Below are 229,101 nucleotides of genomic sequence, written 5' to 3' on the forward strand. Positions count from 1 at the left end.
GGCAGCGCGCGCAGTTCTCCGAGACTGTCGCGGATCTCGCGCGGATAGCGGACATTGATAGGATATCGCGCCAATCCTTCGACTGTCCGTCCGATATTCGCGCCGCCGATCGCGCCTGACACAATTTGCTGAACATCGGCGATATTCAGCCCGAAACGCGCCGCAGCGACCCGGTCGATGTCCACATCGACATAGCGGCCTCCCGAAAGACGCTCTGCCAATGCGGAGCTGACGCCAGGAACCTGTTTTGCGACATTCTCGACCTGCAAAGCTACGCGCTCGATTTCGGCAAGGTCCTCGCCGGACACTTTCACGCCGATCGGGCTTTTGATACCGGTCGCGAGCATATCGATGCGGTTGCGGATCGGGGGCACCCAGACATTGGCGAGTCCCGGCACCTGCACAGCACGATCGAGCTCGTCGACGAGCTTCTCTGGCGTCATGCCCGGCCGCCAGTCTTCGCGCGGCTTGAACCGGATGGTTGTCTCGAACATCGTGAGCGGCGCGGGGTCGGTCGCTGTATCGGCCCGCCCCGCTTTTCCGAAAACGGTGTCGACTTCCGGTACGGATTTGATCAGTCGGTCCGTCCGCTGAAGCAATGCGGACGCTTCACCAGGAGACAGGCCAGGCAGAGCGCTCGGCATGTAGAGGAGATCGCCTTCATCGAGCGGGGGAAGAAATTCTCCTCCAAGACGGGTGAACGGGATCAGCGCTGTAAGGAATACCAGTCCGGCCACAACCAAAGTGGTTTTCGGTCGGCGCATTACCCAATCAAGACCGGGCCGGTAGGCGTTGGTCAGCAAGCGATTGAGGACGTTGGTGTCCTCCTTGGGTATCTTCCCGCGGATCAGCCAGCCCATCAGAACGGGAACCAGCGTCACCGACAGAATGGCGGCCGCCGCCATGGCATAGGTCTTGGTAAAGGCCAGTGGGGAGAAGAGCCGCCCTTCCTGCGCCTGCAGAGTAAACACCGGCAGGAACGATAGGGTTATGATCAGGAGGCTGAAAAACAGCGCTGGCCCCACCTCTTTCGATGCGTCCGCAATCAGTTTCCAGCGCTCATCGTTGGACATCTTCTCGTCGGGATGGTCCTCTTCCCAATGCTCGATATGCTTGTGCGCGTTCTCGATCATGACGATGGCAGCGTCGACCATCGCGCCGATTGCGATGGCGATGCCGCCCAAGGACATGATGTTCGCATCGACCCCCTGGAACCGCATCACGATAAAGGCCGCCAGCACCCCCAATGGAAGCGTGACGATCGCCACCAATGCTGATCGCACATACCACAGGAACAGCGCGCAAACGATCGCGACGATGATAAATTCGGCGATGAGTTTTCCGGTCAGGTTTTCGATCGAGGCGTCGATCAGCTTCGAACGATCATAGGTCGTGACAATCTCGACCCCTTCAGGAAGACTGGCCTGGAGCACGTCGAGCTTCTCTTCGACAGCCGCGATCGTTGCCCGCGCATCCTCGCCTTGTCTAAGCACAACAATACCGCCTGCGACTTCGCCTTCGCCATTGAGTTCGGCGATTCCTCGCCGCATTTCGGGGCCAAGCTGGATCGTGGCGATATCGGATAGAGTAACCGGTATACCGTTCCCGACTGATTTGAGAGGGATCTGCCGGAAGTCGTCGAGAGACGTGAGATAGCCTGAAGCGCGGACCATAAACTCGGCCTCGCCCATTTCGACCACCGATCCGCCAGCCTCTTGATTGGAAGCTTGTATGGCGCGCACGACATCGCTGTAAGTGACGCCAAGCGAAGCCATGCGATAAGGCTCCAGGACGACCTGGTATTGCTTGACCATGCCGCCGACGCTGGCGACCTCTGCGATGCCCGGAATGGTCTGCAGCTCATAGCGCAAGAACCAGTCCTGAAGGCTCCGAAGGCCAGCAAGGTCGCTGTTCCCCGTTCGGTCAACCAGCGCATATTCGTAAATCCAGCCTACGCCCGTCGCGTCCGGCCCGAGCGAGCTGGTCACTCCGTCGGGCAATTCGTTTTGCACCTGGTTGAGATATTCGAGCACGCGCGAACGCGCCCAGTAGAGGTCCGTCCCATCCTCGAAGATCACGTAGACGAAGCTGTCGCCGAACATCGAATAGCCGCGCACTGTTTCCGCGCCCGGCACCGAGAGCATCGTCGTTGCGAGCGGATAGGTGACCTGGTCCTCGACGATGCGCGGAGCTTGCCCCGGATAATTCGACCGCACCACGACCTGCACATCAGACAGATCTGGGATCGCATCGACAGACGTTGCGCGCACCGCCCAGAAGCCGGCGAGCGCGACCGCGAAGGCCGCCAGAACGATGAAAAACCGATTGGCGATCGAGGCATCGATTATGCGCGCGATCATCGGTCGGTCTTCCGAATGGATTCGATGCGCGGACCGGTGTCGTGCTGCGAGAAGGTAAACTCGACCTTGTCGCCCGGTTCAATACCGTCAACTAGAGCGGCGTCGGCGAGGGCGAAGGGCATGACCATGCTTGGCCATTCGAGGGCGGGAACCGGCGCGTGGTTGAGAGTGATCGAAGCACCAGCGATTTTCGTCACTCTTCCCGTAGCGGTGTATGCCCTCATCTTTGGCGAGCCGTCCGACGCCATGCTCATGGTCCCATCGATCGACCTGACGTCGATCCCGCCAAGACTTGCTTCGGAGTCGATCAGGAACTGACCTGAAGTGACGACCTGCTCGCCCTCCGCAAGGCCTGCGAGTATCTCTGTCCTGCCATTCGCTTCGCGCCCGATTTCGACCTCGGCAGGCAGGAACGCGCCTTCATCCTGCTTGAGCATCACGAGATTTCGGCGTCCGGTTCGAATGACCGCCTCCGACGGTACCAGCAAGGCTCGCCGTGTGTCGGGTGAAAGCGACACCTGCGCGAACATCCCTGGTTTCAACCTGCTGCGCGGATTGGGTAGCTCAGCCCGGACGGTGATGGTTCGGCTCGCGGCATCGGCGCTTGGAAGGATGGCAACAATCCGTCCCGCAAATCGCTGATCCGGATACGCTGCCAGGGTCGCACTGATGGGCTGGCCCTGCCGGATATTTGCGGCCTGGGCTTCAGGAACCGAAGCTTCAAGCCATATCGGCGAAAAGCCCGTAATCTCGGCCAAAGTCTGACCTTCCATTACAGTCATGCCGGAGCGCACCCCAAGCATTGTTACGGCACCGCCCACCGGAGCCGTGACGGTGATCGTGTTTTGGGCTCTGCGTGTGCGTTCGACCGATGCGATCATTGCGTCGTTCATTCCAAGCAATCGCATGCGCTGCCGCATCGCATCTGCCAGCGCCCGATCGCCAGTATTGAGCACAGCAATGTACTCGCGCTGCGCGCCGCCCCAATCAGGGACCAAAATATCGACGATCGGAGCGCCGCGACTGACGACATCGTCCTGCGTAAGGCCATAGGTGCGTTGGACGTAGCCCCCCGCGCGCGGCTGGACGATAGCTATATCCCTGCTGTTGTATGCGAGGACACCCGTAACGGTGATCTCCGGTTCGAGAACGCCGAACTCGGCTGCTGCGGTGCGAATTCCGAAATTCTGCACAAGGCCGGGATCAATCCGGACGCCCGCTTCCGCAGCTTCTCCGGCGCACTTGGGAACCAGCATCATGTCCATGAAGGGCGACTTACCGGGCTCGTCAAAACGTTGTCCGGGCACCATCGGATCGTACCAATAAAGCACATCCTCACAGTCAGTATCCGTCGGCGAGCCAGCTCCGCTGCTCTCGCCGCCGAGCATGTGAAGACCGTAGCCAGCAGCCAGGCTGACAAGGGCAATACCTAGCCCAGCCGCAAACATGCGTCGGCGCTGCGTAAATCGTTCGAGCACGGAGTTCATGGCCTGCCCTCCCCGTATGTGAGTTGTAGCTCGACCGCCGCCTGCACGGCCGCCTGTTCGCGTTCGAGAATTTCCAGCTCGAGCAAGGCAAGTGCGGATTTCGCCGCAATCACATCGACGAGATCGGCACGCCCGGCCGCAAAGCTGGCTGTCTCGAGGTCAACGCGGTCACGCGCGAGCGGAAGAAGTTCATCACGCGCGCGGCGCCATTGGCGCATAGTGCTGCGCCAAGTGGCGAGATCGGCTTCGAAATCCGCGACCAGCGCGCGTCTGCGATCCTCGCGTTCGGCCAAAGCGGCAGCGGCATCGGCTTCGGCGGCGGCGATGCGCGGATTCTGCCGCCGGTCGGTGAAGATCGGAAGAGTAATCGACCCCATGACCGACACCGCATCGCCAAACGCCTGGTCGCGACGACCATAGTTGACGCTCACCCCAAAATCCGGCCTCTTTTCAGCGCGAGCGAGCGCGACACCGGCTTCGGCCCGGTCTCGTTCCGCATCGGCCAGAATGAGTTCGGGATTCCCTTCCAGTTCGAAGCGAAGCTGGTTTTCATCCAGAGCCGCCGTGGGAGCCTCACCCAAGGCAACCGGGTCAGGGAACGGTATGTATCGGGAAAGCTGCGCTTGCGCCGTCTCGCGCTCGGCCTCGATCGACGTCGCTGCATCCTCGATCCCAAGCAATTCGCGCCGTATCACGAGGCTTTCGGCCGGGCGGGCCGAGCCCGACGCAACTGCGCTATTGGCAACAGGGATGAAGGCTCGCAGCTCATCGAGCGCTGTGCTGGCGAGATCGAGGCGTTCTTGCGCGTAGAACAAGCTGACCCAAGCGGTTCCAGCGCTTGCGAGAAGATTGCGCTCCGCCATACCGAGCCGTGCTTCCGCCACCCGAACTTCGGAACTGGCAACGCCATACCTCGCCCGTCGCCGCGCAAGATTGGGTATCTCCTGCTCGATACCGATGGCGACTTGCGTAGGAAGTTGCCGGTCAAGCTCGAACGCCGCGGGTCCGCTTACCGGAAGGTTCATAACCCCTGCGCGTAAACGCGGGTCGGGAAGCTCGTCCGCCGCTTCCGCAGCCTCGCGCCGTGATTGTACACGCAGCGCGCCAGCTTCCAAAACGGGTTGCTCGCCCCGCACCGCTGCAAGTGCTTCCTCGTATCCGACAGACTGCGCTTGCGCAGCTTGCGCGGCGAGCAGTGCCGAAAACGGCACCCAGCCAATTCGCCAATCCATAATTCTCACTCTTTCAAAGCGAACTGGCCGGGAACGACTTCGGCGTACGCGTCAATCGACACGGCGCAAGTCAAGTAATCCGTCAAGCTCGCAAACGGCGCAGAGCACCGCCCGGGAAATGCTAGATGGTGAGTTCGGTTTGTGGAGGCGGAGATTCCGGCGGTCGAGGCTGGCTGTCGAGCCTGTTGGCGCTAGCGGCCAGATACGTAGGCGCAACAGGAAACGGTCCTGCATGCGCCAGTCCCGGACCCGCAAGCGCCAGCGGTGGCAGGCAATTCATGGCTACGAGACAATCGAGGCTCATCTCGCAGCATGAGCCATGCTGTTCGGCCGGGTCCGTTTCGGAAACCATCTGTTCGGGCATCGCGTGTTCAGACATGCCGTGCTCGGCCATGCCTTGCGCCATTTCAGCACAATCAGCCGACCCAGCCATTTCGCTCTGCGGAACGGCCGCCTGCGCAGCAACCTGCACAAGCAGTCCAAAGCTGAAGCAAATCAGGGTCAAGGCGCGAACAAATTTCACGAAGCTGCGATAGTCTGAATAAGGAGCCGAGGCAATCCAGCGGCCAAAATGCAAAATTCGAGCATCATCTTCGGAATTCGTCGCCTTTGATATGTTGGGTGCCCGCTTCCTCATGCTTATCCCTGTGCGCATCGCGAAGGATATCGATCCCGCCATACAGGGCGATGCCAGCAACCGCGATCCCAACCACGAGATCCGGCCAATTTGCGCCTGTAAGCATAACGATGATCCCGGCGACGATGATACCGCCGTTCGATATGAAATCGTTAAAGCTAAACGTGGTCGCTGCGCGCAGATTGACATCCTTTTGCTGAAGCTTCTGGAGCATGCGCAGGCATATGAGGTTCACCACCGCCGCGATGCCCGCCATGGCGATCATCATCAGGCCGCCCGGCTCGGAGCCTTCGATGAAACGCCTGACGGCATCGGCGATAACGCCTCCGGCGAAGACTAGGAGCATAATGCCTGAGAAACGCGCGGCCCCTCGTTTCCAGGATTGCGAACGGGTGAGAGCCAGAAGACTGAGCGCGTAGACAAATGCATCGGATGAATTGTCGAGCCCGTTGGCCAAGAGCGCGTTCGAGTCCGCAAAATAGGCAACGACAAAGAAACCAACCGCGATTGCGACGTTGAGCCACAATACGATCCACAATGTGCGTCGCTTGTCCGCCGAATCCAGATCGAAGTCATCGTTGCAGCTCATACTGGCTTCCCCGTTCTCTCTTTTGTGCCGCCCTTCTCCTTATACGCCAGCAGCCGGAGCGCGTTGGCGACCACGATCAGTGTCGATCCTTCGTGAACCGCGACAGCGGGGCCTATCCCGAGACCGAAAATGGTTGCCGGGATGAGCACGACGACAATTCCGAGACTGACGATCATATTCTGCCGGATGATCGACCGGGTCTGTCGGCTCAGATCGACGGCGAAAGGCAGTCGGGCGAGATCATCGGCCATCAGCGCGACATCGGCTGTCTCCAATGCAACGTCCGATCCGGCAGCCCCCATTGCTATTCCGACCGTTGCGTTCGCCATGGCCGGAGCGTCATTGACCCCGTCTCCGACCATCGCAACCTTGTCCTGGCCGGCAAGCTTGCGGATGGCCTTGACCTTGTCGTCGGGCATGAGATTGCCCCAGGCCTCGTCGAGGCCGACTTCCTTTCCAACCGCATCGGCCACTCTTTGGTCGTCGCCCGAGATCATGATCATTCGGGTGATCCCGAGGCCGCGCAACGCTTCGAGCGTCGCCTTTGCCGCCGCACGCGGCGTGTCGAGCAAGCCGATCGCTCCGAGATCGCGCGTTTCCGAGCGAACGCCCATCGTCGTCCGCCCGCGCTCGCGCATGGACTCTATAGCATCCGACAGTTCGGCACTGAGCGGAGGGACCCCATCTTGCCCGAACATTTCGAGCTTTCCGATCCACACCCGCTCACCGCCGACAAGCGCGGTGATGCCCTTGCCTGTGAAGCTTTCGAGATCGGTTGCTTCGGGCAGAGTCTCATCGCCAAGCCGCTGCTTGCCGTCCCTGACAATCGCCTGTGCCAGGGGATGATCGCTCAGATTTTCAGCCGCCGAAGCAATCGCAAGCAGTTCGTTTTCAGATACACCCTGCGCGGGTTCGACATCGGTAATGCGGGGTTCGCCTTCGGTAAGAGTACCGGTCTTGTCGAACGCGATGGCCTTGAGCGCACCGAGATCCTCGAGCGGCGCGCCGCCCTTTACCAGAATGCCGCTGCGCGCTGCTCTGGCCACTCCGGACAAGACCGCGCTCGGGGTCGCGATCGCCAAAGCGCAGGGGCTGGCAGCCACAAGCACCGCCATCGCCCGGTAGAAACTGTCGCGGAAGGGTTCGTCGATGACGACCCATGCGAAAAGGAGCAGGCCGGCCAGAGCGAGCACGGCAGGCACGAAAATTCGCTCGAAGCGCTGCGTGAAGCGCTGGGTAGGAGATTGCTGAGCCTCGGCTTCGCTCACCATTTGGACGACCTTGGCTAGGGTCGTATCGCTCGATCGCCGGGTCACTTCCACTTCGAGTGCGCCCGATCCGTTGATCGTCCCCGCGAAGACGCGATTGTCATCCGCAAGATTGTCAGGATTGGCGCGCGCAGAAGCGACATCCGAAACCGCGCTCTTGTCGACCGGCACGCTTTCGCCGGTCACCGGAGCCTGATTGATGGCACTGACGCCGTCCAGGATGAAGCCATCAGCCGGAAGGCGTTCGTTCGGACGCACGATTACCACGTCGCCTAGCGCAAGCTCCTCGACCGGGATCTCAACTACGTCAGTTCCGCGCTTTACCCGTGCGGTGTCCGGGGCAAGCCCGGCGAGCGCTTCGATAGCTTTCTTCGCGCGCCCCATCGCGTAGTGTTCGAGCGCGTGGCCGAAACTGAACAGGAACAGCAGTAGCGCGCCTTCGGCCCATTCCCCGAGAAAGGCGGCGCCCGCAGCGGCGACAAGCATGAGGCTGTCGATTTCGAACCGGCGGAGGCGCAAATTGTCCCACGCCTCTCGGAGAGTGAAGAAGCCTCCGAAGAAATATGCCACTATATAACAAGCGAACGGCAGCCAGACCGGATGCCCGTCCCATAGCTTCTCGATCCCGAAGCCGATGGCGAGAAATGCGCCCGAAGCGAGCGAGAAAAAGAGTTCAGTATTAGCGCCGAAGATGCCGCCGTGACTGTGCCCGGAATGATCTTTATCGTCATGGCGGTGTTCTTCAGCATCTCTGGCATTTGCGGCGATTTTGTCGGCCTTGATTGAAACCCCCAGTTCTTGCAGCGCATTGGCAATCGCGGTCTCATCGGTACGCCGGCGGTCGAACTCGGCGACCAGCTTTCCGCTCGCATCGGCATTTGCTTCAAGTACGCCGGATTCGCGGGCTACCAGATCTGCGACCGTCTGCGCCCGGCGCACCGAATTAATGCCCTCGGTTTGCCACACAACATGCCCGTAGCGCCCGGAAATTTCCGCTCCTGCTACGTGCGCAAGTTCTCTGATCCGCGCGATCGTGAGACGATCGGGATCGTAAGATATTGCAAGCTGGGCAGGTGCACTGTTCGATCCTTCAACGACCTCGACCCCATGCACACCTGCCCGCGAACTGAGCAACGACTGCAGCCGAGCGATACATCTGTCGGTGTCGCTCGGAATGTCCGGGAGAAGCGACGATAGTTCGAGTTCGATATTCCGTGTCACTAGCTGTCGCTCCTCGCTGCTGCTGATGTCTCAACCTGGGTCGCGCGCGGTTTTCTCGCGAAGATCAGGCTTACAATGGCAGGCAATACGAACAGGGTGAGCGCGGTGGCGGTGATCAACCCACCAATGACAACCGTAGCCAATGGACGTTGCACTTCGGCCCCGGTTCCCGTCGCAAGCGCCATCGGAACAAAGCCGAGCGATGCAACTAGCGCTGTCATCAACACCGGCCGCAGCCGCGCGATCGCGCCCTCGATGATCGCGTCGCCCAGTTCCAAGCCTTGCTCGAGACGCTGCTTGATCGCTGTGATCATGACGAGGCCGTTCAGCGTCGCAACTCCGGAGAGAGCAATGAACCCCACCGCTGCCGAGATGGAAAAAGGCATGCCGCGCAGAGCCAGGAAAAAGACCCCGCCAGCCAGTGCCATAGGGATTGCGCTGAACACCGCCAGCGCAGGGACCCAACCGCCGACCGCCAAATACAGGAGCAACAAGATGACGCCGAAGGCGAGCGGAACCACGATCAGCAGACGCTGCTGAGCCTGTTGCAGGTTCTGGTACTGACCGCCCCATTCGATGAACGATGCGGACGGCAAATCAACATTCGCGGCAACCTCGGACTGTGCCTGCTCGACGAATGACCCAAGATCACGTTCACGAACGTTGGCGGACACAATCACCAGCCGGCGACCCTGCTCGCGCCGGACCTCGGCCAAGCCATCGATCACCTGAAACTTTGCCACTGCGCGCAACGGCACGGTTCCTCCATTGGGAAGCACGATCGGCAATGATCCGAGCTGGTCGAAGTCATTGCGATTTGCATCCGATAGCCTGACCACGACATCGAAACGTCGATCGCCTTCGAACACCAGCCCTGCGTTTCGACCTCCAAGCGCTATGGCAACGGACTGCGCCACGTCTTCGACCGTGAGGCCGTAGCGCGCAATCGTTGGCCTATCGAAGGCTATATCGAGCGTCGGAAAACCCGAAACCTGCTGGACCTTCACATCGGCCGCGCCCTCGACACCGCGGAGCACGACCGCGACCTGGTTTGCAGCCGCAGTCATGGCCGTGAGATCATCGCCGTAGAGTTTGATCGCGACATCGCCGCGAACGCCTGCGATAAGCTCGTTAAAGCGCAGCTCGATGGGCTGGCTGAATTCATAGAGATTGCCAACGAGATTGCCGAGCGCCTCTTCCATCTCGCTTACAAGTTGATCCTTAGACAGCGAGGGGTCAGGCCATTCTTCGCGCGGTTTGAGGATAACATAGGCATCCGAGATGTTCGGCGGCATGGGGTCGGTCGCGACCTCTGCCGTGCCGGTGCGCGAAAATACCAGCTCAACCTGCGGGAATTGCTTCAATCGCGCTTCAACCTGGCGCTGCATTGTAAGCGACTGCTCCAGTGGGGTGGAAGGAATACGCAATGACTGGACAGCCAGATCACGCTCGTCGAGCTGCGGTGTAAATTCGCTGCCGATGAAGCTGAAGACAAGCGCCGCGAGCGCGAACACGCCGACTCCGGTACCGATGACAGGCCATGGACGGGCAAGCGCTCTGCGCAGCAGCGGACCATAGCGCTCCTTTGTCATTCGGATGGGCTTTGCTTCCTGTTCGTTGATTTTCTTGTTCAGCAAGAGAGCGATCATCGCGGGGACGAACGTGAGCGAGAGGATGAATGCCGAGGCAAGTGCCAGCATCACCGTGATGGCCATGGGCGAAAATGTCTTGCCCTCAACCCCGGTGAAGGTGAGGAGTGGCGCAAAAACCAGAAAGATGATCGCCTGGCCATACACCGTTGGCTTGATCATCTCATGCGCCGCTGCCCGCGTCTCGGCAAGGCGTTCGCGCAGTGTGAGCAAACGTCCCTCGTGCTCCTGCCTTGCGGCGAGGCGCGCGATGCTGTTTTCGACGATGATTACAGCGCCATCGACAATCAGGCCGAAATCAAGCGCACCAAGACTCATCAGATTGCCAGATACGCCAAGCCGGTTCATGCCAATAGCTGCCATCAGCATCGACAAAGGGATGACCAGAGCTGCAATGATCGCGGCGCGGATGTTTCCAAGCAGCAAGAACAAAATAACGATGACGAGAAGCGCGCCCTCGACAAGGTTGTTGCGTACCGTCACGATGGTCGCATCGACGAGTGTCGAACGGTTGTAGACGATCTCCGCCTCAACTCCTGCTGGAAGCGACGACCGTACCTCGTCGAGCCTGTCGGCAGCACCCGCAGCTACGGTGCGGCTGTTTTCGCCTGCGCGCATCAGCACAGTACCCACGACGGCTTCCTCGCCATTCAGCGAGGCTGCACCAGTGCGGAGATCGCCGCCAATCTCGACCGTTGCCACGTCGCCGACGCGGATCGGCACACCTTCGCGCGTTGCCACCACTGCCTGCGCAATGTCTTCTACGGAATTCAGCCGGGAATCGACCCGTGCAAGAAGAGCTTCGCCAGCCCTTTCGACAAAGTTGGCGCCTTCGGCTTGGTTCGCCGCTTCGAGCGCGGTAATCAGCTGGTCGAGCGAAACGCCGTAGCCGTTGAGGCGGTCGGGGTCTGGCTGCACCAGGTACTGCTTCTCAAAGCCACCGATCGAGTCCACGCCCGCCACGCCGTCGGCCGTACGCATCAGCGGCGCGACAACCCAATCCTGTACCGTGCGCAGATAGGCGGCTCTTGCCACCGCCGTGTCCAATCGCTCGCCCCGGTCCGTGAGAAAGCTGCCGTCCTTCTGCCAGCCAACAGCACCACCCTTGGGCGCATCGGTTCCACCCGGATGCTCGAATTCGATGGTATACATCAACACCTCGCCGAGACCGGTTGCAATCGGACCCATTGACGGCTCCGCACCTGCAGGAAGCGAAGAGGCCAGGTTGGCGATCCTCTCTTCGACCTGCGACCGGGCAAAGTAGATGTCGGTGCCTTCTTCGAAGATCGCGGTGACCTGGCTGAAGCCGTTACGCGAGATCGAGCGGGTCATCTCAAGTCCCTCGATACCGGCTAGTCCGGTTTCGACAGGGAAGGTTACCTGCGTTTCGATCTGCGAGGGCGAGAGGGCCGGTGCCTCGGTGTTTATCTGCACCTGAACATTGGTGATGTCCGGCACCGCATCAATCGGCAGTTTTGCTAGATTGAACGCGCCCCAAATGGCAACACCTAGGGCAAGGGCTACGACCGCCCAGCGATTGCGCACCGACCAGTCAAGGACGCCGCCAATCAGGCCATCATGGCTGCTGCGCTCCTCCTCGAAACCGCTTTCAGACCGATCAATGTCCATGTTCGGCCTCCTCTTTTCCGAGTTCGGCTTTGAGTAGGAAGGCGTTTTCGGTCGCGATCCGCTGGCCATTCTGCAATCCGGACTCGATCACGATGCGCCCTCCCGAGCGCGATCCCGTCACGACAGGCATCGCCCGAAACCCGGTACGCGTGCGAACGAACACGACTTCACGGCCTTCGACCATCTGAACTGCGGATTCAGGCACCGAGATCGAGGTCGCATCGGTTTCACCTGAGGGTCGGATGCGCGCCTGCAAGAATGCGCCTGGCTGCAATCCAGGGACCGCTCCGGCGAGTGAGATTATCGCTGTCGCGCTACGGCTTTCCGGATCGAGTGCCGGGGTCACCGAGCGCACACGTCCGCCGATCTCCCGGTCCTGCCCGAGCTCCAACGTAGCTTCATCGCCCGGCCGAATTCTCGCAGCATCGCTGGCAGGCAAGGCGACCTGCACCTGCAAGCCGCTCGCGTTCACGATCTGGAACATCTCTTCACCGGCGGAGACGTAGGAGCCAAGCACGATCGGCGCGCTGGTGATCTGCCCTGAAATCGGACTCGTCACGGCCAGCGAACGCCCATCCCCGCTGACACCAGCAGCAGCGGATGCGGCTTGTGCGCGTGACAGCTCCGATCTTGCCACTTGCAGATTGGCCTGCGCCGCTTCGAGATCCTGCCGGGCCGTCACATTGGCCTCGAACAGCCGCTTTTCGCGGTCGTAGAGCGCAGACAGTTCATTGACCCGCGCACGCGCGGCAGCGACCTGCGCAGCCAGTCCGGCAGCATCAGCGCTCTCGATCCGCGCGATCACCTCCCCCTGCCTGACATAATCGCCAAGCATCTTGTTCACGCTCTTCACCACACCGGATGCACGCGCATCGATCCGTGCGCTGGCATTCGGCGCCGCGGCGACGGTCGCTGGGAATACAAGCTCCGTTGCTGCGCCGAATTGGACAGCTTCGATTTCTATCGACGAAGCTGCGATCTGCTTCTCGTCGATCAGCAGAACGCCTTCGGGGACTTCGCTCTTTTCAACTTGTTCCGCTTGCTGGTCGGGTCCGTTTGAGTCAGCGGGCCAGAAGACCGAGGCCAAGGCGGCCAGCAAGATCAGGACGCCGCTTACGGCGATCAAATGGCTACGTTCCATGGAAATGGGCCTCACTGTGCGTTGAGCCAGATGAGCCGCGCCGCGAGCAGGCCGCGGGTCTCTTCTGCCTGAATCAGATTTTCACGAATGGCGTCGCGCGCTTCGGCAGCCGCCAGAACTTCGATCAGCGGAAATCTGCCATTGCGGTAGCCGATTTCGACGAGCCTGAGCGCTTCCTCAGCCTGCGGCAGGGATGCGCTGGAGAGGGTCTCCACACGCGTTTCGGCGGCCAGATAAAGCGTTCGCGTCCGCTCGAACTCCACGCGGTAGTCCGCCTCGGCTATCGCCTCGCTCGCGCTTGCCGCGCGGTATTGCGCCTCGGCGGCTGCGATGTTGCCCTGGTTGCGGTTGCGAAAGGGAAGCGGAATGGAAATCCCGACGATGAACGCTTGATCGTTGCTTTCCTCAAAACGGCGCACGCCTGCCGACAGCGTTGGGTCGGGAACGCCAAGCGAGCGCTCACGCGCAATTTCGGCTTCAGCAAAGCTGGTTCGAGCGCCCGCAATGCGCAGTTGCAACGGATTTTCGGAAACCGGCGGTGCAAGGGGCGGCGATAAGTCAGGAAAGACGTTCGATACTGCGGGATTGGGCTGTCCGGATACCCAGAGAGCCGCGAGCGCCTGACGTGCTGCTAAATCGTCTGCTTGTGCAGCCTGCAATTCGGCCTCCGCCTCGGCAAGCGTAGCTTGTGCACGCATAGCTCGAAGAGGCGGCTCCCGCCCGACCTCTACAAGCACGTTGGCGATCCGCGTCAGTTCACGGTTTCGCTCGACGATTTCCCGCGCGAGAACGAGGCGTTGGCCTGCGGCGACAGCCTGCACATAACGCTCGCGCACCCCCAAAGCGAGTTGCGACAAGGCAAATTCGCTCTGCAAGCCGGCGAAATCGGACGATGCGCGTGCGCTCGCGATGCGTGCGCTTCGCTTGCCGCCGAGTTCGAGCGGCTGACCGATCGCTAGGGTATATTCGGTCGACCGCAGCCCGGAGAAAGCGCCGGAGCCCGCGATGTTCTCGGCCTCGAGCGATAGCTCGGGATTGGGTCGGAGGCGTGCTTGGTCGATAGCCGCACGCGCGGCTTCGGCCTCCGCCTGAGGGCCGTAAACCCGGGGATTGCTGGAAGGGTCATCTTCCCCTTCAATGCCGACGCCCGCTCGAGCGAGCGCTTCCTCGAGTGTAACTGTTTCCTGTGCCAATACTGGCGAACCCGTGGACACGGCAATCAAGGCCGCGGCCAGTGCAAAGCACCGCATTATTGTATCTCCTGACTGAAACCAATCGAGCGCACGCGCAGGCGCACTCGCACATGATTTGCTGTCAGGCTTTGGGAGGTTGGATCAGAACCGGCGGCGCGCGCGAGGTGAGCATCGAAGTCGCCAGCGGACCCTTCAGGCTATTCGTGCGCGCAAAGGGCGACCCCAGGAACACTCCACTATCGGCGAGGCTGAAGCTGCAATTGTGATGATGCGTTGCCGAATGGTCCTGACCATCATGGTCCGGCTCGGGATCATTGCTATCGAAGTGGTCCGCCCCATGCGCATAAACGTGATCGGCCGCATGAACGAAGCTTTCGCCTTCTGAAGCATGCGCGTCAGGTAACGATAGGACACTACCGAAAAGAATGGCGATGATCGCAAGGAAGGGGAACACAAGACGCGGCATGTTACTCAACCCTTTAGGAGCCTTGCAAAGCTTGCGCAACCACGGCTGTCTGAGCGCTTGTCTTTTCATGATCACGATTTGGCACCGACGAATTCATACGCACAACCGGCCAGAAACTCGCGGAAATGAACTTCGCGCAAAACTTTGCGTGCTGGAAGCCAAGGGCGGAACTCTTCATATTCCCGCGCCACACCAAATGGTTTGGTCAGCACTATGCCGATTTCAATCAGCCATCGCGGCCAGCGCTCGGGGTGCTTCAGGCCAAGCAGGGCCATCCGGCCACCCGTCGGGAGAGCAGCTGAGGCGCGCTCGATGATCGCGGCGTAGTCAGGTGGCATTTCCAGTCCAAAGGTGCTGATGACTGCGCTGGTCTCGCTCGGAAAGCGGAAGGCGGCTACGTCTGACTGCACAAATTCGACATTGCTAGCTCGCAGGCGCTTCGCTCGTCGACGGGCTTGGTCGAGCATGCCTTGCGAAAGGTCGACCAGCGTCACCTTGCCGCTTGGTCCTACTCTCTCAAGCAGAAACGCGAGGTTTGCGCCGGTGCCAGCACATAGATCGATCACATGGTCACCGGCGTTGAGTTCAAGCCGGTTAACCAGATCGCGTCGCCAGCGACCAAGACCGGCCCACCGAAACCCCGACACCAATCGGTCATAGATTCCCGCGGTCTTGTCGTAGAGACGTTCAACCTGTTCGTTGGATAGAATTGCCATGGCGCGTGCTAGCGAACCTCGTCCGAAGAGATGGTGAAAACCTCCGCGAGGTCGTCCGGGTATGGCATTGGCGCGAATGCGCTCACGTTTGCGCGTCCGGTATTGCCCCAGGGGAGCCGTCCGGTGAGATTGCCAAGGGGAGCGAGCGCAAGACGTATGACCTGCCCCAGAACTTCGCGGCCATCGCGGGTTTCAACTGCATAGCCCAGCATCGTCATATGTGAACGAAGGTGCGGCCCGAAGAAGCCCTGGCCCAGAATATGTTCCCGCTCGAGCGCGGTCCAAGCCAAAGCCCGGTCACCAGACTGCCTGGCGGCACGGAAAACGCACCGCTCAGCTTCGATAAGTTCAATAATGTCCTTCTTTGCCACAGGATTTTACCGTTCTGCTTGCATCTTCGAATCGTCTTATGCACCTTGTAGTGGCTACAAGGTCAAGCATTGCGAGAAACCCATGAAGATTGGTGCCCTGGCGCGGAAGACCGGCACGACCGCCGAAACGATCCGCTACTACGAACGGACCGGATTGCTGGAGGAACCACCACGCACCGCCGGAAACTACCGGGACTATGGTTCGACCGAATTGGCCAGATTGCGGTTTATCCGCCGCGCACGCGACCTTGGCTTCACCATGGCGGAGGTGCGCCAATTGCTTTCTTTGTCGGATGATCCATCGCAATCGTGCGAAGCCGTGGACTCTATTGCCAGCCTCCACCTACGCGAAGTGGATCGGAAGCTTGGTGACTTGCGAAAACTGCGAACCGAACTGCGCCATATGGTCGACGACTGCCAGCACGGAGCGGTTGGCGAATGCCGGATAATCGAAGTGCTTTCCGGCTAGCGGGACAGCGCGCGTTTATTCGAGCGGTGACGGGACGCAAACCATGATCATCTCGAAATTCGGGGCGTGTTCTGACATATCTCGTCGGTGCGTTCGACAACAGAACCAATCCAGTCATCGATCTCGGCTTCGACCCAAACCGTGCAACGGGGACCGAGCGAACGCGACTTTGGAAAACGGCCTTCGCGCATCCGCTGATAGATTGCCGTTCGGCGCAGGCCCACGCGCGCCATGACCTCGGGAAGACGAATGAGCCGGTCTGGCGTTGGCTCGACAGGAACGGCTTCCGCGTCCGTTTCGATACCAGTCGTCATTTCAGAGAGCGAAGCTTTGTTCATCCTGCCGCTCCAGTTGCGCGAGGTGATCCGACAGGAGACCGGCGGTGCGGTGCGCGGTCCCCTTTGCCCAGCGCGGTCTCACATCGAGCAGCCTCTGGCCCAGCGCTTGATCCAAAGCAGACGGCAACTCGCTTATGAAGGTTTCAAGAAATTCCAGCACGCCGCTATTCTGCCAATCCTTGCTACGCTGCGAGTACCCCGCGAGTGCCAGCATCAGGGAGGTGCGCGGCGCGTGTCCGCTCGCGTCAAGGATGGCCAGCGCCTCTGGCAGTGTGGCTGACCTTGTCCCGGCGAGGATGCGTCGGAGCGCGTCCTTGTTGATATTCGTCTGTGCGGCAATCGTCCGCCGGGACTTGCCACTTTCGTCCACGGCATGGTCGAGGAAAGCGGCGACTCCTCGCGATAGTTCTTCCCATTTGTCGTTTGTGTTTCGCGCCATTGTTCCTGCTTCCGGTGATCTTCAGCGAATCACCAACAGGCTAGGCGACGCGTCAAACTGTAGGAAAGGAAAAAGAACAAATAAGGAACACGTAGGAAACTGGCTCATCGTCACACGATTTGATTCGCGCAGATTCCGGTCCCTCGATCTCAGACTTCGGTATGGGTGGCGCAATGATCGGTATTCTTGGCCGCAATGTCTGCACCGGTCGCGCAAAGCCTGGTCAGATTGCCCAGAATCGACGATTTCTCTTGGTCGGAATGCCGCGTGCGTCAGTTTCCGTTTTCCTACACCCTGCCTTCCAATCGAGGAAAGAACATACAGCGAACGCATCGCTGCCAATGTTCGAAACGGAGTTCCTCGATGAACAATGCAATCACCCTTCCCCGCCCATCCGTTAAAGGCATTCGTGCCCGCGACTATATTCTTCCGGCCGCGATTGCGCTCGCCTGCGCCGGTGCCGCCTATGCCGGTGCCGACACGACCTTTGATCCGGCGCTGCAGAAGTTCACTGACTTCCTCGAAGGTTCGGGCGGCAAGATCATCACCGTCCTCAGCCTTGCCGGCGGTTTGATCGCGCTCGCCTCGGGCCGCTTCGCCCTTGGGCAGGTCGCGGTCCCGGTCGGTGTCGGAATTGGCGTCGGCACAGGCGTGCCGATCGTCACCTCGGTCGTGACCGCAACCATTTGATCGCGGTCTAACGACGGGAGGGCGGCATGGCCGACAGATACCTCGTTCCACGGCGGCTCGACGACCCGGAGCTCATCGGCTTCTGGACCATCGACGAGTTTGCGGGACTGCTCGTCCCCTTCGCGTGGGGCATCCTTTCGCAGCACATCCTCATCGGCACAGCCCTGTCCGGGCTCACCTGGTTCGCCCTTCGAAAGGCGAAGGCGTCAGGTGCCGGGTCGAAACTGGTCCATGCTGCCTACTGGTATCTGCCGGGGAGCTTCCTCGGTCTTAAAGCCACGCCGCCCTCCCACTGCCGCCTGCTTGCAGGCTGAGGGAGGAACCCATGAGACACGAATTCGCCTATGAGGAAGCGCAGCGTCACCTCAAACAGCGCAACCGCTTCGCCGCGCTGTCAGCCGTGCTGGGCCTTACCAGCCTGCTGGCGGTCGGCGCGGCGGCGACGCGCGAGGAAAGCGTCATTTTGGTGCCTGTCACGACCGAGCGCCTGACGCTCGGGAGCGGCGGTACCGATGCGCACTACCTCGAACTCGTAACCCGCGACACCGCGCTCATGCTGCTCAATCGCGCACCCGAGAGCCTCGACTACTGGATGGAACAGGTCCTCAAGGTGGCAGATCCGTCAGCGCACGGGAGCCTCAAGGCCGAGCTCGTCAAGATCGTCGACGAGCAGCGCGGTTCGGACATCAGCCAGGCCTTCGTCATCTCGCGGATGGAGGTCGACGCGCAGGCGCTCACCGCTGTCGTCACCGGCACGCTCAAGACCTTCGTCGGTGCGCAGGTGATCGCAAGCCAAGAGCGCAGCTTCGAATTCAGCTGGAACCGCCGCGGCCTCAGTCTCGGCCTTACCGGCTTCCGCCAGCTCCCAACCGAAAACGAGGAGGAGAACCCATGACACTCCTATCCCGCCCCTTCCCCGCCGCGCTGACCGGCGTTGCGCTGGCAATCGCCACGGCCGCCTACGCTTCACCGGCACATGCCGACCAGTTCGTCGAGGCCGCTGATGGCGCCGCGATCGACTGCGTGCTCGCACGCGGCGCGCTGACCCGTATCGCCCTCATCGAGGACGGTTTCGGCAATGTCTCGAAGATGGCGAGCGGCTATCCCTACAACGATTTCGAGGTGACCCACGAGCCGGTGCGCGGCGACATCTATGTCTCGGTGCCGCTGCAATATGCGAGCGCAAGGGTCAGCTTCTTCGCGACGAGCAGCGCGGGCTATGTCTACAAGTTCACCTGCCGCGTCGAAGGCGAGGAAGCGAGCCAGCTCTTCGTCACCAATCCCGCGCTCGCCAAATCCCAGGCGAGCGAGTGGGAAGGCCAAGCCCCGACCCGCGACGAGGCCGCGATCCGGCTGATCGAGGCGATGGCGAGCGACGGGGTTCTGCCGGGCTTCCGGGCCCGCACCGAACTCTCTCGACCACGCCGAACCGACAGTCTCGAAGTGCAGCAGGTCGCCGAATACGAAGGTGCCGAGCTGATCGGTCAGGCCTTTACTCTACGCAATCTCGGCCCGATGCCCGTCGACCTTGCCGGTGAACGCGAGGCGCCCGCCGGGGCGCTGGCCTTTGCCTATGGCCGAGACAGCCTCCAGCCCGGCGAGAGCACGCAGGCCTTCCTCGTCTTTACAAAGGGAGGGCTCGAATAATGGCCGATCCCGACACACGCGATACGCCCGCGGCAGCGCCCAAGGACGAGACGCGCGGCGAAGCCCGGCGCAATCTCAACCGCACGGTGGCGCAGAAGCAGAAGCTGCTGCTCGCCGGGATCGGCGGGGTGGCACTCATCGCCGGTTCGATGTTCATCTTCGGTGGTGAGGATGAAGCGAGCGCCGACGGCGCGGGCGCGACCACGATCGAGACCGGCGCGCTGGTCAATCGCAATCTCTCGCAGCGCGAATTCGTCGCCACTTACGGCAACCGCCTCGATGCGCAGGGCAAGGCGATCAAGGACCTGCAGGAGAGCCAGCTTCCCAAGGCTTCTATCGAGCAGGAGCTCGAAGCGCTGCGCGGCGAAAACGCGCGGATGCTGAGCGACGGCCAGGCGGCGATCGATGCGATCTCGGCGGAGAACGCCGCCTTGCGCTCAGAACTCGAAACCGTCCGCGCCAATCCCCCGATCGCGCCGGCGGCCGCAGTCGATCCGCAGGCTCCGGGCTTTGCTCCCGGACCGCTCGAGCCGCCGAGCGAACCCAAGGCAAGCCTGCTGAGCTTCTCATCCGAAAAGCCGGGCGCAGCCAAAGTCAAGGCAACCGAGAACGCGCCGCCGCTGCTGCTCGAGGCAAGCCGCGATTACCTGCCGCCCAACAGCTATGCACCTGCTACCGTGATCGTCGGGGTCGACGCCTCGACGGGCGTGACCAGCCAGAGCGATCCGCTGCCCGTTGTGCTGCGCATCACCGGCCCGGCGCGCTCGGTGCTGCAGGGCAACAAGCTCCTCACCACCGATCTCACCGGCTGCCTCGTGAACGGCGCGGCGCGCGGCGATCTCTCGGCCGAGAAGGTTTACGTGAAGCTCGTGCGCATGACCTGCGCGCAACCAGGTGGACGCTTCGCGGTCAGCGAGGTCAAGGGGTTCATCGCCTTCGCCGGCAAGTCGGGCGTGCGCGGCAATGTCGTCAGCCGCGAAGGCAGCCTCGTCAGCCAGGCGCTGCTCGCCGGAATCGTCGGCGGCTTCGGCCGCGGCTTCTCGGCCAATGCCAACGGCATCTTTGCGCAGCCTGTCGGCAGCGACGGCAAGCGCGACGCGCTCTCGCCGACCGACATCCTCGCAGGCGGCCTGGGCCAGGGCGCGGGCGAAGCCGCCGACACCGTCAGCAAATACCTCATCGAACGCGCAGAACAGTACCAACCCGTCGTCGAGATGCCGACCGGCATCGCAGTCGAGATCGTCTTTCTTGACGGCGTCCATGTCAGGAGCACACCCCAATGAACTACTCGAACCAGCGGCCCGGCCTCAAGGCGCGCGCCGCGCACATATCGCTCGCCGCCGCCAGCGCAGCAGCCCTCCTTACAAGCGGCGTCGCGATCGTAACCGCCATGCCCGCGCAGGCCGCGATCACGCGAGATGTGGTTGAAGCGCTCAAGCTTCGTCTGCCCAGAACGCCGATCGACGCGCTCGATTGCACGACATTCGCGCCATGGTGCGAGGTCGTCTCGGGAGAGACGCTGTTCTACATCGACGAAGCGGCACGCTACCTCTTCGTCGGGCGGCTCTACGACATGGAGGAGCGGCGCGACGTGACTGCCGCGCGCCTGCTCGAACTCAACCCCGACCTGCTCGCCGCCGGCGCAGCCCGCCACGCCGGCGAGGACACTGGAGGGCGCCATGACGTTGCCGAAACCCGCGACAGGCAGGTCGCGACGCATGTCGATCTCAAAGCCCTTCCCAAGGAAGGCGCGATCCTGTGGGGCAATCCCAAGGGGCTGAAGCTGGTTGTCTTCTCGGATTTCCAGTGCGGCTACTGTAAGCGGCTCACCGGCGAACTCGAAAAGGCAGGCGTTCTTGTCGAGGAACGGCCGATCTCGATCTTCGGCGCGTCGAGCCGCCGCTTGTCCGAGGCGGTGCTGTGCGCCGCCGACCCGGTCGAGGCGCTCCATGCCGCATACACCGGCAAGCACCTCGAACCGCGCGCAACCTGCAAAAAGTCAGCTGCGCTCGATGCCAACGAAGCCTTTGCACAGGCCAACGGCTTTGCCGGAACCCCGGTAATCGTCCGGGCGCGCGACGGTGCGGTGCTGCACGGCTACCGTGATGCAAAGACACTGCGCGCCTTTGCCAATGCCAAGACCGGATCGAAGCAATGAGCGGCGGTGCGACCCGTGTCGGAGCGACGGCAATTCTCGCGTTGATGATCGCCGGCTGTGCGACGCTTGGCGGCAACGTCAAGGGCGACTTTTCCTGCCGGGCACCGGAGGGAAGCTGCGCGCCGACCTCGATGATCGACGATACCGCGACCCGCGTTTCACAGGCAGAACGGTCCGGTCATGCCTCTGCGGGAGCGCACAGGGCCGGTGATCGCGGATTGCGGATCGTTGTTGCGGGCTACCGCGACGGGGCGGGCCGCATCCACGAGGCCCGGGTTGTTCATGTCGTGCTGCCCGATCGCGCTGCCGAGCGCTGGCGCGCGCCGCGTTCGACCGGCGACGTGCTTCGCGCACTGGCGCGTCCGGCTGAAGCAGAAGTCGCCCCGCCCGCCGCCGCAGAAGCAATTCCTTTTCAGCTTTCCAATCCGTCCCCCCAGCAGCCTCCCGATGTCCTGGTCATCCCCTCGCAGGATCTGACGGAGCTGCCCGGCGCCAAAGCGCCGGACCCCGGGGCACCTGGTCGTTCCCCCTCCCCCGGCCAGGTGCCCCACCCCATTCTGCCCGAAGGAGAGCCCAAGTGAACCTCTCGCTATCCTCTGCGCGCGACGCGCTTCTCGCTGGCCTGTTCGGCGATGCGAAAAGGGGCGACCATGCGCAGCCGCGTTTCGCGCTCGACATGCTGTCGGACTGGCTTCCGTACCGCGTCTATGACGAGGGCCCGGGGCTCTACCGCAACGCGCACTCGAAGGGCTTCATTCTCGAAGTCACCCCGCTCATCGGCGCCGACGAGCGGACAGGTGAGATCCTCGGCCAGTTCTTCTCCGAGAGCCTGCCGCAAGGCGCCTGCCTGCAGGTGCTGAACTTCGCGTCCCCGCGCATCGGCGCCATCGTCGGCCCTTGGTTCGCGCCGCGCTACGAGCAGGGCGGGATCTACGAAGCGATTGCGAAAGCCCGCACCAACCGGCTCTACGATCTCGTCTGGAACTCGGGCTCGGCACACGCGCCGTTTCATGCACGCCAAGTGCGTCTGGTGCTCTCGCTCGGCGTTCCGGTGCCCGGAAGCGTCACCGATGCAGAACTCACCGAATGCCGCGACGGGATGGCAGGCATGCTGAACTCGCTCGGCCTTGCATCGAACAGGCTCGAGCCCGCAGGCCTGCTCGCACTGGTCGACGAACTCACCTCGCCGACGACAGCGCGCGAACCCGATCTCACCCACTGGAACCGCGAGGACACGCTCGACGCGCAGGCCATCCGCCGCGATATCGAACTCGAGGTCGAGGACGACCGGCTGATCTTGCGCACCGAGCGCTTCCGCGAAACCGGACGCGGCCGCGACGGCGTGCCGCAAATGGGTGAGTGCTATCCCGATCGCTTCGATGTGCGCCACTACGGCGTGCGCTCTACCCCTGAGCGCTGGGCACCGTGGGAATGCGCGCGGCTCATCGGCGACATGTTCACCGACAAGCTGCGCTTTCCCTGCCCGGCTGCGACCATGCTGTGCCTGCATTATCCCGACCAGGAAGCCGCCTCGGCGCGCGCAGGCTACAAGTTCATGCGCACCACCAGCCTGTCGGAAACGAAGAGCGCACGTTTCCTGCCTAAACTGTCCGAGCAGTCGGCAGAATGGAGACATGTCCAGGCCGAGCTCCAGGCGGGCAAGAAGCTGGTCAAGCTGTTCTACGGTCTCACCACGATCTCGCCGCTCGGCGAAGGCGATGCGCATGAGCGCACGGTCAAGGCTATCTACAAGGCAGCCGGCTGGGACCTCGCCGACGAGCGCTTTCTCCAGCTCCAGGGTCTCGTCGCGGCCTTCCCGCTGAGCCTCGCCGACGGGCTTGTCCACGACCTTGCTCGGCTCAAGCGCTTCCGGACCATGCTCTCGACCACCGCGGCCCATATCGCCCCGCTGCAGGGCGAGTATCTCGGCGGCACTATCCCGCACCTGCTGCTTCTCGGCCGGCGCGGCCAGCCCTTCTTCTGGTCACCCTTCGAGAACGCGGCGGGCAACCACAACATCGCGATCTGCGGGAAGTCGGGCTCGGGCAAGTCTGTGCTCCTGCAGGAACTGTGCGCAGCGCTACGCGGCGCGGGCGCGAAGGTCGTGGTGATCGATGACGGACGCAGTTTTGAGCATTCGGTCAAGCTGCAAGGCGGCCGCTTTGTCGAGTTTACGCTCGCCTCGGGCTTCTCCTTGAATCCATTCTCAATGGTCGATGATGCCCGCGCGCATGAAGACGAGGATTACCAGCTCGACTGCTTTGCGATGATCAAAGCGATCGTCGGCCAGATGGCGCGGCCAAGCGCCGCCCCCTCGGACACCGAGCGCGGGCTGATCGATCTTGCAGTGACCCAGGTCTGGAATACGCTCGGCAGCGGCGGCGCGATCGACGACGTCGCGCATGCACTCCATCAGAGCGACAACGAGGCGGGCAAGGACCTCGCTACCGCGATCGCGCCCTTCTGCCGCGGTGGCAGCTACGCCGGCTTCTTCTCCGGGAAAGCGAGCTTCGCGCTCGAAGACGATTTCACCGTCTTCGAGATGAGCGACCTCGCGTCCCGCGAGGAGCTTCGAAGCGTTGTCCTCTCGGCAATCATGTTCATGACCGGTCAGGCGATGACGCGCTCGTCGCGCTCGACCAAGAAGCTGCTGCTGATCGACGAGGCCTGGGCGATGCTCAAGGGCGGTTCGATGGGCGAGTTCGTCGAGACCTATGCCCGCACCGCGCGCAAATATGGCGGCGCGCTTGCGACCGCGACTCAGTCCTTGAACGACTACTACAAGTCCGATGGTGCGCGCGCCGCGCTCGAAAACAGCGACTGGATGCTGGTGCTCCAACAGAAGCCCGAGACCATCGCCGATTTCCGCAAGGAGGCCCGGCTCGACATGGACGACCGGACCGAGACGCTGATCCGCAGCCTCAAGCGCTCGGGCACCGAGTACAGCGAGATCTACCTCAAAGGTCCCGAGATGGAAGCCGTTGGACGCCTGGTGCTCGACCCACTCTCCGCGACGATCTTCTCCTCCGATCCTGACACCTATGCCGCGATCCACCGCCATGTCGAAAACGGCATGCCGCTGGAGCGCGCAGTCGCGCTGGTCGCAGGTGTGGAAGGAGGCATGTGATGGTGCTCGAGACCACCACGCTCGTCGATCGCGTGCCGCTTCCGTCAGTCAGACAAGCCCGCGACAAGCACCGTGTGATCGACTGGCTGGCGCTGTTCCAGGGCACCTGCCTGGTGCTGATCGAAACGGCAAGCTTCGCGGCGAGCACGCTGCTGCTGGTCCTCGGCCTGCCGCTGTTCGTGTTCCTGGCTGTAGCAGGCTGGGATCTCACGGCGCTGTTCGCGCAGCTCGGCAATCTTGCCGACCATTACCGCACCGCTGAACCGGTCGCGCGCCGCTTCTTTGCCCAGGACCTCCAGATCGCATTCCTCATCGCATCTGGCGGCCTCGCCCTGCTGCGATTGCCGGCTTTCTTGCACCGCCTCGATCGCCGCCTCTCCGAAGGATCTCCTCGCCATGGATAGACTGAACCTCCCGCTGCGCCAGCTGGGCCCGAAACTCCTCGCTTTAGCGGTGCTCGTTGCCGCGCTCCTGTGGGGTGCGTGGATTACGCAGCAAGTCACTGCCGCGCCCAAGCAGCGGATCGTCACGGTCCGGCTTGCCGAGACCATCGGGACATTCGTCGAGGAGGCCGCGCGCGCCGATGCCGATCCGGCGGTCGTCCAGGCGGCTAGCCTTGCCTACCTCAAGGCCGCCGAAAGCGCCGTCGCCGACATGGGCCATGACGGCCGCGTGGTGCTGGTTGCCGAGGCCGTGCTCGCGGGCGCTGCCGAAGACGCAACCCCCGAACTCGAGCAGCGCATTGCGGACCAGCTCGCCGGGGAGAAGCAGCCATGAGCCTGACCCGCTCGATCCTCCGTACGCTGCTGCTCTCGGGGCTGGTCCTGCTACCGCTCGCCTGGGCGCCGCTCGATGCCTTCAGCAAGGACCACGCGTTCCTCATCAATGCGAGCCCGAGCCTGCCCAACTGGGCGTTCTGGCTCGACAAGCACGCGCCGATCAAACGCGGCAGCCTGATCTTCTTCGAGCCGCCGCAAAGCGAGCTGGTCGAAAGGCATTTCGGAAAAGGACCGCAGATGTTCGGCAAGCGCGTGCTTGGCATGCCGGGCGATGTCGTGCGCCACGAGGGCGATGCGGTCTTCATCAACGGGAAGCAGGTCGCGAGCCTGCTCGAGGTCACCCGCCTTGGCGTGCCGCTCGCGCGCGGTCCCGAAGGCGCAATACCGGAAGGTTGCTACTACACCGGCACCAGCCATCCCCGCGGGCTCGACAGCCGCTATGGCGCAATCGGCTTCGTGTGCCGCGGACAAATCCTTGGCAGCGGGAGGGCGATCCTGTGATGCGCTCCCTCTTTCCGCTTGGCGCGCTTCTCCTCGCTGCGCTCCCTGCCAGCCTGCAGGCACGAGACTACGGCCAGCGCGGCGCGGTCTTCCCCGTGATCGAGCGCGATCTCTTGGAACAGATCCATACGCGCCTCGCCCAGATGGAAAAGTCGGGCGAGACCGCGCGGCTCAACGAGGAACTCAAGCGTCGCACGATCGCCCGCGTCAACCGGCCTGATCCGGTTGCCGGCGTGATCCGCGCAAGCGCAAGCCGCAGCTGGGCGTTCGACCCGACGATCACGCTTGCTGCCGATATCCGCGGGGCCAAAGGCGAGCTCATCCATGCTGCCGGAACGAGGGTCAACCCGCTCGACAGCGTCAAGCTGCGCGGCGACCTCCTGTTTCTCGACGGCGACGATCCGGCGCAGGTCGCCTGGTCGCTGAGGCAAGAGGTCAATGCCAAGCTGATCCTCGTCAAGGGTGCGCCGCTCGAGCTGATGAAGGCCCGCCAGCGAAGGTTCTATTTCGACCAGGGCGGCAAGCTGACGCAAAAATTCGGCATCAAGGCCGTTCCCGCGCGGGTGCGCCAGAACGGGCGCGTCCTCGAAGTCAGCGAGATTGCGCTGTCGCGCCGGAAGGCACAGCCATGACCGGAATCCGCGCCTTCCTCGTACTCTTCACGGCGATGCTGTCGCTGGTCTTCGCATCACCAGCTTCGGCCGATGCCGGTCCGGGCAAGTGCACCGGGCAATTCGTCAACCCCATCACCGACATCTGCTGGTCGTGCCTGTTCCCGATATCGGTCGGCGGGCTCGAAATCTGGCCGAGCAATCGCCCCGATCCCGACAATCCCGATCTGCCCGTTTGCCTGTGCGGGCTTCGCCCTGGCATCGCGATGGGGTTCTGGGAGCCGGTGCGGCTCGCCGATGTCAGCATGAAGCCGTGGTGCTTCGTCAATTTGGGCGGCATGAAGCTCGATCCCGGCTTTGATATCGGCTTTCGCTCGATCTCGGGTCCTTCGGCGGTGGGCGGCGCGAGCCAGTATTATTCGAGCTGGCACGTCCACTGGTATGCCTATCCACTGATCTACTGGATGGAGATCGTCGCCGATTTTCTGTGCCTTGAGCCGGGCTCGATCGACATCCTCTACATCTCCGAGATCGATCCGCTGTGGCAGGACAGCGAGCTCACCGCGATCATCAACCCTGAAGCGGTGCTCTTCGCCAACCCGCTGGCGCTCGCCGCCTGCGCTGCGGATTGCGCTGCATCGACCGCGAACCTGCCGCTCGACGAGATGTTCTGGTGCGCAGGCTGCCAGGGCTCGATGTACCCGATGAATGGCAATGTCTCGGCCTCGATCGGACATGTGCAGGCCTCGCGGCTCGTGCTCTCGCGCTTCGCTTACAAGCTCCACCGCGAGCTGGTCTCGTGGGGGACGATGGGTTCGAAGGGTCTGTGCGGCAAGTACCTCATGCCGGTGATGCGCAAGCAGCAATACCGCTTCCAGGCCACCAATCCCAATCCGGCGACGAAGGGCCGCTACGCCTGCCCGCCCGTCGGTGCCTCCACCACCTTCCAGTCCCCCGGACAGGTCATCCCCGCCATCGGCGAAGACATGGGATACCTCGTCTGGCGCAAGAGGAATTGCTGCGCGCTATGAGAAACGCCTTCCCCCTACTCGTTGGGCTGAGCCTCGTGATCGCTGCCGGATTTGCCGCAGCTTCTGCGCAGGATGCCGGGCCCGACCTTGACCTGGCTGAGATCCGCGCGCGCGCGGCCGAACATGCCGCCGACGCCGAGGCTCTCGCCACATCGGTCAGGACAAAAGCGAATGCCCTCGCAGACGACGCGCGCGCCGCTCAGCAAACGGCTTTCGACAATCGCGCAGCCTATGCCGAGACTGCGCAGGCGACCGCGAATGCCGGGCCGCTCGATATCGATGGCATGATCCGCGCCCAGGCCGATGCGGAAGTCGCAGCGATGGGCGACACGCCCCGGTTCATCGCTTTTGCCTCATTAGCAATGCCCGAGCCCTCATTGAAGGCGCTGGTTCGCGATGTCTCGAGGGCCGGCGGCGTCACCGTGCTGCGCGGATTCCCCCAAGGCGACAGCGCGCGCTTCAAGAAGCGCATCGCCGCTATCTGGAGCGATAGCGATGATGCCGACGCGCTCGGGATCGACCCGCGCCTGTTCCGCGCCTTCGATATCAAGGTTGCCCCGAGCTTCGTGATGATCGCGAGCGATTTTGCCCCGTGCGACGGGTTCGACTGCAATGACGTCCTGCCGCCGCACGACCGCCTTGCGGGCAATATCAGCGTGGCCGAAGTGCTCGACACCTTTGCTTCGGGAGGCGGTCCGGGAGCACAACTCGCTCGCCTCCACCTTCGTCGCCTCGAAGGAGAACGGCCATGAGGCTCACACAATCGCTTCGCATAGGACTGCTCGCCCTTCTTGCCATAGCCGCGCCCCTTTCCGCGCAGCAGCAGGACGCGCGGGCCGATGGCAAGGCATTCGGCGAAAGCCTGCGCGGCGAAGCGCAAGAAGCTGCCAGGTCGCAGCCCGACGCATCCACCCTCCCCAACTACGATCGCAATGCCGTGCGTGACCTCGAAACGCTCGCCGACGATCCCGACCGGATCGAAAGTAGCGCGGCAGCCGCTGCCACCGGACACCAGGGCTATCGGGCGGTGCGCGACAGCGTGGCCAATCGCGCGCGCTTCGATCCAAGTGAGATCGAGGACGTTATCGCGCGCAGCCTCGCCATCAACGAGACCCCGCTCGACTATACCAGTGGCATGGATATCTCCGGCGGTCAGGGCAATTGCGTGCCGCTGCCGCCCGGGTCCGGATCGGCAGGGACCTACACCGCGACCTGCAACACCGGCACGCGGATCGACCAGTCGGTGGGTCAGTGCGCGGTGCCGCTCGTTGCCAGCGTGACCCGGCGCCAGCAATGGCACTATCTCTGCAATGAGACCAGCACAGTCTATGGATATCCCTGGTGCTCGGCATTCGATGGAGGCTCGTGCCGGATCACCGGGTATCGGCCCGGCCCCTGCCTCCAGTGGCGGCAGGACCAGTTCTATAGATACTGCACCGAACCTGGCGACCCCATCGCCGAAATCACATGCGACACTCCAGATGCGCGCTACACGCCCTATGCGGTGACCACGGACAACTCGATCGATACCTTTTCCGACGAGAGCCAGTGCACCGGATTTGCCGATAATGGCGATTGCACGCTCGACAATGAGATCTGCACCGATGCCGATCCGCAGACCCGCGTGATCGACGGTGTCTCGGTTACGCGGCCCTGCTGGGAATGGCAGCGCAGCTACACCTGCACATCGCGCGAGGCGGCGAGCGACTGTTCCGACATCGAAAGCCATGGCACCTGCCGGTTCATCGGCGAGGATTGCTTAACCGACGAAGACCCGTGCGAGACCTGGGAGCGCATCTACGAATGCCCCCTCCCCGGAACTGACAGTTCCACCCAATATGTCTGCGACGGCGATGTCTATTGCATCGATGGCAGCTGCGAGACGATCGAGCGCACCGCCAACGATGAGTTCAAGGATGCCGCGGTCGCATTGCACGCCATGGACGAGGCGCGCGGCCAGTTCGATCCGAACACGCTGACGCTGTTCCGCGGCACGCGCAACACCTGCTCGTCCAAGGTCTTCGGCGTCTTCAACTGCTGCAAGGGCAAGGGTTTCCCGCTCATTCCGGGGATCAGCCTGCTGGTTGCGCTCGGCTGCGATCGCGAGGAAGTGCTACTCCACCAGCGCGATGCGCAGGGGCTGTGCGCCTATGTGGGGACCTATTGTTCGGACAAGTTCCTCGGCGTCTGCCTCACCAAGAAGAAGGTCTACTGCTGCTTTGAGTCCAAGCTCTCGCGGATCCTGCAGGAACAGGGACGTCGCCAGCTCCCCAAGCCATGGGACAAGCCCAAAGAAGAGCAATGTGAGGGGTTCACTCTCGACGAGTTTGCCCGGCTCGACCTCAGCCGGATGGATTTCAGCGAAGTCTATGCCGAGTTCACCGACGCGGCCCGACTTCCCGACGAACTCGAGACCAGCATCCTCATCCAGCAGAGGATCGAAGATTATTACGCAAGGGGCGGCCAATGACCCATCTGCATCACCTAACGGCGCTCGCGCTCGGCATAGCTGCCCTGCCCACCACTTCGGCCCAGGCGCAGGAGCGGCAGGACACAAGATCGACCACCGCTGCCGACGCGCTCTACTGCCAAGAGCGTAGGCTCGGCTACTGGTTCTACTGCGTGAAGCCCGCTCCCATTGAAGAGCCACAACAGCCTGAAGCCGAGCAGATCGCGGCCAGCCAAGAACTCGACGCGATCACCTCCGAGCTTCGCGAACTCAAGGCGCGCGCGATCCTCTATCCGACCGAGGCCAATGTAGCGGCCTATATCCGCTTCCAGCGCGCGCAGCTCGACCGCGCCTCGCTGTTCTCCGATGTCTGGCAGCGGGCGATCTGGCAGGACCCGGACCTCGACTACACGCTTGAACGCCCCGTCGGAGCGGTCGCCAAGAAGCAGTGGCAGGATGCCCGCAGCGCGGAGCGCGATCACGTCATGGCAACGCTCTCGCAGCGCTACGGCCTTTTCTATTTCTTCAGTTCGACCTGCGGACCGTGCGAAGTGATGAGCCCGATCGTGAAGGGCGTCGCCGACCGCTGGCGGATCACCGTGCGCGCGATCTCCACCGATGGCGGTCCATCCCGGCATTTTCCCGACTATCGGGTCGAGACGAACCAGCGCGGCAAGCTTGGTCTCGAAGGCAAAGCCACCCCCGCTCTGGTGCTGTGGGACAGCGTGACCAAACGCCCGATTCCGATCGGCTACGGCGTGCTCTCGGCCGACGAGCTGCAGTACCGCATCTACCTTCTCACCTCCAAGGAAGCCGGACATGATTACTAGCATCCGCAATGCGGCATTGACCCTTGCCGCCGCCAGCATGGTTGCCTCACCGGTCGCCGCGAATGTTGGCGACAGCATGGACCGCTTCATGGACGACATGGGGGCGGCGGCGAATGTCACCGGCCCGACCGCCTTCGAAGGCCAGTCGGCAGGCTATTACAGCCTCGGCAATGTCTGGACGCGCTTCCCTCAGAAGACGACCAACATCGCCAATCTCCAGCTGCCGCGCGCAAGGGCGGGCTGCGGCGGCATCGATATCTTTGCCGGCTCCTTTTCGTTCATCAACGCGAGCGAGATGGTCGCGCTCCTGAAGGCCGTTGCCAACAACGCGGTCGGCTTCGCGTTCAGCCTGGCGATCGATACCGTGTGCCCAGAGTGCAACAAGATCATGCAGGAGTTTAGCCAGAAGGCTCAGCTCATGAACAATCTCTCGATCAACTCCTGCGAGATGGCGCAGGGACTGGTCGGCGGACTGTGGCCCAAGGGCGATCTCGCCGACAAGGCGATCTGCGAAGCGATCGGGAACTCCGAAGGGATCTTTACCGATTATGCGGCCGCCAAGCACGGCTGCGGCACGCGCGGCCAGCGCGCGTCGACCAACGAGGGCGCCGGTACCGACTATGCCGACGTCAATCCCGGCGTGCCGCGCAACTACACCTGGCACGTCCTGAAAAAGAGCGCCTTCTTCAATCCGGGTGGTACCTTTGACCGCGAACTAGCCGAATACGCCATGACGCTGATTGGCACGGTCATCTACGTGCCGCCCAAGGATGATGAACCCGGCAAGTTCGTGCCGTTCGCGGGCGACGCGTCCTCGACGCTCGTAAGCGCGCTCCTAGACGGGACGCAGGGCCAGACCGTGCGCGTTTTCCGCTGCGACGAGACCGATCTCTGCCTCAATCCCACCTTCGAGCAGATGAGCCTATCGAATGCAAAGGCCATCCGCCCGCGGGTCGCGCTCCTCATCGGGAACATGGTCGATGCGATCCGGGCCGACACCGCGATCGGCAATGCCGAAAAGGAACTGCTGCAGGTCGCCGCTGTCCCCTTGTACAAGATCCTTACCGTCCAGGCCGCCTATGGACGCGGCATGCCGACCGACGACCGCGAAACGCTCGCCGAGATCGCCAGCATCGATCTGCTCTATGCCATCCTCGACCGGATCGTCTCGGAAGCCGGTCGCTCGATGGCGAGCTTCATCGCCGCCGATGAAGCCAAGCTTGCGATCTGGCGCGGCCAGGTCGCCGAAGTGCGCTCTGGCCTGGTCCAGAGGCAGGCTACTGGACAGGCCAAGGTCTCGGCGATCATGCAGATCATCGAGAAGACCGCGATGATCGAGAACGCGCTCGCCGCTTCGATGTCGCCCTCGATGTCCGCAGCGCTCGACTGGTCACGCGGCCTCCAGTCGCGCTCGATTATTCCCTGAGTCGAGCGCCATGGTCGAAATCTTCACAACCGGCGGCGGTGAGTACATCGTCAATGTCTTGAACGCCGTCGCCGCGTGGACCGGGGCCGGTGGCTACAAGAGCCTGATCCAGGTGGCGCTGGTCTTGGGCATGGCGCTTGCGGTCATTGTCGTCGCGTTCAACCAGGACTGGCGCGCCTGGCTCAACTGGTTCCTCGGCGCGACTCTCATCTACATGTGCCTGATGGTTCCGCGCATGGATGTGCAGGTCACCGACCGCGTCAATCCGAGCCTTGCACCGGCCACGGTCGCCAATGTCCCGCTGGGCCTAGCGCTCATGGCAAGCTTTACCAGCCAAGCGGGCGACTACCTAACCCGTTCCGCCGAGCTCGTCTTCGGCCTTCCCGACGATCTCAACTATTCGAAGAACGGCATGATTTACGGCGCGCGCCTGCTCGAAGCGACGCGGTCCCTGCGCATTGCCGACCCCGAATTTGCCGCCAATTTCGACGAACATGTCCGTCAATGCGTATTCTACGACCTGCTGCTCGGTCGCTACTCGATGAAGGAATTGTCGGAGAGCAACGATATCTGGGCGACCATTGCGCCCGGCAGTGCCGCGCGTGCGCAGCGCTTCCTCACCCGGCAGGCGGACGATAGCGTCACGGCCACGATCATCACCTGCCGCGAAGCATACACTGCGCTCTCCAACCAGTGGGCCGGGCTTATCGATGAGATGACACAGGTCGCCGGGCGCCAGCTCTACCCCCGGCAGACCGAAGCGCTCGCGAAGGCCAAGCTCATCGCCGACCTGCCGATTGCCTATCAATACCTCACCGGCGTCTCGAAGGATGCAAGCAGCATCTTCCGCCAAGTTCTGACCATCAACGCCATGAACCAGGCGATGCATGGATTTGCCGGAGCTAGCGGCGCATCGAGCGTCGATGTGTTCGCGCTGACCCGCGCCGATATCCAGACCGAACGGACCTATTCTTCGATCGCGCATAACGCGATGAAGTGGGTCCCGATCCTCAATGTCGTCCTGACGGTCGTATTCTACGCGCTTTTTCCGGTGCTCTTCCCACTGTTCCTGATGCCCAAGACCGGACCGATCGCGCTCAAAGGATACGTCACGGGCTTCTTCTATCTGGCAGCTTGGGGGCCGCTGTTCGTCATCCTGCACATGATCCTGATGCTCAAGGGCGCGAGCGATGTGGCGGCAGCGGGCGGCGCAAGCGGGCTCAGCCTCGCGACCTTCTCCGGCATGACCGACGTCAACAACGATATCGGGATCCTGGCCGGCTACCTCGTCGCATCGATACCGTTCCTTGCAGGCGGCGTCGCCAGGGGCGCGCTCGCAATATCGGGCCAGGCAACGAGCTACCTCAATCCGAGCCAGAACGCGGCAGAAGAGGCGGCGCGCGAAGCGAGCACCGGCAATGTTTCGCTCGGGAATACCAGCCTTGAGAACTCGAACGTGTTTTCGCGGCAGTTTGCGCAAGCCAGCCTCGCTCCCAACATTGGCTACGGCGCCGCGCAGACGCGAGCCACAAGCGAAAACGGCACCCAGACCACCGGCTTCCCTCAAGCCGAATTCGCCACCGTGCCGACCTCGAGCTATCCGTTCACCCCGACACTCGGGCAGGACTTCTCGAGCCGGCTTGCGACCATGGCGAGCCAGAGCCGCGGCCAGAGCGAGACCTTCTCGAACCTTGCCCAGCAGTCGACGAGTTCGGCTGTCACCCGCTTCAGCGAGCTACGCGATGCGTACACCCGCTCGCGCTCGAACGAGAGCGTCAGTGGCACGTCAACGAGCGACAGCATCGGCAGCGCCTTCAGCGAGGTCGACAACGCCTCGAAGACACTTCAGCAGCAATTCGGGCTGTCGCGCCGCGCGGCCGATGACATCACCGTATCTTGGTTCTTGAACGGGGATGGCGCTCTAGGACTGAAGGGAGAAAAAGGCGCTGGCTCGGCGAGCATAGGTGTTAAGGGAGGACGCAACCAGAGTTGGACCGACAGTGATATCGGGATCGCCTCCGAGGATCGCTCGCGCATCATGGGCGCGCTGAGCCAGATCTCGGACAGTCGCAGCTGGTCGAGCACGCGCGAAGGCTTCCTGCGCGAAACGAGTTCGAGTTCGGAGGCGCTGGTGTCAAGCAGCTCGGCCGGGATTACCACGTCGATCACCGAAGCGCAGAGCTATACCCGCGAAGCGCGCCGAGCCGAGGAGATCGCCAGCCGCCTCGAGAACCAGGCGAGTTGGTACGAGAGTGCCAATGCCGCAGGCACTCTCAACCTCAGCCAGGCCTATCGCGAATGGGGCATGGCGGAGATCGAGGCTAACCGGGATTACTACGGTCCGGTGCGCTTTGACGACATCGACTTCCAGATGAGCGTGCGGGGCCAGCAGCTTCAGGCGCGGTTCGTCGAAGGCTATGCGGACCAGCTCAATGCCGAGATCTCGGGCGACCTGGTCTTGCCGGCCTCTGCGTCCATCGCTCGGCCCTCGGCGAGCAGCGCCGAGAGCGTCCGGGGATCAGTGCGGCTTGACGGTGTGCCGGGAAGCCTGAGCGCCCCGTCCAGCGAACGTGAAGACATCGCCCGTGATGTCGATCGGGTGCAGCAACAGGGAGATCGACGGATCGGGACCGTGAAAGGCTACCTCGATGGCAAGACCCGCGATGCGAAGGGAGCCTCGGCCGAAGCGGCAGACGATGTTAAGGAATGGTAGGCTGCTAAAGGATGACGTCGTGCACAATTACGAACACGACAAAAGCTGCCAATGCAGCAAAAATCGCAATCAACTTGAGCCGTCCCCAAGGGTCAGCCCAAGTCTTTTTCCAGGTGTAGGAAGTGAGACGGTTCTCGGCGATGGCCCGGTCGACTTCACGAAGACCTTCCCAGTCCTGCTTGCCACCAGTGGGATTGTTGTCTGGATCGCTCATCGCTCATTCTCCTTCAGTGGTAAATCGGCGCTCTCACCTCTAAATCGTCCCAACAGATCGCTGATAAAATAGACAAGAAGCATCACGAAAGCGAGAACGCTATCTTGGCCTGCAGACTCGAAAATTTATTGCGTCGAAGATCGATCAGCTATGCGAGGACGGCGAGCAGAACGGGGCAAGACTCTGGCAGGTTGTGGTCCGTCGCTATGAGCAACTTGCCGCGCGCAAGTCCCATTCCTGATGGAACTGTTGGGATCTCCAGCCTCGACTGACTGCAGATAGGCTTCCAGCCGCTCTAGCGTTCGTCGACGCGGCCTTCGTCCTTGCCGGAGGTCGAGTACGAATCGAGGATCACCGACTGCGCGCCTGCCGAAGCGTGTAGCCGAAATATGATGATCTTTCAGATGCTTTTCGATCCGTTCCAGCAAGGTCATGACCCTTTCGCTCCGACTCGCAAATCCCTTGTGTTCCTGTTATGTTCTTAGTAAGATCATATCCGCGAGTCTAGGAAAATTCCTACGATTGAGATTCGAAGGACAGACAGATGGAACATGTCAGGGAAGAGCTCGACCGGCTGATTCTCAAGGGCGGATATGGCTACGCCTCGATATCGCGGCTGCTCGGCCGCAATCCCGCTTATGTACAACAGTTCATCAGGCGCGGCTCTCCAAGAAAGCTCGATGACGAGGATCGAAAGACGCTTGCCTGCTTCTTCGGTGTCGACGAGCAAGTGCTCGGTGGTCCGGCTAATCCGGTCACCGATGGCATGGTCGAGATCCCCGTACTCGATGTGGAGGCATCCGCCGGCTTTGGCGCGGTAGCTGCTAGTGAGACTGCACACACCCGGTTCGGGTTCGATGAGCGGTGGCTGCGGCACCTGACTTCGGCCAAGAGCGCCAGCCTGTCGATCGTCGGCGTCAAGGGTGACTCGATGGAGCCCACTCTCAGTGATGGTGACGAGGTTCTGGTCGATGCTTCAGATCACGGCTCGCGACTGCGAGACGGGATCTACGTCCTTCGTTCTGATGATACCCTCGTCGTGAAGCGGATCGCTATCAAGCCAAATGGTAGGCAGATCACCATTGCCAGCGACAATCCGGCTTACCCTACCTGGCACGACATGGATCGGTCGGAAGTTCACGTGGTGGGCCGGGTTATCTGGTTTGGCCGAGCCTTGTAGCGGCAGGACTTGGGCCGTTAGTTGACGGTCGGCTTTCGGCGCTGGTTTCGCAAAAAGCGGACCTTCCGCCTCCGACCCAATTGCGGATATAGATGGGTAATTGGAATTACCGCCATTCTTCGGCGTTGGCGTCGACTACAGCTGGTAAAGTTACCTTCTCTCGCGGCGACCGCTGGGCCCTTTAGGCATCGCCCAAATTGCGCTGCATTGCGGCCAAAGTAGACTTGAATGCCTCCAAGTCCTCGTCCTTTATTCCTGTGAGCAGGCGCGCATAGACCTGATCCGCTTCGACTCGCATTTTCGGAAGCAAGTCGATTGCAGCGGATCGCAGGTGCACCTGCCACACACGGCGGTCGTTTTTGGCGCTGCGCCGTTCGACCAAGCCCAATTCTTCTAGCCGGTCGATCGCTTGCCCGATGCTTGCCCGCTCCAGCTCCAATTGACCGGCCAATTCGGTCTGGGTCATGCCGGGTGTCCGGTAGAGATAGGCTAACGCACGCCACTGGGTGCGGGTGAGTCCAAACTGCTCGAGTGAGGAATCGAAGGTACGGCGCAATCGTCGCGTGAGCTCTTCCAACAGAAAAACCAACCGGTCTTGATCGGTCAGGAATGGCGCCGCTTTTTCATCGGGATCGTGGTCGAGCTTTGTTGCCATGCAAGGCACCTTAACACAGCATCGACTTAGATAAAGTCATTTACTGTAAATCAATTTACAATATAGTGGCTTGCGATATGGAGATTTTGACCACCAAAATTCATGGAGCGGGAGGACTCTCCCTTGCCGCAGAAGTGATTGGTGGCGACAACGCCATGCCCGTCCTGCTCGCACATGGCGGCGGGCAGACGCGCCGTGCGTGGAAGCGCGTAACAGGTGATTTGGCCGAAGCTGGCTACCGCACAATTGCGATTGATATGCGCGGTCATGGCGAGAGCGATTGGGCTGCGAGCGGAGCATACGATATTCGCGACTTCGCTTCCGATCTTGTAGCGATTGCATCAGGCATGGAGTGCAAACCAGCACTCGTTGGTGCTTCGCTGGGGGGACTGGCCGGGATCATCGCCGAGGGTTATCTCGCGCCAGACACTTTCGCTTCCCTGACCCTTGTAGACATTGCCCCGCGCATGGAGCCGGGCGGCGTGATGCGTGTGGTCGGTTTCATGGAACAGCATGTCGATACCGGCTTTTCTTCACCTGAAGAAGCGGCGGGAATCATCGCGAGGTACATGCCGCATCGCCGCAAGCGCGGGGCTGGAGAGGGACTGCGGCGCTACCTGCGCAAAAAGGATGATGGCCGCTACTACTGGCACTGGGACCCGGCCTTTATCCGTAACATCATGACCACGAAGCGAAGCGATCCGGCTCATCAGGATCGGCAATTCGATGCGCTGAGCGATGCGGCCAGTCGGCTTTCGTTACCAGTGCATCTCATTCGCGGCGGATCGAGCGATCTGGTTTCCGAAGAGGCGGTGGCGCATTTGCGCGACCTGGTCCCGAACACCGAATATTCCGACATCGCAGATGCCACGCATATGGTGGTGGGAGACGCCAACGACGCCTTTTCGGAAGCGATCCTCGATTTTCTGACCCGCCATCACTCTCCCCAAGGAACTACAGCATGAGCAAGGAGCACGGTCCAATCGATTGCGAACGTCTTGATGAGCTGTTGCGGATTGCTCCGTTTCATCAATGGCTCGGTCTGACGGTAAAATCGTATTCTAGCGAGCAGATTGAGCTCGAAATGCCGTGGCGCGAAGAGATTATCTCGAACCCGATGATCGGTTCAGCTCATGGCGGCGTGCTGGCATCGCTGATTGACCTCACAGGGCTCTACACATTGCTGTCGCAAGGTGTGACAGCGAAGGTGACAGCCGACCTGCGCGTTGATTATCATCGCCCGGCGACTTCTGGGCCCCTCATTGTGACGGGTCAGGTGGTCAAGGTCGGAAGGCAAATCTCGGTTGCCGAAAGCCGGATAGTTGGACCGGACGGCAAACTGATCGCCAGCGGCAGGGGTGCCTACATATGTTAGCGCGCGCCACCCTAACGGCTTTCTGTTTGGCTCTTGCTGCATGCTCAGGTGGCGTGGACGGAAGCGAGGCGGGGCAAGACGCGCAGTCAGGTCCGCGCAAAGTTCAGACAATGGTCGTCGAACCCGAATTGCTCGCAGAACCAGTAAAAGCATTCGGCACCATTGCAGCCAAGCAAAGCAGTTCGATCGGAGCGCTCGCAGAGGGGCCGGTTGAGCGCATTTTCGTAAAGGTCGGCGACAGGGTATCGCGGGGCCAACCACTCTTTCGTATCCGTCAGGCTGATTACCAGCGGCGCGTCGCCGAAGCGCAGGCCGCCGTCGATCTAGCTAGCGCCCGAGCGATCGAGGCAGAACGGCGCTACGAGCGCGTTATTGCGCTTGCACCTAAGGGTTTTGTATCAAACGCGCAGGTCGATGCGGTCGAAACGGAACTTGCCGTTGCACGAGCGCAAAAAACGCAGGCTCAGGCAGTGTTCGGCACCGCGCAGCAAGCGTTATCTGATACCATCACGCGAGCGCCTTACGATGGCGTTGTTACCGCTCGGTTGGTCGATGAAGGGGTCTACCTCAACAACCGCTTTTCGATGGGCGGTCAATCAGCAGCGCTCCAATTGCAGGAGCTCGGAACGGTCGCCGCCATCGTGAACGCGCCACAGGAATATGTTGACGCCTTTCGGCGAAATATGCCCGCTCGCGTCTACATCGAAGGGTTCGACGAGCCGATTGATAGCATAGTCTATATTATCAACGACCGGGTCGACCCTGAGAGCCGGATGGTCGAATTGCGGCTGCCGATTGCCAATCCAAATTATCGCATCAGCTCAGGTTTGGGGGCTCGCGCTGAAATCAACGTCCCACCCGTTTCGGCGATAATCCTCCCTCGAACCGCAATCCGTGGCGATAGTGCTGCCGCGCACGTTTTCATTGTTGAAAACGGGAAGGCACATGGGCGCGAAGTTACTTTCGAGAGCATCGATCTTGATCGGGTGCGCATTCTTTCAGGCTTGGCCGCAGGGGATGAATTGGTCCTCGATCCGCCTTCGACTTTGCGTGACGGTGAAACAGTAGAGTCCCGCCAAATGAGCGATGCAGACTGATATGTGGCTCGCTGACGTATCGATCCGGCGCCCCGTCTTCGCTACGATGCTGATCGCCTCGCTCGTGGTGCTGGGACTTGTTTCGTTCAATCGGCTCGGCGTCGACCTTTTCCCAAAGGTGGAGTTTCCATACGTTTCAGTAACGACGGCGCTTCCTGGCGCCTCGCCCGCATCCGTGGAGACCGAAGTTACCGACATTGTCGAGGAACAGCTCAATACCATTGCGGGATTGCGTCAGATGCGGTCGACCAGTGCGGAGGGTGTGAGCATCGTCAATCTCGAATTCGAACTCGAGGAAGATGCCGATGTGAAAGCGCAGGAGGTGCGCGACAAAATGTCGCGGCTTGGAGCCGATCTGCCTGCCGATTCCGAATCACCGGTCATCGAAAAGGTCGATCCCGATGCCGCGCCTATTCTCTCGGTTCTCATGTCGGGGGACATGCCCGCTCGTGACTTGACCGCTTTCGCAGACGAGGAGGTCAAGGAGCGTTTACAGCGCGTCCCCGGCGTCGGTTCAGTCGAGCTGGTCGGCGGACGCAAGCGGGAAATGCGTATCTGGCTCGATGCAGCCGCGATGCGCGCTCGCGGAGTGACTGCGGACGACGTACTCGGCGCAATTCAGCGCGAGAACTCCGAACTGCCGGGTGGTCGGTTGGTCACCGAGGGGCGCGCGCGCCAATTCGGTGTCCGCATACTCGCCGAAGCGGATAGCGCGGCAGAATTCGCGGCCATACCCATCGCCTATCGACCCAATGGCCAAACCGTTCGGATCGGCGACGTCGGGCGGGTAGAAGACTCGATTGAAGACGAGGCCAGTTATGCTCAGCTCGACGGTGAACCAGGCGTTGTTCTTGAAGTCCGCAAGCAAAGCGGTGAGAACACAGTCGCCGTCGCCGAACACATCCGCGCCGACATTGAGGAGCTGCGAGCTTCGGCACCAGAAGGCGTCACCTTCGTCATCGCGCGCGACACTTCTCGCTTCATCGAACAGGCCATCGGAGACGTGCTGTTCGACCTGTTAATTGCCGTGGTTCTGGTGGTCGCGGTGACATTCCTTTTCCTTCTCAGTTGGCGCGCTACGATCATAGTATTGCTGGCGATCCCCACTTCGATAGTCGCAAGCTTCATTGCCTTTGCGGCGTTCGATTTCACGATCAACATGGTCACTTTGTTAGCGCTGACGGTCGCTATCGGCCTGCTGGTCGATGACGCGATCGTCGTCGTCGAAGCAGTTCAAAATGATGTCGATGAAGGTGCTGACGCAACTGGAGCGGCTCACGCAGCCACTAAGCGGGTTGCGTTGGCTGTTCTGGCTGGAACTTTTGCGACTTTGGCAGTGTTCGTGCCAATCGCGTTTATGGAAGGAATAGTTGGCCGCTTTTTCTTTCAATACGGTCTTGCAATCGTCTTCTCCGTCAGCGTCTCGATGCTGGTTGCCTTCACGCTCACACCCGCGCTTTCGGCCCGGTTGCTGCGTCCCGAAGAAAAGGAGAGCGGCTGGTTCGCACGCATAGAGCGATTCCATGTCGGGATGCGACAACGCTACGAAAGGCTCGTATCTTGGGCGATCCGCCGCCGCTACGTCGTACTAGGCGGCGCCCTTGCCAGCGTATTCGTGGGGGGGGTTTTTGCGGCGCTCGTGCCCAGCACATTCATGTCCACTACGGACCGCTCGGAATTTCTCGTCACGATCAAGCTACCGCTCGGCACAGGGATAGCCGGGGCAAAGGATGCAGCGCAGCAGGTGGATGCCGCTCTGCGCGAAAATCCCGAAGTCGAACTCGTTTTTGTCAGTGCGGGCAGCGGGACCAATCCAAAGATCAACGAGCTCGATATCTATGTCGGCCTTTCGCACAAACGGTCACGCGACGTGACGCAAGACGATATAATGACCTTCGCACGCCAGGCAGCACTCGACGGAGTCCCGAAGGCACGCCAAGTCGCGGTGGAGGAAGTCCCGTGGGTTTCCGGTGCCGGGGTCGGACAGACCGCGATAGAGCTGATCATCACAGGGCCGGATACCGCCACAATCAATCGCTACGCGCAATGGCTCGAAAGCGAGCTGTCCGCGCGATCTGATTTCGTAGACGTGCGCTCCACATATGAGGGTGGCAGACCTGAGTTGCAGATCGCGCTCGACCGTGATCGGGCGGCGGATCTCGGTATTTCTGCGCGCGACCTTGCGGCAGCTTCGCGGACACTCGTAGGCGGGAGCGATGCCGGGACGTTCGAGACGGGTGGACGCCGCTACGACGTTCGGGTCCGGTTGGAGGAAAGCGAGCGACAGCGATTGAGCGACATAGAGGCGCTGCCCCTCAGGACAGCGCAGGGCAGTCTGGTCGATTTGGCAGCAATTGCCGACATTGATGTCACGCTGAACGCCGCAGAAATCGAACGCATTGATCGATCGCGCCAGATTTCGGTGCTCGCCAATACCGCGCCGGGTGTTCCGTTGAGCGTGGCCGTCTCGGATTTAGAGGGCTTGCTTGCCGCCAACCCACCGCCAGCTGGACTGTCTACCCAAATGGAAGGCACAGCGCGCCGCCTCGCTGAAACGAGCGAGGCCATTATCTTTGCCTTCATCTTAGCGATTGTCGCACTCTACATTGTCCTCGCAAGCCAGTTTAACAGCTTCGGGCAACCGATCATCATCATGCTCACCGCGCCGCTGTCCTTCTCGGGCGCGTATTTTCTCATGTGGGCAGCAGGTCAGGAAATGAGCTTGTTTGCGCAAATCGGCATGATTGCGCTTATGGGTATCGTGATGAAAAACGGCATCCTGCTTGTCGATCGCGCCAACCAGTTCCGCGATGCTGGCAAAGATGCTGCTGCGGCCATGCGCGATGCCGCGCCGGAACGGCTGCGACCAGTCCTCATGACCGCGCTGGCTGCCGTTTTCGGAATGATGCCCGTCGCATTGGCACAGTCAGACGCTGCGGAATGGAGAAACCCCATGGGATTCATCATTATCGGCGGTCTCACGACATCTACCTTCCTGACATTGTTGGTGATACCCGCAGCTTATGCGGCAGCCTCGGATTTGCGGAAGCTCGTGAGCAACTTTCGATCCTCGCTCTTGCATGGACCGTCCTAGGTCGAAGCGTTGGCTCAACCGTTACCGGTTTTGTGATCGGCGCAGGGTAGAACAAGCATTGTCCGCATTCACCTCCAGAAGCGGACGCTGGGCCATTTGAGATCAGCGCCCAACTCCAGTCAGATCTCAGTTTTCTCAGCGAGAGTAAGAGCATCTTCAATGTCGACACCAAGATACCGCACGGTGTTCTCGATCTTGGAATGACCGAGCAGTATCTGGATTGCACGTATGTTGCCTGTGGCTTTGTAGATGATTGAAGCTTTGGTCCGGCGCAGTGAGTGGGTGCCGTATTCCTCAGGACGCAAGCCAATAGCCGTCACCCACTCATCAACAAGCCGCGCGTACTGTCGCGTGCTCAAGTGGCGTGTTTGATCAACTCTGCTCGGGAAGACGAAGTCCTCCACGTCACCACATCTGAGCTCGAGTCACGCAAACAGGCTTGCACGCGCATCTGATGCGATCTCAAACTGAACAGGTCGACCTGTTTTGCGCTGCGTGATTGTTGCTCGCGTCCGGATTTCCGGGCCGCTGACTAGGTCGCCGATTTTGAGCTCGACGAGATCACAGCCTCGCAGTTTGCTATCGATCGCCAAGTCAAACAGAGCGCGGTCTCTTATGCGCTCCTCGCGATCAAGAAAGAAACGGATCGCCCAAATCTGCTTTTGATTGAATGGACGCTTGGGACCGATCTTAGCACCGAAGTTCCAAGGCACTCGGTTTTGAGAAGCAGGATCAAATTGTGAATAGGTCATTGTCATTCTCCTTGGCCGGAATGGCCGCAGAGAATGTCCGCTTTCGGGAGCTAAGATCTCGGATGGCTACGTCCGACATTGGGGCGCATTGCCGCCGTTCGCGCTCCTGACTAATCGGCAGGCCTCTGGGCGAAAGCTCTGTCATCGAAGGATCGGGAGAAAAAATCCGAAAATGGTTCTGCGAAGTGACGACTGCTCGCGCTTTATGCCCGTCAATCTCCGTCCATGATATGCAATGACATATGATTAGTCAGCCATATATGTCGCTACAGATTTCTCTTGCTTTTTGAGAAACCTTTGTATATGCTAAAACATATAAACGTCGATCAACATATGCAGAACTATATTTATGAGCACGGCAATCGAAGACATCGCCGCAAGCATCAAAGCGGCTCGGATAGCAAAGGGCTTTACCCAGAAACAGCTGGGTGAACGGGTAGGTTTGCCCCAAAGCCATATCTCCAAGATCGAAGGCGGGAGTGTAGACCTACAGATTTCCAGCCTTGTCGAAATAGCGCGCGCGCTCGACCTCGAGCTGAAGCTTGTGCCTCGAAGGACCATACCGGCGATCGAAGGCGTTGTGCGCTCACAGCGCGAAAGAAGCGAGGCAAGTCGAGCGCTCGCAACGATTGCTGAAACCAACCGGTTCGCCGAGCGAGTACGGCAGACCTATCCGAGCATCACCGAGGTGAATGAGCTGCAAAGCGCACTTAAAAATATCCCGACCGTTAATCTCAATCCCGAAACGCTCAAGGCCATCCAGCAGGCCTTGCAGCCCGTCGCCCATCTGAAAAAACATTTTCAGGACTTCGGCTGGGCGCTTGAACAGCAAGAGGGAACGAAGAAGTTCGCCCAACAGATCGCGGCATCCACACGTGCCCTCCAGCGCGTCAGAAACCTGCAGGTCCACGCAATCGATCGAGATAGTGCCCCGAGACGGCCTGCTTACCGGCTTGAGGACGACGCCACATGATCGACGCAGCGGCTCTCGATATCTTTCTGGGTAAGACGCGCGTTGGAACGATTGCGCGCCTCGATGGAGATGCGAGCATCTTCACATTCGACGAGGTCTACCTTGCCGACCAAAATCGGCCAACGCTGTCGCTCGCCTACAAGGATGCGAATGGCGAAATCATTGCGGACACACGCAGCTATCGAACGAAAATCGAGCCGTTCTTCTCCAACCTCCTTCCCGAAGGCACGCTTCGCGACTACCTCGCCCGCCGCGCGGGCGTAAAAGCCGTGCGCGAGTACCACCTTCTCGCACAGCTCGGGCACGATCTTCCAGGCGCAGTGCGCGCCATCGCCGTCGACGCCGAGGAAACGGAGGCCGACGAGCCCGATGCAGAAGTGGTGGAGAAGCAGGCAGAGCGCGCGCTGCGCTTCTCGCTTGCCGGCGTGCAACTCAAATTCTCGGCGATCAAAGCCCAGGGCAAGAATGGCGGACTGACGATCCCGGTCACAGGCAGCGGCGGCGACTGGATCGTCAAGCTGCCCTCTGCAAGACATCCGGACGTGCCCGAGGCAGAATTCGCGGCGATGAAACTGGCCGCAAAGATCGGGATCGACGTACCTGAAATCGACCTTGTGCCCCTCGATCAGATCGATGGCATACCCGAAGGTATCACCCGTTACGGAGAGTCCGCTTTTGCCATCCGGCGCTTTGACCGGGGTGAAGAAGGACCAGTGCACACCGAAGACTTCGCCCAGGTGTTCGGTGTCTTTGCAGACGATAAATACGAGAATGCGAGCTACCGCCAGATCCTCAGTGTGCTGGCGATCGAAACCGACGAGCAAAGCGTGGTCGAATTCGTCCGCCGGCTCACCTACTCGGTGCTGATCGGGAATGGCGACATGCACCTCAAGAACTGGTCGTTGATCTATCCGGATAGGCGCAACGCGCTGCTTGCACCTGCCTATGACTTGCTTTCGACGCTCGCCTATATCCCGGGCGACGATGCTGCACTCAAGTTTCATAGCTCGCGCGAGTGGGCGTCCTACACCTATGATGAACTCGAGGCGATCGCCGATAGAGCTCGGCTGCCTGCCAGGCTGATCACCGCGACAGCAAAGGATGTCGTTGCACGGTTTGATGACGCCTGGAGCAGCGAAAGCGGACACCTCCCCTTCCCCGATCATGTGCGAAGCGCGATCGAAAGGCATCGCAAGACTCTTGCGATCTGAGAGCGGTTCCGAAATCCGATCGTTCGCGCGTAAGCACCACCTGGACCAACTGCCGGGCCCAATTCGTCAGAAAATCTTGCACATAGCGGCCCTTCAAATCCCGAAGTCCAGTGTCTTGCTCTTGCTTCGGGCGAGTTCCTTTTCGGCCTTGTTGGCCTCTTCCGGTTTCAGCTGATCAAGTTCGCCGTTTTTCTTTTCTGTCGGCGTCAACTGTGCGGTGACCTCGAGGGCCGAGGCCTTCTCGCCTTTGTTGCGTGCCACGGCTGCTCCGAGCCTGTCCGAACTGTCGACGACGAGTGTCAGGTGATCGCGAAGCCTCGTGATCGTCACCAGGAACGTTTTCTGGTTCGACAGGTTGCGCTCGCGGCTGTCCATGACTGCAATGCCGCGATCGGATGTCAGACCCTGCGCCATGTGGGCGTTGAGCGCATAGGCAAGATCGATCCGCTTCAGCATCGGATCGTCCTTTTTGAGCTCAACCTGGTCTCCCTTGGAAGTTTCGAAAGTGACCTTCCCGCCGACAACGGCAACCACCTTGGCCTGGTCGGCATTGAAGAGGCCGCGGCGATGATCGTTGCGGGTCCAGCGGATCCGGTCGCCTTCATGGATCTCGAGCTTTCTTGACTCATGCAAGGTCAGATTCTGGTCGCCCTTCCCTGCCCTGATCCGCGCGGGATCGAACCGGAACCGCTTGCCGCGCTTGTCCGCGACTTCGACCTGCCTGCCCTTCCGGTCCTGTCCCAAGACACGATACTCGCCCGCTGACAGTCCCAGGGCCTGTTGCTTTCTCGAGACCTCGAGCACCCGGCCAGGCTGGTAGGCTGACAGATGTCGCAGTTCTTCGCGGGTCGTGTTGACGCGATCCAGCACTCCAAGCTCGGCCTTGCCCGGTCCGATCTCGCCATTGGCGAGAAGTCCCTGCTGGACGGCAGCATTGACCGCAGAGCGGATGGCGCGGCCCGAAGCGTAGATCGAGGTGCGCGAGCGGGTGTCCTTGTCGAGCGCCAACCAGGTGTCAGCAGCGACCAGCGCGCCATCGCCCTTGGCCTCGAGTGTGTGCGGCTGCAGGTGACGCAGCGCCGTGCGTACATCACCCGCCTGCGCTGCCGCCTGCGCCTCGCGGATGACGGGGTCGCGGGCGCGCAGGTTGGTCGCCATTTCAGCGCTCGCCATGCCCGTCCGCTGCAGGAGCGCGAAGGGTTTGCCCGCATCAACTGCGCCGAGCTGCTTGCGGTCCCCCATCAGGACCAGGCGGTGAACGCCAGCCAGATTGGCGAGGCGGACGAGCTTTTCCTTGTCCTCATTCGAGACCATCGAAGCCTCGTCGAGGACAAGCACATGGTCTTTCAGCGCCGCCTTTGCCTCCGCGCGAAGCGCCGCGTTGCCAGGATCGTCGAGCAGCTTTTTCCAGCCACCAAGAAAGCGGGCCAGCGTCTGCGAGCCGATGCCGGTGTCGCGTTCGAGCATCTGGACGAGCGTGTTCTGGATCGCGAGCCCGATGACCGGGCGGCCATCGTCGCGCAGCACCTCGGCGACGGGCTTCAGAACGCTGCTCTTGCCGGCACCTGCAATTCCCTGGACCGCGATCGTTCGATCTTCGGACGTCAAGATCAGCTTCGCCGCTCCGAGCTGACCCGCATTCAGCCGGAACCCCTGCCCTGCCATTGCAGCGGACTGGACACGAGCGTTTGCGCTTCCCGGCTCAACTGCAGACGAGCTCGCACCCTTGCCAGCGGCAACCTCGGTCAAGATCCGCTGCTCGGCGATCACCGCGTCTCGCGAAGCCAGCCAGCCCGTGTGCTCTCCCTTGCCCGCTATGAGGTCGCCGGAGCGCACCAAGGCGCGGGTCCGTTTTTCAATATCGGCAATCGTCGCTGGCAACCCGAAATCGAGCGCAGCCTTGTAGAGCGCGGTGCGCTCGAAGGCAGCCTCGCGCTGCGAAAGATGACGCACCGCCGAAGCGACGGCCTGTGCCGCTGCGATCGTCTTACGGTCCTGTCTGAGGACCGACTTGGGCACAAGCGGATCAGCCGGATCGCCCCTGACATGCGCGGCGAAGCGTCCCAGCCATGCGCGCCCGCGCTCGACAAGCGAGCCGAACCTGCCAGTTTCGATCGACTGTTTCAGTGTGCGGGTCCGGGCCCGCTCGACCAAGGGCGCGAGGTCCAACCCGATCGATTTCGCGGTTTCGCTCCAGAGCTTGCCCAAGGTTTCGCGGTCCTCGATCGTGTCCTTGCTGGCGCGCGTATCGAGCGCGGCGATGCGGCCTGCTTCAAGACCAGGACCGCGCCGCGCATCGAGCACTTCCTGGCGGCGGCTCGAGAACGCCATGACCTGTTCGCGGGTGATACCGCGCGCCTCGAAATTGCCATGCTTGAGGGTCGGTCCCGGCTCATAGCCAAGCTTCTCGACCGCGACGCGAAAGCGCGCCATCGCGATAGAATTGAGCGTGGTGTTGAGCTGCCAGAGCCGGTCGTTCTTGAGCGTACGCCACTTCCCGTCCTTGCCTTGCGTGACATTGGCGATGACCGCATGGAAATGGAGGTTCGGCTCCTGGTTGCGGTTGGTGTCGTGCTGGAACAGGCCGATCGCAAGGTTTCCGGTGGCCTGCGTTACGATCTTGCCTTTCTCCACCATCCGGGTCTCGGCCGCATTCTTCTCAGCCCAGTCCAGCGCTTCGAGGACGGCTTCGCGGTAGGCGGGGATGATCCGCTCGTCCTTCCCGACGAGCGCCAGCAGCGACCAGCTCTTGGGAACGGAGAAGGTGAGGTCTGTACCTGGGCGGTGTGCCTGCCCGGGATTGCCGACACTGCTGCCGTCGGGCAGCTCGCCACGCAGCAGCGCGTCGAACGCTTGGGTCTCGACCTTGCCGTCGAGACCAAGGCGCCTTGCACCCTTGCCGACCCACCGGCCCGAGCGGTCGGCATCGGCGCTCGCGTAGTAATTGTCCGAAGCGAAGTAGCTTGCCGCCGCCGATGGCGAGCGGACATTGGCGACGGAAAGCATGGGCTGGGATCACTTTCTCTTGGCCCTCGTCCCCTCCCCGGTTGAGCGTCACATATCCGGATCGAAGTCCCCGTAATCGTGACCATGGTCCTGCCCCTGATCGGCATCGCGACCCTGCTTCGCTGCACCGCCCAGCAGCGACTTCTGCTGCTCTTCCTGGAGCCTCTGGTCGGCCTTGCCGCGCGCGACGTGTGCTCGCTGATGCGCTGCGGGATCGGGAATATCGGATCTGGCGGAAGGCACAGCCCGTTGCTCCATGCCGCGGTGCTCCTCAGCTTTCGAAGACAGAGGAAGTTCGGATTGAGCCGGCCGCTGAGGGTCCGATGTCGCCTTTTTCCCTCGCGCATTCGGATCGCGACGCTTCCTTGTCTGGTCCGGTCGAGCCTGATCGCCCTTGTTGCTGCGACGGGTCCGGCGCAGTTCCTTTTTGTCTTCCTTGTCGGCTTTCTTTTCAGCGCTGTCGGAGCGATCGTGCGCGTCCCTCATCCGGCGAGGATCACCATCATTGTCGCCTGTTTCAGAGGCTGCTCCGGCACCGCCCCCTGCTCCATCTTTACCATCAGAGTGCCGGGTCTGCGGCGGTGGCTTCGGCATATCGCGGGGAATGAAGCCTTCGGCTACCCGAGGCCAGTTGCGCGGTGCGAGAACCACGGGTGCCGCCGGAAATCCTTCGGGAAACTTGATGAAACCATGAAGGTTCTTGAGCTTCATCAGCTCGTCAGGAAGCAGCAACGGAACGACCTGGCGCCGGGGCGTCAGGCTCACCGCGTCACGCGCATTGTTGTAGCCGTAGCTGTAACCTTCCTCCATCTCGCGAACCTCGCGGTGGCCGATGATATCGGAACACCAGGTGGCGGTCTCGCGATCTGCTGTGCCAAGGATCAGCTTGGTGCGGGCAAGCGAGGAGAGGGTCATCGCCATGTTCTCACCGTAGACATCCTTGAGCTTGGCAAAGGCATGAATCCCGGTGACGATCGCGCCCCCGAAATTGCGCGCGGTCTGGAGGCCCTTTTCGAGTGAAGGGAGACGATGCAGGGCGCCCAGTTCGTCGATCAGGAACCAGAGCCTGATGTCCCGCGAGCGCTGGCCCGCCATCAGCGTATTGATCGCGGTATCGAGCCACAGCGTGAGTAACTGCGAGAGCACGCTCATGTCGATGTAGCGGGCAGACAGGAACAGGATCGAGCCCGGTCCTCCTGCCCCATTGATCCACTCGCGGACCGAAAAGGGCTTCCCGTCTTCGGGCAGCATCTGGAGCGCCTTGGCATTGACATTGAACACTGCACGCACCGATTCCGCCATGCGCGCCGCGCTCGGCGTGCTGATGGGACCGGCCATGGTATCTTCGACGAGACGGTGCAGATCGGAGAGATCGGCGTTCATGAGTTCGTGCGCCAGCGCGGCGTTGGTGCCCCGCCCCGCTTCGGCGAGCTTGAGACAGGTCTCGACGAACAGCGTGCGCGCGGCGAGCACCCAGAACTGTTCGGCGCCGCCCCCATCATGCGGGACGAGCGACTCCGCTGCGGCATGGAATTCGGCACGCGTGGAGCAATCGTTGAACACGCTCCATGCGGGGCAACGCGCGTCGAGCGGGTTGAGAATGATGTCGCGTTTGGGATCGTAGAAGGTTTCGACAAAGGCCCCGGTAAGATCGAAAATGACCGCACGTTCGCCCCGTTCACGGATCTCCCTGGTAAGCTCGGTTAGGACGACGGTCTTGCCTGTCCCGGTTGTGCCAACAAGCATCGCGTGGCTCTGCTCGAGGCGCCAAGGCCAGCTGACCCCTGCCAGATGCGCTGGAGAATAGAAGCCCGCATCCCGCAGCGAAGCCGACCCGGCCAGACGCCAGCGCCAGCCCAACGCATCGCCATACTCGCGGGCACGGGCATTGCGGTTGTGCGCGGCGATCTCCCGGTCAAGTTCACGCAAGGTAGCAAGCTCCGCCCCGCGCACATGCTTCTTCTGTTTGGACTTCTCGCCGAAGCGTTCGGCAACCCACCAGAAAAGAGCGAAGAGCGGCGCAAGAATGAACCCAGCAAGCCACAAGGCGCTGATCACCGCGCTCCGGAATAGCGCGACCGCTTCGCGCATCGGCGGGTAATCGGTCACGACGGAAATAGGAAAAGCAACGAGGTTCCCATCGGCCAGCTTGAGGTTCACAAGCTTGTCCGGATCGAACTCCATGAAGGCATAACCAGAGGCATAGGCATGCATCCACAGGAGGTAGACCTGATAGTCGTCTAGCGCGCTGCTTACGTCCCAATAGACCAGCCCGAGAACGACCAGGAGTGTCACGATCAGGGGTCCCTTGAGGCCCGCGGCAAACATGAAGCCGAAATGCCCGAGGAGCTGGCTGCCGCGGGTGAAGTTGACGAGATTATGCTTCATCGTCGCCTCCCATGGATCGGGGTGCAACGATACCGAGGCGTTCCAGCCGGCGCTGGTAGGCAGCGACCGTTCTGTCGCGCAGAGTGCTGTCGGGATGATGCGTAAGCAGCGCATCCAATGCGACCGTGATGAAGATGTGCTGGCGCACCGGATCGGTCGCCGGCGTCCTCAGATCAGCTTCGGTCGCGCGCTGCCAGGCATCGAAGATGCAATCGCAAACAACGATACTCGCGCTGACCCTGCGCTCGTCTGCTTGTTTCCTGATCCATTCGGCGATCAGGGGCGTGACATAGGTCACGAACCGGTGGTGTCTTTGCATTTTTCCAAGTTCCTTGTGTTCAAAGAACCTGGCTCACCCTTCGAAAGGCAAGTGCCACTCTAGGCCGCAGCAGGGGGTGTAGGAAAACGGAAAATTCACAAACAATTGCAGGAGGCTAGATGGATCTGTGCCGACTCGGCACGGTCCGGCGAGCAACTGGACCGCATCCGGCACAGAAGATGGTATCGGCGAAATTTCGTGAATTCGCGAAACAATTCCGCGCCTTCCATTGCAGCACCCGCTGCGTACGGTGTGCCAATTCTGTTCCCCATTGCGCGGCGAAATCCGGTGATCTTGGTCGTTCCGTTCTCGAAGGCATTTTCCAGCAAAGCCCTTGGCGGCGCGAGCATCCAGTTCGCGGCCGTAATCCAGCCTGATCTGTAATTGAAAGAATACCACGCACAAAGACCGCACCCCCGTAAAGGCTGCGGCAAAGGAGCGCGTGCGGTGCCCGGGACCGGGGCCTGTCGGTGCCGCGGCACCGCGCCGGACCGAACCGCTGCCGCTCGGGAGTGCGCGCGGGGCCCAGGACAAAAATGGCCGCGCCCGCAGGAGCACCGCCGAAGGCGGGGCGGGACCGAGCGCGTCCCCAGCCCCGCTCCACATTTCGTCCCGCTCCAGTGCCAGCGAACACGAAAAAAGGGCAGGAACCGTCACCGGCTCCTGCCCTCGTTTGGTCGTCAGTATTCGTCCAGCAAGGCCCCATGGACCGTGTGCACCACGCGGCTGGCGAGATGCGCAGGCAGTGCGTTGTAGTCACCCTCGTCCAGGGCGAAGTAGCCCAGGTCTTCATCTTCCACCACGTGCTGGTCGAAGAAACTGTGCAGGGCGCGCCTTTCGGCAACTGCAAGCGCTTCGAAATAGCTGTGCGCGTTCGTGTCCAAGGTGCTGAGTGCAGTCATGATATCCTCCTGAAACCTGTCGCTGAGACGACAGGAAACAGGCGGAGGGGCATGGGGCCGGCGGGTCAGGGATCGCCCCGAGGGCGACCGCGAAGCGGCGGTGGGGGCAACGATTTTGTCGGACCGGAGCAAAGCGCAGGGGAGGCAAAATGGTGGGGCCCCGCCGTCCTTGACGCGCCGGCCCTATGCCCATCACCCTTGGAACTCGGTGAGCCAGCCCCCTCCCCCGCTCCGTTACCTAGTGCAAGGGACGACCCGCGCGATTGGACTTTCCTACAGGCTGTGCCCGGGTGCATGTTGATCGAAGGGAGGATCCACCGAGGGGTGCAGGAAAGGAACCCCGATGCCAACCAAACGAAGCGCTGTCGCAGCACTCCGGAAACTCGAGGCCGACCGGCTGGCACTTGCCGAGCGCCAGAAACAACTTGAGGAGCAAGCCGCCCTAGAACTGGGCCGCATCATATTGGGAACAGGACTTGAGACCTTCTCGAAGAAGGCGCTCGCAAGAGTTGCCGGAGAACTTGGAAAGCTCGGCGAAGAAGCATCTCTGCAGAGGCTGCTTCCACCGGCTCGCTCATCTTCTCCTACCGAACAGTGAACCGGAGAGTAGGAACAGTAAGAAGGGGCCCTGTCCGGTAGGACAGGACCCCTTCGGGAGGGAGACCGACGGGAGAGTTCAGTCGATCTCGGGAGCGTCGGTGTTCTCGTTGTCGTCGCTCGAACCACTGCCGCGGGAGAGGAAATCGACCTTGTCCGCGAGGATCTCGGTACCGTAGCGCGTGACCCCGTCCTTGTCCTCCCACTGGGTGTAGTGGATACGGCCCTGGACGCTGACCAGCTGGCCCTTGGTGCAGTACTGGCCGACGGTCTTGGCGAGGCCATTGAAGCAGGTCACCCGGTGGAACTCGCTTTCCTTGGCGGTGTAGCCGTTCTCGTCCTTGTAGGTCTTGCCGTCCTTGTCGCGTGCTGGGCGATCGGTGACGACGGTGATCCCGGTGACATTGGTGCCGCCCTTGGTCTCGCGGGTATCCGGATCGCGGGCGATGCGGCCGGTGAGGATTGCGATATTGGTCATGGTGTAAGTCCTTCGGTTCCTCAAACCGGAGACCATCTCCGGCTTGCGAACATCCAGAAGAAGCAGGGCATGGGAGGACTGCACCGCAGGCCAGCAGACATCGTCTGGGGGCCGAAGGGGAACCTGTTCATGACGGGTGGTGCGGGCAGGCAGCGCAGCTGCCAACACGGCCGGCAAGGAACGGGTTGCTGTCCTCAGCTGACCTGATTCAGGACTGTTCGCGAAGAAAGCCGGATGGGTATCGGGTGCGGGCCTGAAGGTGCCAATACCCTGCTGCAATCAGCCTGCTCCATCGCCTTCCGATGCCGCCAGGAGATCCATGAAGTTGCGGGCTGCTTCCCGGTCTTCCTCGTTTTCGAACGCAACGTCGAGATCGGGGGCAGACCCAAACATGTGCAGGAACGACCACAGTGCAAAGCGCTTGCCCCGGTCGTCCTCAAGGCCGAGATCGACCCGGCAATGCTCAATGCCGGCTGCAAAGGTGTCGGGAGAAACCCCGGAGAGGTCGGTGGTGGCAAAGTAGCGCTGCAGCAGATCGTCAAGTTGCATGACCGGTCCATAGTCGGGTCGATGCCGGATGCACATGCAGACGTTTACGATGCTGATGATGAATGCCCACTCAGGACCCGGGAGAGGTGCCCAAGAGGCCGCGGCGATCGACCACCGTGATCCGGCGTGCCTTGGCATCGATGACGAGCCGTTCGGTCACGCCATTTCCCGGAAAGGCGACGACGTAACGCGGATTGAGCGCAAGCATTTGCTCGTTGCGCTTGAAGCCGGCGCGGGCACCAAGCCGACGATCGAGCGAATAGGTCAGCTGCTGCACCTCGCGGCGCTCGGCCCAGCTCGCTGCGAGGCGATCTGCACCCTTGCCATCGCCGCCATGGACCAGGAAGAGATCTGGAACCGCATCGCGAACCTTGTCCAGCGTTGCCCAGATATTGTCAGCATATCGCTTCGCATCCTCGGCGCTCTCGAAGCTCTGGCGACCACCGGCGAAGAGGACCGGAATTCCTTCCGGAATCAGAGCGTGACGCCGCTTCTCAGCACGTGCGCGGAGGAAATCGCGGGCATCGATAACAGCCGACGTGAGATGGCGCGAATGGCTCGCACGCGAGCCGGAAACGGGCTTCCACGAGGAACCGGTCTCGTCGCGGTAAAGTGCTGCCGCCGCCTCGCGCATCTGCTCAAAGGCAAGCATGCTGGCTTCGGCAGCCTGCGCACGCTCAACCTGCTCTTCAAGATTGCTCGAATGCACTTCGGACCCGTCGGCTGATGCGAGGAGGACCCGGATCTCGTCGCCGGCCCGGTCAAGTTGAGCCGACTTGCGGCTGGCTGCGCGGTGAAAGAGATTGACCACGCCCCAGGCAATATCCTCGGCATCTGCTTCCAGGGCCGTGTCGGAAAACATCGCGAAGAGGTCGGACCATACGGCACCAAGCGTCTGGTCGATCGCATCCTCGCAGGGAAAGTCGGTCTCGTTGAAGGGGGCTGGCCTGATGCTGAGGCCTGAAAGGTCGAGGCCGCTCAACTGGTCGATGAAGCTGTCGTACATGGGGTGTCTCCTGATCGCGGGGACAAGGAGAGGAGGCACCATTGCCTCGGCCCTGTCCGCCGGAGCCCGATCAGGGCCGGGAAAAGGGGCGAGACGCACCGCGTAGCGGGAAACCTGCGGCCCTAGGCTGGCGCGGGCAACACGGGCCGACGGGCCGCAGGTTGCGGCGCGCTCCGACCGGCCCAAGGGCCTTTCCCGGCGGGCAGGGATGAGGCAGGATCAGGGCACGGTGTCGCAAGCAGATCGGGAGCGCTCGAAGATCGCTTCGCCATTCGAGAACCGACCGACCAAGCGCAGCTCACCGAACAGGTCGATGAACCGTCCCGACACCTGGCCGAGCCAGTGCCGTGCCCTTGCCCTTCGCGGGTTGTAGAAATCGGCTTCCCAGTAGCGAGCGTCATCGCGCTCTACGAGCCAGATCGCCGCGAGACCGCAATAGGTCGATATGCCGCAATCGGCGAAGGCGTTTCGCAGGAGGATGCGATCCTCGCGGCCGCGCCATCCATCGAAGCGTTCAAAGGAAGGAAAGGCCGCCTTCGTGGTATAGATGATCTCGTCGACGAGGCACTCGTAGGCCCAGTCGACATCTTCGTCTTCGCCATCATAAAGCAGGCGAAAGGCTACCACGGAGCCGGTCGGATAGCTGACTGAACGTCCCATCTCTCTGCTCCTCAGGCTGCATCAGCGAGATTGATGTCGGGCTTGCTTTCGTGGGATTGGCAACCACCCAGTTTGAGCAGCAGGCTTGCCGCTTCCTCGGCCTTGGCCGCAGCAGTGAGGATCGCGCGCTCGTCCGATTTGAGGATCTTGAGCCAAGATGCGATGTAGCTGGCGTGATGGTCGAGGTGGGTGACCGGAAGACCCAGTTCGGCTCCGAGGATTGCCGACGAGAGTTCGGCGATCAGTTCTTCGGCAGCATAGGCGTCGCTGCCAAAGCGGTTCTTGAGATCGCGATCGAGCCGCGAGGAATGTCCCGTCCAGTGCGACAGCTCGTGCGCGAGCGTCGCGTAATAGTGGTCATACGCTTCGAACAGTTCGGTTGGCGGCATGGTGACCCGGTCGCGCATCGGCTCGTAGTAGGCATGAGCACCATGATGCCGCAGGTCTGCGCCAATATGGGCAAAGAAGGCATCGAGCCGGTCTTCGCCTCCTTCGGGATCAAGCGCAGCAATGAATGGCTTGGGATGATAGAACTCGGGGAGGCCATCGCACTGGTCAGCGTTGAACACGGCATAGGCCTTAAGCACGCGCCGGTTTTCGGTGTCGGCCTCGCCTTCGGCGTTTTCGACCTCCTTGGTGTAGCTCTTGTAGAAGATTGCGATGGTCGATTTCTCGCCCTTGCGGACCTGTCCACCAAGCTTATGGCACTGGCGGTAGGTGATCCAGTATGGCGAAGTGTAGCCACAGCCATCGGCCACCATCCACAGCCAGAAGGTATTCATTCCGCGATAGGGCGTTCCGCAAGAACGCAAAGGACGGGAGACTGGCACGCCGCGCCACGGCTTTACCCACGGCTTTGTCCCTTGCTCGAGCTTTTCGATGATGGCCGCGGTAATGCGCTGGGCTGGCGAAGCAGAGGCAGTGCGGCGGGATTTGGTCATGGGAGTTCTCCTGAACGCCGGGACGGGCATGTCCCGGTTCAGGAAAAGCAAAGCTCTCTCCCCTCTCGTTTAATGATTACGGCTATGCGTCCTCATTGAACATTAGAGGGATGCGTAAAGGTCAACCAAGAATGATCTTCGCTTTCGTTGCAGCTATGTCCGCTACTTGTGATGGCTTCGACGATCGCGCCCACTACTTGGTCCAGAAAATCCTGGGTCGGCTTCATTCACCGCCGCCGACTTCGTGATGGAAATCGAGGGTTCTCCCACACGTCAAATGCATCGGAAATCCCACCCTCGCCATCTTCCTCTTCGTCCTGATCAGTATGAATGAGCAACGTCATCATCCATCCGTTGTGCAGGCGATAAGCTTGTTCCTGCAGGGATGGGTGAGGACCTTCTGTCGAAAGAGCGAGCCACACTCCGGCGCTCACGTCATCCCAATCGGATTGCTGACCATTGGACAGGCGCGCGGCGAGTGAAGGTGTGGGCAGCCGGGTCCCGATCCGAACATCAATGAAAGGAAAACGGCTGGGCTTGTAGATTCGCCGGACGACATCATCCTTCGAAATGATAACCGCGCAAACGGCATCATTGTACTGCACATATTGAAGAGCGGTCGCTTCGTTACTCATATTGTAGCGCGTGGCCAGCGTGAACACATGCTCCAGCGCTGGTGTCCCCAGATTGCGCATATCGGGTTTGAAGTGCGCGAGCGGCATGAGCATGCCCGCACTGAACCGATTTGCCTCCAACTCCATCCGCCGCGCACGATTGTCACGGTCCGCCTCACGGATCGCCATATCGGCTTTCGAGCATGTGAACTGACCGGCGCGCGCGGGCTGGTGCGCGATAATAAGATAATGTCCGAGTTCGTGCCCGATAGTGAAGCGCTGGCGCTGCACCGAGCCCTTGCTGTTGACCAGGATGACGCCACTCGCGCGTTCGGGCTGTGTAACAAGTCCACCTTCGAAGCTGGCTGTTTCCAGCCGATGGATATCGGTGATGCCGACCGCCTCGGCCAATTCCTCAATCGGCACCGGGATCGGCATGTCGGGCACCTGCCGCATGATTTCAGCGATGATCTTTTCCGGCGAACCGCAGTCCGCGAGTTCGATCCGATCAATCTCCATCCTACCCCCCGGTTCGGCGCTTCTGCATCCCTTTGATAATGTCTTCGATCAGCTCGCGCTCCTTCGTATCGAGCGATTTCAGGTCGCGATACATGACGAGCAATTGTTCTTCGTCGCTGCCTTCGTCGGGAGCCTCTCCAACAAGGCTGGCAATCGAAACGCCGAAATGATCGGCGAGCTTCCGGACGAGCTCGATCGACGGATTCTTGGCGGTGCCCTTCTCCAGTTCCCAGACGTGCGCTTTCGATGCGCCGATGGCGTCCGCGACATCCTGAAGCGACTGTCGCTTTGCAGTGCGAAGTTTCTGAAGCTTCGTCGCCAAGGACATTGACCGATTTCCTTTCACGCATCCTATCATGCGGACACCCTCATAGGAATCAACAATCGTTCGGTCAAACGAACGTTTTCGTCCGGTCAGTTGACCTAGAGCGTCGTTCGGTATATCTTACGATTTTGTCGGGCCAATCAGACAAGGAATCGCTCATGAGTCGTAACCAGCATATTACACCCCACCGTCGTGGCTGGGCCGTTCAGCCGGCCGGAGGCCAGCGTGCGTCGTCCGTTCACCGGACACAGGCTGAGGCGATTGCCCGCGGTCGCGAGATCGCCCGCAATCAGGAATCCGAACTTCTCATCCATGGCCGCAACGGCCGAATTCGCGCGCGTGACAGTCATGGCCGCGACGAATTCCCGCCCGAAGGCTGAACCAAGGGAGCCCTGAAATGACGTACCAGAAGCCGATCTTGCCGCCTTCGGCCGCCGATGCTCTCCTGATGGACGTCGCGCGCCGCATCCAGCTCTCGCCCACCAAGCATGACGAAGCCGAACAGCATTATCAGGCGCTCTGCGCCCATGTGGATCGGCCCGACAGCCCGCTCCACGGGAAGGTGATCGCCTGCTATCCGGGCGGTAGTTTCGCGACCGGAACCGCGATCGCATCGCGCGTCTCGAAAGATCAGCACGATGTCGACGTCGTGATCGAACTCGATATTTCGCCGTTCAGTGAGCCGTCGGGCGTGCTGGCGACCCTTTTCGTTGCGATCAACGGTGAGGAAGGCAGCCGTTATCATGGGCGGGTGACCCTCAACAGCCGCTGCGTCACCGTAACCTATGAAGACGGCACACGCGTCGATCTCATGCCGATCGCCCGGCTCGACCAAACGCCCCTGAAGGCTGGCCATCTTTTTCACTGGCGCCAAGAGACCGCCGAAACCTACCACAAGACGGTCAATCCTTGGGGCTTCGCCGATTATTTCAATCGTGAGGTGGCGTTCGATCCGGTTTTCGCGACGATGTTCGACGCCCGTCGCCAGATATCGGATGGCGTGGTCGCGAAGGCCGAAACCGACCCGCTACCCGGTCGCGTTCCGCTCTCGGAAAAATCCTCGCGCGTCGTGGCGCTCCAGTTGCTGAAGCGGAATCGCGATGTCCGCTACCGCTCGCGCGATGGTCGGAAGCCGCCGTCGGTAGTGCTCGCGGCTATGGCTCTGGATAGCGGTCCGGCGCAGTCCGGGCTGGTTGACGAGGTCGTCAATATTGCCTCGCACATCAGTGGCCAGCTTCAGGATCACGTTCGCCGGTTTGACACCTTGGTCGTACGCAACCCCTCCTTCCCGGAGGATATCTTCACAGATCGATGGCCTAGGGAGGTCGCCGCGCAGAACGTTTATATGCGTGATCTCGATCATCTGCAGCGGCAGCTTGGTCGCCTTCGCAGCGACAACGCAAATCTGACCGAAATGCGGACCATCCTCGATGACCTGTTTGGCGAGACGGCGGCGGGCTTCGCGGTCGAACGCTTTCTCGATGCAAGCCGGCGCGAAGCCGAACGCGGCGCGATGCGCTTCGGAACGACCGGACGCATCCTTACCGGCGCGCCCGCCATCATCGGCGCTGCGACCAGCACAGCCGCGCGCGCCAGTACCAACATGGGTGGCGGATGCATCCCGGACTGATCAGCATCGAGAATCAGATTGCCGCGATGGCCGAGCGCTGGCCCGGCTTCAAGGTCATCGAGCGCGCCGATCGATACGCTGTCTGGCAGGGACGTCTGCAACCTCTCCAGCGCTTTTACACGGTTCGGATCGGCTATCGTGTGCCGTTGGCGATCGAGGCCTTCTCGCTGCTGCAGGTTCAACCGCGCGTTCAGATTCTCGATCCCGTTCTCGAACGGCATTCAGACTATGAGGAAGGCCCTGTCCCCCACGTCTATGTGAACCGCGACGAACCAAGGCTGCCTTATCTCTGCCTGTTCGACGCCTATAATCGCGAGTGGACTCCGAGCGATCTGCTCGCCGAGACGACGGTGCCGTGGAGTTCGCGCTACCTCTTCTTCTATGAGGGTTGGCTCGCGACTAAGTCATGGCGCGGCGGCGGTCGGCACCCGACACGAGAGGAGCAAGATGGCATTGCAAACAAAAAGGCCATCGCGGCGGTCTGACGGCACATTAGTCGAGCAGCGGGTGCAATTGCCCTGGCCTACCGACAAGCCCTTCCGCATTCTCTCGATCGACGGCGGCGGGATTCGCGGCATCCTGCCGGCTGCTCTTTTGGCAGAGTTTGAATCTCGCCACTTGGATGGCCGCTCGGCAGGCGAATATTTCGACCTAATCGCCGGGACGTCTACAGGTGGTATCATTGCCCTCGGCCTGTCAATTGGAATGCGCGCAAGCGAAATCCTCAAGCTCTACCTCGATCATGGCGAAGCAATATTTCCGCCAATCCGCCCCCCTTTTAGCAGGCTTAAATCGGGCCTTCGCTTTTTCCATTCGTTGACTCGCTACCAGTATGAGCGTGGTCCACTCGAACGCGAGCTACGCAAGCTGTTCGGCGAGCGGCAAATCGGCGATGCGCACTGCCGTTTGTGCATACCGGCATTCGATGGCTTCACCGAGGTCCACATCTTCAAGACACCGCACCACCCCGACTTCAAACTCGACTGGCGCGAGGAAATGGTGACAGCCGCACTCGCAACCTCCGCGGCGCCGACTTTCTTCTCCGTCTATAGGAATGGGGAGCGGCGCTTTGCCGACGGAGGCGTCTGGGCGAACAATCCTGTTATGGTTGCGCTAGTCGATGCGCTAAGCTGCCATGATCTCAATCGGCGCCAAGTCCAGATTCTGTCGCTCGGCTGTGGCGAGTCCGAGATGCTTATCTCAGATGATCAGGTCCGGCTCGGCGGACTATGGCACTGGAAAGAGGTCATCTCGTCGGCAATGCGGCTTGCTAGCCAGAACGCGCTTGGTCAAGCAGGACTTCTCATTGGTCGCGACCAACTCGTGAGAATTGACGCGCCCCTGATGCCTGATAACCCCATCGAGCTCGACGATTATTATCGCGCCAAACAAGTTCTGCTTCCACTTGCTGCGCCCTTGGCGAGCACTTTTGACGAGGTTGTTAGCCAGCGCTTTTTCGCAGTGCCTGTCGATCCTTATGAAGCATTTCATGGCTCGCGAGCGGGCTAATGGCCGACTATTCGGTGAGCGAAGCCGAAGCTGACCGAGGGCTTCCAGCCCAAATGCGGCTCAGATTTTAACATCCAGATGGCGGCCCGTCCCGAGAGGGACGGACCGCCTGCCGAGTGACCTGGACCTGTCAGGAGGGGTCAGGCTGCCTGCTCGGCAATCTCGTCAGTTCCTTCGGCGTTGACCGCCTCGTCTCCGTCGTGGTCGGCCAATTCGACTTCTTCAGAATCGTTGAACCGCATGATCGGCGGAACCCAAGCCTGCGCCCGTTCCTTGACCTCGGGCTCGCCAATGAAGTTGCCCGAGAAGATGCGTTCGGCAGCGCTCGCAAGCTCAGCCTTCTTCGATGCGGCATAACGACTGACCAGTTCGGGACCGCCGGCGGCGTCGAGCGCTTCGAGCGTGCGCGCCTTAGCCACCCGGTCGAAGTAGTTTTTCGCCGTGGGACGCCACCAATGCGCGGTCTCGATTTCGAGGAGCGAGCCGAGTGCCTCGTGCATCGGCACCGATCGTTCGCCTTCGCAGGCAAGGCTGGCAACCAGAGTGCGCGAGACGACATGGCCAAGCCATGCTGAGCGCGCCTCGTCGGAAAGCGCTCGGAATTTCGCGAACCGCTCGACATCGCTTTCACCCGCACGCCAGTTTTCATCGAGCGACCCGGCGAACTCGGCAAGCGCGGCACTCGCCGGCGCATCCTTCGCCTCGAACCCGGTGATAGGCCCGGACGCGACCGAGCCAACGAGGGTCGACGCTTTCTTGGCGCGCCAGTCGTGCCCATCGGCATCGGCGAGCGTGAAGACCATGAAGTCGAGCGCTAGTGCCGGGTCGTTGGCGAGATGGATTGCCAGGATGTCGCGGCGCTGCATTGCGAGTTCGTCGAGCAGGCGCTGGGAAAGCGAGCTCCCCTTGGGCTTAGCCGCACCGCTCTCTTCAATGGCCTCGACCACGCCTTCGTCAGCGATGACCTCGGTCTCGGTGTAGAACTGCGGGACCAGGGTCGGCTCGCCATTGCGCGAGAGGACGAGGAAGGCGCCGGCCTCCGGTTTCAGTTCGTCGGCGAGTACCGGCGGCCGGTCATTGAGCACGCGCATGGCACGGTCGATCACCACTAGTTCCTTCTCGGCCTTGGCGACCTCGTCCTCGTCGCTGTCCTCGTCTTCGAGCACAGCGGCGACGCGGTCGTAGTCGGCCTCGAGCTCGCCGAGTTCCTGAGCTTCCTGTTCGGTCATCGGCGCAGGGTCGCAAGGCAGACGGCTCAGACCTTCGACGAGGTCATGGCTGACGTAGTTGCCAAGGGTCGGGCGCACCCAGGCAAGGCCATATTCGAGCGCGGCCTTTTCTGCGGCTTCGTCCATGGCCTTGTGCGCGAGGTCCTCGAGCAGCGCGACATCGATCCAGCTCTCGCTGGCATCATCGTCGAACAGTTCGCGCTCGATCCGACCACCTGCGTCGAGATAGGCATCGCGTCCGACTAGCACAGCTCGCGGATCGGAACCGCGCACCGTGGCATCGAGCACCATGCGGCGGATCGTGTCGGGCGTGATCTGGTACCAGGCGTGCTGCAGCTCAGCATAGACATGCGCCTGGCGCTCGACGTCGGAAATCGCGCCGTAGGCCTTGGCCATGTCGAGCGTGATCGTGCCTTCGGCGAGCGCTTCGAAGACGCAAGGCGCGAGACTTGCCAGGCGCAGACGCCCTTCGACGAACCGGACGGTGAGGCCGAAGCGGCGCGCCACGTCTTCGGTGGTAGCCCCTGCCTCGATGATGGAGGCGAAGGCCTGCGCCTCGTCGGCGGGGTTCATCGCGAGGCGCTGGAAGTTCTCAGCAAGACTGGCTTCGCGCACTTCGCTTTCTTCGCCTTCGATGACGAGGCAGGTGACCTCGTGGTTCTCGGGCAAGGTGCCCTCTTCGGCCAGCGCCTGCAGCGCGGTGAGACGGCGACCGCCGGCCTCGACTTCGAACTTGCCGCGCTTTCCTTTGCGCACGACGAGGTTCTGCAGCAGGCCGCGCGCAGCAATGTCTGCCCGCAGCTGGAGGTCGGCCAGCACGTCGCTCGACTTGCGAACGTTGCGCGGGCTCGGGACGAGCTTCTTCAAGGGAATCGACTGGATCATAGGTGTTCTCCTGATGGATTGAAGGCGCAGGTGAGGATCACGAGGCCCACAAGCCCAAAGGGCTCCCTCCACTCTCATTCTGAGAATGGGGTCTGCCCGAGGGATCAGGCGGCAAGCGCGGGAAGGATCAAAGAGGCTTTCGACACCGGGACGAACAGCCGCGTGCGGTAGCGGATGATCTCGGTGAAGCAGCCCTTGTTCTTGTACCAGTCGAGCCGGTCGGGCGAGAACCCGGTCAGTTCAAGGCGCTGTTCGCCGCCGACCAGCGAGCGCTTCACAGTCAGGGAGTCGTGGCTTGCGAGGCACAGCGGTTTGCCGCTGGCGAGGACGAGGTCGCCGATCTGCTCTGCCGATGGTCCGGTAACCCCGGAAAGGCCAAAGGTATCGGCGATTGCAGCGAGATCGACATCGAGCACTTCGCGGCCGATGATCGACTGGCCGTCCTCGGCAACGAGCCGGGTGACGCGGACATGATCGCCGGGGAGGCGCTTCCAGACCGGGAGCAGCAGTCCGGTGGCGAGATGGACGCGCTCGGTAACCGGTGATTTGGCCGCCTCTTCTTCCTCGGTCCTCCAGGCGCTGGTGAACGCAGTGACGCCAATTTCTTCCCAGTGGCTCTCACCGAGTGCCTCAAGTGTCCAGTTCGCGGACTTGAGCGGTCGCAGAAGGCGCCGACGTTCGATCACGGCCCCGTCGTCAGCGATAAGGCGCCGGGCAGGAACCGAGAGGGCGACCTTGCCCGAGCGCGTATTGCGCATCGGGATAGCGTGCGGGCTGCCGATCTCGTGCATCCGCACCAGGCGCTGCAATCGCAGAGGCCGAAGGTGCCTCGTCATTTCGAGCGAGACGAGACGGGTCTCGGCTCCGGTCACGGGATCGGTGCGCAGGAGTTCATCTGCCAGGACATTGAAACGATCAACCCTGACGGTTTCCAGTCCCTGGTCGAGCGTTCCGGCCTCGCGCGCGGCTTCGATCCGCGCTTCGACGAGACCAAGGTATTCATCAAATATGGCGTTCTGGAGCGCGATCGGCAGCGCGAGAATGCGGTTGAGCCAACGCTGAATCGTCGGGAGATTGTCGGTCAGCCCGCCATCGGGGTTTTCGAGCCGGAGACCCGTACGCTCGACAAAATTCCCGAAACTCGTGGCTTCGAGCTTGCCGTCATAGAGCAGCTGGAACCAGCGGCTGAGCGCGTCGCGCGCATAGTCGCTTTCGAGATTGTCGGCCGGGTCGAACAGGTTCTGACCGCCCGTCTGGCGCTGGCCGCGCGTCAGCGCGCCCAATGCGTCGAGCCTTCGCGCAATGGTTGAGATGAATCGGCGTTCGCCCTTTACGTCGGTGGTTACCGGCCGAAACAGCGGGGCCGAGGCCTGGTTGGTGCGGTTGGTACGACCAAGACCCTGGATGGCGTTGTCCGCGCGCCAGCCCGGCTCGAGCAGGAAATGAACCCTGCGCTGCTGGTTTCGGCAGCCGAGGTCGGCATGATAGGATCGCCCCGTGCCGCCCGCATCCGAGAAGACCAGGATGCGCTTGATCCCTTCCATGAAGCTTTGGGCTTCGGCGACATTGGCGCTGGGGCTACGCCGTTCGAGGCGCTGCTCACCATCGCGGCCCAGTACAAGCCTGCGGGTCCGGCCCGTGACTTCGGCCACGGCGTCGGTTCCGAAATGTTCGATAATCGCATCGAGCGCAGTGGCGATGGGCGGCAGTGCGCAAAGCTGTTCGATCAGCGCATCGCGCACAGCAATGGCGCGCGGGCAGAAAACGGGATTGCCCTCTCCGTCGCTCATCGCCTCGGAGCGAAGATTGCCGTCCTCGTCGGCGAATACCTGCATCAATCGTATCGGGAAGCTCTTCGTAAGGTAGTCGATGACGTATTCACGCGGGGACAGATCGATATCGAGAGCTTCGCGTTCTTCCACGGTAAGGTCGGCAAGGCGCCGGTCGAGCATGGCCTCGGCGGTCGAGACCAGCTGCACGACAACCGAATTCTCTTCGCCAAGCGCTACTTCCATCGCGGGGATCAGGCTCGGCAATTTCATCGAAAGCAGGAGCTGGGCAAAGAAGCGCTGCTTGGTGCCTTCGAAGATCGATAGCGCCGCAGCCTTGGCATTGCGGTTGAGCGTGTCGCCGCTGTCCTCGTCGACCACGCGGGTTGCTTCGAGCGCAGCTTCGAGGTTGCGGTGGATGATCGCCCAGGCATCAGCATAGGCATCGTAGATCCGTACCTGTGCTTCGGTCAGGCTATGTTCGAGGATGTCGTACTCGACCCCGGCGAAGGACAGCGCACGGGCAAGATAGAGGCCCTGGGCCTTGAGATCACGGGCGACGAGCTCCATCGCCGCGACGCCGCCAGCGCGGATCTCGGTCATGAATGCCTCGTGGGTCGGAAAAGCGGTCTCGGGTCCCCAAAGGCCGAGGCGGGAAGTGTAACCGAGGTTGGCGATATCCGAAGCGCCAGTGGCAGACGCGTAAAGCACGCGGGCGCGCGGCAAGTGGTTCTGCAGCCTGACGCCCGCCATCCCTTGTTCAGAGCCCTTGACCTTGCCGCGGATTGAAGAGCCCCCGAGCGCATTAGCCATCGCATGGGCTTCGTCGAAAGCGATCACGCCGTCGAAATCCTCGCCCGCCCAGGCAAGGATCTGGTCGAGCCGCGTATCCTCGGCGCGGCCCGAGCGCAGCGTCGGATAGGTGACGAAGAGAATGCCTTCGGACATCGTTACGGGCTGGCCGAGTTTCCAGCGCGAGAGCGGCTGGAGATCGAGCGGTAGTCCGCCAAGCGCTTCCCAGTCGCGGCGTGCATCTTCGAGCAGCGCCTCGTTCTTGGTGATCCAGACATGCCGGCGCTCGCCTGCGAGCCAGCGGTCCATGATGACCGCTGCGATCTGCCGTCCCTTGCCCGCTCCGGTCCCGTCGCCAAGGAAGAAGCCCTGCCGGTAGGTGTGCCCATCTTCGGACAGCTCCAGCGAGGTGGCTTCCTGGCTGACCTTGAACTGACCTGGAAGATCACGCGAAAATGCCTGGGCAGCGTAAACGAGTGTCTCGCATTGCGCTTCGGACAGCAGGCCATCGGCCTGCCAACCTGCGGGAAGGCGCGGGCAAACATCGGGCTGCGGTGCCGCGACCGAACCCATGGCGACCGATTCCACGAGCGGGGTGGGATGGACCGGCGCATCTTCGAAGGCGATGCGGCTGGGCCGGTAAGGCAGGTAGATGCCTGCCTGTTCGGGCACAGGCGCGGGGTCGGCGAGGACCGAATAGGCAAGGTCGATCGCATTCGCGCTGGCTGCTGGTGTCGCGGCGAACGGCGCCACCGGCCGAACCGGCGCGCTTTGGGTCGAAGTCTTGCAAACGAGGCGCACTGGCTTGCCGACTGGCAGGCGATGGATGTTGGCGGATGTCTGCGCACGGGGCGGAAGCGCAGTGATAAGCTCGTGGAGCGCGATCAGGTCGGCAGTATCTCCGGTGATCGCGGGCGAAGCCGCAGTCGGCGTCTTGTCGAACACGACCAGTCGAACGGCAATCCCCGTCCCTGTCCGGCGAAACATCTGCTCCAAGCGGACATTGAGCACGAGCGACGTTTCGTCCTGTGCTTTGGCGAAAGCGGAAGCATCGAAGCCTTCGGGCATGATGGCGACTATCCTCGCCCCATTTGCAGCCACTCGGATCGCACCGCGCAGGTGACGCATGGCGGTCTCACCGTCCTTGCCGCGTTCCTGGCTGCGGGCGAATGGCGGGTTCATCAGCACGACCGACGGAACAGGGCCGCGCACCAGGTCGGCGATCAGCTCCCCGTCATACGTGGTGATCGCGGCTGCGGGGAAGATGTGGCCGAGGCAGTCTCGTCTTGCCGGATCGATCTCGTTGAGGAGCAGCGAAGCGTTCTGGACGCTGCCCCAAAGCGCAAGGGCGCCATTACCGGCGGATGGTTCGAGAAGCGTGTCTTGCGCAGCAACTGCTGCGGCCTTCGCCATCAGCCAGGCCAGCATTGGCGGGGTCGAGAACTGTTGGAGCTCGACCTGTGCTTCGCTGCGCACGTGCCGCGGCGGCAAAGCTGCTTCGAGCCAGTCGAACCGCGCTTCGGCTTCGTGTACATTCGTCGCCAGATCGATCCGTGAGGACTCTCGAAGCCAGAGTAGTGCGCCGATCTCGACCGCGCTGTTGTAGTCGTCGATCGTCCAGGCACCTCCCCAGTCGAGAACACCGGTCTCTTCGGCGAACAGCCCGGAAATGTCGGTACGGGTAAGATGACGACCCGAAGCAAGAAGCGCGGCAACTCGGGTGCCAATGGCATAGGCCAAGGGTATGGACGGCAACTGCTCGCCGGCGGGAAACAGGTCTGATTGAAACATGGCAATTCGTCCTCCTGATGGGGGCATCGGGACACGCCCTCTGCCGGATCAAGAAATCGAGAAGCCCTCTCTCCTCTAACGCGCCGCTTTGCGGCGCAGCCATGCTATGAGTTCATCGTTCCAGTCGGTATCGCTTGGATGTGGCTTGCGGACTTGGATCGTCCGCCCTTCCTGCGCGTAGGCTCCGAGGCCACGCGAGGCGGCCAGCTCGCCGCCAGCATCATGATCGACGAACAGATGAAGCTCGGTCACACTCTCGGGAATGCTTACGAGACCGAAACGCTCATTCCCAAGGGTCGCCCAAACGGGAATGCCGGTGAGCGCATAGGCTGACAACGCGCTCTCGATCCCCTCGGCAAGGCCGAGCTTCCCGGAAACCGGAGCAAAGAGACGGACAGCAGCTTCACCGAGCGAGCCAAGCGCGCGCTTTGGCTTGTCGAAGGTGGCCTTGGTTGAAGCCTCGGTGGACAAAAACGTGCGGTGGATCGCGATCGGCCCCTCATCGAGGCTGACCGCCGCAATCATAGCGGGAAGAAAGCGGGCCTGTCCTTTCGGCCCGAGCGGCGTTTGCGGATGAAAGCGAAGAGCTGAAGATGCGGCCAGGATGCCGCGGCTCTCGAGGTAGGCCTTCGCCGGACTGGCACCCAATGGTTCCGCTTCGCGCCAGATCCTCAACGCTGCTGCCGAGGGTGTGCGTAGCCTTGTTGGCTCGATCTGATCCTCGGCCGAAGAACCCGAGAAAAACCTGGCCACCTCGAAACCTTCGCGCGCCATTGCGGAAAGCACGCTCTGTTGATCGCAGCCCGCAAAGCAATGGAAGAGAATAGCCTTTCGGCCGAGCGTCACGCCGAGCGAAGGTGTGCGGTCATCATGCGCGGGACAGCACGCCATCCCCTTTGTGCCTGACCATTTGCCCCCTCGGCTTTCGCAGATGTTGCGGGCGGTGTCCTCAAGCGAGGTACGTGACAGGGTTGAATTCGAAACAGGCATACCGGCTCCATCGCCTCACAATTGCCCCCTCCAGACGAACCCCTCTCCTCTCGGATAAACTTGCAAAAAAAACGTTTTCCTACACCCATTTGTTCTATTTATGTTCTCTTGCGGATCGAGGCAACGTGAAAGGTAATTCAATGCGAATGTCTCTGGTGGCTTGCGGTTGCGGTGCGCTCGCGATTGCGATTTCGGGATCCGCGCACGCGCAGGAGTTTCAGGTCTTCGACCATGACCTCGGCACAGTTGAGGTTACAAACGACAAAGGGCGCGCTTTCAACCCGACTGCAATCCACTTGGGCAAGCCAGATGGCGGCGCGGCCTATATCGATAGAAGCTTCAAGGAAGCCTTGTATGAGCCACTCATCCGGCAAGCTGAAGCGCGATACCAATTGCCGCCTCGACTGCTTCAGGCCCTGATTTGGCAGGAATCGCGGTTCAACCCGATGGCAATCAGTCCGGCTGGCGCCGCTGGGCTCGCTCAACTCATGCCGGGAACGGCAAGAGAACTTGGTGTCAGCAATCGCCACGATCCGGCTGAGAACATCGATGGCGGCGCGCGGTATCTGAAGCAGATGCTAGAGCGCTTCGGTGCGATCCATCTCGCGCTGGCCGCATACAATGCTGGTCCCGGCGCCGTGTCGCGAGCCGGCGGAATACCGAAAAATCGTGAAACACCTGGATATGTGAAGAGCGTTATCGACCGATGGATGGCATACGGTTCGATATGACTACGAATCGGAAAAGGATCAGCGGACGGCTCGAGCACCTTCCTCGGGGAGCCGTAATTGTAACCGATGCCGGAGATCATTGGGTTCTCGAAGACTACGAACCCTCAAACAACGACTTTGGATTTGAGGTTACCGCAGAGGGTATCGTTGTCGGGTTCGACCGCCTTCGCGTCGAATGGCTGGGGCAGGTGCCCGCCTAGGAGCAGGTCAAGCGGCTCTCAAAACAGCAATGTTTTGCGCTTTGCCGCCGATGGAATCGAGGAAGTCTGCCCAATCCTGCAGCATTGCACGACGGGGAGCGAGATATTCGGCAGCATTGTATGCCCCGCGAACCTCGTTCTCTTCGCTGTGTGCCAATTGCAGTTCGACCCAGTCTTCATGATATCTGCGGATCCACATCGGTGGTTCGCCGACCTCGACCAGCTGCTCATTCGCCCAGGTGCTCGCCAGACCCCTGAAGCCGTGAACAGTTTGTCGCCCGTGGTAACCGAGGCGATAGAGGCCATAGATCATCGTATTCTCGGAAAGCGGCATCTTGGGCTTCTGGCCTGGAAAGACGTATTCGCCTTCGGACTTGCTGATCATATCTTGAGCAAGAGAAGCGGCTTGTCGCGACAAAGGCACGATATGCTCGCGGCCCATTTTCATCCGATCAGCGCCAATGCGCCAAACTGGTAAATCTCCGACTAGACCTTCAAACTCGTGCTTCTTGGCGAACCGGAGTTCCTTGGTCCGGACCCATGTAAGAAGAGCAAAGGTCAATGCCGCCCGCGTAATTTCGGATCGTCTCTCACCCTCTTCCTGGTATCGCTCCATCTTGATGATGAGTTCGGGTAGCTGTGCCAGAGGCAGCTTCGCCATATGCTTGACCCGAGGACGTGGCTTCAAAGCCCCCCGAAGATGCGCCGTTGGATCGGAATCGCAAAGTCCGCTGGCAATCGCGAACTGGAATACCTGACCAATGCATTGCTTGGCCCGTCGACTGATGTCGAGCGCGCCGCGCTCCTCGATCTTCCGAATGACCTTCAGGACTTCTGGTGGAGTTATCTCATGCATCATGAGCTCGCCTAAGACAGGAAGCACGTCCTGCTCCATCCGCGACCACACGCGCTTCGCATGGGCGGGATTGAGACTACTTGCTCTGTTCTCATGCCACATGGTGGCAATCGCCCTGAAGGTCTTAGCCTCTTCGAAGTCCCGACCCGGTTTGTGAACCATCGGGTCCCTGCCTTCGGCCAGCACACCCTTGGCAGCTCTCTTGAGTTCTCTTGCGGCCGCTATTCCGACTTCGGGGTAGGCACCGAAAGAAAGCAGCTTCTCCTTCCCGTGGTACCGGTATTTCAGCCGCCAGAGCTTCGAGCCGTTCTTTTGCACCAGGAGGAATAATCCCTCCCCATCCGCAAGCTTGTATGGACGCTCAGCCGCCTTCGCTTTTTTGATCTGAATCTCACTCAAGGCCATTGGGGGTATCGCTCCTTTTCGCTACCCCCGGAAAATACCCCCAAAATACCCCCACACCAAATCCGGCTTCAAGCGAATGCATGCGCACGCAAGCGGACGCGAATCACTCACATCATTCTGTTTTAATTGAAGTTTACGGATGTATGCGGAAGCAAGCGAACCCATGCGGATTCGAGATTGGTAGCGGAGGAGGGACTCGAACCCCCGACACGCGGATTATGATTCCGCTGCTCTAACCACCTGAGCTACTCCGCCCCATAGAGGCATCTGCGAGGCATAGCAGCCTCAAGCAGGGCGCGCATTTAGGGTGCTGCTGTCCCCCGGTCAACCTGCTTTCAAGCCTTTTCGCCGCCCCTGAATGCGAAGTCACGGATATGCTGCCACGGACCGCCCATGTAGCGATGCAGTCCGAACCCGCGAAAGGCGATGGCGCGCGGCTCGAGCGTGCCATCGAGCTGGGCCTGAAGCGCCTTTGCTTCGGCCGATGGCACCTTGTTCTGGATCGTTACGTGCAGGCGCGGACGGTGTTGGTCCTGCCCGGTCAACATGCCGCGCAAGTGTTCGGCAATGCCGTCCCGCAGGCGCTGCAGGCCGTCACTTTCCAGTTTTAGCGCGGTGCCCCCTCCCAGCGAAATCAATCCTACCAAATATCCGTCAACGGGGGCGTACTCGCCCACCAGTCGTTTGAGCAAACGTTCCAGCTCGCCTTCGCACTGTGCCGGGATAGCGTGAAACAGCGTGACATGTGCTTCGAGAAAATTGCGTTCGGGCGGGAAGTGGGCAGTTCGCAAACCGGTCGCCCACCGATGGAGGTCTTTGGGCAATAGGGCGGTGAGGATCAGTGGAGCGTGTTCCGGTCCCCCGTCCTCTCCGCTCACATTTCGCCCCGCTGCCGACGCAATTGATACCACTTCTCGACATTGGCGTTGTGCTCATCGAGCGTGTCGGCAAACACGTGACCGCCGGTGCCATCTGCAACCATGAATACCGCGCTGGTCTTGGCCGGGTTGAGCACTGCGGCGATGGATTCGCGCCCTGGATTGGTGATCGGGCCTGCGGGCAGCCCGACCCGCGTATATGTGTTGTAGCCGTTGATCGCGGCGATCTCTGACTGGCGGATGCGCCGGCCCAGCGGCTTGCCCTTGGTTATGGGATAAATGATCGTCGGATCGGCCTGCAGCAGCATCCCCCGCTTTACCCGGTTGGAATAGAGCCCGGCGACCATATCTCGTTCCTGAGGGACACCGGTTTCCTTCTCGACAACAGACGCCAGGATGACTGCATCGCGGATATTGTCGACTGCAATATCCGAACCGCGCTTGGGCCATGCCTCGGCGAGGTAGTTGCGCATAGCGGCCTGCATTCGCGCCAGGACCGCGGTTCGCGCTTCTCCCCGTTCGAACGAATAGGTGTCGGGCAGGACCGAGCCTTCCTCTGGCACCGGGATTTCGCCGGTCAGCAATTCCTCCGCCATCAGCCGCTCCCACACCATGATCGAAGGCAGGCCTTCTGGAATGGTCACGAACCGGTTGATGGTGTCCCCGCGCTGGAACTTGTCGAGTATCCGAGCAGGCGAGCTGCCAGCCTCCAGTTCGAATTCGCCGGCCTGGATCGGATCGCCGCCGCCGAGAATCTTCGCACGCAGCAGGAAGGCGTCGGAGGAGCCGATCAGCCCCTCTTCTTCCAACTTGTTTGCGACTGCCGTCAGGCTCGAGCCGGAGGGCACGATGAAACTCGTGTCCTCATCAATATTGCTCGCGCCATACCAGCCCCAGGCAAACCAGCCACCGACAGCGACCAAGGCCAAGGCGACCGCCGCGAACAGGCAGCCCCGCCGGGCCATCAATCGACTTTCTGCATCACCAGCGACGCATTGGTGCCGCCGAAGCCAAAGCTGTTGTTAAGGACTGCTTTGACTTCACGCTCCTTGGCCTTGAGTGGGACCAGATCGACGCCTTCGGTGCCTTCATCAGGGTTGTGCAGGTTGAGTGTAGGCGGAACAATCTGGTCGCGCATGGCGAGCAGGCAGAAAATCGCCTCCACCGCGCCGGCTCCGCCAAGCAGGTGCCCGATGGCCGACTTGGTCGAGCTCATCGAAGCGCCGCCCAGGTCGTTCCCCAGCACGCGCTTGACCGCAGCCAGTTCAATCGTGTCGGCCATGGTCGAAGTGCCGTGGGCGTTGACGTAATCGATCTCGCCCGGCTTCAGACCTGCCTTGCGCAGCGCCATTTCCATGGCCAGTTGCGCGCCTAGGCCATCAGGATGCGGCGCGGTCACGTGATAGGCATCGCCGGACAGGCCATAGCCCGTCACTTCGCCATAAATAGTGGCACCGCGGGCCTTGGCCCGCTCATATTCCTCGAGCACGACTACGCCTGCGCCCTCGCCCATCACGAACCCGTCGCGATCCTTGTCATAGGGGCGGCTGGCTTCGGTCGGGCGGTCGTTCATGCTCATGTTGAGGGCACGAGCCTGGGCAAATCCGGCAATGCCGAGCGGATTAACGGTGCTTTCGGCACCGCCAGCCAGCATCACGTCGGCATCGTCGAGCGCAATCATGCGCGCCGCATCGCCAATCGAATGTGCACCGGTCGAACAGGCTGTGACGACTGCGTGGTTAGGCCCCATGAAGCCGTATTTGATCGTCACCTGCCCGGTGACCAGGTTGATCAGGCGACCGTGGACAAAATGCGGACTGACCCGGCCGGGGCCGCGCTCATGCAAATTGACCGATTCTTTCTCGATTCCCGGCAGTCCTCCGATACCGGAGCCGATTGAGCAACCCGTACGGCGCTTTTCCGCCTCGGTCATATCGGTCAGCCCAGCATGTTCGAGCGCCTGTCCGGCGGCATCGATGCCGTAGATGATGAAGGGATCGACCTGCCGCTGGATCTTGGGGTCGACACGCTTGTCCGGATCGAATCCCCATTTGTGATCCTTGGCCTTCACCTCGCAGGCAATGGTGCATTTCTGGTCGCTGGGATCGAAATGAGTGATCCGCGCCGCCCCGCTCTCACCGGCGAGAAGGTTCTTCCAGGTGGTTTCCACGTCACTGCCCAAGGGGGTGACAAGGCCGAGTCCGGTAACAACTACGCGGCGCATACAAATCTCCGTCAATATGCAACAGGCCCGGCCCGCTGGTAGGGGGTCGGGCCTGTCAGTCCCTGCAAATACCGCAGGGTCGGCAACGCAAGAGGATTACCCCTTGTGCTCTTCGATATACTTGGTCGCATCACCCACGGTGGTGATTTTTTCCGCTGCATCGTCAGGAATTTCGACGCCAAATTCTTCTTCGAACGCCATCACCAGTTCGACGATGTCGAGGCTGTCGGCACCAAGATCATCGATGAAGCTGGCTTCCTGGGTAACCTTGTCGGCCTCGACGCCGAGATGCTCGACGACAATCTTCTGTACGCGTTCAGCGGTATCGCTCATTGAATGTCCCTCTGTTTATCGGGTTTTGAATGTTGGCTTTCGCCCTAATGAACGCAAGAGGACTGCGCAAGAGGGATGCACAGGGTGAGTGCAAAACGACCCTTTGGTGATCGACGCCACCTCCCCTAAATTTCAAGTATGCGGCAGTCCGGCCTTGCTGGCGGTCGACCTGCGCTCAGCCTTGGAACGCACCTGACCATTCATGCGTTGATCGAACCTATACGAAATTGAAACTGAAAGGTTCAGAAACAATGACTTCGACCAATATCCTCAAGACTCTCGCCGACACGACCTGCGATTCCGTCAAGGGTTACAAGCAGTGCGCCGAGAAGGCCAACGATCCGGCAATCAAGCAGGCCCTGCAGCAGCGTGGCCAGCAGCGCGAGCAAACGCTCGGTATGCTCAACGCTGAAATTGCGCGACAGGGCGGCGAGCCCGTGACCGATGGCACGATTAGCGGTGGCGCCCATCGCATCTGGACCACGATCACCAGCGCGTTCGAGAACAACGACGAGGCGGTTGCCGAGCGGATCGAAGAAGGCGAAGATTACATCGCCGGCAAGTTCCAGGAAGCACTCGACAATGCCGATCTCGACCCTCAGTCGCGCCAAGTGGTGCAGCAGTGCGCTGCCGAGATCCAGCAGGGTGAGCGGTTCGGCGACATGCTTGAACAGCAGAACAGCTAATCGGCTACATAACTAACCAAAAGGGCCCGGAGCGATCCGGGCCCTTCTTGTTTGGGTCAGTTGCCAGCAGAATTGTCTGCCGGCATCTTCTCGGCTGCCGCAGCCTTGGGCGGTTCGACTGTGCGAATGTGCACGTCGCGCAATTGGCGCGCACTGACAGCAGAGGGCGCGCCCATCATCAGGTCCTGCGCCCGCTGGTTGAGCGGGAATGCGATCACCTCACGGATGTTCGGCTCGTCGGCTAGTAACATGACGATACGGTCGATACCCGGCGCCGAGCCACCGTGCGGCGGGGCTCCCAGCTTGAACGCCTCGATCATGCCGGAGAAATCTCGGTCGACGTCTTCCCTGGAATAGCCGGCAATTTCGAACGCTTTGTACATGATGTCCGGGCGGTGGTTCCGGATCGCGCCGCTGGACAGCTCATAACCGTTGCAAACGATGTCATACTGCCAGGCGAGAATATCGAGCGGGTCCTTCTTCTCGAGCGCTTCCATTTCGCCCTGCGGCATCGAGAACGGGTTGTGGCTGAAATCGACCTTCTTGGCTTCCTCGTCGTATTCGAACATCGGGAAATCGACGATCCAGCAGAACTTGAAACAGCCCTGCTCGATCAGCCCGAGTTCCTCGCCCACGCGGGTGCGAGCGGCGCCAGCCAGCTTTGCTGCGTCCTTTTCCTTGCCGGCCGCGAAGAACAGACCGTCATTCTCGCCGAGACCCAGTTCGTCATAGATCTTCTGCATGTTCTCGGGGCCGTGGTTCTTGGCAATCGGCCCACCAAATTCGCCACCCTTGCGGGTGACATAGCCAAGCCCGGCAAATCCTTCCTTGCGCGCCCAGTCGTTCATGTCGTCGAAGAACTTGCGGCTCTTGTCATTGGTATTCGGCGCAGGGATCACACGGACCCGACCGCCGCCACCGACGATCTTCTCGAACAGGCCAAACCCGCTCGCCTGAAAATGGTCGGTAATGTCGCTGATCACCAACGGGTTGCGCAGGTCGGGCTTGTCGGTACCGTATTTCAGCATCGCCTCGGCATAGGGGATGCGCGGGAATTCGCCCGCCGGAGTAACGCTCTTGCCGTTGGCAAATTCCTCGAACACTCCTGCCAGCACCGGCTCGAGAGCCTGGAACACATCTTCCTGAGTGACGAAGCTCATTTCAAAATCGAGCTGATAGAACTCGGGGCTGCGGTCGGCACGCAGATCCTCGTCGCGGAAACACGGCGCGATCTGGAAATAGCGGTCGAAACCGGCGACCATCAGCAGCTGCTTGAACATCTGCGGTGCCTGCGGCAGCGCATAGAACTGGCCCGGGTGCAGGCGGCTCGGCACGATGTAGTCGCGCGCGCCCTCGGGGCTGGAGGCGGCCAGGATCGGGGTCTGGAATTCGGTAAATCCCTGCGCATTCATGCGTTGGCGTAGCGAGGTAATGACCTGGCTGCGCAGCATGATGTTGCGATGCATGGTCTCGCGCCGCAGATCGACGAAGCGGTACTTGAGGCGGATGTCCTCGGGGTAATCCTGCTCACCGGCAACCGGCATTGGCAGTTCTTCGGCCGCGCTCTGGACTGTGACTTCGCGGGCAAAAACCTCGATCTCTCCGGTCGGGAGGTTTGGATTGACTGCCTCGGCGTCGCGCGCCTTCACATCACCATCGATGGTGACAACGCTTTCCAGCTTGAGCGAATCAAGCACCGGTAGCGCGGGCGAATCCTCGTCCGCCACGATCTGAGTGATGCCGTAATGGTCGCGCAAATCCACGAACAACACGCCGCCATGGTCGCGCTTGCGGTGGATCCAGCCCGAAAGGCGGACAGTTTCGCCGACATTTCCCTGGGCCAGGGCTGCGCAGTTGTGGGTACGATAGGCGTGCATCTAAAATCTTTCCATTTTCGGAGCTATAGGGCTAAGGGCGCGCTCGTTCGCGAACCAGTGGCCGTCGAGGCCCCTAGCCGGATTTTGCGCGCGCTAACAGGGGAAGCCGCGTGCTTTGTCAAGTCGGCCCGACTTGACCGCAGTTTGCCCGGGATCACTCCCGAGGGGTGGCACTCCGCCCCACCAAGAAAGACTTATGAAAATACATGACCTGATTACCGATACCGAAACGCTCCGCAAATTGTGCGATCGCCTTTCGGAATCCGAATTCGTCTGCGTGGACACCGAGTTCATGCGCGAGAACACCTATTACCCCGAACTTTGCCTGGTCCAGGTCGGCAATGAAGAAGAGGCCGCTGCGGTCGATCCGCTTGCCAGCGGCATCGACCTCACCCCTCTGCTCGACCTGTTGTGCGAGAATGACGAGGTATTGAAGGTTTTTCATGCCGGTGGGCAGGACGTGGAAATCGTCTACAACCTGACCGGCAAGACTCCGCAACCGATCTTCGACACGCAGATTGCGATGATGGCGGTAAGCCAGTCCGAACAGATCGGCTATGCCAACATGGTCGAAACGTGGCTGGGCAAGACCATCGACAAGGGAGCGCGCTTCACCGATTGGAGCCGCCGGCCACTGACCGAACGGCAGATCGAATACGCGATTGGCGATGTCACCGATCTCGCCACGATCTTTCCCAAGCTGTTGGAGAAGCTGGTTCAGACCGGCCGCGGTGCCTGGCTCAATGCCGAGATGGACAAGCTTGCCGATCCGGCCAACTACAAGAACGATGCTAGCCTAGCCTGGCGGCGGATTCGCTCGTCGGGCCGCAATCCCACGGTGCTCGGACGGCTCAAAGCTTTGGCTGCCTGGCGCGAGAACGAAGCGCGGCACAAGAACATCCCGCGCGGCCGGATCGTGCGTGACGAAACTCTGGCCGATATCGCCAGTCACCCGCCTAAAAACCAGGCCGACCTCGCCAAGGTGCGCGGACTCAGCCAGGCCTGGCGCGACAATGATATCGGCAAGCGGATGATGAAGGTGCTGGCAAGCGCCGAACCGCTGCCCAAGGAAGAAATGCCCGTGAAGGCCAAGCGCGGAGCGCCGCTAGGCAAGGAAGGTGCTCTGGTCGCCGATTTGCTCAAACTGTTGCTCAAGATTCGCGCGCGGGAAATCGATATCGCTGCCCGGCTCTTGACCCGCGCCGACGAAATGGAAGCACTTGCCGCGGGTATGCGCAACCTGCCGATACTTGAAGGCTGGCGCTACGAAGTGTTCGGCAAAGACGCTCTCGAGCTGGTCGAAGGCAGGCTTGCCTTCGCTGTCAAGAACGGCAAGCTGACCATGACCCATGTCGATGACATGGCCGAGGAACTCGGACAGGCGGCAGAATAGGAAGCGAGTGAGCACCTATCTTCCCACCATCAAGCAGCTGCAATATCTTGTCGCGCTGCACGAGCATGGCCATTTCGGCCGAGCGGCAGAAGCATCGTTCGTTTCGCAATCGACGCTCAGCGCGGGCATTCGCGAACTTGAATCATTGCTCGGCGTAACGCTGGTCGAACGTAGTCGCCGGGTGGTTCGCTTTACGCCGCTGGGTAGCCAGGTGGTGGAAAAGGCGCACAGGCTATTGCGCGAGGCCGAAGAGCTGTCCGATCTCGTCCAGGCGGCCGGAAAGCCATTGTCGGGTACGTTACGGATGAGCGTGATACCCACCATTGCTCCGTTCTTGCTGCCGCGAATTTTGCCGCGGCTGCGACAGGAACGGCCTGAGCTCAAGCTGTTCCTGCGCGAAGAGACCAGCCAGGACGCGGTCGAATCGCTGCATCACGGGCGTGTGGACTGCGTTTTGCTCGCCCTCCCCTTTGCCACGGGCGACGTAGAGATGGAGCACCTTTCCGACGATGCACTCTACGTGGCTTTCCCCAAGGATGATCCGCGCGATCCGCCGGAAATGATCAAGCCAAGCATGATTGACGAGGGCAGGCTTCTGCTGCTCGAGGACGGTCATTGTCTCAAGGAACACGCCCTTGCCGCCTGCAACCGGCCCGAATTGCGCGGCAGTGCGACCATGATCGGCACCAGCCTGCACACGCTGGTGCAGATGGTCGACAACGGCCTTGGCCTGACAATGCTCCCCAAAATGGCGCTGGACGCCGGAATACTCTCCGGCACCGATGTCGTCGCCCGCCCGCTCAAGGCTAGCGCCGCCAAACGCGAGATCACGCTGATCTGGCGCAAGAATTCGCCTCGCGGAGATGAGTTCAAATTGCTGGCGGAAGAACTACGCGCTGGCTGACCACTATAACTATCGTTGGCGAACCGTCGAGAACGCCGCTTATCCTTACCGATTGTATCCAATCGCGATGCATTCACGAAATCTTTGATAGTTTCGGGCACAGTGGTTCTACTCAGACCAATGGCGAGGGAAGCCTCACGACATGCGAGCCTACAACCGATTTGTCACCGATGAAGAAACGTCCGTCGTTCTCGACGGCGAGAAAGACATCGCTACGCTCTATAATCTGTCATGTGGCGGATGTATGATTGATCTGCGCAGTGCAGGCGCTGTGGTCGGTTCTCATATCGAACTCAACCTGCGCGACATGGTGACAGCCCAAGGAACCATTGTCTGGCGCATCGAAAATTACGCCGGGGTGAAATTCGAAACCCCGGTACATCAGAAAATCGTGCAAATGCTCGGCTACAATTCGACCGAAGAGGGGTTCGATGCAGAGGATCCACGCGATCGGTTCGGATTGCCGCTCTTTGGCTGATCTCCCCCCGCCGACCCGTCAGTCCATGTGCTTGAGGCCGACCCGTAAATAATCCCAGCCAGTTACCAAGGTAAGTATCGCGGCGCCCCACAAGCTCCAGATACCGATCGTATGCGCGACATTAAAAGTCGTGTCGCCCAATGTGGCTGTCCACCGCGGTGTTGCTCCGGAGAAAATCAGCGCTCCGAGGGAGAGGAGTTGGAAGGTCGTCTTCCACTTCGCCATCCGCGTCACCGGGACCGATATCTGAAGCCCAGCGAGAAATTCGCGCAGGCCGGAAACTGTGATTTCCCGCATGAGAATCACCAACCCTGCAATGACATGGAAATCGCCGAGCACTGGCCCGCGGAGGAACCCCTGCGCGGTGAGCACGAGGATAACCGCCGCGACCATGATTTTGTCGGCTATGGGATCGAGAAACTGGCCCAGCTTGCTCACGGTGCCCTGTGCACGAGCAACATAACCGTCGAAATAGTCGGTAAACCCGATGACGCTGTAGAGCACGAAGCCGATGGCGTAACCCAACTCCCAGCCGGGCCACCAAAGGAAGAACGCGAGCAACGGCACCGCAAAGATGCGCGAAAGGGTCAAAAGGTTGGGCAATGTCAGCATTGTGCCAGTGTGCTTAGCCAGTTTCGCGCTCGGGAAAAAGCGGTTGTGCGCCACTATCCCTAGGCTGGATGTGCCTCTAGTGTCTGCGTTATCGCACGGAATCGTGCGCGAGGGGTATTCATGACGACGCTCAAACTGTTGGGCCGCAGGCGTTTCCTGCCGCTGTTCACGACTCAGCTGCTGAATGCATTTAACGACAATCTCTACAAGACCGCGATGGTGCTGTTCGTGGTCTACTTCGTCTATAATTCCGAAGAGGCGGAGGGTCTTTTCAGCGCCATCGCTTCGGGGCTTTTCATCCTGCCCTTCTTCATCCTGTCCGCCGTGGCGGGGCAATTGGCCGACATGCGGGACAAGGCCCGCATCATCCGCATTGTAAAGCTGTGCGAGATCGGTCTGATGCTAATCGGAGGCACGGGGCTCTATCTCGCGTGGCGCGGCTTTGCGCTGCCTGTTTCGATACCGCTCGGGTTTACCAGCATCGAAACCAGCTTATCGATCGTCCTAATGCTGTTTGCGCTGTTCCTGACCGGCGTGCAGTCAACGTTCCTCGGTCCCATCAAATATGCGATTCTGCCCCAACACCTGAGGCAGGAAGAAGTTCTGGCCGGGACAGGTCTGGTCGAGGCCGGGACCTACGTCGCAATCCTGGCCGGTACGATCTTGGCCGGTTGGATCCCGGTCCAGTATGCCGCCGCGGGCATCGTAGCGGTATCAATCCTTGGATATATTTCGGCCCGGCAGGTGCCGGCCGCTCCGCCGCTGGGCAAGGTGGAGAAAATTGATCGGCACATCATTCGCGCCTCGATCGCGCTGGTTCGCAACACCATGCATGATCGCCAGGTCTTCTATGCCATTCTCGCGATTAGCTTCTTCTGGACCATCGGCGCGGTCTTGTTCATCCAGTTTCCACCGCTGGCGAAAAACGTGATCATGGCAAGCAAGGAAGTGGCAAGCCTGTTCCTGGTGGTTTTCTCGGTCGGGGTGGCAATCGGCTCCGTCACGATCAACCATCTGCTAAAGGGCAATGTTTCGGCGCGGTTTGCCCCCGCAAGTGTTCTGGCAATGGGCGTGTTCGTGGTGGCCTTTTATGCAGTCTGCAAGCTCTGGCAAATGGACCAGCCGAGCCAGCTACTCGGCGTGACAGAGTTTATCGCCTGGCCCATGGCGATGCTACTTTTAGCATGCTTACTTGGTATCTCGGTGGCTGGCGGGATGTTCGTGGTGCCGCTTTATGCCTTCCTGACAACGCGCGTCGCTACGCATCAGGCCTCGCGAGCCATCGCCGCCAACAACATCGTCAATTCCGGTGCAATGGTGGCAGGTGCGCTGATAGCCATGGCTCTGACTGCAGCGAGCATTCCGATCGCGGAACAAGTCCTGCTCAGTGCAGCAATGTGCCTGGTTTCTGCATGGCTCGGCAAGCGACTGCATCGCGCAGAATTGGCTGATGGGCCTCTATTGGCCCACCCTCACACGCCGTATCCCGACTAGATCAGAAATACCAACGCAGCAGCGAGACAGGCCAAGTAGGCGCTGGCGAACCCGCGGACGTCGTCGCGCGTCATGGTCCACGAAGGCCTTGCCGCCACCGTTGCAATATCACCGCGGACATGTGCCGGGAGCGTTGCGAGGAAAGGGTGCCGTGCACCTTCGTCTGTGAGAACAAGCGACCGTCTTTGCATTTTCTGTGTCATGATGCGATCTTAACTCTTCGCTAACCATTGCGCTCCCCGACTTTTGGGGGTTGTCGCAGGGCGGGACGTTAACGCTGGGTGTTCACCAAGAGGGGGTATCACTCGACGGCGCATTGTCGCCGCGAATGCGGGCGGCTAGACGCCTGTTTCATGAGCGAACACACCACACCCGATGCTGCCCGCCTGCTTGTAGAATGCCTTGTCGAGCAAGGTTGCGACCGGATTTTCACGGTCCCGGGCGAAAGTTTCCTGCAAGTACTCGACGGATTGCACGGCGAGACCGCCATCGACCTTGTGACCTGCCGTCAGGAAGGTGGCGTCAGCTTCATGGCCTGCGCTGATGGCGCGATGACGGGACGCCCGGGCGTAGCCTTTGTTACGCGCGGACCCGGCGCCACCAATGCCAGCATCGGAGTTCATGTCGCGCATCAGGATTCGCAGCCCATGATTCTGTTCGTTGGCGACGTGGCGCGCCCGATGCGCGAGCGTGAAGGATTTCAGGAAATAGATTTCCCCGCGTTTTTCGCCCCCATCTGCAAATGGGCGGCGCGGATCGAAAGTGCCGACCGAATCCCCGAATTCATCGCGCGCGCCTATTCGGTGGCCATGTCGGGCCGACCAGGTCCGGTTGTTCTCGCCCTACCCGAGGACATGCTCTCCGATACGACTGATGCTCGCCCCCGCCCCGAAGTGGTGAGACCCGCGCAAGCGGTATGTCCCGATGCAATGCAGGCAATGATGGCAATGATCGGCGATGCCGCCTCCCCGATCGCCGTGATCGGTGGCGCGGGCTGGAACGCCAAGGCACGCGAGCATTTCCAGTTGTTCGCAGAGCGTATCGGCCTGCCGGTGGCCACGGCCTTTCGCCGCCAGGATGCGATCTCTCCATCTTCTCCCGTTTACGCTGGCAACCTCGGTTACGGCCCGAATCCCAAGCTGGTCGAAAGGGTGAAGCAGGCCGACCTCGTCCTGGCAGTCGGTGCCCGGCTTGGTGAAGCAACCACCGACGGCTACGAACTGATCACGCCGGACCACCCCGACCAGCAACTGATCCATGTCCACCCGGACCCCGACGAGTTGGGCCGCGTCTATCGCACAGACCTCGCCCTGTGTGCTGACATGGGTGAGTTCGCCGAGGCCGCTGGCCTGTGGGACGATGGCGATGTGATCTCATTTGATGCGGGGCGCGAAGCCCACGCCGAGTGGGAGGAGTGGGCCACGGCCCATCCGGGTCAAGACCTTGATAAATGGGATTTGGACCTGGCCCAATGCGTCACCTACATGCGTGATGTGCTGCCTGCCGATAGTATCATCTGCAACGGTGCAGGCAATTTTGCCGGCTGGTGGCATCGCTATTGGCGCTACGCAGGCTATCCGACCCAACTCGCCCCGACCTGCGGCGCGATGGGATACGGCGTTCCAGCTGCGGTTGCAGCTGCCCGCCGCTATCCCGACCGGACCGTTGTCGCCGTAGCCGGCGATGGCGACTTCATGATGAACGGGCAAGAACTGGCAACAGCCGCGCAGTACGGGCTCGACCTGCTGGTGATTGTCATCGATAACGGCGCATACGGCACGATCCGAATGCACCAGGAACGCGAATTCCCTGCACGTCTGTCGGCAACCGAGCTGAAAAATCCCGATTTCGCCGCGCTTTCTGCGTCATACGGCGGATGGTCGGCACGCGCGGAAACGACAGAACAATTCAAGAATGCATTGACTGAGGCCAAGGGAACCAGCGGCCTGCGCCTGATCCATTGCGTCATCGATGTCGAGCAGTTGGCCGCTAGTGGAGCGACGATCAGCGGATTACGCGCACGCTGATCAGCCGCTTGAGCGTGAGTGGCTCCGACCGCTCACAATCCCCCCATCTCGCAGATGATGCGCCACTCGCTTTCCGTGAGTTCGGCCACCGAAAGGCGTGAGAGGCGTACCAGTTCGCAATCGGTCAATCGCGGTTCGGCCTTGATCTGTTTCAGCGTTACCGGCTGCGGCAGCTTGCGGACCGGCTTGACCTTCACCGCCGCCCACTTGCCCTCCGGATCGGTCGGATCGGTAATCCCGGCTACGCTAACCTCGCATATACCGACGATCTCCAGCCCTTCGCGCGAGTGGTAAAAAAATGCCTGCTCGCCCACTTCCATCGCGGCGAGGTTGTTCTTGGCGCGGTGATTGCGCACCCCGTCCCACACGCCTTCCCCTTCCTTGAGAAGATCTTCCCAGCCGTATTTGAAGGGTTCCGATTTCAGCAACCAGTAACGGGCCATGCGCGACACTCTCCATTTCAAATCAAGCGGGATCTCAGTGCAGAAAGGCACCTATTTCGGCGACAGGTTGGCGCTTTGCACAGTGTTTACGCAATTTTCAATCAAGCCGGGCATATAGGGCACTTATTCCTCCATCGGAGGGCATCGTGGGCCTATAATTTATGACAACAGAGTTGGGCAGTGGGAAAGACGGGCTGAACAAGGCGCGTCGCGATATCGTGGCTCTGGGTATAGCAGCGGCGGCGATCATCCTCTTCGTCGGGACCGGTAGCGCTGTGTTGCCGAAAATTGTCGAGCAATGGTCGAGCGGAACATCGGGCGGGCCAAATATGCTCCTGACCAATGCGTTACTGCTCAACATTGCCCTGATCATATTTGGCTGGCGGCGATATCGCGAATTGCGCGGCGAAATCGAAACCCGGCGCGTGGCGGAAAGTCGCGCGCGGGAACTCGCCGAAATCGACGCACTGACCGGATGTTATAACCGCCGGAGCATCACCTCCGAAACTGACCGCGCCATTGCCCGCGCCCATACCAACGGTAAGGCGATCGTGTTCCTCATGATCGATCTCGACAATTTCAAGCAGATCAATGATCTCAACGGTCACCAGGCCGGGGACGAAGTCCTCGTGCGCGCAGCAGAGCGCATGAGCACGCTGCTCCCGGAAGGTGCGATCCTGGCGCGTCTGGGCGGCGATGAATTTGCCATCGTCCTGTCTTATGACGCCAATTCGCCCGACCATGTCGAGCAATTCGTTGCGCGGCTCATCGATTCCATGTCCACGCCCATGACCATCCGCAACCAGCAGGTCCAGGTGACCATGTCGATCGGGGTTGCCTCGGGAATGTCGGGACGACACGGCGAGCTCAGCGAAGTCGATGCACAGGCGCTTCTTCATCAGGCCGATATCGCGATGTATCACGCCAAGCGGCAGGGAAAGAACCGCTACTTCTGGTTCGAGAAGACCATGGAATCCGAGCTGCGCCTCAGAAACCAGCTGGAAAGTGGTATCCGCCACGGAATCGAACACGGCGAGTTCGTTCCCTATTACGAACAGCAGGTCGACATCGCGACAGGCGAGTTGAAGGGCTTTGAAATGCTTGCTCGCTGGAACTCCCCCCAGCTTGGCATGGTCAATCCGGAAGTTTTCATCCCAGTGGCCGAAGAAGTCGGCGTTATCGGCGACCTTTCAGAAGGCCTGATCAAGCAAGCTTTCGAGGACGCGCGCGAATGGGACCCGTCGCTGACGCTTTCCGTCAACATCTCCCCTGTTCAATTGCGCGATCCCTGGTTCGCCCAGAAACTCCTAAAACTGATGCTGGAATGCAAGTTTCCGCCGCATCGTCTCGACATCGAGATCACCGAAAGCTGCCTGCACGATAATATCGGTGTCGTGCGCACGATGATCACCAGCCTCAAGAACCAGGGCGTCCACATCAGTCTCGACGATTTCGGAACAGGCTATTCCTCGCTGACCCAATTGCGCACTCTGCCTTTCGACAGGATCAAGATCGATCGCAGTTTCGTTGCGGAACTGACTGGCGTGGACGCCAGCTCGCGGATCGTAGAGGCAATCGTCTCTCTCGGAACTGGTCTCGATTTGCCGATTACTGCCGAAGGGATCGAAGACGACAAGATTCTCGAGACCCTTAAGGCGCTCGGGCAGATGAAAGGCCAGGGCTATCACTATGGCCGCCCTGAAAGCGCTGAAGCAGTGCGTGTTCGTCTCGCTTCTGCCGGGCTGCTACTGGAAAACAAAGCAGAGTCGAAGCCAGCGAAAGACCGAAGGTCGCCCAACAAGAGCCGCAAGTCGGCCTGAGGCCAAGACAGACAAGCACCATCTGCCCTTTACGCAGGGGCAGTGGGCCCATAGATGCGCGGGGATGCGTGTTCCCTTCGTCAAGATGCATGGCCTCGGCAACGATTTCGTTGTCCTCGATGCTCGTGAGCAGTCGCTGCCGCCATTGACGGCGGCTACAGCGCGCGCACTTGCCGACCGTACGCGGGGCATCGGGTGTGACCAGTTGATCCTGCTTGAGCCGTCCGAACATGTCGATTTCCGGATGCGCATTTTCAATGCCGACGGATCCGAGGTCGAAGCCTGCGGCAATGCAGCACGGGCCGTTGCCTTGCTGCACGGATCGACTGCTTCGGTCGAAACCGCTGGCGGCAATATTGCGCTTGAGCCAACCGATGGCGGGGCCAGTGTCGACATGGGCAAGCCCCGTTTCGAATGGGAGGCAATCCCGCTCGCATATGCAATGGACACGGCGGCCCTGCCGGTCGGGTGGGAGGATCTCGAAGGACCGGCTGCAGTCAATGTCGGCAATCCGCATGTGATTTTCTTCGTCGAGGATGCCAACGCGGTGCCGTTGGAGCGGCTGGGACCAATGATCGAGACCGATCCGCTGTTTCCGCAGCGGGTCAACGTCAACGTAGCCAATCTGACCGGGGCCAATGCCCTCAACCTGCGGGTCTGGGAACGCGGCGCCGGTCTGACGCGCGCCTGCGGCACAGGCGCATGCGCCACCGCCATTGCCGCCATGCGGCGCGGATTGACCGGTCGCAGCGTCGAAGTCGCCCTGCCCGGCGGAAAATTGCTGATAGATTGGGGCGACGATGACCGCATCATCATGACCGGCCCCGCCGCCGAGAGCTTTCGCGGCAGTTTCGACTGGGGCGACTATTCATGAGCGCCGAAGTCATTTCGCTCGGGTGCCGTCTCAACATCGCCGAGAGCGACCAGATACGCAGCCTTCTGGCACGCGAGGACAATGTGGTCGTCGTCAACAGTTGCGCAGTGACAATGGAGGCGGTGCGTCAGACCCGGCAGGCCATCCGTCGCGCGCGCAAGGCGCGTCCCGATGCGCGGCTGCTGGTCACCGGATGTGCCGCCGATATTGAACGAACACAGCTTGCTGCCATGCCAGAGGTCGATGGTCTGGTGGCCAACACCGTCAAGCTCGATGCACGAGCCTGGAATGTCCCGCCAAACGATGCTCCGGTCCAGCGCGAGCAGCATACGCGCGCCTTCGTGGCGGTCCAGAACGGCTGCGACCATGCCTGCACTTTCTGCGTCATCCCGCAGGGTCGCGGGGCTAGCGTGTCGCTGACGATCGATGCGGTCTTGCACGAAGTCGAGCGGCATCTCCAATGTGGCGCGCCCGAAGTGGTGTTGACCGGGGTCGACGTAACCAGTTGGGGGCACGACCTGCCCGGCAAGCCTGCCCTGGGACGCATGGTTCGCGCGGTCCTCGACACCTTCCCCCAGTTGGAGCGGCTGAGAATGTCTTCGCTCGACGGGATCGAGGTCGATGACGAGTTGTTCGACCTGTTTGCCTGCGAACCGCGGATGATGCCGCACATTCACCTGTCTTTGCAGCACGGCCATGACCTGATCCTCAAGCGGATGAAGCGGCGGCACAGCCGCGCCGATGCGGTGTCCCTAGTGGCGCGATTGAAGGAAGCGCGGCCAGACATCGTGATCGGCGCCGACCTGATTGCCGGCTTCCCGACCGAAACCGACGCGCACCACGCTGCGAACCTCGCGATCATCGAGGAGCTGGATATCGTCCACGGACACATCTTCCCCTATTCGCCAAGGCCCGGAACCCCGGCTGCGCGCATGCCGCAAGTCGGCAAGCAGCTGATCAAGGGCCGTGCAGCCGAGTTGCGCGAGGCGGTTTCGAACGTCCGCGAGGAATGGCTGCACAGTCTTGTCGGTACGCCGCTCAATGTCCTCGCCGAACGCGATGGCAACGGCTATGCGGAGAACTTCGCACGGGTGGCACTGCCCGCTGGCACTCCTGCCGGTTCCATTGTCACCCTGACCCCGACCCATTTCGACAAAGGCCTGCTTTCGTGAGCGAAAACAGCTGGACCCAGCGCCTGTTCGGAGGCTTCCGCAAGACTTCGGAACGGCTGACCGAAAACCTGGCGGTTGCTGCCAGCACCGCGACGCTGGATGATGCAACACTCGACGAGGTCGAAGACGCGCTGATCATGTCCGATCTCGGGCCTTCGGCAGCGGCCCGAATCCGCGAGAGGCTGCGGGAGAAACGCTTCGGCCTGCAGATCAGCGAACGCGAACTGAAGGAAGCGGTGGCCGAGGAAATCGCCGAAATCTTGCGTCCGGTGGCTATACCGCTCGAAATAACGGCTTTCCCACGCCCGCAGGTGATCCTGGTCATCGGCGTCAACGGCAGCGGCAAGACCACCACCATTGCCAAGCTCGCCCATTGGCTCAAGGAAGACGATTACGAGGTCATGCTGGCCGCAGGTGACACCTTCCGCGCTGCCGCCATTGCCCAGCTTGCCACCTGGGCGGAGCGGGTCGGCGTGCCGATCATCAGCGGACCACAGGGCGGCGACCCGGCCAGCATCGTGTTCGACGGCGTCAAGGCCGGGACCGAGCGTGGCACCGATGCGCTGGTGGTCGACACCGCCGGACGGTTGCAGAACAAGCGCGAGCTGATGGACGAGCTGGCCAAGATACGAAAAGTGCTCGGCCGCCTCAATCCGGAGGCGCCGCATGATGTCATCCTGGTGCTCGACGCCACCAATGGCCAGAACGCACTCAACCAGATCGACGTTTTCAAGGAACTGGCCGGCGTAACCGGTCTCATCATGACCAAGCTTGACGGCACTGCGCGTGGCGGTGTGCTGGTGGCCGCTGCCGAGCAATATGGCCTGCCCATCCACGCCATCGGCGTGGGCGAGAAAATCGACGACCTGCGCCCGTTCGATCCCGACCTGGTGGCGCGGGTTATTGCGGGGATTGCATGACCGACGAAACGCAAGTGACGAAGAAAAAGGGTTCCGGCTGGCTCAACGTGGCTGTCGACTACGGACCGCTGCTGGTGTTTTTCTTGACCTATCGCTGGATGGCGCCGGACGAGCCCAATTCCGCCGCCGAGATCGCCGCCATTATCAAGGGCACCCTGGCCTTCATGGTCGCCTCGGTAGTGGCGCTGGTCACCTCCAAACTGCGGCTGGGCAAGGTTTCGCCGATGCTGTGGTTCTCGACCGTACTCATCATCGGCTTCGGAGCGCTGACGGTGTTTTTCGGCGACGAGACATTCGTCCAGATCAAGCCGACCATCGTCTATCTTGTCATGGGCACCGCGCTGCTGGTCGGTTGGTACTACGGTCGATCGTTACTCAAAATCCTGCTCGACACCGCGTTCGAGGGCTTGTCTGACGAAGGCTGGCTCAAGCTCAGCCGCAACTGGGGATTCTTCTTCTTCGCGCTTGCAGCCCTCAACGAGGGCCTGCGTTTCTATCTCGAATTCGGCGACTGGCTGGCAGCCAAGCTCTGGGTATTCCTGCCACTGACATTCCTGTTCACCTTCACCCAGATTCCCATGCTGCTTAAGCACGGGCTGGCGCTGGAAGATGCCGATGACGTGGTGAAGGACGAGCCGCCCACGGCAGGGTGACACGTCGACGTAGAATGTGAGGTCGTGAGCGAACGGCCTCATTTTCGCTAAGTGTCGACAGCGTGTATACCCCGAACCGAATATGCGGTGTTGGGAGAAGAAATGACGCTATCGGCCTGGAAGTTTGCCGTTGTCCTCGCAATTGCTGGCTGCGCACCAGCGAAAACCTTGCGAACTGTGCCTGAAAGCGAAGCTCTCGGCAGGACAGAGACGACAGCTTCGACCGCAGGTATAGTCGAGCGTCGGTCTCTACAGAGTGCGCTTCTGAACGAAGGCGTCACCTACCACGTCTATCTACCGCAGATGTACGCCATGAGTACGGATCGTCTGTATCCTGTGGTTTACTGGCTTCATGGATCTGGGGGGTATCCACCGGGGGTCCTCGAGATGCTGGCATCGCGTTTTCACCACGCAATGGACAGTGGCCAAATGCACCCTGCCATCATCGTTTTTCCGGACGGATTTGAAGGTACCATGTGGGCTAACGCAGCTGACGGAACCCGTCCGGTCGAAGACATGATAGTCAAAGAACTCGTCCCTCACATTGACGCAGAGTTTCGGACCCAGGCCATCGCGAGTGGGCGACTACTCGAGGGAGCCAGCATGGGAGGATACGGTGCAGCCCGTCTAGGCTTGCTCTATCCAGATATTTTCGGAGCAATATCGATGATCAATCCGGGCCCCATGCAACCAGTTCTGGATCCAGAGGACGCTCCAATTGTCGGTCGCGCAAAGGCGCAGGCGACGCTGGACCAGGTGTTCGGAGGTGACACGGGACACTTCGAACGACAAAGTCCTTGGAACCTTGCAACGTCTTTCGCAAAACGAAACTGCTCCAACACCAAAATACGGATGCTCCTCGGGAAAAGCGATCCGATGACGCCAACCAATTTAGATTTCTCGCGTCGCTTGGAAGAGCTCAGAATCGCTCACGAGCTGGAGCTCGTAGTAGATGCCGACCACGATCCTAAAGCTATGTTCGCCAATCTGAAGGATGACTATTGGGATTTTTTCGGACTGGCTTTTAATAAGAATTCGGCGCGGGCTACGGAGTGCCATTAAGAGGCAATTTCGTAGCGACCTAAGTCAATGTTGTTCTAGCAGGCGCTAATCCCTCTCGGCGGCAATTGAAGTCCGCCGTGCCGAATTGGCTCCAAGTCGGCGATTGGGTCAATGGAACACTAGATTCGCACTTGGCTTCCCAGCTCCACCACTCGGTTGGTCGGCAGGGCGAAGAACTCCATCGCGGTCGCGGCGTTGCGTAGCATCCAGGCGAAAATTCTCTCGCGCCAGATCGGCATGCCGGGCTTGTCGCTCGGCAACAGGGTCTGGCGGCTGAGGAAGAAGCTGGTCTGCATCATGTCGAACTCGCCGCCGCATTGCTGCATCTGCTTGAGCCCTTCGGGAACATTGGTTTCTTCCATGAAGCCATAGTGAAGTACGGCGCGGTAGAACCCTTCGCCGATCTGCGAGTACTCGCAGCGCTTGGCCGGGTCGACATAGGGGATGTCCGAAATCTCGACTGTCAGGATCACGACCCGCTCGTGCAGCACCTTGTTGTGCTTGATATTGTGCAACAGGGCAGAGGGGACGCCAGCCGTGCTCGAAGCCATGAAAATGGCGGTACCCGGCACCCTTGTGGCGCTGTTATGGGCAGACTTGGCAAAGATTTCGATTGGCAGCGCGACCTCGCTCATGCGGTCGCGCATCAGCTTGCGGCCGCGCGCCCAGGTGGTGAGCAGGGTAAAGACGATCAGGCCGACCACCAGTGGGAACCAGCCGCCATCGGGCACCTTGGTCAGATTGGCGGCGAAATAGGCGCCATCGATGATGAGGAAGACCAGCACCACCGGCGCTGCGTACCACCACTTCCACTTCCACACGCCGACCAGCAGGACCGCCATCAGCAGCGTGTCGATGGTCACAGCGCCGGTCACCGCGATGCCGTAGGCAGAGGCGAGGTTGGACGAATTCTGGAATGTCAGCACAAGCACGATGACAGCCACCATCAGCGCCCAGTTTATGACCGGGATGTAGATCTGGCCCGAATGGGAATCGCTGGTGTGGCGCACCGAAAGGCGCGGGATAAAGCCGAGCTGGATCGCCTGGTGAGTGATCGAGAACGCCCCCGAGATCACTGCCTGGCTGGCGATGAAGGTCGCAAATGTGGCCAGGATCACCAGCGGCAATTGCAGCATTTCAGGCGCGAGCAGGAAGAACGGCGCCTTGATCGCTTCGGCCGCCTCGGGCGCGCTTAGCGAGACGATCATCGCCCCTTGCCCGAAGTAGTTGAGCAACAGGCACGGCATGACGAAGCCGAACCAGCTCAGCTTCATCGGGCCACGCCCGAAGTGCCCCATGTCGGAATAAAGTGCTTCCGAGCCGGTAACGGCCAGCACGACCGAGCCCAGCGCGAGGAAGGCCAGCGTGCCGTCGTTGATGAAGAACAGCACGGCGTAATAGGGGTTGAGCGCGTAGAGAATCTCGGGGTGCTGGACGATCGAAATCAGGCCCAGCGCGGCGATGACGGTGAAATAGACGATCATCACCGGGGCGAACATCATCCCCACCTTGGCTGTCCCGCGCTTTTGCAGCACGAACAGGCCGACCAGCAGGACCAGTGCGATGGGGATGACGAAGGGTTGTAGTTCGGGGTCGACCACCGTCAGCCCCTCGACCGCCGACAGGACCGAAATCGCCGGCGTAATCATGCTGTCGCCATAGAACAGCGAAGTCGCGAACACGCCCAGCAGGACGACTAGCCAGCCATAGCCGGTATTGCGCACATTGCGGCTGATCAGCGCCACCAGCGCCAGGCTACCCCCCTGCCCCTTGTTGTCGGCGCGCATCAGGATGCTGACGTACTGGATCGACACGATCAGCGTCATCGACCAGAATATCAGGCTGACGACACCGAAGACGTGGTTGTAATCGATCGGCAGCGGGTTGGGCCCGACGAAGGTTTCGCGGAAGGCGTAAAGCGGACTGGTGCCGATATCGCCGAAGACGATACCGATCGCCCCGATCGCCAGCTTGGTGGTGTGATCGGTGTGCTGACCGCCCTCACCCGAAGGCGCGCGGTCATTCAATGCAGACGTATCGCTCATAATACCGGTTAGTCCGACCCTATGGCTTGTTCCGCTGCGATTACCCCGTCCGAGCGGTCATTCCGCGACCCGCAGCACCCTTTGTCAAAGGACGGGCGCGACTAGCAGCCTGCCCGGGACCATGCAAGAATTCACTGATGGTCACTGTGTCAGGCCTTCGGCCGGCACCTCGCCTTGTAAAGTGCCTTGCCGCGCCTCCTGTTGCGCGGCGACAGTTACCATCAATTGGTCCAGCGCCGCCAGGCGTTCGGCCATGAATTCTCGCCCCACTGCGTCCTCTTCGGCCTGGTCGAGCGCATTGCTCCATATTTCGCGTGCACGCGGCAAGTCGCCCGACCGCAAGGCCACCACTCCCGCGAAGAAGACCGGCCCCAGGTCGTCGTCGAGAGTGTCGGTCGCCCTGCGCAACGCCAGCTCTGCCGGTGGGGTCAATTGGCCACCAGCGTGTTCGACCAGCGCGACATGCAAGGCGAGCCAGGCCTCACCGTCTTGCGGATTGCGAGCCACCACACCACCGAGGATACCAGCGGCGCGGTCGAAATCGCCCCTGCGAGCAAAGCCGTCGGCAACGGTGACAAAGCTGCTCGGCATCGCGGACGGTTCGAAGAAGCTGCGCCGTGCGTCAACCAGCCCCTCTCCGCCTTGCGAAACTGCCTCGCGCGCCTGCGCTGGTGCGGAAGCGTAGTCCGGCGTTCCCTGCCAAGCATAGCCGGCGAGCCCAAACACGATCACCGAAGCGAGCAAGGTCCACAAACTGCGTTGCGACCTGAGCAGAAACGCGCCCATTGCGAAAACAGATATCGCCAGCGCGCCGATGGCCAGCCAACCAATCATGAGCGCCGCATCCTGCGCCAGAACAGCATAAGCGCCAGAAGAAGTAGCAAGACAGGCACGGCAAACAGCGGCCAAGTCGAACGGCTGAGCGATGGCTCGTAGCTGATATAATCGCCGTAGCGTTCCATCATCCAGCCGCGAATGGCTTCAGGGTCTTCGCCAGCGGCGATCCGTGCGCGAACCTGGTGGCGCATATCACCCGCGATGGCAGCGTCGCTGTCGGCAATCGATTGTGACTGGCAGGTCAGACAGCGCAGGCTCTCCATCAACGACAGGGCCGCACGTTCCTGCGCCGGGTCTGGGAGCTGGACGTGCGCATAAGGCGCTTCTGACGCTGGTTGCGCCAGCGCCGGTGCGGCAACCAGTGCCAAGGCTAGGAAAAGGATACGGATCACCGGGCTTTTTCCAGTTCGTCCAGAATTACCGGCACGTCGCGCGAACCGATCGGGCCGAGATGTTGGTAGCGTATGATCCCGCTGCCATCGATCACGAAGGTTTCAGGAACCATACCCGAGCCAACTGCTACCTTGAGCTCGGAAAACTGGTCCCGCGCAATGGCGATGTAGGGATTGCCGTAGCGTTCGAGAAAAGCGGCACTGTCCTGGGGCCTGTCTTGCAAGGCCGAGCCAACGATGGGCGCGCCTTTCTCAGCAAGTTCCTCCAGATAAGGCACCTCGGCTATGCACGGCGCGCACCAGCTAGCCCAGATGTTGAGCAATTTTGGCGTTCCGTCCTGGAAGATTGCCTCGGTGACATGCGGATCGCCTTCGGTAAGTCCTGGCAAATCGAACGTCGGGACCGGCTTTCCGATCATCGCGCTGCGAACCAGATTTTCCTTCGGCTGCGTAAGCTGGTAGGCAGCTAAGCCGGCAAAGAACAGGAACAGGGCCAGCGGTATCCAAATGGCCAGTCGCTTCATCATGCAGGCTCCTCGCCATGGCGGATGGCAATCTGGCGCAGGATGTCCCGCCGCCGCAGATGCGCCCAGACATGGCCCACCAAAGCCAGAACGCCACCCAGGGCTATCAGCAAGCCGCCATACCAGATCAATGTCACGAATGGTTTCCACCAAAGCCGCAACTGCCAGCGCCCATCACCGGTCGCCTTGCCGAGCACAGCGTAAAGCTGCCCGTTCCAACGGGTTTCAAGTGCGCTTTCCGTAGTTTCTTGCACCGGATCCACAAATACTCGCGCTTGCGGACGCATTTCTTGTATCGGCCCACCGTCGTAGCGCGCTGACACCCGCGCTTCGAGGGCGGACCAATTGGGTCCCGCAGTTGGGACAACCCCATCGAGAGTGACCATCCAGTCGCCCACTACTACGGATTCGCCGGGTGCCATCGCGGCAAGCTTCTCTCGCGTGAACGCGGCTTCGCTGGCCATGCCGAACAGTGTCACCGCTACCCCGAAATGCGCCAGGACCATGCCCCAGCTCGCCAACGGCACCCGCAACACCTTGCGTCCCCATAATGGCTGGAAGCTGGCGACCCCGAGAGCGGCGGCAAGCGCCAGGCCTAGCAGCGGCAAGAGCTCAAAGTCGCCCAGTAGTCCGGCCAGGATCAGCGTCATGACGAAGACAGCGCCTGTGAATGCCACGGGCCGGGAAATGCGCCCCAGCCTGTCGCGACGCCAGCGCAATAGCGGCCCGACGCACAAGACCAGGATCATTGGCACCAGGAAGATTGCACCGACCGGATTGAAATAGGGTGGTCCAACCGAGACCCGCGTCCCCATCGCTTCGGACAGGAGCGGATAAAGCGTTCCCAGCAGGACCACGCCCAATATCGCGCTCAACATCACGTTATTGAACACCAGTGCGCTCTCACGGCTCGCCGGAGCGAAGCGCTCCCCTTCCGCAATCACATTGGCGCGCAAGGCAAACAGCGCCAGCGCGCCGCCGATATAAAGGATCAACAGCGCGAGGATAAAGGCTCCTCGTTCGGGATCGACCGCAAATGCATGAACGCTGGTGAGCACGCCCGAGCGAACCAGGAATGTGCCGAGCATGCTCATCGAGAACGCCACCACGCCCAGCATGACAGTCCATGTGCGCAGTGCATCTCGCGATGCCAGCACGCTTACTGAATGGAGCAGCGCAGTCGCCGCCAGCCAAGGCATGAGCGAAGCGTTTTCGACCGGGTCCCAGAACCAGTATCCGCCCCAGCCCAGTTCATAATAAGCCCAGTAGGAGCCTGCCGCGATGCCAAGTGTCAGGAATACCCATGCTCCGAGCACCCATGGCCGCATCGCGCGGGCGAAATCAGGGGTCACCTGACGTGTGACGAGCGCGCCAACGACGAAGCTGAAAGCGACCGACAGGCCGACATAACCGACGTAGAGAGTGGGCGGATGGAAGGCGAGGCCGATGTCCTGCAGCAGCGGATTGAGGCCCATGCCATTCACTGCCGGCACCGGCAGCCGTTCGAACGGATTAGAACTGAAAAGTAGGAAGGCGAAAAAGCCCAATGCTACAAATCCTTGCGCCGCCAGGGTCGCTTGCAGTGTGCGCTCGGGCAGGCGGGTTTCCAGCCAGGCGATCGCCGCACCGGCCAAGGCCATTACAGTGACCCACAGCAACATCGAGCCTTCGTGATTGCCCCAAGTGCCGGTCAGCTTGAACAGGATCGGCTTATCGACATGCGAATGGCTGGCGACCAGCTTGACCGAAAGATCGGTGATAGCGAACAGCCACAGCAGGCAGGCAAAGGCGATTGTCAGCAACAGGCCTTGCAAGATCGCGGCTGGCCGGGTCAGCCCGGCAATCGCATCGCCGCCGTCACGCAGGGCGAGCGATCCGCACAACATCTGCGCGAAGCTAAGAGCGGCTGCCATCCACAGCGCCGCAAGGCCGAGTTCGGCGATCATTGCGTGTTAGTATCCTGCAAGCTTTCCGGAGCCTGGTGTTGCTGCAGGTCCTGCAATTCACGCGGGACGTAATTCTCGTCATGCTTGGCTAGCAATTCTTCCGCCTTGAACGTGCCATCGGCCCCGTAGCGCCCCTCCGCGACTACCCCCGACCCTTCAACGAAAAGGTCAGGTAGCAAGCCCTTGAACAGGACCGGCACCCGCGCTTTGCCATCACCTACGACAAAGGCGACCGTGATACCGTCTTCCAACGTGCGCAGCGAGCCTTCCTCAACCATTCCGCCTAGCCGCACCGAACGATCGGGCCCGGGGCGATCGTCGACAATTTCGCTAGGCACGTAGAACAGGCTCGCGGTATTGCGCAGCGCCCAGGCCGCCAACAATCCTGCCCCGATCAACGCCACCAGAGCAACTATGGCGAGGACCAGTCGCTGGTGCTTGGGCTTGAGCATGGTCATTTGCGCCGCGCTCGTTCCCGCCGGGCCTCGGCGCGTGTCATGCTCCACCAACTCCAGGCAGTGACCGCGAGAGTTCCGACAATGCCGAGCACATAGGCTGCGATCACGAAGTCCCATTGATCGAGCGCTTCGCGCATCATGCCGTCTCCATCGCCCGGCGACGCAAGCGCGCATCGGCCTGGATGTTGGCCAGGATCGTGCGCATCCGGGCCAACACGATCCCGCCGAAGATAAGAGAGAAGCCCAAGGTGGCGACCATCAGCGGCCACATGAATTCGGGCGCGATAGCACTCTTGCCAAGTGTGATCGAAGGCGGCTGATGAAGCGAATTCCACCAAACCACGCTGCGATTGATGATGGGGATATTGATTACGCCGACCAATCCGAAGATCGCAGGGATTCGCGACGATGCGCCCTCGCGCTCGGTTGCTTGCGCCAAGGCGATATAGGCGACGTAGAGGAACAGCAGCACCAGCATACTGGTCAATCGTCCGTCCCAAACCCACCACTTGCCCCAGGCCGGTCTGCCCCAGATCGAGCCGGTGGCGAGGCAGATGGCGGTGAAAAGCATACCCGGCGTGGCCGCGGCGCGGGCGGCTATGGCAGCAAGCGGGTGACGCCACACGAGATGGACAAGGCTGGCAATGGCAATCGCGCTCCACCCGGCCATGCCGAGCCAGGCGGCCGGCACATGGATGAAAAGGATTCGCACCGTCTCGCCCATCAATCGATCGGGCGGAACCTGTGTCAGGCCCCACCACAGCGCGATTGACGTGACAATAAGGCCGCCAGCGAGCAGCAGCGGTGTCAGCCACCTTGCCAGTGACAGAAATCGTCGGGGATTAGCAAAACCATGCATCGGGGAAACCTTGGCTGCTTCTACCCGCCCAGCCCCACCCCTGCAAGCGGGACCAGTGGCGGTATCAGCGACCAATCAGTTTCTGCGCGAGACGGTCGGCAACGACATCGGCGGGGACGCCGGTCTCATCACTTTCCTGCCATATCTGGACCAGCCGTTCAGGTATCTGAGCGATCCGCTTGCGGACCTCATTGATACCGCCTGCACTACCCTCTTGCCGATCGAGATATTCCTGCGCGACGCTGATAATGCCGCCGGCATTGATCACATAGTCCGGGGCATAGAGGATCCCGCGTTCGGCAAGCACTGCGCCATGGCGTGCCCGCGCAAATTGGTTGTTGGCGCCCCCAGCGACGATAGCACAATCGAGTCGGGCAATGCCCTCGTCATCCAGGATCGCGCCCAAGGCATTCGGGCTGAAGACATCACAAGCCGTACTCATGATGGCGTCAGGCCCTACCGAGTGGCCACCCAGCTCGTTCGCCAGTGCCGCAGCTCGGTCTTCGTTAATATCGGAAACGGTCAGCTTGGCGCCGTCCTTGGCCAACAGGCGCGCGACACCGCCGCCGACGCTGCCGGTACCCTGGATAGCGACATGAATGTCTTTGAGATCATCCTTGCCAAGCTTGTGCCGAACGGCTGCCTTGATGCCGTGATAAATACCCATGGCCGTGAACGGGCCGGGATCACCACCGGCAGAGCCCTCTCCTTTGACAGGAAGGCCCGACACATAGCTCGTGCGCTGCGACACGGCGACCATGTCCGCTTCAGAGATGCCGACATCTTCGGCGGTAACATATTTACCACCGAGCGCCTCGACCGCATCGCCAAAAGCTTCAAGCAGGGCCGGCGTCTTGTTTTGGTTCGCATCAGCCAGAATTACGGCTTTCCCGCCGCCCATAGGCAGGCCTGCCATGGCGTTCTTGTAGCTCATCCCGCGGCTCAGCCGCAGCGCGTCGCTCATTGCGGCCAGAGGGTCGGGATAGTGCCAGAAGCGAGTGCCGCCGGCGCCCGGGCCGAGGTGGGTAGAGTGAATCGCTATGATTGCCGTCAGGCCCGACTTGGGATCGCGCACAAGCTGCACCAGCTCGTGATCGTCATAGTCCGCCTCGGTCCAGAAAGCCGTCATTGCGTTCATCGTCCCCTGTCCCTGTTCGGGGTGGAATACTGCGCATTTCGGGGCAGATAATGGGGCGATCGAGGGGTCTCGAACCCCCGACCTCCGGTACCACAAACCGGCGCTCTAACCAACTGAGCTACGATCGCCACAAGCCCCGAAGTGCCGTGTGAATCGGGGCTGTTACCTTCATCGACGCATCCGTCAAGGGCACGTCAACGAGGGCGCGAGCCTGTTGCACAAGCGACCTTCCATGTGAAGCGAAAAGTGCGTGTAAATGTCAGTCGCGCAAGATTATTACGCTCCCCTTGCAGCGCACATCGGCATCGTTAGACAATTATCCGATGTTGAGATCGGGCGAATCCAGTGCCGAAAGAATATGCGCCTATGGGGGCGTTCAGCGCCTACCTTACGAGAAGCTCGAAATTTTTCAGCGCAAGGCGTTTCTAGAACCTGAAATGTGCGAGGAGCTCGTTGCACTGATTGATGCCAATCGCCGCCCTTCAACCCTCGCCGATCACAATGGCGACGACTATTTTCGCACCAGCGAGACTTGCGACTTGGAGCCCCAGGAACAGGCGGTTCGACGATTGGAAAAGTTACTGGAAAAGCTCAACGGCATCGATCCGGCATATGGCGAACCGGTCCAGGGACAACGCTACGACGTAGGCCAGGAATTCAAGCCCCACGTCGATTGGTTCAATCCCGGCGGCCAGGACTGGGAAAAATACTGTTCGGTATCGGGCCAGCGCACCTGGACCTTCATGGTCTATCTTAATGATGTGGAGGCTGGCGGCGCGACGAGGTTCAAGGCGATCAAGAAGAGCTTCCATCCGGAAACGGGCAAGCTCCTGTGCTGGAACAATCGCAAACCTGACTTTACCGGAAACGTGAACACCATGCATCACGGGATGAAGGTGCGCCAAGGCATGAAATATGTGATAACCAAGTGGTATCGTGAACGGCCGTGGGGATGGGAATGACTGAATTTGCCGATATCGAGAACCAGTTGAAGGCGCGTCTCGCCGACCTGCTGGAACGCGCTGAAGTCCTAGAAGACGATCTGCGCCATCCACTTGAAGCGGATTCCAGCGAACAGGCTATCGATCTCGCTGATGACCAAGCGCTGGAAGGTGTAGACAATGTCCTGCGCGAGGAAATCCAGCAGGTGCGATTTGCGCTCGCCCGCATCGTCAACGGTACCTATGGCATCTGCGCAAAATGCGGCGAGCCCATATCGAAGGAAAGGCTGGAAGCGCGCCCGATTGCGACACGCTGCATCAAATGCGCCTGACAAAAGGAAAAGGGCGGCCCCGTCGGACCGCCCTCCCCTTACAGCACGAGGCTGCAAAGCGTTGATTTCGCTTATTTCTTGAGGCTGAGACCACCGAAGCGCTTGTTGAAAGCGGCAACGCGGCCACCTTCCTGAAGCTGTTGCTTGCCGCCGGTCCAGGCCGGGTGGCTGGTCGGGTCGATCTCGAGCGAGAGGGTTTCCCCTTCATTGCCCCAGGTCGAGCGGGTCTGAAACTCTGTACCATCGGTCATCTTGACCGTGATCATGTGATAGTCGGGGTGCCCTTCGGCCTTCATGGTCTGTGTCCTTCAAGCTTGTGCCCGGTTCCGACCGGACATGCTGTGTTTCGGCAAGGGCGCGCCAATAAGGGCACGCGCATGATTTGGCAAGCCTTGCGTCAGTTGGCCGGCGGGTCGGCGATCATTGCCGTGAACTCGGCTTCACTGTGAACAGTGCCCTCGACGCTCGCCTTGCCAGCGAACTTGTATACCCGGCTACGTTTCTGGGTGAACTCGACTTCCAGGTCGAGCAGGCAGCCCGGTGTCACCGGTTTGCGGAATTTGGCGCCCTCGATCCCCATGAAGAAGACGAGCTTACCGGTCCCGGCCAGTTCGAGCGTTTCGATGCCGAGGATCGCCGCCGCCTGTGCCATGGCCTCGATCTGCAGCACCCCGGGCATGATCGGAGCACCGGGGAAATGGCCCTGGAAGAACTCCTCGTTCATCGTCACGCCCTTTACCGCGTGGATACGTTCGCCAAGCTCGATCGACCGAACGCGGTCGACCAGGAGCAACGGATAACGATGCGGGAGGGCCTTCAGCACCCGCTGGATGTCGTAGTTGCCCTGCTCGCTCATATCCTTTGCCCCTGTGTCGTTCGTTATCGCGCCTTAGCGGCCGGTAGGCTGCTGCGGAGCCGGCTGCTGGTTGCCTTGCTGCTGCTGCGCAGCCGCCTGCTGTGCGGCCATCAAACGCAACTGGTTGATGGTCTGGTGAACCTGGATGGTTTCACGACGCGGACGGAAATTCGAAGGCGGCGTGCTGGTGACCGTCGGTACAGCCTTATTGAGCGCAGCGGCGATATCGGCCGATACGTCGGCCTGTTCGGCACCGTGCTGGAACACGTCGGGGACCAGCATCAGCTTGATGCCCTTTTGCTGGATGACCTGGGTCTGCGCCGCGCTGTAGCGCTCAAGCAGTTGCTCGATGACGTAAAGCTGAGCCAGCGCGATCGGGTTCTCGATGCTTTCAATCTGGCTCTGCTTCTGCTGGATCTGCTGCACAACATTGGCTTGGGCGTCAGCTTCCGCCTGCGAGACGTTGCCGTCACCATTTGTGTCGAGACCCTGCGACAGCGTGCGCGCTTCCTGGCGAAGCGTAGCGATCTGCTGCAACTGGCTGGAATAGGTGGTGTCGATCTGGCGATAAGCCTCGACCCGCGCCTGAGCGTTATAGACCACACCTTCGGGGCTGCTGGTGGCGATGCCGTTTACCTGCGCGTGAGCGGGGGTTGCAGCGGCCACCATACCGGCAGCAGCAAGCGAAGCAGCGAGGGAGATTTTTACAAGAGATTTCATCAGAACTGGGTTCCTACGTTGAAGCTGAAAAGTTTGGTGTCATCGCCCGGCTGCTTCTTGAGCGCATAGGCGAAGTCGATCCGGAACGGACCGAATGGCGAATTCCAATTGACCCCGATGCCGGCCGAAATACGCGGACTTGGCGAATCGCCCAAGAAGACTTCCTGGAACGGGTCAATGCTCTGGTTGAGCGGTGAGTTGGGGGTGCCGGTGGTGGAATCGACTGCATCCGTCGTCGGTAAGCCGGCTGCGGTTACATAGAGCGGATTCCCCAGTGCGTCGCGGATCTGGAACTCCAGTCCGCCAGGGAACGGGCTGTTCTGCAATACCGGTGTGGTGACATTGAACAGCGCGCCAACGTCGACAAAGATCGACGGACGAAGACCCAGATCGGCGGCGCCACTGCCGAGCGGAACTTCAAGTTCGGCGCGGCCGAGATAATAGGCATTGCCGCCAATGGCATCGTCGCCGATGCGGTTGCGGTCAGTGACAACGAGCGGGTTGCCGGTGCCGTCATCGATGATCGGCTGGCGCAGGACACGCGGACCGACGCCGCGGATATCGAAACCGCGAATCTGTGGTTCACCAAGGAAGAACCGATCGGTCAGCCGGACATCATCGACGCCAGGCTCATTGCTGCGGTTTTCCAGCCCATGAATGTAGCCGCCTTCAGCCGAGAGCGAGAAGACGAAGCCGTTCATCACGCGCCAGAACTTCCGAGCGTTGGCTCGCGCCTTGATGTATTTGACGCTGCCGCCGAGACCGGCGAAGTCGAGATTGAGTGTTGCCTGTTCGCCGCGAGTCGGGCGGAAGCGACTGTTGAGCGTGTCGTAGACCAGCGTCGTACCAAGAATCGAACTTGTCCGGTCGCCAATCACGTCACAAAGGAATCGTCCGGCCAGCAGCGGTTCACAGGTGCGGATACCGTCACCATCGAAGTCGGCAAAGAATGTGTTCTCGTCGAGCGAAATCTCGTCAAAATTGAGCGTATACCGTCCAATTAGGGAGACATACTCGGACAGCGGCACACCCAGGCTGAGCGAACCGCCCGTGGTGGTCTGTTCAAACGTCGTGTTGCGATTGCTGCCGACGAAATTGAAGCTGCTGAGGTCACGCCGGTAGATGTTGGCGCTTGCCGAGACATTGCGGTCAAACAGATACGGCTCGGAGAAGCTCAAATTGACCGAGCGCGAATAGCGCGACCATTGCACGCTAGCGCCGACCGTCTGGCCGCGACCGCGGAAATTGCGTTGGCGGATCGATGCCGCGAGCAGGAAGCTCTCGATCGAAGAGAAGCCGGCCGAAAGCTGCAATTCGCCGGTCGGCTGTTCCTCGACATTGGCTTCGAGGATGATGCGATCGGGATCGGCAGTTTCCTTTTGCTCGATCTCGAACTGCTCTTGGAAGAAGCCAAGCGAGTTGATCCGGTTGGTCGAACGCTTGACCCCGAGCGAGTTGAACGCATCGCCCTCTGCGATACGGAACTCTCGGCGAATCACCTTATCCTGCGTCAGCGTGTTACCGTTGACGTCGATGCGCTCGACATAGACGCGCGGAGCCTCGCTGATGGCGAGCGTAACGTCCATCGTGCGCTCGTCCTTGTTACGCTGGAAGCGCGGACGAACCTCGGCAAAGGCGTAGCCAAAGGTACCGGCGAGCTCGGTCAGCTGCTCGGTGATGTCCTCGATGGTCTGGGCGTTATACCATGCACCCGGCTCGATAGTGAGCTGGCTGGTCATGGTCGCACTGTCGAAATCGCGCAGGTTGGAATCGACCTTCACTTCGCCAAATTTGTAGCGTTCGCCTTCTTCGACGACATACGTGATGATGAAGTCACGCTTGTCGGGGGTCAGTTCGGCCACTGCCGAGACGACGCGAAAATCGACATAGCCTTCCGTAAGGTAGAATTCGCGCAGCTTCTGCTGATCAAAGGCGAGCCGGTCGGGGTCGTAGCTGGTATTGCCGCTGAAGAAATTGACCAGCCGCGATTCCTTGGTGATCATCTCACTCTTCAGGTCGCCATCGTCGAAAACTTCGTTCCCGATGACGTTGATCTGGCGGACCTTGGACTTGGGGCCTTCACTGATCTCGAAGACTAGATCGACGCGGTTCTGGCTGAGCTGTACCGTCTTTGGTTCGACCGTGGCGGCAAAGCGCCCCTGCCGCTTGTAAAGCTCGATAATGCGCGCGACGTCGGCACGGACCTTGGAACGGGTGAAAATCTGTCGCGGGGCGAGCTTGATCTCGGGGACAATCTTTTCGTCCTTGAGCCGCTTGTTCCCTTCCAGGATGATACGGTTGATAACGGGATTTTCCGTCACCTCGATAATGACATTACCGTTTTGATTGCGCACGCTGGCTTCGGCAAACAATTCGGTCTGATACAGGTCCTTGAGCGCCTGGTCGGCGGCGGCCTGGGTATATTCCTGGCCAGGACGAAGCTGGATATAGGTGAGAATCGTACCCGGCTCGAGGCGCTGCGCACCCTGAACGGCAATCGTCTGGATGATGTCACGCTGGGGGGCAGGTGACGGAGCTGGCTGCTGTGCAGATGTCGGCTGCGCCGGTGCTGTGGTATCCTGAGCAAGGGCCGACACCGGCACACCTGCGAGGATGGTGCCCGATAACAAGGCGAGCGCAAGATGCTTGTGAGGGCGCGGCGAAAATCGAGAAACAGGGGTCGAGCCCATGTCGGTTCCAGTCATTGCGAAAATGTGTCCCGTCCAGTTTGTGTTCCGGCCCGGATCCTCGCCTGCTCAATGACGCACGGCTGCCGGATCGAATGATCCGCCGCCCATTGCCCGATGCGTCGCCCCCAATCAAGCAGGAGAGTGTCCTAACAAACCTCTGATGCCTTCCTGTCCCCTACAATCACCCAAATAGCGACAGCGAAGCCAGGTCGTTGAAAGTGACGAACAGCATCAGCATGATCACGAGCGCCATGCCAGTACGATACGCCAGCTCCATTCCACGGGGACCAACCGGTTTCCTGCGAACGGCTTCTGCCGCGTAGAAAGCCAGGTGCCCACCGTCGAGGCCGGGGATTGGCAGGAGGTTGATGAATGCCAAGTTAAGCGAAATGAGCGCGGCGAAATCGATAAAGGAAATCGTTCCGAGGCTGAGCCGCTCGCCGGAATATTTGGCGATTTTGACCGGTCCGCCCAGCTCCTTGATCGACCGTTCACCGGTCACGATCTGCTTGATACCGATGGCCATGGTTTCGGCGATGAACCAGGTCCGGTCAAACGACAGCGCTACCGCTTCGCCGATGCCGACATCTGTGAAATCATAGCCGACCGCCGCAGGGGCTACCCCGATGCGGCCGACCGTGCCTTCGTTGCCAAATTGGTCGGTTTCCTTGACCGCGCGGATGGTGAGCGGGAATTCCAGCTCCTTGCCATCCCGCAATACCGTCAGCGTCACGTCGCGGCCCGGATAGAGCGCGATATTCTGGACCAACGTGTCGAAACTATCGATCTGGGTGTCATCCACGGCAACAATCTGGTCGCCCACCGCCAGGCCCACTTCTTGTGCCACTGATCCCTCGGCGAATTCACCGACTTCGGTGGAGCCTACCGGATCGGACTGGACCGGGTTGCCGAGAATCGAGAAAAATCCAATAAATATCGCCAGGGTGACGAGGATATTGGACACCGGCCCCGCGAGCACGATCAACGCGCGCTTGCCGAGCGAGGCGTGATGGAAGCTGCCAAATCTCTCTTCCGCGTTGGCATCGGCTATCGCCTCGCCGTCGGGAACGCTCGCAGGATTCATGTCACCCTTGAACTGGACATACCCGCCAAGCGGCAGGACCGAAATCTTCCAGCGGGTGCCTTCCTTGTCGGTCCAGCCGACCAATTCCTTGCCGAACCCGATCGAGAACGCTTCCGCCTTCACGCCGCACCAGCGCCCGACCAGGTAATGGCCCAACTCGTGCAGGGTAATGAGCGGGCCCAGCAGCAGCAGGAAGCCCAGCGCATACATCCAGAAGGGCGGTGATTCGATCATTCAGGCACTCTCCAGCAGGGCGCTGGTGCGCGCCCGCGCTTCGCCGTCGAGCGCCTGGACTTCATAGAGCGAGGTCGGCGCCTGCGCGATAGCGGTTTCGTTCAGGATTTCCTCGACTGATACAGCAATGCGAGTGAATGGTATCTGACCGTCCAGAAACGCGGCGACGGCAATCTCGTTGGCGGCATTGAGCACGGCTGGAGCGGCCCCTCCGGCATGAGCAGCCTCGCGTGCCAGCCGCGTCGCCGGGAAACGCAGTTCGTCCGGGGCGAAGAAGGTCAATTCTCCTTGCGCCACGAGGTCGAGCGGATCGCAAGGCGTATTCATCCGGCGCGGCCAGGCAAGGCATGATGCAATCGGCACCTTCATGTCGGACGGACCGAGCTGCGCCAATGTCGAACCGTCGCGATATTCGACCATCGAGTGGATCACCGATTGCGGGTGAACGATGATCCGGATGCGGTCGAGCCCGACCGGAAACAGGTGATGGGCCTCGATGAATTCGAGCCCCTTGTTCATCATTGTTGCGCTGTCGACGCTGATCTTCGCGCCCATGGACCAGTTGGGATGCGCCACCGCTTGCGCCGGGGTGACGCGCGCCAGTTCCTCAGCCGAAAGCCCCAGCAAAGGGCCGCCACTGGCGGTCAGGGTGATCCAGCGCACGTCTTCGATGGCATTGCCTGCCAGGCACTGGAAAATCGCGTTGTGCTCGCTGTCGACCGGCAACAGAGTTGCGCCGTGTTTCGCGACGGCCGCCGTCATCACTTCACCGGCCGAGACCAGCGCCTCCTTGTTGGCGAGTGCTATTGTGCCGCCCTGCTCGATCGCCGCCATCACCGGCCCAAGGCCGGCGCAACCAACGATTGCCGCAACCGTGATGTCCACTGGCCGCGCCGCTGCTTCATGTAATGCTTGCGAGCCGGCAGCCGCCTCGGTCGAGGTGCCCGATAGCGCCTCGCGGAGGGCGGGCAGGCAGCTTTCATCGGCCACCACAGCAATGCGTGCATCAAATTCACGCGCCAGCGCCGCGAGTTCCTTAACGCTCGAATTAGCCGTCAGCGCCTCAACCCGCCACGAAGATCGATCCTGCCGGAGCAGGTCTAGCGTCGAGGTTCCTACAGAACCTGTCGCACCAAGGAGGGTAATCGATCGCATCGCGTCACATTACGCCGAAGAACCGGGTTAGGATACCGATGACGAGCGCCACCGGCAGCAGCCCGTCAATCCGGTCGAAAATGCCACCGTGACCAGGGATTAGCCGCGAGGAATCCTTGACCCCCGCGCGCCGCTTGAGCCAGCTTTCGAAGAAATCGCCCGCTTGCGCGACGACGGCAAGACCGGCTCCGATTGCGGCAATGGTAGAAAATTCGACGGTGTTGTCGGCGAGAATTTCAGACACTGTGCCGAGCCCGGCAATGAAATAATAGACCACGCCCAGCACGACCATGAACAGGGCCGCGCCGATCATTCCCCCCAGCAGGCCGGCCCAAGTCTTTGAGGGACTGATCGAAGGGGCAATCTTGGGGCCTCCAATCGTCCGGCCAAAGAAATAGGCAAACACGTCGGTGAAGATCACGACCCCGACAGCCGCCCCGAAAAACAGCAGCGGCAACCCGGCCAGCACCGCCCCCGCGAGAAGAATATAGACTGCGCCGGCGAGGATACCTGCGAGCCGGAACGGAATATTCCTGGTGGCCTTCGTCATCAACATGACGAATTCAACGAGGCACGCGAAAGCGACGAGCGCGATGAGCCAGGTGAGAAGAGGATCGTTATACCAAATAGCCACGCCGACGATCGCCAGCATCACCAGCGCCGATACGAACCGCACCGGCAGATCCGACTTCGGCTTGGCAACCTGTGTCTCAGCGACCTCCAAAACGTCTCTCCCGATCGGCAAAATTCTCAAGTGCCTGTTGCAGGTGCTCGGGCGTAAAGTCGGGCCAGAGCGTATCGACAAACAGCATCTCGGCATAGGCAGCCTGCCACAGCAGGAAATTGGACAGCCGCACTTCCCCGCTGGTACGTATCAACAGATCTAGCGCCGGCAGGCCGGCGGTGAAAAGATTGGCTTCGATCGTCTGTTCGGTGATCTCGCCCTGCTCGGCGGCGCGGCGCGCGGCGTGGACGATCTCTGCCTGCCCGCCGTAATTGAGTGCAACTGCCAGCGTTCGCGACCCTTTTGAGGTCTGCTCGAGCGCGTCTTCGAGCATGGTAACGATATCGGGCGCAAGCGCCTTCCAATCGCCGATGATATGCAGCTTTACATCGTTGGCGATGAATTCGGGAAGGTCAGATTTGATGAACTTGCGCATCAGGTTCATTAGATCGTCGACTTCATCGTCCGGCCGTTTCCAGTTTTCCGAACTGAAGGCGTAGAGCGTCAGGCACTCGATCGAGGTATCCTTGAGCGAGCGTACGAGTTCGCGCACGGCCTCGACACCGCGGCGATGGCCCATCGCGCGCGGCAGGTGCTTGCGCTTGGCCCAGCGGCCGTTGCCGTCCATGATGATGGCGACATGCCGCGCCTGACCGTCGGCGACGCTCACTTCCTGTCCCCCATCTGCATGACGCTCACTGCGTCATGATTTCCTTTTCCTTGGCCTCGGCGGCAGAATCCGTTTCGGCCACATAGGTATCGGTCAGTTTCTGGACTTCGTCTTCAAGGCGCTTGCGATCGTCCTCGGAAATATCCTTGGCCTTCTCGTCTTCCTTGAGCGCTTCCATGCCATCACGGCGGACATTGCGGATCGCGATCTTGGCCTTCTCGGCATATTGCCCGGCAAGCTTGGCCAGTTCCTTGCGCCGCTCTTCTGTCAGGTCGGGCATCGGCAGCCGCAAGGTCTGCCCGTCGATCATCGGGTTGAGACCCAGATTGGCATGGGCAATGCCTTTCTCGACCGCGGTAACGTTCGACTTGTCCCACACTTGCACGCTGAGCATGCGAGACTCGGGTGCCGAAACGGTAGCCACCTGGTTGAGCGGCATCATCGCGCCATAAACTTCGCACACCACCGGATCGAGCAGGCTGGTGTTGGCCCTTCCCGTCCGCAGGCCCGAAAGATCGCTTTTCAAGCTCTCGACCGCGCCCTTCATCCGGCGTTCGATATCGGCCTTGTCATATTTCGCCATCGCTCAGTCTTCCTTTTGTACTATCGTCTGCACGCCCTCGCCCGCAAGCACCCGCGCAAGATTGCCCTGTTCGCGGATCGAGAAGACCACGATGGGGATATCATTGTCGCGGCACAATGCCACTGCAGAGGCGTCCATAACCTTCAGATTGTCGGCCAGGACCTTGCCATAACTCACTGTGTTATAACGAGTAGCGCCTGGGTTCGTCTTGGGATCGCTGTCATAGACCCCGTCAACACTGGTACCCTTGAGCAGCGCATCGCAACGCATTTCAGCTGCCCTCAGCGCAGCGCCACTGTCGGTAGTAAAATAGGGGGCGCCAACGCCCGCTGCAAAAATCACTACGCGACCCTTGGCGAGATGACGCTCGGCACGGCGGCGAATTACAGGTTCGCAAACCTGGTCCATCTGGATGGCCGATTGCACACGGGTCGGAACGCCGAGCTGTTCGAGCGCGCTCTGCATCGCCAATGCGTTCATCACTGTCGCCAGCATGCCCATGTAATCGGCCTGCGCCCGGTCCATCCCCTGCGCCGCGCCAGCCATGCCGCGAAAGATGTTACCGCCACCGATCACGAGGCAGATTTGCAGTCCCTGCTCCTTGGCTGCCTTAACTTCCTTGGCCAGTTCCAGGACGAAAGACGGATCGATCCCGTACTGCTGGTCGCCCATCAGAACTTCGCCCGAAAGCTTGAGAAGGATGCGTTTCATTTCAGGAAGGGACATCGGGTTTCCGTTGCTACCAAGAATTGCCCCGGGCCTTAACGAGCAAGCCGCCGACTCGCAAAGGGAAAGCTGTGCGCAGGCCGGATCGGCAAAACGCAAACGGCCGCCGAACCCGAGTCCGGCGGCCGCCTGATGCGTTATGCGAGAAGGCTCAGCCCTTGACGGCGGCAGCCACTTCCGCAGCAAAGTCGCTTTCTTCCTTCTCGATGCCTTCACCGAGCTGAAAGCGGACATAATCCTTCAGCGTAATCGTCGTGCCGGCATCCTTGCCGGCCTGTGCCACGACGTCGGCGATGGCGGTCTTGTTGTCCATCACGAACACCTGGCTCAGCAAAGCGTTTTCCTTGGCGAACTTCTTGATCGCGCCTTCGACCATCTTTTCCTGGACGTTTTCCGGCTTGCCGCTTTCGGCTGCCTTCTCAGCGGCGATCTTGCGCTCGCGCTCGATCAAGTCGGCATCGAGGCCGTCAGCGTCGAGTGCCTGCGGGAACGCTGCCGCGATGTGCATTGCAAGCTGCTTGCCGAGCGGTTCGAGAACATCAGCCGACGCATCCGATTCGAGTGCGACCAGCACGCCGATCTTGCCCAGGTTCGGTGCCACAGCGTTGTGCATATAGGGCACGACCGCGCCGTTGGTGACCGTCACGGTCTTCATGCGGCGGACCTGCTGGTTCTCGCCGATCGTGGCGACATTGTTGGTTAGCTTGTCAGTCACCGTGCCGCCATCGGGATAGCCGGCAGCCTTAAGCGCGTCGACATCGTCACCTTCAACGCCAAGTGCAACCTGGGTCACATTGCGCACGAAATCCTGGAACTGGTCGTTCTTGGCAACGAAATCGGTCTCGGAATTGACCTCGACTGCAACGCCGCGGGTCCCTTCGACCTGTACGCCGACCAGTCCTTCTGCGGCGGTGCGGCTCGATTTCTTTTGCACGGCAGCGAGGCCCTTGGCCCGCAGCGCGTCGATCGCGGCTTCGATATCGCCATCGGTCTCTTGCAGAGCCTTCTTGGCATCCATCATGCCCGCGCCGGACATTTCGCGCAGTTTCTTCACATCAGCGGCAGTGAAACCAGCCATGATTCATATCCTTGGGTAGAAATTTTAAAAGCTCGCGCCCGGGCCGACATCGCGACCCGGGCGGCTAGAACGAAAATGTGTCGCAGCCGTGACCGCTTACGCGTCGACGGTTGCCTCGACCGGCGGATTTTCCATCTCGCCAACGTCAGAACCAGCGCTGCCATTCTTGGAAGCAGCCTCTGCGAAGGCGTCGCAGTACAGGCGCACGGCGCGAGCAGCGTCGTCGTTGCCCGGGACCGGGAATGCGATGCCCGAAGGATCGACATTGGTATCGAGGATGCCGACCACCGGAATGCCAAGCACGTTGGCTTCCTTGATGGCGAGGTCTTCCTTGTTGGCGTCGATGATGATCATGACGTCGGGAACACCGCCCATGTCGCGAATGCCGCCGAGCGACATTTCCAGCTTGTCCCGCTCGCGGGTCAGCTGGAGGACTTCCTTCTTGGTCAAACCCGAAGTGTCGCCCGAAAGCTGCTCTTCAAGGGTCTTGAGACGCTTGATCGACTGGCTGATCGTCTTCCAGTTGGTGAGCATGCCGCCCAGCCAGCGATGGTTGACGAAATGCTGGCCGCTGGCGCGAGCCGCTTCGGCAATCGGTTCCTGCGCCTGACGCTTGGTACCGACGAACAGCACCTTGCCGCCAGCCTTCGCCGTCGAATGGACGAAGTCCAGAGCACGCGCCATCAGGGGCACGGTCTGCGACAGGTCGATGATGTGGACACCGTTACGCGCGCCGAAGATATACGGCTTCATGCGCGGGTTCCAGCGGTGGGTCTGGTGGCCGAAATGCGATCCGGCTTCGATCAATTGCTGCATCGTGACGGTAGGAGCCGCCATAGGATAATTCCTTTCCGGTTGTGCCTCTGGAAAGCTGGAACCGTGAGGAGACCCTCTGCGGCACCGGTATGGGCGCTTTCCATGTGGATTTCCGCAAGCCTGCAAAGGCGGGATGCCAAGGCATTGTTGCGGATGGAGGCGCCACTAGTCCGCCCCGGTCCGAAAAGCCAGCGTTAATTTATTGCGGGCGGAACAAACCATGAATTAAACAGCTTGACCAAGCGGAACATAGATGGAACAAAGAACGCAATGGGAACAAACCGGCTGGCCCGGTGTTTCCCCAACATATCCACAGGCCTTCAACAGTCTTGTGGACAGCAACTCAGAAAGTCCGAGACGATGACCACTTTTGCCATCCTCACCGTGTTCGCCCTGACCTTTTTCGGCGCCACAATGACCGTGGCGGACTGCGTAGTCCGGGGCCGCAATGCGTACAGGTCGCTCAAGATGCGCAAGCAGCTCGACGCCATAATCTCGCCGCAGGTCACGATGGTTAAGCCGCTGGACCGTGCTGCAAGCGCTGCCAGCTTCGCTACAATACGTGCCTATCACGCTCCGCTGCGCGCTGCTGCTTGATGCGCGAATAGCGCCACAGGCCGTAAGGCATGAACGACAGGTAGGCGATGCAGATCGCGGCAAGGGTCCACCACGGTTCAACCAGCAGCGCCGCGAACAGCAGGCCAATGAAGAATATCACCTCCAGGCGAATATTGCGCCGCGGACGAATCGAGGTCCAGCTTAGCGTCGCCATGTTGGAGATCATCAACACCGCAATCAGGGCCATCCATGGACCGACGATGATCGGATCGCGAAGGAATTCCCATTCCCCCCCCGTCGCAAGCCAGAGGTAGACCGGTGTAAAAGCGAGGCCGGCACCGGCAGGCGCAGGCACTCCGGTCAAAAACCCGGCTGACTTGTGAGGTTGTTCGTCGACATCGATCTGGGCATTGAAACGGGCCAATCGCAGCGCACAGGCGATGGCGAAGGCAAGCGCCGCAAACCATCCCAGCCGCGGCAGGTCCTGCAACGACCATAGGTAGAGCACAATCGCCGGCGCCATACCGAAGGACAGCGAGTCTGCAAGGCTATCGAGTTCGGCGCCGAAACGGCTCTGCGCCTTGAGCAACCTGGCGATGCGCCCATCGAGACCGTCGAGCACACCGGCAATGACGATCGCCATAACCGCAGAAGCCCATTCCCCTGAAATAGCGAACCGAATACCGGTTAGACCTGCGCAGAGAGCCGCAACCGTAATCGCGTTGGGCAGAACCGCCCGCAAGCTCAGTCCCTTGGCCTTGCCAGTTTCCTGAACATCACCCTCGCTCGCAATCGGCCCGAGCCGGGCAGCCCGTTCCTCGTCCTCGATCATTGGGCTGCGCCTTCGATCAGGCGATCCTCGCCTAGACGGCCCAGAACTGTCTCGCCGGCGATGACCTTCTGGCCCACGACGACCTGCGAACCGGTTCCGGCCGGCAGATAGACGTCAACCCGGCTGCCGAAGCGGATCAAGCCGACTCGCTGCCCGATACCCACGATGTCACCTTGCTTCACGAAGGGGACAATTCGCCGCGCAACCAGCCCCGCGATCTGGGTGAAGGCAAGCTTCATTCCGTCGGAACGCGTAACAAGGATGTGCTGGCGCTCGTTTTCTTCGCTCGCCTTATCGAGATCGGCATTGAGGAACTTGCCCGGTATGTAGACGATCCGGCTGATCTGCCCTGCCACGGGCGAGCGATTGATGTGAACGTCGAACACGCTCATGAAAACCGAAACACGGGTGACCGGGGCATCGCCGAGGCCGAGATTACCGGCACTATCATCGCCGACCAATTCCGGCGGCGGAGGAACCACGCTGATCAGCGAAACGAGCCCGTCCGCTGGCGACACCACCACACTGTCGTCCTGCGGAACCACGCGCTCGGGGTCACGGAAAAACGCCAGGACACCCAGCGCCAGGAACGCCAGGGGCCAAGCCAGCGTCTCCCAAGCCATCAACGCAGCCGCGCCGCTCAGCACTGCTACGATAACGCCATAAACGCGACCTTCGGGATGAATTGTCGGCCAGCTCCAGCCGGCATCACCGCGACCGCGGCTGTCTAAGATTTCACCTGCCATTTGGTCCGCTTAGGCGGACAGTCGCGCCACCGCAAGCACATCGCAACGTGGTATTGGCTTTCCCGGCTGGCAGGTCTGCATCAATAAGTGATCGGATCAAGTGCAGCGTTCCGCGCCGTACGTCAGCCCGCTTTCTTCACGAAAACCGTGCCCGCCGAATAGCCGGCACCGAAAGAGCAGATCAGCCCTGTATCCCCCGGCTGGAGGTCTTTGCTGTGCAGGTGAAATGCGATGATTGATCCTGCGCTCGAGGTATTGCCGTAGGTGTCGAGCACAGTCGGACTTTCATCGTCGCTGGCCTCGTGCCCAAGCACCCTGTGTGCGATTAGCCGGTTCATGCCGGCATTGGCCTGGTGCAGCCACATCCGCCGAAGCGCGCGCGGATCGATGGCCAGCCTTTCGGCCTCCTCGACAATCATCTGCGCGACCATCGGTACCACCTCCTTGAAGACCTTACGCCCTTCCTGGACGAACAGCTTGTCAGTCGACCCTTGCGATTCCGGTGTCGCACGATTGAGGAAGCCGAAATTGTTGCGGATGTTGTTGGAGAAGACCGTCTTCAGCCGGGTGCCGAGTATGTCCCAGTGCTGCAACGGCGCAATCGCCGCATCTTCGACCAATACGGCGGTGGCGACATCGCCGAATATGAAATGGCTGTCACGATCGCGCCAGTTGAGATGACCCGAAGTGATTTCAGGGCTGACCACCAGAACGCTGCGGGCATTGCCCGCGCGAATATAATCGGCCGCCGTCTGGATCCCGAAAGTTGCCGAGGAGCAGGCGACATTCATGTCAAACCCAAACCCTTCGATGCCGAGAGCCTGCTGGATCTCGATTGCCATCGCGGGATAGGGCCGCTGCATGTTCGATGCGGCGCACAGCACAGCGTCGACGTCGCCCGGGGAGCGCCCGGCCCGCTCAAGCGCATCCTGACAGGCGGCAACACCGATTTCGGCCATCAGCGACAGCTCTTCGTCGCCTCGGTCTTCGTGACGCGGCTCCATGACAGCCGGGTCAATGATCGGCGCCTTGTTGATTACGTGGCGTGACTTGATGCCGCTGGCCTTCTCGATGAATTCAACCGAGCTTGGCTGCAACGGCTCTATCTGTCCGGATGCGATCGCATCAGCATGCTCGGCATTGTGCCGCTCGACATAGGCATTGAATGCCTCGACCAGCTCTTCATTACTGATCGATTCCGCAGGCGTGTAGAGCCCAGTGGCGGAAATGACGGGACGGTAGCTCAATTGGCCAGCTGCTGTATCCATTTCCTGTGCCTAATTGTCCCCGCATAGCGCGACAAGGACTTTGCAGGCATAAATGTGGCTTTCCGCCCATCTTGCTTCGAGCCGGGTGCAACTGACAGGAGGCGGTATGAAGCTGGGCGTCTGCTACTATCCCGAACATTGGCCGGAAGAGCGCTGGCCCGAAGATGCGCGCTTGATGCGGGAAACCGGACTTGAACGTGTCCGCATTGGCGAATTCGCGTGGTCACGGATTGAGCCGGCACCTGGCGAGTTCGACTGGGGATGGCTCGATCGTGCGGTGGAGATATTGCACGGCGAAGGCCTCGAGATCATCCTCTGTACCCCTACAGCGACACCGCCCCGCTGGCTGGTTGACCAGATGCCCGACATGGTCGCGCTCGACCGCTACAGAGCACCGCGCGGATTTGGATCGCGACGACATTACTGCTTCAGCCACGAGGGCTATAGGGAGCAGGCTTGCAGGATCGCCCAAGCGATTGCCGAGCGCTATGGCGACCACCCCGCGGTAGTCGGCTGGCAGGTCGACAACGAATATGGCTGTCACGATACAGTCCAAAGTTTCTCATGCGCGGCACGAGACCAATTTCGTAAGTGGCTCGCCAGTCGATACCGCAGCATAGATGCCCTCAACCAGGCTTGGGGCAATGTCTTCTGGAGCATGGAATACACTTCCTTCGATCAGGTCGAACTCCCCAACCTCACCGTCACGGAGGCAAACCCGGCGCATTGGCTGGCTTTCCAGCGTTTTTCTTCTGACCAAGTCCTTCGCTTCAACGCAGCGCAGGTCGGTTTACTGCGGCGCCTCTCGCCCGGACGCGAGATCACGCACAACGCCATGGGATTCTATACCGGCTACGATCATTTCGCCTTGGGCGAGGAGATCGACGTGCTCGGCTGGGACAGTTACCCACTCGGCTTCCTCGAACAATTCCGTTTTGGCGACGAACACAAGCGCATCTTCGCCCGCACCGGGCATCCCGACATCGCCGCGTTTCACCACGATCTGTATCGAGGCTGCGCCAACGGCGGGCGCTGGAGCGTGCTGGAACAGCAGCCAGGCCCGGTCAACTGGGCCCGGTTCAACCCCGCCCCTGCATCCGGCATGGTCGAGCTATGGACCATCGAGGCGGCGGCGCATGGTGCGGAGATGTTATGCTATTTTCGCTGGCGGCAAGCGCCATTTGCGCAGGAGCAGATGCATGCCGGATTGCTGCGTCCCGATAGCCGGCCCGCGCCTGCCCTTGAAGAAGCGCGCCGGTCCTTTGACGCACTCGAACAAATCGGGCCTATTGGCGAGCCAGTGACACATGCTGCCATAGTCTTCGCTTACGATAGCGAATGGGTGACGCAGATACAGCCGCAGGGCGAAAACCTGTCCGCCCTATGGGCAGCCTTTGAATGCTATTCGGCCTTGCGCGAACAAGGCCTCAACGTCGATTTCGTAAAACCCGGCGCCCCGCTGCAAGGCTATTCGATCGTGGTCGTACCGTGCTTGCCGATCGTTTCTGCGGAATGCGTGGCCGCGCTTGCGCAATGCGAGGCGCAAGTCGTAATCGGACCAAGGACCGGTAGCAATACAGAGGAATTCACGATTCCTCGATCGCTTGCCCCTGGGCCGCTTCAACAAGTCATTCCCCTGACAGTTACGCATAGCGAGTCCTTGCGACCCGGTGTCGAGCATTCCGCCAATGGTTGGAGTCTCACCCGTTGGCTCGACCATGTCGAGCCCGGTCCTGGAACCACACCCGACCTTGTCTGTGATGACGGCACCGTCGCCTGTTGGCAGAACCGGAGCACGCGCTACCTAGCCGGTTGGCCCGAGGGATCGCTGATCCGCGAGATCCTCTCACGCGCGCTGGCCGATGCCGGTGTAATAACGCACCCTATGCCCACAGGATTGCGTCGCCGCGCTACTCGCGATGGCGTGTTCTGGTTCAACTACGGTCCTGGTGAGGCCAGCGTTAGCGAACAGACGCTACACACCGCCAGTTGGCGCTTCGAGCGTCGACTGGAAGAGCCGGCCCCGCGCATCGCGAGTTGATCAAACAGGAAGTGCGATGGTGGACAGGGCTGGATTCGAACCAGCGTACGCTTGCGCGGGCAGATTTACAGTCTGCTGCCTTTAACCACTCGGCCACCTGTCCACATCGCACGCCGCAAGGGCATTTCCACGAGGAAATCGGGACGCATTTGCACGGCCCCGCTTGCCGAGAGGCGCCCCTTTGGCGAAGCGGCGCTTGCCTGTCAATGGTGCGGCTGGCAGGGCAGGCTGAAACAATACGAGGCAGGAATTTACAGACATGGCAAAAGGCGAACGCAAACGGGCAATGCGCGGGCGCGCCGGACGAATGCAGGGTGGACGCGGCAGCGGTCGAGGCTCGCCGGGCAGCGTCCGGCTTTGGGGTCGTCACCCGGTCGAGGCGGCACTTCTCAACCCCAATCGCAGCCATCGCAAGCTGTGGGCCACGCGCGAAGGGGTGGCATCGCTCGACGGCGAATTGCCGGAGAATTTCCCTCTCGAATACGCTGAGGTTGCCGATCTAGCGCGGCTGGTGGCCAAGGATGCCCCGCACCAAGGACTGGTCCTGGAATGCGATCCCCTGCCTGACGCGCATCTCGAAGACGTGCTCGATGATGGCCGCCCGATCATTGTTCTCGACCAGGTCACCGATCCTCACAATGTCGGCGCGATCCTGCGTTCGGCCGCAGCGTTCGATGCTGCCGCCATTGTGACGCAAGATCGCCACGCCCCGCCTGAATCGGGGGTCATCGCAAAGTCCGCGTCCGGCGCCATGGAGCGAGTGCCATGGGTGCGCGTGGTCAATCTGGCCCGGGCACTCGATACACTGGCCGAGCGCGACTACTGGCGCATCGGGCTGACCGGCCACGCAGAGACCACATTGGCTGAAGCGTTACCGGCCGGCCCTGTGGCCCTCGTGCTGGGAGCCGAGGGAGAAGGTATGCGGCACAATATCGAGACACATTGCGATGCGTTGGCGAAGCTGCCGATCAGCAATGCGATCGAGAGCCTGAACGTATCGAATGCTGCGGCAATTGCGCTCTACGCAGTTGCGTCGCGCGGAAGCTGAAGCCCGCACTCGACCAACCGACGAGTTCGATGAGACATCGAAACGAAAAACCCCGCTGGCCACTATGGCGAGCGGGGTTTTCTTATTATCCCGTCAAATGGACGGTACGCAGCGTCTAGTTGACGGCGTCCTTCAGCCCCTTGCCAGCCTTGAACTTGGGCTGGTTGGAAGCCTTGATCGGCATCGGTTCGCCGGTGCGCGGATTGCGCCCCATCGAGGCCTTACGCCGAGCGACAGAGAACGTACCAAAACCGACCAGGCGCACTTCGTCGCCCTTTGAAAGAGCCTTGGTAACCGAATCGAAGACGCCTTCAACAGCACTCGCCGCGTCACTCTTCGAAAGGCCGCTCGCATCGGCAACAGCGCTGATCAGATCGTTCTTATTCATTTTTGGATAACCCCCTCGTTCATTCTCTTGGGCGTGAATCGCCTCTATCAGAAAGAACTACCACACTCTTTTTTTCAAAGAGTGTCTAGGGTCTTTTTGGCCGAATTCCGCGCAGTTCGCCGCAAACGAGAACGACACACCCCGCGGCAGCGCACTCAGTGTGCAGTCGGGGGGAGCGCCCCTCCAACCTCTCCGGGTGCAGGCTGGCTGGCGAGATCGTCGGCCTCGGTCCAGACAATCGGTTCGGGCGTCTGCACCAACGCAAGTTCGAGCACCTGGTCAACATGGGCGACCGGGACGATGTCCAGTCCCTCTTTCACATTGTCCGGAATCTCGGCCAGATCCTTGACGTTCTCTTCGGGGATCAAGACCGTCTTGATACCGCCACGCAACGCCGCCAGCAGCTTTTCCTTCAACCCGCCAATCGCCAGAACACGGCCTCTCAGGGTAACCTCGCCCGTCATGGCCACGTCGGGTCGCACCGCGATCCCGGTGAGTGTGGAGACAATCGACGTGACCATGCCCACACCGGCACTTGGCCCGTCTTTGGGAACAGCGCCTTCGGGCAGGTGAATGTGGATGTTCTTTCGCTGGAATATCGACGGCTTGACGCCGTATGCTGGGCTGCGCGCCTTAACGAAACTGAATGCCGCGGCGACGGATTCGTTCATGACTTCGCCCAGCTTGCCGGTGGTCTTGACCTCGCCCTTGCCAGGTGTCGTCACGCTCTCGATAGTCAGCAATTCACCGCCTACCTCGGTCCAAGCGAGCCCGGTGACGGCGCCGATCTGCGCTTCCTCTTCGCCCATGCCGTGCTTGAATTTACGCACACCGGCGAATTCCGAAAGGTTTTCGGGCGTGACAGTGACGCTCTCGGTTTCTTTTTCGAGAATCTTGCGCAAGCTCTTGCGGGCCAGCTTGGCGATCTCGCGTTCCAGCGTACGCACGCCGGCTTCACGGGTGTAATAGCGGATAAGGTCGCGCAAGCCTTCTTCGGTCAGTTCGAACTCGTCTTTCTTCAGCCCGTGCGCCTTGATCTGCTTGTCCAGCAAGTGACGCTGGGCAATCTCGACCTTCTCGTCCTCGGTATATCCTTCAAGACGGATGATCTCCAATCGATCGAGCAGAGGCTGCGGGAGATTGAGCGAATTCGCCGTGCACACGAACATGACATCGCTGAGATCGATATCGAGTTCGAGATAATGGTCCTGGAATTTTGCATTCTGTTCCGGATCGAGCACTTCGAGCAGGGCCGACGCCGGATCGCCGCGATAATCCTGGCCGAGCTTGTCGATTTCATCGAGCAGGAAAAGCGGGTTTGACGCGCCGGCCTTCTTCAGGTTGGTGACGATCTTGCCCGGAAGCGAGCCGATATAGGTGCGGCGATGACCGCGGATTTCAGCTTCGTCGCGCACACCGCCCAGCGATTGCCGGACAAACTCGCGACCTGTCGCCCGGGCAATCGACTTTCCTAGCGAGGTCTTGCCGACACCCGGCGGCCCCACGAGGCAAAGGATCGGGCCCTTCAGTTTGTTGGTGCGTGCCTGCACGGCCAGATATTCGACGATCCGGTCCTTGACCTTCTCCAGCGCATAATGATCCGCGTCGAGGACTTCCTGCGCCTTGCCGATGTCTTTCTTGAGCCGGCTTTTCTTGCCCCACGGCAATCCAAGCAGCACATCGAGATAGTTGCGGATGACCGTCGCCTCGGCGCTCATTGGCTGCATGCTGCGAAGCTTTTTGAGCTCGCTGGTGGCCTTGGCCTTGGCTTCTTCTGACAGCTTGGTCTTCTCGATCTTCTCGGCCAGTTCGGCCAATTCGTCGCCGTCCTCGCCCTCGCCTCCAAGTTCGCTCTGGATCGCCTTCAACTGTTCGTTGAGGTAATATTCGCGCTGGGTTTTCTCCATCTGCCTCTTGACCCGGCCGCGGATCTTGCGCTCGACCTGCATGACGGAGAGCTCGCCCTCCATGGCAGAGAGCAACATTTCAAGGCGCTTGCGCGGATCGGGCTCTGCCAGCAGGTCCTGCTTTTCGGAAACCTTCACACCCAGCGCGGCCGCGATTGCGTCTGCCAACTGGCCCGCGTCATCGATATCCTTCAGGTCTTCACCGGCATCTTCACCCAGCCGTTTGTTAAGCTTGGCGTAGTCGGCAAACTGTTCGAGCACCGAGCGCATGAGCGCCGTGATCTCGCTACCTGAGACGTTGTCCGGGGCAATCGGCTCGACCTCGGCGACAACCATTTCACCTTCAGCGCGCATAGCCTCCATACGCGCACGCCGCGTGCCTTCGACCAGTACGCGGACCGTGCCATCGGGCAGCTTCAGCAATTGCAGGACCTGCGCCACGACGCCGACATCGTGCAAATCCGCCCGCTCGGGATCGTCAGTCGACGGGTCGATTTGGGCCAGCAGGAAGATGTCCTTGCTCCCCTCCATAGCTGCTTCCAGCGCAGCGACAGATTTGTCGCGACCGACGAAAAGCGGCACCACCATGCCGGGGAAAACCACGATGTCGCGTAGGGGAAGAAGGGGAAAAAGCTGAGTCATATATCTATCCGTGTTCGGTGTTCACCGGTTGGGCCCGAATATGGGTAGTCCCCCCCAAGGGCGCAACGCCTGTTCCGGGCGTAGCTGTGAACAGAGTCGACCGACCATGCAGATAATCGTCTTCAGCTTGGCCGGTCCTGGCGATCATTTCGCACCGTGGGTGATGTCGCATTCATACAATACGCCGCAGAAGTATTTCAGATAGTTAGCTTCTTTTTTCGCGATTTTATGTTGCGTTGCTGGAGCGATAAATGCCGGGGTCCGTGGTTTGCAAGCTGTTGGGGCATCGCATCAATCGTCATCAAGTTCGGGATGACGGCTGCCGGTTCCTAACCAACTGCACTCGTTGCGGAACGTTGCTTGCGCGCGAGTTCAGTGGTTGGGAAGAGGCCAAAGCGCTCGCCGTCCGTAGAAATCTCCCCAACGCTCAGGATTGAGTATCGATCAGCGCGAGGGTTAGAGCGAGCCGACCCACACTATTTGTAGATCAGCCCATTCCCGGTAGATTGAATCCAGGCGGTAAACCGATCCCGCTCTGGATCTTCTGCATTTCCTCGTTTGATGCTCGGTCGGCCTTGTCGCGGGCGTCGTTGAAAGCCGCGGCCACGAGGTCTTCGACCATCTGTTTTTCATCCGGCTTCATCAAGCTGTCGTCGATCGAAACGCCAAGTATGCGTCCCTTGGCGGTACAGCGCACCTTGACCAAACCGCCGCCTGAAACGCCCTCCACTTCGATCGCATCGAGCTTGACCTGAGCTTCGCTCATCTGGCTCTGGATCTTCTCGGCAGCTTCCTGCGCCGCCTGGATCATCTCTTCCATCGATTTCATGCTTGCTTGCTCCATTGCGGGCGCGAACTGCCCGCATCGTCGTCAGTAATGATCTCCGCACCCGGAAATGCCGCGATCGTCGCGGCAACCATGGGATGAGCGGCAATCCGTTCGCGCTGCGCCGCAGCGTCCCGCTCTTCACGCTCGATCAGGCTCGGCGGCGCATCGGGAACGTCGCGCTGTTCGACCTGCCAGCGCTCGCCGGTCGCAGCCAACAACGCCTCGCGCAATTGCGGCGCGATGTCGTCGGTATACTGCGGCGCGCGCGCGAAGACCAGTTTGCCAGGCGCACAATCTATCACGCGCAATTGCAGTCGCATGATGCTGGCGACAAGACCGTGCCCAACCGCTTCGATCCGGTCCACCAGAGCGGCGAAATCCTGCGTCGCCGAAGAAGCTGACTTGGGCTCACTCTGTGCAGGCGACGACCCGGTACTCGCGGGCTGGCCACCATTGACCGCAATGTCGGAGATTTGTTTCGCCAGCTTACCCGGGTCAGGAAGATTGGCCGCATGGAGGAGCCGCAGCAGACCCATCTGTGCCGATACCAGCGGATCGGGCGCCGTGCGCACTTCGTCATAAGCCTTGAGCAGGAGCTGCCACAGGCGGTGTAGCTGACCAGCCGAAAGGCGTGAGGCCCAGTCGCCGAGCGCGGTACGCTCCTCTTCGCTGACAGTGCCGGGCAGATCGGCCTCCATCTGTGCCAGCGTGATCTTGTGCACCAACTCCATCTGCGAGCGGATCAGGGCCAGCGGTTCGACGCCGAGCGAATACTGGTCGGCGATTGCCGCCAACAAGGCCTTGCCCTCGCCTTCGAGGATTGTCTGCAGCAAACGCCGTTGCGCGCCCTTGTCGGCAAGACCGAGCATATCGCGGACTCGCGCCGCAGTGACACTGCCGCCTCCTTCTCCCGAGCTTTCGAGATCGGCATGGGCAATCGCCTGGTCGAGGATCGACAATCCGTCACGAACCGATCCCTCGGCCGCTGCCGCGATCATCGCCAAGGCTTCGGCTTCGGCCTTGACCTGTTCCTGCTCGCAGACCCAGCCGAAATGGCGTTCCAGCAAATCCGCAGGAATTCGTCTCAGGTCGAAACGCTGGGTACGGCTGAGCACCGTGACCGGAAGTTTCTCCACCTCGGTCGTGGCAAACAGGAACTTCACATGCGCAGGCGGCTCCTCAAGTGTCTTGAGCAACGCGTTGAACGCATTGCGAGAAAGCATGTGAACTTCATCGATTATGTAGATCTTGTAACGCGCCGAAACCGCAGCATAGCGCACCGCCTCGATTATCTCGCGAACGTCGTCGACGCCGGTATGGCTGGCCGCGTCCATCTCGATAACATCGATATGGCGCCCTTCGGCGATGGCGGTGCATGGTTCGCATTGGCCGCACGGATCGATCGTCGGCCCGCCTGCACCATCGGCTCCGACACAATTGAGCGCCTTGGCGATCAGCCGCGCGGTTGAGGTCTTGCCGACCCCGCGCACGCCAGTCATCAGGAAGGCATGGGCCAGCCGGTCGCGCTCGATCGCATTGGCGAGCGTGCGGACCATTGGTTCCTGCCCAATTAATTCGCTGAAAGTCTGGGGACGATACTTGCGCGCCAGCACGCGATAAGGCTGCGCCTGCGAATCGACCGGGGCCGCCTGTGCAACAGGCGCAGATTCCGCTTTGGTTTCCGAGGAGGTAACGGGCGCTGCACCAAACATAGAATCCTGCCCCGCAGCCTCAAGCTCGGCGGCGCTTGGTTTAGCATCCTCTTCCCCGGTCTCCCAGGGAGGGCTGTCAGTGCTCTCCGGTGAATCACCCATGAGGCACTAGGTAGGATGTGCCGCGCCGCTTGTCATGAGTGTGTGGAGAAAAGACCCGCGCACAAAGTCGCGCATACAAGCTTGCCCGCATCGGACAGGGTTCACATTTTATGGAAAAGGAGCCGAGCGACCCGCCGCAATTCACCTGGGCTGCTTCCTTCCGGACCTGACCCGGTGAGCGAACGCTAACGTCCACCCGACTCCCGGAGCGCCATATGGCGGCGAACCGCCACATTTTCAACCGCAATTAATTGCCCGCGTCAGCGGAAGTTGTCGGCGTAGGCCTGCAGCTTGAGAGTCTTGGGCGGAGTTGCATGAACGCGCGCGGAAATGCCGCACTTCTCGGCATAGGCCTTGGCAGCTTCCTTGTCGGGGAAAGTCAGCGTGACCTGCGCCTGGGTATCGCCGCTGCCGGTCCAGCCCATCAGCGGATCGGGCTTGCGCGCCTCGGACTGCTCGAACTCGAGCACCCACTCATCGGTCCGCGCCTTGCCGGACTGCATCACGTTTTTCGGTCGCTGGTAGATACGGGCTGCCATGCGACGCCCGATACTTCAGCGCGCGCCCTTTGCAAAGGCATTCTTGGTCTTGAGGCTGGGCTTTTCGGTCCATGGCTGGTCGGGCCAGCGGTGTCGCGGATAGCGGCCCTTCATGTCCTTGGCGACGTCGCTCCAGCTACCACGCCAAAAGCCCGGCAGATCGCGCGTCGCCTGGATCGGACGTCCAGCAGGACTGGTCAGTTTGACTAATAACGGCGTGTCGCCGACCTTTGGATGCGTATCGAGCCCGAACAATGCCTGGACCCGCACTTTCACGCTCGGGGCATCATCGCCGTCATAGTCGATGGGATGCGATGTCCCCGCGGGCGAGCTGAACCGGCGCGGGGCACGCTGGTCGAGAAGCTGGCGGTCGTTCCAGTCGAGCTGGCCAAGAATTGCATCGGCGACCTTGCCGGATTCAATCTCCAAGGAACGCTTACCCTCGAGCAAGGGCGCTAGCCAAGTGTCGGCATTGGCCGCCAGTGCATCGAGTGACAGCGCCTCTATTCCTGCGTAGCGACCGCGCGCCACCAGATCGCGCGGGACGTGCCGTTCAAGCTCGGCGATGCAGGTTGAAACGAGCAGATCGCGCATGGCCTCGAGATCGGGTTGAGGATCGGGCCCGCTGGCCAGGGTGATCGCGCCGATCCGGCGCTCGATCCGCGCCTCGACCCGTCGCTCACGCACATTCCATTCGAGTGTCGAGCGTGCTTCGACAAGGTCGCCGAGTGCTCCGTCCAACAAGGCTCGCTCGAATGCAACGCCAGCAGTAATTCGTGCCCCCTTGGCTTGCCCCTGCGCATCGGCAACGACCATCCATTCGGCTCGCGCCAAGGGTGATGTGGGATCGAGTTGATAGCCTCGCCCGCCGGCGGACAACCACTGCTCGCCGTTCTTATCGCGTCGCCGGACAATCCGGTCCGGCATGGATTGCGCCAGTGCAACCGCGGGATCGCCACCGTCTTCCGCCTTCCTCGCAACCAGTCGGGTAGCCTTGGCCGCCCATCCTGCGGCGAGTTTGCGACTGGCTTGGGCGCGGCGAGAACGATCCTGGTTCCAGCGGTCGAGCCGCGCGAGCAAGTCTTCGCCGCGACCGCCGAGGCCCCGCTCCTGCACGAGTAGCGCCAGCCGCGCGATGGTGTCGCCTTGCCCGCCCCTGGCCCCCGCCAGGACGGCACTTGCCCACTCCGGCCCCAGCGGGAGGGCGGCGATCTTGCGGCCCCAATCGGTGATGCGCCCCTCCGCATCCAGCGCGCCGATCGACTGCAATCGGGTTCGCGCCGAAGCAATCGAGGGCGCTGGCGGCGGATCTAGCCAAGCCAGCGTGAGCGGGTCCTGCGCGCCCCATTGACCCAGCGCCAACAACAGCGGTGCAAGATCGCTGGTCTCGATTTCGGGCGGATCGAACTCCGGCCGACCGGCATGTCCACCCTCCTCCCACAGGCGATAAGCGATGCCGGGGGACTGCCGCGCTGCTCGTCCGGCGCGTTGCGCTGCGGAGGCCTGGCTTGCCCTTCGGGTCACCAGGTGGGTTGTTCCGGCAGCACGGTCGAACTCGGCCCTTCGCGTCAGGCCGCTGTCGACCACGATGCGCACACCGTCGAGTGTCAGCGAAGTCTCCGCAATGGCCGTGGCAAGAACAATACGCCGCCGACCTTCCGGATCACGTCGAATCGCAATCCTTTGCGCATGCGGTTGAACCTGTCCGTGAAGCGGCAGCACCAGTGCCTCCTTCAGGCGCGGCTCGATGCGCTCTTGCACACGAGTGATCTCTCCAACGCCGGGAAGAAATGCGAGGATGTCACCATCCTCTGCGCGCCATGCGCTGACGATGGCATCGGCTACGTGATCCTCCACCCGGATCCCCGGATTGCTCCCGAACCATTCGATCCGCAGCGGATAACTCTTTCCGGAGCTTTCGATGACTGGCGCATTCTCGCCCAATGCTTGTGCGAATCGCGCCCCGTCGATCGTCGCTGACATCACCAGCAAGCGCAGATCTTCCCGCAGCACCTGCTGGCTCTCAAGCGCGAGGGCCAGGCCCAGATCGCTATCGAGGTGGCGTTCATGCGCCTCGTCGAACAATACAGCGCTGACGCCTTCGAGTTCGGGGTCCTCCACGATCCTGTTTACGAATATCGCTTCGGTCATGACTACTATGCGCGTGCGCGATGACGTCTTGCTGTCGAGCCGGGTCAGGTAACCGATGGTCTCGCCAGCTCGCTCGCCCAGTAATTCGGCCATGCGCTCGGCCGCTGCCCGAGCGGCTATCCGGCGAGGACTGAGAAGCAGGATCTGCCCCTTACACCAAGGTTCCTCGAGCAATTCCGGCGCCACGGCTGTGGTCTTGCCTGCTCCGGGTGGCGCGATGAGTACGGCTGACGGCGCACCTGCCAGCGCCGTGCGCAATTGAGGCAGGACGTCGTGGACCGGCAGGCGATTCTGGGTGGGCGCGCTCAATAGCCCCGCGCGACCGCGAACAGGGCCGCTTCCGCCATTGACTGTCGTGCCTTGCTGTCAGGGAAAATCGATATCGCGTCGATCGCGCGCTGGGCGAAATGGCGGGCGCGATCTCGCGTGTCCTCAACCGCGCCGCGCTTTTCAATCAATGCCACTGCATGAGAGAGATCGTCGTCCGATATCCGGTGGCCGCTGATCGCGCCTTTCCAGAAGGCCCGCTCCTCCTCGTCACCGCGGGCATAGGCAAGGATCACAGGCAGGGTCATCTTGCCCTCGCGGAAATCGTCGCCGCGGTCCTTGCCCATTTCGGCAGCGTCGGAATCGTAATCGATGGCATCGTCGACCAGCTGGAAGGCGATCCCGAGGTTACGGCCATAGTCATCGAGTGCCTGCTCCTGCGCTTGGTCACATTCGCCCACGACAGCGGCAATGCGGCTGGCGGCTGCGAACAGTGCAGCGGTCTTGGCACCGATAATGTCGAGATAGCGTTCTTCGCTGGTCTCGATCTTGCGCTGGGCGCTCAGCTGGGCAACCTCACCCTCGGCGATGATAGCGCTAGCACCCGACAGTATCTTGAGCACCTTGAGGCTACCATCCTCGGTCATCAGCTCGAACGCACGACTGAAAAGGAAATCGCCGACCAGCACGGTGGCGGGATTGCCGAAGATGATGTTGGCAGCCGCCTTGCCGCGCCGCATTTCCGAACCATCGACAACATCGTCATGCAACAAGGTAGCGGTGTGAATGAATTCGACAGCTGCAGCGAGCCTGTGGTGGCGGTTGCCCTGGTAACCGACCAGTTCGGCACCGGCGAGTGTCAGCATGGGGCGCAGCCGCTTGCCACCACCGGAAATCAGGTGTCCGGCAAGGCGCGGGATGAGCGGAATTTCGCTCTGCATCCGGTCAAGAATTACTGCGTTGACAGCGTTCATGCCGGCAGCGGTCAGTCGCAGCATGGGTTCGAGCGTCGGCGGGCCGTCGTCGTCTCGCCGTGACAGGGGTATGATGTCGGCGCTCATAGCGGGGCACCCCATGCGCTTCACGCTGGCGCTTGGCAAGGGAGCAATTGCTGCTAGCTTCACGCCCATGACGAGCGAAAACGGTCTCCAGTCCGAACAAGCGAGTGACGAAGGCGACAGGGTCCTGGCCGGGTATCGGCTGTCGATCGACAATATCGACGCTGCCCTGATCCACATGCTTGCAGAAAGATTTCGAATCACCCAGGCGGTGGGCCAGTATAAGGCGACGGCATCCTTGCCGCCTGCCGATCCGGATCGCGAGCAGCGACAAATCGGGCGCCTGCGCAAGCTGGCCGAGGAAGCCCATCTCGACCCGGAGTTTTCCGAGAAGTTCCTGCGCTTCATCATCGATGAAGTGATCCGCCATCACGAACAGGCGCGCGACGGCGCATCTTAATCGCAAGGACGGGCCATCGCTCGATGTCTTCGTCCGACCCAAGGTAATTACAGGCCGATCAAGGACTTCTCTTCACAGCGGGTGTGCCATTTTCGCCGCACCCTTTTGCAGCCAAGACTCGTGGTAATTTCGTAGGTTGCGTCGTTCGATTCCCTCCTCTAGAGGAAATCAGGAGTTTCAAACCATTATTCGGGACGGAGAATACAAGATGAAAATGGGCAAAATTGCCGCAGCCGCAGCCGCACTCACGCTGGCCGTTGCACCGATGGCCGCACAGGCTGACATGAGCCGTGTTGCCGCTCCGGTGGCCGGCGAAAGCGAAAACGGTGGCGCTGGCGCCGGCGGTATCCTCGCAGGTTTCGCCATCCTGGCACTGTTCATCGGCATCATGGCCGGCGACGAAAGCCCGGTCAGCGCATAAGCCAAACGGCAAAAGAAGAATTTAGGGGTCGGGTTTTCCCGGCCCCTTTTCTTTTGCCTTCTTGAACTATGACAAAGGTGTGCGTGGCACGCCTATCTCCTGATGAACTAGCTGTTCGGAGGAGCCTGCGCGGCCCGAGGCAGGATCAGCTTCACCAACAGGCCGCCCAGATCCTCGCTTTCATCGAGCTCGACGCGGCCGCCGTAAATTTCGGCCACATCGCGCACAATGGCGAGGCCGAGCCCAGTGCCAGGTTTGCCGGTATCGAGCCGAGCGCCGCGATCGAAGATACGCTCGCGTTCTTCTTCGGGAATGCCCAATCCGTCATCTTCGATCCAGATGACACATTCGTCCCGATCACGCTCCGCATCGATCGTGACAAACACGCTGCCGCCGCCATATTTAGCGGCATTCTCGATCAGATTACCGAGGATCTCGTCGAGGTCTTGCCGTTCGATCGCTACTGTCGCATGGCTGTTGCCATCGAGGTCAAGGCGGGTGTGCTCGTAAATTCGGGTAATCGCCCGCAAAACTGATTCGGCGCTCGGCCAGACTTCAGCCCGCGAGAGCCCTGACGACCGCCGCCCAACCGCGCGCGCGCGGGCGAGATGGTGGTCGACGTGGCGTTGCATCGACTTGGTCTCGCGGAACACCAGTTCGGCCAGTTTCGGGTCCTTTGCAGTTGCCGCATTGGTCAGGACGGTCAGCGGGGTCTTGAGCGCATGAGCGAGGTTGCCTGCATGGGTGCGCGCTTCCTCTGCCTGCTTTTCCGAGTGAGCAAGCAGCGCGTTCAACTCCTCCACCAACGGCTGAACTTCGAGTGGCAGCGGATCGGAGACTCGGTTGCTGCCCGTCGAACGGATATGCTGGATTGCCAGACGCACGCGCCGCAGCGGACGCAACCCGTAATAGCTCTGCAGTGCAGCCAAGACTAGCAGGCCGAGGGCCAATGCCACGAAGCTCCAGAACAGGATCGAACGAATGCGCGCGATCTGCGCGTCCAGTTCACCGCGCGCAGATGCGACAGTGAAGGTCCATCGCGTCTCGCTGCCCGGCAAGATGACCGATCGCTCTACAACCCGAAGCGGCTCGCCCACGAACTGGTTGCTGTCATAGAAATGCGGCTCGTCATCCACGTGGTCGCCTTCGACCTGCAAGGTGCGGTCCCAGAGGCTGCGGCTTGGAAACGGCTCGTGCCCCATGCCGCTGATCTGCCAGTAAACGCCGCTATTGGGCTCCAGAAACCGCTGGTCGCCAAGCGGACGATACAACAACACCTCGCCGTCCGGCCCGATTTCGGCCGAGGATAGGAGCGCGGTTTGCACATATTCGAGTTGCTCGTCGAAATTGTTTTCGACCAGTGCGCGCAAAGTACGATCCAGCGCAATCCCGCCGCCGAGCAGCAGGACGAAAATCCATGCCGCCGAAATGAGCATCATCCTGCGCGAAAGGCTGCCCGTATGGGGGATACGATCGAACGCGGTGCCTGCCGGTTCGGTCGCCGTCATTGCGCCGTCGCCGGACGCAACTGCACCATGCGTCGCAGACAGCGACGCTCGCCCGGGCCCGGACGCGTTAGGCCCGCGGCTTGTCGTCGGGATCGTCGAGGCTGTATCCGAGGCCACGTATGGTCGTTATCACATCGGCACCCAGCTTCTTGCGGATGCGCGTCACGAAGACCTCGATCGTGTTCGAATCGCGGTCGAAATCCTGATCGTAGATATGTTCGATCAGTTCGGTACGGCTGACCACCTTGCCCTTGTGGTGCATGAGGTAGCTCAGCAGCTTGTATTCCTGCGCAGTCAGCTTGACCGGCTCGCCCTTCAGCGAGACCCTGCCCGAGCGAGTGTCGAGCCGGACATCGCCAGCGGTCAGTTCGCTTGAGGTATTACCCGAGGCGCGGCGGATTAACGCGCGCAAGCGGGCGATCAGCTCCTCGGTCTGGAACGGCTTGGCGAGGTAGTCGTCAGCGCCCGCGTCGAGACCGGCGACCTTGTCGGACCAGCTGTCACGCGCGGTCAGGACCAGAACCGGGAAATCCCGGCCTTCCTTGCGCCACATGCCGAGCACAGTCAGCCCGTCGATCTCGGGCAAGCCAAGGTCGAGGATCACCGCGTCGTAATCCTCGGTCGAACCGAGGAAATGGCCGTCTTCGCCATCGGTCGAGAGGTCGACCGCATAGCCATTCTGTTCCAGCGTGGTCTTGAGCTGTTGGCCGAGCGTGGGTTCGTCCTCGACAATCAGGATACGCATCGTGTTGGGGTCCCCTTTGGTTGCGCTTGGCGTAATGACGGCAAACGCGCCCCGAGGTCAATGGACCGCGGGGGTAAGCTCCCTGACTTGTTTACCTGGTCCGGCGCAGGATACGACCGGTACGGGCATCGACATCAACAAACATGACACGCCCGTCGCGGATAAATTTGAGTCGATAGGCCATCGCCGCGGAATCATACGCTGGCCCGAGATATTCTGCCCCGCGCATGCTCGGCAAAACACGACGCTCGATTTCACGCAAGGGAAGGACATTACCTGCGCGCATTTCCTTGCGTGCTTCGCCCTGTGCACTGCCATCCTGAGCAACCGCCGATACGGTCAACCCGCCGGCAGAGAGGCCAAGAGCCAGCAGTGTGGGGAGGACTTTTTTCATCACGACCCGATTACTACCCACAAACCATTGAACAAGCCGTGAATGGCGCAATTCTGCGGCATTCAGCTAATTGCTGCTTCAACGCACCATTTCAAAGGTCATTTGCAGACTCACACCGGTTCCGACCATGCCTGGCTCGATCGGCGCATTGCTTGCATCCGCCATGCGTGCCGCAGATACCATGACCTTTTCCTGCATGATTGGCCCGCCCGGTCCGCGGATCGATTCCCCGACCTGCAGCAGCCGAACATCGGAATACCCTGCGAAGCGCGCATATTCCTGCGCCTGGGCCTTGCCGCGCTCCAGCGCACGCTGGCGAGCAACTGCCTTGGCCTTTGTGTCATCCTCGATCGAGAAGCTCGGCCCCTGGATATCGGTGGCACCCGAGCTGACCAATGCGTCGAGCAACTCGCCGGCACGCTTGATCTCGCGAAGCTTGACGCTGACCTGGTTCGACGCGCGATAGGCGCGGAAGATCTGCCGCTGGTTTTCGCGGTCGTAATCGTATTGGGCGTCAAGGCTGATGCGCGAGGTCTGGATGTCGCGGACAGCAATCCCGCGTGCCTTGAGCATGTCGATGACCTTCTGCATTTCCGCAGAATTGCGGCGCAGCGCTTCTACCGCTGTGGGCGCATCAGTCACCACGCCTACGCCAATAGTGACGATATCGGGTTCAACCTCGACCTCTTCATAAATGCTCAATTCGACGACCGGGTTTGTAGCGTTGATCGTGACTTCGGCCGCAGCCAGCGGGTTCGAAGTGAGAGGCAGCATGGTCGCCGCCAATGCGAGGGGAGCCAGCATTGTACGCATATCGTCTTCCTCCAATAGCACCCCGTTCTTCCAGTCTGCCGGTGAAGCGTGGCTGAACCGGTGCGCAGCACTTTTCAACGCCCTCACTGGGGTTTAGGCAGCATGTAACAGGGGAATATCCATGATCATTTTTCGTTCCGCAATTCTGGCGATGCTGGCGTTCATATGGACACCTGCGGCCGCGCAAGAGGCTATGGACCGCGTTCCCGAACGCCCCGTCGGCGAAGGAGAGGGCCCCTACTCCACACTCTTGATCAAGGGCGCGACCATGATCGACGGGACGGGAGCACCGCCCGAAGGGCCCGTCGACATCCTCGTCGAAGGCAATCGCATTGCCCGCATCGCGCGCGGCGGAAGTTCGATGAAGGCAGACCGGATCATCGAAGCGAAGGACATGTTCGTCCTGCCTGGGTTCGTCGATGTGCATGGACATAATGGTGATCCACAAAAGGCCCCGCAGCCGTCCTACGGATTCAAACTCTGGCTGGCACACGGGGTGACCAGCGTGCGTGGGGTAGGCTTTGGGTGGGGGCCCGATGATCCATCGCTCGATCAAAAGCGTCGCAGCGCGGCCAACACCATCACGGCCCCCCGCCTGTTCGCATACACCGTACCAGGCGGCAGTTGGACCAACGGTCCCGTTACGACGCCCGCTAAGGGCCGCGACTGGGTGCGCTGGGCCAAAGTGCGCGGTTATGACGGGGTAAAGCTGTTCAACACCGAAGACCCGGCAACGCTCGCCGCGATTCTCGATGAGGCCAAGGCGCATAATCTGGGCACCGTTGCTCATCTCGGCCAGCGCGGGGTGGCACAGGTCAATGCGCGCAAGGCAGTTGAGCTGGGCCTTGGCGGGGTCACCCATTTCTACGGCCATTTCGAAAGCCTGCTCGATAATCGAACCACCCCGGATTACCCTGCCGACTATAATTACCTCGACGAACAATCGCGCTTTGCATGGGTCGCGCGACTGGAAGCGCAAGCGGTTGGGCCGGGAAGCGAGGCATGGGACGAATATGTCGAGTTCCTGGTTGAAAGCGGGGTCACGCTCAGTCCGACCTTCAACATCTACGCCGCCAGCCGCGACGTCATGCGGGCCCGCACACTGGAATGGCACGAGGATTACACCCTACCCTCGCTGATGAAGTTTTATGCGCCGAGCCTGACCAATCACGGTAGCTACTACCATGACTGGACGAGCGAGGACGAAGCGGCGTGGAAGCGCTTTTACACCAAGTGGTTTGCGCTCACCCGCGATTTCAAGAATGCCGGTGGCCGGGTCACCGCCGGTTCGGATCCCGGCTATATCTACCAGACTTGGGGTTTCGCCTATATCGCCGAACTGGAAATGCTGCGCGAAGCCGGACTGACACCGATGGAAGTGATCCAAGCCGCCACCATCAATGGCGCGCGCGAGATTTACGATCCCAAGTGCGAGGAGCCGCCCTTCGGCATGATCCGCGAAGGCAAGCTGGCCGACCTGGTAATAGTGCCCGAAAATCCGCTGGCCAATCTCAAGGTGTTGTACGGGACAGGTCACAGGCGGCTGAACCGTGAAACCAACACGCTCGAAACAGTTGGCGGTGTGCGGTGGACCATCAAGGATGGCATCGTTTACGACGCGCCGGCGCTGCTGGCGGATGTGGCGCAGATGGTAGCGGCGCAGAAGGCTTCGCAATAACGGACATTTGCGCACCCGCACGCTTGCACGAGATCGCCCCCGCGCCTACCTGCCCCGGCCTATGGCACAGCCACCGATACTCAGCTGGGAAGGTCTCGGCCTGCAACAGGGCGGGCGCTGGCTGCTGGGCGGGCCGGATCGCGAAGATCTCGACCTGCATATCGGCCCGCGCGACAGGCTGGCGCTGATCGGTCGTAACGGCGTCGGCAAGACGACGCTGTTTCGCCTGATCGACGGCCGGCTCGAGTCGGATCGTGGTATCCGCAAGATCAAGCCGGGCACACGCATCGTGACGCTCGAACAGGACCCCGACTTTTCTGGCTATGCGACCTTGATGGACTGGGCCTTGTCGGGCGAGAACGCTCCGCAACCGCACGAGGTCGAGGCGATTGCCGGTCAACTTGGTATCGACATGGCGACCGACACCAGGGGGGCCAGCGGCGGCGAGCGGCGCCGGGCAGCGATCGCCCGCGCACTCGCGCAGGATCCTGACCTCTTGCTGATGGACGAGCCGACCAACCATCTCGACCTCTCCGCGATCGAGTGGCTGGAAAGCTGGCTGGAGCGTTACAATGGCGCCTTCGTCGTCATCAGCCACGATCGAACCTTCCTCAAGCGTCTGACACGGGCCACCCTTTGGCTCGACCGCGGCATCATCCGCCGCAAGGAGGTCGGGTTCGGCGGGTACGAGGCGTGGGAAGCGCAGGTCTATGCCGAGGAAGCCCGCACGGCCCAGAAGCTCGATGCAAGACTGAAGCTCGAAGCGCACTGGCTCGAGCGCGGCGTCACAGCGCGGCGCAAGCGCAACCAGGGCCGGCTCGAAGCCTTGCACAAGATGCGCGCCGCCCGCGCAGCAATGATCGACACCTCCGGCCAGGCGAAGCTCAAGCTGGTGGTGGAGGAAGACTTCAAGTCGAAGTCGGTGATTGTCGCGGACAAGATCAGCAAGACTTACGAAGGCCGCGCCGTGATCAAGCCGTTCTCGCTGCGTATCCAGCGAGGCGATCGGATCGGGATCGTCGGCGCCAATGGCGCAGGCAAGACCACGTTGCTCAAGATGCTCACGGGTGAACTGGAACCCGACAGTGGCACCGTAGAGATTGCGAGGTCGCTGGCCGGGGTAATGATTGACCAGCAGCGCAGCCTGATGGAGCCCGACATCACCGTGCGCCAGGTGCTGGCCGAGGGCGGCGACTGGATTGATGTTCGCGGAGACCGCAAACATGTTCAGGGCTACCTCAAGGAGTTCCTGTTCGACCCCGGAATCGTCGACACCAAGGTCGGCATATTGTCGGGCGGCGAGAAGTCGCGCTTGTTGCTGGCGCGCGAATTCGCCCGCAAATCGAACCTGCTGGTACTTGACGAGCCGACCAACGACCTCGACCTCGAAACGCTCGACCTGTTGCAGGAAGTGATCGCCGATTACGAGGGCACTGTCCTGATCGTGAGCCATGATCGCGATTTCCTTGATCGCACGGTGACTTTGACCCTTGGCCTGGACGGCAGCGGCAAGATCGATGTCGTGGCTGGTGGCTATGAGGACTGGCAGGCCAAACGGGCCCGTCCCAATGGTGGCAAGTCGAGGAAGGAAGCGAAAGCCGCGCCAACGGTTGTGCCGCCGCCCCCCAAATCGACCAAACTTTCCTTCCGCGACCAGCGCGATTACGAGCTGTTGCCCGCGCGGATCGAGGAACTGGAAGCCGCGATCCAGAAGGGCGAAGCGATCCTGTCAGACCCCGATCTCTACACTAGCGATCCGCAAAAATTCGCCAATATCTCCAAGGGCGTGGAGAACGCCCGGGCGGAGAAGGACGTAGCCGAGGAACGATGGCTGGAGATCGCGGAGCAGGTCGAAGGGTGACGTTGGAGGCCGAAATCGCGGCCTGTCGCATCTGCGCCGGAGCGCTGGGCCATGCGCCGCGCCCGGTTGTGTCATTCTCTTCGACGGCGCGCCTTCTCATCATCGGCCAGGCTCCGGGATCGAAAGTGCATGAGAGTGGCATTCCCTGGGACGATGCCAGTGGTGATCGGCTGCGAGAATGGACTGGGCTCGACAAGCCCACAATGTATGATCCGCAGCAGGTGGCGCTGGTCCCGATGGGGTTCTGTTATCCTGGCAAGGCCAGCGGTGGCGACAAGCCACCCCGCCCCGAATGCGCGCCGCAATGGCACGAAAGAGTGCTCGACGTGCTCCCGTCTGACCGGCTGACGCTGCTCGTAGGAGCCTATGCGCAAAGCCAATATCTGCCGGACACCCGCCGGATGTCGATGACCGAGCGTGTCCGCCGGTTCCGCGAGTTCCTGCCGCACTTCCTGCCCTTGCCTCACCCGGCCTGGCGCAGCACCATCTGGATGCGCAAGAACCCGTGGTTCGAAGAGGAAATACTGCCGGTCCTGCGCGATCATGTCGCCGCAGCAACCCAACACGATGGAACACATGGAACACGGTCCTGACGACAATTTCCCGCATCAGCTGATGCGATAGAAATCGGCCACGCGGTCGAGCGCCAATTTGAGCACCAGTTTGCCCGAACGCGCCGGCCATCGTAGCGCCTTCTCCGCATCCGGCAGGCTCTCGCAGGCACAAACGACCCGCCACAATACATCCGAAAGCCCCGATCCCGCATGATCCAGAGCGCCGTCAAACCGCGCCTTGGCAGCAAGCTGGCGTTCGGTCGGCGAAAGGCCGGCATCGGGCCCGCCTTTCACCCGCACCGGTTCCCAGCGCATCGTCATGCTCGGCGATACTTGCGCTCGTTCATAGTCGGCTCGCAACCGCTCGCCCGCGTCGAGCAGCCGATCATCGAGATGCCCCCTCGCGTGGAGCCATGACAGCGGGCTCTCGGCAATGTTGACGGTGACCGATCGCCGCTTGCGCTGTGATCCGCCGCCCCTGCGCGGACCTTCTTCGGTCAGTTCCTTTTCCACCAGTTCGCGTTTCATTCGCAGCTCGCTCCCATAATCGTTTCGGTGCAGGGCTTGCCAAAATGAGGTTCGTGTAGGAAAGAGATTTTACCAATTCGGTTAGCGAGGCAAATGTATGATCAATCGAATCCGCGACATTCGCAAAGACCGGGGCATGACACTGGCCGACCTCGCCGAAGCCTGCGACCCGCCAACTACTGCTCAGACGATTGGTCGGCTCGAGACCGGGATGCGCAACCTATCGATAAAATGGATGGACCGGATTGCGACTGCGCTCGAAGTCGAGCCCGAAATGCTGGTCCGGTCTGACAAGGCAGACCATCCGCAAATCGTCGCTGCATTGGGAAGCGACGGGCCCGAAGCTTTGGCCAAACCGCGCGACGCGCTGCTGCCGACCGATACCGGCGGCAAGGGACCGCTGATGGTGCTGACAGTCGAGGCCGCGACCGGTCCCTATCTGCCTGGCGACCAAATCTGGCTGCGGCAGATTGCGCCAGACCAGGCGAGTAGCGCCATCAATCGTGACGTGCTGGTGCCCAAGAAGGCTGGCCGGTTTGCCTTTGGTAGATTGATTGACCGGCAAGGCGCGCTGGTCGGCCTGTTACCGCCCGGCATGGGACAAAAACAGGAAGTGGTGCAGGACCCGCCCTGGATTGGCGTTGCAGAAATGCTGGTCCGCAGCCTGTAATGCGTATCTTGTCGCTTTCCACATTGTACCCCAACGCGGCCAATCCGCGCTTCGGTACATTCGTGGCCCGCTCGCTCGAGGCTTTGACGAGACGGGACGACTGCGAGGTCGTCGTCATCAACCCGATCGGCATCCCGCCGCTCGCCCTTGGTCGCTACCGCGCCTTGGCCCAGTCTGCTGTCGACGGCTCCGAAAACGGCGTCGAGGTCCATCGCCCCACCTTTCGCCTGATCCCGCGGATCGGCGGACGATTCAATCCTGCGGCAATCGCGCGCACCGTCCTGCCATTGGCCCGGCGACTTCATGCCGAGCGGCCGTTTGACCTCCTCGACGCGCAGTTCTTCTACCCCGATGGGCCAGCCGTGGCGCGAATAGCCAGCGCACTTGATCTGCCATTCTCGATCAAGGCACGCGGAGCCGATATCCATCACTGGGGCGCCCTGCCCTACGCAGCCCGCCAGATGCGTAGCGCCGCCGATTACGCGACCGGCCTCCTCGCCGTGTGCAAGGCGCTGGCCCGGGACATGGTCGAAATCGGGCTGCCGAAGAGCAAGATCGCAATCCACTATACCGGCCTCGACCGGGATCGTTTTCGTCCGCTGCAGAACCCGACCTTGCGCCCGCGCCTGGCACAGGAGCTGGGCCTGCCGCTGCGTCACGAGGAACCGTTGCTCGTCACCGTTGGCGCGCTAATTCCACGTAAGGGGCAGGATCTGGTAATCCGTGCTTTGCGCGAACTGCCCGAGGCTCGCCTGCTCCTGGTCGGCAAGGGGCAAGATGAAGAGCGATTGCGGGCGTTGACCCGCCAGATGGGTCCTCAGATCGAGCAGCGGGTCCATTTTCTCGGTCTGCTCGACCATGATCTGATGCCGTTGGTGCTGTCGGCGGCCAATGCGATGGTCCTGCCCTCGGCTAGCGAAGGCCTCGCCAACGCATGGGTCGAGGCGCTGGCTTGCGGCACGCCAATTGTCGTCACCGATGCCGGGGGCGCACGTGAAGTCATCACCACAAAAGCGGCCGGGCGTATTGTCGAGCGCGAGCCGCTGGCGATTGCGCATGGCATCGCCAGCCTGCTGGCCGATCCACCCCGGCGCGAAGACACGCTGGCTGCGGCCGCACACTTCGACTGGGCGGTCCACGCAAGCCGACTGGCGAAATATTACACCGGCCTGATCGCCGAAGCGCGCTGACCGGGTCAGGCTTCGCCGCGGGCGATCTTTTCCTGCTTGTCGGCCTCGCTCTCGGTCGGCACGAAGCTGTGCGAATCCACGCCTAGCCAGATCAGGATCGGCGCCGCCATGTATACCGAGCTGTAGGTACCGACGAAGATACCCAGCGTGATGGCCGCGGTCAGGCCGAACAGGCTGGCCGGTCCGAAGAACAGCAGCGGGACCAGCGCCACCAGCAGCGTAAGCGAAGTCATCACCGTCCGCGCCAGAGTTTCATTGACCGAAAGATCCAGCAGTTCCGGGATCGGCATCTTGCGATATTTTTTCAGATTCTCGCGAATGCGGTCGTAAATAACGATAGTATCGTTGAGCGAATAGCCGATGATGGCGAGGATGGCGGCGATGATCTGCAGGCTGAATTCAAGCTGGAACAGCGCGAACATGCCGAGGGTCAGAGAAACGTCGTGGAACAGCGCGAACAATGCGCCTACGCCGAACTGCCATTCGAACCGGATCCAGATATACACCGAAATAGCGGCCATCGCAGCCAGCAGCGCATAAAGTGCTGTCTGACGGAACTCGCCGGAGACTTTGCCCGAAACGGAATCTACCCCGTCGATGCGGACTTCCGGATGGGCGGTGCGCAAGGCTTCGGTGATCTCACGAGTAAGCTGATCGGCAAACTCCTTGTCCCCTTCGGCCTCGGGCGGCAGTTTGACCCGGATAGAAATCTCGTGCTCCGCGCCGAAACGCTGCACGACCGGATCACCGACGCCTTCGATAGAAGTGAGGGTGGACCGGATCTCGGCCACGGGGGCGACTTCACCTTCCTGGAACGAGGCCCGGATCTCCTGGCCACCGGCAAAGTCGACGCCGTAATTCAACCCGTTGGTGAATACGAGGCCCCAACTCGCAGCGATCAGAATCAAGCTTACGACGTAGAACGGCATGCGCCATTTGAGGAACTTGATGTTGGTATCGTCGGGGACGAGCTTGAGCAGTTTCATCGTCCGGGTCCTTATACGTAGAGCTCGCTGGGGCGCGTTTTGCGCAGCCAGCCGGCGACCCACATGCGGTTAAGCGTAACGGCGGTGAACACGCTGGTGAACAGGCCGATGATCAAAACCACGGCAAAACCGCGGATAGGCCCTGAGCCAAACAGGAACAGCAGCACACCGGCGATGAAGTTCGTCACGTTGGCATCATAGATCGCCCGACTCGCTTCCTGGTAGCCTGTTTCGACCGCGGCGATGACCCGCCTTCCCCGTTTTCGCTCTTCGCGGATACGCTCGTTGATGAGCACGTTTGCGTCGACCGCTGCGCCGATCGTCAACACAAACCCGGCGATGCCCGGCAGTGTCAAAGTGGTATTCATCACCGCCATGATCCCCAGGATCATGAGGACGTTGATGATCAAGGCGACAGTGGCATAGACCCCGAACCGGCCGTAGGTGAAGATCATCAGCGCCACCACTAGCAGCGAGCCTACGCCCATGGCGATCAGGCCCTTTCGGATCGAGTCAGCACCAAGGTCGGGTCCAACCGTGCGTTCTTCGACAATGGCGAGATCAACCGGCAGAGCGCCGGATCGCAGGGAAATTGCCAGCGCATTGGCGCTGTCGACCGTGAAGCTGCCCGATATCTGCGCGCTTCCGCCTAGGATCGGCTCGCGGAAGGACGGGGTGGAGAGGACTTCATCATCGAGGATGATGGCAAAGGCCTTGCCCACGTTCTGGGTCGAGAGCTGGGCAAAGCGCTGCCCCCCCTGCTGGTCGAACTGGATATTGACGACAGGCTCGTTGGTCTGCGGATCGAAGCTTTGCTGCGCCCCGATCAGCGTGTCGCCCTTGATGCCGCCCAGCCGCCGCACGGCGACTGGTGTGCCGGCAAAATCGCTACCCGCAGCGTATGGGAAGATCTGGCTTCCCGGAGGCGCGATGCCTTGCTGCAGGTCGGCCGGAAGCGCGGTCTCGTCGACCATCTTGAATTCGAGCTTGGCAGTCTGGCCGAGCAAATCCTTGAGTTGGTCGGGGTCCTGCAAGCCGGGCACCTGCACCACGATACGGGCATCGCCCTGGCGAATGATGGTCGGCTCGCGCGTGCCGAGTTCGTCAATACGCTTGCGCACCACCTCGGTCGCGCTGTCCATGGCGTCGGCCACGGCCTGCTCGAGACCCGCCTGGGTAGGCGTCAGGACCACGCGGCTGGTATCGATGAGGCTCAATTCCCATTCGCGGGTCAGGCCTTCGCCATTGAGCAGCGGGGTCAAGAGCTCGCGCGCGCGATCGACCTGGCCGGGATCGTCGAGCAGGAAGCTCAGCCGGCCATTGGCGGTCGAGACATCGCCGATGCGGATAGCTGGCGATGCGTTGCGCATCGTGTTGCGCACCGCTTCTTCCATATTCTCAAGCCGCTGGCCTGCGACCTGCTCGGTTTCGGCCTCGAGCAGGATGTGGCTGCCACCGGCAAGGTCGAGCCCGAGATTGACGGTCGGGTCGGGCAGAGCCTCGGGCCAGCGGACCGAGGTGGTCGAAACGAGTGACGGCAATGCGGCGAGCATGACCAGCACGGTCAGCCCCCACAGCCAGGTCTTCTTCCAGGTCGAAAAATCGAGCATTGTCGCCGGCTCCGTCAGTCGTTTGCTGCGTCGCCGCCGGGAGGGATAACATCGCCAATGGTCGACTTGACCGCCTTGACGCGCGTACCCTGCCCGAGGTCGATATCACAATAATGCTCGTCCACCTTGACGATCTTGCCGACCAGTCCACCGGCGGTGACGACCTTGTCGCCCTTCTTCAGCCCGGTGACCTTGGCCTGATGCTCCTTCTGCCGCTTCATCTGCGGACGGATAATCAGGAACCAGAAGATCAGCGCCATGCCCACGAAAGGCAGTATCTGGACATAAAAAGGCGGCGGTGACCCCGCTGCGGCGGCAGAAAGTAGATCGATCATTAACAAAATACCTTGCGGAAAAGCGTGACCCCTAAAGGCGACGTGGACTGGCAGATGGGGCGGCGGTGCGCCCGCGCCAAGCCTACGCAACCGAATTGCCGCGCCGCCTAGCAAGAGTGGTGCCATTGGGCAACGCGAATGCGCATCGAATGAACGCATCAGCGCGCTTGCAACGCAGCGAAGGCAATCCTATAGGCGCGCCTCCACTGCTCGGGAAGTAGCGCAGCCTGGTAGCGCATCACACTGGGGGTGTGGGGGTCGCAGGTTCGAATCCTGTCTTCCCGACCAGTGGACTCAATCGTCAGAACCATCAACCGCCCGCGGCGGATCCCCATGACTCGCGATTCAGGTTTGGGTCCTTGCTCGACGGCGTAGTGGCAAATCTGGCCTTCATCTTCATACACTTGCGTAAATCCTGCCGTCGGGTAGGCTGTCTGCGGTAGTCGCGCCCAGGCTGGTTCTCGCCGCGACGAAACCTGCCCCGGCGTGAAGCGCAGGGGGCGGAGTATGGCGGATTTCCGATACAAGGCGTTTATCAGCTACAGCTGGGCCAATGCCGAGTGGGGAAACTGGCTTCACCGGTCGATCGAGACATTTCGCGTTCCTGCCGGGTTGGTCGGCAAGGATGGCGAATACGGCCCCGTTCCGCCCCGCTTGCAACCCCTGTTCAAGGACCGTGAAGAAGAAGCCGCCGGAGCCAGCATCGGCGAGGCCGTTAGCCGCGCCCTCGCCTCATCGGAATTCCTGATCGTTGTCTGCTCGCCGGAATCGGCGCAGTCACAGTGGGTCAACCACGAGATCGCCTGGTTCAAGACGCACCGCAATCCGTCCAAGATCCTGTCGCTCATCGTCGATGGTGAGCCGGGCGTTGAAGGATTGGAGTGTTTCCCCAAAGCGCTGACACACAAGGTGGCTGTCGACCTGTCGATAACCGACGAACCGGTCGATGCGCCCCTCGCCGCCGATGCCCGCGTGAGCGGGGACGGCAAGCGCGGTGCACGGTTGAAGCTGGCTGCCGCGATGCTGGGAGTGGGACTGGACGAACTGGTACAACGCGACGAGCGGCGACGGATTATCCGCACGCGGATTATGGTCGGCGCGTCGCTGGCGCTGGCTATCGTCATGAGCGGCCTCGCACTGGTGGCGGTGCAGGCCCGCAACGAGGCCGACCGCCAGCGCGCCGAGGCCGATGGCCTGGTCGAGTTCATGCTGACAGACCTTCGCGAAAAGCTCGAGCCGGTCGGGAGGCTCGATGCGCTCGACGTCGTCGGGCAGCGTGCCCTCGCATACTACGCCGGACAAAAGCCGGGAAATCTCGACGCCGATTCACTTGGCCGACGCAGTCGCGCGCTGCACCTGGTTGGCGAAATCCGCAATATTCGCGGCGACAGCGCGGCCGGGCTGGAAGCCTTCAGACAGGCAGCTGCTACCACGGCCGAATTACTGGAACGCGATCCCGACAATCCCCAGCGAGTATACGATCACGCGCAAAGCGAGTTCTGGGTAGGCTATGTTGCCTACGAGCGCGGCGACACCAAAGAAGCGGAAAGGCGCTTCATCGAGTACAAGAAGCTGGCTGACCGACTGGTGGCGCTCGAACCTGGAAAAGCCGAGTGGCAGACGGAACTGTTCTATGCCGAGACCAACCTGGGTGTGATGCTGTATACCGAAGGGCGGTTTGCCGATGCCGAACCTGCCTTTGCGAAGGGTCTGGAAATGGTCCAGTCCATCGCCGCAAAGGAGAAATACGACGCCTCCCGCCAGCTCGAGCTAGGTATCGCGCAAAACTGGCTTGGCATGGTCCGCTTCCAACTGGGCAACTTTCGGGGCTCGCGGTTGCTCCATCAGCGCGAAATTGGTGTGTACGCCAAGCTGCTCAAGAAAGAGCCCACCAACACTGCGGCGAAATACCGACTGGCAGTTGCATGGCAGCACATGGGGAATTTGGAACTGACTGCCGGCCGTGTTGAAGGCGCGTTCGAGGCGATCGATATCTCGATGGAGTTGATGAAGGAACTGCGCAGCATCGAACCGGCCGATACCGAATGGCAGGAAACCGAATTAGGCGCACTGCAGGCGCAAATCGACAACCTGTTCTACGCCGGCACACTTGCAAAGAGCGCGGCAATGCATGACCGCGCCACTGCCGCGCTGGACCGCATGACCTCGGCCGATTCTACGAACAAGATTTGGTCTGTCGGTTTCCGCTCAGCTCTGGATACGAAAGAGGCACGGCTGGCCCTGGCCGTTGGCGATCCAGATACCGCTCTAGCTCGGGCAAGAACAGTTATTCAACGGGCCAAGCAAAACAAGGAATACAAGTCTGCCGGACTAAAAGATCAGTCAGCCCAAGCCCATCTTTTGGCCGGTGACGCTTTGCTCGCCCTCGGTCGCGAGGACGAAGCCCGCGCCCATTGGCGCAAGGGACTGGCAATTGTCTCGGCTGAAGCGGCCAATCGCCCCGGCTATGCCAGGCGCGACCAATTCATTTTGCTGAAGCGGCTTGGGCGGAACAAGGATGCGCAGCAACAGGCTGTCGCGCTCGACAGGCAGGGTGATCGCCACCCTGCCTATATACGAGAGAAACTGCGGTGATCGTGATCGGTACGTCGTTTCCTGCCTTACCTGCCGTCTCCGCCGACGCCTTTGCTGCTGAGCATCGGATCGATGGTGATCTTGCCGTTCTCTCCGCCGCCAAGTTCGACAGAAAGCGCAAACCCGTAGGCTGGGCCTGATAGTTCCCGCTGATCGTCAATGACCATGACGGTATCACTCACGCGCCTGGGCAGTAGATCGGGAACGGTGATCGGTTTCGCCGGATCATAATGCCCGTTCTCGTCCGCACCGAACCAGCAGAAGCTGCCGACCTTACCGTCCGATTGCGTCGACCATGAGCCGGTTACCGGGGGATTGAGCGCCATCATTGCTGACGTGTCGAGGGTGATGGTGATGTCAATCCTGTTGGTGAACTTGGCCTGGTTAGGCATTTTCTTCAGATCGATATTGCCATCCTTGTCGACCATGTTCGGCATGTTCGGATTGGAGCCTGTCTCTTCCCATTCGATCCGCCAACCACCACTTGCGGCCTTGTGAGGCGTACATTTAAGTTCGAGAGTGCGGTCTTGTTTAGGAGGTTTGCCCAAGATAATTCTCCTATCCCTGAATTCGCAAATGCTCGTGCGCCGGCGAAGGGAATAAACCCGACGTCACGAACAGAATTAAGCGAACCCGAGAAGTAAAACATAACTGAAGGACCAGATTGCGTCTAGGCCTGCGGGCGAGCGAGGATTCTCCCGCCCACGCCGACAAGCCCCCTCGCCTCGACCGGCGCAATTGCGTAAGGGCTTGAGACATGGCGATGAAAACACGCTTGGCCTGGCTCCGCCGCAAATGGACTGGTGCACGCGAATACAGCGCGGCCGAGAAACTGCTGGTGCCCGTGGCGCTGGTGTTGCTCGGCATCTCGCGCGCGGCGATCCTCGGCCTGCCCTTCCGTCGCCATGCCGCAATGCTTGGATCAACGGCGCCGCAGGGTATCGCCGCACCAGCTATTTCGCCCGAACAAGACCAGCGCGCCAGGTCGATCGGCCGTGCCGTGCGCGCAAGTGCCACCGTCACGCCGTGGCAATCGATCTGCCTGCCGCAAGCGATGGCCGCTAGCACAATGCTAAGGCTTGGCGGGGTTCCACATGTCGTCCATTTCGGCCTGGGCAAGAGCCGACCGCAGGACGCACCCATGGAGGCCCATGCCTGGATCGTGGCCGGAAATCGTATCGTCACCGGCGGCCCGGTGTCACCCGATCACCGGATCGTCGCCAGCTTCGTCACCCCGCCGCGTCAGTAGGCTGCGCAAGCCGCCCTACCAGAGCCAGACATACAGCCCCACCAACATGGCCACGACGATCATCGCCAGCGTGTTGAACAGCATGGTGGTGGCGAAGGCGATGTCGCCCAGCTTCACCGTGCGCTCTTCATCGGGTGCGCCCGTCATGCGCGAGACGACCGCAGCGGCGACGATCGAGAGCATGAATACGCCCCAGATGCGGATGATGAAGGGGACATCCGGCATACCGAACTTCAGCGCTACATTGACGACAATCGAACCGATCAGGGCGGTGAATGCGCCTGCCGTATTCATCCGCTTGTCGAAGAAGCCGAGCAGGAACACCACCACGATGCCCGGGGCGATGAAGCCGGTATATTCCTGCACCGTCTGGAAGCCGCTTTCGTACCCGCCGATGAATGGCTGGGCCAGCACCAGGGCGAGGCCCATCGCCACGAATGCGGAAACCCGGCCAACCCGGACATAGTGCTTCTCGTTCTCAGCCGGCTTGTAGGCGCGATACAAATCCATCGTGAAAATGGTGGAGATCGAGTTCATCATCGATGCCAGCGAAGAAACGACCGCAGCGATCAGAGCCGCAAACACGAGGCCGCGCAGGCCGGCCGGTGCGAAGCTCATCAGCTCGCCGTAGGTCCGGTCCGATTTCTCGGCCAGCGCAGCGCCGTCGAGCATGCCGTTCTGTGCAAGGATGACGGCGGCAATGCCGGGGACAACCACGATGAATGGCACCAGCACCTTCAGGAACGCGGCAAAGGCCAGGCCCTTTTGCGCTTCGCCGAGGCTTTCGGCGCCCAGGGCCCGCTGGATGATGTACTGGTTGAATCCCCAGTAGCTGAAGTGGAGCACCCACAGTCCGCCCAGCAGAGTCCAGATTCCCGGCAAATCGCCGTAAGCCGGATGGTTTTCATCGAGGATCATCTCGAAGTGGCCGGGCATTTCCTGCATCAAGTAGCCGAAGCCCGCAACCGGACCGTCGGCACCGGGTAGCGCATCGAGCGCGATCCAGGTGATAGCAAGTCCGCCGATGATCAGGATGACAACCTGGATGATATCGGTGAGCGCCACGGCCTTGAGGCCGCCATACAGCGAATACAGAACCGCGAAGCCAGCCAGGGCCAACATCGCGCTCATCACGCTCCAGCCCGTGAGCGATGTCACCGCGAGGCCGCCCAGCCACAGCACCGTAGTGAGGTTGACGGCGGTGTAGAGCGCGACCCAGAATACGCTCATCATCGTCTTCACGCCTTCGCCATACCGCTGCTCGAGAAACTGCGGCATGGTGTAGATCTTGCGCTTGAGGAAGATCGGCAGGAAGTACTTGGCGACGATGATCAGGACGATCGCGGCCTGCCATTCATAGGCTGCGATTGCGACACCCACCGCGAAACCCTGGCCCGACTGGCCGATGATTTGCTCGGCCGAGATATTGGAGGCGATAAGCGATGCACCGATGGCCCACCACGGCAGCGCGCGACCGGCGAGGAAATAGTCCTCGGTATTCTTGGCGTGCCCCTTGGGCTCGCGGCTGACCAAGAGCGCGATGCCAAGCAGCGCCACCGCATATACCGCGATGATCACGATATCGATCGTTTCGAGTGTCACGATTTATCCCCTCCCAAGGGTCGCGGTCTTCCCGGATCCGCGCCCGTATTTCTTATCTCGTCTTTTCTAGCGCCCGCGTCCGGACCGTCCATGCACATTCGAATGCGTATTCAAAACGAGCACTCGGCATCTTCGTCTGCGCTGTCCTGCGAGATACTGGCTACTTGCAGCACGAAGGGCGCCTGCGACCGGATTGTCAGGCTGTTGCCCAGGCTCGGCAGACACGCAGGCGTCAGCACCATTTCGCGCCAGCCTTTGCCCTCGGCAACCGACAGCGCCTGGGTCACGTCGAAAGTGCTACCGCCGGCGGCAAGGATGACCGGGCCGGCTGGCCGTGCGTTGACGGCATAAGTGATGCGAATGGCATTGCCGCCTTGCGGGCCGCTCAGGTCGAGCGCGGTGGACGGTCCAAAGGTTATCTGGCGCGCGTCCTCCTGAGCGTTGCGATCAATGCCGCGAGCGACGATCCCGCCCGCTTCGCCGCGCAAATCAGGCAGCTCAGTGCCCTTGGACAGCGCCTTGACCCGGTCGGCCAGACGTCCGGCAGCAAACCAGTCAGACTGGCCGCCCGCCGTCAGCGCCGTGCATTCCTCGCTCACCGTCCCAAGCGGTGTCGTGTCACCGAGCTTCCGGCTGTAGCCATAGGCAAACAGTGCCCCCTCGGGTCCATTCAGCGGCGCGCCGTCACAACCGGCGGGCCACGAGAATGACAACTGGCCAGACGCTGGCATCTTGCCAAACAATATGTCGGCAACACCTGCACCTTCACTGCCCGGCAGCCATGCGGCCACGAATGCGTCGGCGGCATTGAGTTCGCGGTTGACCCACAAGGGCCGCCCCGAAAGGAACACCGCGACGGTCGGAATGTCGCGAGCGCGGAAATCGCGCAACAGGGCAAGGCCCTCCTCGTCGCGAAAGGCCAGATCCTTACGGTCACCGACAAATTCGGCATAGGGTTTCTCGCCAAAGACGACGACTGCCACGTCAGGCTTGGTGACGAGGCCAACTACTCCGTCTTCGGTATGGACAACAGTGTTGCCCTGCGCCTTGGCTACTTCGCGGATTCCGGCAAGGATCGAAGTGGCGCCCGGGAAGTCGGCATTGGTCAATTCGCCGCCACCTTGCCAGGTGATGGTCCAACCGCCGGATTGCTGGGCGATACTATCCGCTGCCGCACCGGTGACGGCGATTTTTGCACCCTTCTTGAGCGGCAGGACGCCATTGTTCTTGAGGATGATCATCGACTTGGCGACGGCTTCGCGGGCAATTGCGCGATGGCTTGGCGAGCCAAGCTTGGCCCAGTCACCGGCATTGGCGCGCATCGAAGGCTGGACTTCGCCACCAAGGATGCCGGCCCGCTGTTTGAGGCGCAGGACACGGACGACCGCCTCATCGAGCCGCGCCATCGGGATAGTCCCGTCGCGCACCTGCGCCAGCGTCGTTTCGTAAAGCGCCTTCCAGTCCTCGGGCACCATGTACACATCAAGCCCCGCCAGCAGCGCCTGCGGACAATCGGTATTGGTGCAGCCCTTGATCTGGCCGTGTCCGTTCCAGTCCCCGACAACCAGTCCGTCAAAGCGCATTTCATCGCGCAGCAGATCGGTCAGCAGCGCGGTATTGCCGTGCATCTTCTTGCCATTGATCGAGTTGAAACTGGCCATGACCGAGCCGAGCCCGGCGTTTATCGCAGGCGGATACGGCGTGACGTGGATCGCCTTAAGATCCTCGATATCGCCATTCACTTCGCCTTGGTCGACACCCTGTTCGGTCCCGCCATCGCCGAAGAAATGCTTGGCCGTGGCAATCACCCGTCCATCGCGCAAGAAATCGGCAGAGCCGGGCGTGCCTTGCAGGCCCTTGACCATGGCCACGCCCATCCTCGCCACAAGCTCGGGATTTTCAGAATAACTTTCATAGGTCCTACCCCAACGATCATCGCGCGCAACGGCGACGGTGGGAGCAAAGGTCCAGTCGATACCGGTGACCTCGATCTCGGTCGCGGTGGCGGCTCCGATCCGCTGGATCAGGTCTGCGTCCCCCGTCGCGCCGAGCGCGATGTTGTGCGGAAAGATCGTCGCGCCGATGACATTGGCATGGCCATGCACAGCATCAGTGCCCCAGATTGCCGGGATCACCGGCTCGCCGTTTGCGAGCGGCTTGGTCGAGGCTATCCAGAATTCGTCGGCCAGCTTCAGCCAGTCCTGCGCAGGCGCGAAGTCGTTGCCATACGGTCCCGAATTACCGCCGTTGAGGATCGTGCCGAAGCGATACTTCTCGACATCGTCCGGCGTGATTGAGCCAATGTCCGGCATGATCAGCTGGGCGACTTTGCGCTCCACACTCATCCGCGCCAGAATATCCGCGATCTGCGCATCCTGGGCCGAAGCGGGAACAATAGCAGTTGCCGCCTTCGATGCGGCGGTCTGCAACTCCGCAGGTGGCGCGCACCCCGCCATTGCCAAAATCGAACCAGCAGCGACAAGCCATTGACGGCGCACTAAGCATCTCCCCCTTACGATCCCTTTGGGAACGTTCTCAACGTTACAAAGCCCGTGTCGAATTGCAAGCTGCAATATTCTACTGCGCGGTCGCTGGTCGGGGGATGCTCGCCAGCAACAAGCTGGCCAAGGCGGCCAGGCCAGCCAGAAGCCAGAACAAACCAGAGAAACCGAAGACCGGCACAAGTGCTAGGGTCAACCATGGCATGATGAGAGACGGCACTGTGTTGGTCAGGTTAAAAAGGCCCAGGTCTCGGCCCCGGCGGCTGGGCCGTGGCAGCACACGCAAGGTCTGGCCGGTATGGAGCGACAGGAAGATCGTCGCCGCAAGGCCGAACAGGACGTAGCCGACCGTGGCGTAGGTCAGCGAAGGGGCTATCGCCATCGCCAGCAAACCTGCCGCGGACAGGCCTGCGCTGATGGCCAGCGGCAAGATCGGCCTCTCATGCCGGTCGGACCAGCGCCCGATGGCAATGGCGAGCGGTACGGCGACCACGAGCACTGCGGCGAATATCCGGGCAATATCGCTGTCCCGCACACTGGAATCGATCGATCGGAACCAGAACAGCAGATAGGCAAATAATGCCGCCTCGGCGATCTGGACCAGCAGACGCGCAAGCCACATCCGGCTGACTACGCTCCGGCTCTTCAGGCGCTCTGGCGGAACGACCATGGTATCTTGCTGCGGCGGCTCGTCTTTCATCAGGTGCGGCATGGGCGCAGGTCGGCCGAAAATAACCACCGGCAACACCATTGCTGCAACCAGCAAGGCGACCATCACCAGCCGCGAATTGGGATCGGCAAGCCCGGGAATAGTCACTAGCGCGCCCGAAGCGGCGCCTAAGGCCGGAGCGAAAGCGAGCAGTCCGCCAAGCAAGCCCTTCTGGCGATCGGGAATGCAATCGCCAGCCCAGGCGGCCAGCGGCGCCAGCATCATGTTGAGCCCGACCTGCCAAGCCATGATGAAAACTATCAAGCTGGCAAAACCCTGCGCCCGCGGGATCATGACAAGGAAGATGCTCGACAGGGCAAGCCCGGCCAGCACCCACGGCAAGCGTGAGTGGCTGCGATCGCTGAGCCAGCCAAATGTCACATTGGCGAGGCTTGCCATGGTGGCGCCGCCAAGCGTCAGATAGGCCAGCCATGTTACATCCGCTTCGCCAGCAAGGGTCGTAACCCTCACGGGCAGCAGGACAGTCAGGAAAGGCACATAGGCGACCGCCCCTCCTGCCACTGCGAGCGCATAGAGCAGCAGGAACCGCGTCGATTGCCGCGAGCCGTCAGCCATTCCCGGCTGAGGGTGGTGGTGCCGTCGATCCACGCTCGATCAAGCGCCCCGAAACATTCACTGGAGCATCGGGAATCGCGCCTTTGCGCCCCGCTTCAATCAACAGTTCGACTGCGCGCGAGGTGGTCTTGGCGATTGGCTGGTCAATGGCGGTCAATGTCGGACGGGTAAAATTCGTCACCGGTGTATTGTCGAAGCTGATGATCGACAGTTGTTCGGGTACCGCAATATCAAGCTCCCTCGCGATATCGAGCGTAGCCAGTGCCATCTGGTCGCTGCTGGCGATGATCGCGGTTGGGGGCGGGTCTTGCGACAGCAATTGCCTCGCTGCTTCCTCGCCCGAAGCATAGGTGAAATCGCCAGCGGCCAGCAGGTCATCGGTCGCCAGCCTCGCCGCCTTCATAGCCTCGCGCCAGCCCTCGACCCGCCAACGACTCAGCGAATATTCGGGACTACCTGCGATAAATCCGATGCGCTGATGCCCGATGCTGGCAAGATATTCAGTGGCCAGCCTGGCATGACCATCGTCGTCCATGGTCAACGCGATGCCCGCGCCCTTGTTGCGCGAGCCGATCCGGGCGAACGGAATGTTTTCACGATCGAGCAGTTCGATCAGTGTGGCATTTTCCGAGTGCGGCGGGGTCAGGATAACGCCATCGGGTTGGACCGCTGCCAGCGCTGCGCCCAGTTCGCGCTCGATATGGTCGGCGTGGGTATCGATGAGCTCGAACATCAATCGATAACCATGCTTGCCGGCGGTCAACATTCCGCCGAACAACATCTGGTCGACCCAGTCGCTGCCCTGCCGTGCCTCCCATTCCGCGATCGTCCGTTCGCGATCATTGAGTGCCAAGATCAGATAGGAGCGCGAGCCGCTCATGCGTTGCGCGGCAAGCGACGGCACATAGCCGAGCCGGTCAATCGACGCCTGCACCCGTTTCCGCATCTCGGGCCGGACATTGGGACCGTCATTGATAACACGACTGACGGTCTGCAACGAAACACCAGCATCTGCCGCTACGTGCTTGATAGTTACTGACTGGCGCCTTCGGGCCATGCCTATTTGTCCTCGCCGAGAATGCAGGCGGTGCCCCTATCGCGATCTTGGCCGCATTGCCAGACACGAACCCAATCGACTGACATCAGCTTGGGAAAGCCTGTTTCGTCGACACCGCCCAAGGCACGCTCTTCAGGCAGGCCACCTCCAATGGCGAGGTTAAGGATCAGGTGGAAGCGCTGGTCGAACGGCGCATTGGGATCGTCGCTGGAGGTGGTGAACCAGTCGGCTGCACGCTTGATGGCGAAGGGCGTACCATCGACGGTCCAGACGAACACGCCCTCGCCCCACAACAGTCCGTAGGTATGATATTCACCATCGAGCACAGCGGGATAGCTGATTTCAGTGCTGGCGAGGTCATTGTCAGGCCACGCACCACCAAAGTGCAACGTGCCGAGAATGGTGTTCTCTCCGCCCTCCTCGCAGCCCTTGCTGCGAGGACATTGGACACCAAGATTGACAGCTTCCAGGATATCGATCTCGCCCGAACGCGCCCACCTGCCATAGGCGTCGTCTTCGGGCAGCATCCATATTGCCGGCCACGTGCCCTGCCCCTGCGGCAGGCGCGCCCGCACTTCAATCTTGCCGTATTTCCATGCCGCCTTGCCACGCGTGACCATTCGCGCGCTCGAAAACGGCTTGCTGGCCGTCGCCGAAGGATTGGCGGCGTTGGCGCGCATATGCTGCGGCAGCGCCGGACCTGTGGTGGTCTCCTTGCGGGCGGTGATGACAAGCGCGCCGTTTTCGATGGAAGCGTTGCGGGTGCTATCGGTGTAGCATTGGCGCTCGTCATTCCCGCCGCCCCAGCAGTTGATGTCAAAATCCCAATTCGTACGATCGATGGCAGTGCCGTCAAATTCATCGGACCAGACCAGATCCCAACCGGCATCAACCAGCTGGGGAACTGGTTCCGAAGCGGTGCCCGCGTTGCCGGGCGCGGCTTGCGGCGCACAGCCAAGCACTGCCGCAACAAAAAACATCTGCGTCGCAATACGTTGGATCATCGTTTCCCCCTGGCACTGGCCCGCGGGCCCTATACGCAAAAACGGGCCCTTGCGAGATGCAAGAGCCCGTAGATGCTAGCTACTTTATCGCATCGCTTCAGAAATCGAACCGCGCGAGGAACGAGAAGCGGCGATCGTTTCGGAACGCCGACCTTGTGATCCGCGTGCCTTCGAAATCGACCACCTGGCTCGTCCGCGTTACCGTATCGAGCAGGTTCACGCCCTGAACACCGAGCTTGATGTTGTCGGTCACCGCATAGAAGATCGACGCATCGAGCTGTCCGCTGGATTCCTGCCAGATCGGCGAGAACGGGAAGATGTCGTCGCGCGGAGTGATAAGGAAGTCCGACCGCCAGTTATAGGCGGCACGCATGGCCAGCGGGCCTTTCTCGTAGAAGACCGTCGCGTTGAACGTGTGCTCCGAAATCCCTGCCAGCGGCTGGGATGTGGAGAACAGGCCGGTGTTATTGGCAAGGTCCACATTCTGGAATGCGCCACCATCGACATAGGTGTAGGTCAGCTGCGACCCGAGCCCATCGAGGAAGCCTGGCAGGAAGTCATAGGTCTGCTGGTGTGTGACCTCGAACCCTTTCAGCGTGCCACTCAACTGGTTGGACGGACTGTTCAGGTCGACATCGAGCGATGCGCCCTGGTCGCCGGTGAAGTTGACCACTTGCAAGCCGTTGGCAACGATCCCGGTGATGTCCTTCAGGAAGAAGTTCGCGGTCAGCGAGCCAACATCGTCGAAATACCATTCCGCCGAGATATCGTAGCTCCACGATTCGACCGGTCGCAGCGAGGTGCTGCCGGTGCTCAACGCGAACAACGTGCCTGTATCCAACGTGCCTTGCGACAGCAGCGTGCCAGTGTTGTCACCGATCACCCCGGCCTGCGAAAACTGGCTCAGGTCAGGTCGCGATATGCCCTTGGACACCGCGAACCGGAACAGCAGGCCGTCACCGACATCGAGCTTGGCATTGAAGCTCGGCAGGAAGTGATCGTAAGTGACATCTGTATTGGATCGGAAGGTATCGTTGGTGAACGCCGACGCGAATGCAGCGAGCCGGGTCGGATTGAGTTGGCAATAGGCTGGTGCCGGAATTCCCGGGTTCATGATCGGGAAGTTGGCGCAAGCCTGCGTCACTTCCGCAGGTTGCACGACCCCGTCGCCATTGCCCCCTTGCGAAACGTCGTCGAACACGAATGTCTGCGGGAAGCCAATCAGGCCGTCGCGCTTGACCTTGGTGTGGACATACCGAAGGCCGACATTGCCCTGCAGCGTCATCCCGCCGGAAAATTCGGTGCCGAAATCGACCCGGCCATAAACCGCCTTGGTGGCTTCGCCGACATCGGAAATCTCGGGCGGGCAGAACGGATCGCAAGGCGTCTGGGCCCCGGTTACCGGATCGGTGTAACTGCGTCCGCTGACACTGACGAACCGGTTCGGCGTGATCGAGAAATCGTTGATCTCTTGCGCCTGACGCAGCGTTTCGCCGCTCAGATATTCGCCGAGGAAATCATCACCGCCATAGAAATAGGATGCGCCGTTTTCGATAGGTGTCGGCGCATTGCCGCGCTGGAAACCATCGGCAAACGGGCTGCGGATTTGCGAGTAGTTCGGGAAGTCATCAACGAAGGCACCACCGGCGATGGCAAACTCTTGCCCCGGCAATCCGGTGTAGAAGCGGCCCGGCGTGAATCCTGACCAGTCAGGCACATAAGGACCCGGACCCTGGAAACAGCCGGCACCTTCACCCCACGGCGCACAGCCGGCGCGACCAGCCCAAACAGCCGAAAGGTTGCCCCAAGTGCTGAAGGCGGTGTCGCGGGTAGTCCGCTCACGATCGGCCCAGCGAACACCGAAGCGTGCCTTCTTGAAGAAGCCTTCATCGCTGATGTCGTATTCGGCATCCAGACGTACGCTGTCGAGATCGCCGTCATTGCGTTCGCGGCTGTCGAGCAAGAACCAGTAGGAATTGTAGAAACCGCTAGAGAAGTAGTCGGCCGGCGCGCCCGGAGGGGCGAGGAACTGGACCTGCGGCGTCTTGCCGGTGTTATCGATCGAGATATCTGACCAGGTGCTCATCACACCGATGATCGAGTCGCGGGTCAGGTTTGAACTGATGTGCTGGGCTTCGAAATTGAAGCGCAGGCGATCGGTCGCCTCGAAATCGAGGTCGATCGAGAAATCTTCGGTATCCGCATCGGCTTCCCGCTGGAAACGCAATGATTCAGTGGGGATTCCGCCGAGACCGAAGGGCGTGGCGTAGGCATTGCCGACATTCTGCGTCAGGATGCCGCTCTGGAACACACCGTTGCTGTCGAACTGCCATGTCTCGCCAGCCCGCGGGACGGGGAACAGCGCGTCGTCATTGACCAGCGCCAGGATAGCATATTCATCGGTCTTGAATGTCGTGTTGGCCTTCAGATACTCTGCGGTAAGCAGAAAGCGGCCATCGAGACTTTCAAATTGGAACACACCGGAAATCGCCTCGCGGTCGCGTTCGAGACGCGTCGTACGAACGCCCGCACCCTTGGGCGCGATTACCGTATTGGCAGGCGGGAAGTTCGTCTCGTCAAAGCCGGTCGGCGTGCCAACGCCATCGGAGAACACCGAGGTCGTCCGGAAACAGCCACCGGTGAGCGAGGCGTCGCGATAGCAAGGATCGGTCAGCTGAGAAGCATCGGTACGCGAGACAAGCTCGGACCGCGCATAGCCTAACTGCAGTCCGAACGTCCCGACACCGGTGTCGAAAGTGTTGGAGATAAGCCCCGAAAAGCCCGGTGACCATTCGTCGGCCAGATCGCCTACCGTGGCCTCGATCGTCCCGGCGATCTTGAGACCGCTGGTATCGAGCGGCTTGCGGGTCACCAGGTTGACCGTGCCGGCGATGCCGCCGTCGATCATGTCGGCAGTGACGTTCTTGAACACTTCGACGCGGCCGAGAAGCTCGGGCGAGACGTCGTTAAAGCTGAGCACGCGGCCGCCATTGGCGGAGAAGATGTCGCGTCCGTTCAGTTCCGAGCGGACGAACGGCAGACCGCGGATAATGACGCCCGTGCCTTCGACCGAAAAACGGTCAGGATCGGATGATTTCTCGAACCGGCCGATATTGACGCCGGGCACGCGCTGGAGAGATTCGGCGACCGAGCGATCGGGTAGCGCGCCGATATCCTCGGCAGTGATCGCGTCGACAAATGTATCCGCGTTTTGCTTGAGGCTCTGCGCACTTTCAAGCGAGGCGCGGAAGCCTTGGACTGTGATGATGTTCTCGGCGGCCGGTGCCTCTTCGGCCGCGGTTTCCTCGTCCTCGTCCTGCGCCATGACTGGTTGCGCCATGGTCGCGCACAGGGCGATACTGGAAGCAGTACCGAGCGCCAAAACGCGGCGCGAAACAGAATTCGATTCGATGGTACGGCGTGACAATGCCATTCTCCCCTAAAGCATCCACCCTGCGCCGTTTCAGCGCCCGGGCCCCCACGAAAACCGCATTCGTATGCGTTTCGTCTATTGTGCATTACCCGCAATTGTTATCGTTCACAACCCGCATAATGAACGTTCACAACAGATTTGTTGCATGCTAGCCACAATCGGGTTGCGAGAAAGGCCAAGGGGTCGATTGCAGCACCGTGGATGGCGCGATAGCTTCGCGCCCATTGGCAGAGGGATATCGCAGCGATCATGGCAATCAGGAAAATCATCATCGTCGGCGGCGGAACCGCCGGGTGGATGGCCGCGGCCGCACTGTCCCGTCTGCGGCGCAATGACATGGTCGACATCACGCTGGTCGAGTCCGAAGCAATCGGCACGGTCGGCGTTGGCGAGGCGACAATTCCTCCCTTCGTCAATTTCAACGAATTGCTCGAAGTCGATGAAAGCGAAATGCTGGCCGCGGTGCAGGGCAGTTTCAAGCTCGGCATCCAGTTCGAGAACTGGGGCCAGGTCGGGGACAGCTACATCCATCCCTTCGGGGCCTATGGCTATACGATGGGCGGCATCTCGTTCCATCACGTCTGGCACAAGTTCCGGCAGGAAGGTGACAAGAGGCCGATCCAGGTCTTCAACATCGAGACCATGGCGGCCTACTTCGGACGGTTCGCCCGAACCCAGGACTATACGGAGGGGTTCAAGCGCGACGATCTGCCGCCGGTCAATTACGCCTATCACATCAATGCCACCGCCTACGCTGCCTTCCTGCGCAAATATTCCGAGAAACGCGGCGTGGTGCGGCAGGAAGGCAAGATCGTCGACACCCAGCTGGATGCCGAGAGCGGCGATGTCCTGTCGGTCCAGCTCGACAGCGGCGAAGTGCTCGAAGGCGATCTGTTCATCGATTGCTCGGGCTTCCGTGGCCTGCTGATCGAACAGGCGCTGGAAACCGGCTATACCGAGTGGACTCACTGGCTGCCCTGCAACCGCGCCGTGGCGCTGCCGTGCAACCGCGACAATGGCAGCCCTCCTCCGCCCTTCACCAAGGCGACTGCCCATGCCGCCGGCTGGCAATGGCAGGTCCCGCTGCAACACCGCAACGGCAATGGTCACGTCTTTTGCGATGCCTTCATGGAAGCCGACGAGGCGCATGATATCCTGGTGAACAATATTGCCGGAAAGCCGACCGCCGATCCCAACCACCTGCGTTTCGTCACTGGGCATCGCAAGAAATTCTGGAATCGCAATGTCGTCGCGCTGGGACTGGCGGCGGGCTTCATGGAGCCGCTCGAATCGACATCGATCCATCTGATCAACACAGGGGTCGACAAGTTGATCTCGATGCTGTCGCTCGACGGTATCACCGACGCCCAGCGTGATACCTTCAATCGCCTGACGACACGCGAATACGCCCGCATCCGCGATTTCCTGATCCTGCATTATAAGGCGACCGAACGCACCGACAGCGAGTTCTGGAATTACTGCCGCACCATGAGTGTGCCCGATACGCTCACGCAGAAGATCGAACTGTTCCAGGCCAATGGCCAGATCTTCCGTGAAGAGGACGAGCTGTTTACCGAAACGAGCTGGGCGGCAGTGATGATGGGTCAGCGCATCGCGATGCGGGGCCACAATGCCATTGCCGACACGCTGGAACCGACCAAGACAAAAACCGAACTCGACGAGATGGAAAAGTCGATCCGCTTTGCCGTCGAGCAGATGCCAGGGCACGAGCAATATTTGCAGAAATACTGTCCCGCGCCAATGGCCTGAATGGGCGCGATTGCCCGACCTGCAGCTTCAGTCGCGCAAATCCTCGGCATCTTCCTCCTCCAGCACCGCCACCATCGGGGTGGTGCGCGGCATGGAGCGGAAGGCCTGCTGTTCGTTGCCCGGCACCGGGGCATTGCGTGCCATTCGCCAAAGGCCGAAGGCAAAGGCGAGCGTCGCCACCAGACCTATGGCCAAAAACAGCCCTGAAGGCCCGGCCAGCATCATCCCGGCTGAACCAAGCATGGGTCCCGCCAACGCGCCAACCGAATAGGCCAGCACCAGTCCACCGCTCGCCCCTACCCGCTCCTCCTCGCCAAGATGGTCGTTCAAATGGGCAACGCACAGTGGGTAAAGCGCAAAGGTGAAGCCGCCGAACAGGCTTCCCAGTGCAATAGTTTCCGCCGGCATGCCGGCGACCGCAGCCATCGCCGCACTAAGCGCAATGATAGCAGCGAAACAGCCCAGAATGACTTTGCGGCGATCGATCCGGTCGGACAGGAACCCGAGCGGCCATTGCAACGCCACCCCGCCTGCAATGACCACCGAGGTGAACAGCGCAACTTGCGAGGTCGGCATACCGGTGCGGCTGACATAGACAGCCCCCAGCGCGTAGAACGCGCCCAACATGCCCCCTGTGGCGACGGTGCCGACAATTCCCAGTGGCGAAGCGCGGTACAATCTGCGCGGCGCAAAGGGCGCCAGTCTCTCGACCGCCGGCTGCTCCATCCGCGTCAGCACTATCGGGAGCACCGCCAGCGACAGCAAGATAGCCGACAGCATGAACGGCAGCGCGGGAGCGTTGTCTTCCAGGTTGAGCAGGAATTGCCCGCCCGCCTGCCCGCTGTAGAGCACGATCATATAGGTCGCGAGCAGCGAACTGCGTGTGGTCGGCGTCGCCTGTCGGTTGAGCCAGCTTTCAAGGCACACGAATACGCCCGACATGACGAAACCGTCGATGAAGCGCAGCACGGTCCAGACCGGCGCGTCGAGGGCGATGGCGTAGGCCAGGCTGCTGGCCGAAAACAGCGATACGAAGGCGGCAAAAGCGCGGATGTGACCGACCCGCGCAATCAGCTTGGGCGCGCGCAGCGATCCGGCGGTGAGACCGGCAAAATACGCCGTCGCGGCGAGGCCGATGACCAGGGCATTGGACTCGGCCTGTTCCAACCGAATGGCGATCAACGTCGACAGAAAACCACTGCCGGCCATGATCATGAAGATCGCCAGCAGGATCGGACGGACGGGAAGTATGGGAGCGAGCATCAGTCAGCCAAGGCGCCGAGCGCCTGTTTGAGCGGAGCGAGCCAGGGTTCGTAGGGCTTCCATGCGCCCTGCCCTGCACGATTGATAGGTTGCCGAACCTGTTCGGAAGAGGCGGTGCGCACCGCGCGATCTGTCTGGTGAAACTCGAGACAAGCCTGCTCAAACGGTAGTTCGCAATGGTCGAGCATCCGGCGCACCTGCCCGTCCAGATCGTCGAGCACGTCCTCGTGCTGCACCCGCAGGACCTTGCCCGGCAGCACTGCGTCCCAATGGTCCATCAACTCGACATAGTCGGCGTAGTAGCGGCCGATCTCGTGGAGCCCGTAGGTGAACTCCTGACCTTCGGCGAACAACTGCTTGAAGCCAGAAAAGCAGCAATCCATCGGGTCGCGCCGCGCGTCGATTATCTTTGCATTGGGTAGGATCAGATGAATCAGCCCGACATGCCGGAAATTGTTGGGCATCTTGTCGATGAAGAACGGCGCATCTTGCCGATGGATGCGTGTATTCTCGATGTAATCCCCGCCAAACTTTGCCAGCTGGTCGGCTTCGAGCTCATGCAGAATCTGCGGGTAGCGAGACTGGCCCGCCTTGCGCCCTCGTAGCCGATGCGCCAGCGCGAGAATGTTCGGCAATTCCATCGTGCCATCGACCAGGCTGTGGCTGGCGAGGATCTGTTCCAGCAAGGTCGAGCCTGCGCGGGGCAAGCCGACGATAAATATCGGATCGGGCGCCGGATCGCCCGTGCCCGTGTGGTGCTCAAATAGCTCGGGGGAGCAAGCCTCGCCTTGCCGAGCCAATTCCTCGGCCATCGCATCAGCGCTGTAGCGGGTCTGGGCGCGCTTCAAGGCATTGCCCTGTTCGTAAAACCGGAAGCTTTCTTCGTATTCGGCACGGTCCTCATGCGCCTTGCCGAGCGAGAAGGAGATATGGACGCGGTCCATGAAGCCAAGGTCCGGCCGGTCGACCTGTCCGCGCATCGCGTCGACCTCTTGGTCGGTGAAGCGATAGGTCTTGAGATTGGCGAGCGCATAATAGGCATCGCCGTGATCCGGCCGCGCGGCAATCGCGGCGCGGTAACTGGCAACCGCTTCCTCGCTCTGGCCGGTGGTCTTGAGCGCATGGCCGCGGCTGGTCAGCGTGGCCGGATCGCCAGGTATTTTCGCGAGCACCTGTTCGAACAGATCGAAGGCCCGGTCATAGTCCCCGGTCTGCATGCTCTCGATTGCTAGGTGAGACTGGAACAGCGGATTGTCCGGTTCGCCTTGGTGCAGACTCTCTGCCTGTTCGCGCGACTGGGCAAATTTCTGCCGCCGCCGCAAAGCGTCCATGTAATCGAGCCGAAGCTGGACGTTGTCGGGCTGGAAGGCGACGGCACTTTCGAGCAGGAATTCCGCATCGTCGAGGATACCCAGCTTGATGCCGATCTGCGCCAGAAGACGCATGCCTTCGACGTTGCGCGGGTTCTTCTGCAGGAATGCGCGGCAAATTTCTTCGGCGCGTAGCAGGCGACCCTCGTGCAGGTGATTGGCGACTGCCAGCAGCTCGCGCGGAAGCTTGCGTAACCGCTCGGCCTGTGCCCTTGCTGCTTGCGCCTCAACCAACCGCGCATCGGCTTCGAGCAACTGGGCTTGCGCCGTCCAACTCGCCTCGAGCACGGGATTGAATTGGACCGCGCGCGCATAGGCGGCGATGGCAGCATCCCGGTTCCCCGCATCGCGCGCCAAGTGCCCCGCTTCTTGCCATGCACGGCCATATTCGGGCGATGCTGCATGAAGCCGCTGCAGGATCTGTCCCGCAGCTACGTATCGCTTGAGAAAACGCTGGGCGACCGCAGCCATATACAGCGCCTCTGCATCGTCGGGCCATGTTGCAAGTAGGTTCTCGGCACTCGCCAAACCGCGTTCGAAGTCGCCGGATTGGAGCGCTTCGCGGGCCTCGTTCAGCAGGGTGTCGCGGTTATCAGTCACACAGCCGACCTTGCCGCAAAAGGAAAGCGGCGGGCAAGTCTTGTGACCTGCCCGCCGCTCGATTTTCTTTCGGTTGGATCTATCAGTAGTCCCAACTGAAGCGAATTCCGCCCGTCAGCGGACGATTGGTTGTGATCCGGGAGCGATCATTGATGAAGTTGCCCGCGATCTGCGCCCGCGTATCGGTCAGGTTCTTGCCAAACAGTTCGACCGACCAGCTATCCTTCTTCATCCCCACCGACATGTCGAAGGTCGTGTAACTGTCGAGCTCGAGCCGGTTAATCGTGATGATGTCCGTAAACTTGGATGCGGAATGCAGTACCTGCGGCTGGACGTGGAACGTCATGTCGCCAGCATCCCATTCGTAGCGCACCCGCAAATTCCCCTGGAAACTGGGTGCATAGGCCAGGTCGTCGCCCACGTTTACATCCGAGGTCGGTGTCAGGACCTCGGTGATCTCGGTGTCGAGGAAGCTGAAAGCGCCCGCCACGGTCAGGCCCGGCAACGAATAGGGAGCGATGGTGAACTCGCCCTCGATACCCTTGATTTCCGCATCGGCCGCATTGTCACTGAAGAACAGATTGGTGATGCTGGGATCGAAGATGGTCGTCTGCAGACGGCTGATATCAACGAAGAATGCACTGCCGTTGAAGCGGAACTGGCCGTCGATCAGGTCAAGCTTCCAGCCCAGTTCGTAGTTCTTGACCTCGTCGGTCTCGAGCTCGAATGGGACGGTGAAGCCCGCGCCGTTGGTCGCCCCGCCCGGGCGGTTGAGCAGGCCTGGCCGGAAACCCTCCGAATAGGTCGCGTAGAACAGCAGGTCTTCGTTGGGCGTGAAAGTCGCCGTGCCCTTGAAGATGGTACCTGTGGCCTTCGCGACATCGGGCGCTTGCAACGCATTAAACACCTGCTGGGCCTGACCCGCGCTCAACCCTGCGGCCTGGATGTCTGCGATGGTGTCACCCAGGTTAAAGGTCTGGCGCAATGCCGGCGAACAGCTGCCGATGAAGGTATACTGCCCATCACCGTCATACAGATCGTTGAGGTCGGTACCGAAAGCGTTCTGGTCCGTCGCGCTGAACGAGTTGCAGAACGAGCCATTGGCCGAGCCTTCGAAATCCACCTCGATATCGTAATAGCGTGCACCGGCGGTCAGCGTCAGTACGTCGGGAACGACATCGAAGCTGAATTCACCGAAAATGCCGAACTGCTTGTCGGTACGGCGGATATCGTTACGGAAAACAGTATCAGCCGGAAACGGTCCGGGGTCGGTCGTGAAACCGGCCTGCGGGAAGTTCGGCTTGAAAGGGCCGAATGGCGCGGCAGCGACATTGCCCGGATAGGCGAAATCGTTGCGTTCCTTCAGCTCGAGGTCGGAGTAGAACCCGCCTGCGGTTACGCGCCAGCGGTTTTCTTCAGGCGTGTTGAAGCGCAGTTCCTGCGTGAATACAGTAGTTTCCGATACGGAGTTCACGTAAAGGTTGGGCGGCTGGCAGGTCCCGCTCGGGTTAGCCGCGCCGGGATAGCTAACCGATCCATCGCAGATGTAATACGGCAGGTACTGGCCGACGAAGAGATAGTCAGTGTAGTCGACCCGCTGCTCCGTCTCGCGGTCGGTGTATGCGCCGGTATAGACCACATCGAGCATGGCAATGCGCCCTTCGACGGTCCAGCTTGTGTTGCTGAAATCGTCCTCTAGCCGGTCTTCTTCGAAACGCTGGATTTCCAGATCGTCGAGGTCGAGCGCGGGGTCGGCGAAGAACACGCCGTCCGATTCCACGCTCTGTCGCGCGTGGCTGACTGTCAGGCGCCAGTCGGGGGTGAGCTCATACAACGCCGATACGCGGAAACCAGCGTATTGCGTGTCATTGAAGTCTTCTTCTACCAGTCCAGCATTGTCGGTGGGCAAGAAGGTGACGGCCGACAGGTCGGCGCCGGCCTGGAACCCGCCGCGCAGCGCGTTGACCGGCACCCCATTCTCGCGGATAGTTCCCGCCGGGCGGAAGCGCGCGCTTTCGCGGGCGGTGCGGGTGCCCTGGACATTGTCGATATAACCGCCCTGATCGTCGAGATAGACAACCCCGCGCAGCGCCAGCGCATCGCTGACCGGCACGTTGACCATGGCCTCACCCTTGTAGGAGGTCTCACCATTCTTGGTGAAACTGGTTTCGATATCGAAACCTGCATCGAAGCCCGACAGGCTCGCCTTGTTGGTGATGAGGCGCACGACGCCTGCCTGCGAACTGGCACCAAACAACGTGCCCTGCGGGCCGGCCAGCACCTCGATCCGTTCAAGGTCGGCGGCATAGACATCCAGGTTGCGGCCCGGCTGGGCCAGCGGCTGCTCGTCGAGGTACAGCGCAACGTTGGGGGCCAGACCGGCGACGCCGGCGGTGGTCAGGTTGGGCGTAGTCGAGGCGAGGCCGCGAACATAGATCGTGCTTTGTCCCGGACCCGAACCACCTGCGGTTACATTAGGCAGCTGGACGAGGTAATCGTCAAAGGTCGAGATACCCAGTTCATCCAGCGCGTCCTCGCCGATGGCGTTGACCGAGATGGCCACGTCCTGCAGGTCCTCGCTGCGCTTGGTAGCGGTGACGGTGATTGTCGGCACGCCGCCGGTGCGAGGCTTGGCCTGTGCCTTCGCCTGAGCAGACACCTGTGCCTGCGACGATGTTTGCGCGTTGCCCTGCTGACCCTGCGCGACAGCAGGTGTCGCAATAAGCGTCGCCAGCACGCCAAGCGAGGCGCTGCTGCGTAGAGATTTCATGCTATATTCCCCTCGGGTGGTCCCGGATGACGTCGCCACGTCGATGAAGTTCTCGCGGATGGTCCCGCATGAATTGCGTATTCGCGAAAAGAGAGTTCGCGACTTGTGATGAGAGCGCTAACAAGTTGTCCGCGCAGGTTCCACCGGCACAACCGCACTTTTCCAGATCGATTTTCAGACGTTGCAATATCGCAACACGGAATTATCCGAAGTTTTCACACAAGGATCATCCATGAGAAACATGAACATCGCTTTTTTTGCTATCAAATAAAGAAAGCAATTGAGCAGATTTCAATTGCCAGTCTTGAGAATTCGCCCAGATATACTTATAGTTGTAATTATGTTTCGCCTAAGTCTCGTTCCAAGAGCGCCAAGATAGTCTTGGCCTATACGGTGGACCGCTTTTCGGCGCGTTCGGCAGCCTCGGAGAGCAGCACTTCGCAATGGGTCTGGACCCCGTGCCGGTTGCGGATGACATCGTACACGATTGCCTTGACGATAGAGACGGCCATCAGCGCAACGACGACAGAGAATGGCAGCGCCCCGATGATCATCGTCACGCGAATGGCGTCTATCCCGCCCAGCACGAGCATGCTGCCGACGACCAGTCCCAGCGACGCACCCCAGAACAAGATGTGCCGGCGGCCGGCATCGTCGTCACTCCCCGCCCCGTTGATCGTGTTGACGATCAGGATGGCGCTGTCAGCCGAGGTGATGAGATAAGTCATCAGCAGTATCACGATCAATCCGCTGAGCAGCGAGGCGATCCCGCTGCTGAACAATGCAGAGATGGTGGCATAGATCTGGTCGGAAATGCTCGCCGCGAGTATCGAACCTTGCGCAGTTCCGTCCAGTTCCAGTGAAATCGCCGTACCGCCTGCGAGTGCCATCCATATGAAGCACATGAGCGATGGCACCAGCACCACGCCGAGCACATATTCGCGCACCGTCCGACCGCGCGAAATGCGGGCGATGAACATGCCCACAAAGGGAGCAAAGGCGATCCACCAGGCCCAATAGAAGACCGACCAGTCGAGTTGCCATTGCGCCAGCGCGTCGCCTGTCGCGGTCCCGTCTGCGCTCCAAAGGCTCAGCATCGTCACCGGAAGGCTGGCGACGTGATCAACCAGCCCATTGAAGAGCAGGCCCAGGCCGAACAGGCCCGATCCGAATATCAGGAACACTGCCAGCAGCAGGAAAGATAGCGCCATATTGAGATTGGACAGCCACTTGATGCCGCGCCCCACCCCAGACAGAGCCGAGAGTGTGGAGGCACCTACCAGCAGTACCAGAGCGGCAATGATGGCTGCATTGGAAGCGGTCCCGTTTGGCGCCATCAACCATTCGCCCATCCCCAGCCGGTAAAGCCCGGCTACGAATTGTTCGACGCCCAGCCCCAGGGTCACTGACACGCCGAGGATGGTCGCGACCACCGCCACGATATCGACCATGTGGCCGCCGATGCCCGAGAGGCGCAGGCCGAACAAAGGTGCCAGTGACGAACGGATCGTCAATGGCAGGCTGCGGCGATAGGCGACATAGCCGATCGCCAGCCCGACAAGCGCATAGGTCGACCACGCCGAAAGACCCCAGTGCAGAAAGGTGTATTCATAGGCAGATGCCACTGCCGCAGCGCTGACAGGCTCGACATAACCGCGGATGATATCGGGATTGTTTTGGAAATGAGCGAGGGGTTCCCCGGTCGAATAGGTCAGCATGCCGATACCGATCCCGGCCCCGAACAGCATCGAAAACCACGAAAAGCGCGAAAATTCAGGCGTTTCTCCAGGGGCCCCTAATCGCAGCGAACCCGATTGCGGAACGAGCGCCAGAATGGCGCAGACCGCGACCAGAAAAGCGACGAGATAAACGTACCAGCCGGCAAACTGCCGAATGATGGTCTCGTTTGCGAGCGCGAGGGTTTCACTGGCGTGTGTCGGGAAGACAATTGCCCAGACGATCAAGATGGCGACGATGATTTTTGCCGGAATGGCAACATGAGTGCTGAAACCGGTGTAGAAACCGGCTTCCGCCGTCGCGACAGGCAACTCGAAAAGCGGTGGGTCGACTGGGCCGGAGCCCGACGATTGCTTATCGACTTGCGCTTCATTTGTCATGACATGCGTTCCCTTGCGACCAGCGACCGCGCTGTCGCAATAGGACAACCAGCTCGAGATGCTCTGTGTTCCGCGCAATGGCGGACCGATCTATTGTTGTGTGGCATCCCTGCCAGAAAATGGCGCTCGCCCGCAAGCCTCGCCCCGCGAGCTGCACATGAGAGGAAGCATGAATGCCAAGCTAGGTTGGGCTGGCTCGCTTGGGGAGTTTGGATACCGTTGCAACCGGCTCGTCCGATTCAATCGGCCTCGCGGCTTCGCGATAGGCGCGCGACCCCATGAAATCAGGGATGGCGGACGCTTTTTTCGATATCTGGCGGTGGTCAGCTATTGGCTGAGGATGTTTCGCCTTCTGCGCAGGAGGGTCGGCGGGAACAGGCGGCTCTGAGGAGGGTGTGACCAAGGTCGCCGATTTCTGTGAAAGGGGGGCTTCCCCCTGCCAGATTACCCGAGCATTGCGGGGTCTGTGCCACCGCTCACCGGGTATCCTGACGACATCCGCACTGCACCGTGCGCACCGCGCGAAATAGAACCCCCTATTCCAGACAGGTTCAGCGATGACTCGATGCCCAAAAAGTGTGCAAATTATCGTCATAGACGCTGATCAACCAAAAAATCTCTGCCCAATTCAGGCGGTGTCGTTACCCAGGTTGCGGGAAAAACTCGGATCTTCGAAAACTCCTGAAACCACCTTATCCGATTTGTTCGATACAAGTTTCCTGTCCGGTTTTTTCATTTGCTCCGCTCTCTCGCCGCGATAGTTGAGCTGCCCATTGATTGCGCTCCCGGTGCTCATCCGCATCCTGGAATACTCGATATCGCCGGAAACCATGGCAGTCTCTTCGATCGCAACCTCGTCAGAATAAATTGCGCCTTCGACAGTCCCCATGAGACGCAAACGATCGGTGCGGATATCGCCTCGCACCGACCCGCCCTCTTCAATTACAAGAGTACCGCATTGGACGCCGCCTTCGACCATGCCCCTCACAACCAGGTCGCCGGTCCCCTCGATATCACCGTGCATCGTGATGTTCTCGGCAATGTAGGAAACTCCATCCCGACCTATGTCGTGATCTTGCTGCGGCTCTTCCCCCGGCTGTGGCAGGGGATATTTCCGCGTTTTGGGCTTGTTGTCGTCGCTGTCACGCATCCCAACATTCTCTCTCATGAATTAACGCCGCGCTCCCCGAAAGCGGAAGCCCATGGATAACGAATCATTAAGGTGTATCAGAATTTTTCGCGCCGCCTAAATGACTCGAAAAATGCGTTCCATTTTGGCGCAATGATTGTTCAATCGTTGATGACAACGAAACTCCTGCGGGAAAATAATCCGGCGCTTTGTATTGGCGGCGCTTGTATTCGGGCAGTGCGACAATACTGCGCGGCAGGTAAACTGCGCCAGCGATTGCAAGTTTTTCAGAGACCCCCTGCGGCATGGTCGGTCTCACGCCAACTTGTTTCTACACTGCCTACTTCCCGACATCAGGTCAGATGCGCTGGCGCTTTCGAGGTGCTCAGCTAGCAAGAGAGGCAGGCAGATTATGCTTTTCCTCAAATAGGTGCTTATAGTCTGCATTATCGCTGGAAGCCTCGAACAATGATCGGCGAAGCGACGGGTCGGACGGAGCAATTATACAGGGGAGGACTCGCAATGGCCGTAGCCGATCACGTCGATTTCAATCGATTCATGGAAGGGGTTAAGCGCCGCAATCCGCATCAAACTGAGTTCGTCCAAGCAGTGCAGGAAGTCGCAGAAGACATATTCGATTTCATCGAAGACAAGGAAGAATATCACAGCGAGCAGATCCTGCGGCGGATTTCTGAACCAGACAGGGTCGTGAGCTTCCGCGTCTGCTGGGAGGACGACAATGGCAATGTTCGCGTCCAACGCGGATGGCGGGTGCAGAACAACAATGCCATCGGTCCTTACAAAGGCGGGCTTCGTTTTCATCCAAGCGTCAACGAAAGCGTGCTCAAGTTCCTGGCCTTCGAACAGACTTTCAAGAACGCGCTCACCGGTCTGCCAATGGGCGGTGGAAAAGGCGGTTCCAACTTCAACCCCAAAGGCAAGAGTACGCGCGAGATCATGCGCTTTTGCCAGAGCTTCATGACCGAGCTTTATCGCCACATCGGCCCCGACACCGACGTGCCGGCGGGCGATATCGGCGTGGGCGCACGAGAAATCGGCTACATGTTTGGCCAATACAAACGCATTACCAACGAGTTCAGCGGTGTCCTGACTGGCAAAGGTCTGGAATTTGGCGGGTCGCTGATCAGGCCAGAAGCAACTGGCTATGGCGCGGTATATTTCCTCGCTGACATGCTGGCGACCAAGGACGCGGACCTGGACGGAAAGACAGCTGTGATTTCGGGTTCCGGTAACGTTGCCACGCACGCAGCGGAAAAGATCGGTCAATTGGGAGGGAAAGTGCTAACTCTTTCAGACTCTGGCGGCTTCATCCACGATCCCGACGGCATCGGCCAGGAGAAGCTGGAATGGGTCAAGCATCACAAGACCCATCGCCGCGGGCGTATCTCGGATTATGTCGACGAATTTGGTGGTGCGACCTTTCACGAGGGTAAGCGACCCTGGAATGTCGAATGCGATGTCGCCCTGCCCTGCGCAACCCAGAACGAATTGATCGGAGACGATGCCCGGGCGCTGGTGAAGAACGGGTGCATGGCCGTTTCCGAAGGCGCCAATATGCCGACCGACCTCGAAGGCGTCCATGTGTTCAAGGACGCGAGAATCCTTTTCGCGCCGGGGAAAGCCGCCAATGCGGGCGGTGTCGCCGTGTCCGGCCTCGAGATGAGCCAGAACTCCGAACGCCGTCCCTGGAGCGAAGATGAGCTGCAAAAAATGCTGCGTGACATCATGCATGGAATTCACGAGCGCTGCCTGACCTATGGCGATCAGGGTGGCGGCTATACCGACTATGTCAAAGGGGCGAATGTGGCCGGATTCAAGAAAGTGGCGGACGCCATGCTTGCCTTCGGGGTTGTATGAGCGACGATCAGAAACCGGCCACCCGCTCACTCTCTCCGCAGGCGATCCATCTGCTTCGCACGTCGATGCAGGCCAATCTTCGATTGAGCCAGATGGCCGATCAAAAGGCCAGCCTGTTAATGGGCGCGAGTTTTGTGGTTTTCACTCTGGCTGTGGGCCAGGCCGGGCGTGGATTTGCATCGATGGCACTCGTCGTGCTGGGTACGTTCGCCTTTGTTTCAGCATGCTTGTCCGTCGCCGCGGTGTTACCACGCTTCAGCCGGGATCCGGTTGCGGACACCGAAGGTAACATCCTGTTCTTCGGTGTCTTTACTACACTCGAAGAGAAAGATTTCGCTGATCAGGTGATCGCGCGATTGGACAATGACGAAGATATCTACCGGCTGATGCTACGAGACATCTACCAGAACGGGCAAGTTCTCCAGCGCCGCAAGTACCGCCTGCTGGGTTGGTCCTATCGGATTTTCCTGGTGGGGCTGACCTTGGCCTTGTTCGTATTTCTCTATGAGCAGCGCGAATTGTTCTCCGGCCTGTTTTGACCCGCAGCGAAACTAAGCCCTATCTGCCGACACCCAGCTGGGCAGCTTGATCACTTAGAAGCGACGCTTGATCGGGATTGGCGCGGATTGCAGCATCGAGCGCCGCTTTGGCCAACTGCGGTTCGCCCAACGTCATCCTGCTTCGCATCAGCATGACCCAGCCTTCGATGTTGTCCGGGTCTCCCTCCAGCCGTTGCTCCAGTCGCGCGACCATATTCTCCGCCATAGCGCGCTGCTCTGAGGGCGGGATCGCTCCTGCTGCGGCAATTTCGCTCTGGGTAGGCCCCGAGAGGCCCGTCCCCGATTGCGCCATGACTGGCGGACGCGCTGCCAGAATCTTGTCAATCCGGTCAGTCACTGCGATTTGGTTGATCGCTCCGACCTGTTTGATCGTACGGATCAGATCCCGTTCCCAAGGAGCGCCTTGGTCAGTATCGCCGAGCAAGGCCAACCAGTCCGCTATTGCTCCGTCATGATCTCCGGACAGATCGCGATTGACCGCGAGAAAGTAGCGCGAGCGGGAGTCGCCCGGATCGATTTCGCTAGCCTTGCGAAAAGCGACCAATGCGTCAGCCGGCATCGGATCGCGCTCGCTCGCCAGCACCAGCGCCTCCCCCAGGGCCGACCAGAGGACTGCCTCTCCATCGTCGATGTCCACTGCCTTGCGATAGGCCTGCGCTGCCTTGCCAAACTCGGCTCGCTCGAAATAGGCAAAGCCCAGCGCCTGCCAAGCCTCCGCATCACCGGAACCCTCGGCTCTTTCGCGCAGGTCATCGATCGAAAGCAGCGCTTCGATTCCGGTGTCGTCAGAAGCGTATCGACCGGAGCCAAATTCGCGATAACCGATTGCTCCTACTAGGAGAACTGTCGCCACGCCTAGAGCTATCATCCCGGTTCGATGGTCGCCAGACCTGGTTTTTTCTTCCGCCATGCTCAGTGGATAGCAGCGGGTTAGTTGGCCGACAATTGCCGGTAGCGCGGCTCCCGTATTTCCTTATGATGCCAATCGGAAGGAGGGAGGATTTTGGCAGAACGCGTGCGTGTTGCCATAGTTGGATCTGGTCCAGCAGGTTTGAGTTCGGCTGCGCATGCAGCTGCTCTCGGGATGAGCCACGTCCTGCTCGAAAAGACCGATCACCTCTCCGACACGATTTTCAAATATCAAAAGGGCAAGCATGTGATGGCCACGCCATCAAACCTTGTCCTGAGATCCGATCTCGACTTTGACGCGAGCAAGCGCGAGACGGTCCTGGGCATCTGGGACGAGCAAATCTCCGGCCAGTCGGTCAATGTGATGCTGAATGCAGAGGTCGTCGCAATCGAAGGCGAAGCTGGCGAATTCTCTATCCAGCTAAAAAACGGAGATGCCATCAAGGCGGAAGCGGTGGTGCTGGCAATCGGCACGCAAGGCAATCCCAACCGGCTGCGCACACCCGGGGCCGATCTTCCGCACATCCAATATCAGCTCGATGATCCCGGCGAGTATTTTGACGAGCATATAACCGTGGTCGGTTCCGGCGACGCGGGGATCGAAAATGCACTTGGATTGGCAGCCGATCCGGCTCAGCGAAATATCGTCACTATCCTGAACCGTCGGGCTGAGTTCGCACGCGCCAAGCCGGCCAATGTCAAACTGCTGGAAGAAGCCGAAGCCGATGGCCGGATATCGGTTCGCTGTGAAACCAGCCCTTTGGAGGTGCGTCCGACCGAGCTTGTCCTCGAGACACGCGATGGCGAGCAAACTATACCCTGTGACCGCATTATTGCACGGACCGGGTCCCAGCCGCCGCGCGGATTTGTCGAGGCGATAGGGGTTGAATTCAGCAGCGAGGATCGAAGCGCATTTCCTTCGTTGTCGCCTAATTTTGAGACCAGCAAGAACGGCGTTTACGCCATCGGGGCTCTGGCAGGATATCCGCTGATCAAGCATTGCATGAACCAGGGTTACGACGTGATCGAGTTCCTCAACGGGAACCATGATCTCAAGCCGGCTGACGAGCCTATTCTGGCAGAAAAGTTCGGCGCCCTTCCCGGCCAACGCAGTGTTAACGAATGGCTCGAGACGTTCCGCGACCAGGTGGTGATCCTGCGAGAACTTTCGCCGCTGCAAATTCGCGAGCTGATGCTCGACAGTTCAGTGGCACATTTTCAGTCGGGCGAGATCATTTTTAGCCGCAACGACACCGGCAACTCCATGTTTGCCATCGCTGAAGGTTCGGTTGCGGTCGAGGTCAATCCGGATGATCCCTCGATAACAGTGCCGATCGAACAAGGCTCGATATTCGGTGAGGTCGGGCTGATTTCCGGACGTCGGCGAGGCGCAACCATCCGCGCAGCCGAACCGACGACGGTGGTGGAGTTCACCCGCAGCGCGGCTCTCAAACTGCTCGCCACAGCCCCCAGCGCAAACCGCGCGGTCAACCGCATCTCGATTGAACGGCAGTTGCTCCAGATGTTCGGTTCAGGATTGACGCGCGACGACGTGGCCGAGTTGGTCGACAACTCCGAAGTGATCGAAAAGCGCGCAGGCGAGATCGTGATCCAGGAGGGCGCGGACGACAAGGACATATACATCGTCCGCCGTGGCTCGATGATTGTCGAAAAGGATATCGGCGGGCACCCTGTGTTCCTCAGCTATCTTCCAGCCGGATCCTACTTTGGCGAGATGGCGGTGATTGATGGCTCGGCGCGGACTGCCAGCGTCAAGGCGGCGATCAAGTCCGAGGTCATCCGCATTCCGGGCGCATCATTTATGTCCCTGCTTGAGCGCAACCCGCGACTGCGCGAACGGGCGATCTCCGACATGGCAAGCAGGCGCGAAGTCAATGCCTTCGTCGAGAGCCGCAAAGACAGTTTTGGCGGTGTGGTCGACATGTATTCTCAGACCGCGCAATTTCTCGTCGACAACGGTGTCGGCGAAGCGACCGATGTGCTGTTGATCGATGAGAAATTGTGCATCGGCTGCGACAATTGCGAAAAAGCATGCGCCGACAGTCACGATGGTCTGAGCAGGCTCGATCGTGAAGCCGGCCGCACATACGCGCATCTCCATGTGCCGACCTCATGCCGCCACTGCGAGCATCCGCACTGCATGGCAGATTGCCCTCCCAATGCGATCACGCGCGGCCCAGACGGCGAAGTGGTAATTGACGAAACCTGCATCGGTTGCGGCAACTGCCAACGCAATTGTCCATACGGTGTGATCCGGATGGAACCGAAGCCGCCTCCAAAGCCATCATTCTCCAAATGGCTGCTGTGGGGGATGGGTCCCGGCCCCGGCGAAGCGCCATACTCTTGGCGCAAGAAAAAAGCAGAGAGCGACGGCACAGAACGGCCCAAAGTCGCGATCAAGTGTGACATGTGCAGCGGCATTACCGGTGGTCCTGCCTGCGTAAGAGCCTGCCCAACCGGCGCAGCAATCCGGGTCGCGCCTGAAAAATTCCTGTCGGTCGCGCGGCTGGAGGAAGATAGCTGATGGCGACCGCCCCCAAAGGCGATTTCGATTATCATGACAGCCGCCGAGCGTCCGATCATGAGAGCTTTCTGGTCCATCGGCGTATGCGGTGGGCGAAAATCGCGGGGGCGCTAAGCTTCGTCCTGTTTCTCGGATATCTGCTCATCGACCAGCAACCCCGGCCCAATGGCGGCAGTTGGTACGGCTATCTGCTGGGTACAATCGGACTGGGCCTGATAATCTGGCTTTCCCTGCTGGGTATTCGCAAACGCAAGATGACCGAGGGGCACTGGAGCCTGAAGGCGTGGACCAGCGCCCATGTCTATCTCGGACTCTCGTTGGTGGTTATCGGAACGCTGCACACGGGATTTCAGCTCGGCTGGAACGTGCACACGCTGGCGTGGTCGCTGATGATGTTGGTCATTGTAAGCGGGCTTTATGGCATTGCTGTTTACGCCACGTTGCCGAGCCAGCTGAGTTCCAACCGCAAGGAGATGACCCGCAAGCAAATGGTCGACGCGGTGGAAGCGATTGATCGGCAGTTGGAGCAAGCGGCACAGCCCCTTGACCGCGAACAATCGAACCTCGTCATCGCCGCGCTGGAGCAGGATATTTTTGCTGGCGGATTTTGGGCGCGCCTGAGCGGCAATTACAGCAAATGCACCACCAAACGCGCGCTCGACAGCATGCCGGATGATTTCCGGACCAGCCAGAACGAAATTTCTGCCGAAGGCAAGGTCCGCGCATTGCTTCGCCGCCGCGCAGCCAGCCTCGCGCAAATACGTCGTCACATGCAGATCAAGGCCCGCCTCGAGATCTGGCTGTTCATCCACATCCCCGCCACCATAGCCCTGCTGGCAGCGCTTCTCGCGCATGTCATCAGCGTGTTCTACTATTGGGGTTAGGCGGATGACATTCCTGATCCGCACCATCGATTATACCTCCAGCGGTCGAGAGATCGTGCGCGACCGTACCCTGGACCAGGACACGGTGACGATCGGTCGTTCGACCGAATGTGATATCCATCTGGCGGACCTGGCGGTTGAGCAACACCATGTCCGCATCGTGCCCGCAGCCGGCGATCAGCTGCGCATTGAGGCAATTGGCACGCTGGGCTTTGGCATTGATGGCCGAATAGCCACTGAAGCGACAGTTGCCACCCGCGAAGGCGCTGAACTGGCGCTGGGTTCGTCACTGCTCGCGCTTGACACCGATGGATCGGGCGCGACCCGGATCACCGTCCGCAAGTTGGAGGAACGTGAAGGCAAATCCGATGCACTGCGCGGCTTTGCACTCGCCAGCATACTGCCCGGCAAGCGCGCGTTGAGCTGGACGGCGGTCGGCGCGATTGTTCTGGCATTTCTTGCTTTACCTATCGTTTCGCACCTTACGCGCGAGCGGATCGATTCCGAAAGCGTGCGCGCTGGCGGCGTGGCCTTCGACAGCAGTTGGAGCACTGGCTCGCTGAGCCTTGCTCACCACGGTCTGGAAGAAAATTGTGAAGCATGTCACGTTGATGCCTTCGTCGCAGTTCGCGACGATACCTGCCTGTCATGCCACGAAGAAGTAGGTGATCACGCCGTCGCTGGGCGAATGGCGGACGGCAGGAAACCGCACGAATATGAAGAAGCCATTCTATGGGCGGTCGCGGATATTTTCGGCAAGGAAGGGCCAGGCGCTTGCACAACATGCCATACCGAGCATGAGGGACCGGCGCGAATGGAGCCGGCGAGCCAGCAGTTCTGCGCCGATTGCCACGACTCCCTCGACACGCGTTTGACCGATACCGAGTTGGCCAATGCCCATGATTTCGGCACTGCCCATCCCGAATTCAGACCCGCGATCTTCACCGAGTTACGCCGGGACACGGTGCGGCGGATTTCGCTCGCTGAAAAGCCGCAGGAAGCCAGCGGACTCAAGTTCCCGCATGACCTGCACCTCGATCCAGATGGTGGTGCCGCCAAGATGGCTATCCGGCTAGGTTCGTCAGGCGGGTACGGTGCGCCACTCGAATGCAAGGATTGTCACGAAGCGAGCCGTGATCGCGCCAGTTTCGAGCCCGTCAGCATGGAAGAGAACTGCGAGTCCTGCCACAGCCTGGTATATGATCGTGTCGGAGCCACTTACCGCACTCTGCCGCACGGTGATGTCGAGCAGACGCTGGCTGATCTGCGCGCGTTGGATCGAACGCCGCGGCGACCCGTGGTTTCTGGACGCTCGCGACCGGGCAAGTATGCGCGCGGCGGGCTTTATTACTCCACCTTTGGGCCGCCAGCCACGTCACGTGTCGGCGTGAATCGAGCGCTAGCGCCAGGCGGCGTCTGCGGAGAATGCCATCTGCCTGCGACCAAAAATGGCAAGCCGGGCGTAGTGCCGGTTAACCTGCCCGATCGCTTCCTGCTGAATGGAGGGTTTGACCACTATGCGCACAGCCAGGAAGATTGCAGCAGTTGCCATGAGGCCAGTACATCCAAGGCCTCGAGCGATCTCTTGCTGCCAGACCTAAACAGCTGCCGCAAATGCCACCAGGGTGAACAGGCGCGTCAAGCTGAAGTGCCTTCAAGTTGTGCCATGTGCCATTCCTATCACGCGCCAGGCCTCCCCCTCCCGGCAAACAAACCCGGACAGGATCGCGACATGATTGCGTTACTGCGCCGCATGGGAATAGAATGATCGTGGGGGTGCACCGGATATGCTGATCGCGCAGATGACCGATATCCATATCGGGTTTGAACCCGATGCCAGGCCCGAGGAACTCAACCGCATCCGTTTCCGCGCCACGCTCGATCGCTTGCTCAAACAGCCCAACACGATCGACCTGTTGCTGCTGACGGGTGACCTGACAGATCGTGGCGACCGCGAAAGCTTCGAAAAAACCGCCGACATGCTGGCAGAATGCCCGTTTCCAGTCCGTGTCCTGGTGGGCAACCACGATAGCCGCGAGGAATTGCTGCGCGCCTTTCCCGAAACGCCCTCCGAGGACGGTTTCGTTCAATATGCCTTCGAGCAAGAGGGGTTACGCGTGCTGTGCCTCGACAGTTTCGAACCGGGCCGGCACGGCGGGGCGTTCTGCGAGAAGCGCGCAGAATGGCTGTCAAACCAGTTGAACGATCATCCCGATACGCCCGCGCTGATCTTCATGCATCACCCGCCGGTGGTTTCTGGTATCGACTGGATGGACCCGGCTCAGAATGACAATTGGATCGAGACATTTGGCCGCGCTGTCGAAGGGAACGACCAAATTCTTGCGATCCATTGCGGGCACCTGCACCGCCCATTGCACACAAGCTTCCGCGGTATTCCCCTGGGCGTCACTCCCTCAGTCGCACCGCTCGTTTCGCTCGATCTGCGCAAGGTCGATGAGAACACGCCGGACAGCCGCGTGCTTATAACCACCGAGCCGTCGACTTACGCACTCCATCGCTGGGAGGGCGGCTCGCTAGTCACGCATTACGAAACCGTCGGAGACTGGGATGCACTGGCCTATTACGGCCCGCAATTGCAGCCGATGATGCGCGAGATGTTCTCAGATCGGGAAACCGGTTGAATTCCCAGGTCGAAAGTCACTTACCCAACACCCGCCGTGTATCTGACCGGCCCTCGCTAGCTGGAACCCAAACGGTCATGATAGGTTCGTCGCGAACCTTCCAGGGTACACCTGACCGGGTCAAGAACAGCCGTTCCATCTCTGGCCGCGAGAAGGGCCGCGAACCCAGCCTGCCGAACACCGCCATTTGGCCGCCGGTTTCGTCGACCGCACGATCACGGTCCAGACCTTTGGACAGGGCGATCGCGGGTGTTGGCGTGCGCGCCCAGGCAATCAGCTCGGGCACAGGTGCAGGGCTGAAGCCATAAAAGTTGCGCTGGCTGTCAGGGCTGGTGAGTTGCAGGACTTTCAATCCATTGCGGCCATCCGCGACATAGGCAAACAGCGATGCGTTGGTGGAGGCGACTATCACGTCCTCCACATCGTTGAGCGTACCGCCCAGTGTCTCGAACCCATGCACGCGCGGTCTCAGCGGGTTCGTAACATTGAGGATTACCAGTCCGTCCTTTTTCGCGGCGACATAGGCATAAGTGCGAGCAACGTAGAGTTTGCGCGCATCGGCAAGCGGTACAGTGGCTTCGGGCTTTGCGACCGGATTGCGCAGATTGGTGACATCAAACAGCTTCACGCCGTCCGCATCCGTCACCCACAGATAGCGGAACTGGATCGCGCTGGCCCGCGCATCGGAAAGTTCGCGTACCGCCGCGACCTTTGGCACCAGCGGATCAGCCAGATCGACTACGACCAACCCCCGCCGAGCCGTGATATAGGCCACCTCACCCGCCAGGTGGATATGCTGTGCACCATCAAGCACGCCGTCCGGATTCCAGGCGTCTTCCCCGCCCGCAAACCGCACGCGGTCCAGCTTGTTGTTGCGGAACTCGCCGTCAGCCATCGTGTTCACATCGACCAGGATCAGGCCTTCTTCAGCATCGGTGATCGCGGCGTATGAGTAGATCGGCAGGAAGGGCTGCTCCTGGTTCATTTCGCGCATCTGGGAGGTATTGCGCAACGGGTTGATCGGTTGATTGGTAGCAAGCGCCATGCAGGTCGCATTGCGGGTGCTCACATGCGTGTCATGGCCCAGGGACGAGAATGGCGCCGAGATGATCCGCTCTGAAATGCCCTTGTTCGCGATCGAAGCGACATCGTAGACGCGGAATCCGCCCTTCCCTTCGGCCACGAACATGTATTCGCCGCGCAACTGCAGACAGTTGACCCGGTCGCGCGTTCCTTCATGCGTGTTGACGAACTGCTCGAACGCCTTGGTCTCGCCGCTCAAGTCCTCATCAAAGGTCTTGCCGCGGTTCCAGTTCTTGAGTTCGCGTCCATTGTCCTCGACATGCATCCGCCAATAGTCGGGATAGGCATAGCGATGGAGATAGGAGCCGAGCACTGCTTGCGGCTCATCCCATTCGGTCACCCGGATAGCCGAAAAGCCACCTTCCAACCCGGTCCAGGCGTTCAGCCCGACGAAATTGACGTAGTTCGTACCCAGCAGCAGCAACTGCGCCATGATCGCATTGTTGTCGTCGTTTGCAGATAGGTGGCAATCACTACAGGTCTTGGTTTCAGTCTTGCGCACGGTATGCGGAAAATGCGGCGCAAAGGCTTGGCTCGAGAACCCGGACGCCGAGATCGGTGGCTGCTGCACATAGATCCGCTCGCGGTTGATATTGGTCGATGACAGCACCAGCGCGCTGGAAGAACGGACCGGCGCGGTCTGATTGCCCTTGGTCGTCTGATGCTTCCCCAACTGGAACATCTGATCGCGGGCGACCTGCGGATTGTAAGTCGCGAAATTGCGGGTCGTTTCGCCTTCGTAACGGTGAACCTTGCTCTTCCAGTTCGCCTCGATCGGCAGGTGACAGCCCCCGCAAGAAGTGGTCCACGACAAATGGCAGGTGTAGCAGGCCATTTCCGGATCGCGGTGTGCGCGCCCTTCGTCCTCGATGCCCAGACCGAATTCGAACTTGCCGGTTTCCGCACCCATCCGGCTCATCAACTTGGCGCGCGCCGCCTTCGCATTGAAGCCTGCGCCGTTAGGATCAACGCTGTCACGAACCAGAGAGACTTCCCATTCAAGCGACGGATCGACGATGGACCGCTGGATCAGCTTGCGAGCACCATCGTCGCCTTCGATCCATTCGAACCGGCGGCGGCCGTCCGGGTTACGCAAAAGGGTCAAATTATTGCCCTTGGGCGGCGCAGCAGGGCCGCTGGTCAGAAGCGTGGGGTAAGCATCCGCTGTACCGTGGCAATCCTTGCACCCGATCTCGATGGCATTGGCGACTTCGCCATAAATCAACCCGTTGCCATGGCTGTCTTGAGCGTAGTGGCAGTCAGCGCATTGCATGCCCTTTTCGGCATGGATGCTCATCAGATGAACGCTCTTGCCCGGATTTACGCCCGGCTCGACAAATTTGCCTTCCCCTTCCTTGCGCCATTTCTCGGGATCGTCAGGATCGACAATCTTGCCATCCTTATCGAGCAGATTGCCTTCCCGGTCGCGCTTGAAGATCCCACGGAAGTTCCACCCGTGCCCGTGATAATCGGCAAATTGCGTATCGCGCAGTTTGGGGTTGAGTTCATAGACATTGCGCAGGAAGTCCAGGTCGCTCCAATTTCCTTTGGGCGCAGCACCTTCCGGATTGCGGTCGAGCACCTCGCGCACTTCCTCGGCGGTCGGGTATTTCTGGTCCTTGGGCCACATGGAGGGCGCGTCGCTCTCATAGTCCCACATGGTGTAGCCAAGGTAGCTGTTAAGGAAGATATTGGGCTGGTGCATGTGGCAATTCATGCATTGCGCTGTGGGGATCGCGCGCGTGAAGACATGCTGGAGCGGATGCCCTTTTTCCTTCTTCGGAGGGGCATCGTCATGTTGATCGCCCGGCCGCTTTAATGAACCGTGACCACCGGGTTGCTTGTCGCCGTAAGCACTCTCGAGCTTACTCGCGATCGTCTGGTCCAAGGTGATCGACTGCCCGTCACGCCCGTGCTTGGCATAAATCAGCGAATGGCGGGGCTCGCGGTCATTGGCATAGATCACGTGGCAGCTGGCGCAGCCTGAATGGCGATAGTCACCCGGTTGATCATTCGTGCCCATGAACCAGGTAAATGGATCGTTGAGCCTGGTCTTGTGGATATTGAGCGCGGGGATCGCCACCCGCAGGCCGGTCGCGGGGCCTCGATTGGATTGTTTCAGGTCAGGCCTGCCAGGTTCCTCTAGCCGCTGGATCTGTCCGGTAGGATTGGGCAGTCCGATTTCCGGGAATTGCGTTGCGATATTTCGCCCGCCGCGCTCGAACACGCGAAACACATCTCCAGGGGGAATGACCTGCCAGGTCGGCAGTGGATAGAGTTCCGCCAGCGCGCCGCGAGCCTTCTGAGCCTCGCTAATCTGGCCCGGAGGTTCGCCCGGGGAAAGCAGCTTCGCCGGCTCTCCCTCGCGCGTATAGGCCTCGCCCAGCGCGTAGTTCTTGTTGGGCAGAATGCCATTGTTATAGGTCGCACCGCCCCATAGCATGGCCCCGGTTGCCATGATCGAGCGCTCGCCCGCTTCAATAATCTCGATATGACACGATCCGCATGCCTCCCGGGCGACACGGTAGTCACTGGGATTTACGAAGCGCACAAACTCCGGAGCTTCAAGATTGAGCAGCGCGTAGCTTCGCTTCGGATTGGCAGAAGACGGCCAATGCCAACTTTCAGGATAGGTCGGCAGGACGTGCGCCTGGTTTCGCGCGAGCACGTAGTCGTCATGATCATGCGGCAATTCGGAATTGCCGACGACACTGGCATCGCCACCGTGACAGTCTGTGCAGCCCAGCCGAACTGCAGGCGTCACGTGCATGGTCGGCGCATCGGTGCGCACATGACAGGACGTGCAGCCCTCAGACTTCGCCATCATTTCCGCGACAGTCTGCTGCGCGGGTGCTGGCGGTGCCGTGACCCGGGCGTAGTCGCGCTTGACCGGCTTCTCGCCTTCCGCAGCGCGGGTTGACCCGAACGAAATCACTCCGGCAAATGTGGCGAAGGCAAGGAGCAAGAAGAGGGCGCGGAAACGAAGCATCAGTAGGTCAGCACCGCGTTGGCCAAGATGGAGTAGTAGTAACTACCACCTCCGCGCTTGTCGAACAGATCGCGGAACCCATCCCCTGAAAGCAATGCCGCCGCTGATAACCGGAACACGATATTCTGCGTCGCCTTGGGGCGCCATATTGCCGCGGTCGAGATATCCCATCCGATATCGCGCGGGATCGAACCCTCGTTGCGCAATACCTCGATTGTCGCCGTATTCTCGAACCACAGATGGTTGGCATTGGCAGAGACGCGCAATTCCGGCGTGAGATCAAAATCGGCACCAGCGCCAACCAGGATCAGGCCCGGATTGTTGAAGTTCGACTGTCCCTGCTCTTTCGAGGACCGCAGCGAATTGAGCAGTCCATTGCGACCATTGACCGAAACGGCACGACCGCCACCCGCAAACGGGATGGTCTGCCTGATCCAGTAACTGGTGTCGGCCCCGGCGAAGACCGGGTTCTCGAAGATCGCATCGAAACCGGTTTCCTTGTCGTCATACGGATCGCCATCGCCGCTGGCATAGGCGCCAGACAGCCGAAATCTCATCCAGTCCTTGTCATAGCTCAGTTCCGCCGCGCCAAAAAATGCCTGGATATCGGCAGGCTCGCTGGTGAAGAAGCTGTTCCGGTCCTCGCCCAGGGCGGCATAGGCACTGGCGGTTACATTGATCCGACCGATCCTTCCGTCGGCATTATAACCAATGTAAAGAACATCGTAATCGCGTCCGCGCAGATCACCCAGCAATGCAGGTCGTACCGGGAAGCCATTGTCGTCGATCTCGATCTGGTCGCCTTCACGATTGCGGTTGTAGACCAAGGTGAACTGGCTGGTGAGCGCAGGGATCAGGAAGTCCTGGCGATAGCCATTGGCGACAAAGACAAGGTCATCGCGCGGGCGCTGGGTGATGGCATTCAGCCCGCTGTTCGTGTCTTTCTCCAACCGCCAGAAAGCACCCAGATTATATTGAAAGCGATTGTTATCCCGCGTGCCGAAAAGCCTTAGGCCAAGTTGCTGATCATTAAAGAGAAATCCGCGAAAATCAGATTGGAATGGCTGGATTCCTATGCGCATGGAATCGAAATCATAACGGGTCGAGACATTGCGGAAGTGGTAGTCAAAGAAGGCTTCCTGCACGCCCACAAAATGATCGAGCCTATGACTGGCTCTCGACGGCTCGACAAATAAGACCCTTCGCTCCGGCACGTCGACGTAATTCACATTGAGCGCCAAAGTGACGCGATACTCGACGTCGGGCGGTTTGAATGCCGTGCTGCCCTTGATCAGAGCCGCGCCCGCGATGAATGTTTGCGAGAACACACTCGAGAAGTCATTGCCGAAGAGATCGATACGGTCAGGGTCCTCGGTAGTTTGCACGCCCACCGGAATGGGGAAGCTGCGTGGCTCGATCACGGTGTCACTGATGGCATTGACGACGAAGAACCAGTCATTTCCCTTGATCGGTAGCCAGGGCACCTTGTCCGGGTCGATTGGCCGGTCACCCTTGTAAGTATTCTGGTTGTAGGGATCCCAAAAGCGCTCCTTGACCAATCCCAGGGTTTCGATCAGCCGCCAGCGATCGGGGATCGGGATATCTTCCGTCGGAAAGGCTTGCGGAGGAGGTGCGCGCACGGCCCCCGGATTGTCTTGTGTTACCTGATCAGGGAGCCGTCCGGTAAAATCCGGACGCCTGCGACCGTCGATGATTTCAGGGTCGACCGGTGGTGGTTCGATCTCCCATGGCAGCACAGGGGGCTCCTGCTCCTGCACGGACGAGTTTTCGTTCTCGGGCGTGGGCGTAGGCGTAGGCGGCTCTGCCTGCGCCACCGCCAATGCCAGCGGGATTAGCAGGCTCGACACCCCTACAACCCCTCGCAGACGTTGTTTTCCCCACTATCAAGGAACGGCGCGAAGGGACAATTTACGTAGCGCAAGCGAACTTGACGCGACCCCACCCTGACCAGGATTCGATCCGCTCGAATATCATTCGGCGCATTGCCAACCCCGCCTACTCGTTGTCCGGCATTATGCAGGCCGAGAAAGCTGATCATGTCATCCTGATCGATCCCGTCCCCTGACACGCCGATTCCTCCTACCAGCTGTCCCCCGCGGTAGATCGGGACCGAACCAGGGAAAATCTGGATGCCGTTAGCGACCCTTGTATGACCCGGTGTAACTTGAGGCAGCGACGTGCAGAAACGCGCGGTGTCGCTGGCCGTGGCACCTGTCACAAACCCCAGATGCTCAGCCAGGTTGCCGATTATCAGAGCAGATTGCAGCCCGGTTGAGAAGGGATTGAACCGTGCAATGGTACGGGACAGCGGACCATTCGCTTGCGCCACTTCACCGTCAGGAAAATAAGGTCGCGAAAGATTCCCGCCCGAGCGATCCGAAAAGGCGAATTGACCAGTCAGGGCACTGGGATCGCCAAGGAATGTGCGCACGCGATTGACAAATTGAGGCACTTCACCGCTCGCTTGCTGGAGTTCTGCAGCAGCAAATGGGGCCGAGAACAGATTGGCGGTGCGCGCCTTTTGCAAGCTGACATCAATACCGAAGATCGGTGCATCAGGCGAACGCACGATGCCCAGCACCTCGCCCCGTGTGTCGACCAGCGAAATGGTCACCTGTGCACGGCTGTCAAGCGGCTGGCGGATTTGGGCACGCGCTCGGCTCATCACGGAGAACGCTTCTTCAAGAATTGCGCGTGCTTCTGTGCCGGCAATCGCCGGAACCTCCGCGCCGTCAGTGCCAGCCCGAATGGGGAAGCGATTTGTGCCGCCCCCGTCAGTCAGGACGAAGGCATCCTGGATTGAGAATTCGGCAGCTCTCGCGGCGCGTACTCCGGAAGTCTCGCTACCGTAAGCGGCTCCCGCACGCAGTCCCGTACCTCCGAAATATCCGGTCACGGGGACCAGCGACCCGGCGGTGCCAGCGAAGCTTGCGCCCGCTACATCCGACAAGGAACCGTAGCCGGTATCGGTAAAGCGCAGCGATGTGCCGTCCACGAAAATCCGGTTGGCGCGGATCGCTTCCGGGGACTCGAAACCCACCGTCCCCGCCAGCGCGATCTGCTCATCGATATCACTGTCGGTGTCGAGCACGTTCGGGTCGAAACCATAGACACCGTCCGCCAACACGCCGACGCCGCCCACGACTACGCCATTCTTGTAGAGCGGGAATCCCCCTGGATCAGCAGCCAGTCCCAATGGCGATCTTTGCGGACCGATCATCCCATCGCTGGCACGTGCCGAGAGATCGGAGCAGGGAAGCTGGCTGAACTGCACGCCAAACAGCGGGCCACTTTCAAGCCCTGCAGTGCTTGGAGCAGGCGGAAAGTGTTCCTGCACGATCATGCTGGCGGTGCGGCTGGAGAACGCATTGCCTCCGCTCGACAGATAGGCACCGGTTATGGCTTTCGCGATGGCTGCCGCAGCTGCCGGGACAGTGAGACCCTGCGCATCGACATTCATTCCATTGGGCGCATCGGGGATGGCCGCCGTGGTTGCCGCACCCGGCATGGCAAACACGCCCAGAACATTCCCGACACGATCAACCACGGCAATTGTGGCAGAGACGCCTCCTGCATTGGCTTGAGCGGCTGCACGCGCGATTACCGTCCCGACATCCGCTGCGCTGAGCGATTCCTGCGCTGGCACGGCATATAGCGCGCCAGCCGGCGGCGGAGTTGGTGTGGGGGTCGCTCCTCCGCCGGACGTGTTGCCCCCGCCCGACGGACTTCCACCACCACCGCAGGACGAAAGCACCAGCGCACTCGCCCACAGAAGCGCGACTGGTCGTGTTCCGCGCCTCATTTAAGGGTCTCTATCGCCGAAGCCGCGCTGCCCAGGGCAGCGCGAAACTGTGCCGGCCGATAAGCATTGGGCTCGCTCACCGCGGCATAGGCACGGTTGATATTCGCACGAATTCCGGCTGCGGCGCCCACGGTCACGCGGCCTTCGCGCACGAGCGCGTTGAGCAAGGTATCAACCGCCATCACCGCCTGAACCGATCCGGCATAATCGGTAAAGCGCGCAGAAGTAGCGCGCCCGGCTACTGTGGAAATGACCGTGAATGCATCGTTGCTCGCATAGCTGCGGGAGGACAGTTCTTGAGAGAGGTCGGCAGCGTGCTGACGCAGCGTCAAAGCAGCCGCCTGTGCTGCGCGATAATCCTTGCCCATCGCGCCATGGAACGCCTTGCTCGATGAAAGAAATGCCTGTGCCCGGGCCGGCGCCAGCACATTGGCGACTGCTGACAGGACGATAATGTTCTCGTCATTGAACGGTGGATTGCCAAACGGAATTGGCCGACCGGGGTTGGTTTCGAACGTCAGTTTGCGTTGCGGGCCATCCTGGATCGCCCGATGACAGCTGTGGCAATCGTAGAAATAGAACTCGGGAAAGATCCCCGACATGGCGAACTTGGGTCGCGCAAACAGGTCCGTGGCGCGCCGGACTGCCTCGGCCTGCCCTACCGCCCATAGCCGGACACTACTGGTACGCCCCTTGCGTTCGGCATAGTCGCCATCAATGTCATGATGCTGCTGCAACGCGCTGAACAGGTCGAGTTCAAACGCAATCCGAGGGTGACCGGCCGCCATCATCTCATGCGTCACGAATTGCCCGGTCGAGGTGCTGCCATAGTGGCAATCGAGGCAGACCTGCGCGCGCACCTTCGGAATCTCCAGTGGGACGAGTCCGGCAGCGACATTCGAGGCATGTGTCGCGGGCCGCGAATAGTGAACTGCCAGCCAGCCTTGTGCGGGACCGTGGCAGCTTTCACAGCCAACACCATCCGTTAGCAGGAAGCGAGCACCGCGTGACGCAGCTGGCACGTAGGTCGCGTGGCATCCGAGGCAGGCCGGAGCCTTTGTTGCGGGACCGATGCCCAAAGTCGCGGCAATTTGCCTGCCGCGTCTGCCTTCGAGAGCCGCGTATGTTCGGCTGTGTGCACCGCTGGCCGAAGACGGCTCCTGCCATGTAGCGATCTCGTCTTGCCGAACGACCGCGCCATTTCCTTCTGCTCGCCCGTGGCAGGTGGAACCAGCGCATGTTGCGACCCCTTCATACCGTGCCACGTTGCCTTGTGCTTCTGCCCTTTCGGTGCCGAAAGAGAGCGCCGCGACAAGGGACCCCGCTAGCATCGAAAGCACCCCGATCATTCCGAGGCGCCCGAGGGAGAAATTCACTGCACACCCTCCTCGACCGGACAGTCAACATCGGCCTCGCTATCACATGGGCGCAACCAAAAGTCGTCATTCCCGACGCCGGTGATCGGTTCATCGATCAGCGGGGGTTTGACCAAGGGCTCGTTCTCGCGGATTTCGATGACCATTGCTTTACCAACCAAACTGCGGCCACCGGACGGATCACCCTCGGGTGTGACGCCCTTCAACTGGTCTTCGTTCAGCGGATCGAGCGGAACGATCTGCAACCGGCAAGCAAGACCGATGATGCATCCATTAATTGTCGATAGCGGATCAAACCGGCCCCCTGGTGCGGCCGTGCTTCCGTTGATCGTGACCAAGGGCTGAGTTTCCAACCCGGTTACGCGCGAGCCCGCGCTCAATATCACGCCGTTTATCGCAATCTGAGTTGCTGGCGACGCCGTGTCTATATTGAGCTCCCCCGCCGTAAAGCCGCGGCGATCGACAAATTCCTCACCCGCACCGCTGTTCTGGATGAATATGCGGTCCGTCGCAGAGATGTTGATCGATCTGGCCTGGAGGTAACCATCATCCGTTGGCGTGCCATCGGCGACACCCAGCCGGTCGCTTGCTTCGGTAAGATCTGCCGCGCTGGCGAGGTCTGCCAATGCCGCGCTACCCGCTACGATCAGCGATTGCGACTCGATTTGAAGCACGCCGCTCAATGTCCCCGCGGCATCGGAAATTTTCAGCGATCCAGTGTTCGCGCTGACAACGACCTGCTGACCTTTCAGCTGCAGTATCGAAACCGGGTCACCTGTGTCCAGCCTAGCCATGCCGGCCACGAACAGGTCACCAGCAGACAGGAGCGCCAGAGTACCGCGATCGCCCAGCGAACCGCCAATTCCTGTGGCAACGGTGAAGTCGCCAAGGCTGAAGAGGCCGCTCCCCGTGCTGGAAACTGTCAAACTGTTGTCTGCCGCGATCCGACCAAGCTCGGCCTGCGTCAGGCTGTAGGAATTGGCGACGTCCGCGCCGCCAACGAAGGTATTACCCACCGCGTCACTATTGGTGAGAGCAACACTTTGCGTGATCCCGAGTACGCCCAGCTGAGCCGCTGCACCCAGGTCAATCGCGCTAGAAGTCCCGTTGATCCTTGTGCCGATCACAGTCGCATCAACCGCAAGTCCGCCGCCGGCAATGAAGTCGGCATCGGTTGCTGCAAACACGTCGCCGAGTATGCTCGCATCGCCCCCGGCGGTAAATGTCGCAGACCCGCCAGATATGACATCATTGGTGGTTGCCAGATCTGCGCCCGCTGCAAGGGCCACATTGGCACCAGCATCGATAGTTCCATTGGAGAAGAGATCTGTCCCTGCAGTCAGCAGGGCATCGCCGCCCGCAACTATCGCTCCGTCGTGGGTGAGCGCGGTGGCGGCGTCGAGCGTCACATCGGTTGCAGCATCGAGGACGCCGACCGAGTTGAGCGCACTGCCGGCGATCATCTGGATCGCGCCTGAGGTCGCCGTGACATTCCCGGTGGAGGCCAGCGCGTCGCCAGCATTCATGGTCACATTGGCCGCCGATACAGGGCCATTGGAGAAGAGATCCGTTCCTGCGGTCAGCGAGGCATCGCCGCCCGCGATTATCGCTCCGTCCTGGGTGAGCGCGGTGGCGGCGTCGAGCGTCACATCGGTTGCAGCATCGAGGACGCCGACCGAGTTGAGCGTACTGCCCGCGATCATCCGGATCGCGCCTGAGGTCGCCGTGACATCGCCGGTGGCCGTCAGCGCGTCGCCAGCAGTCAAGGTCACGTTGGTACCCGAAATGGGTCCATTGATCGCGATAGAGCCACCCGTCGTGGAGCCGGTTACCGCGCCGACGGCGTTCGCTTGTGCAATGATCAAGTCATTCGCGGCCCCGTCGACTGTCAGCACGATATCGCCAGCGCTCGCTTGCACATCGGCAATGTCGAGCGTGGAGAGCGCCCGCAAATCAATCGATGTGCCAATTGCTGTGACAAGCCCTGCCGAGGAAAGATCATTGGTGACGGAAACCGGTCCGCCTAGTGATTGAAGCAAAGTGGCTCCGGCCGAAGACAGGTCGGTCATCGAGATGCCAACCGGAGCAATAATGCTGGCATCTCCGCCAGAGGCAATCAAGCCGGATGTGGTTGCCTCACGCGCGGCGATATAGAGCGTACCTGCGACATCAAGCAGCGCATCGGCTGCAATTGCCAAGGTGACATCGCGGGAGGTGATAATTGTGGCGTTGCCACCCACCGCCAGCGCGCCGCCGGATATCTGGGCGGTGAGCCCGTCTCCGGCTGGCGCAACCGCGCCTGTTGCAAAAACGGACAGGTCGCCGGTTATCGCCGGACCCGACGAGGGATCGAGCATGGTCAAATCGATCACCGTTGCGCCCGCCGTGGCGGTGCCTGCGGTCGCTGCCCCGGCACCCGCTACGCCATCGGCTTCGATCGCCAGGCTGGCGAATGTCCGCGCAGCTGTGCCGGCAATCGTGTCCTGGAGTGCAATACCCGAGGTTCCGCCTGTGCCGTTGCCGCCGACCTCCCCGCCGCCGCCAGCTCCATTAGCGGCGATCTGGGTTGCGCCCATGTCGAAGGAGCCATCCGCTATCATGGACAAGGCAGTTCCGCCGTTCGCATTGCCCCCATCGCCATTTACCGGAACCGGATCAGCAGAAGTGCCTCCGGTACCACCGAATGCCGATGCCACGATCAGGGTCGAACCGCTGTTGAGTGTGGCTGTCGAGCCGGGATCCATGATCAATTGCGCGTCACCGCCTGTGGCATTTCCGCCGTCCCCAGCCGCCGTTGCCGGGTCAAGATCGAGATCGTCATGACCCTGGCCGCCAAACGCAATAGCGCTCAGCGCGAGCACGTTCGTGGTAAGAGTACCTCCCGCAAGTCGAACCTGCGTGTCCCCACCAGTGCCATTTCCCGCTAATGGGGTTGTCCCGCCCAATCCTCCAGGTGCCGCTCGCCCTCCACCCGAAGCCCGCGACGAAACGAAGATCACATTTGCGTTGATCATACCGGCGGTCTGGGTAAGCGCCGCTGTGCCGCCGAACCCGTCGCCAGATTGTCCCTGCGTCGCATTCGTCGAGAAGCCCGATGTACCCCCAATGCCCTCTGCGCGAATGAACACATTATTCAGATCGACTGTGCCGCCATTGACATTGAACGCTGCGATCCCTCCGCGACCGTCACCCGCATCCTCCTCAACCCCGTCGATTCCTGCTGATCCAAGAGCGATCACATTCAGGTCTGCGGCGCTCAAAGTTCCGCCATTGGCACCAAGCTCGACAAGCGCCGATCCGCCGCTGGCGCTAAAGCCCTGACCGGCGACGAAGCCGCCGACGCCCTGATCGGCGTTTGCAAGAACATTGATGTTCCCGGCAACATCGAGCGTTCCGCCATCAATTGTGATTCTTGACAGGCCGCCAAAGGCATCGCTTGCCTGAATTCCGGAGAATCCAGCCGCGTTGGCGCGCAATTCAAGCACATCTGTGGTGCTATCGCCCAAGAGGGTGACATTGCCGCCGGCGGTGATTGTGAGAGCCACAATGCCGCCGAACGCATCACCCGCAGCAACGGCCGCGCTTGTGCTTTCAGAATCGGCACTCAGGACCATTTGGTTAGCGATGATCGTGCCACCGTCGACAGTCACATCAATTGTGCCACCGAATTGGTCGGGAGAAGTATTCGAGGGGAAACCCGGACCTTCGGTCGCGATCCTTGCGTCGGCATGGGCAGAAAGCAGGCCGTTGATTGTCAGCGCGCCGCCGTTCAGCACATCTATTGCAATCCCGCCGGCTGCACCAGTCAGGCCAGGCGCGAGATCAACGCCGGATATCGCATCGGCTCTGAGATCAAAGGTCTGCTGGATATTGAGGCTTCCCGGTCCTGATACTGACAGCGCAATCGCGTTGGGATCGCCGACGGCTTGACCGCCGATTCCGCCCATGGTTTGCGGAAGCACGCCAAAGGCGTTGGCATCAGCGAATAGTGACACCCAATCTTGCGGCTGCGAGGTGATATCGACCGTGATCCGGCCGCCAAAGCCAGCTCCGCCTTCAGCCGGGCCAAAACCGCCCCCGCCGTTTGCAAACAGGCTCACACTGCCAAATGCCAGCGATCCGCCTCGATCAAGCAAGCTGATATCGCCGCCAAAACCGTCTCCCGCAGCAAGCTGGCCCGAGCCACCACCAAAGCCGCTGGCGCTCGCCAACAAATTGCCGAAGCTCAGATTGCCAAGTGCCCCGGCAGTCAAAGTGACCGTGCCGCCAAAGCCGTCCGAACCGCCTGTTGGCACCGCGTCTTCCGTTCCGAAGCCGTCAGCACGGAATGATACGAAGGGCGCCGCAACGCTGCCCGCAATCCCTCCTGCTCCTTCGGCCAGAAGGTTCACTGTGCCGCCGAATCCACCCAGCGGGGCTGCAGATGAAAACGGACCAGCATCACTGCTCACATCGACATTCAGGGAGGTTGCAGCGTCGATCGTACCGCCTTGCGCGATCAGATCGATAGCGCCGCCCTGCGATGCTTGCGACGAAGCGAGCGTAAGCCCACCGCCTATCGTGATGGATTCGTTTACATCCGCCACCATCGAAATGGCTTGCTGCGCGTAAAGCGAAACATCGCTTGCGAAATCGACCGAACCGCCAGCAGGCGAAACGTCGATCCGGCCGCTTGCAAAACCGTCGACGCGATTGCTGAATACCGCATCGCTGATGTCTATGTTGCCGAAGTTGTCGGGAGATTCCGCGAGGGGCTGCCCAGCGGCGTCGAAACCGTCGTACCCGGCAGAAAGAATCACGGCGCTGCCGTCATTCGCTGCGACCGCAGCTGGCGTATAGCCGATCGAGCCGCCCAGCAGCATTGTCAGCGTGGCATTCTTGGGCAGGGCGACCATGGAGATGATCTGTCGGTCGGCCGCGGCGGTCGATGCCGGGCCTGTTGTCGTCCCGGTGTGCACCAAGCCATTCGGATCAGTCGTGCCGGTCAGAATGTTGATATCGAACAGGCCGGCATTGATGGTGAGATCAAGCTCTTCGGCAGCGACGTATGCGATGCTCCCGTCGGCGCTGACAGTCCCCGCCTGGACAAGGCGCGGCGCGACCAACGCGATATAAGAGGCGGCACCACCTAAGGCGTTGATTTGTGCACCTGCATCAATCTGGACCAAGCCGGTCGAATTGACAGGTCCGCGGAACAATACCTCGCCCGTAGGCCCGAACAGCGTGGTGCCCCCGGTATTGGTCTCTCCAAAAGCTATGTCATTTGTAGTCAGGATCAGGCTGCCGACGTTGAACACGCCGGTTGCGCCGACAATGATACCGGTGGGGCTGTAGAACCAGATATTGCCGCCCGGGTTGTTGACGCTTGCAAGGAGGTAACTGTTCACAGTCCCGTTGAAAGCGACCGCACTCGCAACCGGAGCCCCGTTGGCGTCGACCGGAATGATCCGATTGAGGACAGTGAAATTGGCGCTGGAATCAGCAAAGAAGTTTGCCGTGGTACCGATCGGCTGGAAGTCGATTACTGCAGGCGCGCTGGTATCGGTAGGCGTCCAGTTTATGACAACCTCCGACGTGTTGACCTGAATATCGGTAACGTTGGCGCCGGTTGAAATAATTGCGTCGCCAGCCACGACATCTGCACTCGCCTGGAATGACTGGGCATGTGCGACTTGCGAAATGCAGGCCAGAGCAAGCGCCATAGAGGAGCCGACAAGCAAACGGGCGCTGATCGAACAGCGCGTGATTGGTGTCTTGATCATTGGCTCCTCCACGGAACTAGACGGGCGGAGATCGTGAACAAGACACGCACATCGCCGCTTTCGGTCTGGAACCCACCCCGGCGGAGCGGCTTGGCAATGGTCAGATTGAAATCGGCTTGATCACCCCATTTTCCGCGCACCCCTCCTCCGGCAGAAGCCAGGCTGCGGGGATCAGGAGCGAGGGAACCGTCGGTCCACGCCTTTGCAATGTCGAAAAAGATAAAAGGTTGGAGCGCGACCGACGTGGGTGTTTGCGGAGCGATCCGACCGACCCGCAGCTCGAAACTGCTGCCAATGGCATGATCGCCCAGCGCTACGCCGGGATCATAGCCTCGCCCGACGGTAAAATTGCCGAGGCTGACCTGCTCATAGGCTAGCAGTGGGCCGGTTGATATTTGGGCAACGGGAGACATGCTGAGGGTAACGGTCGGCGCTGGCCGGTATTCGAACACGCCTTCAAGTCGCGCGACGCCCGAGCTTGGATCGGCAAAGAAATTGCTGATCGGGATATTGGGCGCAATGCAATCGGTAATATCGCTGCAGTCATTGCTCGCCCCGAGCCCGTCCAATCCCTGGCGCAGCTCGAGCGAAAAAGCGGTTTGCCAGCGAGGCTCCCGCGGAGTGAAACCGGCAAATCCGCGCAGACTGGCTGGATCCACCGCGGCAAATTCAAGCCTACCATAGATGACGCGCAGATCGTCCTCGGACAGTTGCGTCGAACCGAAATCGAGCTGCTGATCGATCATCTCGAAGCCGATGCCCGCGCGTAAGGTTCGTGCTTGCTTGCGGATCAGCGGATATTCGAGGCCGAAACCAGCGACCCAGGTTTCCGAGGCGAACGGCGCCCCGATATCCGGTTCGGACTCGCCATAGAGGAAGTTCGCCCGGGCCCTGAGGCCGCTGCCACCCAGAGCAAGGCTATGGCCCAATTCGGCGACAATCTGCTCTTCGAAATCTGTCGTGCTGTAGAGACTGACCCGCGTCTGGTCGCCCATCCCGGTCAGATCGTTGAGTACCAGTTCGGTAAAGATGCCTTCGCGACCGGTGCCGCGTGAAGCGAGATTGTGCATGGCAACACGCATTTCGACCGGACGACGCTCCACCAGGATGTCGCCCACGACTTCGCCTGAACCGCGATTGGCTGGTCGCAGCGTCAGCCGAACATCGAACCCAGGCAAATCCTGGAGTAACATGAGGTGCCGTTCGGCTTCGAAGACGTTGAAATACTCATCCTCGGTAAGCTGCGCCACATGGGCGGCAATCACGCGCTCGCTCCTGCCAGGATTGCCCCTTAGCTGGACTTCGATCAGCCTTGCGGCGAGCACGTCCATCTGGACGGTGCCGCCCTCTTCGATACGTTGCGGTGGCACTTGCACCGCGGCTAGGTACCCTTGCTGCCGCAGTATCGTGGCTGCGTGATCGCGCACCTCGCAAAGCTTGGCGATAGGGATAGGGGAACCTGCCAAATCGCGCCACGCGGTATCCAGTTGCGGCGCAGCGACATTCGGCAGCCCTTCAAACCGCACTTCCGCAAAATTCACGGTCACATCGGCATAGGTCGGATCTGCAAGCGGACAAGGACCGCGCTCGCCCCCGCCATCTATCGTCAATGTGGTTGGACGATCACGCTCGGGGATGCCAGCCTGGCCAACGCCCAATTCATCGCGGCTCGGAGGAACTCCAGTTTGCGCATGTGCGGTTGCGGGAAGAGCGATCAAACTGGCAAGCGCAATACCACGCAGCAACCTGCGACGTGTTTTAGCAAACTGGCTGATCCCGCTCATCAATCCCCCCTCCCGCCCCCATGACAGGAACGTTAGCCGACGTTCAATCGGGGGCGACACCTTCCGCTTCTGGCCCCATCCACTGCTTGAATACGCGATGGTCTCGTCTGTTTTATCCGGCAGACTCTTCCAGGTTATCTGCCAAAAGATTGAGCTGCGCCATACAGCCTTTCTCGATCAACTGCTCGGCAAGTTCGTCAGCCTGCTCGTATTTGCCTGGCAACAGCGCAAAAGTAACTTCGACATTTGGTGTCCCTTCGGGGCCTGCCAGCGTGTAACTGGTACCTTCGCTAACCGGCATGCGGTCCGCATCCAGCGCGGCCACCATCTCGCCATCTTCAAAGCTCACATGAATGTGCGCCGGCGATGTAGTGTCGGAAACAAGATACCTGGCGTTTCCTTCAGTTGTCGGACGCCAGAGGCGGACCGTTTCAAGGTCATACAGGCACATCTTGGCAGATTTTGAGACATCCACGTACCAGAGGTTCGGACTGGTAATCGGCCCACCTGTTTCAACCGGCCGAACCGCACCTGTCCGCACTCGCGAAGCGGCGCGCTGCCGCGTCAAGGCGGTAAATCTGGCGCGGGTCTCTACATCACGACCTCCAACGCGGTGGCGCCCCGCGTCCTTGAGTACGCGCGTACCCTTCGAAGTCAGAATTGTGATCTTGTCGCCGTCACGCAAGGTAATGGTCGCGTCGTCGTCCAACTTGGTTCCGACCGGATACTGTTTTGCCGATGGGCCACTGGCCTTTACGACAACTCCGGCGACTGCTGCAGCCGGAATAGCAAGAGCCGTTCCGGCAAGCGCAGCGGCAGCCAGCCGCAGATATGCCTTAGCCGAGAACATAAGCTCCTCCCTCACCCAGGTTTCGCATGCGGAACAGCAAGTTTTGTAGCGCAAAATCATTCGGATGGCTAGCCACGACCTCCTCGACAGCATGCAATGCCGCATCCGCATCAATATCTGCCAATATGCACGCGTCGCTCAATGCTTTGCGGTCTTTATCTGGGAAATCAGGGGCCGGTTCGAAGATCTCGACTGCCTGCGCGCGACCGCGCAATTGCACCTTCCCCATCGCCCGCCACCAATCCAATCCGGACCGCTCGGCAAACTCCCTGCTTGCCATCACGCTTGAATCGAGCATCTTGTTCGCCGCTTCGAGGCGTGCGGCGGTGTTCATGCTGTCCCCCAGAGCAGTGTACTGGATGCGCGATTTGCCGCCAAAGTTTCCGATCACGGCTTCGCCAAAATGCAGCCCGACGCGCGTCTTGCCGATCAAGGGCAATTTCGCGTCCAATTCGGCTACCTCTTGGCGAAAAGCTTCGCCTGCCTGCCAGATTGCGTAGCCCGCCTTTGCCGCGCGCGTTGCATCATCGGGCTTGGCGATCGGTGCGCCCCAAAAAGCCACCACTGCATCGCCCACAAACTTGTCGATCACCCCGCCATGATCGAGCACGACCTGGCTCAACATCTCGAGATAGCGATTGAGCAACCGGGCGACCATTTCCGGTTCGATCGCATGGCTCATCTTGGTGAAGCCTTCGAGATCACTGAAAAGAACGTAGATCTCTTTTTTCTCGCCATGCAGCGCGAGCAGCTCGGGCCGGTCGATAATGCTCTGGGCGATATCTCGAGGAAGATATTTTCCCAACGCGCTCTGGGCAAAGTTACGTTGGACCGCGCCGGACGCGCGAGCGGCGGTTGTGGCAGCGGTGAACGCAATGATCCAGCCGACCAGCCAGCCCACTGCGGGCAGGCCGTAAGTATCTATGCCTCTCGCTTCGAGAACAATTGGAACGCCCACAAAAAGAGCGAACTGCGCGCCGAGCAATGGCACTACACGCCACCTGCGCCATTCAAGCAGCGCTGTAAGAGCTGCAGAAATGATCGCCAAAAAGGCAAAGGCCCAAAGCGTGATAGGCAAGAGGCTCGGCTTGGCTTTGCCATCGAGCATTTGCGCAATCATCTCGCCGTGAACGGCAAGTCCCGGTGGTTGCTCGCCGGTAATCGAAGTGAAGGACGTGTTGACCCGGTCATAGTCAACGATATCGCCGCCGATCAGCACGTATTTTCCTCTGATCTGCTCGGCCAGAAATGGGATGATTGCTGGATCGGGATCGGCGAAAAGGTCGATCTGCAACGAGGGAATAAGCGGCGAGTCTTCAAACATCTTTCGCCGGTAGGTAATCACGCCTTCGTATCCGGGCAGCGCCCGATCAACGCCTTCTGCATCCTCGATCATCGCACGGCCGAGCAGAGGCGGAAGATCCGGCTCGATATCGGGCCAGGTCCGCGTCGCGCCAAATGCATTGTCCAGCCGGATGCTTGCCGGGCGCCCCCTGCTGCCCTCAAGCTCGGCGAGAAAGGATTCGAGATACTGCTGCTGCTCGTAAACGATCTCGTTCTCATTCGTCGCGACATTGCCATAGGCGACCGCTACCGGCGTGTTCATCGCACGCAATGAGTCAATCAGTTCAAGATCTTCATCCTGCGGCTGATCGAACAGAATATCGATCCCGATGGCCTTGGGTTCCATCGCGTCGAGCGTCTGCAAGGCATTTGCAAGAATCCCGCGATCAAGCGGAGACCGCTTGCGCGCGTTGATCAGCGTCTGATCGTCATAGACCACCAGAACCACGCGATCATCCTGCTCGATGATCTCGGCAAAATAGTAACTGCGCAGATCAAACAGCGCGCGCTCGGCATCGCTGATGAGCGGGGTCGGTTCGTCACTGTCCGGCAGGGTCCAACTGAACCGCGCAACAAACAGTGCGAGCAGCAAAAACAGCCCAGTGATCGTCAACTGAAGCGGCCCTGCCTGCCGGACATTTTTCCAGCCGCGCAGGATGAAATTGCCTGTCACCGGCTGTTGGTCCGGTTCAGGCACCGACAATTAGCTCAACCCTCCGGAAAAAGCGGTTTGCGAGCATCGCCGATGAGCGCAAATCCAGACCAGTAGAATGGGTGTGACGTCTCTGGATCATCCATCAATTGGCGCTGCGCAGACAGCAAGGCGCCGCCCATGGTGCGATTGGCACCTGCGGTGAACATGGTGGTGAAAAGCCGCTCGGTCGCGTCGTATGAATCGGGCGCCGGCCAATGGCTGGCAATGACTTGCCGTCCGCCGGCACCGATAAAGGCTCGCACCAACCCGTCCAGCGCCTGTCCGCCACCCGAAGCAACACCAGCCTCGCGAGTTGCCTCGAGCGTTGCGAAACTGGCGGTGTCGCAAGCTGACAGGATTATCAGGTCGGCATCCAGATTCAGGTCGAAAATTTCAATGAAGCGCAACAGGCCATCTGAACCATCGCCGCCGAACGAAGTAAGCAGAGCCGGACGCGCTGGACACCCTGGTTGCGGCGCGTTGACCAGCCCGTGCGTCGCAAAATGCACGATGCGGTACTGGTCGAGGTCGCCGCGTGTCTTGAGCGCCGTGTCGCTGAACTCGCCATCGAGCAGCAGGGTCGATTGGGCTTCTCCCACTATTCTGCGCGCTCCGAAGAGTTCGTCGGCCGAGATCGGGCGATCCCAGGCGGTCAATGGAATAGCGCAGTCGGCTTCGAGCGCACGAATCTCTGCAGGAGGAATCATTTGAGGCGGAGTTTCAGCAATGGTTCGGTTGCGGCCCAATCCGAGATAGGTGCGCTGCGCGGAAGATGCTGCAACTTCGCGGGCCTGTTTGAAGCTGGAGGCGGATAATGCTGTGCTGATTGCACGGTCGCGGCCAAGCCACTCGACACCGCTGTAATCATACTCGTCACCGCCTTGATCGACCCGCGCGTGATAGGCCTCGACACCCGCTTGCTCACCGATCAGCAGGTTGACCGGCAATTGCAGGAATGCGTCGTCAGGCTCGAACACCAAGTGGCGAACACCGACCAGCCGATCGCTGACAGGTGCGAAAACCGCATCATAAAGCTGCCTCGCACTGTCGACATCAAACGGATAAGTCGAAGTAATCCCGCTAACCGTCACAGAAATACTGTCGCGAAGCGCCGCGACCATTCTGTTTACTTCACGCGCATTGGCAGCGACGCGCCAACCGGTCGCCCCACCCGGCCCGATGTACACAGCGAAGTATTCATCGCCGAGCCGTGCAAGCTTGATATAGGCCTCGTCTGCTTCAAGTGTTCCAGCAAGTTCGCCGGCGGTAACATAGGTGCGGGCGATCGAGCGATATGCCGGATAGGCGGACAATGCCGCTGCGAGTTCGCTCTGCGCAAGTGCAATGCGCGCGCCTTCGCCCTCTAGCTGGGCAACCCGTGCGGCATCGCCACCTTGCCCGGCTTCAGCGCGTGCCTGAACCAGGGCCAGCTGGTTGCGTTTGCTTTCGCGCGCCACCGCAGTCGCGCGGCGGAATAGCTCGGCGGCCTCGCTATCGCTCGATGCCAGTTGGCGGGTGAGCTGTGATAACGTCTGTGCAGCGCCCGGCCGTTCGACCAGCTGCGAGGCAAGGAACAGATCATTGGCCAGGTCAGGTCGTTCGCCAATCTCCTCGACCAGCAAGCGGAAATATGGCCGCATCAGGTTTTCCACTCCCACCAGCGCACCGCTCTCACCGACCGTCGAGTTTACGATGCTGCGGTAGGTTTCCAACGCCTCCCCGGTACGGCCCCGGCGCGCATAAAACCCCGCCAAGCGCGCGCGTGCCGCATTGAGAGACGCGCTCTCTGGATAACGCAATGCAATCAGCTCAAGCGCCTGGAGCAGGCGGTTCTCTGCCGCGCCATTCTGCCCTTGTGCTTCATGGGTAGCTGCAACCTCTGACAAGATTTGCGCTCGCAACCGCGCAATGGTCAGCACCCGACCTTCACGCACACGCAGCATCGAATCTTCTGCCGCCAGCAGTTCCTGCCGCGCAGCAGCATTCTGCCCCTGAATCCGCAGAACTGTGCCGCGTATCTGGCGCGCCTGCGCATCGATGATCGCAGCGCGTTCAGCCAGGCTCAGCCGTGTATCCTGCGACGTCATGTCGGAAAAGGCGGCGGACGATCCGGCGTTGATCCGGTTCGCAAGCCCTTGCTCGATCAGGATTATGGAGCCCCGCGACAGGTCAGTCCCACTTATTGCCGGAACTGGCCTATCAAGGATGGCGAGCGCGTCTGAAATGCTTCCGCGATTGAGCGAGTCCAAGGCTTCGAAGTTGCGTGACAAACGTGTTTGTAGTGGATCTTCCGTGGCGAGATCGCGCGCGCTGGAGAACAGCCGCTCCGCCTGTTCGAATTCACCCATATTGGAATGCTGGAGGGCGCGATTGATCGTCACTTCGTGCAATCGCGCTTCGCGCGTCACCGGATCGGTATTGATTGCAGCTAGGAGGTCCGGCTGGAAGAATTCAGCGGCCTCCGCGTACTCGCCAGCATTATTGCGGCGATAGCCCTGACCCAGCAGAGCATCGACATCGCCCGTCGCCGCGCGCGCCGCAGCTAGCGACGCAGAGCCAGAGGTCGTGACGACTTCGACCTGTCCCTCGACAAGCCTGTCTGCGACCAAGCTTTCGAGCGTGAGGCGAAGTGCGCTATCATAGGCTTCCAGCCCTTCAACCACGTGTGCTGTATCACCTTGGTGTGCGGAATAGCTGATCCACTGCAGACCGGTCTCGCGTCCCGTACAGCTTTGCTTGCTGGCCCCCGCCAGATCGGATGAGGTTTCGTGGCAATCAAGCGGTTCAGCACGCGACAAGGCCAGCTGGCCTTTTGGATCGCCACCGGTTCGCAGGCTATAGGCAGAACCAACCGGTCGATCGATGTCGGCGCACAGGATCGCCCATTTGCGGTCAAAGATCGTCCCTCGCGCATCGCCCAGCATCACCCCCTGCGCTACACACAGGGCGCCCGAGGTTCCGATACGAAATTCTTGAGCAACAGACGGCTCTGTGCCAGCTGATTGTGCCCGCGCAGGGGCCACAAGCGTCGCACCGAGCGCCCCGAGCGCAAGCCACGTTTTCGCTGTCCGGGATATCTGCATAGGCCCCTCATCCTCGCAAGAAGCATCAGATACCTTTATCGAGGCAGAATCAAGGCTGTCGCCACCGATCGACGCCAATCCGCATTCTCGCTCGCACTTCTGGTGACAGGGTCGGAAGAACCCGCGCGTTCCATGTCGTGCCTCATAGCAAACCTGCGTCCGCCTCGGTGAAACGAAAGAATTGCCGCGGATTGATATGGCTCATCCTAAGCGCCGCCATGCGGCTTAAGATCGGACAATCCACCACGGACGGAGCCTACCGGTCATGCATCCAGGTCGTAGCATTATACTTTTTGCCTCCTTTGCAGCTTTGCTGTCCGGCACTGCGCAAGCGCAGGATGGCGACTCAATCGCTGATTTGTCACTCAAGCCGGTCGCCGATGTTCGACTTCGCTATGAAGGCGTGGATCAACCCGCAACTGATGCCGACGCAATCACGGCGCGCATCAGGACCGGCGTCGATGTTCGCACAGGAAACCTCTCGTTCCTTGTGGAGGGAGAAGCGAACCTTGCGATCAGCGAAAGCTATAACGCGTTCCCCTTCCCCACGGCAGATTCCCAGAGACGACCGCAATACTCGGTCGTTGCTGATCCTGAAAATTTCGAACTCAACCGACTTCAGGTCTCTTACATGCGCGATGGAAGCGGAGTGACACTGGGGCGGCAACGGATCAATCTCGATGACCAGCGATGGGTCGGTTCGGTCGGATGGCGCCAGAATGAACAAACATTTGATGCTGTGCGGGGCCAGGCAAATCTAGGGGTAGTGGCCGTCGATCTTACCTACTCCAACAGTCAACGGACGATATTCGGTGCCGATGCCGGACCGCGCACAGCACTGGATGGCAGTTTCGTATTGGCAGGGGCCGGTGTTGGACTGGGACCAGTCAAGGCGAAGGCATTCGCCTATCTCGTCGATTATGATGACGCATTTCTTCTCGCCAACAGTAGCCAAACTTATGGGTTGCTGATGTCGGGCGGTTTTGCGCTGGGTGAAGCTGTCCAGGTAAGTCTGAAAGCCAGCTTCGCTCGTCAGTTTGATTATGCCCACAATCCGAACACCTACGGAGCAGATTACTGGCTGCTCGAAGCGAAAGCCAATGTGTCCGATTTCGCGATTACCGCTGGTTGGGAAGTCCTCGGTAGCGACAGCGGTGTGGCGCTACAAACGCCGCTGGCTACGCTGCACAAGTTCAATGGGTTTGCCGATGCCTTCCTGAACACGCCTAACGATGGCCTGAGGGACCAGTATATCGCTTTGCAATACAGTTTTGGGAGAACCCCGGCCCTGCGGGGGCTTAACTTCAATCTGACCTATCACCAATTCGGAAGCGATCTAGGTGCAAGGGAATATGGTCACGAGTGGAACGCAGCGGCGGGATTGAAGCTGGGAGACATGGGCTTGCTGGCGAAATTCGCTCGCTATGAGGCAGAGGATTTCGGAGTGGACACCACCAAGCTGTGGCTCGAAGCAAACTGGTCGTATTGAACCAAACCCGCGCGATCTATAGCTCGGCGAAGCCAGCGGCCATGTCCTCCAGCCTTTCACGGTCGAGGACTTCTACACAATCCTGGTTAGCAAGCCGAATAAGATCCCGGTCGCGCAGCTGGGCAATCATCCGGCTTACGGTTTCTTTCGTCAGTCCTAGATAGTCGGCGATGTCTAGCCGCGACATCGGCAACGAAACTGCAGTTTCCTCGCTTCCGTTTATACGCTCCGCACGCTCCAGCAGCATCAGGAAGAAGCTTGCCAGCCGTTCGCCTGCGCTCTTGCGACCCAACAACACCATTTGCTGCTGCGCCGCTGCCAGTTCGTGAGCGGCCAAATGATAGAGCTCACGCTCTACTTGCGGATGCTTGGCGCAGAAGTCGGCGAAACTGGTACGTGAGAATGCAAACAGCTCAGAGATTACTAGTGCCTCGGCTGAAAACGCGAAGCTATCATCCACGGAAATGCCCAGAAAATCGCCTGGAAACATGAACCCCGTCACTTGTCGGCGGCCATCCCCCAATAGCGCGTAAAGTTTGAGGACACCTTCTGTGAGCATGAACACGCGGTCGGCTAAATCGCCTTCGAAGAACAAGGGTTGGTCGGGAGACAAGTGAACGGCTCGCCCACGAGAGCGCAGATCGAGAAGCGTATCGGGCTGCAACTTACGGCAAAACGCAATCGGTCGAGCGGGGCAATCGGTACAAGGATGTCCCGCTGGCAAGGGCAGCGGGGGATCAAGGGGCTTCTGCAATGCTTCTGCTCCGCTTCAAGGCATGAGACGGCATAGTTGATGAAATGATTTATCTCAACGCGAACTAGCGGATCGCCCCTAATCTACCATGGAAACGACTTTTAGTGGTCGGAAGGAGAGGCATGGCGCAGCTGACAGGCACCTTGTTGCCATACGATCGGCTATCCGAAGTGTATCCGCTGATCCGCACGGTTGCGGGAGTCACTGAGCGCCGTTGGACCGCATTCGCAAGGTTGCATAACCAGCGCGGTGGGCATGTAATGATTGTAACCGACCAGGGTGGGCGCGTTTATGGGGCCGCGGCATTTCGCAGCGGCAGTACGCTGCGGCATCAAAATAGCCTGATTGTCGATGCGCTGGCTGCTTTCGAACTGGTCGAAGGCGCCGAAGTGAAACGGGTGCTTTGCGCTGCCTTGCGAGACGAGGCTCGGGCGCGTGGCGCCAGCACACTTATTGTCGAGACGAAGCCTCCCACCTCACTGGGAGAAAGGCTCGATCTGCACTGTTGGGCGGAACTGGGACTGGAACTTGAAGGAATAACAGTCGTGCAGGACCTTGGCGCTGCATCACCGGAGATGATTGGGAAACCGAACTTGCCGCCGAGGACCTGATCCGGCGAAATCCTACAGGATCAAAAAGAGCGTCACGGCAATGGAAACCACCGCTGCTATCAACCAAAGCGCTGACCAGCCTTCGCCTTGGCGGCCCTCTTTCGCCCCAGTCGTGCTGAGGGGTGCAGCCGTCGGGCTGGTGTCATGAGTCAAATCGTCTCGTTCGTGCAGGTCGGGGTTCAGTTTACTATGCCGCGTGGCATCGTCGTCCTTGGAATTATTCATGATGCACTCTCCGCTTCGGCGCCGGCCTGACTTGTCCGGCAGGTCCTGTGCGCCAATCGCTGTTCGATAATCGCCATGAGACAATCCTGGCCGGGCGCGTCGCTGCCCATCATTCGCGATGTCAGGCTGGCCCAGTCATCACTCGAAGCATAACGTTCGAACCACGCGACCGATCCCGCGAGCCAACGGTTTAGTGACTGGCCCTCCTCTTGCGCAGAAGCGAGGCATTGGTCGAGAATATCGTCATCACGTGCACCGAGCCAGCGTTCCAGAACGGCGGCAGAGTCGCGCGCGGCAGCCAGCAGATCACCCAGCATCATGCCGAAGCATCCGTTAAGTCGATCCCTTCGACCACATGTTTTTGCGCCAAGGAGCCGATGTATCTTGCAGCCGCCATAGTCCAGCTGCGCGCTTCCAGCATATCGGCGATCCGGTTCTTGACCGCTTCAAAGGGCAATTGCTTGCCTGGGATGCGGCGATGAACCTTGAGGATGTGATAGCCGTGGCGCGATTCCACTGGCGAACTCGACATCTCCCCTTCGCCAAGGGCGGCCAGCGCCGCCTCGATGTCGGGAGAAAGTTCGCCGGACCTGATCTGGCCAAGCGATCCATCCTGGCGTGCCGACGCGCAGCCCGAGTGAGTCCTAGCGGCTGCAACGAAGCCAGCCTGTTCTCCGGCAATACTCTCGATCAAAGCCGTGGCGAGTTGTTCTGCGCGCTGCCAACCACCCGCGTCATCCTCTTCGGGTTCGATCAGGATGTGTGCGGCTTCGGTGAGTTCCGGTGCCGCAAATTTTGCGGGATCGGCATCATAGGAACGGCGCAATTCCTGCTCATCAGGGACCGCGGCGTGAACCTCGCGTTCGAGCAGTTCCTGTATAGCCTCCTCTGGATCGCCTTCAGGATCGTTGGCCTCACGCCACAAGAGTTCGCGGACTGCCAGCGCTCGCGCAGCAGCGAGCCACGCTTCGTCAGCGGTAGCAGCCGGGTGATGCTGCATTTCGCGTGCAATGGCCTCTTCATCAATGACCTTGCCCCCGACGCGTACCTCGCCGCCGATGACAATGGGATCAGACGGAGCAGGCTCCGGACCTCCGCAACCCGAAGTTTCACAGGCGCTTGGCATGGCTGGCTGAGGGCGAACCGGGTCCGCACCGACGTTAATGACATCCAGTTTTCTCATGTCCGCGTATCCTCGCCAATCGCCGGGTGCATATAGGCGGGGCCGGCAGCACGCGCTTGGCGCGACCGCCGTGACCTTACGATCTGGTAACCCGGCCTCAGCACGAACCAGATCGGTGCGCTCCAGATATGGACCAGCCTGGTGAACGGCGTGATGAGGAAGAGCGTCAGGCCCAGGATGATGTGAAGTTTGTACACGACAGCTACATTGCTGATGTGATCGGGCGCAGCCGGGTCCAGTGTGAGAATGCCGTTGGCCCAGCTCATGAACCGGACCATTTCGCTGCCATCGAGATGGTCGATGGTCCAATAGGTTGTGCCCAGTCCCATAGCGATCTGCACCCACAGCAGAACCAGCACGGCGATATCACCGAACGACGAACTGCGCCGGATGCGAGAATCGAACAGCCGCCGGTGCAGAAGCAGGCTGCAACCGACAAAAGCCAGCACCCCTGCAATCCCCCCAAAAACCACCGCCACGACCTGTTTGAACCCGTGGCTTACCCCGACCAGGTCGAAGACGCCGATCGGAGTTAGCAATCCGACAAAATGCCCACCCAGTAGGACCAGGATCCCGAGGTGAAATAGATTGGACCCCCAAGCCATCTGCTTGCGCCTCAGAAACTGGCTCGATTGAGAGCGCCAGCTATACTGGCTTGCGTCGAAGCGCAGGATGCTGCCGACGACCAGTACTGTGACCGCCAGATAAGGGTACCAGCCGAACGCGAGTTGATTGAGAAAGTCGTTCATGATCACTCTTCCTTCGGCAGGGGGCGATTGGTTGCACGGATGCGGGCAACGGGGCCGGTCGGTCCGCCCATGGCATGTGCACCCGAGGCTTCGAAAGTCACCGGAGCCTCTTCCCACTCTTCATCGATGTCGGCAGGATCTTCGGCATCGTCATGCGCCGTTGTGCTCAATTCGGCGAGGTCGTCCTTGCCGACGCTGCGTTCTGCCAGCGCTACGAGCGCATGGAAGATCGCCGCGTAATCTGACCCTTTGCTGTCCAGCCGTTCGGCCAGCGCTACAAACACATGTGCGGGCTGCGAAAGCGTCTCGACCGCCTCGACTTCCGGCAGGCACGAGGCGTATTCCAGGAACACCGGAATGAAATCCGGCAATTCCTGCGCATCCAGGAACATCCCGATCGCCCCGTATTGCTGGCCAAGGTCGATCATCGCCTGCCCACGTTCGCGATCATCACCGTGAATGTGTTCGAACAGGTGCAGCGATAGTGACCGGGATCGATCGAACAACTCGCTATAGGCCGCCTGCCGGTCAAGCACGTCATCGGTTTCCACCGCGCCAAGCAATTTTTCCAGCTTGCGCCGTTGTGGCCGCGGCAACGAAGCCTCTTCGGTAATCGCATCGCGCAACTCGCCGATGGCTGCCTGCAACTCCTCGGACGGGTAGGCCAGTAGCGCGGCCAGCGATCTCAGGGTCAGTCTCATCGTCTTACCCCCGGCCTTGTGTCGGTTGGTCGCTTCTTCGCGCCGAACAGATTGACCTTGGTTGTGCCTTGCGTAGCTTCATGAAAACCGAAGCCGGACTGGCCGCGCAGTACATAGGCATCCTCATCCCATTCGCGCCGTGCGGTAGGGATGACGTAGCGGTCTTCGTAAGCTGCAAGAGCCATGATCTTGTACATTTCTTCCACCATCGCCTGCGTCATCCCGACGCGCTCCACGATCGCGGTATCGGCCAGCCCATCGACGGTCTTGGATCGCATGTAAGCGCGCATGGCCAGCATCCGCTCAAGCGCTGCGGCAATCGGCTCTTCGTCGCCCGCAGTCAGCATATTGGCGAGATATTTCAGAGGAATGCGGAGCGAGCGGACGTCCGGCATGTTGTCCTGAACCGCCATTTTTCCCGCTTGTGCCGCTGACTGGATCGGCGAGAGTGGCGGGACATACCAGACCATCGGCAAGGTGCGATATTCCGGATGCAGCGGGAAGGCGATCTTCCACTCCATCGCCATCTTGTAGACGGGCGAGCGGACCGCGGCCTCCAGCCATTGATCCGAGACGCCGTCTGCCCGCGCCTGCGCACGCACTTCGGGGTCGTTGGGATCCAGGAAGATGTCGAGTTGCGCCTGATACAGGTCCTGCGGATCCTCGACCGAAGCGGCCTCTTCAATCCGGTCGGCATCATAAAGCAGGACGCCCAGATAGCGGATGCGTCCGACACAGGTTTCCGAACAAACCGTCGGCTGGCCCGTTTCGATCCGTGGATAGCAGAAGATGCATTTCTCGGATTTGCCGGTCGACCAGTTGTAGTAGATCTTCTTGTAGGGGCAGCCCGACACGCACATCCGCCAGCCTCGGCATTTTTCCTGGTCGATCAGGACGATCCCGTCTTCCTCACGCTTGTAGATCGCGCCCGAAGGGCAGGAGGCAAGACAGGTGGGGTTGAGGCAATGTTCGCACAGCCTCGGCAGGTACATCATGAAAGTCTTCTCGAATTCGCCGTAAATCTCCTTTTCGACGCCTTCGAAATTGCTGTCATGCGACCGCTTGGAAAACTCGCCACCAAGCATGTCTTCCCAATTGCCCGACCATTCGATCTTATCCAGCGTCTCCCCGGTCACCAGCGAACGCGGCCTTGCCGTGGGCTGCGCTTTCAGTTCCGGCGCGGATTGCAACCAGTCATAGTCATAGGTGTACGGTTCGTAGAAATCGTCGATCTCCGGAAGATGCGGGTTGGCAAAGATCTTGGACAGGATTCGCCATTTGCCGCCCTGGCGCGGCGCGATCTTGCCATTTGCCTTGCGGACCCAGCCGCCCTTCCACCTGTTCTGGTTTTCCCAGTCCTTGGGGTATCCGATACCCGGCTTGGTTTCGACATTGTTGAACCAGGCGTATTCAACACCCTCGCGATTGGTCCAGACATTCTTGCAGGTGACCGAGCAAGTATGGCAGCCGATACACTTGTCGAGGTTCAGGACCATCGCAACCTGTGCGCGCACTTTCATCGCACGGTCTCCTTCTTGATTTGTCCTGAAGCGGCAGCGTCGCCATCGCTATCGGCGGCCTTGTCGAACCAGTTGACCTTGTTCATCTTGCGCACCACCACGAATTCGTCGCGGTTGGCGCCCACGGTACCGTAGTAATTGAAACCGTAGGCGAGCTGACAATAGCCGCCGACCATGTGGGTCGGTTTCATGTTGATCCGCGTCACGCTGTTGTGGATGCCGCCCCGCTGTCCGGTAATCTCCGAACCCACGGTGTTCACCAGCTTTTCCTGCGCGTGATACATCATTGCCGAACCCGGCATGACCCGCTGCGAAACGATCGCCCGCGCGGTCAGTGCGCCATTGATATTGAAGACCTCGATCCAGTCATTGTCCTCGATACCTGCGTCGCCAGCATCGTCCTCGCTGATCCACACTGTCGGCCCGCCACGGCTGAGGCTCAGCATGATCAGGTTTTCGGCATAGGTCGAATGGATGCCCCATTTCTGGTGCGGAGTCAGTATGTTAAGCTGGATTTCCTTGTTGCCGTTGGGCAACTTGTCGAGCACCTTTGCGACAGTCTTGGTGTCGATCGGAGGGCGCCAGGTCACGAAGCCCTCGCCGAATGCGCGCATCCAGTGATGGTCCTGATACAGCTGCTGGCGTCCCGTCAGCGTGCGCCACGGGATCAGTTCATGGACGTTGGTGTAGCCAGCATTGTAGCAAACCTTCTCGCTCTCCAAGCCGGACCAGATTGGCGAGGAGATGATCTTGCGCGGCTGCGCGGCGACATCGCGGAAACGGATTTTTTCCTCTTCCTTACCCTCGGCCAGATGCGCGTGATCGCGGCCCGTCGCCTTGCTCAGGGCCGCCCAGGCCTTGACTGCGACTTCGCCATTCGTTTCCGGCGCGAGCATCAGAATTGTCTCGCACGCATCGATATCGCTCTCGATTTTGGGCCGACCGGCGGCTGACCCTTCGGCGACCGTTCCGTTGAGCTCTGCGAGCAATGCAATCTCGTGCTTGGTGTCCCAGTTCAGCCCCTTGCCGCCATTGCCGAGCTTTTCGAGAAGCGGCCCCATTGCCGTGAAGCGAGCGTAGGTTTCAGGATAATTGCGCTCGACCAATGTCACATTGGGCATGGTCTTGCCCGGCACCGGATCGCACTCGCCTTTCAACCAGTCCTTCGGCTCGTATGGCTGGGCCAGTTCTCCCGGCGTATCATGCAGGATCGGGCTGAGAACGACATCGTGTTCGACGCCGAGCACCTCCGGCGCAATTTCGCTGAACTTCTTCGCGATGGTGCGGAAAATCGCCCAGTCGCTGCGCGTTTCCCATGCCGGGTCGACCGCTTCCTGCAGCGGGTGGATGAACGGGTGCATATCCGAGGTGTTGAGATCGTTTTTCTCGTACCAGGTCGCGGTAGGCAGGACGATGTCCGAATACAGGCTGGTGGTCGACATGCGGAAATCGATATTGACCATCAGGTCCAGCTTGCCGACCGGGGCTTCCTCGCGGAACTTGATATCGGTCGGGCGGATCGCGCCGCCCTCTTCATCATCGGTTCCGATCACGCCGTGCATCGAACCGACAAGGTGCTTGAGAAAGTACTCGTGACCCTTGCCGCTCGCGCCCAACACGTTTGAGCGCCAGAAGAACATGTTGCGCGGCCAGTTGACCGGATTGTCGGGATCGAGGTTGGATGGCTTGATGCTGCCGTCCTTCCACCGGGCCGCGATGGTTGCGCCGGGATCGAGGCCCTTTTCATGCATCTCACGACCCAGGTCGAGCGAGTTCACTTCCAATTGCGGTGCACTGGGCAACCAGCCCATGCGTTCCGCCTTGGCGTTATAATCGATCAGGCTATGTTCCCAGTCCCCCTTGGGCGCCAGGGGCGAGATGATCTCGGACATGCTCAACGTCTCGTAACGCCACTGGTCGGTATGCGCGTAAAAGAAGCTGGTGCCATTCATCTGGCGCGGCGGCCGGGTCCAGTCGAGCCCGAAGGCCAGCGGCTGCCATCCGGTTACGGGGCGCAATTTCTCCTGGCCGACATAGTGCGACCACCCGCCGCCTGATTGGCCGATGCACCCGCACATGATGAGCAGGGACATGATGCCCCGATAGCTCATATCCATATGATACCAATGGTTGAGCCCGGCGCCGAGGATGACCATCGATCGACCATTGGTCTTCTCTGCCGTATCGGCAAATTCACGAGCGGTCTGGATGATGGCCTCGCGCGGCACACCGGTAACCTTTTCGGCCCATGCCGGGGTGAACGGAGCATCGTCATCGAAGCTGGTGGCGACATTGCCGCCCCCGAACCCGCGATCGACCCCATAATTGGCGCAAAACAGGTCAAAAACCGTAGCAACCTTGGTCTCGCCACCGTCAGCCAGTTTAACGCTCTTTACCGGCACATTGCGATGCAAAACCGTGTCGTGCGCGGTAGAGACGAAATCATGCGGCGCATTGCCGCCGAAATAGGGGAACGCCACCGAAGCTAATTCATCATGGTCTTGGGCCAGAGTTGTTTGCAGCCGGACATCCTTGTCCTTGCTGTCTTTCTCTTCGAGATTCCATTTGCCTGCATCGCCCCAGCGATGGCCAGCCGATCCCGTCGGCACGACCATCTTCCCGCTTAGTTCGTCATAGGCGAGCGATTTCCAATCCGGATTGGCCTCTTCGCCGAGCGCGCCCTTGATATCGGCTGCACGCAGCATCCGGTCCGGCACCAGCGCACCGTCCCGCTCGACCATTTTTACCAGCAGCGGGAAGTCGGTGTATTTGCGGGTATAATCGGCGAAATAGTCGACCTTGCGATCGACGTGGAATTCTTTCAGCACGACATGCCCGAACGCCAGCGCAAGGGCAGCGTCGGTGCCCTGCTTGGGGTGGAGCCACATGTCCGAGAACTTTGCCGCCTCGTTGTAATCGGGGGCAATGACCACGCTCTTGGCACCGCGATAACGCGCTTCGGAATAGAAATGCGCATCGGGCGTGCGGGTCATCGGGATGTTGGAGCCCCATACCAGCAGGAACCCGGCGTTGTACCAGTCTGCGCTCTCTGGAACATCGGTCTGTTCGCCCCAGGTTTGCGGGCTGGCGGGCGGCAAGTCACAGTACCAGTCGTAGAAGCTCAGCAAGTTGCCGCCGATCAGCGACAGATAGCGCGATCCCGCGGCGTAGCTGATCATCGACATTGCCGGGATAGGGGAGAAGCCTGTTACCCGATCCGGTCCGTATTTCTTGATCGTATAGGCGTTTGCGGCTGCGATGATCTCGGCCACCTCGTCCCAGCCGAGCCGGACAAAACCACCGCGACCGCGCTTTGAAACCCAGTCCTGTCGCTTGCCGCCATCCTCGACAATGGACTGCCATGCTGCCACGGGCGCCAAGGTCTTGCGTGCTTCGCGCCAGTGGCGCACCAGCCGTTGGCGGACCAGCGGATATTTGATCCTCGTGCCCGAGTAGAGATACCAGCTGTAACTGGCCCCACGCGGGCAGCCACGCGGCTCATGGTTGGGCAGATCGGGCCGGGTGCGCGGATAATCGGTCTGCTGCGTTTCCCACGTCACGATCCCGCCCTTGACGTAAATCTTCCACGAGCAAGAACCGGTGCAATTTACTCCGTGAGTAGAGCGCACGATCTTGTCCGCCGCCCAGCGCTTGCGATAGGCGTCCTCCCATTCACGCGATTCATCCGTGGTGATGCCATGCCCTTGAGAGAATTTGTCCCGCGAACGGCGGAAGTAGGTCAGACGGTCGAGAAAATGGCTCATGTGACGCTCTCTTCAGTTCAGGCGGGTTGGACGGATGACGGGTTGGATGGCGGTGGCTGAGTTGGAGTTTCGCGGCCGCGCTCGATAGCGTGCAGCATGCCGCCCTTGCGGTTGTATATTCGCCAGGTGATCGCGGCGCACAGCCCATAGAAAACCATGAAGCCCCACAGCGCCGCGTCCGGTGCACCAGTCGCGGAGATCGAGGATCCGTATGCCTTTGGAATGAAGAAGGCACCGAAAGCGGCGATGGCAGAAGTAAAGCCGATGATCGCCGCCGATTCCTTCTCGGCATTGCGCAATTGCACTTCAGGGCTTTCTCCCGGCATCAACCGGCTCATTTCCTTGCGCATAATGACCGGGATCATCTGGAAGGTGGAGGCATTGCCAACGCCGGTTGCGAAGAACAGCAGCATGAACATCGCGAAGAAGCCCCAGAACGCACCTGGCTGGTCCTTGGCTCCGAGGAAGTAGAGCACGCCCACGACCGCGCCGATCATGGCAATAAAGGTCCAGAAGGTGACCCGGGCACCACCCCACTTGTCCGAGATCCACCCCGTTGCAGCACGTGATGCTGCACCCACCAGTGGCCCAAGGAACACGTATTTCAGGCTATCCACTTCGGGGAAGGCAATCTTGCTCAGCAGCGGGAAGCCCGCCGAGTAGCCGATGAAAGAACCGAAGGTACCGGTGTAAAGGACGCACATGATCCAGTTATGCTTGCGCTGGAATATCACCGCCTGTTCTGTGAAGCTCGCTTTTGCAGAAGCGATGTCGTTCATTCCGAACCAGGCGAGAGCCGCACTGATCAGGATGAAGGGCACCCACACAAATCCGGCATTCTGCACCCACAGCTGGCCACCGTCGGCCATGGCTTGCGGTTCGCCGCCCAATGCGCCGAACACGCCCGCTGTAATGACGATCGGCACCAGGAATTGCATGACCGAGACGCCAGCATTCCCCAACCCTGCATTGAGCGCCAGCGCATTGCCCTTCTGCCGCTTGGGATAGAAGAAGCTGATATTTGCCATTGAAGAGGCAAAATTTCCGCCGCCGAACCCACAGAGCAATGCCAGCACCAGGAAGATGAAATAAGGCGTTTCGGGCGTTTGCACTGCATAGCCAATCCCGAAAGCAGGTATCATCAAGGACAGCGTGGACATGGTAGTCCACAGCCGGCCGCCGAATATTGGCACCATGAAGCTGTAGAATATCCGCAAGGTTGCGCCCGAAAGACCAGGCAAGGCGGCGAGCCAGAACAATTGATCGGTGGTGTAATCAAACCCGATCAACGGCAGTTTCGCGACCACAACGGACCACACCATCCAGACCGAGAATGCGAGCAGCAGGCAAGGCACTGAAATCCACAGATTGCGCCGGGCCGTCTTCTCGCCCTCGCGGGCCCAGAACTGGTCGTCTTCAGGCTCCCATCGATCGAGCACTACGCGGCGCGGTTCGCGCGCGGTGGCAGGCACCGGCATTCCCAGGAATTCGGGGAATTCCGGGAGGTTGGCGAGCTCTTCCCCAGCCACCCCTCGCTCCATGCTGATAATCGAGAAATGCATCCAGCCGAGCGCGATCGCGACCAGGCCGAACAGCAATGCGAAGCAACTTGTCCAGATGCCGGTGAGATCGTTGATCGCCCCGAATGTAATCGGCAAGATAAAGCCGCCCAATCCGCCGATCATGCCGACCATCCCGCCGACAGAGCCGACGTTGTCGGGATAATAGGCAGGGATGTGCTTGTAGACCGCTGCTTTGCCTAGCGACATGAAGAAGCCGAGAACAAAGATCGTCACCACGAAAGGTGCCAATCCCATTTCGGTCGAGAAGCGGATTGGCCCTTCGATGCCGTAAATGATGTAGTCCGTCTTGGGATAGGACAGCATGAACAGGCAAACGAGCGATACCGTGAAGGTCGCATACATCACCCTGCGCGCGCCGTAGCGGTCCGACAGATGGCCGCCATAGGCGCGGAACAGGCTCGCAGGGATCGAATAGGCCGCCGCCAGCATCCCCGCAGTTGCAAGGTCGAGCTCGTATACGTCGATCAGATAATGCGGAAGCCACAGTGCCAGCGCCACGAACGCGCCGAACACGAAGAAATAATACAACGCAAACCGCCAAACTTGCTCATTCTTCAGCGGCTCGAGCTGTTCTCGCATCGAGCGCTGCTCTCCGCTGGCACGCCGCGCAATCAGGTCGGGATCGTCTTTGGTGGTAAACCAGAAAAACACCGCCGTCAGAACGAGCGCAACGGCCCAGACCTGCGCAACGGCAGTCCATCCTGCGGCCACGAGGACGATCGGCGCAAACAGCTTGGTCACTGCCGCGCCAACATTGCCTGCACCGAAAATCCCCAGCGCAGTTCCCTGCTTTTCCTTGGGGAAGAACTTGGAGACATAAGCGATACCGACGGCAAAACTGCCCCCGGCAAGCCCAATGCCAAGTGCGGCAACCAGCATCATTTCGTAGGTGGTGGCATAGGACAGCATGAAGGTTGCCGTCGCACTTGCCAGCATGGTCAGTGCAAAAACCCGGCGCCCACCATACCGGTCGGCCCAGATACCAAGGAATATGCGGCTGAGCGAACCGGTCAGGATGGGCGTGCCGACCAGCAAGCCAAATTGCGCTTCGGAAAGGTTCAGATCCTCCTTGATCTGCACGCCCAGGATCGAGAATATCGTCCAAACCGCAAAACAGATCGTGAAGGCGAAGGTGCTGGTCCAAAGCACTTGCCGTGATCCAGTGATCGGTACCTTAGTCGCCGATTGTGTGACCATCAATCCATCGCCCCCAAAATGTCTGACAGGTAGTCATCCTACGAGCCTTGCATCGCAGATCGCTTCGGACGATGGATTGATCTCAATCATTTCCAGCGATTAATTTCCTGATCATCATCCACCCGTCACGCTCATGTGCCGTTGTACCGCCGGTTCGGCCTCTCCAATCCGGAAATCATGCGCGCGGGGTTTGCCGGTGATCAGCGTATCGAGGAGGTGGTTTACGGTTTCCGGCCCGCCCTCGCGCAGCGCTTCGCGTAATTCGACTTTCTGATCGCGGCCAAGGCACCCGTAAACGGTGCCAGTCGCAGCGATGCGGATGCGGTTGCAACCAGCACAGAAATTCTCCGACAATGGCGTGATCAGTCCAAGCTTGATGCCTAGGTCGGGCAGGTCCAGATACCGAGCAGGTCCGGAGGTGCGATGAAAGGAAGGAACCAGCCGAAATTCCTTGGCAAGATTTTCCCGCACCATGTCGAGCGGGAGATAATTGGCTGTCCGGTCCTCTTCCACCTCGCCCAGCGGCATGGTTTCGATCAGCGAAAGATCGAAACCCATGCCTGCACACCAGCGCAGCATATCCGGGATCTCTTTTTCATTGCGGCCTGCCAGCGCCACCATGTTTATCTTGACCGCCAGGCCGGAAGACCGCGCGGCACCGAGCCCGCGCAAGACATCGCTCAGATCGCCTCGGCGGGTCAGATGGCGGAACAGTTGCGGATCAAGCGTGTCGAGACTGACATTGATACGCTGCACCCCTGCCGCCGCCAGCATCGAGGCATGTTTATCAAGCTGCGTCCCATTGGTTGTCAGCGTGAGTTCGTCGAGACCACGGTCCAGCCTCTCCCCCAGCCAGCCGATCAATGTGTCGATCCCCTTGCGGACCAGCGGTTCACCACCGGTTAGCCGGATGCGCCTGACACCGCGTGCAATGAGAATATCGCCAAGAGCGACAATCTCCTCAATGGTCATGAGATCGCGCCGAGGGAGGAACGTCATATCCTCGGCCATACAATAGCGGCACCGCAGGTCGCAGCGATCGGTAACCGAAATTCGAACGTAATCTATCTTTCGGCCAAAGCTGTCGATCAGCGGATCGTCATTTTCGGGAATCATTTTGCCCCCGCTGTTCTCTCGCGAAAGTCACGCGTGCCATGTCACACGCCCTTTCCGTCTTGGCGGGGCAGGACCAGCACGGGACCGTAAAGGCCCACGAACAGTCCGAACGCGGCAATCCAGAAGCCGCCAGACAGCCATAGCATCGACATCGTGTCCGCAAGTCCAAGCCCCGCGGCGACACGAAGACCTGCAGCAGTCAGGATCGCGGCGTAGATCAGGTGCGTTCCGATACCCGCTTCCAACGCACGCCCGGTGTGTCCGAGTGTTGCTCTTGTCATGACTGCGAGGATCATGGTCCCCATCGCGCCGGCGGTCAGCGCGTGCAGGCCCGTCGTGGGGGAGATCGGCGCGCCCAGCTCCGTGGCGGCGAGCATGGCCAGACCGAACGGAAGCCAGAGATAACCGAGATGGAGTATCAGGACGAGCCGATCGGAAAAGCACCGCCAACCTTGCCAGCGCACTAAACGGATAAGCTGGAACAACGCAGCCACGATCAGTGCCCCACCGACCCATTCGCTCGACAAGGCGAAGACCCATGACAGCATGGCAACAGCAGTGACGATCAGCACGAGCCTGTCGAATTGAGTGGGCTGGCCCGGAAAGGGTTGCATGGCGCCGACCTTCTGCAGCCAGTTTCGCGTAAAGGACGGGACGATCCGACCGCCTATCAGCGATATCATCATCACCACCAACCCGATCCCTAGCCGGCTACCGAAAGCCCGATCGATGGCTCCGGCTGCTCCGGCAAGGTCCAGAAAATCTGCGACGCCCAGAACCGCAATCAGGATCACAACCGGCAGGTTGCGATTGCCTGCCTTGACGACTTCGCGAGCAGCGATGCCCGCAAGCCCGAAATAGAAGGATGCGTCGACAATCGCGAAGACGCTCCAATGCGCTTCTAGCGGCGCAAAATGGATAGCCCGGCCCAAGGCCCACCACGCCACCAGTCCAGCCAGAGGCATTCCGGCAACCGGCAGCCGGCCGGTCCAGTTGGGTATGGCCGTCAAAATGAACCCGGCAACTATTGCTCCGACGAAGCCGAACAACATCTCGTGCCGGTGCCAGGACAACGCATCAAGCTGACCTAGCTGCGCTGTTCCGGTAGCGAGCGATGACAGCCAGATCAGCAAGGCAGCTATCGCCCAACATGCGCCAAGCAGGAAAAATGGCCGAAAGCCTCCTCTGAGAAAGGCTGGCGACGCGGCGGTACGTTGGTGACGCAACGCCAGTCGCTCGGTATTGTCCATAAGCCAAAATCTCCGCCAACCGCAGTATGATGGCCTGATTTCGCAGATTAGGTGGAGCGAGCAATTGCGTGTTGATCCAAATCAATCGGTCACGCTGCGCGAACGATTGATTGAAACACGACAAGTAAATGGCGGAGAGGGTGTCTGCTACAAGAAAGCGATAGATACTTGGTTTTGTTAGGAAATTTAACCTTCCATATCCGCCCACCCCACACTTCATCCCACATCCCACCTGCTAGTGATGCTAAACCAGAACGTGTTGTCAGATCGAGCGCGAACGGTAATGAGAGAAGGTACTAATCATCAACAGCGTTAGCCCATGAAAGTCCTATGTTCTGCATCAGACGTTTTATCGCGAGCCTTGCGGGAATATTTTTCGGCCTTGCTTCGACTTCAGTAGCCGCTGCCGCAATTGAGGCCAGAGAGTTCGACGGGATAATCGCAATTGTCGTTATCGGCGAAATCGTTGCTGGGGACGAGAATAAATTCCGAGCATTGTCGCTTCGCTACGATGATGCGATTGTCGTTCTCAATAGTCCTGGTGGGGCACTCGAACCTGCTTTAGCAATCGGACGGGCAATACGAATTCGAGAATACCCTACAGCTGTGACTGCGGATGCCATGTGCGCCTCGTCATGCGCACTTATCTGGCTGGCGGGCTCCACTCGTTACCTCTCTACCCAAGGATTGGTTGGGTTTCACGCAAGCTATTATGAATCGAACGGCCAGCTCATTGAGACCGGAGTAGGGAACGCTCTGATCGGGCACTACCTCTCTCAGCTAAACCTTCCTGAGAATGCTGTGCGCTTCGCAACGAGTGCATCGCCCACAACTATCCTTTGGTTGGATGCAACCAATCGTGCTGGCTCTGGGATCCATTACGAGACGCTTGATCCAGTTTCTGATGGTAACGGCACGACGGAGGACCCCGCGCAGCATGTATCACTCAACCAGGTTCTCTCATTTGAGAACCCGGCAAAATGCGAAATGTCGCCGGATACCCACAATTTATTTCGAAGCTTGGTCAAAATCGATGAAGACGATTGGAGCGCTTCTCAAGGGAGGCCAGTAAAAATAAAGGGTTTAGAAAAGCCTTTGATACCGACATTTTCTCGAAATAGAGAGTCGAGCGACGGCTATGATGTACGAGAGGTTTTAGCCACGCTTCCCCTCAAAGGAAAATGGCTGGGCCTATCCGTCAACGAAATTCAGTATTGGTTTTTCGAAGAAAGCAGCAGGGTCGAATATCGAATATTCGTATCAGAAAAACCAACTGTCGCGCTCGAAAAACTGAACCGAGTTGGGTTCTCACTATCAAAGGTTGCAGAGCTGAAGCATATAGATCCAGACGATTTTCCGCGCTTCGGTATGGCTCTATTACCGGACGACAAAGGTGGGGCAGTCTTGGTATGTGGAACCAGTTTTTACTATTGAACTTCTCGTTTCACCGGCAACCACTTCTCAGACTTTAAGCATGTGGATCAGCACCAGCCTCTCCTATCACCCCATTTACGCGCAAGCCCCTCGCTCACCAGCCGCGCGCCTAGCGAATGCCCTGAACGCGATACCGTAGCCAACGTGCGCCCATACCTGTCGGTCCCTTGCCGAGCGAGGCTGAACGGCCCGTCGTTTAAGAGCTGCGCCAGCCGGTACGTAGCTGCCTCTGCCATCGTGGCCTCTCTTTCACATCGCGGACTGCTCACTTCCGGGGCATCAATATCGGCCACGCGATACTTAACTCTATCCATCCAGAATGTGTCACCATCGACAACGCAGGTCACTCGCTTGCTTGCTCCGCAAATGGGGAAGTCCGCCTGGACGCTGGCTCCTTGCATCGACAACGCTAGTGCTAAAGCTGTGGCAATCATTTCTAGGTCTCACTCGCTTGGGGAAACGTTTCTGGCCAGTTAGTTCGAACAACTCTCGATCCGTCAGGTGAGAACAACAAGCGGCGAGTTTCTCAACTATCGGCTGCTTCTGAGCAGTTCAATCCGCTCACCGTCCCCGAACCTCAACTACATTTTTGCTAAGGGGGGTCAATTAGTTGCTGACCGCGAGGAACTGAATTGTGAGGACGAGCGTTTCGCGCTCTGGTTCCTGACTGTCCCAACATCTCAGGGACCCGCCGGGAGGTTGTGGACCTCTCACGAAACTCTCCCACCGCCTCCCGGCCCCATTTCCCTAACAAGGGCCAATCTCGGCTTCACACTTCCCGCACTTCGCGCACCTCATTCGCTTTGCGACTGCCTCCACCCGCATCGGGATGGAGCGATCGAAACATTGGTCTCGCAGCCACGCGGCTGGAATAATAGTAACCCGCTTGCACGAGCGGCAATCGACCCGGACGTTATGCCCATGTCGAACGTAAGCTGCGATGGTGTCGAGTCGATGAGAGACCATCTCCATCGGATAGAACGAATTGAGAACATCGGCCAGTTTTTCGGCGTGCCCTATCTCATCATTCTCGCCGGAAATTTCCTCGTAGGTTGGTCAGGCGGCTGAATGTCGTTTTCCTACTATTAAATCGTAAAACTCTGGAATACGGCAGGAAAAGCCGCGCTATTTGCGGTATTCCAATGGGGGGTTACATGAGAACTTCGAAATTCGTCATCGCCAGTGCGGCGATGGCAATGCCACTCGGTGTGCACGCACAAGACCAAGCCTTAGCGCAGACTGCACCTCCTGTGGCAGCACCCGCGCCGATTGCATCTGCGCCAACTACCAACGCGGTTCTGAGGGCAGGCACGCCGATAACTCTGCGGTTCCTGGAGGAAGTTACCACCAAGAAGAAGCGCGCCCGCGTGGGTCAGCGCGTCAAAATGGAAGTAGCGTCTCCGGTGGAAGTGAACGGCGTTGTTGTCATCCCGGCTGGCTCGCCAGCAGAGGGCGAAATTACGAGCGTCCGGAACAAGGGAATGTGGGGCAAGTCAGGCCACCTCGAAGCTCGTGCGCTATATGCCCGCGTCAATGGCCGCCAAATCAGGCTTACGGGGACGTTTGACGACAAGGGTGTGACCGGAACGGGTGGTGTTGTGGCATCCATCGCACTCGTTCCACTCGCTGGCTTCTTCGTGACAGGCACAAGCGCAGTTCTTCCCAAGGGTGGTGAGGTCGGTGCTTTCGTCGACGAAGATGTCCAACTGGCTATTGCTGCCAGCAAACCCGCACCACTGCAGGTCCAGGCCAACCAGCCGCCCATGACCGTTGCGCCTGAAGTGGATGCAGAATCGGAAGGCGACTCTGAATAGTTATCCATGGGTCCTCCGGTTGGTTCAGGCCAGCCGGAGGATTTTGGAACCCCCTGCAGAATTTGAGCAGGGCTGAGAAGGAACCACGGTGCGCAAGAACCTGCTTCTTCATCTAGAATTCCTAGGCCTCTTGATGCTCTGGATCGGCGCAATCGTTGGAGCAATTCTCCTTTTGATTTCAGCTTGATTTTGCCTCCTCGCGTTTGCGAGCCAGCAAAGGGCTTGGCCAGTCACGCCTCGTACTCTCCAAGCAATGTGGTAGAAATAACACTCGCCGCATCAGCTTAATATTGATGTCGATTTCATCCAATACATGACGATTCCGCTAGCCATACGGTCGGCGCTGCCTGAATTCTGAGGGTGAACCAAGTAGGAGGGAAACTTGAACAAAAAATCCATACTCACAGCGGCAATCGCGGCAGGCTTTGTCGCCACCCCTGCGATGGCGCAGGATGGTACACAGTCCGGAGGCTTCAGCATCGGGGGCTTGGCCGGTATCGATAGCGTCACCGGAGAATTTGGGGGCGAGAGCGATAGCGAAGAAGACTTCCTTTATGGTGCAACTCTGGGATGGGATTTGGTCACCGCCAACGGACTACTCCTCGGTACTGAGGTCGAATGGGCCGATTCCAGTCATCGTTATACCGAGGATGACGTCGTCGTCCTGGGCGATAGCGTGACGGTAGCTGCAGGCCGTGACATCTATGTCGGCGGACGGCTTGGCTACGACCTTGGCAACGTCCGGCTCTACACCAAGGCAGGTTACTCGAATGCCAAGGTGGAAGGCAGCTACTTCGATGGCACTACGACCTTCGCAGACAGCACAACGCTCGACGGCTGGCGCGCCGGTGCTGGGATCGAAGTTCCCGTAGGCCAGAATTTCGCCATCCGTGCTGAGTATCGCTATTCAGACTACGGCGAAGTGGTGCTGGATGGCTTTGCCACCGGCCTCAAGATTTCCAGAAATCAGGGCGCTGTCTTCCTGCTCGGAAAGTTCTGAATTGGTCAAAATGTCTGGGGTCGATCTGGCCCCAGACATCGCCAGTTCCAACATATAATCTGCATTCACGGTCGCTTGGCTAGCTACGCCATCTCGCGCGCACGGGCGAGAAACTGTATTAGCGATAGCGGAATAGAGCGCCACCGGTTTCCACTCTTCCTCCCCTAGGGTTCCAACCGCCCCCCCTAGGTATGAATCGCTAGATCCCTGCTTCATCCATCAACGGGGCAAAGGCATCAGCACATTTTTGATTCTGTGACGTGACGAAACTCAACTCTTCTTGAACTTTGACAATTGTGCTGGGCCTTAGGTCGCCATCAATTATTGGCACCAACTCCTCTGCCAATTCCTTCCGACCGTACAGAGCCAACTTGCATTCCTCGACCATCTTCTCGAACTGCTTTTCCTCTTTGCGTGGGCTGTTCGATGGAAGCTTAATCTTATCGATCTCAAGCCAAGCATGTCTGCACGCGTTGCGCATCGATTGCGCATCCTTCGCAAGCTTGTATTTGTCCGTGTTGGCGAAGTCTTCCAAAGCAGACCCGACAGCCATCTGCGTGAGGTCGCACGGCAATATCAGATTTGTAATTGCCGCTTTATAGGAAGCATTCTCCGAGGCTATCTCTTCAAGCCTCTCCTTACCTCCAGTAGCCTCCGCCTCTCCGTTGGGGTTTGCTCCATCGGCCGTCGGTTCACCCTCGTACTTCGCACGTTCCTCAGGTGTGGTGGTTGCAAAGTACAAAATCAAAATCAGGACAAGGACACCGAGTAACCCGCCGAATACTAGGCGAGCCCAATGCATGCACCCCCGCTTATTTTCATTTAGCCCGTCCATGTGTCGCCCCCAAGTCGCACAATATCATTGCCGCTTCATCACAGGGCTGAAAGCGAAGGTCAACTTAACTATTTGCAAAGTCGATGAAATTCAGGCTCGGCCCACTCCGTTCAACACAATTGCCCACGAGCCTTCTCACCCAGGTTCTGCGTCCAGCCGCACCGCTTGCCGACAATCACGCCGCCTTGCTTAAGCCGCTCCAGCCCTAGCTCCTCGCTCACGGCTGGCCCGCTGCCTTTTACGAGATAATTGCCCAATGCTTCCAAATTGGCCCGATACCTTGGAGGATTGGAGTCAGCGCACCGCAAGCTCCCGCCGATTGACCGAACGCGGCTGTGTCCCGCCTCGTATTTGCCCCCAGCTGCTTTGATCCATCTGCGAGTGAGGTGGCCCAGCCGCCAGCTCGTCGGCAAGTGCAGTGCGATATGAGCATGCGCTCCGTTACGCTCTCCAACCTCTCTAACCCATACCGCTGCGAACTTTCCCTCTCGCGCACGCGCGTATCTGTTGCATAATTCAAGAAGTTTGCCGACGAAGGCAGCCCCTTTTGCGTCAGGAATACCCGCCAGCTCGTAATCGACCGTCCAATGGCGATTGAGTGGCAGGCCAATAAATTCGGCAAATGCCATTGCCTGCAAGACTCCTTCGGCCTGGTGCTGCGATAGCGCCTCAGTCACCCTGTCTGCCCTGTTGCGAGCGCCACCCCAACTGCCCCTCTCGCGCGTGCGTGGAACCGGCAAACAATCATCGGGTGGAGAGGATGGCCCATAACTCCTTAATTGCATGAGGCGTGCCAATCCGACGCGCACCGCCGTTTTCCGCCGTTTCTGAACCGGCAGGCGCGCAATCTGTGTCCAAGTTTCAAGATAGGCGGGGGACCGACCGGCTGGACCGGCCCCCGCGCCGTTTAGCTACCGGGCATTTCGCCTCGGCTGGCCGCATAGTCGGCCAGGGCTTTCGCCAGTGATGCAACCTCATCCGTTGGCAGGGTCACGCCCTTGCCGGTTGGGATTGCGCCTCCGTCGGCCCACCAGCGCAGTTCGAAGAAGCTCTCGCCCTTGAAGCTGCGTTCGCCCGCGAGGACTAGTCCACCGCGCTTTGGCAGTTGCCAGACAGGCTCTCCCACAAAGCCCCTATCCGGCATCGTCGCCTCCCTCGGATAAAGTGTGATAGTTCTTCAAACCACCAGGGTGATGCAAGCGATAGCGGGCGTGGCGATATGGCCCTTCAATCTCAGTTGAGATGTTCAGCCCGTCGTCGCGCATCGCTTTGATCGAAGCTGCCAGCCGGGTGTGCCAAGGCAGGGTGTCCCATTGGGTTACCCCATCTGGCGAACGGGCCAGCATGTCGAGGACACGCGCCCGCTTTCCCCTGTAGCGCCATACATTGCCTTCTGAGTCGCGATAGGCGGTTTTGGCTTTATCGGCTTGCCGGATGCCGTTGAACGCACTCACGAGCCATTCTCCGGCGCTTGAGCCCGTTTGATGCCCTCTCGGTCGATCAGATCCAGCCAATCGATGGCAATCTCGATCCCCGCTTCCAGTGCTGAGCGAGGAACAGCCAGCAATTGCTCATTGGCCTTGCCTTGCACTTGGTTTGCGCGGTAGGTGGCGATTGCAATTGCGAGCAAAGTGATTGCATCGAGGCCGGGTGTTGCAGCACCCGGCCTTTTTCCTTCAAGCGGCTTCATCTTGACCTCCTTCGACAATCGGAAGGCTGGAGGCCCAAGCCTCTGCGTCTTCGATGGCAATGCGGGTCGCGCTACCGAATTTGCGAAGCTTGAGACGGCCAGCCGCCGCTTCGCGATACGCGCTCGTCTTGCCGAGCCTGTATCGATTGCAGAACTCTCCCATGGTCAGGAAGGCTGTGGGCGGTTGCGCCCTTTCACTAGAAGCAGTCATTTGTGACTCCCTATCTCCCACCCCAATAGCGCGGGGTGGGCTGCGCACCGCAGCGAATGCCTTGGTGACGCTAGGGATACTGTCCAATATGCCTTGGAGATATGGAAATGGCGCTCCAAATTTCTTCTGGAAAATAACGCTCTAAGTTATTCCATTCATTTTCGCGCGTCGCGCCAAAATTCTTGATAGTGCTTGCCTTGGCGCAGCACGTATTCGTCAAACTTGCCAGTTTCTAGGCGTGCCTCCCACACACCTTTCATTTTGAGTTTGGCCGCGGCGAACGCTTTAGGTTCAAAAACTCTCTGGCAGTAATTGTCCCATTTTCGAATTGTGTCAAAACTGGCACCAAAAGCGTCACTAATTTGGCCTTGCAGTTCATGCGCAGGCCGACCGTTTTCTCTGCCGACGCTGTAAGCCACTAGTGCGTCCAATCGCAGCGATGCAATCGCTGCAGGTTTCCGATTACCAAAGCCCTCAAATGGAGACTTGCCGAACAAAACTCCTTCTCCGCCTTTGATATGCTCCCCCAATTCGAAAATAACCGATGCTACGTCTTCGCGGTTACCTCCAGCGAATAACAACGGCCTCAATATCCAGAGTCTGTCAAAAAACGATAGGAGAGCACGGCGTGCTGCATCGCTCTCACTCAAACCTTCGACGGCTGATGTAGGCAAATCACCATAAGCAACGTCAAAAACGCGCTTCGGCAACGTATTGACTAAGGCTTCAATCGCAACCTCAAGGACCCTCCTTGCTGCGTTTATGCCTTTCTCTGCCTCAGGGTCATAGAAGATTTGTTCTCCCCAATATTGGTGGCCGTCATCCAATTCATTGAACTGCTCAAGGGCCTCCGAAAGTTTTTCAATTGATTCTGGATTTATCATAGTTCGTGCCATTATGATTAGTGGTCTTTCGGCTGAGAGTTCTCCCCCAAACGGACATCATTTTAGAACGTTTCTCAAGCATCGATCCTCGTTGATAGGCCGCAATGGTCTTATCGCTGACAACGTGCGCCAGCGCCGCCTCTGCCAGGTCGGCAGGCCAATCAGTTTGCTCGGCCACCCAATCTCGGAACGTGCTGCGAAATCCATGCACCGTTTCGCTGCGACCCATGTCCCGCAAAATCTTGGTCAACGTCATGTCAGACAGGGGCCGCTTCCGCGCTTGGCCAGGAAAGACAAAATTGGAATCGCCGCGCTTATGCTGCGTCGCCTTTTCAAGCACCGCAAGCGCAGCGTCGGAAAGCGGCACGACATGTTCCCGCCTCGCCTTCATCCGTTCAGCTGGCACGGTCCAAGTCTTGGCTTTCAGGTCGAATTCGCTCCATTCGGCCCACCGCACTTCGCCCGAACGGGCAGCTGTCAGAATGGCAAATTCCAGCGCCAAACGACCAACGCTCTCACGCGCGCGTAATCCATCCATAAATGCTGGCAGTTCGGCATAGGGGAGAGCCTTGTGGTGCTTCACCCTCTCCCGCTGGCGCGGGAGCGCTTTGTCAATAACCGCCATTGCCAACGGGCCTGCGCGGAACCCCTTGGCCACGGCCCAGTCGATAACCGTTCGGATACGCTGCCGCAGCCGCCGCGCCGTTTCAGGCTTCTCTAGCCAGATGGTTGCAAGACAGTCGCGCACCGCCGCCGCATCTACATCCGCGACCGAGCGATTTCCAAAAGCTGGGCCAACATAGGTTTCGATGGTCGAAAGCCATTGCGCCGCATGCTTGGCGTTCTTCCAGCTGGGCGCGTGCTCGGCATGCACCTGCTTGGCCGCTTCCAGAAATGTCGGGATGCCAGCCGCCTTGGCGCGCTCCGCCACAGGGTCGATTCCCATCTCGATCTGCTCTCGAACTTGGGCAGCACGTTCACGGGCAAGCTTGAGCGAAACCTTCTTCGCACTACCAAGTCCGACATCGCGCCTGCGGCCATTTTTCTGGACCCGCGCCACCCAACTCCGCCCGCCGCCCTTGGAAACGACAAGATAGAGACCGTCCCCGTCGCCATAGCGCCCCGGCTCTTTCGCCGCCCTTATCGCTGCCGCTGTAAGCTTGCCCATCGCTCTTTCCCACACTTTCTCCCACGGCATAACGCGGTTGGTGGGGAACGGCAAGATACGGCTGGGGCCGCTAACCTTCGCTATAATAGCAAAATTTAGCGGTCTCTGGTTCTGTGAGGAACGGCTGAAAATGGGTAAATGGCGGAGAGGGTGGGATTCGAACCCACGATACGGTTGCCCGCATACCGCATTTCGAGTGCGGCGCATTCGACCTCTCTGCCACCTCTCCGCGAGACGCATCGGCCATTCGGCCCGGTCGAAGGCGCGCCGCCTAGCCGATGACCCGGCAATTGCCAAGCGGGAATTGCGCGAAATCGGGGGACCCGGCGGAAGCTCCCATTGTGCGGCCGATTGCGAACCCTATATTCGCCCGCATGGACAGCGCCTTTTTCTTCTCGCCGCAGGCAGGCCGCCAGATCGAAGCCCCGCGCAAGGCCAATGCCCGTTTCGCCATTGGCGACGTAGTGCGCCACCGCATGTTTGATTTTCGCGGCGTTATTTTCGATATCGATCCGGTCTTCGCCAACAGCGAAGAATGGTATGATTCGATCCCGCAGGAACTGCGCCCACGGCGCAACCAGCCCTATTATCACCTGTTCGCAGAGAACGAGGAATCGTCCTACGTCGCTTATGTCAGCCAGCAGAACCTGGTGGCCGATGGCGAGGCTGGCCCGATCGACCATCCGCAAGTGTCCGAATTGTTCGAGGACTTCGCGAGCGGGCGCTATCGCATGCGCCGCGCATTGACGCACTAGCACTTTCGGTCCGCAATTCCTGAAATAACTGCTTGCTAACAGGATCGGCTTATAAGGCCGCGCATGGCAGCTACGTTTTCCACCGTCCCTGGCCAGGGACCGGACGGCCTTGACCTCGCCTTGCAGCGCGAATTGCGCCGCGGCGAGCGCGTCTTGTGGAGTGGGCGCCCGATGGCGCGGGTGCGTCACAATGCCTTCGGAATTTATCTATTCGCTATCCCGTGGACCGCATTCGCCCTGTTCTGGACGGCTATGGCGAGCGGCGCAGCTTTCACCATGACCGAGCAGGAAGGCAGTATCGGATGGGCCAGCTGGGCATTTCCGCTTTTCGGCACCCCGTTCATCGCGGTTGGACTGGGGATGCTTGCCACGCCGTTCTGGCCGCTATGGACAGCGCCCAAATCGATGTTCGCGGTTACTGATCAACGGGTCATTCGCCTGGCACTCGGGCGCTCGCTCAGGGCCGAAAGCCTGCCGGCAGGAAGAATCGGTCATATCGAGCGATCTGAGGATTCCGAAGGGTGCGGCATGCTGAAGATTGCCATGCGGGTTGGCACCGATAGCGAAGGCGACCGTCATACTGAAACCTTCAATATCGGTGATGTAGAAGACGTGTTGAAGGTCGAACGGACAATTGGCGAATTGGTCGCAATTTATCGCAGGAGAAGTGTCAGTCCTTGATCTTCCAGCCTGACTTCAGGATTCGATACACCAGCACTGCAAATACCAAGTTGAAGATACCCAGTCCGATCGCCGCCTGGAACACAGGCCCGCTTCCTTCGCCAATATCGCTTTGGCCCAGAAAACCGTATCGAAACCCTGATATGACGTAGAAGAACGGGTTGGCACGGCTGATCGCCTGGAAGAAATCGGCCAGATTGCTGATGACGTAGAATGTCCCCGACAAAAGGCTCAGCGGAGCGATCACGAAATTGGTGATGGCCGCGTTGTGATCGAATTTCTCAGACCAGATCGAGGTCAGCAACCCCATCAGCGAGAGCATGATGGCGCCCATCAGGCCAAACCAGACAATCGCCCAGGGGGCGGCCGGAGCCAGCTGCACGCCCGGCCACAGCACCATCGCCAAAGACACGGCCAGACCCACCAGGAGCGCACGCGTCACCGCTGCGCCAACAATGCCCGTCATCAGCTCGCCTTCAGACAGGGGTGGCATGAGCAGGTCGATGATGGTCCCCTGGATCTTGCCTGACAGCAACGAGAACGAAGAATTGGCAAACGCGTTCTGCATCATCCCCATGACGATCAGACCCGGCGCGACGAAGCTGGCGAAGGGCACGCCAAGGACTTCCCGGCCCGAGCGACCCAGCGCGACCGAGAATATGACCAGGAACAGCAAGGTAGTTACAGCAGGAGCCCAGATCGTCTGCGTCTGGACCTTCAGGAACCGGCGCACTTCCTTTAGATAGAGGCTCCACAGCCCGATCCAGTTAATGCCGGTGAAGATTGGCTCACCGCGCGGACGGAAGCCGGCCGGCTGGGGATTGGGCCGGGAGGGAACGGTTTGCTTGGACAGGGGCACTTGCTCGCTCATGTCCGCGCGGGTAGGCGCACACGTCAAGGCTGGCAAGTCGGGGCGTTGATCCCTATATGGCTGCCGGACACGAGATTACGGGACTCCGAGCATATTATGAGTTGGACAGAAGAACGCACCGCCACCCTCAAGAAAATGTGGGAAGGTGGCTCCACGGCGAGCCAAATCGCCGAGGAACTGGGCGGTGTCAGCCGCAATGCCGTGATCGGCAAGGCGCACCGGCTTGGGCTCAAGTCGCGCCCGTCGCCAGTCAAGGCGAACGAGAAGAAGAAGGTCAAGCCTACCCCCAAGCCTGCGGCTCAGCCAACGGCCAAGAAAACGGCCGCCAAGCCTGTGGCCAAACCTGTACCAAAGCAAGCCGCCAAACCTGCAGCAGCGGGTCCTGCACCCGAGGCAGGCGCGCGCGACGCGGGTCCATCGCAGCCGCTGCCCAACGCCGGCCAGACCGGCCTGCCCAAGATCGTTTCGGTCGGTCCTGGTGGCTTCCTCCGGCAGGGTCCCGGCGACCAGCAGGCTCCGATCCCGCCGGCTCCCCCGCGCCGCCTGGTTCCAGCCAAGCCCAGCCCCGAGATCGCCGACAAGACCAGCCTGCTCGACCTGTCCGACAAGGTCTGTCGCTGGCCGATGGGGCATCCGGGCGAACCGGACTTCCATTTCTGCGGTGTCGACGTGAATCCCGGCTTTCCGTATTGCGTCGAGCATTGCGGCCGGGCCTACCAAGCACAGCTGCCGCGCGGTGCGCGCCGGCCCCCACCGCCTCTGCCGTTTGGTGGGCCGCGGGTCCGTTAGTACAAACCGGATCACCTTCCGGGCAAGAAACCTTGGACAAAGGGGCCGCATCTCACGAGGGATGCGGCCCCTTTTTCGTGGGCTTCCATTGCTTCTTGAACAAGCCTCGCTACCTTAAGACGCATGTCAGCTCGCAGACCACCGTCGCAATACTCGATCAAGGCCACCCGGTTCGAACGAGGCGTGAGACGTGCAGACCGGCGTATTGGCACGATGTATCTGCGCAGCGCGGGCTGGTTGTTCCTTCTCTTGGGCATCGGCGCATTGGTCAGCATCGCCTATGTCTTTCCTGAAGATCCGCTCAGTGGTTGGCCCATGTTGATTGCCGCTGGCTTTTTTCTCGCCTTTGCGCGGTGGTGCTTCGCCTCGCGGCTGCGCATGAGCGATGCACTCGACGAAAGTTCACGTCTGCATCGGCGTTAGACCTGCCCTTGCGTCGTCATCATTCGAACGGCAAAGCCTGCTGCGAACGATGACAATCGCGAGGACTCCGCCATGCCACTGACACTCCACCAAGCCTTCGTCCCCAGTTGCCAACAGATCTTGGGCGGAATGGTCCACCTGATCGACAAGGCCGAGGCTCATGTTGCCGAAACCGGAATGGATGCGAGCGAACTGTACGACGCGCGTCTGGCCGACACGATGTGGAACCTGCCTTGGCACGTGCGGGCGGTCTGGGTCCATTCCGCCTATACCCTTGACCAGATCCCGACAGGCGAGTTCACCCCCGATTTCACCACGCTTCCGCAGGACTTTGCGGCCATGCGCGCAATGATTGCCGAGGCGCAGGAACGGCTTGGCCGGGTTGATGCGGATGAGCTTGAGAGCCTGGCCGATACGACGGTCGGCTTCGTCCTTGGCGGCAAGCGACTGATGGAATTCACCGCCCAGAACTTCCTGCTTAGCTTTAACCAGCCCAATTTCTATTTTCACGCCACCACCTTCTACGACCTGTTGCGGATGAAAGGCGTGGCACTGGGCAAGCGCGACTTCATGGGTGCCCCGCGAATGCGCGGCTGAACGGCGCCCGCTCGTTTAAACCAATTCAGGATACTCCATGAAATTGCCTACTACTGCGCTGCTTCTCGCGGCGAGCCTCCATGCGGCCCCTGCCTTGGCGCAATTGCCGTCCTCCACCCGCGCCATGATCGACGCGGCCATTGAGAGCGGCGACCCCGAGAAAGTCGCGACCGTCCTAGAACTTGCGCGGACCGTGCACGCGGACGATGCCGCCGAACTCGACGCAATCGAAACCAGCTACAAGGCCGCACAAGCCGCTCTCGCCGCACGCGAGGCTCGCGAACGCGAGCAAGAGGTCCGGGAGGCCAGCCTGTTCGACCACTGGAGCGGCGAAGGACAGATCGGCGCGTTTCGCTCGACCGGCAATAACTCCAGCACCGGCATTACTGCTGGCCTGAAACTCGTTCGCAAGGGCATCAACTGGAGGCACAAGCTGCGTGCTCTCGCCGACTACCAGCGCACCAGTGGGGTCACTACGCGAGAGCAGTTTCTCGCTTCCTACGAGCCCAATGTGGATCTGAGCCAGGACCTCTACGCCTATGCGCTGATGCAATATGAGCGTGACGTGTTCCAGGGCTATTCGGCGCGCTACGCCGCTTCGAGCGGCC

At 60.4% G+C, this 229,101-nt stretch carries 199 protein-coding genes, 5 tRNA genes, 1 other RNA gene and 1 pseudogene (2 of these 206 cut by a window edge); 80 read left to right on the forward strand and 126 right to left on the reverse strand.

The annotated features are described in order from the left end of the window. From ACXYL9_RS09350 to ACXYL9_RS09405, 12 genes are all read right to left on the reverse strand, one after another. Window positions 1–2,360: the 5' portion of an efflux RND transporter permease subunit gene (locus ACXYL9_RS09350; protein ID WP_152434346.1), read on the reverse strand. 808 nt of this gene lie to the left of the window's left edge; the window shows 2,360 of its 3,168 coding nt (coding positions 1–2,360); it begins with the start codon at window positions 2,358–2,360; its stop codon lies beyond the left edge, outside the window. Continuing rightward, window positions 2,357–3,847 carry an efflux RND transporter periplasmic adaptor subunit gene (locus ACXYL9_RS09355; protein ID WP_173214097.1) on the reverse strand — a complete coding sequence of 497 codons (1,491 nt, stop codon included), beginning with the start codon at window positions 3,845–3,847 and terminating at the stop codon, window positions 2,357–2,359. The genes ACXYL9_RS09350 and ACXYL9_RS09355 overlap by 4 nt, the downstream gene beginning before the upstream one ends. After that, entirely contained in the window at window positions 3,844–5,079 is a 1,236-nt protein-coding gene (locus tag ACXYL9_RS09360) for a TolC family protein (RefSeq protein ID WP_152434344.1), read from the reverse strand. Before ACXYL9_RS09360 ends, ACXYL9_RS09355 begins: the two co-directional genes overlap by 4 nt. Window positions 5,080–5,200: 121 nt before the next feature. Continuing rightward, window positions 5,201–5,602: a hypothetical protein gene (locus ACXYL9_RS09365; protein WP_271438921.1), complete on the reverse strand. Its 402-nt coding sequence runs from the start codon at window positions 5,600–5,602 to the stop codon at window positions 5,201–5,203. 64 nt (window positions 5,603–5,666) lie between these two features. Then, window positions 5,667–6,305: a cation diffusion facilitator family transporter gene (locus tag ACXYL9_RS09370; protein WP_152434343.1), complete on the reverse strand. Its 639-nt coding sequence runs from the start codon at window positions 6,303–6,305 to the stop codon at window positions 5,667–5,669. Beyond that, window positions 6,302–8,794, reverse strand: coding sequence for a heavy metal translocating P-type ATPase (locus tag ACXYL9_RS09375; protein WP_173214095.1), 2,493 nt, complete (start codon window positions 8,792–8,794; stop codon window positions 6,302–6,304). The genes ACXYL9_RS09370 and ACXYL9_RS09375 overlap by 4 nt, the downstream gene beginning before the upstream one ends. After that, window positions 8,794–12,015 (reverse strand): efflux RND transporter permease subunit, encoded by a 3,222-nt coding sequence (locus ACXYL9_RS09380; protein WP_173216237.1) that lies wholly within the window; start codon window positions 12,013–12,015, stop codon window positions 8,794–8,796. The genes ACXYL9_RS09375 and ACXYL9_RS09380 overlap by 1 nt, the downstream gene beginning before the upstream one ends. 46 nt (window positions 12,016–12,061) lie before the next feature. Next, the gene (locus ACXYL9_RS09385) at window positions 12,062–13,213 is read right to left on the reverse strand and encodes an efflux RND transporter periplasmic adaptor subunit (protein WP_173214093.1); all 1,152 of its coding nucleotides are present in this window, start codon (window positions 13,211–13,213) and stop codon (window positions 12,062–12,064) included. A gap of 11 nt (window positions 13,214–13,224) precedes the next feature. Beyond that, a complete protein-coding gene (locus tag ACXYL9_RS09390; RefSeq protein WP_173214091.1) occupies window positions 13,225–14,463 on the reverse strand; it encodes a TolC family protein in 1,239 nt (412 codons plus the stop codon). 64 nt (window positions 14,464–14,527) lie between these two features. Further along, window positions 14,528–14,947 carry a hypothetical protein gene (locus ACXYL9_RS09395; protein ID WP_459039290.1) on the reverse strand — a complete coding sequence of 140 codons (420 nt, stop codon included), beginning with the start codon at window positions 14,945–14,947 and terminating at the stop codon, window positions 14,528–14,530. Then, the gene (locus ACXYL9_RS09400) at window positions 14,944–15,588 is read right to left on the reverse strand and encodes a class I SAM-dependent methyltransferase (protein ID WP_173214088.1); all 645 of its coding nucleotides are present in this window, start codon (window positions 15,586–15,588) and stop codon (window positions 14,944–14,946) included. Before ACXYL9_RS09400 ends, ACXYL9_RS09395 begins: the two co-directional genes overlap by 4 nt. Window positions 15,589–15,596: 8 nt before the next feature. Further along, on the reverse strand, window positions 15,597–15,959 hold the full coding sequence (locus ACXYL9_RS09405) for a DUF3703 domain-containing protein (protein WP_173214086.1): 363 nt from the start codon (window positions 15,957–15,959) through the stop codon (window positions 15,597–15,599). Window positions 15,960–16,041: 82 nt separating this feature from the next. Between ACXYL9_RS09405 and ACXYL9_RS09410 the strand changes: the two genes are divergently transcribed. Beyond that, window positions 16,042–16,428, forward strand: coding sequence for a MerR family transcriptional regulator (locus ACXYL9_RS09410; protein ID WP_173214084.1), 387 nt, complete (start codon window positions 16,042–16,044; stop codon window positions 16,426–16,428). Window positions 16,429–16,475: 47 nt separating this feature from the next. Here ACXYL9_RS09410 and ACXYL9_RS09415 read toward each other — a convergent pair whose 3' ends face one another. Together ACXYL9_RS09415 and ACXYL9_RS09420 are read right to left on the reverse strand one after the other, a co-directional pair. After that, window positions 16,476–16,742: an AlpA family transcriptional regulator gene (locus ACXYL9_RS09415; RefSeq protein WP_173214082.1), complete on the reverse strand. Its 267-nt coding sequence runs from the start codon at window positions 16,740–16,742 to the stop codon at window positions 16,476–16,478. Window position 16,743: 1 nt separating this feature from the next. Beyond that, complete coding sequence (locus ACXYL9_RS09420; protein WP_173214080.1) at window positions 16,744–17,205, reverse strand: hypothetical protein; 462 nt, start codon at window positions 17,203–17,205, stop codon at window positions 16,744–16,746. 363 nt (window positions 17,206–17,568) lie between these two features. Here ACXYL9_RS09420 and ACXYL9_RS09425 point away from each other — a divergent pair, with 363 nt between their 5' ends. The 18 genes from ACXYL9_RS09425 to ACXYL9_RS09510 are packed head-to-tail and all read left to right on the forward strand — an operon-like array spanning window position 17,569 to window position 35,167. Then, a complete protein-coding gene (locus ACXYL9_RS09425) occupies window positions 17,569–17,895 on the forward strand; it encodes a hypothetical protein (protein ID WP_173214078.1) in 327 nt (108 codons plus the stop codon). 26 nt (window positions 17,896–17,921) lie between these two features. Then, window positions 17,922–18,209: a type IV conjugative transfer system protein TraL gene (traL, locus tag ACXYL9_RS09430; RefSeq protein WP_173214075.1), complete on the forward strand. Its 288-nt coding sequence runs from the start codon at window positions 17,922–17,924 to the stop codon at window positions 18,207–18,209. 11 nt (window positions 18,210–18,220) lie between these two features. After that, window positions 18,221–18,790, forward strand: coding sequence for a type IV conjugative transfer system protein TraE (locus tag ACXYL9_RS09435; RefSeq protein WP_152434338.1), 570 nt, complete (start codon window positions 18,221–18,223; stop codon window positions 18,788–18,790). Beyond that, complete coding sequence (locus ACXYL9_RS09440; protein ID WP_173214073.1) at window positions 18,787–19,542, forward strand: type-F conjugative transfer system secretin TraK; 756 nt, start codon at window positions 18,787–18,789, stop codon at window positions 19,540–19,542. The genes ACXYL9_RS09435 and ACXYL9_RS09440 overlap by 4 nt, the downstream gene beginning before the upstream one ends. Next, window positions 19,542–20,825 carry a TraB/VirB10 family protein gene (locus tag ACXYL9_RS09445; RefSeq protein WP_173214071.1) on the forward strand — a complete coding sequence of 428 codons (1,284 nt, stop codon included), beginning with the start codon at window positions 19,542–19,544 and terminating at the stop codon, window positions 20,823–20,825. The genes ACXYL9_RS09440 and ACXYL9_RS09445 overlap by 1 nt, the downstream gene beginning before the upstream one ends. Beyond that, entirely contained in the window at window positions 20,822–21,700 is an 879-nt protein-coding gene (locus ACXYL9_RS09450; protein ID WP_137678732.1) for a DsbC family protein, read from the forward strand. The genes ACXYL9_RS09445 and ACXYL9_RS09450 overlap by 4 nt, the downstream gene beginning before the upstream one ends. Next, on the forward strand, window positions 21,697–22,281 hold the full coding sequence (locus ACXYL9_RS09455) for a hypothetical protein (protein ID WP_459039291.1): 585 nt from the start codon (window positions 21,697–21,699) through the stop codon (window positions 22,279–22,281). The genes ACXYL9_RS09450 and ACXYL9_RS09455 overlap by 4 nt, the downstream gene beginning before the upstream one ends. Then, the gene (gene traC, locus ACXYL9_RS09460; protein ID WP_173214069.1) at window positions 22,278–24,827 is read left to right on the forward strand and encodes a type IV secretion system protein TraC; all 2,550 of its coding nucleotides are present in this window, start codon (window positions 22,278–22,280) and stop codon (window positions 24,825–24,827) included. The genes ACXYL9_RS09455 and traC overlap by 4 nt, the downstream gene beginning before the upstream one ends. Continuing rightward, window positions 24,827–25,231, forward strand: a complete 405-nt coding sequence (locus ACXYL9_RS09465) for a hypothetical protein (RefSeq protein WP_173214067.1) — start codon at window positions 24,827–24,829, stop codon at window positions 25,229–25,231. Before traC ends, ACXYL9_RS09465 begins: the two co-directional genes overlap by 1 nt. Further along, window positions 25,224–25,604, forward strand: coding sequence for a TrbI F-type domain-containing protein (locus ACXYL9_RS09470; RefSeq protein ID WP_173214066.1), 381 nt, complete (start codon window positions 25,224–25,226; stop codon window positions 25,602–25,604). The genes ACXYL9_RS09465 and ACXYL9_RS09470 overlap by 8 nt, the downstream gene beginning before the upstream one ends. Then, complete coding sequence (locus ACXYL9_RS09475; protein WP_173214065.1) at window positions 25,601–26,107, forward strand: S26 family signal peptidase; 507 nt, start codon at window positions 25,601–25,603, stop codon at window positions 26,105–26,107. Before ACXYL9_RS09470 ends, ACXYL9_RS09475 begins: the two co-directional genes overlap by 4 nt. Further along, window positions 26,107–26,739 carry a type-F conjugative transfer system protein TraW gene (gene traW / locus ACXYL9_RS09480; protein ID WP_173214064.1) on the forward strand — a complete coding sequence of 211 codons (633 nt, stop codon included), beginning with the start codon at window positions 26,107–26,109 and terminating at the stop codon, window positions 26,737–26,739. The genes ACXYL9_RS09475 and traW overlap by 1 nt, the downstream gene beginning before the upstream one ends. Continuing rightward, on the forward strand, window positions 26,736–27,749 hold the full coding sequence (traU, locus tag ACXYL9_RS09485; RefSeq protein WP_173214063.1) for a conjugal transfer pilus assembly protein TraU: 1,014 nt from the start codon (window positions 26,736–26,738) through the stop codon (window positions 27,747–27,749). The genes traW and traU overlap by 4 nt, the downstream gene beginning before the upstream one ends. Then, window positions 27,746–28,501, forward strand: coding sequence for a type-F conjugative transfer system pilin assembly protein TrbC (trbC, locus tag ACXYL9_RS09490; RefSeq protein WP_173214062.1), 756 nt, complete (start codon window positions 27,746–27,748; stop codon window positions 28,499–28,501). Before traU ends, trbC begins: the two co-directional genes overlap by 4 nt. Beyond that, window positions 28,498–30,219, forward strand: coding sequence for a conjugal transfer protein TraN (locus ACXYL9_RS09495; RefSeq protein WP_173214061.1), 1,722 nt, complete (start codon window positions 28,498–28,500; stop codon window positions 30,217–30,219). Before trbC ends, ACXYL9_RS09495 begins: the two co-directional genes overlap by 4 nt. Beyond that, window positions 30,216–31,028 (forward strand): conjugal transfer protein TraF, encoded by an 813-nt coding sequence (locus ACXYL9_RS09500; protein WP_173214059.1) that lies wholly within the window; start codon window positions 30,216–30,218, stop codon window positions 31,026–31,028. Before ACXYL9_RS09495 ends, ACXYL9_RS09500 begins: the two co-directional genes overlap by 4 nt. Then, window positions 31,018–32,454, forward strand: coding sequence for a conjugal transfer protein TraH (locus ACXYL9_RS09505; protein WP_173214057.1), 1,437 nt, complete (start codon window positions 31,018–31,020; stop codon window positions 32,452–32,454). Before ACXYL9_RS09500 ends, ACXYL9_RS09505 begins: the two co-directional genes overlap by 11 nt. Window positions 32,455–32,464: 10 nt before the next feature. Then, a complete protein-coding gene (locus tag ACXYL9_RS09510; protein ID WP_173214055.1) occupies window positions 32,465–35,167 on the forward strand; it encodes a conjugal transfer protein TraG N-terminal domain-containing protein in 2,703 nt (900 codons plus the stop codon). A 4-nt stretch (window positions 35,168–35,171) separates the two neighbouring features. On the opposite strand, the gene ACXYL9_RS09515 is transcribed toward ACXYL9_RS09510, so the two are convergent. Then, on the reverse strand, window positions 35,172–35,381 hold the full coding sequence (locus ACXYL9_RS09515; protein WP_173214054.1) for a hypothetical protein: 210 nt from the start codon (window positions 35,379–35,381) through the stop codon (window positions 35,172–35,174). Between the two features lie 109 nt (window positions 35,382–35,490). Here ACXYL9_RS09515 and ACXYL9_RS09520 point away from each other — a divergent pair, with 109 nt between their 5' ends. Then, entirely contained in the window at window positions 35,491–35,622 is a 132-nt protein-coding gene (locus ACXYL9_RS09520) for a DUF6961 family protein (RefSeq protein ID WP_371815550.1), read from the forward strand. Between the two features lie 303 nt (window positions 35,623–35,925). Continuing rightward, window positions 35,926–36,561: a S24 family peptidase gene (locus ACXYL9_RS09525; protein ID WP_173214052.1), complete on the forward strand. Its 636-nt coding sequence runs from the start codon at window positions 35,926–35,928 to the stop codon at window positions 36,559–36,561. A 181-nt stretch (window positions 36,562–36,742) separates the two neighbouring features. Here the strand turns inward: ACXYL9_RS09525 and ACXYL9_RS09530 are convergent, their stop codons facing one another. Then, a complete protein-coding gene (locus ACXYL9_RS09530) occupies window positions 36,743–37,216 on the reverse strand; it encodes a MarR family winged helix-turn-helix transcriptional regulator (protein WP_173214050.1) in 474 nt (157 codons plus the stop codon). Window positions 37,217–37,293: 77 nt separating this feature from the next. Here ACXYL9_RS09530 and ACXYL9_RS09535 point away from each other — a divergent pair, with 77 nt between their 5' ends. The 4 genes from ACXYL9_RS09535 to ACXYL9_RS09550 all read left to right on the forward strand — a co-directional run bounded on the left by ACXYL9_RS09535 (window position 37,294) and on the right by ACXYL9_RS09550 (window position 42,782). Then, window positions 37,294–38,181: an alpha/beta fold hydrolase gene (locus ACXYL9_RS09535; RefSeq protein ID WP_007163783.1), complete on the forward strand. Its 888-nt coding sequence runs from the start codon at window positions 37,294–37,296 to the stop codon at window positions 38,179–38,181. After that, entirely contained in the window at window positions 38,178–38,591 is a 414-nt protein-coding gene (locus ACXYL9_RS09540) for a hotdog fold thioesterase (RefSeq protein ID WP_173214048.1), read from the forward strand. The genes ACXYL9_RS09535 and ACXYL9_RS09540 overlap by 4 nt, the downstream gene beginning before the upstream one ends. A 110-nt stretch (window positions 38,592–38,701) precedes the next feature. Continuing rightward, window positions 38,702–39,688, forward strand: coding sequence for an efflux RND transporter periplasmic adaptor subunit (locus ACXYL9_RS09545; RefSeq protein WP_173214046.1), 987 nt, complete (start codon window positions 38,702–38,704; stop codon window positions 39,686–39,688). Next, entirely contained in the window at window positions 39,678–42,782 is a 3,105-nt protein-coding gene (locus ACXYL9_RS09550) for an efflux RND transporter permease subunit (RefSeq protein ID WP_173214044.1), read from the forward strand. Before ACXYL9_RS09545 ends, ACXYL9_RS09550 begins: the two co-directional genes overlap by 11 nt. 119 nt (window positions 42,783–42,901) lie before the next feature. Here ACXYL9_RS09550 and ACXYL9_RS09555 read toward each other — a convergent pair. Then, window positions 42,902–43,534: pseudogene (locus ACXYL9_RS09555) on the reverse strand (tyrosine-type recombinase/integrase). Between the two features lie 349 nt (window positions 43,535–43,883). Between ACXYL9_RS09555 and ACXYL9_RS09560 the strand changes: the two are divergent. After that, on the forward strand, window positions 43,884–44,507 hold the full coding sequence (locus ACXYL9_RS09560) for a helix-turn-helix domain-containing protein (RefSeq protein WP_173214042.1): 624 nt from the start codon (window positions 43,884–43,886) through the stop codon (window positions 44,505–44,507). Next, the gene (locus tag ACXYL9_RS09565) at window positions 44,504–45,718 is read left to right on the forward strand and encodes a type II toxin-antitoxin system HipA family toxin (RefSeq protein ID WP_173214040.1); all 1,215 of its coding nucleotides are present in this window, start codon (window positions 44,504–44,506) and stop codon (window positions 45,716–45,718) included. Before ACXYL9_RS09560 ends, ACXYL9_RS09565 begins: the two co-directional genes overlap by 4 nt. Before the next feature lie 93 nt (window positions 45,719–45,811). Here ACXYL9_RS09565 and mobF read toward each other — a convergent pair whose 3' ends face one another. The 4 genes from mobF to ACXYL9_RS09585 form a co-directional block, all read right to left on the reverse strand. Next, window positions 45,812–48,724, reverse strand: coding sequence for a MobF family relaxase (mobF, locus tag ACXYL9_RS09570; RefSeq protein ID WP_278016122.1), 2,913 nt, complete (start codon window positions 48,722–48,724; stop codon window positions 45,812–45,814). 48 nt (window positions 48,725–48,772) lie between these two features. Then, window positions 48,773–51,112, reverse strand: a complete 2,340-nt coding sequence (locus ACXYL9_RS09575; protein ID WP_278016123.1) for a type IV secretion system DNA-binding domain-containing protein — start codon at window positions 51,110–51,112, stop codon at window positions 48,773–48,775. Continuing rightward, window positions 51,102–51,431 carry a hypothetical protein gene (locus tag ACXYL9_RS09580; protein ID WP_212451721.1) on the reverse strand — a complete coding sequence of 110 codons (330 nt, stop codon included), beginning with the start codon at window positions 51,429–51,431 and terminating at the stop codon, window positions 51,102–51,104. Before ACXYL9_RS09580 ends, ACXYL9_RS09575 begins: the two co-directional genes overlap by 11 nt. A gap of 680 nt (window positions 51,432–52,111) precedes the next feature. Beyond that, window positions 52,112–52,333, reverse strand: coding sequence for a hypothetical protein (locus tag ACXYL9_RS09585; RefSeq protein ID WP_212451787.1), 222 nt, complete (start codon window positions 52,331–52,333; stop codon window positions 52,112–52,114). 343 nt (window positions 52,334–52,676) lie between these two features. Here ACXYL9_RS09585 and ACXYL9_RS09590 point away from each other — a divergent pair, with 343 nt between their 5' ends. After that, entirely contained in the window at window positions 52,677–52,931 is a 255-nt protein-coding gene (locus tag ACXYL9_RS09590; protein WP_212451789.1) for a DUF6437 family protein, read from the forward strand. Window positions 52,932–53,009: 78 nt separating this feature from the next. On the opposite strand, the gene ACXYL9_RS09595 is transcribed toward ACXYL9_RS09590, so the two are convergent. From ACXYL9_RS09595 to ACXYL9_RS09625, 7 genes are all read right to left on the reverse strand, one after another. Beyond that, a complete protein-coding gene (locus ACXYL9_RS09595; RefSeq protein ID WP_278016124.1) occupies window positions 53,010–53,408 on the reverse strand; it encodes a single-stranded DNA-binding protein in 399 nt (132 codons plus the stop codon). Between the two features lie 279 nt (window positions 53,409–53,687). Further along, entirely contained in the window at window positions 53,688–53,957 is a 270-nt protein-coding gene (locus tag ACXYL9_RS09600; protein WP_212451793.1) for a hypothetical protein, read from the reverse strand. A 70-nt stretch (window positions 53,958–54,027) separates the two neighbouring features. Further along, entirely contained in the window at window positions 54,028–54,963 is a 936-nt protein-coding gene (locus tag ACXYL9_RS09605; RefSeq protein ID WP_212451795.1) for a DUF2493 domain-containing protein, read from the reverse strand. Window positions 54,964–55,182: 219 nt separating this feature from the next. Further along, the gene (locus tag ACXYL9_RS09610) at window positions 55,183–55,623 is read right to left on the reverse strand and encodes a hypothetical protein (protein WP_212451797.1); all 441 of its coding nucleotides are present in this window, start codon (window positions 55,621–55,623) and stop codon (window positions 55,183–55,185) included. 11 nt (window positions 55,624–55,634) lie between these two features. Next, window positions 55,635–56,564: an ArdC family protein gene (locus tag ACXYL9_RS09615; protein WP_212451799.1), complete on the reverse strand. Its 930-nt coding sequence runs from the start codon at window positions 56,562–56,564 to the stop codon at window positions 55,635–55,637. A gap of 227 nt (window positions 56,565–56,791) precedes the next feature. Beyond that, window positions 56,792–57,697, reverse strand: a complete 906-nt coding sequence (locus tag ACXYL9_RS09620; protein WP_278016125.1) for an ImmA/IrrE family metallo-endopeptidase — start codon at window positions 57,695–57,697, stop codon at window positions 56,792–56,794. 1 nt (window position 57,698) lies between these two features. Beyond that, window positions 57,699–58,025, reverse strand: a complete 327-nt coding sequence (locus ACXYL9_RS09625) for a helix-turn-helix domain-containing protein (protein ID WP_278016126.1) — start codon at window positions 58,023–58,025, stop codon at window positions 57,699–57,701. A 155-nt stretch (window positions 58,026–58,180) separates the two neighbouring features. On the opposite strand from ACXYL9_RS09625, the gene ACXYL9_RS09630 reads away from it, so the two are divergent. The 4 genes from ACXYL9_RS09630 to ACXYL9_RS09645 are packed head-to-tail and all read left to right on the forward strand — an operon-like array spanning window position 58,181 to window position 61,161. Beyond that, window positions 58,181–58,402, forward strand: a complete 222-nt coding sequence (locus ACXYL9_RS09630; RefSeq protein WP_212451804.1) for a DUF2188 domain-containing protein — start codon at window positions 58,181–58,183, stop codon at window positions 58,400–58,402. Window positions 58,403–58,419: 17 nt separating this feature from the next. Continuing rightward, the gene (locus ACXYL9_RS09635; RefSeq protein WP_212451806.1) at window positions 58,420–59,652 is read left to right on the forward strand and encodes a nucleotidyltransferase domain-containing protein; all 1,233 of its coding nucleotides are present in this window, start codon (window positions 58,420–58,422) and stop codon (window positions 59,650–59,652) included. Then, window positions 59,637–60,137, forward strand: coding sequence for a hypothetical protein (locus ACXYL9_RS09640; protein WP_212451808.1), 501 nt, complete (start codon window positions 59,637–59,639; stop codon window positions 60,135–60,137). The genes ACXYL9_RS09635 and ACXYL9_RS09640 overlap by 16 nt, the downstream gene beginning before the upstream one ends. Next, a complete protein-coding gene (locus tag ACXYL9_RS09645) occupies window positions 60,100–61,161 on the forward strand; it encodes a CBASS cGAMP-activated phospholipase (protein ID WP_278016128.1) in 1,062 nt (353 codons plus the stop codon). Before ACXYL9_RS09640 ends, ACXYL9_RS09645 begins: the two co-directional genes overlap by 38 nt. A gap of 140 nt (window positions 61,162–61,301) precedes the next feature. Here the strand turns inward: ACXYL9_RS09645 and ACXYL9_RS09650 are convergent, their stop codons facing one another. The 3 genes from ACXYL9_RS09650 to ACXYL9_RS09660 all read right to left on the reverse strand — a co-directional run bounded on the left by ACXYL9_RS09650 (window position 61,302) and on the right by ACXYL9_RS09660 (window position 68,617). Then, window positions 61,302–63,275, reverse strand: a complete 1,974-nt coding sequence (locus ACXYL9_RS09650) for a ParB/RepB/Spo0J family partition protein (RefSeq protein ID WP_212451814.1) — start codon at window positions 63,273–63,275, stop codon at window positions 61,302–61,304. Window positions 63,276–63,379: 104 nt separating this feature from the next. Next, complete coding sequence (locus ACXYL9_RS09655; RefSeq protein ID WP_212451815.1) at window positions 63,380–67,627, reverse strand: strawberry notch family protein; 4,248 nt, start codon at window positions 67,625–67,627, stop codon at window positions 63,380–63,382. A 75-nt stretch (window positions 67,628–67,702) separates the two neighbouring features. Further along, window positions 67,703–68,617: a DUF7146 domain-containing protein gene (locus tag ACXYL9_RS09660; protein ID WP_212451816.1), complete on the reverse strand. Its 915-nt coding sequence runs from the start codon at window positions 68,615–68,617 to the stop codon at window positions 67,703–67,705. 146 nt (window positions 68,618–68,763) lie between these two features. Here ACXYL9_RS09660 and ACXYL9_RS09665 point away from each other — a divergent pair, with 146 nt between their 5' ends. Both ACXYL9_RS09665 and ACXYL9_RS09670 read left to right on the forward strand, forming a co-directional pair. Beyond that, complete coding sequence (locus tag ACXYL9_RS09665; protein ID WP_212451818.1) at window positions 68,764–69,348, forward strand: lytic transglycosylase domain-containing protein; 585 nt, start codon at window positions 68,764–68,766, stop codon at window positions 69,346–69,348. Next, complete coding sequence (locus ACXYL9_RS09670; RefSeq protein ID WP_224800987.1) at window positions 69,345–69,548, forward strand: DUF5818 domain-containing protein; 204 nt, start codon at window positions 69,345–69,347, stop codon at window positions 69,546–69,548. The genes ACXYL9_RS09665 and ACXYL9_RS09670 overlap by 4 nt, the downstream gene beginning before the upstream one ends. A gap of 7 nt (window positions 69,549–69,555) precedes the next feature. Here the strand turns inward: ACXYL9_RS09670 and ACXYL9_RS09675 are convergent, their stop codons facing one another. The 6 genes from ACXYL9_RS09675 to ACXYL9_RS09700 form a co-directional block, all read right to left on the reverse strand. Then, window positions 69,556–70,809 (reverse strand): tyrosine-type recombinase/integrase, encoded by a 1,254-nt coding sequence (locus tag ACXYL9_RS09675; protein ID WP_224800986.1) that lies wholly within the window; start codon window positions 70,807–70,809, stop codon window positions 69,556–69,558. A gap of 178 nt (window positions 70,810–70,987) precedes the next feature. After that, a tRNA-Met gene (locus ACXYL9_RS09680) sits at window positions 70,988–71,064 on the reverse strand. An 80-nt stretch (window positions 71,065–71,144) separates the two neighbouring features. Continuing rightward, window positions 71,145–71,687 (reverse strand): 2'-5' RNA ligase family protein, encoded by a 543-nt coding sequence (locus ACXYL9_RS09685; protein ID WP_459039292.1) that lies wholly within the window; start codon window positions 71,685–71,687, stop codon window positions 71,145–71,147. Beyond that, complete coding sequence (gene mltG, locus ACXYL9_RS09690) at window positions 71,684–72,652, reverse strand: endolytic transglycosylase MltG (RefSeq protein ID WP_459039293.1); 969 nt, start codon at window positions 72,650–72,652, stop codon at window positions 71,684–71,686. The genes ACXYL9_RS09685 and mltG overlap by 4 nt, the downstream gene beginning before the upstream one ends. After that, on the reverse strand, window positions 72,652–73,911 hold the full coding sequence (gene fabF, locus ACXYL9_RS09695; protein WP_459039294.1) for a beta-ketoacyl-ACP synthase II: 1,260 nt from the start codon (window positions 73,909–73,911) through the stop codon (window positions 72,652–72,654). The genes mltG and fabF overlap by 1 nt, the downstream gene beginning before the upstream one ends. A 96-nt stretch (window positions 73,912–74,007) precedes the next feature. Further along, complete coding sequence (locus tag ACXYL9_RS09700; RefSeq protein ID WP_160610148.1) at window positions 74,008–74,244, reverse strand: acyl carrier protein; 237 nt, start codon at window positions 74,242–74,244, stop codon at window positions 74,008–74,010. A gap of 251 nt (window positions 74,245–74,495) precedes the next feature. Between ACXYL9_RS09700 and ACXYL9_RS09705 the strand changes: the two genes are divergently transcribed. After that, window positions 74,496–74,930 carry a ferritin-like domain-containing protein gene (locus tag ACXYL9_RS09705; RefSeq protein ID WP_459039295.1) on the forward strand — a complete coding sequence of 145 codons (435 nt, stop codon included), beginning with the start codon at window positions 74,496–74,498 and terminating at the stop codon, window positions 74,928–74,930. Between the two features lie 56 nt (window positions 74,931–74,986). On the opposite strand, the gene aspS is transcribed toward ACXYL9_RS09705, so the two are convergent. Beyond that, window positions 74,987–76,807 (reverse strand): aspartate--tRNA ligase, encoded by a 1,821-nt coding sequence (gene aspS / locus ACXYL9_RS09710; protein WP_459039296.1) that lies wholly within the window; start codon window positions 76,805–76,807, stop codon window positions 74,987–74,989. Between the two features lie 196 nt (window positions 76,808–77,003). Between aspS and rnd the strand changes: the two genes are divergently transcribed. The 3 genes from rnd to ACXYL9_RS09725 all read left to right on the forward strand — a co-directional run bounded on the left by rnd (window position 77,004) and on the right by ACXYL9_RS09725 (window position 79,582). Next, the gene (rnd, locus tag ACXYL9_RS09715; protein WP_459039297.1) at window positions 77,004–78,200 is read left to right on the forward strand and encodes a ribonuclease D; all 1,197 of its coding nucleotides are present in this window, start codon (window positions 77,004–77,006) and stop codon (window positions 78,198–78,200) included. A 7-nt stretch (window positions 78,201–78,207) separates the two neighbouring features. Continuing rightward, a complete protein-coding gene (locus tag ACXYL9_RS09720; protein WP_459039298.1) occupies window positions 78,208–79,104 on the forward strand; it encodes a hydrogen peroxide-inducible genes activator in 897 nt (298 codons plus the stop codon). 142 nt (window positions 79,105–79,246) lie between these two features. Next, the gene (locus ACXYL9_RS09725; RefSeq protein WP_459039299.1) at window positions 79,247–79,582 is read left to right on the forward strand and encodes a PilZ domain-containing protein; all 336 of its coding nucleotides are present in this window, start codon (window positions 79,247–79,249) and stop codon (window positions 79,580–79,582) included. 18 nt (window positions 79,583–79,600) lie between these two features. Here ACXYL9_RS09725 and pgsA read toward each other — a convergent pair whose 3' ends face one another. Then, window positions 79,601–80,194, reverse strand: a complete 594-nt coding sequence (gene pgsA / locus ACXYL9_RS09730) for a CDP-diacylglycerol--glycerol-3-phosphate 3-phosphatidyltransferase (RefSeq protein WP_459039300.1) — start codon at window positions 80,192–80,194, stop codon at window positions 79,601–79,603. 120 nt (window positions 80,195–80,314) lie between these two features. Here pgsA and ACXYL9_RS09735 point away from each other — a divergent pair, with 120 nt between their 5' ends. After that, window positions 80,315–81,688, forward strand: a complete 1,374-nt coding sequence (locus tag ACXYL9_RS09735; protein ID WP_459039301.1) for an MFS transporter — start codon at window positions 80,315–80,317, stop codon at window positions 81,686–81,688. Window positions 81,689–82,041: 353 nt separating this feature from the next. Further along, window positions 82,042–83,715 carry a thiamine pyrophosphate-binding protein gene (locus ACXYL9_RS09740; RefSeq protein WP_459039302.1) on the forward strand — a complete coding sequence of 558 codons (1,674 nt, stop codon included), beginning with the start codon at window positions 82,042–82,044 and terminating at the stop codon, window positions 83,713–83,715. 32 nt (window positions 83,716–83,747) lie between these two features. Here the strand turns inward: ACXYL9_RS09740 and ACXYL9_RS09745 are convergent, their stop codons facing one another. Then, the gene (locus ACXYL9_RS09745; protein ID WP_459039303.1) at window positions 83,748–84,158 is read right to left on the reverse strand and encodes an EVE domain-containing protein; all 411 of its coding nucleotides are present in this window, start codon (window positions 84,156–84,158) and stop codon (window positions 83,748–83,750) included. 161 nt (window positions 84,159–84,319) lie between these two features. On the opposite strand from ACXYL9_RS09745, the gene ACXYL9_RS09750 reads away from it, so the two are divergent. The 6 genes from ACXYL9_RS09750 (at window position 84,320) to ACXYL9_RS09775 (ending at window position 90,659) form a co-directional block, all read left to right on the forward strand. Beyond that, window positions 84,320–85,978 carry a putative bifunctional diguanylate cyclase/phosphodiesterase gene (locus tag ACXYL9_RS09750; RefSeq protein ID WP_459039304.1) on the forward strand — a complete coding sequence of 553 codons (1,659 nt, stop codon included), beginning with the start codon at window positions 84,320–84,322 and terminating at the stop codon, window positions 85,976–85,978. Window positions 85,979–86,042: 64 nt separating this feature from the next. Next, window positions 86,043–86,852, forward strand: coding sequence for a diaminopimelate epimerase (gene dapF / locus ACXYL9_RS09755; RefSeq protein WP_459039305.1), 810 nt, complete (start codon window positions 86,043–86,045; stop codon window positions 86,850–86,852). Beyond that, a complete protein-coding gene (locus ACXYL9_RS09760) occupies window positions 86,849–88,024 on the forward strand; it encodes a MiaB/RimO family radical SAM methylthiotransferase (protein WP_459039306.1) in 1,176 nt (391 codons plus the stop codon). Before dapF ends, ACXYL9_RS09760 begins: the two co-directional genes overlap by 4 nt. Further along, window positions 88,021–88,944 carry a signal recognition particle-docking protein FtsY gene (ftsY, locus tag ACXYL9_RS09765; protein ID WP_459039307.1) on the forward strand — a complete coding sequence of 308 codons (924 nt, stop codon included), beginning with the start codon at window positions 88,021–88,023 and terminating at the stop codon, window positions 88,942–88,944. Before ACXYL9_RS09760 ends, ftsY begins: the two co-directional genes overlap by 4 nt. Continuing rightward, entirely contained in the window at window positions 88,941–89,597 is a 657-nt protein-coding gene (locus ACXYL9_RS09770; RefSeq protein WP_459039308.1) for an inner membrane-spanning protein YciB, read from the forward strand. Before ftsY ends, ACXYL9_RS09770 begins: the two co-directional genes overlap by 4 nt. Before the next feature lie 102 nt (window positions 89,598–89,699). Further along, complete coding sequence (locus ACXYL9_RS09775) at window positions 89,700–90,659, forward strand: alpha/beta hydrolase (protein WP_459039309.1); 960 nt, start codon at window positions 89,700–89,702, stop codon at window positions 90,657–90,659. Between the two features lie 119 nt (window positions 90,660–90,778). Here the strand turns inward: ACXYL9_RS09775 and ACXYL9_RS09780 are convergent, their stop codons facing one another. The 10 genes from ACXYL9_RS09780 to ACXYL9_RS09825 form a co-directional block, all read right to left on the reverse strand. Next, window positions 90,779–92,704, reverse strand: coding sequence for a potassium transporter Kup (locus ACXYL9_RS09780; protein WP_459039310.1), 1,926 nt, complete (start codon window positions 92,702–92,704; stop codon window positions 90,779–90,781). 141 nt (window positions 92,705–92,845) lie between these two features. Further along, the gene (locus ACXYL9_RS09785; RefSeq protein ID WP_459039311.1) at window positions 92,846–93,538 is read right to left on the reverse strand and encodes a tetratricopeptide repeat protein; all 693 of its coding nucleotides are present in this window, start codon (window positions 93,536–93,538) and stop codon (window positions 92,846–92,848) included. After that, window positions 93,535–93,933 (reverse strand): cytochrome c-type biogenesis protein, encoded by a 399-nt coding sequence (locus ACXYL9_RS09790; protein WP_459039312.1) that lies wholly within the window; start codon window positions 93,931–93,933, stop codon window positions 93,535–93,537. The genes ACXYL9_RS09785 and ACXYL9_RS09790 overlap by 4 nt, the downstream gene beginning before the upstream one ends. Continuing rightward, window positions 93,930–94,460 carry a DsbE family thiol:disulfide interchange protein gene (locus tag ACXYL9_RS09795; protein ID WP_459039313.1) on the reverse strand — a complete coding sequence of 177 codons (531 nt, stop codon included), beginning with the start codon at window positions 94,458–94,460 and terminating at the stop codon, window positions 93,930–93,932. Before ACXYL9_RS09795 ends, ACXYL9_RS09790 begins: the two co-directional genes overlap by 4 nt. After that, window positions 94,457–96,403 carry a heme lyase CcmF/NrfE family subunit gene (locus ACXYL9_RS09800; RefSeq protein ID WP_459039314.1) on the reverse strand — a complete coding sequence of 649 codons (1,947 nt, stop codon included), beginning with the start codon at window positions 96,401–96,403 and terminating at the stop codon, window positions 94,457–94,459. Before ACXYL9_RS09800 ends, ACXYL9_RS09795 begins: the two co-directional genes overlap by 4 nt. Next, on the reverse strand, window positions 96,400–96,861 hold the full coding sequence (gene ccmE / locus ACXYL9_RS09805) for a cytochrome c maturation protein CcmE (protein WP_459039315.1): 462 nt from the start codon (window positions 96,859–96,861) through the stop codon (window positions 96,400–96,402). Before ccmE ends, ACXYL9_RS09800 begins: the two co-directional genes overlap by 4 nt. After that, window positions 96,858–97,001 (reverse strand): hypothetical protein, encoded by a 144-nt coding sequence (locus ACXYL9_RS09810; protein ID WP_459039316.1) that lies wholly within the window; start codon window positions 96,999–97,001, stop codon window positions 96,858–96,860. Before ACXYL9_RS09810 ends, ccmE begins: the two co-directional genes overlap by 4 nt. Continuing rightward, a complete protein-coding gene (gene ccmC / locus ACXYL9_RS09815) occupies window positions 96,998–97,720 on the reverse strand; it encodes a heme ABC transporter permease CcmC (RefSeq protein WP_459039317.1) in 723 nt (240 codons plus the stop codon). Before ccmC ends, ACXYL9_RS09810 begins: the two co-directional genes overlap by 4 nt. Window positions 97,721–97,784: 64 nt before the next feature. Continuing rightward, window positions 97,785–98,849, reverse strand: a complete 1,065-nt coding sequence (locus tag ACXYL9_RS09820; RefSeq protein ID WP_459039885.1) for a Leu/Phe/Val dehydrogenase — start codon at window positions 98,847–98,849, stop codon at window positions 97,785–97,787. Between the two features lie 60 nt (window positions 98,850–98,909). Beyond that, window positions 98,910–98,986, reverse strand: a tRNA-His gene (locus tag ACXYL9_RS09825). Between the two features lie 195 nt (window positions 98,987–99,181). Here ACXYL9_RS09825 and ACXYL9_RS09830 point away from each other — a divergent pair. Together ACXYL9_RS09830 and ACXYL9_RS09835 are read left to right on the forward strand one after the other, a co-directional pair. Continuing rightward, window positions 99,182–99,820: a prolyl hydroxylase family protein gene (locus ACXYL9_RS09830; protein WP_459039318.1), complete on the forward strand. Its 639-nt coding sequence runs from the start codon at window positions 99,182–99,184 to the stop codon at window positions 99,818–99,820. After that, a complete protein-coding gene (locus tag ACXYL9_RS09835) occupies window positions 99,817–100,131 on the forward strand; it encodes a TraR/DksA family transcriptional regulator (protein ID WP_459039319.1) in 315 nt (104 codons plus the stop codon). The genes ACXYL9_RS09830 and ACXYL9_RS09835 overlap by 4 nt, the downstream gene beginning before the upstream one ends. A gap of 71 nt (window positions 100,132–100,202) precedes the next feature. Here ACXYL9_RS09835 and rpmE read toward each other — a convergent pair whose 3' ends face one another. The 12 genes from rpmE to rpsB form a co-directional block, all read right to left on the reverse strand. Then, the gene (gene rpmE, locus ACXYL9_RS09840; protein WP_459039320.1) at window positions 100,203–100,427 is read right to left on the reverse strand and encodes a 50S ribosomal protein L31; all 225 of its coding nucleotides are present in this window, start codon (window positions 100,425–100,427) and stop codon (window positions 100,203–100,205) included. 101 nt (window positions 100,428–100,528) lie between these two features. Continuing rightward, the gene (gene fabZ, locus ACXYL9_RS09845; protein ID WP_459039321.1) at window positions 100,529–100,987 is read right to left on the reverse strand and encodes a 3-hydroxyacyl-ACP dehydratase FabZ; all 459 of its coding nucleotides are present in this window, start codon (window positions 100,985–100,987) and stop codon (window positions 100,529–100,531) included. 33 nt (window positions 100,988–101,020) lie between these two features. Beyond that, complete coding sequence (locus ACXYL9_RS09850; protein ID WP_459039322.1) at window positions 101,021–101,707, reverse strand: OmpH family outer membrane protein; 687 nt, start codon at window positions 101,705–101,707, stop codon at window positions 101,021–101,023. Beyond that, a complete protein-coding gene (bamA, locus tag ACXYL9_RS09855) occupies window positions 101,707–104,412 on the reverse strand; it encodes an outer membrane protein assembly factor BamA (RefSeq protein WP_459039323.1) in 2,706 nt (901 codons plus the stop codon). Before bamA ends, ACXYL9_RS09850 begins: the two co-directional genes overlap by 1 nt. Window positions 104,413–104,578: 166 nt before the next feature. Continuing rightward, window positions 104,579–105,715: an RIP metalloprotease RseP gene (rseP, locus tag ACXYL9_RS09860; protein WP_459039324.1), complete on the reverse strand. Its 1,137-nt coding sequence runs from the start codon at window positions 105,713–105,715 to the stop codon at window positions 104,579–104,581. Further along, on the reverse strand, window positions 105,716–106,870 hold the full coding sequence (gene dxr / locus ACXYL9_RS09865; protein WP_459039325.1) for a 1-deoxy-D-xylulose-5-phosphate reductoisomerase: 1,155 nt from the start codon (window positions 106,868–106,870) through the stop codon (window positions 105,716–105,718). Window positions 106,871–106,874: 4 nt separating this feature from the next. Further along, window positions 106,875–107,594, reverse strand: coding sequence for a phosphatidate cytidylyltransferase (locus ACXYL9_RS09870; RefSeq protein WP_459039326.1), 720 nt, complete (start codon window positions 107,592–107,594; stop codon window positions 106,875–106,877). Continuing rightward, window positions 107,581–108,222, reverse strand: coding sequence for a polyprenyl diphosphate synthase (gene uppS / locus ACXYL9_RS09875; RefSeq protein WP_459039886.1), 642 nt, complete (start codon window positions 108,220–108,222; stop codon window positions 107,581–107,583). The genes ACXYL9_RS09870 and uppS overlap by 14 nt, the downstream gene beginning before the upstream one ends. A gap of 67 nt (window positions 108,223–108,289) precedes the next feature. Then, window positions 108,290–108,847, reverse strand: a complete 558-nt coding sequence (gene frr / locus ACXYL9_RS09880; RefSeq protein WP_459039327.1) for a ribosome recycling factor — start codon at window positions 108,845–108,847, stop codon at window positions 108,290–108,292. Between the two features lie 3 nt (window positions 108,848–108,850). After that, on the reverse strand, window positions 108,851–109,573 hold the full coding sequence (gene pyrH, locus ACXYL9_RS09885; protein WP_459039328.1) for a UMP kinase: 723 nt from the start codon (window positions 109,571–109,573) through the stop codon (window positions 108,851–108,853). A gap of 151 nt (window positions 109,574–109,724) precedes the next feature. Further along, window positions 109,725–110,651 (reverse strand): translation elongation factor Ts, encoded by a 927-nt coding sequence (gene tsf, locus ACXYL9_RS09890; RefSeq protein ID WP_459039329.1) that lies wholly within the window; start codon window positions 110,649–110,651, stop codon window positions 109,725–109,727. A gap of 96 nt (window positions 110,652–110,747) precedes the next feature. After that, on the reverse strand, window positions 110,748–111,488 hold the full coding sequence (gene rpsB, locus ACXYL9_RS09895) for a 30S ribosomal protein S2 (RefSeq protein WP_459039330.1): 741 nt from the start codon (window positions 111,486–111,488) through the stop codon (window positions 110,748–110,750). Between the two features lie 339 nt (window positions 111,489–111,827). Between rpsB and ACXYL9_RS09900 the strand changes: the two genes are divergently transcribed. Further along, window positions 111,828–112,064: a hypothetical protein gene (locus tag ACXYL9_RS09900; RefSeq protein WP_459039331.1), complete on the forward strand. Its 237-nt coding sequence runs from the start codon at window positions 111,828–111,830 to the stop codon at window positions 112,062–112,064. Here ACXYL9_RS09900 and ACXYL9_RS09905 read toward each other — a convergent pair. The 3 genes from ACXYL9_RS09905 to ACXYL9_RS09915 all read right to left on the reverse strand — a co-directional run bounded on the left by ACXYL9_RS09905 (window position 112,021) and on the right by ACXYL9_RS09915 (window position 114,871). Further along, window positions 112,021–112,857: a CDP-alcohol phosphatidyltransferase family protein gene (locus ACXYL9_RS09905; RefSeq protein ID WP_459039332.1), complete on the reverse strand. Its 837-nt coding sequence runs from the start codon at window positions 112,855–112,857 to the stop codon at window positions 112,021–112,023. The genes ACXYL9_RS09900 and ACXYL9_RS09905 overlap by 44 nt on opposite strands. Next, window positions 112,854–113,603: a phosphatidylserine decarboxylase gene (locus tag ACXYL9_RS09910; protein WP_459039333.1), complete on the reverse strand. Its 750-nt coding sequence runs from the start codon at window positions 113,601–113,603 to the stop codon at window positions 112,854–112,856. Before ACXYL9_RS09910 ends, ACXYL9_RS09905 begins: the two co-directional genes overlap by 4 nt. 122 nt (window positions 113,604–113,725) lie before the next feature. Next, the gene (locus ACXYL9_RS09915) at window positions 113,726–114,871 is read right to left on the reverse strand and encodes a beta-ketoacyl-ACP synthase III (RefSeq protein ID WP_459039334.1); all 1,146 of its coding nucleotides are present in this window, start codon (window positions 114,869–114,871) and stop codon (window positions 113,726–113,728) included. 52 nt (window positions 114,872–114,923) lie between these two features. Between ACXYL9_RS09915 and ACXYL9_RS09920 the strand changes: the two genes are divergently transcribed. Then, window positions 114,924–116,912 carry a beta-galactosidase gene (locus ACXYL9_RS09920; RefSeq protein WP_459039335.1) on the forward strand — a complete coding sequence of 663 codons (1,989 nt, stop codon included), beginning with the start codon at window positions 114,924–114,926 and terminating at the stop codon, window positions 116,910–116,912. Window positions 116,913–116,929: 17 nt separating this feature from the next. Here the strand turns inward: ACXYL9_RS09920 and ACXYL9_RS09925 are convergent. Continuing rightward, a tRNA-Tyr gene (locus ACXYL9_RS09925) sits at window positions 116,930–117,015 on the reverse strand. A gap of 156 nt (window positions 117,016–117,171) precedes the next feature. Between ACXYL9_RS09925 and rlmB the strand changes: the two genes are divergently transcribed. Further along, the gene (gene rlmB / locus ACXYL9_RS09930) at window positions 117,172–117,960 is read left to right on the forward strand and encodes a 23S rRNA (guanosine(2251)-2'-O)-methyltransferase RlmB (protein WP_459039336.1); all 789 of its coding nucleotides are present in this window, start codon (window positions 117,172–117,174) and stop codon (window positions 117,958–117,960) included. A gap of 115 nt (window positions 117,961–118,075) precedes the next feature. Here the strand turns inward: rlmB and ACXYL9_RS09935 are convergent, their stop codons facing one another. From ACXYL9_RS09935 to ACXYL9_RS09970, 8 genes are all read right to left on the reverse strand, one after another. Beyond that, window positions 118,076–118,348, reverse strand: coding sequence for an HU family DNA-binding protein (locus ACXYL9_RS09935; protein WP_459039337.1), 273 nt, complete (start codon window positions 118,346–118,348; stop codon window positions 118,076–118,078). A 155-nt stretch (window positions 118,349–118,503) separates the two neighbouring features. After that, the gene (gene lon, locus ACXYL9_RS09940; protein ID WP_459039338.1) at window positions 118,504–120,897 is read right to left on the reverse strand and encodes an endopeptidase La; all 2,394 of its coding nucleotides are present in this window, start codon (window positions 120,895–120,897) and stop codon (window positions 118,504–118,506) included. 487 nt (window positions 120,898–121,384) lie between these two features. Next, window positions 121,385–121,726: a YbaB/EbfC family nucleoid-associated protein gene (locus tag ACXYL9_RS09945; protein WP_459039339.1), complete on the reverse strand. Its 342-nt coding sequence runs from the start codon at window positions 121,724–121,726 to the stop codon at window positions 121,385–121,387. Beyond that, window positions 121,723–123,540, reverse strand: coding sequence for a DNA polymerase III subunit gamma/tau (locus tag ACXYL9_RS09950; protein WP_459039340.1), 1,818 nt, complete (start codon window positions 123,538–123,540; stop codon window positions 121,723–121,725). The genes ACXYL9_RS09945 and ACXYL9_RS09950 overlap by 4 nt, the downstream gene beginning before the upstream one ends. 112 nt (window positions 123,541–123,652) lie before the next feature. Beyond that, window positions 123,653–123,747, reverse strand: an RNA gene (ffs, locus tag ACXYL9_RS09955) — signal recognition particle sRNA small type. A gap of 53 nt (window positions 123,748–123,800) precedes the next feature. Further along, window positions 123,801–124,079, reverse strand: a complete 279-nt coding sequence (locus ACXYL9_RS09960) for an ETC complex I subunit (RefSeq protein ID WP_459039341.1) — start codon at window positions 124,077–124,079, stop codon at window positions 123,801–123,803. Between the two features lie 15 nt (window positions 124,080–124,094). Then, window positions 124,095–126,539 carry an ATP-dependent helicase HrpB gene (gene hrpB, locus ACXYL9_RS09965; protein WP_459039342.1) on the reverse strand — a complete coding sequence of 815 codons (2,445 nt, stop codon included), beginning with the start codon at window positions 126,537–126,539 and terminating at the stop codon, window positions 124,095–124,097. Then, entirely contained in the window at window positions 126,536–127,558 is a 1,023-nt protein-coding gene (locus tag ACXYL9_RS09970; protein WP_459039343.1) for a polyprenyl synthetase family protein, read from the reverse strand. Before ACXYL9_RS09970 ends, hrpB begins: the two co-directional genes overlap by 4 nt. A gap of 67 nt (window positions 127,559–127,625) precedes the next feature. On the opposite strand from ACXYL9_RS09970, the gene ACXYL9_RS09975 reads away from it, so the two are divergent. Continuing rightward, complete coding sequence (locus ACXYL9_RS09975) at window positions 127,626–127,955, forward strand: chorismate mutase (RefSeq protein WP_459039344.1); 330 nt, start codon at window positions 127,626–127,628, stop codon at window positions 127,953–127,955. Window positions 127,956–128,163: 208 nt separating this feature from the next. Next, window positions 128,164–128,376, forward strand: coding sequence for a hypothetical protein (locus tag ACXYL9_RS09980; protein WP_459039345.1), 213 nt, complete (start codon window positions 128,164–128,166; stop codon window positions 128,374–128,376). Window positions 128,377–128,483: 107 nt separating this feature from the next. Here ACXYL9_RS09980 and ACXYL9_RS09985 read toward each other — a convergent pair whose 3' ends face one another. From ACXYL9_RS09985 to ACXYL9_RS10000, 4 genes are all read right to left on the reverse strand, one after another. Beyond that, window positions 128,484–129,884: a sensor histidine kinase gene (locus tag ACXYL9_RS09985; protein ID WP_459039346.1), complete on the reverse strand. Its 1,401-nt coding sequence runs from the start codon at window positions 129,882–129,884 to the stop codon at window positions 128,484–128,486. 67 nt (window positions 129,885–129,951) lie between these two features. Beyond that, the gene (locus ACXYL9_RS09990; protein ID WP_459039347.1) at window positions 129,952–130,629 is read right to left on the reverse strand and encodes a response regulator transcription factor; all 678 of its coding nucleotides are present in this window, start codon (window positions 130,627–130,629) and stop codon (window positions 129,952–129,954) included. 91 nt (window positions 130,630–130,720) lie between these two features. Further along, window positions 130,721–131,023 (reverse strand): PepSY domain-containing protein, encoded by a 303-nt coding sequence (locus tag ACXYL9_RS09995; RefSeq protein ID WP_459039348.1) that lies wholly within the window; start codon window positions 131,021–131,023, stop codon window positions 130,721–130,723. A 78-nt stretch (window positions 131,024–131,101) separates the two neighbouring features. Continuing rightward, the gene (locus tag ACXYL9_RS10000) at window positions 131,102–131,836 is read right to left on the reverse strand and encodes an SIMPL domain-containing protein (protein WP_459039349.1); all 735 of its coding nucleotides are present in this window, start codon (window positions 131,834–131,836) and stop codon (window positions 131,102–131,104) included. Between the two features lie 121 nt (window positions 131,837–131,957). Between ACXYL9_RS10000 and ACXYL9_RS10005 the strand changes: the two genes are divergently transcribed. The 3 genes from ACXYL9_RS10005 (at window position 131,958) to ACXYL9_RS10015 (ending at window position 135,968) form a co-directional block, all read left to right on the forward strand. Next, on the forward strand, window positions 131,958–133,514 hold the full coding sequence (locus tag ACXYL9_RS10005) for an amidohydrolase family protein (RefSeq protein WP_459039350.1): 1,557 nt from the start codon (window positions 131,958–131,960) through the stop codon (window positions 133,512–133,514). Between the two features lie 61 nt (window positions 133,515–133,575). Further along, on the forward strand, window positions 133,576–135,375 hold the full coding sequence (locus ACXYL9_RS10010) for an ABC-F family ATP-binding cassette domain-containing protein (RefSeq protein WP_459039351.1): 1,800 nt from the start codon (window positions 133,576–133,578) through the stop codon (window positions 135,373–135,375). Next, the gene (locus tag ACXYL9_RS10015) at window positions 135,342–135,968 is read left to right on the forward strand and encodes a uracil-DNA glycosylase family protein (RefSeq protein WP_459039352.1); all 627 of its coding nucleotides are present in this window, start codon (window positions 135,342–135,344) and stop codon (window positions 135,966–135,968) included. Before ACXYL9_RS10010 ends, ACXYL9_RS10015 begins: the two co-directional genes overlap by 34 nt. Before the next feature lie 15 nt (window positions 135,969–135,983). Here ACXYL9_RS10015 and ACXYL9_RS10020 read toward each other — a convergent pair whose 3' ends face one another. Next, on the reverse strand, window positions 135,984–136,457 hold the full coding sequence (locus ACXYL9_RS10020) for a DUF6456 domain-containing protein (RefSeq protein ID WP_459039353.1): 474 nt from the start codon (window positions 136,455–136,457) through the stop codon (window positions 135,984–135,986). A gap of 97 nt (window positions 136,458–136,554) precedes the next feature. Here ACXYL9_RS10020 and ACXYL9_RS10025 point away from each other — a divergent pair, with 97 nt between their 5' ends. Together ACXYL9_RS10025 and ACXYL9_RS10030 are read left to right on the forward strand one after the other, a co-directional pair. Beyond that, on the forward strand, window positions 136,555–137,127 hold the full coding sequence (locus ACXYL9_RS10025) for a helix-turn-helix transcriptional regulator (RefSeq protein WP_459039354.1): 573 nt from the start codon (window positions 136,555–136,557) through the stop codon (window positions 137,125–137,127). After that, entirely contained in the window at window positions 137,127–138,317 is a 1,191-nt protein-coding gene (locus tag ACXYL9_RS10030; RefSeq protein WP_459039355.1) for a glycosyltransferase, read from the forward strand. The genes ACXYL9_RS10025 and ACXYL9_RS10030 overlap by 1 nt, the downstream gene beginning before the upstream one ends. A gap of 5 nt (window positions 138,318–138,322) precedes the next feature. On the opposite strand, the gene secF is transcribed toward ACXYL9_RS10030, so the two are convergent. The 3 genes from secF to yajC are packed head-to-tail and all read right to left on the reverse strand — an operon-like array spanning window position 138,323 to window position 141,248. After that, window positions 138,323–139,303, reverse strand: a complete 981-nt coding sequence (gene secF / locus ACXYL9_RS10035; protein WP_459039356.1) for a protein translocase subunit SecF — start codon at window positions 139,301–139,303, stop codon at window positions 138,323–138,325. A gap of 11 nt (window positions 139,304–139,314) precedes the next feature. After that, window positions 139,315–140,913 carry a protein translocase subunit SecD gene (gene secD, locus ACXYL9_RS10040; RefSeq protein WP_459039357.1) on the reverse strand — a complete coding sequence of 533 codons (1,599 nt, stop codon included), beginning with the start codon at window positions 140,911–140,913 and terminating at the stop codon, window positions 139,315–139,317. 14 nt (window positions 140,914–140,927) lie between these two features. Then, window positions 140,928–141,248: a preprotein translocase subunit YajC gene (gene yajC / locus ACXYL9_RS10045; protein ID WP_459039358.1), complete on the reverse strand. Its 321-nt coding sequence runs from the start codon at window positions 141,246–141,248 to the stop codon at window positions 140,928–140,930. 211 nt (window positions 141,249–141,459) lie between these two features. Between yajC and ACXYL9_RS10050 the strand changes: the two genes are divergently transcribed. Beyond that, window positions 141,460–141,536 (forward strand) — tRNA-Pro (locus ACXYL9_RS10050). A gap of 219 nt (window positions 141,537–141,755) precedes the next feature. Further along, the gene (locus tag ACXYL9_RS10055) at window positions 141,756–143,843 is read left to right on the forward strand and encodes a toll/interleukin-1 receptor domain-containing protein (protein WP_459039359.1); all 2,088 of its coding nucleotides are present in this window, start codon (window positions 141,756–141,758) and stop codon (window positions 143,841–143,843) included. 26 nt (window positions 143,844–143,869) lie between these two features. Here the strand turns inward: ACXYL9_RS10055 and ACXYL9_RS10060 are convergent, their stop codons facing one another. Further along, complete coding sequence (locus ACXYL9_RS10060) at window positions 143,870–144,391, reverse strand: hypothetical protein (RefSeq protein ID WP_459039360.1); 522 nt, start codon at window positions 144,389–144,391, stop codon at window positions 143,870–143,872. Window positions 144,392–144,606: 215 nt separating this feature from the next. Here ACXYL9_RS10060 and ACXYL9_RS10065 point away from each other — a divergent pair, with 215 nt between their 5' ends. Then, window positions 144,607–145,092: a lasso peptide biosynthesis B2 protein gene (locus ACXYL9_RS10065; RefSeq protein WP_459039361.1), complete on the forward strand. Its 486-nt coding sequence runs from the start codon at window positions 144,607–144,609 to the stop codon at window positions 145,090–145,092. 15 nt (window positions 145,093–145,107) lie between these two features. On the opposite strand, the gene ACXYL9_RS10070 is transcribed toward ACXYL9_RS10065, so the two are convergent. The 6 genes from ACXYL9_RS10070 to ACXYL9_RS10095 all read right to left on the reverse strand — a co-directional run bounded on the left by ACXYL9_RS10070 (window position 145,108) and on the right by ACXYL9_RS10095 (window position 155,881). Further along, window positions 145,108–146,694, reverse strand: coding sequence for a sodium/sugar symporter (locus tag ACXYL9_RS10070; protein ID WP_459039362.1), 1,587 nt, complete (start codon window positions 146,692–146,694; stop codon window positions 145,108–145,110). 110 nt (window positions 146,695–146,804) lie between these two features. Then, the gene (locus tag ACXYL9_RS10075; RefSeq protein ID WP_459039363.1) at window positions 146,805–149,192 is read right to left on the reverse strand and encodes a glycoside hydrolase family 3 protein; all 2,388 of its coding nucleotides are present in this window, start codon (window positions 149,190–149,192) and stop codon (window positions 146,805–146,807) included. A 79-nt stretch (window positions 149,193–149,271) separates the two neighbouring features. Beyond that, window positions 149,272–150,480 (reverse strand): MFS transporter, encoded by a 1,209-nt coding sequence (locus ACXYL9_RS10080; RefSeq protein WP_459039364.1) that lies wholly within the window; start codon window positions 150,478–150,480, stop codon window positions 149,272–149,274. Beyond that, window positions 150,473–151,537 (reverse strand): LacI family DNA-binding transcriptional regulator, encoded by a 1,065-nt coding sequence (locus ACXYL9_RS10085; RefSeq protein ID WP_459039365.1) that lies wholly within the window; start codon window positions 151,535–151,537, stop codon window positions 150,473–150,475. Before ACXYL9_RS10085 ends, ACXYL9_RS10080 begins: the two co-directional genes overlap by 8 nt. A gap of 2 nt (window positions 151,538–151,539) precedes the next feature. After that, a complete protein-coding gene (locus tag ACXYL9_RS10090; protein ID WP_459039366.1) occupies window positions 151,540–152,541 on the reverse strand; it encodes a glycoside hydrolase family 16 protein in 1,002 nt (333 codons plus the stop codon). A gap of 97 nt (window positions 152,542–152,638) precedes the next feature. Next, window positions 152,639–155,881: a TonB-dependent receptor gene (locus ACXYL9_RS10095; protein ID WP_459039367.1), complete on the reverse strand. Its 3,243-nt coding sequence runs from the start codon at window positions 155,879–155,881 to the stop codon at window positions 152,639–152,641. A gap of 342 nt (window positions 155,882–156,223) precedes the next feature. On the opposite strand from ACXYL9_RS10095, the gene ACXYL9_RS10100 reads away from it, so the two are divergent. Continuing rightward, window positions 156,224–157,744 carry a tryptophan halogenase family protein gene (locus tag ACXYL9_RS10100; protein WP_459039368.1) on the forward strand — a complete coding sequence of 507 codons (1,521 nt, stop codon included), beginning with the start codon at window positions 156,224–156,226 and terminating at the stop codon, window positions 157,742–157,744. Between the two features lie 27 nt (window positions 157,745–157,771). Here the strand turns inward: ACXYL9_RS10100 and ACXYL9_RS10105 are convergent, their stop codons facing one another. From ACXYL9_RS10105 to ACXYL9_RS10130, 6 genes are all read right to left on the reverse strand, one after another. After that, the gene (locus ACXYL9_RS10105; RefSeq protein WP_459039369.1) at window positions 157,772–159,007 is read right to left on the reverse strand and encodes an MFS transporter; all 1,236 of its coding nucleotides are present in this window, start codon (window positions 159,005–159,007) and stop codon (window positions 157,772–157,774) included. After that, window positions 159,007–160,977: a tetratricopeptide repeat-containing sulfotransferase family protein gene (locus tag ACXYL9_RS10110; protein WP_459039370.1), complete on the reverse strand. Its 1,971-nt coding sequence runs from the start codon at window positions 160,975–160,977 to the stop codon at window positions 159,007–159,009. Before ACXYL9_RS10110 ends, ACXYL9_RS10105 begins: the two co-directional genes overlap by 1 nt. Before the next feature lie 82 nt (window positions 160,978–161,059). Beyond that, window positions 161,060–163,747 carry a TonB-dependent receptor gene (locus tag ACXYL9_RS10115; protein WP_459039371.1) on the reverse strand — a complete coding sequence of 896 codons (2,688 nt, stop codon included), beginning with the start codon at window positions 163,745–163,747 and terminating at the stop codon, window positions 161,060–161,062. A gap of 386 nt (window positions 163,748–164,133) precedes the next feature. Next, on the reverse strand, window positions 164,134–165,864 hold the full coding sequence (locus ACXYL9_RS10120) for a BCCT family transporter (protein WP_459039372.1): 1,731 nt from the start codon (window positions 165,862–165,864) through the stop codon (window positions 164,134–164,136). Window positions 165,865–166,492: 628 nt separating this feature from the next. Continuing rightward, a complete protein-coding gene (locus tag ACXYL9_RS10125; protein ID WP_459039373.1) occupies window positions 166,493–167,014 on the reverse strand; it encodes a bactofilin family protein in 522 nt (173 codons plus the stop codon). Window positions 167,015–167,081: 67 nt separating this feature from the next. Then, window positions 167,082–167,300 (reverse strand): hypothetical protein, encoded by a 219-nt coding sequence (locus ACXYL9_RS10130; RefSeq protein WP_459039374.1) that lies wholly within the window; start codon window positions 167,298–167,300, stop codon window positions 167,082–167,084. A gap of 215 nt (window positions 167,301–167,515) precedes the next feature. Between ACXYL9_RS10130 and gdhA the strand changes: the two genes are divergently transcribed. After that, complete coding sequence (gdhA, locus tag ACXYL9_RS10135; RefSeq protein WP_459039375.1) at window positions 167,516–168,871, forward strand: NADP-specific glutamate dehydrogenase; 1,356 nt, start codon at window positions 167,516–167,518, stop codon at window positions 168,869–168,871. Then, window positions 168,868–169,410 carry a Pycsar system effector family protein gene (locus tag ACXYL9_RS10140; protein WP_459039376.1) on the forward strand — a complete coding sequence of 181 codons (543 nt, stop codon included), beginning with the start codon at window positions 168,868–168,870 and terminating at the stop codon, window positions 169,408–169,410. The genes gdhA and ACXYL9_RS10140 overlap by 4 nt, the downstream gene beginning before the upstream one ends. A 19-nt stretch (window positions 169,411–169,429) precedes the next feature. On the opposite strand, the gene ACXYL9_RS10145 is transcribed toward ACXYL9_RS10140, so the two are convergent. Continuing rightward, window positions 169,430–170,341, reverse strand: a complete 912-nt coding sequence (locus ACXYL9_RS10145) for a tetratricopeptide repeat protein (protein WP_459039377.1) — start codon at window positions 170,339–170,341, stop codon at window positions 169,430–169,432. 93 nt (window positions 170,342–170,434) lie between these two features. Between ACXYL9_RS10145 and ACXYL9_RS10150 the strand changes: the two genes are divergently transcribed. From ACXYL9_RS10150 to ACXYL9_RS10165, 4 genes are read left to right on the forward strand one after another with little or no spacing between them, the layout of a single operon-like run. Then, window positions 170,435–172,885 carry a cyclic nucleotide-binding domain-containing protein gene (locus ACXYL9_RS10150; protein WP_459039378.1) on the forward strand — a complete coding sequence of 817 codons (2,451 nt, stop codon included), beginning with the start codon at window positions 170,435–170,437 and terminating at the stop codon, window positions 172,883–172,885. Then, window positions 172,885–173,769 (forward strand): hypothetical protein, encoded by an 885-nt coding sequence (locus ACXYL9_RS10155; RefSeq protein WP_459039379.1) that lies wholly within the window; start codon window positions 172,885–172,887, stop codon window positions 173,767–173,769. The genes ACXYL9_RS10150 and ACXYL9_RS10155 overlap by 1 nt, the downstream gene beginning before the upstream one ends. 4 nt (window positions 173,770–173,773) lie before the next feature. Beyond that, window positions 173,774–175,537, forward strand: coding sequence for a cytochrome c3 family protein (locus ACXYL9_RS10160; RefSeq protein ID WP_459039380.1), 1,764 nt, complete (start codon window positions 173,774–173,776; stop codon window positions 175,535–175,537). A gap of 19 nt (window positions 175,538–175,556) precedes the next feature. Further along, window positions 175,557–176,411 carry a metallophosphoesterase gene (locus ACXYL9_RS10165; RefSeq protein ID WP_459039381.1) on the forward strand — a complete coding sequence of 285 codons (855 nt, stop codon included), beginning with the start codon at window positions 175,557–175,559 and terminating at the stop codon, window positions 176,409–176,411. A 16-nt stretch (window positions 176,412–176,427) separates the two neighbouring features. Here ACXYL9_RS10165 and ACXYL9_RS10170 read toward each other — a convergent pair whose 3' ends face one another. The 9 genes from ACXYL9_RS10170 to ACXYL9_RS10210 form a co-directional block, all read right to left on the reverse strand. Continuing rightward, entirely contained in the window at window positions 176,428–180,483 is a 4,056-nt protein-coding gene (locus ACXYL9_RS10170) for a multiheme c-type cytochrome (protein WP_459039382.1), read from the reverse strand. Beyond that, a complete protein-coding gene (locus ACXYL9_RS10175; RefSeq protein ID WP_459039383.1) occupies window positions 180,483–182,351 on the reverse strand; it encodes a hypothetical protein in 1,869 nt (622 codons plus the stop codon). Before ACXYL9_RS10175 ends, ACXYL9_RS10170 begins: the two co-directional genes overlap by 1 nt. 2 nt (window positions 182,352–182,353) lie before the next feature. Then, the gene (locus ACXYL9_RS10180) at window positions 182,354–184,306 is read right to left on the reverse strand and encodes a heme-binding protein (RefSeq protein WP_459039384.1); all 1,953 of its coding nucleotides are present in this window, start codon (window positions 184,304–184,306) and stop codon (window positions 182,354–182,356) included. Next, window positions 184,303–185,637 (reverse strand): multiheme c-type cytochrome, encoded by a 1,335-nt coding sequence (locus ACXYL9_RS10185; RefSeq protein ID WP_459039887.1) that lies wholly within the window; start codon window positions 185,635–185,637, stop codon window positions 184,303–184,305. Before ACXYL9_RS10185 ends, ACXYL9_RS10180 begins: the two co-directional genes overlap by 4 nt. A 41-nt stretch (window positions 185,638–185,678) precedes the next feature. Further along, window positions 185,679–191,444 carry a beta strand repeat-containing protein gene (locus ACXYL9_RS10190; protein ID WP_459039385.1) on the reverse strand — a complete coding sequence of 1,922 codons (5,766 nt, stop codon included), beginning with the start codon at window positions 191,442–191,444 and terminating at the stop codon, window positions 185,679–185,681. Next, entirely contained in the window at window positions 191,441–193,228 is a 1,788-nt protein-coding gene (locus ACXYL9_RS10195) for a ShlB/FhaC/HecB family hemolysin secretion/activation protein (protein WP_459039386.1), read from the reverse strand. Before ACXYL9_RS10195 ends, ACXYL9_RS10190 begins: the two co-directional genes overlap by 4 nt. 112 nt (window positions 193,229–193,340) lie before the next feature. After that, window positions 193,341–194,138, reverse strand: coding sequence for a hypothetical protein (locus ACXYL9_RS10200; RefSeq protein ID WP_459039387.1), 798 nt, complete (start codon window positions 194,136–194,138; stop codon window positions 193,341–193,343). After that, the gene (locus ACXYL9_RS10205; RefSeq protein ID WP_459039888.1) at window positions 194,065–196,119 is read right to left on the reverse strand and encodes a CHASE2 domain-containing protein; all 2,055 of its coding nucleotides are present in this window, start codon (window positions 196,117–196,119) and stop codon (window positions 194,065–194,067) included. Before ACXYL9_RS10205 ends, ACXYL9_RS10200 begins: the two co-directional genes overlap by 74 nt. 11 nt (window positions 196,120–196,130) lie before the next feature. Further along, the gene (locus ACXYL9_RS10210; protein ID WP_459039889.1) at window positions 196,131–199,040 is read right to left on the reverse strand and encodes a CHAT domain-containing protein; all 2,910 of its coding nucleotides are present in this window, start codon (window positions 199,038–199,040) and stop codon (window positions 196,131–196,133) included. 424 nt (window positions 199,041–199,464) lie between these two features. Between ACXYL9_RS10210 and ACXYL9_RS10215 the strand changes: the two genes are divergently transcribed. Beyond that, window positions 199,465–200,688 carry an alginate export family protein gene (locus ACXYL9_RS10215; protein WP_459039388.1) on the forward strand — a complete coding sequence of 408 codons (1,224 nt, stop codon included), beginning with the start codon at window positions 199,465–199,467 and terminating at the stop codon, window positions 200,686–200,688. Between the two features lie 16 nt (window positions 200,689–200,704). Here ACXYL9_RS10215 and ACXYL9_RS10220 read toward each other — a convergent pair whose 3' ends face one another. Continuing rightward, entirely contained in the window at window positions 200,705–201,352 is a 648-nt protein-coding gene (locus tag ACXYL9_RS10220; protein WP_459039389.1) for a helix-turn-helix domain-containing protein, read from the reverse strand. Between the two features lie 212 nt (window positions 201,353–201,564). On the opposite strand from ACXYL9_RS10220, the gene ACXYL9_RS10225 reads away from it, so the two are divergent. Then, window positions 201,565–202,053 (forward strand): hypothetical protein, encoded by a 489-nt coding sequence (locus ACXYL9_RS10225; protein WP_459039390.1) that lies wholly within the window; start codon window positions 201,565–201,567, stop codon window positions 202,051–202,053. 12 nt (window positions 202,054–202,065) lie between these two features. On the opposite strand, the gene ACXYL9_RS10230 is transcribed toward ACXYL9_RS10225, so the two are convergent. The 10 genes from ACXYL9_RS10230 to ACXYL9_RS10275 form a co-directional block, all read right to left on the reverse strand. Beyond that, window positions 202,066–202,278 carry a hypothetical protein gene (locus ACXYL9_RS10230; RefSeq protein WP_459039391.1) on the reverse strand — a complete coding sequence of 71 codons (213 nt, stop codon included), beginning with the start codon at window positions 202,276–202,278 and terminating at the stop codon, window positions 202,066–202,068. Beyond that, window positions 202,275–202,598: a hypothetical protein gene (locus tag ACXYL9_RS10235; protein ID WP_459039392.1), complete on the reverse strand. Its 324-nt coding sequence runs from the start codon at window positions 202,596–202,598 to the stop codon at window positions 202,275–202,277. The genes ACXYL9_RS10230 and ACXYL9_RS10235 overlap by 4 nt, the downstream gene beginning before the upstream one ends. After that, the gene (locus ACXYL9_RS10240) at window positions 202,595–203,461 is read right to left on the reverse strand and encodes a peptidylprolyl isomerase (protein ID WP_459039393.1); all 867 of its coding nucleotides are present in this window, start codon (window positions 203,459–203,461) and stop codon (window positions 202,595–202,597) included. The genes ACXYL9_RS10235 and ACXYL9_RS10240 overlap by 4 nt, the downstream gene beginning before the upstream one ends. Then, complete coding sequence (narI, locus tag ACXYL9_RS10245) at window positions 203,458–204,210, reverse strand: respiratory nitrate reductase subunit gamma (RefSeq protein ID WP_459039394.1); 753 nt, start codon at window positions 204,208–204,210, stop codon at window positions 203,458–203,460. The genes ACXYL9_RS10240 and narI overlap by 4 nt, the downstream gene beginning before the upstream one ends. 2 nt (window positions 204,211–204,212) lie before the next feature. Further along, window positions 204,213–204,911 carry a nitrate reductase molybdenum cofactor assembly chaperone gene (gene narJ / locus ACXYL9_RS10250; RefSeq protein WP_459039395.1) on the reverse strand — a complete coding sequence of 233 codons (699 nt, stop codon included), beginning with the start codon at window positions 204,909–204,911 and terminating at the stop codon, window positions 204,213–204,215. Continuing rightward, the gene (gene narH, locus ACXYL9_RS10255) at window positions 204,908–206,431 is read right to left on the reverse strand and encodes a nitrate reductase subunit beta (RefSeq protein WP_459039396.1); all 1,524 of its coding nucleotides are present in this window, start codon (window positions 206,429–206,431) and stop codon (window positions 204,908–204,910) included. The genes narJ and narH overlap by 4 nt, the downstream gene beginning before the upstream one ends. Continuing rightward, window positions 206,428–210,195 carry a nitrate reductase subunit alpha gene (locus ACXYL9_RS10260; RefSeq protein WP_459039397.1) on the reverse strand — a complete coding sequence of 1,256 codons (3,768 nt, stop codon included), beginning with the start codon at window positions 210,193–210,195 and terminating at the stop codon, window positions 206,428–206,430. Before ACXYL9_RS10260 ends, narH begins: the two co-directional genes overlap by 4 nt. Before the next feature lie 17 nt (window positions 210,196–210,212). Then, window positions 210,213–212,975, reverse strand: coding sequence for a nitrate/nitrite transporter (locus ACXYL9_RS10265; protein WP_459039398.1), 2,763 nt, complete (start codon window positions 212,973–212,975; stop codon window positions 210,213–210,215). A 114-nt stretch (window positions 212,976–213,089) separates the two neighbouring features. After that, the gene (gene moaA, locus ACXYL9_RS10270) at window positions 213,090–214,091 is read right to left on the reverse strand and encodes a GTP 3',8-cyclase MoaA (protein ID WP_459039399.1); all 1,002 of its coding nucleotides are present in this window, start codon (window positions 214,089–214,091) and stop codon (window positions 213,090–213,092) included. A 41-nt stretch (window positions 214,092–214,132) separates the two neighbouring features. Continuing rightward, on the reverse strand, window positions 214,133–215,341 hold the full coding sequence (locus tag ACXYL9_RS10275; RefSeq protein WP_459039400.1) for an NnrS family protein: 1,209 nt from the start codon (window positions 215,339–215,341) through the stop codon (window positions 214,133–214,135). Window positions 215,342–215,671: 330 nt separating this feature from the next. On the opposite strand from ACXYL9_RS10275, the gene ACXYL9_RS10280 reads away from it, so the two are divergent. Beyond that, window positions 215,672–216,775 (forward strand): COG3904 family protein, encoded by a 1,104-nt coding sequence (locus ACXYL9_RS10280; protein ID WP_459039401.1) that lies wholly within the window; start codon window positions 215,672–215,674, stop codon window positions 216,773–216,775. 47 nt (window positions 216,776–216,822) lie between these two features. On the opposite strand, the gene ACXYL9_RS10285 is transcribed toward ACXYL9_RS10280, so the two are convergent. After that, the gene (locus ACXYL9_RS10285) at window positions 216,823–217,209 is read right to left on the reverse strand and encodes a thermonuclease family protein (protein ID WP_459039402.1); all 387 of its coding nucleotides are present in this window, start codon (window positions 217,207–217,209) and stop codon (window positions 216,823–216,825) included. A gap of 487 nt (window positions 217,210–217,696) precedes the next feature. Between ACXYL9_RS10285 and ACXYL9_RS10290 the strand changes: the two genes are divergently transcribed. The 3 genes from ACXYL9_RS10290 to ACXYL9_RS10300 all read left to right on the forward strand — a co-directional run bounded on the left by ACXYL9_RS10290 (window position 217,697) and on the right by ACXYL9_RS10300 (window position 219,589). Continuing rightward, window positions 217,697–217,843, forward strand: coding sequence for a hypothetical protein (locus tag ACXYL9_RS10290; RefSeq protein WP_459039403.1), 147 nt, complete (start codon window positions 217,697–217,699; stop codon window positions 217,841–217,843). A gap of 86 nt (window positions 217,844–217,929) precedes the next feature. Beyond that, the gene (locus ACXYL9_RS10295) at window positions 217,930–218,589 is read left to right on the forward strand and encodes a hypothetical protein (protein WP_459039404.1); all 660 of its coding nucleotides are present in this window, start codon (window positions 217,930–217,932) and stop codon (window positions 218,587–218,589) included. 382 nt (window positions 218,590–218,971) lie between these two features. Further along, window positions 218,972–219,589, forward strand: coding sequence for an outer membrane protein (locus ACXYL9_RS10300; RefSeq protein ID WP_459039405.1), 618 nt, complete (start codon window positions 218,972–218,974; stop codon window positions 219,587–219,589). 199 nt (window positions 219,590–219,788) lie between these two features. Here ACXYL9_RS10300 and ACXYL9_RS10305 read toward each other — a convergent pair whose 3' ends face one another. From ACXYL9_RS10305 to ACXYL9_RS10340, 8 genes are all read right to left on the reverse strand, one after another. Next, complete coding sequence (locus tag ACXYL9_RS10305; RefSeq protein ID WP_459039406.1) at window positions 219,789–220,424, reverse strand: hypothetical protein; 636 nt, start codon at window positions 220,422–220,424, stop codon at window positions 219,789–219,791. Window positions 220,425–221,331: 907 nt separating this feature from the next. Then, a complete protein-coding gene (locus tag ACXYL9_RS10310) occupies window positions 221,332–221,568 on the reverse strand; it encodes a transcriptional coactivator p15/PC4 family protein (RefSeq protein ID WP_459039407.1) in 237 nt (78 codons plus the stop codon). Further along, window positions 221,558–221,878, reverse strand: coding sequence for a hypothetical protein (locus ACXYL9_RS10315; RefSeq protein WP_459039408.1), 321 nt, complete (start codon window positions 221,876–221,878; stop codon window positions 221,558–221,560). Before ACXYL9_RS10315 ends, ACXYL9_RS10310 begins: the two co-directional genes overlap by 11 nt. Further along, complete coding sequence (locus tag ACXYL9_RS10320; protein WP_459039409.1) at window positions 221,875–222,114, reverse strand: hypothetical protein; 240 nt, start codon at window positions 222,112–222,114, stop codon at window positions 221,875–221,877. Before ACXYL9_RS10320 ends, ACXYL9_RS10315 begins: the two co-directional genes overlap by 4 nt. After that, the gene (locus ACXYL9_RS10325) at window positions 222,101–222,325 is read right to left on the reverse strand and encodes a hypothetical protein (protein ID WP_459039410.1); all 225 of its coding nucleotides are present in this window, start codon (window positions 222,323–222,325) and stop codon (window positions 222,101–222,103) included. The genes ACXYL9_RS10320 and ACXYL9_RS10325 overlap by 14 nt, the downstream gene beginning before the upstream one ends. A gap of 155 nt (window positions 222,326–222,480) precedes the next feature. Then, on the reverse strand, window positions 222,481–223,209 hold the full coding sequence (locus ACXYL9_RS10330; protein ID WP_459039411.1) for a hypothetical protein: 729 nt from the start codon (window positions 223,207–223,209) through the stop codon (window positions 222,481–222,483). Further along, window positions 223,187–224,407: a tyrosine-type recombinase/integrase gene (locus tag ACXYL9_RS10335; protein WP_459039412.1), complete on the reverse strand. Its 1,221-nt coding sequence runs from the start codon at window positions 224,405–224,407 to the stop codon at window positions 223,187–223,189. The genes ACXYL9_RS10330 and ACXYL9_RS10335 overlap by 23 nt, the downstream gene beginning before the upstream one ends. Before the next feature lie 109 nt (window positions 224,408–224,516). Continuing rightward, window positions 224,517–224,606, reverse strand: a tRNA-Ser gene (locus ACXYL9_RS10340). Window positions 224,607–224,751: 145 nt separating this feature from the next. Between ACXYL9_RS10340 and hspQ the strand changes: the two genes are divergently transcribed. Both hspQ and ACXYL9_RS10350 read left to right on the forward strand, forming a co-directional pair. After that, a complete protein-coding gene (hspQ, locus tag ACXYL9_RS10345; RefSeq protein ID WP_459039413.1) occupies window positions 224,752–225,132 on the forward strand; it encodes a heat shock protein HspQ in 381 nt (126 codons plus the stop codon). Between the two features lie 63 nt (window positions 225,133–225,195). After that, entirely contained in the window at window positions 225,196–225,813 is a 618-nt protein-coding gene (locus ACXYL9_RS10350; protein WP_459039414.1) for a hypothetical protein, read from the forward strand. On the opposite strand, the gene ACXYL9_RS10355 is transcribed toward ACXYL9_RS10350, so the two are convergent. Further along, window positions 225,803–226,684 (reverse strand): ABC transporter permease, encoded by an 882-nt coding sequence (locus ACXYL9_RS10355; protein ID WP_459039415.1) that lies wholly within the window; start codon window positions 226,682–226,684, stop codon window positions 225,803–225,805. The genes ACXYL9_RS10350 and ACXYL9_RS10355 overlap by 11 nt on opposite strands. Window positions 226,685–226,780: 96 nt before the next feature. Here ACXYL9_RS10355 and ACXYL9_RS10360 point away from each other — a divergent pair, with 96 nt between their 5' ends. The 4 genes from ACXYL9_RS10360 to ACXYL9_RS10375 form a co-directional block, all read left to right on the forward strand. Continuing rightward, the gene (locus ACXYL9_RS10360; protein ID WP_459039416.1) at window positions 226,781–227,473 is read left to right on the forward strand and encodes a GcrA family cell cycle regulator; all 693 of its coding nucleotides are present in this window, start codon (window positions 226,781–226,783) and stop codon (window positions 227,471–227,473) included. 123 nt (window positions 227,474–227,596) lie between these two features. Next, a complete protein-coding gene (locus tag ACXYL9_RS10365; protein WP_459039417.1) occupies window positions 227,597–227,896 on the forward strand; it encodes a hypothetical protein in 300 nt (99 codons plus the stop codon). A 72-nt stretch (window positions 227,897–227,968) separates the two neighbouring features. After that, window positions 227,969–228,493 (forward strand): DUF1993 domain-containing protein, encoded by a 525-nt coding sequence (locus ACXYL9_RS10370; RefSeq protein WP_459039418.1) that lies wholly within the window; start codon window positions 227,969–227,971, stop codon window positions 228,491–228,493. A gap of 37 nt (window positions 228,494–228,530) precedes the next feature. Then, window positions 228,531–229,101, forward strand: the 5' portion of a protein-coding gene (locus ACXYL9_RS10375; RefSeq protein WP_459039419.1) for a DUF481 domain-containing protein. The gene runs 347 nt beyond the window's last position; the window shows 571 of its 918 coding nt (coding positions 1–571); the start codon lies at window positions 228,531–228,533; its stop codon lies beyond the right edge, outside the window.

This window comes from Qipengyuania sp. CAU 1752, from assembly GCF_054482615.1.

Excerpts from the sequence above, each read along its gene's own strand:
- fabZ (WP_459039321.1), bottom strand. The coding sequence starts at position 100,987 with ATGAGCGAGCAGGGCAACTACGACATCCAGCGGGTGCTGAAGGCCCTC.
- ACXYL9_RS09625 (WP_278016126.1), bottom strand. The coding sequence starts at position 58,025 with ATGTCCTTGGCGACGAAGCTTCAGAAACTTCGCACTGCAAAGCGACAG.
- ACXYL9_RS09665 (WP_212451818.1), top strand. The coding sequence starts at position 68,764 with ATGTCTCTGGTGGCTTGCGGTTGCGGTGCGCTCGCGATTGCGATTTCG.
- traU (WP_173214063.1), top strand. The coding sequence starts at position 26,736 with ATGACCGGAATCCGCGCCTTCCTCGTACTCTTCACGGCGATGCTGTCG.
- ccmC (WP_459039317.1), bottom strand. The coding sequence starts at position 97,720 with ATGCATGGTTTTGCTAATCCCCGACGATTTCTGTCACTGGCAAGGTGG.
- ACXYL9_RS10210 (WP_459039889.1), bottom strand. The coding sequence starts at position 199,040 with ATGCTGGGCGATGCGCGAGGGACGATCTTTGACCGCAAATGGGCGATC.
- ACXYL9_RS09990 (WP_459039347.1), bottom strand. The coding sequence starts at position 130,629 with ATGCGTATCCTGATTGTCGAGGACGAACCCACGCTCGGCCAACAGCTC.
- ACXYL9_RS10350 (WP_459039414.1), top strand. The coding sequence starts at position 225,196 with ATGGCAGCTACGTTTTCCACCGTCCCTGGCCAGGGACCGGACGGCCTT.
- ACXYL9_RS10370 (WP_459039418.1), top strand. The coding sequence starts at position 227,969 with ATGCCACTGACACTCCACCAAGCCTTCGTCCCCAGTTGCCAACAGATC.
- dxr (WP_459039325.1), bottom strand. The coding sequence starts at position 106,870 with ATGCGATCGATTACCCTCCTTGGTGCGACAGGTTCTGTAGGAACCTCG.
- aspS (WP_459039296.1), bottom strand. The coding sequence starts at position 76,807 with ATGCACGCCTATCGTACCCACAACTGCGCAGCCCTGGCCCAGGGAAAT.
- ACXYL9_RS09580 (WP_212451721.1), bottom strand. The coding sequence starts at position 51,431 with ATGCAAAGACACCACCGGTTCGTGACCTATGTCACGCCCCTGATCGCC.
- ACXYL9_RS10000 (WP_459039349.1), bottom strand. The coding sequence starts at position 131,836 with ATGCGTACAATGCTGGCTCCCCTCGCATTGGCGGCGACCATGCTGCCT.
- ccmE (WP_459039315.1), bottom strand. The coding sequence starts at position 96,861 with ATGACCATGCTCAAGCCCAAGCACCAGCGACTGGTCCTCGCCATAGTT.
- ACXYL9_RS09645 (WP_278016128.1), top strand. The coding sequence starts at position 60,100 with ATGGCATTGCAAACAAAAAGGCCATCGCGGCGGTCTGACGGCACATTA.
- ACXYL9_RS10290 (WP_459039403.1), top strand. The coding sequence starts at position 217,697 with ATGTCGAACGTAAGCTGCGATGGTGTCGAGTCGATGAGAGACCATCTC.
- ACXYL9_RS09975 (WP_459039344.1), top strand. The coding sequence starts at position 127,626 with ATGACGAGCGAAAACGGTCTCCAGTCCGAACAAGCGAGTGACGAAGGC.
- ACXYL9_RS10160 (WP_459039380.1), top strand. The coding sequence starts at position 173,774 with ATGACATTCCTGATCCGCACCATCGATTATACCTCCAGCGGTCGAGAG.
- ACXYL9_RS10295 (WP_459039404.1), top strand. The coding sequence starts at position 217,930 with ATGAGAACTTCGAAATTCGTCATCGCCAGTGCGGCGATGGCAATGCCA.
- ACXYL9_RS09605 (WP_212451795.1), bottom strand. The coding sequence starts at position 54,963 with ATGTACGACAGCTTCATCGACCAGTTGAGCGGCCTCGACCTTTCAGGC.
- tsf (WP_459039329.1), bottom strand. The coding sequence starts at position 110,651 with ATGGCTGGTTTCACTGCCGCTGATGTGAAGAAACTGCGCGAAATGTCC.
- ACXYL9_RS09660 (WP_212451816.1), bottom strand. The coding sequence starts at position 68,617 with ATGCCTGTTTCGAATTCAACCCTGTCACGTACCTCGCTTGAGGACACC.
- ACXYL9_RS09415 (WP_173214082.1), bottom strand. The coding sequence starts at position 16,742 with ATGACGACTGGTATCGAAACGGACGCGGAAGCCGTTCCTGTCGAGCCA.
- ACXYL9_RS10105 (WP_459039369.1), bottom strand. The coding sequence starts at position 159,007 with ATGCTCGCTCCCATACTTCCCGTCCGTCCGATCCTGCTGGCGATCTTC.
- ACXYL9_RS09620 (WP_278016125.1), bottom strand. The coding sequence starts at position 57,697 with ATGGAGATTGATCGGATCGAACTCGCGGACTGCGGTTCGCCGGAAAAG.
- ACXYL9_RS09770 (WP_459039308.1), top strand. The coding sequence starts at position 88,941 with ATGACCGACGAAACGCAAGTGACGAAGAAAAAGGGTTCCGGCTGGCTC.
- ACXYL9_RS09400 (WP_173214088.1), bottom strand. The coding sequence starts at position 15,588 with ATGGCAATTCTATCCAACGAACAGGTTGAACGTCTCTACGACAAGACC.
- ACXYL9_RS10115 (WP_459039371.1), bottom strand. The coding sequence starts at position 163,747 with ATGAAATCTCTACGCAGCAGCGCCTCGCTTGGCGTGCTGGCGACGCTT.
- ACXYL9_RS10120 (WP_459039372.1), bottom strand. The coding sequence starts at position 165,864 with ATGACAAATGAAGCGCAAGTCGATAAGCAATCGTCGGGCTCCGGCCCA.
- ACXYL9_RS10265 (WP_459039398.1), bottom strand. The coding sequence starts at position 212,975 with ATGGTCACACAATCGGCGACTAAGGTACCGATCACTGGATCACGGCAA.
- ACXYL9_RS09455 (WP_459039291.1), top strand. The coding sequence starts at position 21,697 with ATGAGCGGCGGTGCGACCCGTGTCGGAGCGACGGCAATTCTCGCGTTG.
- ACXYL9_RS09700 (WP_160610148.1), bottom strand. The coding sequence starts at position 74,244 with ATGAGCGATACCGCTGAACGCGTACAGAAGATTGTCGTCGAGCATCTC.
- ACXYL9_RS09820 (WP_459039885.1), bottom strand. The coding sequence starts at position 98,849 with ATGACGGCTTTCTGGACCGAGGCGGACTATGACGATCACGAGCTGGTG.
- ACXYL9_RS10195 (WP_459039386.1), bottom strand. The coding sequence starts at position 193,228 with ATGAGCGGGATCAGCCAGTTTGCTAAAACACGTCGCAGGTTGCTGCGT.
- traW (WP_173214064.1), top strand. The coding sequence starts at position 26,107 with ATGCGCTCCCTCTTTCCGCTTGGCGCGCTTCTCCTCGCTGCGCTCCCT.
- ACXYL9_RS10275 (WP_459039400.1), bottom strand. The coding sequence starts at position 215,341 with ATGGACAATACCGAGCGACTGGCGTTGCGTCACCAACGTACCGCCGCG.
- ACXYL9_RS10260 (WP_459039397.1), bottom strand. The coding sequence starts at position 210,195 with ATGAGCCATTTTCTCGACCGTCTGACCTACTTCCGCCGTTCGCGGGAC.
- ACXYL9_RS09600 (WP_212451793.1), bottom strand. The coding sequence starts at position 53,957 with ATGCAACTTGACGATCTGCTGCAGCGCTACTTTGCCACCACCGACCTC.
- ACXYL9_RS09595 (WP_278016124.1), bottom strand. The coding sequence starts at position 53,408 with ATGACCAATATCGCAATCCTCACCGGCCGCATCGCCCGCGATCCGGAT.
- rlmB (WP_459039336.1), top strand. The coding sequence starts at position 117,172 with ATGGCAAAAGGCGAACGCAAACGGGCAATGCGCGGGCGCGCCGGACGA.
- fabF (WP_459039294.1), bottom strand. The coding sequence starts at position 73,911 with ATGCGCCGCGTAGTTGTTACCGGACTCGGCCTTGTCACCCCCTTGGGC.
- ACXYL9_RS10065 (WP_459039361.1), top strand. The coding sequence starts at position 144,607 with ATGAAAACACGCTTGGCCTGGCTCCGCCGCAAATGGACTGGTGCACGC.
- ACXYL9_RS10310 (WP_459039407.1), bottom strand. The coding sequence starts at position 221,568 with ATGCCGGATAGGGGCTTTGTGGGAGAGCCTGTCTGGCAACTGCCAAAG.
- ACXYL9_RS10130 (WP_459039374.1), bottom strand. The coding sequence starts at position 167,300 with ATGCCGCAGGGGGTCTCTGAAAAACTTGCAATCGCTGGCGCAGTTTAC.
- secF (WP_459039356.1), bottom strand. The coding sequence starts at position 139,303 with ATGAAACTGCTCAAGCTCGTCCCCGACGATACCAACATCAAGTTCCTC.
- ACXYL9_RS09835 (WP_459039319.1), top strand. The coding sequence starts at position 99,817 with ATGACTGAATTTGCCGATATCGAGAACCAGTTGAAGGCGCGTCTCGCC.
- ACXYL9_RS09780 (WP_459039310.1), bottom strand. The coding sequence starts at position 92,704 with ATGAGCGATACGTCTGCATTGAATGACCGCGCGCCTTCGGGTGAGGGC.
- gdhA (WP_459039375.1), top strand. The coding sequence starts at position 167,516 with ATGGCCGTAGCCGATCACGTCGATTTCAATCGATTCATGGAAGGGGTT.
- ACXYL9_RS09530 (WP_173214050.1), bottom strand. The coding sequence starts at position 37,216 with ATGGCAACAAAGCTCGACCACGATCCCGATGAAAAAGCGGCGCCATTC.
- frr (WP_459039327.1), bottom strand. The coding sequence starts at position 108,847 with ATGGCGAAATATGACAAGGCCGATATCGAACGCCGGATGAAGGGCGCG.
- ACXYL9_RS09970 (WP_459039343.1), bottom strand. The coding sequence starts at position 127,558 with ATGAGCGCCGACATCATACCCCTGTCACGGCGAGACGACGACGGCCCG.
- ACXYL9_RS10365 (WP_459039417.1), top strand. The coding sequence starts at position 227,597 with ATGTCAGCTCGCAGACCACCGTCGCAATACTCGATCAAGGCCACCCGG.
- ACXYL9_RS10030 (WP_459039355.1), top strand. The coding sequence starts at position 137,127 with ATGCGTATCTTGTCGCTTTCCACATTGTACCCCAACGCGGCCAATCCG.
- ACXYL9_RS09655 (WP_212451815.1), bottom strand. The coding sequence starts at position 67,627 with ATGTTTCAATCAGACCTGTTTCCCGCCGGCGAGCAGTTGCCGTCCATA.
- ACXYL9_RS10280 (WP_459039401.1), top strand. The coding sequence starts at position 215,672 with ATGTTCTGCATCAGACGTTTTATCGCGAGCCTTGCGGGAATATTTTTC.
- ACXYL9_RS09500 (WP_173214059.1), top strand. The coding sequence starts at position 30,216 with ATGACCCATCTGCATCACCTAACGGCGCTCGCGCTCGGCATAGCTGCC.
- ACXYL9_RS10240 (WP_459039393.1), bottom strand. The coding sequence starts at position 203,461 with ATGAGAAAACTGGATGTCATTAACGTCGGTGCGGACCCGGTTCGCCCT.
- ACXYL9_RS09910 (WP_459039333.1), bottom strand. The coding sequence starts at position 113,603 with ATGGCAGGTGAAATCTTAGACAGCCGCGGTCGCGGTGATGCCGGCTGG.
- ACXYL9_RS09420 (WP_173214080.1), bottom strand. The coding sequence starts at position 17,205 with ATGGCGCGAAACACAAACGACAAATGGGAAGAACTATCGCGAGGAGTC.
- ACXYL9_RS10015 (WP_459039352.1), top strand. The coding sequence starts at position 135,342 with ATGGCTGGAGATCGCGGAGCAGGTCGAAGGGTGACGTTGGAGGCCGAA.
- ACXYL9_RS10140 (WP_459039376.1), top strand. The coding sequence starts at position 168,868 with ATGAGCGACGATCAGAAACCGGCCACCCGCTCACTCTCTCCGCAGGCG.
- bamA (WP_459039323.1), bottom strand. The coding sequence starts at position 104,412 with ATGACTGGAACCGACATGGGCTCGACCCCTGTTTCTCGATTTTCGCCG.
- ACXYL9_RS09390 (WP_173214091.1), bottom strand. The coding sequence starts at position 14,463 with ATGCGGTGCTTTGCACTGGCCGCGGCCTTGATTGCCGTGTCCACGGGT.
- ACXYL9_RS09450 (WP_137678732.1), top strand. The coding sequence starts at position 20,822 with ATGAACTACTCGAACCAGCGGCCCGGCCTCAAGGCGCGCGCCGCGCAC.
- ACXYL9_RS09510 (WP_173214055.1), top strand. The coding sequence starts at position 32,465 with ATGGTCGAAATCTTCACAACCGGCGGCGGTGAGTACATCGTCAATGTC.
- ACXYL9_RS09675 (WP_224800986.1), bottom strand. The coding sequence starts at position 70,809 with ATGGCCTTGAGTGAGATTCAGATCAAAAAAGCGAAGGCGGCTGAGCGT.
- ACXYL9_RS10155 (WP_459039379.1), top strand. The coding sequence starts at position 172,885 with ATGGCGACCGCCCCCAAAGGCGATTTCGATTATCATGACAGCCGCCGA.
- ACXYL9_RS09745 (WP_459039303.1), bottom strand. The coding sequence starts at position 84,158 with ATGGCCCGTTACTGGTTGCTGAAATCGGAACCCTTCAAATACGGCTGG.
- ACXYL9_RS09945 (WP_459039339.1), bottom strand. The coding sequence starts at position 121,726 with ATGAAATCGATGGAAGAGATGATCCAGGCGGCGCAGGAAGCTGCCGAG.
- narH (WP_459039396.1), bottom strand. The coding sequence starts at position 206,431 with ATGAAAGTGCGCGCACAGGTTGCGATGGTCCTGAACCTCGACAAGTGT.
- mobF (WP_278016122.1), bottom strand. The coding sequence starts at position 48,724 with ATGCTTTCCGTCGCCAATGTCCGCTCGCCATCGGCGGCGGCAAGCTAC.
- ACXYL9_RS10190 (WP_459039385.1), bottom strand. The coding sequence starts at position 191,444 with ATGATCAAGACACCAATCACGCGCTGTTCGATCAGCGCCCGTTTGCTT.
- ACXYL9_RS10215 (WP_459039388.1), top strand. The coding sequence starts at position 199,465 with ATGCATCCAGGTCGTAGCATTATACTTTTTGCCTCCTTTGCAGCTTTG.
- ACXYL9_RS09705 (WP_459039295.1), top strand. The coding sequence starts at position 74,496 with ATGACTTCGACCAATATCCTCAAGACTCTCGCCGACACGACCTGCGAT.
- ACXYL9_RS09920 (WP_459039335.1), top strand. The coding sequence starts at position 114,924 with ATGTGGCTTTCCGCCCATCTTGCTTCGAGCCGGGTGCAACTGACAGGA.
- ACXYL9_RS09810 (WP_459039316.1), bottom strand. The coding sequence starts at position 97,001 with ATGATGCGCGAAGCGCTCGATCAATGGGACTTCGTGATCGCAGCCTAT.
- ACXYL9_RS09440 (WP_173214073.1), top strand. The coding sequence starts at position 18,787 with ATGACACTCCTATCCCGCCCCTTCCCCGCCGCGCTGACCGGCGTTGCG.
- ACXYL9_RS09640 (WP_212451808.1), top strand. The coding sequence starts at position 59,637 with ATGCATCCCGGACTGATCAGCATCGAGAATCAGATTGCCGCGATGGCC.
- pyrH (WP_459039328.1), bottom strand. The coding sequence starts at position 109,573 with ATGTCCCTTCCTGAAATGAAACGCATCCTTCTCAAGCTTTCGGGCGAA.
- ACXYL9_RS09775 (WP_459039309.1), top strand. The coding sequence starts at position 89,700 with ATGACGCTATCGGCCTGGAAGTTTGCCGTTGTCCTCGCAATTGCTGGC.
- ACXYL9_RS10285 (WP_459039402.1), bottom strand. The coding sequence starts at position 217,209 with ATGATTGCCACAGCTTTAGCACTAGCGTTGTCGATGCAAGGAGCCAGC.
- ACXYL9_RS10320 (WP_459039409.1), bottom strand. The coding sequence starts at position 222,114 with ATGAAGCCGCTTGAAGGAAAAAGGCCGGGTGCTGCAACACCCGGCCTC.
- lon (WP_459039338.1), bottom strand. The coding sequence starts at position 120,897 with ATGACTCAGCTTTTTCCCCTTCTTCCCCTACGCGACATCGTGGTTTTC.
- ACXYL9_RS09740 (WP_459039302.1), top strand. The coding sequence starts at position 82,042 with ATGAGCGAACACACCACACCCGATGCTGCCCGCCTGCTTGTAGAATGC.
- ACXYL9_RS09435 (WP_152434338.1), top strand. The coding sequence starts at position 18,221 with ATGAGACACGAATTCGCCTATGAGGAAGCGCAGCGTCACCTCAAACAG.
- ACXYL9_RS10325 (WP_459039410.1), bottom strand. The coding sequence starts at position 222,325 with ATGACTGCTTCTAGTGAAAGGGCGCAACCGCCCACAGCCTTCCTGACC.
- ACXYL9_RS10185 (WP_459039887.1), bottom strand. The coding sequence starts at position 185,637 with ATGCTAGCGGGGTCCCTTGTCGCGGCGCTCTCTTTCGGCACCGAAAGG.
- ACXYL9_RS09575 (WP_278016123.1), bottom strand. The coding sequence starts at position 51,112 with ATGAAGCATAATCTCGTCAACTTCACCCGCGGCAGCCAGCTCCTCGGG.
- ACXYL9_RS10125 (WP_459039373.1), bottom strand. The coding sequence starts at position 167,014 with ATGCGTGACAGCGACGACAACAAGCCCAAAACGCGGAAATATCCCCTG.
- ACXYL9_RS10305 (WP_459039406.1), bottom strand. The coding sequence starts at position 220,424 with ATGGACGGGCTAAATGAAAATAAGCGGGGGTGCATGCATTGGGCTCGC.
- ACXYL9_RS09410 (WP_173214084.1), top strand. The coding sequence starts at position 16,042 with ATGAAGATTGGTGCCCTGGCGCGGAAGACCGGCACGACCGCCGAAACG.
- ACXYL9_RS10085 (WP_459039365.1), bottom strand. The coding sequence starts at position 151,537 with ATGGCCCGAAGGCGCCAGTCAGTAACTATCAAGCACGTAGCGGCAGAT.
- ACXYL9_RS10055 (WP_459039359.1), top strand. The coding sequence starts at position 141,756 with ATGGCGGATTTCCGATACAAGGCGTTTATCAGCTACAGCTGGGCCAAT.
- ACXYL9_RS10330 (WP_459039411.1), bottom strand. The coding sequence starts at position 223,209 with ATGATAAATCCAGAATCAATTGAAAAACTTTCGGAGGCCCTTGAGCAG.
- ACXYL9_RS09725 (WP_459039299.1), top strand. The coding sequence starts at position 79,247 with ATGCGAGCCTACAACCGATTTGTCACCGATGAAGAAACGTCCGTCGTT.
- ACXYL9_RS09360 (WP_152434344.1), bottom strand. The coding sequence starts at position 5,079 with ATGGATTGGCGAATTGGCTGGGTGCCGTTTTCGGCACTGCTCGCCGCG.
- ACXYL9_RS10360 (WP_459039416.1), top strand. The coding sequence starts at position 226,781 with ATGAGTTGGACAGAAGAACGCACCGCCACCCTCAAGAAAATGTGGGAA.
- ACXYL9_RS09900 (WP_459039331.1), top strand. The coding sequence starts at position 111,828 with ATGACCACTTTTGCCATCCTCACCGTGTTCGCCCTGACCTTTTTCGGC.
- ACXYL9_RS09650 (WP_212451814.1), bottom strand. The coding sequence starts at position 63,275 with ATGATCCAGTCGATTCCCTTGAAGAAGCTCGTCCCGAGCCCGCGCAAC.
- ACXYL9_RS10225 (WP_459039390.1), top strand. The coding sequence starts at position 201,565 with ATGGCGCAGCTGACAGGCACCTTGTTGCCATACGATCGGCTATCCGAA.
- ACXYL9_RS10080 (WP_459039364.1), bottom strand. The coding sequence starts at position 150,480 with ATGGCTGACGGCTCGCGGCAATCGACGCGGTTCCTGCTGCTCTATGCG.
- ACXYL9_RS10025 (WP_459039354.1), top strand. The coding sequence starts at position 136,555 with ATGATCAATCGAATCCGCGACATTCGCAAAGACCGGGGCATGACACTG.
- moaA (WP_459039399.1), bottom strand. The coding sequence starts at position 214,091 with ATGATTCCCGAAAATGACGATCCGCTGATCGACAGCTTTGGCCGAAAG.
- ACXYL9_RS09915 (WP_459039334.1), bottom strand. The coding sequence starts at position 114,871 with ATGGATACAGCAGCTGGCCAATTGAGCTACCGTCCCGTCATTTCCGCC.
- ACXYL9_RS10090 (WP_459039366.1), bottom strand. The coding sequence starts at position 152,541 with ATGATCCAACGTATTGCGACGCAGATGTTTTTTGTTGCGGCAGTGCTT.
- ACXYL9_RS09560 (WP_173214042.1), top strand. The coding sequence starts at position 43,884 with ATGAGCACGGCAATCGAAGACATCGCCGCAAGCATCAAAGCGGCTCGG.
- ACXYL9_RS09800 (WP_459039314.1), bottom strand. The coding sequence starts at position 96,403 with ATGATCGCCGAACTCGGCCTTGCGGCGCTGTGGATGGCAGCCGCTCTT.
- ACXYL9_RS09735 (WP_459039301.1), top strand. The coding sequence starts at position 80,315 with ATGACGACGCTCAAACTGTTGGGCCGCAGGCGTTTCCTGCCGCTGTTC.
- ACXYL9_RS09470 (WP_173214066.1), top strand. The coding sequence starts at position 25,224 with ATGGATAGACTGAACCTCCCGCTGCGCCAGCTGGGCCCGAAACTCCTC.
- ACXYL9_RS10145 (WP_459039377.1), bottom strand. The coding sequence starts at position 170,341 with ATGGCGGAAGAAAAAACCAGGTCTGGCGACCATCGAACCGGGATGATA.
- ACXYL9_RS09465 (WP_173214067.1), top strand. The coding sequence starts at position 24,827 with ATGGTGCTCGAGACCACCACGCTCGTCGATCGCGTGCCGCTTCCGTCA.
- ACXYL9_RS09590 (WP_212451789.1), top strand. The coding sequence starts at position 52,677 with ATGCCAACCAAACGAAGCGCTGTCGCAGCACTCCGGAAACTCGAGGCC.
- ACXYL9_RS09670 (WP_224800987.1), top strand. The coding sequence starts at position 69,345 with ATGACTACGAATCGGAAAAGGATCAGCGGACGGCTCGAGCACCTTCCT.
- ACXYL9_RS09995 (WP_459039348.1), bottom strand. The coding sequence starts at position 131,023 with ATGAAAAAAGTCCTCCCCACACTGCTGGCTCTTGGCCTCTCTGCCGGC.
- rnd (WP_459039297.1), top strand. The coding sequence starts at position 77,004 with ATGAAAATACATGACCTGATTACCGATACCGAAACGCTCCGCAAATTG.
- mltG (WP_459039293.1), bottom strand. The coding sequence starts at position 72,652 with ATGGCCCGGCGGGGCTGCCTGTTCGCGGCGGTCGCCTTGGCCTTGGTC.
- ACXYL9_RS09830 (WP_459039318.1), top strand. The coding sequence starts at position 99,182 with ATGTTGAGATCGGGCGAATCCAGTGCCGAAAGAATATGCGCCTATGGG.
- rpmE (WP_459039320.1), bottom strand. The coding sequence starts at position 100,427 with ATGAAGGCCGAAGGGCACCCCGACTATCACATGATCACGGTCAAGATG.
- ACXYL9_RS09785 (WP_459039311.1), bottom strand. The coding sequence starts at position 93,538 with ATGATTGGTTGGCTGGCCATCGGCGCGCTGGCGATATCTGTTTTCGCA.
- ACXYL9_RS09980 (WP_459039345.1), top strand. The coding sequence starts at position 128,164 with ATGAAAATGGGCAAAATTGCCGCAGCCGCAGCCGCACTCACGCTGGCC.
- ACXYL9_RS09610 (WP_212451797.1), bottom strand. The coding sequence starts at position 55,623 with ATGGGACGTTCAGTCAGCTATCCGACCGGCTCCGTGGTAGCCTTTCGC.
- ACXYL9_RS10010 (WP_459039351.1), top strand. The coding sequence starts at position 133,576 with ATGGCACAGCCACCGATACTCAGCTGGGAAGGTCTCGGCCTGCAACAG.
- ACXYL9_RS10095 (WP_459039367.1), bottom strand. The coding sequence starts at position 155,881 with ATGGCGCAACCAGTCATGGCGCAGGACGAGGACGAGGAAACCGCGGCC.
- ACXYL9_RS09540 (WP_173214048.1), top strand. The coding sequence starts at position 38,178 with ATGAGCAAGGAGCACGGTCCAATCGATTGCGAACGTCTTGATGAGCTG.
- uppS (WP_459039886.1), bottom strand. The coding sequence starts at position 108,222 with ATGGACGGCAACGGCCGCTGGGCCAAGCGCAAGCACCTGCCGCGCGCG.
- hspQ (WP_459039413.1), top strand. The coding sequence starts at position 224,752 with ATGGACAGCGCCTTTTTCTTCTCGCCGCAGGCAGGCCGCCAGATCGAA.
- ACXYL9_RS10230 (WP_459039391.1), bottom strand. The coding sequence starts at position 202,278 with ATGAATAATTCCAAGGACGACGATGCCACGCGGCATAGTAAACTGAAC.
- ACXYL9_RS09495 (WP_173214061.1), top strand. The coding sequence starts at position 28,498 with ATGAGGCTCACACAATCGCTTCGCATAGGACTGCTCGCCCTTCTTGCC.
- narI (WP_459039394.1), bottom strand. The coding sequence starts at position 204,210 with ATGAACGACTTTCTCAATCAACTCGCGTTCGGCTGGTACCCTTATCTG.
- narJ (WP_459039395.1), bottom strand. The coding sequence starts at position 204,911 with ATGAGACTGACCCTGAGATCGCTGGCCGCGCTACTGGCCTACCCGTCC.
- ACXYL9_RS09565 (WP_173214040.1), top strand. The coding sequence starts at position 44,504 with ATGATCGACGCAGCGGCTCTCGATATCTTTCTGGGTAAGACGCGCGTT.
- ACXYL9_RS10170 (WP_459039382.1), bottom strand. The coding sequence starts at position 180,483 with ATGCTTCGTTTCCGCGCCCTCTTCTTGCTCCTTGCCTTCGCCACATTT.
- ACXYL9_RS09535 (WP_007163783.1), top strand. The coding sequence starts at position 37,294 with ATGGAGATTTTGACCACCAAAATTCATGGAGCGGGAGGACTCTCCCTT.
- ACXYL9_RS09425 (WP_173214078.1), top strand. The coding sequence starts at position 17,569 with ATGAACAATGCAATCACCCTTCCCCGCCCATCCGTTAAAGGCATTCGT.
- pgsA (WP_459039300.1), bottom strand. The coding sequence starts at position 80,194 with ATGCTGACATTGCCCAACCTTTTGACCCTTTCGCGCATCTTTGCGGTG.
- ACXYL9_RS10100 (WP_459039368.1), top strand. The coding sequence starts at position 156,224 with ATGGCAATCAGGAAAATCATCATCGTCGGCGGCGGAACCGCCGGGTGG.
- yajC (WP_459039358.1), bottom strand. The coding sequence starts at position 141,248 with ATGATCGATCTACTTTCTGCCGCCGCAGCGGGGTCACCGCCGCCTTTT.
- ACXYL9_RS09545 (WP_173214046.1), top strand. The coding sequence starts at position 38,702 with ATGGTCGTCGAACCCGAATTGCTCGCAGAACCAGTAAAAGCATTCGGC.
- trbC (WP_173214062.1), top strand. The coding sequence starts at position 27,746 with ATGAGAAACGCCTTCCCCCTACTCGTTGGGCTGAGCCTCGTGATCGCT.
- ACXYL9_RS09630 (WP_212451804.1), top strand. The coding sequence starts at position 58,181 with ATGAGTCGTAACCAGCATATTACACCCCACCGTCGTGGCTGGGCCGTT.
- rpsB (WP_459039330.1), bottom strand. The coding sequence starts at position 111,488 with ATGGCGGCTCCTACCGTCACGATGCAGCAATTGATCGAAGCCGGATCG.
- ACXYL9_RS10180 (WP_459039384.1), bottom strand. The coding sequence starts at position 184,306 with ATGAGGCGCGGAACACGACCAGTCGCGCTTCTGTGGGCGAGTGCGCTG.
- dapF (WP_459039305.1), top strand. The coding sequence starts at position 86,043 with ATGCGTGTTCCCTTCGTCAAGATGCATGGCCTCGGCAACGATTTCGTT.
- ACXYL9_RS09635 (WP_212451806.1), top strand. The coding sequence starts at position 58,420 with ATGACGTACCAGAAGCCGATCTTGCCGCCTTCGGCCGCCGATGCTCTC.
- ACXYL9_RS10335 (WP_459039412.1), bottom strand. The coding sequence starts at position 224,407 with ATGCCGTGGGAGAAAGTGTGGGAAAGAGCGATGGGCAAGCTTACAGCG.
- traL (WP_173214075.1), top strand. The coding sequence starts at position 17,922 with ATGGCCGACAGATACCTCGTTCCACGGCGGCTCGACGACCCGGAGCTC.
- ACXYL9_RS09750 (WP_459039304.1), top strand. The coding sequence starts at position 84,320 with ATGACAACAGAGTTGGGCAGTGGGAAAGACGGGCTGAACAAGGCGCGT.
- ACXYL9_RS09370 (WP_152434343.1), bottom strand. The coding sequence starts at position 6,305 with ATGAGCTGCAACGATGACTTCGATCTGGATTCGGCGGACAAGCGACGC.
- ACXYL9_RS10235 (WP_459039392.1), bottom strand. The coding sequence starts at position 202,598 with ATGATGCTGGGTGATCTGCTGGCTGCCGCGCGCGACTCTGCCGCCGTT.
- ACXYL9_RS09935 (WP_459039337.1), bottom strand. The coding sequence starts at position 118,348 with ATGAATAAGAACGATCTGATCAGCGCTGTTGCCGATGCGAGCGGCCTT.
- secD (WP_459039357.1), bottom strand. The coding sequence starts at position 140,913 with ATGCTCGATTTTTCGACCTGGAAGAAGACCTGGCTGTGGGGGCTGACC.
- ACXYL9_RS09585 (WP_212451787.1), bottom strand. The coding sequence starts at position 52,333 with ATGACTGCACTCAGCACCTTGGACACGAACGCGCACAGCTATTTCGAA.
- ACXYL9_RS09950 (WP_459039340.1), bottom strand. The coding sequence starts at position 123,540 with ATGGGTGATTCACCGGAGAGCACTGACAGCCCTCCCTGGGAGACCGGG.
- ACXYL9_RS10200 (WP_459039387.1), bottom strand. The coding sequence starts at position 194,138 with ATGATTTTGCGCTACAAAACTTGCTGTTCCGCATGCGAAACCTGGGTG.
- ACXYL9_RS09505 (WP_173214057.1), top strand. The coding sequence starts at position 31,018 with ATGATTACTAGCATCCGCAATGCGGCATTGACCCTTGCCGCCGCCAGC.
- ACXYL9_RS09905 (WP_459039332.1), bottom strand. The coding sequence starts at position 112,857 with ATGATCGAGGACGAGGAACGGGCTGCCCGGCTCGGGCCGATTGCGAGC.
- ACXYL9_RS09615 (WP_212451799.1), bottom strand. The coding sequence starts at position 56,564 with ATGACCAAATCCCGCCGCACTGCCTCTGCTTCGCCAGCCCAGCGCATT.
- ACXYL9_RS09355 (WP_173214097.1), bottom strand. The coding sequence starts at position 3,847 with ATGAACTCCGTGCTCGAACGATTTACGCAGCGCCGACGCATGTTTGCG.
- ACXYL9_RS10005 (WP_459039350.1), top strand. The coding sequence starts at position 131,958 with ATGATCATTTTTCGTTCCGCAATTCTGGCGATGCTGGCGTTCATATGG.
- ACXYL9_RS09385 (WP_173214093.1), bottom strand. The coding sequence starts at position 13,213 with ATGGAACGTAGCCATTTGATCGCCGTAAGCGGCGTCCTGATCTTGCTG.
- ACXYL9_RS09475 (WP_173214065.1), top strand. The coding sequence starts at position 25,601 with ATGAGCCTGACCCGCTCGATCCTCCGTACGCTGCTGCTCTCGGGGCTG.
- ACXYL9_RS09515 (WP_173214054.1), bottom strand. The coding sequence starts at position 35,381 with ATGAGCGATCCAGACAACAATCCCACTGGTGGCAAGCAGGACTGGGAA.
- ACXYL9_RS10355 (WP_459039415.1), bottom strand. The coding sequence starts at position 226,684 with ATGAGCGAGCAAGTGCCCCTGTCCAAGCAAACCGTTCCCTCCCGGCCC.
- rseP (WP_459039324.1), bottom strand. The coding sequence starts at position 105,715 with ATGATCGAATCACCGCCCTTCTGGATGTATGCGCTGGGCTTCCTGCTG.
- ACXYL9_RS09795 (WP_459039313.1), bottom strand. The coding sequence starts at position 94,460 with ATGATGAAGCGACTGGCCATTTGGATACCGCTGGCCCTGTTCCTGTTC.
- ACXYL9_RS09445 (WP_173214071.1), top strand. The coding sequence starts at position 19,542 with ATGGCCGATCCCGACACACGCGATACGCCCGCGGCAGCGCCCAAGGAC.
- ACXYL9_RS09960 (WP_459039341.1), bottom strand. The coding sequence starts at position 124,079 with ATGGCAGCCCGTATCTACCAGCGACCGAAAAACGTGATGCAGTCCGGC.
- ACXYL9_RS10165 (WP_459039381.1), top strand. The coding sequence starts at position 175,557 with ATGCTGATCGCGCAGATGACCGATATCCATATCGGGTTTGAACCCGAT.
- ACXYL9_RS09985 (WP_459039346.1), bottom strand. The coding sequence starts at position 129,884 with ATGACGGCGACCGAACCGGCAGGCACCGCGTTCGATCGTATCCCCCAT.
- ACXYL9_RS09525 (WP_173214052.1), top strand. The coding sequence starts at position 35,926 with ATGGAACATGTCAGGGAAGAGCTCGACCGGCTGATTCTCAAGGGCGGA.
- ACXYL9_RS09850 (WP_459039322.1), bottom strand. The coding sequence starts at position 101,707 with ATGAAATCTCTTGTAAAAATCTCCCTCGCTGCTTCGCTTGCTGCTGCC.
- ACXYL9_RS09760 (WP_459039306.1), top strand. The coding sequence starts at position 86,849 with ATGAGCGCCGAAGTCATTTCGCTCGGGTGCCGTCTCAACATCGCCGAG.
- ACXYL9_RS10020 (WP_459039353.1), bottom strand. The coding sequence starts at position 136,457 with ATGAAACGCGAACTGGTGGAAAAGGAACTGACCGAAGAAGGTCCGCGC.
- ACXYL9_RS09550 (WP_173214044.1), top strand. The coding sequence starts at position 39,678 with ATGCAGACTGATATGTGGCTCGCTGACGTATCGATCCGGCGCCCCGTC.